Annotated in this window: 212 protein-coding genes, 4 tRNA genes, 4 pseudogenes and 1 other annotated feature (2 of these 221 cut by a window edge); of the genes and pseudogenes, 183 read left to right on the top strand and 37 right to left on the bottom strand. The window is 55.5% G+C overall.

Going from position 1 to position 230,686, the window contains the following annotated elements; translation table 11 throughout:
• The 17 genes from VN24_RS19715 to VN24_RS19790 all read left to right on the top strand — a co-directional run.
• Nucleotides 1-265, top strand: partial view of a dihydroorotase gene (locus tag VN24_RS19715; protein ID WP_045671817.1) — the end only. The gene continues 1,019 nt to the left of window position 1, outside the view; 265 of the gene's 1,284 nt are visible here — the last part of the coding sequence; its start codon lies beyond the left edge, outside the window; the stop codon is at nt 263-265.
• A gap of 61 nt (nt 266-326) precedes the next feature.
• On the top strand, nt 327-1,472 hold the full coding sequence (locus VN24_RS19720; RefSeq protein WP_045671818.1) for a carbamoyl phosphate synthase small subunit: 1,146 nt from the start codon (nt 327-329) through the stop codon (nt 1,470-1,472).
• On the top strand, nt 1,459-4,671 hold the full coding sequence (gene carB, locus VN24_RS19725; RefSeq protein WP_045671819.1) for a carbamoyl-phosphate synthase large subunit: 3,213 nt from the start codon (nt 1,459-1,461) through the stop codon (nt 4,669-4,671). Before VN24_RS19720 ends, carB begins: the two co-directional genes overlap by 14 nt.
• 110 nt (nt 4,672-4,781) lie before the next feature.
• Complete coding sequence (gene pyrF / locus VN24_RS19730) at nt 4,782-5,528, top strand: orotidine-5'-phosphate decarboxylase (RefSeq protein ID WP_045671820.1); 747 nt, start codon at nt 4,782-4,784, stop codon at nt 5,526-5,528.
• Nucleotides 5,525-6,172: an orotate phosphoribosyltransferase gene (gene pyrE, locus VN24_RS19735; protein ID WP_045671821.1), complete on the top strand. Its 648-nt coding sequence runs from the start codon at nt 5,525-5,527 to the stop codon at nt 6,170-6,172. The genes pyrF and pyrE overlap by 4 nt, the downstream gene beginning before the upstream one ends.
• Nucleotides 6,173-6,677: 505 nt before the next feature.
• Complete coding sequence (locus VN24_RS19740; protein ID WP_045671822.1) at nt 6,678-7,694, top strand: ABC transporter ATP-binding protein; 1,017 nt, start codon at nt 6,678-6,680, stop codon at nt 7,692-7,694.
• Nucleotides 7,695-7,782: 88 nt separating this feature from the next.
• Nucleotides 7,783-8,625: an ABC transporter permease gene (locus tag VN24_RS19745; protein ID WP_238590734.1), complete on the top strand. Its 843-nt coding sequence runs from the start codon at nt 7,783-7,785 to the stop codon at nt 8,623-8,625.
• The gene (locus VN24_RS19750; protein WP_082083940.1) at nt 8,609-9,469 is read left to right on the top strand and encodes an ABC transporter permease; all 861 of its coding nucleotides are present in this window, start codon (nt 8,609-8,611) and stop codon (nt 9,467-9,469) included. The genes VN24_RS19745 and VN24_RS19750 overlap by 17 nt, the downstream gene beginning before the upstream one ends.
• A gap of 579 nt (nt 9,470-10,048) precedes the next feature.
• A complete protein-coding gene (locus VN24_RS19755; RefSeq protein WP_238590735.1) occupies nt 10,049-10,921 on the top strand; it encodes an ABC transporter ATP-binding protein in 873 nt (290 codons plus the stop codon).
• Nucleotides 10,887-11,975 carry an efflux RND transporter periplasmic adaptor subunit gene (locus tag VN24_RS19760; RefSeq protein WP_045671823.1) on the top strand — a complete coding sequence of 363 codons (1,089 nt, stop codon included), beginning with the start codon at nt 10,887-10,889 and terminating at the stop codon, nt 11,973-11,975. Before VN24_RS19755 ends, VN24_RS19760 begins: the two co-directional genes overlap by 35 nt.
• A gap of 3 nt (nt 11,976-11,978) precedes the next feature.
• A complete protein-coding gene (locus VN24_RS19765) occupies nt 11,979-14,918 on the top strand; it encodes an ABC transporter permease (RefSeq protein WP_045671824.1) in 2,940 nt (979 codons plus the stop codon).
• A gap of 6 nt (nt 14,919-14,924) precedes the next feature.
• A complete protein-coding gene (locus VN24_RS19770) occupies nt 14,925-15,806 on the top strand; it encodes an ATP-binding cassette domain-containing protein (RefSeq protein ID WP_045671825.1) in 882 nt (293 codons plus the stop codon).
• A 4-nt stretch (nt 15,807-15,810) separates the two neighbouring features.
• Complete coding sequence (locus tag VN24_RS19775; RefSeq protein ID WP_045671826.1) at nt 15,811-17,361, top strand: ABC transporter substrate-binding protein; 1,551 nt, start codon at nt 15,811-15,813, stop codon at nt 17,359-17,361.
• Nucleotides 17,362-17,509: 148 nt separating this feature from the next.
• Complete coding sequence (locus tag VN24_RS27735) at nt 17,510-17,677, top strand: hypothetical protein (protein ID WP_158453691.1); 168 nt, start codon at nt 17,510-17,512, stop codon at nt 17,675-17,677.
• Nucleotides 17,678-17,768: 91 nt separating this feature from the next.
• Nucleotides 17,769-17,845: transfer RNA gene (locus tag VN24_RS19780), tRNA-Met, on the top strand.
• Nucleotides 17,846-17,868: 23 nt separating this feature from the next.
• Nucleotides 17,869-17,945: transfer RNA gene (locus VN24_RS19785), tRNA-Ile, on the top strand.
• Between the two features lie 192 nt (nt 17,946-18,137).
• A tRNA-Leu gene (locus VN24_RS19790) sits at nt 18,138-18,226 on the top strand.
• A 176-nt stretch (nt 18,227-18,402) separates the two neighbouring features.
• Here VN24_RS19790 and VN24_RS19795 read toward each other — a convergent pair.
• From VN24_RS19795 to VN24_RS19800, 3 genes are all read right to left on the bottom strand, one after another.
• Nucleotides 18,403-18,762 carry a DUF1304 domain-containing protein gene (locus VN24_RS19795; RefSeq protein WP_045671827.1) on the bottom strand — a complete coding sequence of 120 codons (360 nt, stop codon included), beginning with the start codon at nt 18,760-18,762 and terminating at the stop codon, nt 18,403-18,405.
• A 217-nt stretch (nt 18,763-18,979) separates the two neighbouring features.
• The gene (locus VN24_RS28485; protein ID WP_274520393.1) at nt 18,980-19,114 is read right to left on the bottom strand and encodes a hypothetical protein; all 135 of its coding nucleotides are present in this window, start codon (nt 19,112-19,114) and stop codon (nt 18,980-18,982) included.
• Between the two features lie 113 nt (nt 19,115-19,227).
• On the bottom strand, nt 19,228-19,500 hold the full coding sequence (locus tag VN24_RS19800; protein ID WP_045671828.1) for a hypothetical protein: 273 nt from the start codon (nt 19,498-19,500) through the stop codon (nt 19,228-19,230).
• Between the two features lie 145 nt (nt 19,501-19,645).
• Here VN24_RS19800 and VN24_RS19805 point away from each other — a divergent pair, with 145 nt between their 5' ends.
• Nucleotides 19,646-20,377 carry a uracil-DNA glycosylase gene (locus tag VN24_RS19805; RefSeq protein ID WP_045671829.1) on the top strand — a complete coding sequence of 244 codons (732 nt, stop codon included), beginning with the start codon at nt 19,646-19,648 and terminating at the stop codon, nt 20,375-20,377.
• On the top strand, nt 20,374-21,195 hold the full coding sequence (locus tag VN24_RS19810; RefSeq protein ID WP_045671830.1) for an SPL family radical SAM protein: 822 nt from the start codon (nt 20,374-20,376) through the stop codon (nt 21,193-21,195). The genes VN24_RS19805 and VN24_RS19810 overlap by 4 nt, the downstream gene beginning before the upstream one ends.
• Nucleotides 21,196-21,551: 356 nt before the next feature.
• On the opposite strand, the gene VN24_RS19815 is transcribed toward VN24_RS19810, so the two are convergent.
• The 4 genes from VN24_RS19815 to VN24_RS19830 all read right to left on the bottom strand — a co-directional run bounded on the left by VN24_RS19815 (nt 21,552) and on the right by VN24_RS19830 (nt 23,998).
• A complete protein-coding gene (locus VN24_RS19815) occupies nt 21,552-22,532 on the bottom strand; it encodes an S-layer homology domain-containing protein (RefSeq protein ID WP_052703217.1) in 981 nt (326 codons plus the stop codon).
• Nucleotides 22,533-22,630: 98 nt separating this feature from the next.
• Entirely contained in the window at nt 22,631-22,969 is a 339-nt protein-coding gene (locus VN24_RS19820) for a L,D-transpeptidase (protein WP_045671831.1), read from the bottom strand.
• A gap of 77 nt (nt 22,970-23,046) precedes the next feature.
• A complete protein-coding gene (locus VN24_RS19825; protein ID WP_045671832.1) occupies nt 23,047-23,586 on the bottom strand; it encodes a superoxide dismutase family protein in 540 nt (179 codons plus the stop codon).
• A gap of 336 nt (nt 23,587-23,922) precedes the next feature.
• Nucleotides 23,923-23,998, bottom strand: a tRNA-Val gene (locus tag VN24_RS19830).
• Nucleotides 23,999-24,173: 175 nt separating this feature from the next.
• Between VN24_RS19830 and VN24_RS19835 the strand changes: the two genes are divergently transcribed.
• Together VN24_RS19835 and VN24_RS19840 are read left to right on the top strand one after the other, a co-directional pair.
• Nucleotides 24,174-24,449, top strand: coding sequence for a hypothetical protein (locus VN24_RS19835; RefSeq protein WP_148505281.1), 276 nt, complete (start codon nt 24,174-24,176; stop codon nt 24,447-24,449).
• A 48-nt stretch (nt 24,450-24,497) separates the two neighbouring features.
• Complete coding sequence (locus tag VN24_RS19840) at nt 24,498-24,731, top strand: DUF3892 domain-containing protein (RefSeq protein ID WP_045673492.1); 234 nt, start codon at nt 24,498-24,500, stop codon at nt 24,729-24,731.
• A gap of 90 nt (nt 24,732-24,821) precedes the next feature.
• On the opposite strand, the gene VN24_RS19845 is transcribed toward VN24_RS19840, so the two are convergent.
• A complete protein-coding gene (locus tag VN24_RS19845) occupies nt 24,822-25,550 on the bottom strand; it encodes an MBL fold metallo-hydrolase (RefSeq protein ID WP_082083943.1) in 729 nt (242 codons plus the stop codon).
• Nucleotides 25,551-25,758: 208 nt separating this feature from the next.
• On the opposite strand from VN24_RS19845, the gene VN24_RS19850 reads away from it, so the two are divergent.
• The 3 genes from VN24_RS19850 (at nt 25,759) to VN24_RS19860 (ending at nt 27,114) form a co-directional block, all read left to right on the top strand.
• Complete coding sequence (locus VN24_RS19850; protein ID WP_045671835.1) at nt 25,759-25,965, top strand: hypothetical protein; 207 nt, start codon at nt 25,759-25,761, stop codon at nt 25,963-25,965.
• A gap of 146 nt (nt 25,966-26,111) precedes the next feature.
• Nucleotides 26,112-26,675, top strand: coding sequence for a stalk domain-containing protein (locus VN24_RS19855; RefSeq protein WP_045671836.1), 564 nt, complete (start codon nt 26,112-26,114; stop codon nt 26,673-26,675).
• 133 nt (nt 26,676-26,808) lie between these two features.
• Complete coding sequence (locus tag VN24_RS19860) at nt 26,809-27,114, top strand: DUF1292 domain-containing protein (RefSeq protein WP_045671837.1); 306 nt, start codon at nt 26,809-26,811, stop codon at nt 27,112-27,114.
• Nucleotides 27,115-27,215: 101 nt separating this feature from the next.
• Here the strand turns inward: VN24_RS19860 and VN24_RS19865 are convergent, their stop codons facing one another.
• A complete protein-coding gene (locus tag VN24_RS19865; RefSeq protein ID WP_045671838.1) occupies nt 27,216-28,685 on the bottom strand; it encodes an aminotransferase class I/II-fold pyridoxal phosphate-dependent enzyme in 1,470 nt (489 codons plus the stop codon).
• Nucleotides 28,686-28,806: 121 nt separating this feature from the next.
• Between VN24_RS19865 and VN24_RS19870 the strand changes: the two genes are divergently transcribed.
• Nucleotides 28,807-30,063, top strand: coding sequence for an MFS transporter (locus VN24_RS19870; protein WP_045671839.1), 1,257 nt, complete (start codon nt 28,807-28,809; stop codon nt 30,061-30,063).
• 61 nt (nt 30,064-30,124) lie between these two features.
• On the opposite strand, the gene VN24_RS19875 is transcribed toward VN24_RS19870, so the two are convergent.
• Nucleotides 30,125-30,772: a YktB family protein gene (locus tag VN24_RS19875; protein ID WP_045671840.1), complete on the bottom strand. Its 648-nt coding sequence runs from the start codon at nt 30,770-30,772 to the stop codon at nt 30,125-30,127.
• 363 nt (nt 30,773-31,135) lie between these two features.
• Between VN24_RS19875 and VN24_RS19880 the strand changes: the two genes are divergently transcribed.
• Entirely contained in the window at nt 31,136-31,732 is a 597-nt protein-coding gene (locus VN24_RS19880; RefSeq protein ID WP_045671841.1) for a hypothetical protein, read from the top strand.
• Between the two features lie 300 nt (nt 31,733-32,032).
• The gene (gene gndA / locus VN24_RS19885) at nt 32,033-33,445 is read left to right on the top strand and encodes an NADP-dependent phosphogluconate dehydrogenase (protein ID WP_045671842.1); all 1,413 of its coding nucleotides are present in this window, start codon (nt 32,033-32,035) and stop codon (nt 33,443-33,445) included.
• 132 nt (nt 33,446-33,577) lie between these two features.
• Here gndA and VN24_RS19890 read toward each other — a convergent pair whose 3' ends face one another.
• The gene (locus VN24_RS19890; RefSeq protein WP_045671843.1) at nt 33,578-33,868 is read right to left on the bottom strand and encodes a hypothetical protein; all 291 of its coding nucleotides are present in this window, start codon (nt 33,866-33,868) and stop codon (nt 33,578-33,580) included.
• A 249-nt stretch (nt 33,869-34,117) separates the two neighbouring features.
• On the opposite strand from VN24_RS19890, the gene VN24_RS19895 reads away from it, so the two are divergent.
• The 6 genes from VN24_RS19895 (at nt 34,118) to ptsP (ending at nt 41,143) form a co-directional block, all read left to right on the top strand.
• Nucleotides 34,118-34,639: a shikimate kinase gene (locus VN24_RS19895; RefSeq protein WP_274520394.1), complete on the top strand. Its 522-nt coding sequence runs from the start codon at nt 34,118-34,120 to the stop codon at nt 34,637-34,639.
• 55 nt (nt 34,640-34,694) lie between these two features.
• Nucleotides 34,695-35,987, top strand: coding sequence for a 3-phosphoshikimate 1-carboxyvinyltransferase (gene aroA / locus VN24_RS19900; RefSeq protein ID WP_045671844.1), 1,293 nt, complete (start codon nt 34,695-34,697; stop codon nt 35,985-35,987).
• Between the two features lie 39 nt (nt 35,988-36,026).
• Nucleotides 36,027-36,461 (top strand): CoA-binding protein, encoded by a 435-nt coding sequence (locus tag VN24_RS19905; RefSeq protein ID WP_045671845.1) that lies wholly within the window; start codon nt 36,027-36,029, stop codon nt 36,459-36,461.
• A gap of 105 nt (nt 36,462-36,566) precedes the next feature.
• Nucleotides 36,567-37,244, top strand: a complete 678-nt coding sequence (locus VN24_RS19910; protein ID WP_045671846.1) for a hypothetical protein — start codon at nt 36,567-36,569, stop codon at nt 37,242-37,244.
• Nucleotides 37,245-37,489: 245 nt separating this feature from the next.
• On the top strand, nt 37,490-39,364 hold the full coding sequence (locus VN24_RS19915; RefSeq protein WP_045671847.1) for a glucose PTS transporter subunit IIA: 1,875 nt from the start codon (nt 37,490-37,492) through the stop codon (nt 39,362-39,364).
• Nucleotides 39,365-39,382: 18 nt separating this feature from the next.
• Nucleotides 39,383-41,143, top strand: coding sequence for a phosphoenolpyruvate--protein phosphotransferase (gene ptsP / locus VN24_RS19920; RefSeq protein WP_045671848.1), 1,761 nt, complete (start codon nt 39,383-39,385; stop codon nt 41,141-41,143).
• Between the two features lie 27 nt (nt 41,144-41,170).
• Here ptsP and VN24_RS19925 read toward each other — a convergent pair whose 3' ends face one another.
• Nucleotides 41,171-41,701, bottom strand: coding sequence for a type 1 glutamine amidotransferase domain-containing protein (locus tag VN24_RS19925; protein ID WP_045671849.1), 531 nt, complete (start codon nt 41,699-41,701; stop codon nt 41,171-41,173).
• 318 nt (nt 41,702-42,019) lie between these two features.
• On the opposite strand from VN24_RS19925, the gene VN24_RS19935 reads away from it, so the two are divergent.
• From VN24_RS19935 to acsA, 5 genes are all read left to right on the top strand, one after another.
• On the top strand, nt 42,020-42,397 hold the full coding sequence (locus VN24_RS19935) for a hypothetical protein (protein ID WP_338012190.1): 378 nt from the start codon (nt 42,020-42,022) through the stop codon (nt 42,395-42,397).
• 52 nt (nt 42,398-42,449) lie between these two features.
• A complete protein-coding gene (ytxJ, locus tag VN24_RS19940; RefSeq protein WP_045671852.1) occupies nt 42,450-42,806 on the top strand; it encodes a bacillithiol system redox-active protein YtxJ in 357 nt (118 codons plus the stop codon).
• A gap of 71 nt (nt 42,807-42,877) precedes the next feature.
• Nucleotides 42,878-43,885: a catabolite control protein A gene (gene ccpA / locus VN24_RS19945; RefSeq protein WP_045671853.1), complete on the top strand. Its 1,008-nt coding sequence runs from the start codon at nt 42,878-42,880 to the stop codon at nt 43,883-43,885.
• Nucleotides 43,886-44,590, top strand: a complete 705-nt coding sequence (locus tag VN24_RS19950) for a 5'-methylthioadenosine/adenosylhomocysteine nucleosidase (RefSeq protein ID WP_045671854.1) — start codon at nt 43,886-43,888, stop codon at nt 44,588-44,590.
• Nucleotides 44,591-44,849: 259 nt separating this feature from the next.
• Nucleotides 44,850-46,571: an acetate--CoA ligase gene (gene acsA, locus VN24_RS19955; RefSeq protein WP_045671855.1), complete on the top strand. Its 1,722-nt coding sequence runs from the start codon at nt 44,850-44,852 to the stop codon at nt 46,569-46,571.
• Between the two features lie 87 nt (nt 46,572-46,658).
• On the opposite strand, the gene VN24_RS19960 is transcribed toward acsA, so the two are convergent.
• Complete coding sequence (locus VN24_RS19960) at nt 46,659-49,577, bottom strand: transglycosylase domain-containing protein (protein WP_082083945.1); 2,919 nt, start codon at nt 49,575-49,577, stop codon at nt 46,659-46,661.
• Between the two features lie 173 nt (nt 49,578-49,750).
• Nucleotides 49,751-50,018: a binding site (T-box leader), on the top strand.
• Nucleotides 50,019-50,081: 63 nt separating this feature from the next.
• Here VN24_RS19960 and tyrS point away from each other — a divergent pair.
• The 3 genes from tyrS (at nt 50,082) to VN24_RS19975 (ending at nt 53,694) form a co-directional block, all read left to right on the top strand.
• Nucleotides 50,082-51,344 (top strand): tyrosine--tRNA ligase, encoded by a 1,263-nt coding sequence (gene tyrS, locus VN24_RS19965; RefSeq protein WP_045671856.1) that lies wholly within the window; start codon nt 50,082-50,084, stop codon nt 51,342-51,344.
• Between the two features lie 240 nt (nt 51,345-51,584).
• Entirely contained in the window at nt 51,585-52,121 is a 537-nt protein-coding gene (locus VN24_RS19970) for an NfeD family membrane protein (protein ID WP_045671857.1), read from the top strand.
• 73 nt (nt 52,122-52,194) lie between these two features.
• Nucleotides 52,195-53,694 carry a flotillin lipid rafts scaffold protein FloT gene (locus VN24_RS19975; protein WP_045671858.1) on the top strand — a complete coding sequence of 500 codons (1,500 nt, stop codon included), beginning with the start codon at nt 52,195-52,197 and terminating at the stop codon, nt 53,692-53,694.
• Between the two features lie 202 nt (nt 53,695-53,896).
• On the opposite strand, the gene rpsD is transcribed toward VN24_RS19975, so the two are convergent.
• On the bottom strand, nt 53,897-54,496 hold the full coding sequence (gene rpsD / locus VN24_RS19980; RefSeq protein WP_045671859.1) for a 30S ribosomal protein S4: 600 nt from the start codon (nt 54,494-54,496) through the stop codon (nt 53,897-53,899).
• A 305-nt stretch (nt 54,497-54,801) separates the two neighbouring features.
• Between rpsD and VN24_RS19985 the strand changes: the two genes are divergently transcribed.
• The 4 genes from VN24_RS19985 (at nt 54,802) to VN24_RS20000 (ending at nt 57,515) form a co-directional block, all read left to right on the top strand.
• Nucleotides 54,802-55,590 (top strand): hypothetical protein, encoded by a 789-nt coding sequence (locus VN24_RS19985; protein WP_045671860.1) that lies wholly within the window; start codon nt 54,802-54,804, stop codon nt 55,588-55,590.
• A 30-nt stretch (nt 55,591-55,620) separates the two neighbouring features.
• Complete coding sequence (locus VN24_RS19990) at nt 55,621-56,736, top strand: aminopeptidase (protein WP_045671861.1); 1,116 nt, start codon at nt 55,621-55,623, stop codon at nt 56,734-56,736.
• 98 nt (nt 56,737-56,834) lie between these two features.
• On the top strand, nt 56,835-57,077 hold the full coding sequence (locus VN24_RS19995) for an HPr family phosphocarrier protein (protein ID WP_045671862.1): 243 nt from the start codon (nt 56,835-56,837) through the stop codon (nt 57,075-57,077).
• A gap of 150 nt (nt 57,078-57,227) precedes the next feature.
• Nucleotides 57,228-57,515, top strand: coding sequence for an Fpa/YlaN family protein (locus VN24_RS20000; protein WP_045671863.1), 288 nt, complete (start codon nt 57,228-57,230; stop codon nt 57,513-57,515).
• Between the two features lie 89 nt (nt 57,516-57,604).
• Here VN24_RS20000 and cax read toward each other — a convergent pair whose 3' ends face one another.
• The gene (gene cax / locus VN24_RS20005) at nt 57,605-58,666 is read right to left on the bottom strand and encodes a calcium/proton exchanger (RefSeq protein ID WP_045673495.1); all 1,062 of its coding nucleotides are present in this window, start codon (nt 58,664-58,666) and stop codon (nt 57,605-57,607) included.
• 205 nt (nt 58,667-58,871) lie between these two features.
• On the opposite strand from cax, the gene VN24_RS20010 reads away from it, so the two are divergent.
• Nucleotides 58,872-59,261, top strand: coding sequence for an Asp23/Gls24 family envelope stress response protein (locus VN24_RS20010; RefSeq protein WP_045671864.1), 390 nt, complete (start codon nt 58,872-58,874; stop codon nt 59,259-59,261).
• A gap of 61 nt (nt 59,262-59,322) precedes the next feature.
• On the opposite strand, the gene ftsW is transcribed toward VN24_RS20010, so the two are convergent.
• Both ftsW and VN24_RS20020 read right to left on the bottom strand, forming a co-directional pair.
• On the bottom strand, nt 59,323-60,534 hold the full coding sequence (gene ftsW, locus VN24_RS20015) for a putative lipid II flippase FtsW (RefSeq protein ID WP_045671865.1): 1,212 nt from the start codon (nt 60,532-60,534) through the stop codon (nt 59,323-59,325).
• Nucleotides 60,535-60,556: 22 nt separating this feature from the next.
• On the bottom strand, nt 60,557-60,901 hold the full coding sequence (locus VN24_RS20020) for a YugN family protein (protein WP_045671866.1): 345 nt from the start codon (nt 60,899-60,901) through the stop codon (nt 60,557-60,559).
• 289 nt (nt 60,902-61,190) lie between these two features.
• Between VN24_RS20020 and VN24_RS20025 the strand changes: the two genes are divergently transcribed.
• The 11 genes from VN24_RS20025 (at nt 61,191) to VN24_RS28600 (ending at nt 71,112) form a co-directional block, all read left to right on the top strand.
• A complete protein-coding gene (locus VN24_RS20025) occupies nt 61,191-62,384 on the top strand; it encodes a M20 family metallopeptidase (RefSeq protein WP_045673496.1) in 1,194 nt (397 codons plus the stop codon).
• 105 nt (nt 62,385-62,489) lie between these two features.
• Nucleotides 62,490-62,936: a CBS domain-containing protein gene (locus VN24_RS20030; protein ID WP_045671867.1), complete on the top strand. Its 447-nt coding sequence runs from the start codon at nt 62,490-62,492 to the stop codon at nt 62,934-62,936.
• Between the two features lie 240 nt (nt 62,937-63,176).
• Nucleotides 63,177-64,910 (top strand): DNA repair helicase XPB, encoded by a 1,734-nt coding sequence (locus VN24_RS20040; RefSeq protein ID WP_045671869.1) that lies wholly within the window; start codon nt 63,177-63,179, stop codon nt 64,908-64,910.
• Nucleotides 64,907-66,790: a helicase-associated domain-containing protein gene (locus VN24_RS20045; RefSeq protein ID WP_045671870.1), complete on the top strand. Its 1,884-nt coding sequence runs from the start codon at nt 64,907-64,909 to the stop codon at nt 66,788-66,790. Before VN24_RS20040 ends, VN24_RS20045 begins: the two co-directional genes overlap by 4 nt.
• A gap of 71 nt (nt 66,791-66,861) precedes the next feature.
• Complete coding sequence (locus tag VN24_RS20050) at nt 66,862-67,365, top strand: YlbF/YmcA family competence regulator (protein WP_082083947.1); 504 nt, start codon at nt 66,862-66,864, stop codon at nt 67,363-67,365.
• Nucleotides 67,366-67,389: 24 nt separating this feature from the next.
• The gene (locus VN24_RS20055) at nt 67,390-67,653 is read left to right on the top strand and encodes a YlbG family protein (protein ID WP_045671871.1); all 264 of its coding nucleotides are present in this window, start codon (nt 67,390-67,392) and stop codon (nt 67,651-67,653) included.
• Nucleotides 67,654-67,844: 191 nt separating this feature from the next.
• A complete protein-coding gene (locus VN24_RS20060; RefSeq protein WP_045671872.1) occupies nt 67,845-68,282 on the top strand; it encodes a hypothetical protein in 438 nt (145 codons plus the stop codon).
• A gap of 173 nt (nt 68,283-68,455) precedes the next feature.
• Entirely contained in the window at nt 68,456-69,367 is a 912-nt protein-coding gene (locus VN24_RS20065) for a selenium metabolism-associated LysR family transcriptional regulator (protein WP_045671873.1), read from the top strand.
• Nucleotides 69,358-70,281, top strand: coding sequence for a PHP domain-containing protein (locus tag VN24_RS20070; RefSeq protein ID WP_045671874.1), 924 nt, complete (start codon nt 69,358-69,360; stop codon nt 70,279-70,281). The genes VN24_RS20065 and VN24_RS20070 overlap by 10 nt, the downstream gene beginning before the upstream one ends.
• A 222-nt stretch (nt 70,282-70,503) precedes the next feature.
• On the top strand, nt 70,504-70,791 hold the full coding sequence (locus VN24_RS20075) for an alpha/beta-type small acid-soluble spore protein (RefSeq protein ID WP_045671875.1): 288 nt from the start codon (nt 70,504-70,506) through the stop codon (nt 70,789-70,791).
• A 63-nt stretch (nt 70,792-70,854) separates the two neighbouring features.
• Nucleotides 70,855-71,112, top strand: coding sequence for a hypothetical protein (locus VN24_RS28600; RefSeq protein ID WP_045671876.1), 258 nt, complete (start codon nt 70,855-70,857; stop codon nt 71,110-71,112).
• A gap of 13 nt (nt 71,113-71,125) precedes the next feature.
• Here the strand turns inward: VN24_RS28600 and VN24_RS20085 are convergent, their stop codons facing one another.
• Nucleotides 71,126-73,006: an Rqc2 family fibronectin-binding protein gene (locus tag VN24_RS20085; RefSeq protein WP_045671877.1), complete on the bottom strand. Its 1,881-nt coding sequence runs from the start codon at nt 73,004-73,006 to the stop codon at nt 71,126-71,128.
• Between the two features lie 447 nt (nt 73,007-73,453).
• Between VN24_RS20085 and VN24_RS20090 the strand changes: the two genes are divergently transcribed.
• The 18 genes from VN24_RS20090 to spoVM all read left to right on the top strand — a co-directional run bounded on the left by VN24_RS20090 (nt 73,454) and on the right by spoVM (nt 94,909).
• The gene (locus tag VN24_RS20090; RefSeq protein WP_045671878.1) at nt 73,454-76,252 is read left to right on the top strand and encodes a calcium-translocating P-type ATPase, SERCA-type; all 2,799 of its coding nucleotides are present in this window, start codon (nt 73,454-73,456) and stop codon (nt 76,250-76,252) included.
• Between the two features lie 144 nt (nt 76,253-76,396).
• Entirely contained in the window at nt 76,397-77,242 is an 846-nt protein-coding gene (gene dapF / locus VN24_RS20095) for a diaminopimelate epimerase (RefSeq protein ID WP_045671879.1), read from the top strand.
• Between the two features lie 14 nt (nt 77,243-77,256).
• Nucleotides 77,257-79,251, top strand: coding sequence for a bifunctional homocysteine S-methyltransferase/methylenetetrahydrofolate reductase (locus tag VN24_RS20100; protein ID WP_045673498.1), 1,995 nt, complete (start codon nt 77,257-77,259; stop codon nt 79,249-79,251).
• A gap of 330 nt (nt 79,252-79,581) precedes the next feature.
• The gene (remA, locus tag VN24_RS20105) at nt 79,582-79,842 is read left to right on the top strand and encodes an extracellular matrix/biofilm regulator RemA (RefSeq protein ID WP_006036475.1); all 261 of its coding nucleotides are present in this window, start codon (nt 79,582-79,584) and stop codon (nt 79,840-79,842) included.
• 15 nt (nt 79,843-79,857) lie between these two features.
• Complete coding sequence (gene gmk, locus VN24_RS20110) at nt 79,858-80,475, top strand: guanylate kinase (RefSeq protein ID WP_045673499.1); 618 nt, start codon at nt 79,858-79,860, stop codon at nt 80,473-80,475.
• A 16-nt stretch (nt 80,476-80,491) separates the two neighbouring features.
• Nucleotides 80,492-80,695 carry a DNA-directed RNA polymerase subunit omega gene (gene rpoZ, locus VN24_RS20115; protein WP_045671880.1) on the top strand — a complete coding sequence of 68 codons (204 nt, stop codon included), beginning with the start codon at nt 80,492-80,494 and terminating at the stop codon, nt 80,693-80,695.
• A 766-nt stretch (nt 80,696-81,461) separates the two neighbouring features.
• Complete coding sequence (coaBC, locus tag VN24_RS20120) at nt 81,462-82,679, top strand: bifunctional phosphopantothenoylcysteine decarboxylase/phosphopantothenate--cysteine ligase CoaBC (protein WP_045671881.1); 1,218 nt, start codon at nt 81,462-81,464, stop codon at nt 82,677-82,679.
• Nucleotides 82,676-85,543: a primosomal protein N' gene (gene priA, locus VN24_RS20125; RefSeq protein ID WP_045671882.1), complete on the top strand. Its 2,868-nt coding sequence runs from the start codon at nt 82,676-82,678 to the stop codon at nt 85,541-85,543. The genes coaBC and priA overlap by 4 nt, the downstream gene beginning before the upstream one ends.
• Before the next feature lie 47 nt (nt 85,544-85,590).
• Entirely contained in the window at nt 85,591-86,076 is a 486-nt protein-coding gene (def, locus tag VN24_RS20130) for a peptide deformylase (RefSeq protein WP_045671883.1), read from the top strand.
• A 6-nt stretch (nt 86,077-86,082) separates the two neighbouring features.
• Nucleotides 86,083-87,078, top strand: a complete 996-nt coding sequence (fmt, locus tag VN24_RS20135; RefSeq protein ID WP_045671884.1) for a methionyl-tRNA formyltransferase — start codon at nt 86,083-86,085, stop codon at nt 87,076-87,078.
• On the top strand, nt 87,075-88,469 hold the full coding sequence (rsmB, locus tag VN24_RS20140; protein ID WP_045671885.1) for a 16S rRNA (cytosine(967)-C(5))-methyltransferase RsmB: 1,395 nt from the start codon (nt 87,075-87,077) through the stop codon (nt 88,467-88,469). Before fmt ends, rsmB begins: the two co-directional genes overlap by 4 nt.
• A 140-nt stretch (nt 88,470-88,609) precedes the next feature.
• Nucleotides 88,610-89,650, top strand: coding sequence for a dual-specificity RNA methyltransferase RlmN (gene rlmN, locus VN24_RS20145; RefSeq protein WP_045671886.1), 1,041 nt, complete (start codon nt 88,610-88,612; stop codon nt 89,648-89,650).
• Nucleotides 89,651-89,664: 14 nt separating this feature from the next.
• Nucleotides 89,665-90,432 carry a Stp1/IreP family PP2C-type Ser/Thr phosphatase gene (locus VN24_RS20150; RefSeq protein WP_045671887.1) on the top strand — a complete coding sequence of 256 codons (768 nt, stop codon included), beginning with the start codon at nt 89,665-89,667 and terminating at the stop codon, nt 90,430-90,432.
• Nucleotides 90,429-92,609, top strand: coding sequence for a Stk1 family PASTA domain-containing Ser/Thr kinase (pknB, locus tag VN24_RS20155; RefSeq protein ID WP_045671888.1), 2,181 nt, complete (start codon nt 90,429-90,431; stop codon nt 92,607-92,609). The genes VN24_RS20150 and pknB overlap by 4 nt, the downstream gene beginning before the upstream one ends.
• Nucleotides 92,581-93,543, top strand: a complete 963-nt coding sequence (rsgA, locus tag VN24_RS20160; RefSeq protein ID WP_238590737.1) for a ribosome small subunit-dependent GTPase A — start codon at nt 92,581-92,583, stop codon at nt 93,541-93,543. Before pknB ends, rsgA begins: the two co-directional genes overlap by 29 nt.
• A gap of 4 nt (nt 93,544-93,547) precedes the next feature.
• Complete coding sequence (gene rpe, locus VN24_RS20165; RefSeq protein WP_045671889.1) at nt 93,548-94,195, top strand: ribulose-phosphate 3-epimerase; 648 nt, start codon at nt 93,548-93,550, stop codon at nt 94,193-94,195.
• Nucleotides 94,196-94,224: 29 nt separating this feature from the next.
• Nucleotides 94,225-94,470 carry a hypothetical protein gene (locus VN24_RS20170; RefSeq protein WP_052703058.1) on the top strand — a complete coding sequence of 82 codons (246 nt, stop codon included), beginning with the start codon at nt 94,225-94,227 and terminating at the stop codon, nt 94,468-94,470.
• A 358-nt stretch (nt 94,471-94,828) separates the two neighbouring features.
• Nucleotides 94,829-94,909, top strand: a complete 81-nt coding sequence (gene spoVM, locus VN24_RS20175; RefSeq protein WP_010345573.1) for a stage V sporulation protein SpoVM — start codon at nt 94,829-94,831, stop codon at nt 94,907-94,909.
• Between the two features lie 160 nt (nt 94,910-95,069).
• On the opposite strand, the gene rpmB is transcribed toward spoVM, so the two are convergent.
• A complete protein-coding gene (gene rpmB, locus VN24_RS20180; protein WP_045671890.1) occupies nt 95,070-95,258 on the bottom strand; it encodes a 50S ribosomal protein L28 in 189 nt (62 codons plus the stop codon).
• Nucleotides 95,259-95,746: 488 nt separating this feature from the next.
• On the opposite strand from rpmB, the gene VN24_RS20185 reads away from it, so the two are divergent.
• The 11 genes from VN24_RS20185 to VN24_RS20235 all read left to right on the top strand — a co-directional run bounded on the left by VN24_RS20185 (nt 95,747) and on the right by VN24_RS20235 (nt 108,247).
• Nucleotides 95,747-96,106 (top strand): Asp23/Gls24 family envelope stress response protein, encoded by a 360-nt coding sequence (locus VN24_RS20185; RefSeq protein WP_045671891.1) that lies wholly within the window; start codon nt 95,747-95,749, stop codon nt 96,104-96,106.
• 57 nt (nt 96,107-96,163) lie between these two features.
• On the top strand, nt 96,164-97,969 hold the full coding sequence (locus VN24_RS20190) for a DAK2 domain-containing protein (protein WP_045673502.1): 1,806 nt from the start codon (nt 96,164-96,166) through the stop codon (nt 97,967-97,969).
• Nucleotides 97,970-98,019: 50 nt separating this feature from the next.
• Complete coding sequence (locus tag VN24_RS20195) at nt 98,020-98,874, top strand: DegV family protein (RefSeq protein ID WP_045671892.1); 855 nt, start codon at nt 98,020-98,022, stop codon at nt 98,872-98,874.
• A gap of 8 nt (nt 98,875-98,882) precedes the next feature.
• Nucleotides 98,883-100,934: an ATP-dependent DNA helicase RecG gene (gene recG, locus VN24_RS20200; RefSeq protein WP_045671893.1), complete on the top strand. Its 2,052-nt coding sequence runs from the start codon at nt 98,883-98,885 to the stop codon at nt 100,932-100,934.
• A 155-nt stretch (nt 100,935-101,089) separates the two neighbouring features.
• Nucleotides 101,090-101,377 (top strand): stage VI sporulation protein F, encoded by a 288-nt coding sequence (locus VN24_RS20205; protein WP_045671894.1) that lies wholly within the window; start codon nt 101,090-101,092, stop codon nt 101,375-101,377.
• 172 nt (nt 101,378-101,549) lie between these two features.
• Nucleotides 101,550-101,903: a Na-translocating system protein MpsC family protein gene (locus VN24_RS20210; RefSeq protein ID WP_045671895.1), complete on the top strand. Its 354-nt coding sequence runs from the start codon at nt 101,550-101,552 to the stop codon at nt 101,901-101,903.
• Nucleotides 101,904-102,282: 379 nt separating this feature from the next.
• Nucleotides 102,283-103,329 carry a Nif3-like dinuclear metal center hexameric protein gene (locus VN24_RS20215; protein WP_045671896.1) on the top strand — a complete coding sequence of 349 codons (1,047 nt, stop codon included), beginning with the start codon at nt 102,283-102,285 and terminating at the stop codon, nt 103,327-103,329.
• 46 nt (nt 103,330-103,375) lie between these two features.
• Nucleotides 103,376-104,470 carry an ABC transporter substrate-binding protein gene (locus VN24_RS20220; protein WP_045671897.1) on the top strand — a complete coding sequence of 365 codons (1,095 nt, stop codon included), beginning with the start codon at nt 103,376-103,378 and terminating at the stop codon, nt 104,468-104,470.
• Nucleotides 104,471-104,484: 14 nt separating this feature from the next.
• Nucleotides 104,485-105,264, top strand: coding sequence for an ABC transporter ATP-binding protein (locus VN24_RS20225; protein WP_045671898.1), 780 nt, complete (start codon nt 104,485-104,487; stop codon nt 105,262-105,264).
• Nucleotides 105,245-106,114 (top strand): ABC transporter permease, encoded by an 870-nt coding sequence (locus VN24_RS20230; protein ID WP_082083949.1) that lies wholly within the window; start codon nt 105,245-105,247, stop codon nt 106,112-106,114. Before VN24_RS20225 ends, VN24_RS20230 begins: the two co-directional genes overlap by 20 nt.
• 672 nt (nt 106,115-106,786) lie before the next feature.
• Nucleotides 106,787-108,247: a hypothetical protein gene (locus VN24_RS20235; protein ID WP_045671899.1), complete on the top strand. Its 1,461-nt coding sequence runs from the start codon at nt 106,787-106,789 to the stop codon at nt 108,245-108,247.
• Between the two features lie 9 nt (nt 108,248-108,256).
• Here the strand turns inward: VN24_RS20235 and yyaC are convergent, their stop codons facing one another.
• The gene (gene yyaC / locus VN24_RS20240) at nt 108,257-108,874 is read right to left on the bottom strand and encodes a spore protease YyaC (protein ID WP_052703059.1); all 618 of its coding nucleotides are present in this window, start codon (nt 108,872-108,874) and stop codon (nt 108,257-108,259) included.
• Between the two features lie 150 nt (nt 108,875-109,024).
• Here yyaC and VN24_RS20245 point away from each other — a divergent pair, with 150 nt between their 5' ends.
• From VN24_RS20245 to VN24_RS20290, 10 genes are all read left to right on the top strand, one after another.
• Nucleotides 109,025-109,768, top strand: coding sequence for a creatininase family protein (locus VN24_RS20245; RefSeq protein WP_045671900.1), 744 nt, complete (start codon nt 109,025-109,027; stop codon nt 109,766-109,768).
• A gap of 3 nt (nt 109,769-109,771) precedes the next feature.
• On the top strand, nt 109,772-111,178 hold the full coding sequence (locus tag VN24_RS20250) for a hypothetical protein (RefSeq protein WP_052703060.1): 1,407 nt from the start codon (nt 109,772-109,774) through the stop codon (nt 111,176-111,178).
• Nucleotides 111,179-111,322: 144 nt separating this feature from the next.
• Nucleotides 111,323-112,036, top strand: a complete 714-nt coding sequence (locus VN24_RS20255; RefSeq protein WP_045671901.1) for an iron-containing redox enzyme family protein — start codon at nt 111,323-111,325, stop codon at nt 112,034-112,036.
• A gap of 92 nt (nt 112,037-112,128) precedes the next feature.
• The gene (locus VN24_RS20260) at nt 112,129-113,607 is read left to right on the top strand and encodes an aldehyde dehydrogenase family protein (RefSeq protein WP_045671902.1); all 1,479 of its coding nucleotides are present in this window, start codon (nt 112,129-112,131) and stop codon (nt 113,605-113,607) included.
• 33 nt (nt 113,608-113,640) lie between these two features.
• Nucleotides 113,641-114,114, top strand: coding sequence for a GlcG/HbpS family heme-binding protein (locus tag VN24_RS20265; RefSeq protein WP_045671903.1), 474 nt, complete (start codon nt 113,641-113,643; stop codon nt 114,112-114,114).
• A gap of 105 nt (nt 114,115-114,219) precedes the next feature.
• Nucleotides 114,220-114,897: a GntR family transcriptional regulator gene (locus VN24_RS20270; protein ID WP_045671904.1), complete on the top strand. Its 678-nt coding sequence runs from the start codon at nt 114,220-114,222 to the stop codon at nt 114,895-114,897.
• A 54-nt stretch (nt 114,898-114,951) separates the two neighbouring features.
• Nucleotides 114,952-115,236, top strand: coding sequence for a 2Fe-2S iron-sulfur cluster-binding protein (locus tag VN24_RS20275; protein ID WP_045671905.1), 285 nt, complete (start codon nt 114,952-114,954; stop codon nt 115,234-115,236).
• A 126-nt stretch (nt 115,237-115,362) separates the two neighbouring features.
• On the top strand, nt 115,363-115,827 hold the full coding sequence (locus VN24_RS20280) for a RidA family protein (RefSeq protein WP_045673506.1): 465 nt from the start codon (nt 115,363-115,365) through the stop codon (nt 115,825-115,827).
• Nucleotides 115,828-115,928: 101 nt separating this feature from the next.
• Complete coding sequence (locus VN24_RS20285; RefSeq protein WP_045671906.1) at nt 115,929-116,228, top strand: hypothetical protein; 300 nt, start codon at nt 115,929-115,931, stop codon at nt 116,226-116,228.
• Nucleotides 116,212-116,514 carry a hypothetical protein gene (locus tag VN24_RS20290; RefSeq protein WP_045671907.1) on the top strand — a complete coding sequence of 101 codons (303 nt, stop codon included), beginning with the start codon at nt 116,212-116,214 and terminating at the stop codon, nt 116,512-116,514. The genes VN24_RS20285 and VN24_RS20290 overlap by 17 nt, the downstream gene beginning before the upstream one ends.
• Here VN24_RS20290 and VN24_RS20295 read toward each other — a convergent pair.
• The gene (locus VN24_RS20295; RefSeq protein ID WP_045671908.1) at nt 116,498-116,833 is read right to left on the bottom strand and encodes a 2Fe-2S iron-sulfur cluster-binding protein; all 336 of its coding nucleotides are present in this window, start codon (nt 116,831-116,833) and stop codon (nt 116,498-116,500) included. The genes VN24_RS20290 and VN24_RS20295 overlap by 17 nt on opposite strands.
• Nucleotides 116,834-116,952: 119 nt before the next feature.
• Between VN24_RS20295 and nadX the strand changes: the two genes are divergently transcribed.
• The gene (gene nadX, locus VN24_RS20300; RefSeq protein WP_045671909.1) at nt 116,953-117,759 is read left to right on the top strand and encodes an aspartate dehydrogenase; all 807 of its coding nucleotides are present in this window, start codon (nt 116,953-116,955) and stop codon (nt 117,757-117,759) included.
• A gap of 12 nt (nt 117,760-117,771) precedes the next feature.
• Here the strand turns inward: nadX and VN24_RS20305 are convergent, their stop codons facing one another.
• Nucleotides 117,772-118,458 carry an SOS response-associated peptidase gene (locus VN24_RS20305; protein WP_045671910.1) on the bottom strand — a complete coding sequence of 229 codons (687 nt, stop codon included), beginning with the start codon at nt 118,456-118,458 and terminating at the stop codon, nt 117,772-117,774.
• Between the two features lie 237 nt (nt 118,459-118,695).
• On the opposite strand from VN24_RS20305, the pseudogene VN24_RS27085 reads away from it, so the two are divergent.
• A pseudogene (locus VN24_RS27085) lies at nt 118,696-119,661 on the top strand (RNA-guided endonuclease TnpB family protein).
• Nucleotides 119,662-119,781: 120 nt separating this feature from the next.
• Nucleotides 119,782-121,428 carry a DUF2515 domain-containing protein gene (locus VN24_RS20315; protein ID WP_052703062.1) on the top strand — a complete coding sequence of 549 codons (1,647 nt, stop codon included), beginning with the start codon at nt 119,782-119,784 and terminating at the stop codon, nt 121,426-121,428.
• A gap of 329 nt (nt 121,429-121,757) precedes the next feature.
• Here the strand turns inward: VN24_RS20315 and VN24_RS20320 are convergent.
• Nucleotides 121,758-122,276 (bottom strand): annotated as a pseudogene (locus VN24_RS20320) (acyl-CoA thioesterase); the annotation flags it as partial.
• A 130-nt stretch (nt 122,277-122,406) separates the two neighbouring features.
• Between VN24_RS20320 and VN24_RS20325 the strand changes: the two are divergent.
• The 9 genes and pseudogenes from VN24_RS20325 to VN24_RS20360 all read left to right on the top strand — a co-directional run bounded on the left by VN24_RS20325 (nt 122,407) and on the right by VN24_RS20360 (nt 129,171).
• A complete protein-coding gene (locus VN24_RS20325) occupies nt 122,407-123,297 on the top strand; it encodes a LysR family transcriptional regulator (RefSeq protein WP_045671911.1) in 891 nt (296 codons plus the stop codon).
• A gap of 285 nt (nt 123,298-123,582) precedes the next feature.
• A complete protein-coding gene (locus VN24_RS20330) occupies nt 123,583-123,786 on the top strand; it encodes a hypothetical protein (RefSeq protein ID WP_045671912.1) in 204 nt (67 codons plus the stop codon).
• Between the two features lie 49 nt (nt 123,787-123,835).
• On the top strand, nt 123,836-125,089 hold the full coding sequence (locus VN24_RS20335; protein WP_045671913.1) for a DNA polymerase IV: 1,254 nt from the start codon (nt 123,836-123,838) through the stop codon (nt 125,087-125,089).
• Nucleotides 125,086-125,574, top strand: coding sequence for a YhjD family protein (locus VN24_RS20340; protein ID WP_045671914.1), 489 nt, complete (start codon nt 125,086-125,088; stop codon nt 125,572-125,574). Before VN24_RS20335 ends, VN24_RS20340 begins: the two co-directional genes overlap by 4 nt.
• A gap of 84 nt (nt 125,575-125,658) precedes the next feature.
• Nucleotides 125,659-126,606, top strand: coding sequence for a Gmad2 immunoglobulin-like domain-containing protein (locus VN24_RS26530; protein ID WP_052703063.1), 948 nt, complete (start codon nt 125,659-125,661; stop codon nt 126,604-126,606).
• Between the two features lie 54 nt (nt 126,607-126,660).
• Nucleotides 126,661-126,795 (top strand): annotated as a pseudogene (locus VN24_RS27090) (DinB family protein); the annotation flags it as partial.
• Between the two features lie 546 nt (nt 126,796-127,341).
• Nucleotides 127,342-127,842, top strand: coding sequence for a hypothetical protein (locus VN24_RS20350; RefSeq protein ID WP_045671915.1), 501 nt, complete (start codon nt 127,342-127,344; stop codon nt 127,840-127,842).
• 154 nt (nt 127,843-127,996) lie between these two features.
• Nucleotides 127,997-128,773 (top strand): hypothetical protein, encoded by a 777-nt coding sequence (locus tag VN24_RS20355; RefSeq protein WP_045671916.1) that lies wholly within the window; start codon nt 127,997-127,999, stop codon nt 128,771-128,773.
• A 71-nt stretch (nt 128,774-128,844) separates the two neighbouring features.
• The gene (locus VN24_RS20360) at nt 128,845-129,171 is read left to right on the top strand and encodes an antibiotic biosynthesis monooxygenase family protein (RefSeq protein WP_045671917.1); all 327 of its coding nucleotides are present in this window, start codon (nt 128,845-128,847) and stop codon (nt 129,169-129,171) included.
• Between the two features lie 252 nt (nt 129,172-129,423).
• On the opposite strand, the gene VN24_RS20365 is transcribed toward VN24_RS20360, so the two are convergent.
• Entirely contained in the window at nt 129,424-131,847 is a 2,424-nt protein-coding gene (locus tag VN24_RS20365; RefSeq protein WP_045671918.1) for a S9 family peptidase, read from the bottom strand.
• 143 nt (nt 131,848-131,990) lie between these two features.
• Between VN24_RS20365 and VN24_RS28290 the strand changes: the two are divergent.
• From VN24_RS28290 to VN24_RS20380, 4 genes and pseudogenes are all read left to right on the top strand, one after another.
• Nucleotides 131,991-132,125, top strand: a pseudogene (locus tag VN24_RS28290) (MFS transporter); the annotation flags it as partial.
• A 120-nt stretch (nt 132,126-132,245) separates the two neighbouring features.
• On the top strand, nt 132,246-133,832 hold the full coding sequence (locus tag VN24_RS20370; RefSeq protein ID WP_238590738.1) for a spore germination protein: 1,587 nt from the start codon (nt 132,246-132,248) through the stop codon (nt 133,830-133,832).
• Between the two features lie 58 nt (nt 133,833-133,890).
• Nucleotides 133,891-135,108 (top strand): Ger(x)C family spore germination protein, encoded by a 1,218-nt coding sequence (locus tag VN24_RS20375; protein ID WP_045671919.1) that lies wholly within the window; start codon nt 133,891-133,893, stop codon nt 135,106-135,108.
• 15 nt (nt 135,109-135,123) lie between these two features.
• Complete coding sequence (locus VN24_RS20380; RefSeq protein WP_045671920.1) at nt 135,124-136,248, top strand: GerAB/ArcD/ProY family transporter; 1,125 nt, start codon at nt 135,124-135,126, stop codon at nt 136,246-136,248.
• Between the two features lie 12 nt (nt 136,249-136,260).
• Here VN24_RS20380 and VN24_RS20385 read toward each other — a convergent pair whose 3' ends face one another.
• The gene (locus VN24_RS20385; protein WP_045671921.1) at nt 136,261-136,695 is read right to left on the bottom strand and encodes a DUF4395 domain-containing protein; all 435 of its coding nucleotides are present in this window, start codon (nt 136,693-136,695) and stop codon (nt 136,261-136,263) included.
• Nucleotides 136,696-137,297: 602 nt separating this feature from the next.
• Between VN24_RS20385 and VN24_RS20395 the strand changes: the two genes are divergently transcribed.
• The 5 genes from VN24_RS20395 (at nt 137,298) to VN24_RS20415 (ending at nt 141,337) form a co-directional block, all read left to right on the top strand.
• Nucleotides 137,298-138,377: an ABC transporter substrate-binding protein gene (locus VN24_RS20395; protein WP_193790079.1), complete on the top strand. Its 1,080-nt coding sequence runs from the start codon at nt 137,298-137,300 to the stop codon at nt 138,375-138,377.
• Nucleotides 138,378-138,474: 97 nt separating this feature from the next.
• Nucleotides 138,475-138,777, top strand: a complete 303-nt coding sequence (locus VN24_RS20400) for a thiamine-binding protein (protein ID WP_045671923.1) — start codon at nt 138,475-138,477, stop codon at nt 138,775-138,777.
• On the top strand, nt 138,767-139,567 hold the full coding sequence (locus tag VN24_RS20405) for an ABC transporter permease (RefSeq protein WP_045671924.1): 801 nt from the start codon (nt 138,767-138,769) through the stop codon (nt 139,565-139,567). Before VN24_RS20400 ends, VN24_RS20405 begins: the two co-directional genes overlap by 11 nt.
• Nucleotide 139,568: 1 nt before the next feature.
• Nucleotides 139,569-140,489 (top strand): ABC transporter ATP-binding protein, encoded by a 921-nt coding sequence (locus tag VN24_RS20410; protein ID WP_238590739.1) that lies wholly within the window; start codon nt 139,569-139,571, stop codon nt 140,487-140,489.
• Nucleotides 140,489-141,337 carry a TatD family hydrolase gene (locus VN24_RS20415; protein ID WP_045671925.1) on the top strand — a complete coding sequence of 283 codons (849 nt, stop codon included), beginning with the start codon at nt 140,489-140,491 and terminating at the stop codon, nt 141,335-141,337. The genes VN24_RS20410 and VN24_RS20415 overlap by 1 nt, the downstream gene beginning before the upstream one ends.
• Before the next feature lie 637 nt (nt 141,338-141,974).
• Here the strand turns inward: VN24_RS20415 and VN24_RS20420 are convergent.
• Nucleotides 141,975-143,480 carry a sensor histidine kinase gene (locus VN24_RS20420; protein WP_045671926.1) on the bottom strand — a complete coding sequence of 502 codons (1,506 nt, stop codon included), beginning with the start codon at nt 143,478-143,480 and terminating at the stop codon, nt 141,975-141,977.
• The gene (locus VN24_RS20425; protein WP_045671927.1) at nt 143,477-144,163 is read right to left on the bottom strand and encodes a response regulator transcription factor; all 687 of its coding nucleotides are present in this window, start codon (nt 144,161-144,163) and stop codon (nt 143,477-143,479) included. Before VN24_RS20425 ends, VN24_RS20420 begins: the two co-directional genes overlap by 4 nt.
• A 299-nt stretch (nt 144,164-144,462) precedes the next feature.
• On the opposite strand from VN24_RS20425, the gene VN24_RS20430 reads away from it, so the two are divergent.
• The 4 genes from VN24_RS20430 to VN24_RS20445 all read left to right on the top strand — a co-directional run bounded on the left by VN24_RS20430 (nt 144,463) and on the right by VN24_RS20445 (nt 149,969).
• Nucleotides 144,463-146,757 carry a glycosyltransferase family 39 protein gene (locus VN24_RS20430; protein WP_420798580.1) on the top strand — a complete coding sequence of 765 codons (2,295 nt, stop codon included), beginning with the start codon at nt 144,463-144,465 and terminating at the stop codon, nt 146,755-146,757.
• Nucleotides 146,758-146,774: 17 nt separating this feature from the next.
• Entirely contained in the window at nt 146,775-147,767 is a 993-nt protein-coding gene (locus VN24_RS20435) for a glycosyltransferase family 2 protein (RefSeq protein WP_045671928.1), read from the top strand.
• A 119-nt stretch (nt 147,768-147,886) separates the two neighbouring features.
• Complete coding sequence (locus tag VN24_RS20440) at nt 147,887-149,026, top strand: hypothetical protein (protein ID WP_045671929.1); 1,140 nt, start codon at nt 147,887-147,889, stop codon at nt 149,024-149,026.
• 205 nt (nt 149,027-149,231) lie between these two features.
• Nucleotides 149,232-149,969, top strand: coding sequence for a glycoside hydrolase domain-containing protein (locus VN24_RS20445; protein ID WP_082083956.1), 738 nt, complete (start codon nt 149,232-149,234; stop codon nt 149,967-149,969).
• A gap of 233 nt (nt 149,970-150,202) precedes the next feature.
• On the opposite strand, the gene VN24_RS27105 is transcribed toward VN24_RS20445, so the two are convergent.
• Nucleotides 150,203-150,634 carry a hypothetical protein gene (locus VN24_RS27105; protein WP_420798581.1) on the bottom strand — a complete coding sequence of 144 codons (432 nt, stop codon included), beginning with the start codon at nt 150,632-150,634 and terminating at the stop codon, nt 150,203-150,205.
• Between the two features lie 181 nt (nt 150,635-150,815).
• Here VN24_RS27105 and VN24_RS20455 point away from each other — a divergent pair, with 181 nt between their 5' ends.
• Nucleotides 150,816-151,844 carry a Gfo/Idh/MocA family protein gene (locus VN24_RS20455; protein ID WP_052703064.1) on the top strand — a complete coding sequence of 343 codons (1,029 nt, stop codon included), beginning with the start codon at nt 150,816-150,818 and terminating at the stop codon, nt 151,842-151,844.
• Nucleotides 151,845-151,979: 135 nt separating this feature from the next.
• The gene (locus VN24_RS20460) at nt 151,980-152,591 is read left to right on the top strand and encodes a hypothetical protein (RefSeq protein WP_045671930.1); all 612 of its coding nucleotides are present in this window, start codon (nt 151,980-151,982) and stop codon (nt 152,589-152,591) included.
• Between the two features lie 75 nt (nt 152,592-152,666).
• Here the strand turns inward: VN24_RS20460 and VN24_RS20465 are convergent, their stop codons facing one another.
• Nucleotides 152,667-152,942, bottom strand: a complete 276-nt coding sequence (locus VN24_RS20465) for a hypothetical protein (protein ID WP_045673517.1) — start codon at nt 152,940-152,942, stop codon at nt 152,667-152,669.
• 321 nt (nt 152,943-153,263) lie between these two features.
• Between VN24_RS20465 and VN24_RS20470 the strand changes: the two genes are divergently transcribed.
• Both VN24_RS20470 and VN24_RS20485 read left to right on the top strand, forming a co-directional pair.
• A complete protein-coding gene (locus VN24_RS20470) occupies nt 153,264-154,535 on the top strand; it encodes an ATP-binding protein (RefSeq protein ID WP_045671931.1) in 1,272 nt (423 codons plus the stop codon).
• An 837-nt stretch (nt 154,536-155,372) separates the two neighbouring features.
• Nucleotides 155,373-156,302 carry a VanW family protein gene (locus VN24_RS20485; protein WP_238590740.1) on the top strand — a complete coding sequence of 310 codons (930 nt, stop codon included), beginning with the start codon at nt 155,373-155,375 and terminating at the stop codon, nt 156,300-156,302.
• A gap of 81 nt (nt 156,303-156,383) precedes the next feature.
• Here VN24_RS20485 and VN24_RS20490 read toward each other — a convergent pair whose 3' ends face one another.
• Nucleotides 156,384-156,878: an SRPBCC family protein gene (locus tag VN24_RS20490; RefSeq protein WP_045671934.1), complete on the bottom strand. Its 495-nt coding sequence runs from the start codon at nt 156,876-156,878 to the stop codon at nt 156,384-156,386.
• A gap of 663 nt (nt 156,879-157,541) precedes the next feature.
• Here VN24_RS20490 and VN24_RS20500 point away from each other — a divergent pair.
• The 7 genes from VN24_RS20500 to VN24_RS20530 all read left to right on the top strand — a co-directional run bounded on the left by VN24_RS20500 (nt 157,542) and on the right by VN24_RS20530 (nt 169,002).
• The gene (locus VN24_RS20500; protein WP_052703065.1) at nt 157,542-159,905 is read left to right on the top strand and encodes a golvesin C-terminal-like domain-containing protein; all 2,364 of its coding nucleotides are present in this window, start codon (nt 157,542-157,544) and stop codon (nt 159,903-159,905) included.
• 71 nt (nt 159,906-159,976) lie between these two features.
• Entirely contained in the window at nt 159,977-161,761 is a 1,785-nt protein-coding gene (locus VN24_RS20505) for a cache domain-containing sensor histidine kinase (RefSeq protein WP_045671936.1), read from the top strand.
• Nucleotides 161,733-162,500, top strand: a complete 768-nt coding sequence (locus tag VN24_RS20510) for a response regulator (RefSeq protein ID WP_045671937.1) — start codon at nt 161,733-161,735, stop codon at nt 162,498-162,500. The genes VN24_RS20505 and VN24_RS20510 overlap by 29 nt, the downstream gene beginning before the upstream one ends.
• A 127-nt stretch (nt 162,501-162,627) precedes the next feature.
• Nucleotides 162,628-163,974: an ABC transporter substrate-binding protein gene (locus VN24_RS20515; RefSeq protein ID WP_045671938.1), complete on the top strand. Its 1,347-nt coding sequence runs from the start codon at nt 162,628-162,630 to the stop codon at nt 163,972-163,974.
• A 166-nt stretch (nt 163,975-164,140) separates the two neighbouring features.
• Nucleotides 164,141-165,016: a carbohydrate ABC transporter permease gene (locus VN24_RS20520; protein WP_052703066.1), complete on the top strand. Its 876-nt coding sequence runs from the start codon at nt 164,141-164,143 to the stop codon at nt 165,014-165,016.
• Nucleotides 165,017-165,135: 119 nt separating this feature from the next.
• Nucleotides 165,136-165,921 (top strand): carbohydrate ABC transporter permease, encoded by a 786-nt coding sequence (locus VN24_RS20525; RefSeq protein ID WP_045673520.1) that lies wholly within the window; start codon nt 165,136-165,138, stop codon nt 165,919-165,921.
• A gap of 12 nt (nt 165,922-165,933) precedes the next feature.
• A complete protein-coding gene (locus VN24_RS20530) occupies nt 165,934-169,002 on the top strand; it encodes a discoidin domain-containing protein (RefSeq protein WP_045671940.1) in 3,069 nt (1,022 codons plus the stop codon).
• A gap of 24 nt (nt 169,003-169,026) precedes the next feature.
• On the opposite strand, the gene rocF is transcribed toward VN24_RS20530, so the two are convergent.
• Complete coding sequence (rocF, locus tag VN24_RS20535; protein WP_045671941.1) at nt 169,027-169,932, bottom strand: arginase; 906 nt, start codon at nt 169,930-169,932, stop codon at nt 169,027-169,029.
• Between the two features lie 75 nt (nt 169,933-170,007).
• The gene (locus VN24_RS20540) at nt 170,008-170,940 is read right to left on the bottom strand and encodes a proline dehydrogenase family protein (protein WP_082083964.1); all 933 of its coding nucleotides are present in this window, start codon (nt 170,938-170,940) and stop codon (nt 170,008-170,010) included.
• A 147-nt stretch (nt 170,941-171,087) separates the two neighbouring features.
• Between VN24_RS20540 and pruA the strand changes: the two genes are divergently transcribed.
• From pruA to coaD, 3 genes are all read left to right on the top strand, one after another.
• Nucleotides 171,088-172,635, top strand: a complete 1,548-nt coding sequence (pruA, locus tag VN24_RS20545) for an L-glutamate gamma-semialdehyde dehydrogenase (protein WP_045671942.1) — start codon at nt 171,088-171,090, stop codon at nt 172,633-172,635.
• A 711-nt stretch (nt 172,636-173,346) separates the two neighbouring features.
• A complete protein-coding gene (gene rsmD, locus VN24_RS20555; protein ID WP_045671944.1) occupies nt 173,347-173,922 on the top strand; it encodes a 16S rRNA (guanine(966)-N(2))-methyltransferase RsmD in 576 nt (191 codons plus the stop codon).
• A 1-nt stretch (nt 173,923) separates the two neighbouring features.
• Nucleotides 173,924-174,433, top strand: coding sequence for a pantetheine-phosphate adenylyltransferase (coaD, locus tag VN24_RS20560; protein WP_045671945.1), 510 nt, complete (start codon nt 173,924-173,926; stop codon nt 174,431-174,433).
• A 21-nt stretch (nt 174,434-174,454) separates the two neighbouring features.
• On the opposite strand, the gene VN24_RS26535 is transcribed toward coaD, so the two are convergent.
• Nucleotides 174,455-175,813, bottom strand: a complete 1,359-nt coding sequence (locus VN24_RS26535; RefSeq protein ID WP_052703067.1) for a hypothetical protein — start codon at nt 175,811-175,813, stop codon at nt 174,455-174,457.
• Between the two features lie 146 nt (nt 175,814-175,959).
• Between VN24_RS26535 and VN24_RS20575 the strand changes: the two genes are divergently transcribed.
• Nucleotides 175,960-177,006 carry a YlbL family protein gene (locus VN24_RS20575; RefSeq protein WP_045671946.1) on the top strand — a complete coding sequence of 349 codons (1,047 nt, stop codon included), beginning with the start codon at nt 175,960-175,962 and terminating at the stop codon, nt 177,004-177,006.
• 11 nt (nt 177,007-177,017) lie between these two features.
• Here the strand turns inward: VN24_RS20575 and VN24_RS20580 are convergent, their stop codons facing one another.
• Complete coding sequence (locus VN24_RS20580) at nt 177,018-178,280, bottom strand: nucleotidyltransferase (RefSeq protein WP_045671947.1); 1,263 nt, start codon at nt 178,278-178,280, stop codon at nt 177,018-177,020.
• A 161-nt stretch (nt 178,281-178,441) separates the two neighbouring features.
• Here VN24_RS20580 and VN24_RS20585 point away from each other — a divergent pair, with 161 nt between their 5' ends.
• The 28 genes from VN24_RS20585 to VN24_RS20720 all read left to right on the top strand — a co-directional run bounded on the left by VN24_RS20585 (nt 178,442) and on the right by VN24_RS20720 (nt 205,878).
• Nucleotides 178,442-178,948, top strand: coding sequence for a YceD family protein (locus VN24_RS20585; protein WP_045671948.1), 507 nt, complete (start codon nt 178,442-178,444; stop codon nt 178,946-178,948).
• A 68-nt stretch (nt 178,949-179,016) separates the two neighbouring features.
• The gene (gene rpmF / locus VN24_RS20590) at nt 179,017-179,190 is read left to right on the top strand and encodes a 50S ribosomal protein L32 (protein WP_045671949.1); all 174 of its coding nucleotides are present in this window, start codon (nt 179,017-179,019) and stop codon (nt 179,188-179,190) included.
• A gap of 314 nt (nt 179,191-179,504) precedes the next feature.
• A complete protein-coding gene (fapR, locus tag VN24_RS20595) occupies nt 179,505-180,113 on the top strand; it encodes a transcription factor FapR (protein ID WP_045671950.1) in 609 nt (202 codons plus the stop codon).
• Nucleotides 180,097-181,086, top strand: a complete 990-nt coding sequence (gene plsX / locus VN24_RS20600) for a phosphate acyltransferase PlsX (protein ID WP_045671951.1) — start codon at nt 180,097-180,099, stop codon at nt 181,084-181,086. Before fapR ends, plsX begins: the two co-directional genes overlap by 17 nt.
• 10 nt (nt 181,087-181,096) lie before the next feature.
• Nucleotides 181,097-182,083: a beta-ketoacyl-ACP synthase III gene (locus VN24_RS20605; RefSeq protein ID WP_045671952.1), complete on the top strand. Its 987-nt coding sequence runs from the start codon at nt 181,097-181,099 to the stop codon at nt 182,081-182,083.
• A 62-nt stretch (nt 182,084-182,145) separates the two neighbouring features.
• On the top strand, nt 182,146-183,072 hold the full coding sequence (fabD, locus tag VN24_RS20610; RefSeq protein WP_045671953.1) for an ACP S-malonyltransferase: 927 nt from the start codon (nt 182,146-182,148) through the stop codon (nt 183,070-183,072).
• Nucleotides 183,073-183,211: 139 nt separating this feature from the next.
• Nucleotides 183,212-183,961, top strand: a complete 750-nt coding sequence (gene fabG / locus VN24_RS20615; protein ID WP_045671954.1) for a 3-oxoacyl-[acyl-carrier-protein] reductase — start codon at nt 183,212-183,214, stop codon at nt 183,959-183,961.
• 117 nt (nt 183,962-184,078) lie between these two features.
• Nucleotides 184,079-184,312: an acyl carrier protein gene (gene acpP, locus VN24_RS20620; protein WP_045671955.1), complete on the top strand. Its 234-nt coding sequence runs from the start codon at nt 184,079-184,081 to the stop codon at nt 184,310-184,312.
• A gap of 240 nt (nt 184,313-184,552) precedes the next feature.
• Nucleotides 184,553-185,794 carry a beta-ketoacyl-ACP synthase II gene (fabF, locus tag VN24_RS20625; protein WP_045671956.1) on the top strand — a complete coding sequence of 414 codons (1,242 nt, stop codon included), beginning with the start codon at nt 184,553-184,555 and terminating at the stop codon, nt 185,792-185,794.
• Nucleotides 185,784-186,488: a ribonuclease III gene (gene rnc / locus VN24_RS20630; protein WP_045671957.1), complete on the top strand. Its 705-nt coding sequence runs from the start codon at nt 185,784-185,786 to the stop codon at nt 186,486-186,488. Before fabF ends, rnc begins: the two co-directional genes overlap by 11 nt.
• 671 nt (nt 186,489-187,159) lie before the next feature.
• Nucleotides 187,160-188,206 carry an ABC transporter substrate-binding protein gene (locus VN24_RS20635; RefSeq protein ID WP_045671958.1) on the top strand — a complete coding sequence of 349 codons (1,047 nt, stop codon included), beginning with the start codon at nt 187,160-187,162 and terminating at the stop codon, nt 188,204-188,206.
• A 33-nt stretch (nt 188,207-188,239) separates the two neighbouring features.
• The gene (locus tag VN24_RS20640; protein ID WP_045671959.1) at nt 188,240-189,115 is read left to right on the top strand and encodes an ABC transporter ATP-binding protein; all 876 of its coding nucleotides are present in this window, start codon (nt 188,240-188,242) and stop codon (nt 189,113-189,115) included.
• Nucleotides 189,108-189,959 (top strand): ABC transporter permease, encoded by an 852-nt coding sequence (locus VN24_RS20645; protein ID WP_045671960.1) that lies wholly within the window; start codon nt 189,108-189,110, stop codon nt 189,957-189,959. Before VN24_RS20640 ends, VN24_RS20645 begins: the two co-directional genes overlap by 8 nt.
• 40 nt (nt 189,960-189,999) lie before the next feature.
• Nucleotides 190,000-191,340 carry an LLM class flavin-dependent oxidoreductase gene (locus VN24_RS20650; RefSeq protein ID WP_238590742.1) on the top strand — a complete coding sequence of 447 codons (1,341 nt, stop codon included), beginning with the start codon at nt 190,000-190,002 and terminating at the stop codon, nt 191,338-191,340.
• Nucleotides 191,341-191,381: 41 nt separating this feature from the next.
• Nucleotides 191,382-192,746, top strand: a complete 1,365-nt coding sequence (locus VN24_RS20655) for an LLM class flavin-dependent oxidoreductase (protein ID WP_045671961.1) — start codon at nt 191,382-191,384, stop codon at nt 192,744-192,746.
• 90 nt (nt 192,747-192,836) lie between these two features.
• The gene (locus VN24_RS20660; protein ID WP_045671962.1) at nt 192,837-193,784 is read left to right on the top strand and encodes a TauD/TfdA dioxygenase family protein; all 948 of its coding nucleotides are present in this window, start codon (nt 192,837-192,839) and stop codon (nt 193,782-193,784) included.
• 259 nt (nt 193,785-194,043) lie between these two features.
• On the top strand, nt 194,044-195,228 hold the full coding sequence (locus VN24_RS20665) for a pyridoxal phosphate-dependent aminotransferase (RefSeq protein WP_045671963.1): 1,185 nt from the start codon (nt 194,044-194,046) through the stop codon (nt 195,226-195,228).
• Between the two features lie 39 nt (nt 195,229-195,267).
• On the top strand, nt 195,268-198,843 hold the full coding sequence (gene smc, locus VN24_RS20670; RefSeq protein ID WP_045671964.1) for a chromosome segregation protein SMC: 3,576 nt from the start codon (nt 195,268-195,270) through the stop codon (nt 198,841-198,843).
• An 83-nt stretch (nt 198,844-198,926) separates the two neighbouring features.
• A complete protein-coding gene (gene ftsY / locus VN24_RS20675; protein WP_045671965.1) occupies nt 198,927-199,931 on the top strand; it encodes a signal recognition particle-docking protein FtsY in 1,005 nt (334 codons plus the stop codon).
• A gap of 96 nt (nt 199,932-200,027) precedes the next feature.
• Nucleotides 200,028-200,396 carry a YlxM family DNA-binding protein gene (ylxM, locus tag VN24_RS20680; RefSeq protein WP_045673525.1) on the top strand — a complete coding sequence of 123 codons (369 nt, stop codon included), beginning with the start codon at nt 200,028-200,030 and terminating at the stop codon, nt 200,394-200,396.
• A gap of 52 nt (nt 200,397-200,448) precedes the next feature.
• Nucleotides 200,449-201,828, top strand: a complete 1,380-nt coding sequence (gene ffh, locus VN24_RS20685) for a signal recognition particle protein (protein ID WP_045671966.1) — start codon at nt 200,449-200,451, stop codon at nt 201,826-201,828.
• An 85-nt stretch (nt 201,829-201,913) separates the two neighbouring features.
• The gene (gene rpsP / locus VN24_RS20690; RefSeq protein WP_028561462.1) at nt 201,914-202,186 is read left to right on the top strand and encodes a 30S ribosomal protein S16; all 273 of its coding nucleotides are present in this window, start codon (nt 201,914-201,916) and stop codon (nt 202,184-202,186) included.
• Between the two features lie 23 nt (nt 202,187-202,209).
• A complete protein-coding gene (locus VN24_RS20695; RefSeq protein ID WP_045671967.1) occupies nt 202,210-202,440 on the top strand; it encodes a KH domain-containing protein in 231 nt (76 codons plus the stop codon).
• Between the two features lie 88 nt (nt 202,441-202,528).
• The gene (gene rimM / locus VN24_RS20700; protein ID WP_045673526.1) at nt 202,529-203,050 is read left to right on the top strand and encodes a ribosome maturation factor RimM; all 522 of its coding nucleotides are present in this window, start codon (nt 202,529-202,531) and stop codon (nt 203,048-203,050) included.
• Nucleotides 203,051-203,054: 4 nt separating this feature from the next.
• Nucleotides 203,055-203,975: a tRNA (guanosine(37)-N1)-methyltransferase TrmD gene (gene trmD, locus VN24_RS20705; protein WP_045671968.1), complete on the top strand. Its 921-nt coding sequence runs from the start codon at nt 203,055-203,057 to the stop codon at nt 203,973-203,975.
• 291 nt (nt 203,976-204,266) lie between these two features.
• Nucleotides 204,267-204,755 (top strand): chromate efflux transcriptional regulator ChrS, encoded by a 489-nt coding sequence (locus tag VN24_RS20710; protein ID WP_045671969.1) that lies wholly within the window; start codon nt 204,267-204,269, stop codon nt 204,753-204,755.
• 11 nt (nt 204,756-204,766) lie between these two features.
• Complete coding sequence (locus VN24_RS20715; protein ID WP_045671970.1) at nt 204,767-205,339, top strand: chromate efflux transporter ChrB; 573 nt, start codon at nt 204,767-204,769, stop codon at nt 205,337-205,339.
• The gene (locus tag VN24_RS20720; RefSeq protein WP_045671971.1) at nt 205,339-205,878 is read left to right on the top strand and encodes a chromate efflux transporter ChrA; all 540 of its coding nucleotides are present in this window, start codon (nt 205,339-205,341) and stop codon (nt 205,876-205,878) included. The genes VN24_RS20715 and VN24_RS20720 overlap by 1 nt, the downstream gene beginning before the upstream one ends.
• 52 nt (nt 205,879-205,930) lie before the next feature.
• Here VN24_RS20720 and VN24_RS20725 read toward each other — a convergent pair whose 3' ends face one another.
• Nucleotides 205,931-207,592 (bottom strand): PucR family transcriptional regulator, encoded by a 1,662-nt coding sequence (locus VN24_RS20725; RefSeq protein WP_045671972.1) that lies wholly within the window; start codon nt 207,590-207,592, stop codon nt 205,931-205,933.
• A gap of 387 nt (nt 207,593-207,979) precedes the next feature.
• On the opposite strand from VN24_RS20725, the gene dctA (VN24_RS20730) reads away from it, so the two are divergent.
• The 5 genes from dctA (VN24_RS20730) (at nt 207,980) to VN24_RS20750 (ending at nt 212,124) form a co-directional block, all read left to right on the top strand.
• Nucleotides 207,980-209,296 carry a C4-dicarboxylate transporter DctA gene (gene dctA / locus VN24_RS20730; protein WP_045671973.1) on the top strand — a complete coding sequence of 439 codons (1,317 nt, stop codon included), beginning with the start codon at nt 207,980-207,982 and terminating at the stop codon, nt 209,294-209,296.
• A gap of 146 nt (nt 209,297-209,442) precedes the next feature.
• The gene (rplS, locus tag VN24_RS20735) at nt 209,443-209,784 is read left to right on the top strand and encodes a 50S ribosomal protein L19 (protein WP_045671974.1); all 342 of its coding nucleotides are present in this window, start codon (nt 209,443-209,445) and stop codon (nt 209,782-209,784) included.
• Nucleotides 209,785-209,968: 184 nt separating this feature from the next.
• Complete coding sequence (gene lepB, locus VN24_RS20740; protein ID WP_045673527.1) at nt 209,969-210,595, top strand: signal peptidase I; 627 nt, start codon at nt 209,969-209,971, stop codon at nt 210,593-210,595.
• 42 nt (nt 210,596-210,637) lie between these two features.
• Nucleotides 210,638-211,510: a ribosome biogenesis GTPase YlqF gene (ylqF, locus tag VN24_RS20745; protein WP_045671975.1), complete on the top strand. Its 873-nt coding sequence runs from the start codon at nt 210,638-210,640 to the stop codon at nt 211,508-211,510.
• 2 nt (nt 211,511-211,512) lie between these two features.
• Nucleotides 211,513-212,124, top strand: a complete 612-nt coding sequence (locus VN24_RS20750; RefSeq protein WP_045671976.1) for a ribonuclease HII — start codon at nt 211,513-211,515, stop codon at nt 212,122-212,124.
• A 126-nt stretch (nt 212,125-212,250) separates the two neighbouring features.
• On the opposite strand, the gene dctA (VN24_RS20755) is transcribed toward VN24_RS20750, so the two are convergent.
• A complete protein-coding gene (gene dctA, locus VN24_RS20755; RefSeq protein WP_045671977.1) occupies nt 212,251-213,579 on the bottom strand; it encodes a C4-dicarboxylate transporter DctA in 1,329 nt (442 codons plus the stop codon).
• A gap of 581 nt (nt 213,580-214,160) precedes the next feature.
• Here dctA (VN24_RS20755) and VN24_RS20760 point away from each other — a divergent pair.
• The 3 genes from VN24_RS20760 to VN24_RS20770 are packed head-to-tail and all read left to right on the top strand — an operon-like array spanning nt 214,161 to nt 217,065.
• The gene (locus VN24_RS20760) at nt 214,161-216,260 is read left to right on the top strand and encodes a flagellar hook-length control protein FliK (protein WP_045671978.1); all 2,100 of its coding nucleotides are present in this window, start codon (nt 214,161-214,163) and stop codon (nt 216,258-216,260) included.
• The gene (locus VN24_RS20765; RefSeq protein WP_045671979.1) at nt 216,257-216,568 is read left to right on the top strand and encodes an EscU/YscU/HrcU family type III secretion system export apparatus switch protein; all 312 of its coding nucleotides are present in this window, start codon (nt 216,257-216,259) and stop codon (nt 216,566-216,568) included. Before VN24_RS20760 ends, VN24_RS20765 begins: the two co-directional genes overlap by 4 nt.
• Nucleotides 216,565-217,065 (top strand): YraN family protein, encoded by a 501-nt coding sequence (locus VN24_RS20770; protein ID WP_338012191.1) that lies wholly within the window; start codon nt 216,565-216,567, stop codon nt 217,063-217,065. The genes VN24_RS20765 and VN24_RS20770 overlap by 4 nt, the downstream gene beginning before the upstream one ends.
• Before the next feature lie 80 nt (nt 217,066-217,145).
• On the opposite strand, the gene VN24_RS20775 is transcribed toward VN24_RS20770, so the two are convergent.
• Entirely contained in the window at nt 217,146-218,699 is a 1,554-nt protein-coding gene (locus VN24_RS20775; protein ID WP_045671980.1) for a YifB family Mg chelatase-like AAA ATPase, read from the bottom strand.
• A gap of 335 nt (nt 218,700-219,034) precedes the next feature.
• Here VN24_RS20775 and sucC point away from each other — a divergent pair, with 335 nt between their 5' ends.
• The 11 genes from sucC to fliE form a co-directional block, all read left to right on the top strand.
• The gene (sucC, locus tag VN24_RS20780; protein WP_045671981.1) at nt 219,035-220,195 is read left to right on the top strand and encodes an ADP-forming succinate--CoA ligase subunit beta; all 1,161 of its coding nucleotides are present in this window, start codon (nt 219,035-219,037) and stop codon (nt 220,193-220,195) included.
• 20 nt (nt 220,196-220,215) lie between these two features.
• The gene (sucD, locus tag VN24_RS20785) at nt 220,216-221,151 is read left to right on the top strand and encodes a succinate--CoA ligase subunit alpha (protein WP_045671982.1); all 936 of its coding nucleotides are present in this window, start codon (nt 220,216-220,218) and stop codon (nt 221,149-221,151) included.
• A 217-nt stretch (nt 221,152-221,368) separates the two neighbouring features.
• The gene (gene dprA / locus VN24_RS20790) at nt 221,369-222,481 is read left to right on the top strand and encodes a DNA-processing protein DprA (protein WP_052703068.1); all 1,113 of its coding nucleotides are present in this window, start codon (nt 221,369-221,371) and stop codon (nt 222,479-222,481) included.
• A gap of 25 nt (nt 222,482-222,506) precedes the next feature.
• On the top strand, nt 222,507-224,600 hold the full coding sequence (topA, locus tag VN24_RS20795; protein WP_045671983.1) for a type I DNA topoisomerase: 2,094 nt from the start codon (nt 222,507-222,509) through the stop codon (nt 224,598-224,600).
• Between the two features lie 83 nt (nt 224,601-224,683).
• The gene (gene trmFO, locus VN24_RS20800) at nt 224,684-226,021 is read left to right on the top strand and encodes an FADH(2)-oxidizing methylenetetrahydrofolate--tRNA-(uracil(54)-C(5))-methyltransferase TrmFO (RefSeq protein ID WP_045671984.1); all 1,338 of its coding nucleotides are present in this window, start codon (nt 224,684-224,686) and stop codon (nt 226,019-226,021) included.
• A 558-nt stretch (nt 226,022-226,579) separates the two neighbouring features.
• Nucleotides 226,580-227,122, top strand: coding sequence for an ATP-dependent protease subunit HslV (gene hslV, locus VN24_RS20805; protein ID WP_045673530.1), 543 nt, complete (start codon nt 226,580-226,582; stop codon nt 227,120-227,122).
• A 44-nt stretch (nt 227,123-227,166) separates the two neighbouring features.
• The gene (gene hslU, locus VN24_RS20810; RefSeq protein WP_045671985.1) at nt 227,167-228,567 is read left to right on the top strand and encodes an ATP-dependent protease ATPase subunit HslU; all 1,401 of its coding nucleotides are present in this window, start codon (nt 227,167-227,169) and stop codon (nt 228,565-228,567) included.
• Nucleotides 228,568-228,595: 28 nt separating this feature from the next.
• Nucleotides 228,596-229,366, top strand: coding sequence for a GTP-sensing pleiotropic transcriptional regulator CodY (gene codY / locus VN24_RS20815; protein ID WP_045671986.1), 771 nt, complete (start codon nt 228,596-228,598; stop codon nt 229,364-229,366).
• A 217-nt stretch (nt 229,367-229,583) separates the two neighbouring features.
• On the top strand, nt 229,584-229,997 hold the full coding sequence (gene flgB, locus VN24_RS20820) for a flagellar basal body rod protein FlgB (protein ID WP_045671987.1): 414 nt from the start codon (nt 229,584-229,586) through the stop codon (nt 229,995-229,997).
• Nucleotides 229,998-230,000: 3 nt separating this feature from the next.
• Nucleotides 230,001-230,447 carry a flagellar basal body rod protein FlgC gene (flgC, locus tag VN24_RS20825; protein WP_045671988.1) on the top strand — a complete coding sequence of 149 codons (447 nt, stop codon included), beginning with the start codon at nt 230,001-230,003 and terminating at the stop codon, nt 230,445-230,447.
• A gap of 23 nt (nt 230,448-230,470) precedes the next feature.
• Nucleotides 230,471-230,686, top strand: the 5' portion of a protein-coding gene (gene fliE, locus VN24_RS20830) for a flagellar hook-basal body complex protein FliE (protein ID WP_045671989.1). 90 nt of this gene lie beyond the right edge of the window; only the first 216 of its 306 coding nucleotides appear in the window; the start codon lies at nt 230,471-230,473; the stop codon falls past the right edge of the window.

Genomic DNA, 230,686 nt, shown 5'->3' on the forward strand with positions numbered 1-230,686 from the left:
GAAATTCGTACGCACGGGCAAATGGACGCTCGGTTTTCTGCTGAAGCGGATGACGGAAGATCCGGCCCGCGTGTTCGGCTTGAAAGAAGGCAGCCTTGCAGCCGGGGCGCCCGCCGACATTACGATTATCAATTTAGAGGTTGAGCGCGAGGTGGATCCCGCTGCATTCGCATCCAAAGGCACCAACACCCCGTTCGGCGGATGGAAACTTTACGGATGGCCTGCTGCCACCCTGGTTGACGGCTCCGTCGTATGGTCTGAATAAACAGCCGGCGCACTTATTTACGAAGTGCACTGCTGACGCAAAAAATTAAGGAGTGATACGGATGCAAGCGAGACTTATTTTGGAAGACGGCACGGTTTTCACGGGTCAATCGTTCGGATCGGACGCGCAGAAAACAGGCGAAGTCGTTTTTAATACAGGAATTACCGGTTACCAGGAAGTATTGTCCGATCCGTCGTACTGTGGACAGATCGTCACGATGACGTACCCGCTGATCGGCAACTACGGCATTACGCGCGACGACTTCGAAACGGTGGCGCCGTTCATTCACGGCTTTGCGGTCCGCCGCCACGAGCCGGTGCCGAGCAATTGGCGCGCTGAATGCTCGATCGACTGGCTGCTGAAGGAGCATGGTATCCCAGGCATCAGCGACATCGATACGCGTATGCTTACCCGCAAGCTTCGCGCTTACGGCACGATGAAAGGCATTTTGACGACCGGCAACGCACGTGTTGAAGAGCTGCTCGAGCAGCTTGGCGCATCGCCGCTTATGACCGATCAGGTGCCGCGCACTTCGACGAAACATATTTTCACGAGCCCCGGCAACGGCGAGCGGATCGTACTCGTCGACTTCGGCGCGAAAAGCGGTATTTTGCGCGAGCTGACAAAGCGCGGCTGCGACGTTGTTGTCGTGCCGCACGATACGACTGCCGATCAAATCCGCCGCTTGAACCCGGACGGCATTCAGCTGTCCAACGGCCCTGGGGACCCGAAAGACGTGCCTCACGCGGTTAAAATGATCCAGGAGCTGCTCGGCGAATTCCCGATCTTCGGCATTTGCCTCGGCCATCAGCTGTTCGCGCTCGCTTGCGGGGCGGACACGACGAAGCTTAAATTCGGCCACCGCGGCGGCAATCATCCCGTGAAGGAGCTTGAATCCGGACGCTGCTACATTACGTCCCAGAACCACGGCTACACCGTGCTTGAGGAGTCAATCAAAGGGACGCCGCTGAACGTGACCCATATCAACAATAACGATAAAACGATCGAGGGCTTGAAACATAACCAGTACCCGGCCTTTTCAGTTCAGTACCATCCCGAAGCGGCGCCGGGCCCACATGACTCCAGTTACCTGTTTGACGAATTCCTGGAGCTGATCCGCACCCATCGCACGAACAATCCGAGCAAACCGCGTCAAGCCCAGCTTTCGGAAACGTTGAAAGGAGAACTGCAGTATGCCCAGAAATAATACGCTCAAAAAAATTCTCGTCATCGGATCCGGTCCGATCGTCATCGGACAAGCGGCTGAATTCGACTATGCCGGCACCCAGGCCTGCCAGGCGCTGAAAGAGGAAGGCTATGAGGTCGTCCTGATCAACAGCAATCCGGCCACCATTATGACCGATACGAACATGGCCGATAAAGTATATATCGAACCGATCACCCTCGATTTCGTGACTCAAATTATCCGCCAGGAGCGCCCGGACGGACTGCTGCCGACGCTCGGCGGACAGACCGGTCTCAACATGGCCGTCGAGCTGGCGCGCGCAGGCGTGCTGGAACGCGAGAACGTGAAGCTGCTCGGAACGCAGCTGACGGCAATTGAGAAAGCGGAAGACCGGGACCTGTTCCGCGATCTGATGCGCGAGCTGGAACAGCCGGTTCCGGAAAGCACGATCGTGACGACGGTCGAGGAAGCGGTCGACTTCGCGAAAGAAATCGGCTATCCGATCATCGTCCGTCCGGCGTATACGCTGGGCGGAACGGGCGGCGGCATCTGCGCTACGGAGGCCGAACTGCTGGAAACCGTTTCGGCCGGTATCCGGTACAGCCCGATCGGACAGTGCCTGATCGAGAAATCGATCGCGGGCATGAAAGAAGTGGAATATGAAGTGATGCGCGACAGCGCCGACAACTGCATCGTCGTATGTAATATGGAGAACTTCGATCCTGTCGGCGTTCATACCGGCGACAGCATCGTCGTGGCGCCGAGCCAGACTTTGTCCGATCGCGAATACCAAATGCTGCGCTCCGCGTCGCTGAAAATTATCCGCGCGCTGAACATCGAGGGCGGCTGTAACGTGCAGTTCGCGCTGGATCCGTTCAGCTTCCAATATTACGTCATCGAAGTTAACCCGCGGGTCAGCCGCTCTTCGGCGCTCGCATCCAAAGCGACCGGTTACCCGATCGCCAAGATGGCGGCCAAAATCGCCGTCGGCTACACGCTGGACGAAATCGTCAACCCGGTAACGGGCCAAACGTACGCATGCTTCGAGCCGACGCTGGACTATATCGTATCGAAAATTCCGCGCTGGCCGTTCGACAAATTCACTTCCGCCAACCGCAAGCTGGGCACCCAGATGAAAGCGACCGGCGAAGTGATGGCAATCGGCCGGACGTTTGAGGAATCGATTCATAAAGCGGTCCGCTCGCTGGAAATCGGCGCCCACCGCATCCATCTGCCGGAGGCGAAAGAGCTTTCGGACGAAGTGCTGCGCACGCGCCTGGCGAAGCCGGACGACGAGCGGATGTTCCTGATCGCCGAAGCGTTCCGCCGCGGCTATAAGCTGCAGGAAATTCAGGACATTACGAAAGTGGACTGGTGGTTCCTCGATAAAATCGAGTCGATCATCGCGTTCGAAGACGCGATCCGCCGCGAAACCGTCCTGAGCCGTGAAACGCTGTACCAAGCGAAACGCAAAGGCTTCTCCGACCGTTCGATCGCCGAGCTGCGCCGCGAAGGCGGACAGAAGACGTATACGGCCGATATGGAAATCCGCAAGCTGCGGATGGAGCTGGACATTAAACCGGTCTACAAAATGGTTGACACGTGCGCCGCCGAGTTCGAAGCTACGACGCCGTATTATTACTCGACCTATGAAGTCGAGAACGAAGTGACCGAAACGAACAAGGAGAAAGTGCTTGTGCTCGGCTCCGGTCCGATCCGGATCGGCCAAGGCATCGAGTTCGACTACTCGACCGTACATGCGGTGTGGGCGATTCAAAAAGCCGGCTATGAAGCCGTCATCATCAACAACAACCCGGAGACGGTATCGACCGACTTCAGCACTTCCGACCGTCTCTACTTCGAGCCGCTCTTCCTGGAAGACGTTCTGAACGTCATCGAGCAGGAGAAGCCGATCGGCGTCATCGTGCAGTTCGGAGGACAAACCGCGATCAATCTTGCGGCGCCGCTGTCCAAAGCGGGAGTGCGCATTCTCGGCTCCAGCCTCGAGAGCATCGACACGGCCGAGGACCGCAAAAAATTCGAAGCGCTGCTCCGCAGCCTGAACATCGCGCAGCCGGAAGGCAGCACGGTGACGAATGTGGAAGAAGCGGTTGTAACGGCGCAAAAACTCGGATACCCGGTACTGGTGCGGCCTTCTTACGTCCTTGGCGGACGTGCAATGGAGATCGTATACTCCGATGAGGAACTGCTCAGTTACATGAAGGAAGCGGTCAAAATCAATCCGGAGCATCCGGTTCTGATCGACCGCTACATGCTCGGCAAGGAAGCGGAAGTCGACGCGATTTGCGACGGCGAAACGGTTGTCATTCCGGGCATCATGGAGCATGTGGAACGCGCAGGCGTCCACTCCGGCGACTCGATCGCGGTATACCCGCCGCAGTCGCTGTCCGATGACATCAAGGCGCAAATTATCGACATTACGACGAAGATCGCCAAAGCGCTCAAAGTGGTCGGTCTGGTCAACATCCAGTTCGTCATCCATCAGGAGCAGGTTTACGTCATCGAGGTGAACCCGCGTTCCTCGCGTACGGTTCCGTTCCTCAGCAAAGTGACGAACCTGCCGATGGCCAACCTGGCGACGCAGGCGATTCTCGGAACGAAGCTGGCGAGCCTCGGCCATGTCGACGGCCTGTGGCCGGAAGACGAGTACGTGTCGGTGAAAGTGCCGGTCTTCTCCTTCGCCAAGCTCCGCCGCGTCGACCCGACGCTGACGCCGGAAATGAAATCGACCGGCGAAGTTATGGGACGCGATGTGCTGTACGCGAAGGCGCTGTACAAAGGGCTGATCGGAGCGGGCATGCGCATTCCGCAAACGGGCTCCATTATCGCTACCGTAGCGGATAAAGACAAAGAAGAAGCGACGGAGCTGCTGCGCGGATTTTACGCCATCGGCTACAAAATCATCGCGACAGGCGGTACGGCGGACGCCCTCGAGAAGGCGGGACTGCGCGTGAAACGGGTGAACAAGCTGAGCGAAGGCTCACCGAACATTCTCGACCTGATCCGCAGCGGCCAGGCGCAATTCGTCGTCAATACGCTGACGAAGGGCAAAACGCCGGAGCGCGACGGCTTCCGCATCCGCCGCGAAGCGGTCGAAAACGGCGTCGTCTGCATGACATCCCTTGACACGGTGCGCGCGCTGCTGAACATGCTGGAGACACTCAACTTCTCCTCGCGTGCGATGCCGGTGCTTAAATAAGAAGGTTTCTGATACGGTACGGCCAGGCGCCTATCGTACTGCAGCTCGATCGAAGGAGCTGACAGTACGGGGGCGGATGGCCGTATTCCATGACTGGAGGCGAATGAAAAATGGCGCAAACCGCAATTTCGCGCGAGGCGGCGGCCGGCAAAGTGATGGTCGCGCTCGATTATCCCGATGCGGCGGCGGCAGAGACGCTGCTGAAGCAGCTGGAAGGCATTCCGTGTTATATGAAAGTGGGCATGCAGCTGTTTTATGCGGCCGGTCCGGCTTTTGTGGGCCGATTGAAGGAGCGCGGCTACCGCGTTTTTCTCGACGTGAAGATGCACGACATTCCGAACACCGTCAAAGGCGGCGCAAACAGCGTGACGAAGCTCGGGGTCGACATGTTCAACGTCCATGCGGCCGGAGGCCGGTCGATGATGGAAGCGGCGCTGGAAGGCGTCGATGCCGCGCTGTCCGGCGGTTCTTCGCTGCAGCGGCCGACCGTCATTGCCGTTACGCAGCTGACGAGCACGAGCATGCAAGTACTTAACGAGGAGATCGGCATCGGCGGCACGGTGGCGGATGCCGTCGTCCGCTATGCGGGTTTGGCGAAGCAGGCGGGACTTGACGGCGTCGTCGCTTCCCCGCAGGAAGTCGTACTTATTAAAGAGGCGTGCGGAACGGAATTCCAAACGGTAACGCCGGGCATTCGGCCGGCCGGATCGGCCGTAGGCGATCAATCCCGGATTATGACGCCGGGAGAGGCGCTGCGCCAAGGCACGGACTTTATGGTGATCGGACGGCCGATTACGGCAGCCGGCGATCCCCGCCAGGCGCTTGAATCCATACTTGAGGAGCTGGTATCGAAATGAGTACGATTACGACTCAGCAGCTGCCGCGCGAAATCGCCGGCAAACTGCTTGACATTGAAGCGGTCGCACTGCGGCCGAGCGAGCCGTTCACCTGGACATCGGGACTGAAATCGCCGATCTACTGCGACAATCGGCTGACGATGTCGTATCCGGAAGTGCGCGAGCTGATTGCCGAAGGGTTCGCCGCACTCATCCGCGAGCAATACCCGGATGCGGAAGTGATTGCGGGCACGGCAACGGCCGGCATTCCCCATGCGGCCTGGGTGGCGCAAAAGCTGAACCTGCCGATGGTCTACATCCGCGATAAAGCGAAAGGCCACGGCAAGCAAAACCAGATTGAAGGCCGTGTACAGGCGGGACAAAAGGTGGTCGTCATCGAGGACCTGATCTCCACGGGCGGCAGCTCGCTGAAAGCGGCGCTCGCCGTGCGCGAGGCGGGTGCGACCGTCAGCGCAGTACTGGCCATTTTCTCCTATCAATTCCCGCAGGCGGGGCAAGCTTTTGCGGATGCGGGCATGCCGCTTGCAACGCTCTCTAATTACTCGGCGCTGATCGAAGTGGCGGCCCAGCGCGGCATCGTTCGCGAAGGAGAGATCGCTTCGCTTCAGGCTTGGCGGGAAGATCCGCAATCGTACGGCAAGTAGGATTAACATATTCCCCTTTATGGTAAACTTTGGGTCCGGCCGTTCATGGCAGCATGACGGCCGGACTTTTTTTAGCCGGAAAGAAATTTTACGATATCTCAACACCTGCAAATGTGCGTTTTTTTATCGAATAACAGTTGCCAATACCCTTTTGCGATGGTAATATGTAGCATCAAACGGAAGGGTTTCTAGGGATCCGAAGACTGCTGTTCACCCGGTTAATCCAAACTGGGGCGACAAGTGCGGCGGTCTGCTCGAACCGAGCGAAACCGGCGCGGCAACAAATTTGCACGCGATACACCGAAGGGATAAAAGACCTCGGCAAGTTCCGCCTATACAGGCGGCGCTTGCCGGTTTTTTTATTAGATCGGAAAGGATAACGTTTCATGTCTACCCTTCTGATCTTCCAGAGCAACTTTGTTCGCGGGATAAAGACGGCGAATATAAGTTTCTGCTGTCCTATCGGGGCGTCGCGCCGGCAATCGACAGAAGGGATGTGTGAGCGGTGGATGTTTTGCAGGTGGAAGGATTGACCAAACAGTTTCGCGTCAAGCGCAAACGGCCCGGCCTTGCGGGAAGCTTCGCTTCGCTGTTTAAGTCGCAGTGGGCGGAAAAAACGGCTGTCCAAGGCATTGACCTGAATGTGCGCGAAGGGGAAACGGTCGCGTTTCTCGGACCGAACGGCGCCGGCAAATCGACGACGATCAAAATGCTGACGGGCATTCTGTATCCGACGTCAGGCCATGCGCGGGTGCTTGGGCTTACGCCGTGGAAGGAAAGGCAAAAGCTCGCATTCGGGATCGGCACCGTGTTCGGCCAAAAGTCCCAGCTGTGGTACCATCTGCCGCCGCTCGATACTTTCGAGCTGATCAGCCGTATCTATGAGCTGGACCGCAAGGACTTTTTCCGGCGCCGCGACGATTTGATCGAACGCTTCTCGCTTGGCCGGCATTTGCAGACGCCGGTACGCAAGCTGTCGCTGGGCGAGCGGATGCGCTGCGAGATTGCGGCCTCTTTCCTGCACCGGCCGAAGCTGCTGTTTCTCGATGAGCCGACGATCGGACTCGACGTGCTTGTCAAGCAGCGCATCCGCGAGCTCATTGCGGAGCTGAACCGGGAGGAGGGTACAACCGTATTTCTCACTTCGCACGACTCCGGCGATATTGAGCGTCTTTGCCGGCGCGCCGTCGTCATTCACCATGGAGGCATCATTCTCGACGGTCCGGTGGAACGGCTGAAGCGCGAGGTGCTGCAGTATAAAACCGTTTCGCTTAAACTGGCGGAACCTGCTCCGGCGGAGCTGGAATTGCCCGGCGCCGACATTTTGTTTGCGGATGAGTATGAACTGCGGTTGTCGGTCGATTTGACGGTGACGGATATGGAGAAGGTGCTTGCGATTCTTGTCAGCCGGCTGCGGATTGCCGACGTGACGATCGAAGATCCGCCGATGGAGGAAATTATTAAACATATTTTCGCCCGCAAAAACGAAACGGAAGCGGGTATTCTCAGGACGGAAACTTAAAAGAGAATTCCCGGACGGAAGCTGAACATGAGAATTGCCGAGAAATAGCGGAAGTCGGGGATCAAGGCGTGAATGAAAGGGGCTGATCATGATGCTTCCAAGCACCCGGTATAGCTTAAGGCGGCAGACGGCGCTCAAGCTGGGCAAATATACGGCCGTCGGTAAAATCTCGCTCCGCCAGCAGTTTGCGTATGTGACCGATTTTCTGCTGCGCTCGCTGTTTTTGCTGCTGATCCTGTTCGTTTTTATGCAGCTGTGGCGGGCCGCTTATGCGGGAGTGGGCGCGGGTCACGGCACGATGGCGGGATTTTCGCTCAAGCAGATCATCTGGTATCTCGTCTTCACGGAGGCGGTGACGATGGCGTGTCCGCACCTGTGCCAGAAAATTGAGGACGAGGTGAAAAACGGCGACATTGCGGTCCGTCTGCTAACGCCGCTCTCCTATATCGGCTATCACTATTTCTCGTACATGGCCGAGGCGGCGCTGCGCTTTATCGTCAATCTCGCGATCGGCTCCGCCATCGGCTGGCTGCTTGTCGGGGCGCCTCAGCTCGGAGCGGGCTGGGCGGGAATGGCCGCGCTTGTTCTGGGGGCGCTCAGTCTCGCTTTTATCCTTAATATGACGATTGCACTGTGCGCCTTCTGGGTGGAGGAGACGCGCGGATTGGAATTTGTGCTGCAGAAGCTGCAGTTTACGGTTGGCGGTATGCTCATCCCGCTCGATTTGATGCCTTACTGGCTGCAGCGGGTATGCGCGTGGCTCCCTTTTCGCGCGGTACTGTACTTCCCGGCCCGGATAGGAGTTGCGTTCGATGCCCGGCTGCTGGCCGAGTTTGCGGCGATTCAGGCAGCCTGGATCGGAGCGCTTGCGGCATTTGTCGTCTGGTTGTACCGGAAAGGGGTGCGAAAGCTGAATGTCAACGGCGGGTAACCGGGTTAAGACGGCGCGGTCGCCGTCAAAGGGCAATCGTAAAAAAGGAAGCCTCTTCACGGGCACGATACCTTTTCTGCTCACATGCTGGAAGGTGAATCTGGCCGGGGCGATGGAGTTCAGAATGAGCTTTTTCATGACGGCCGGTATGATGTTTTTGAACAATATGATCTGGATGTTTTTTTGGAGTCTGTTTTTCAACCGTTTCCCGACGGTTAACGGCTGGCAGCTGCAGGATGTCATGCTGATGTGGGCGGTCGGGACGGCCGGTTTCGGCTGGACCAGCGTCCTGCTCGGCAATTACAACCGGATCGCCGCCATTGCCGCCTCCGGGCAGCTCGACGTTTACTTGACCCAGCCGAAGCCGGTGCTGCTCCATGTTCTGGCCAGCCGTATGTCGCTGACGGCAATCGGAGACTTTCTGTTCGGACTTTGCATCTATGCTTTTGTGGGCGATTTTTCTCCCGGAGGTTTGCTCAGGTTCGCGCTGGGAGTGCTCATTGCCGGACTGATCTTTCTGTTTTTCAACTTGGGGGCCGGCTCGCTCGCCTTTTACATCGGCAATGCCGAAGGGCTGTCGTTCCAGCTGTTCAACAGTTTTATTATGCTGACGACGTATCCGACCGATATATTCAAAGGATTCGCCCGTATCATTTTGTTCACGGCCGTTCCCGCAGGATTTATCAGCTACATGCCGATCGGTCTGCTGCGGGGGGCGCAGCCGGGTTTCGTATACGGCTCGTTAATCGCCCTCATCTTTTTGGCGGTATCGTCGCTTTTGCTTTTTCACCGGGGACTTAGGCGCTACAGCTCGGGCAATTTGACGGGGATGAGAAGCGGGTAGGATGCGGTCCTCAACATGCGCGTTATCGACGCTTGTCTGATGTCCGCCGAGCAGCGCGTACGGGTGGAACTGTAACTTTTGATCATGAAGCAAGGGAGTAGAAAATAATTTTTTGTTGTCTTATATGGATATTTTTCCATATTTAGATTGTCCTTCAAAGACCGCTTCTAAGATGTCTTTCTTTGACATCCGTATTCTACCATATTTTCTAAATAACGAAGCTGTTCCAAATAATGTTGCAGACTTGGCAGATCTCATTCAACCAGCTGATTTCAATGCTTCAACAGGCTGTTAAACTGAAAGTTTGGCTGCAGGTTATAGAAGGCAAGAGCCTTATCGGCATAGTACGTAACGCTCGGGTGGCTGTCAAACCACAAAACGTGACGGGAGGAAAGAAAAATTTTTAGAAATTATCCAGATTTAGGCGTAACCTTTTTGAGGGCTAATTCGTCTAACTTGTATGAGAATTATGAGAAAGTGATGCAGGGGGATGCAAGCCGTTTTTAAGGAACAGAAAAAAAAGCGACTGACCGTGCAAGTTTAACGCTTTCGATCGATAAGGAGGGAATTCATATACGAATGGGCTTGTTTAAAAAATCGGGAGCCGCTGCCAAAGCCGGTTTGGAGCAACTGCCCGGAAGTTCCGGAGCCGAGCCTTCTCCGCCTGCAGCGGGATTAAGCAGCCCCGCAACCGGAACTGAAGCAGGTCGGACGGATACTCACCGCAGTGGGGAAGCGGCTTATGCCGGCGAAGCAGTTGAACCTGTCTCGGAAGCCGGGGCCAATCCTCTATTAACCGTAAGCGGGGTAGAGCGGACCTTTCAGGTCGGCGGCGCACCGCTGCATGTGCTGAAAGGAATTGATATGGAGGTTGCCCCCCGAAGCCTTGTTATGCTGCGGGGCCGTTCCGGCTCGGGCAAGACGACGCTGCTCAATATGCTGGGCGGGCTGGACAGGCCGAGCAAGGGGGAAATTTGGTTCAACGGGCAGCCGGTGCATCAAATGTCCGACAATGAGCGGACGGTTCTGCGCCGCGAGCAGATGGGCTTTATTTTCCAGGCATTCGCGCTTATGCCGCTGCTGTCGGCCTGGGAAAATGTCGAGCTCTCGCTGCGTATGGCGGGCACGCCGCGCAGGGAGTGGAAGGAGCGGGTCGCCCGCTGCCTGGAGCTGGTCGGACTGGAGAAGCGGATGAAGCACCGCCCGTTCGAGCTGTCCGGCGGGGAGCAGCAGCGTGTGGCCATCGCCAAGGCGATTGCGCACCGTCCGATGCTGCTGCTTGCGGACGAACCGACGGCGGAGCTGGATTCGCAGATGTCCGCTCAAATCATGTCCGTTTTCCGGACGATCATCAAGACGGAGAAAGTTACAATTTGTATGACGACTCACGATCCTACGATTTTGGAGGTTGCCGATCATGTCTACGAAATGGTGGACGGGAAATTTATGTAAAGCTGCCGCAGCCGTTTCGCTCAGCGTTTCGCTGCTTGTCGCAGGCGGTTGCTCGCTGCTGCCGAAAGAACAGCAGGAGGAGGTTCTCCCTGAAATTACGCCGCCTACGATATCGAAGAAACCCGAGTACGAGGTGACAACCGCAACGCTGGAAACGAAAGTGCAGGCGGTCGGCAAGCTCATTTCCCTGAAAGAAGAAACGCTGTACTATACGCTCGACGGCAAAAGATTAAAGAACTTATACATAACGCCCGGTCAAAAAGTGCAGGCCGGGCAAGTAATTGCCGAACTTGACGTCGAGGATATGACGAAAAACCTGCGGAACCAGAAGCTGCAGTTCCGCAAGGATGAAACGGCGATGAAAGAAACGCTGGCGAAGCGCGATTCGATGGATCCGGTCGAATTCGAGGAGGCGAGGATTGCCTTTGAAGAAAAAAGGCAGGCGATAACGGATCTGGAAGCCGAAATCGCCAAAGCGACGCTGAAGGCGCCTTTCTCCGGCACGATCGTGCAGCTGAATGTACAAAAAGGCGATGCGGTCAAAGCTTACGATCCCGTCTGCATCGTAGCCGATACGGCGCAGCTCGTTCCGGCCGCCAAGTTCACGCAGGACGATCTGGCACAAGTGGCCGCCGGCATGCCGGTAGTCGTGGAGATCAACAACGCCGGCCAGTTCAGAGGCAAAGTGAAGCAGCTGCCGGTTGTAACGGCAAACGATAACAACGGCAACGGCGGAAATGGGGGGAACGGCGGGAACGGAAACGGAGGCGGCAATGTGGAGCGCCCGCAGGATTTCCTGCTGGCGCAGCTGGATAAACCGCTGCAGAACGCCAGCCGCGGAACGCCGCTTTCCATCAGCATTATTACGAAGCGGAAAGAAAACGCGATTGTTATTCCGCTTTCCGCCTTGCGTACGCTCGGTTCACGCAACTATGTGCAGGTGGCGGAGGGAGAAGCCAAGCGCGAAGTCGATGTCGAAGTCGGACAGCAGACGGCCACCCAGGTCGAAATACTGAACGGGCTTACCCCAGGGCAGAAAGTGGTGGGTCGATAGCTTATGCAAATACCGCTTCTACGATTTTTGTTCCGCAAAATGTGGAATACGCGCTGGCTGACGCTCAGCTCGCTGGCGGGACTGATTTTCGCGGTTGCGTTCGCTGTCAGCATACCGATGTACGCCGACGGCGCTTTAAAGCGCGTCGTTGCCCAGTCGCTGCAGGATAAAAGCGAAGGGCTTCCGGCGGGTTCGCTGCTTATGAGATACCAGTCGCCGGGCGGCGCCAAGACGGATTTGGAATCGCTTGGGAAAGTGAACGATTATATTCGTAACGACGTCCCGAAGTCGATCGGATTTCCTTACGAAACCGCCATGCGCAGCTATGCGATCCGCAGCACGGAAATTGTGCCGGAAGACCCGACAAAGGTAGATGCCAGCATTGTGCGCCAGTTTTCGCTGATCACAATGTCCGATCTGGATGATAAGGCGGAGCTGACCCAGGGGCGCTGGTACACCGACTCCGCCGGAGACGCCGGCATGCTCGAGGCGGTCGTGCTTGAAGAAGCGCTGTACCGCAGCGAAATGCACATTGGCGATGTATTCGAATATCCGGTATACGGCGGTCTCGACTTAACGCTGAAGGTGAAAATCGTCGGGGCATACAAGCCGAAAAACGCAGCCGACCCGTACTGGTATCAAGGGCTGGAAGGACTTATGGGCTCATTTGCCGTCAGCGAGCAGGCATTTTCGCAGCGGCTGCTTGAAGAAAGCGGGATTCCGCTGCATACGGCGGGTTGGTATTACGCGTTTGATCTGAGCAATATTCAGACGAGTCAGCTTTCGCCGCTTTCCAGAACGCTGGAGCGGCTCAACATCGAATTGTATCAGCGGCTGAAGGACACGCGGGTGGAAATTTCGTTCTCGTCCACGTTGTCCGATTTCCGCAAGATGAGCGTTCAACTGCAGACGCTGCTGTTTACGCTGGCCGCACCGATGATCGCGATGGTGTTTTACTTTATCGCGATGAACGCGCGGCAGTCGCTCGACAAGCAGCGCAGCGACATTGCCGTGCTGCGCAGCCGGGGCGCGGGAACACGGCAAATTATCGGACTCTATTTCATCGAAAGCTTGCTGCTCGGCGGGGCGGCATTCGTTGCCGGTCCGCTGCTCGGCTGGTTTATGGCGAAGAGCATCGGGTCGGCCAACGGCTTTCTGGCGTTCGTGGACCGCAAGTCGATTCCGGTCGGGTTTTCCACCGATGCGATCATTGCCGGCTGCGCCGCCGTCCTGCTTGCCATTTTGGCAACGGTCATTCCGGCAATCATTTACGCGCGCTCGTCGATCGTCGGCTACAAGCAGCAGCTTGCGCGTTCCGACCGGGCGCCGCTGTGGCAGCGCTGGTTTCTCGATGTGCTGCTCATCGCCCTGTGCGGGTATGGGTGGTATCTGTTCAACGACCGGCAAATGCTCACCTTTCAAACGGGACTGACGACCGACCAGCTGAATGTGCAGCCGTTTCTGTTTTTTGTGCCGGCACTGACCATTTTCTCGTTCGGACTGTTCTTTTTGCGGATTTTTCCGTGGCTGCTCAAGCTGATTAACTGGGCGTTGAAGAACGTGTTGCCCGTTCCGCTCTACTTGACGCTGACGCAGCTGTCCCGCTCATCCAAAGGCTATTATCCGCTTATGATTTTGCTCATTTTGACGCTGGGGCTCGGCATTTACAACGCTTCGGCGGCCCGGACGATCGATTTGAACTCGACCGAGAGGACGCTGTACAAGTACGGGACTGACGTCGTGATGCAAACCGTCTGGGAAGGCACAACGGAGTTTGTGAACACGGGCGGCAACGGAAACGGCGGAAATGGAGCCGGCGGCGGGGGGAACGGAGGCGGCGGCAACGGCGGTTCGGGCAGCGGAGGCGGAGGCTCCGGCGGCAGCGGCGGTCCGGGCGGCGGATCCGGCGGCAACGGGGGAGGCGGAGGCCAGATTCCTTCGCGCATTACATACTCCGAACCGCCGTTTGAAATCTTCCGGACGCTCGACGGCGTAGAAGCGGCTGCACGCGTGCTGCAGACGAAAGGAAGCATCGTCGTCTCCGGCAAGTCGATCGGGCAAGGGACGCTCATGGGGATCGACAACGTCGATTTTGCCAAAGTGGCCTGGTTCCGCAGTGATTTGTACCCGGTCCATCCGTTCCACTATTTGAACTTTCTCGGCAAATACGAGCAGGGGGCGCTCATTCCGTCGGGGGTGGCGGACCGATATCAGCTGAAAGTGGGCGACGTCGTTTCGGTCGGGGTATCGGATGGCATGATCGATTTTGTCGTGGTCGGTATTTTGCCGTATTGGCCGTCTCAATATCCGGATAAATCGCCGTTTGTGATCGCCAACCTGGATTACATTTACGATCAGGTACCGCTCATTCCTTACGACGTGTGGCTGAAGATGAAGCCGGAGTCCAAAGTGGCTCCGCTCATTACGGCGCTGCAGGCAAAAGGCATCGAGTTGGCGTCGGTAGAAGACGTCCGTTCCGCGCTCATTACGCAGAGCAAGCTGCCTACGCGCGGCGGAATATTCGGCATACTCAGCCTCGGTTTTCTCGTCTCCGTTATCGTCACACTGACCGGCTACATTCTGTTCTGGTTTTTTAACCTGTCGGGACGGGTCGTGCAGTTCGGGGTGCTGCGGGCGATGGGGCTGTCGCGCCGGCAGCTGACGGGAATGCTGCTGCTGGAACAAATATTTACGGCAGGATTATCGATCGTGCTCGGCGTAGTGATCGGCAAGCTGACCAGTCTGCTGTTCCTGCCCTTCCTGCAGACGACTGACAATATGACCGGGAACATTCCGCCGTTCAGAGTCGTATTCGATTCCCAGGACACGACGCAGCTGTATGCAGTGGTCGGTTTCATGATGATGACCGGAGCGGTGCTGCTGTTCCTGCATATCCGCAGACTGCGTGTCCATCAGGCTGTAAAAATGGGAGAGGAGCGATAAAGCGGGATGATCCAATGCGAAGGACTTGTGAAAATTTACAAAACCGACGATTTGGAGGTCGTTGCACTGCAGGGCTTGAATTTGCACGTGCGCGAAGGAGAGCTGATGGCCATTATCGGCAACAGCGGCAGCGGCAAATCGACGCTGCTGAACATTTTGGGCGGTCTCGACCGTCCTTCCGCCGGCCAAGTTCAAGTCGGTCCTTGGGATCTGCTCAAGATTACCGAAGACCAGCTCGTGCAGTATAAGCGGCAAACCGTCGGTTTTATATGGCAGAATAACGCCCGCAACCTGCTGCCTTACCTGTCCGCGCTCGAAAATGTCGAGATGCCGATGATGCTCTCCGGCAAGACGGACCGCGCCTACGCCAAGCAGCTGCTGGAGTGGGTCGGTCTGAAGGAGCGGATGCACAACAAGCTGCACCAGCTCTCCGGCGGAGAGCAGCAGCGCGTGGCCATCGCCATCTCGCTCTCCAACCGGCCGCAAATGCTGCTTGCCGATGAACCGACGGGATCGGTCGATTCGCGGACGGCGGATATGATTATGGATATTTTCCGGCGTCTGAACCGCGAGCTCGGCCTGACAATCGTTATCGTCACGCACGATCTGTCGCTGGCAGGCAAGGTTGACCGGGTTATCGCCATCCGCGACGGTTTGACGAGCACGGAATTCATTAAGCGGAACCCGAATCTGGATGAAGCGGGCGATGGCTTTGCGGGAGCGGTAAGCCCGCAGGAGGCGCATGAGGTTTATGTTGTTGTAGACCGCGCAGGGCGGCTGCAAATTCCGAAAGAATACCTGACCGCACTGAATATTAAAGATAAAGCGACGATGGACTTCGACGGCGAGCGGATTATTATAACGCCGCCTAAATCATTGGAGGGGTAAACAGATGGTTAACCGGATTTTTTCTACTTTTTTGACTCGCAGAACGGCAGCGGCCGGTCTCGCCCTGGTCATGGCCGGTACGCTGCTCAGCGCCTGCAGCGGCAGCGGGAACAGCACGGCGGAGCGGCACGTTCTCCGCATCGGCATGGTGTACGGCTCTGACGATAGCGAATCTTATTTCCGCCAGCAGTTTACGGACACGTTCGAATATACGCATCCGAACATCGATTTGGAAATCGTGTCCGCCGTCAACTACAACGATCAAATGTTTAATCAGCCGTCAGACGGCACGCCAGCGAAGCAGCCGGATCCGTACGAGAAATTGAAAGAGCTGCTCACCGGCACAAATCCGGTCGATGTGATCGTGTTTGATTACAATTTACTGCAAAGGATGACGCGGGATAACTTGCTGAAGCAGCTGGATCCGCTGATCGCCCAAGACAAATTCGATCTGTCCGACTATGTGCCGACCGTGATCGACGGGATCAAAGATGCCGGCGATAACAATATTTACGCCCTGACGCCGACGTTCAGCGGCTCCGCTCTGTTCTATAACAAGAAAATTTTCCAGGATGCGGGCGTAACTCCGCCGACGGACGGCATGCAGTGGCCGGAAGTGTTCAACCTGGCCCGCCAGATGACGAAAGGAAGCGGAGAAAACAAAATCTTCGGTTTCGCCTTCAATCGCTGGTCTTCGGACGGGTACTCTGATACCCAGCAATATGCCGCCCCGCTGCAGCTGAAAATGTATGACGATAAAGGCGAGACGATGCTCGTCGATACGCCGAAGTGGAACAATGTGTGGACGACAATCGCCGGCCTGTACAAAGATAAAATCGTTCCGGGCTTCGAAGATGTCAACAAGATTAACGAGTCGCTGCAGAAAGCGATGGGCGGCACAAACGGCAATTATTACAATCCGTTCCAGGGCGATCTGTTCATCACCGGTCATCAGGCGATGGTCATCGCCGATTACGGTTATATTAATCAGCTGAAACTGGCGAAGGACAACAGCTCCAAAATCAAAGGCTTTACCGTCCCCGACTGGGATGTCGTCACGGTACCGACCCACAGCGAGGCCCCCGGCATCGGCATGAGCAGCTATTTGGGCCAGTTGATGGGAATCAACAGCAAAGCGCTTAACAGCGACGACGCTTGGGAATTCATCAAGTTTCTGAACAGCAAGGAATGGGCGAAGCTGAAATCGCGCAGCATGTACGAAATTCCGGCACGCAAGGAATTTATTAAACCTATTGACGGAATGACGTACAACATTCAAGCGTTCTATTCGCTGAAGCCTATCCCGCCGGCTTCGATGGAATTGGAAAATATCGGGCGTGAAAAACCGGGCATTTACCAGATTTACAGCATCGGATCGGAACTGTTCCAGCAGGTCGTTCAGGGCAATAAAACGGTCGATCAGGCGCTCAAGGAATTTTCCACCCGCGGCAACACCCTTCTGCAAAAGCTGAAGACGAATCCGAACGGCGATATGGGCGGTCCAGCAGAAGGCGGAGGAGTCTCTACGGAAGCGACGGAAGCGACCAAAGGATAACGGATTGTTTTGATACCTTCATTGCAAGCTTGCGGAGCCTGCAGGCGGGCTTATAGAGCCGCTGCGGGCTTTTTGCGTGTCTTTCTTCGCTTATGATACTTATTTTTCCTGTAAACCGGGCATTCTAGAGGATGAGGGGGTGCAGAGCATGTTGAACTGGGTCTATTGGGTTCGTTTGTACGACAGCAAGTTTCAAGCGGGATGCCTGGTGAAGCGGATGGAGAACGACTGGTGGGTGTACGGATACGATTGTCCGAAGGAAATCGAAGTTTTTCGTTCGCGCAAAGGAAAGTACGGGGTAAGGTTTCTTCCTTGATTTTTTGTAATCTAGGGTTGACTTACCCTTTCCCAATATTGTATATTTACTCTTGTCGCCAATTGAGATCGTCTTATTTCGTTGGTAATATCGCGGGGTGGAGCAGTCCGGTAGCTCGTCGGGCTCATAACCCGAAGGCCGCAGGTTCAAATCCTGCCCCCGCAACCAATTTTCGTCATAATTGTTTTAGAGGGCCCTTAGCTCAGTTGGTTAGAGCGGTCGGCTCATAACCGATTGGTCGGGGGTTCGAGTCCCTCAGGGCCCACCATTTTTCACTTATGACAATCCAGTTAACGCCGGCTCTATCCGCGCTTCTCGTGTTTGAGAGCGGTAGATCCGGCGTTTATTCATTTCAGCTTTTTTAGCAAAAAATTATGATTGACACCTAGTATTAAGACATGATATTATATTCCTCGTTGACACGCGAAATCGTGTCATTACTCGAAGTGATTTTACACATGCCGGGGTGGCGGAATCGGCAGACGCACAGGACTTAAAATCCTGGGGTGGGTGACCACCGTACGGGTTCAAGTCCCGTCCTCGGCACCATTTGATTTTTTCAAAGTTGCACATAAAGATTTACTCGTATTATGCCATACATACTGAAATAAATTCTGTGCGGTAATTTAACTAAATAGAACTCATTGAAGCAACTCCCCTTACTTAAAAAAGTGAAGGGGTTTTGTGCTTCCTAGAACGAGATTCGTATTTTCATCCACTAATCACTATCCTAGCAGCATAACACTTACAAGTGCGATCAGCGCAGGAAGCCCTTGAACAACTAGAATTGACTTTTTAGCCGTCATTCCTCCAAAAATAGCTGCGCAAAGAACACAAATGAGAAAAAACAATTGAAGATGTTTAGCCACTGCTGGTTCCGGATAGAACAAGCTCCAAATCAGCCCCGCAGCTAAAAATCCATTATATAATCCTTGATTGGCGGCTAATAACTTTGAAGCTTCTGCAATTTCTTGTGTATTACCGAAAGTTTTTAGTCCTTTAGGCTTTGTCCATAAAAACATTTCTAAGTATAAAATATAGATATGCTCTAATGCCACTATGCCGACTAATATCGAACTAATCATCTTTTACAGCACCTCACTGGAATAAATTATTGGATTCACTAGATTTAACTATGGATATTTGAATTATGAACTCTTTCCATATTCTAAAGCAAGTTCTTTTTGCGATATATGATACTCGTTCAATAGGGTACACAGAATTAGGCCCTGATTAAAAAACAACCCTCCGCCGCGGCGTCTGAACGAGAGACGCTGCAGCAGAGGGTTCAGCTAAAGGCTCTTAGCAGCGCTTGCCGTCGTTTTTCCCGCTGTCGTGCTTCTTCGTATCATCGGCCAGCTTATCGCCGAATTGATCCAGCCGGGAAGGGGCTGCCGCCGGTCCGTCATTATCGGGCTTGTTGTTGCGTCCGGACATTGTTATCACCTCCGGAGATGTAGGATGCACAGCGGGGAGGCATTGTATTCGAAACCCGGTTGAATTTGCATCGGCATCCTAAACGGCACAAAAATAAGGAGCGGAATCGCTCCTTATTTCGTTTGTGCCGTATCGGCTGCAATCAGGCCTTCAAGATCGATCTGGCTTGTAATCTGGTCCGTAAATTTGTCGAGACAGTTGCAGTAGTAATCTCTGCGGCAAATCGGACAAGGAGTCGTTTGCAGGCGGTTGACCGTTGCTTCCTTGTTATTGTAAAATACCCGGCATTGGCTGCCGTCGCGGAGCTTCACAAGCACCTGGTACAAACCGGTCTTTGCGTTGCTGCCAACGAGCTTGGAATCAACTACAATCGGGCGGAAAGCCATGAGATTCACCCCTATCTTTCTGGATTTGTGGTAACATTGGCTTGATTCATCTTAATGGTTTGGACGGTCGTTGTCAACTTAAAGCGGGCAGCGGGGGAATGAATGTTATTAAGGATTTCGTACGATCAGGAAAGGGAGAGCAGAAATGACAGCCATTTTTCATAACGATTGGGGAGCTGTACTCGACAATGAGTTGAAAGAGCCTTATTACCGGGAGCTTCGCTCCGTATTGGCGGACAAATACCGGACGCGAACCGTTTATCCGGATATGCACCATATTTTTAACGCGCTGCATTACACTTCATTAGCCGATACGAAGATCGTTATTCTCGGTCAAGACCCGTATCATGGCCCGCGTCAGGCGCACGGTCTGAGCTTCTCGGTCCAGCCGGGGGTGAAAATTCCGCCTTCGCTGCAAAACATTTTCAAAGAACTGCGGGAAGATATCGGCTGTCCGATACCGGGCAGCGGCGATTTGACCGCATGGGCGAAAAGAGGCGTGCTGCTGCTGAATACGGTGCTTACGGTAGAAGCCGGGGCGGCCGCGTCGCATCAAGGAATCGGCTGGGAACAATTCACAGACCGCATCATCTCGGTTTTGAACGAGCGGAAGGAGCCTGTCGTGTTTATTTTGTGGGGCAAGCATGCTCAGGAAAAAGCGGCGTTCATTGACAAGTCCCGGCATTGCGTCATCGCTTCGCCGCATCCGAGTCCGTTTGCCGCGCACCGCGGTTTCTTCGGCAGCCGGCCGTTCTCGCGCGCCAACGCTTTTCTGCGCAGTATCGGCAGGGAGGAAATACAGTGGTGCCTTTCGTCATCCAGTGCGGTTCTGCAGGGGGACGAAACGGACAACGGTCAGGCATCGGGTATCGGATGAACGGGCCCGCCGTCAGCAAGAAACGTCCGCAGCGGTGGCTGACGAAAGCGTCAGGCTACTTGACCGGCTATACGCACACGCTCAATCCGTACAGCGGCTGCACGTTCAGCTGCTCCTACTGCTATGTCCGGCGGATGCCGATTGCACTGTTTCGCGGTGAAGACTGGGGCAGCTGGCTCGATGTGAAAGAACTGGACGAAGAGGCGTTCGCCGGGGAATGGAACCGCGAGTCGGACAAGCGGGAGCTGACGGTATTCATGGCGTCGGCCACCGATCCTTATCAGCCGGCGGAGTTCCGCTATGAGGTGACCCGCCGGCTGCTGAAGTCGATGGCGGCAAGACCGCCCGCGTTTTTGCTCTTGCAGACGAGAAGCCCGCTTGTGCTGCGCGATCTCGATGTGCTGAGCGTGCTGGGCAGCCGGCTGCGCGTCAGCATGACGATCGAAACGGACGACGAGCGGATGCGCAAGGCGATTACGCCTTACGCCCCTCCGCTGGCGGCCCGCTGGCGGGCGCTCCGTGAGCTGCGCAGCGCCGGAATCGCCGTGCAGGCGGCCGTAGCCCCGCTGCTGCCGCATTCGCCCGGCTTCGCCGCCAAACTGGCGGAAGCGGCCGGGAGGATCGTCGTCGACGATTATTTCCGCGGCGACGGCAGCGGAGGACGCCGCACCGAGCAGTTGCGAATCGGCGAGCTGTACCGGCAGCTCGGATTGGAAGCGCAATATTCCCCGGATACTGCAGACCGGTTCTGCGAACGGTTCCGCCATGAATATCCGGAAGTGCGGCTGCTGACGGGTGCGGACGGATTTATGCCTTAGTAGAACGATCCTGAAAAACGTTACCGTTACGTTGTTCTTAGATGCTAACGGAAGCAGTGGACGTTATTCAGCTCATTTTGTTCGATATGAATATCTAACGGAAGTATAGGACCTTATTTCGGTTTTTCTGTTAAAAATATACCAATTTAAATCGATTAAGAGCTGTCAGTTCCGTTAGATATCCAAAACGGAGTGAGAAGACAAACGTCCGGAAAGAAGCCGTTTGAAGCACGGTTTCTTTCCGGACGTTTATGATGCATTAGTAAAAAAATACAACGAAGTTCAAGTTTCAAGCGTCCTTTTATTTCACCGCAAACTTGGGATCGCGAATAAAGTCAGCGAAAGCTGTTTCTCGCTTATGAGGCGTTGGAAGATACGGCTCCGCTGGCGCCGGAACTGCCGCCGGTGCTGGAGCTGCCGCTGGCCAGCACGGGTGTGTAGGCGGCATCCGCATACGTGACGGCTTTAACTTCCGTTATCACCTGCGCGTAGAACTTGCCCGGATCCGGATAAACCGGCTCAACCGCAATGATCGCTTTGCTTCCTTCGAAGACGATCGAAGCGATACGGAGTCCGTAACCGGGGTTAGGCGCCTGAGCGGTGACGGTAATTTTGTTTATGCCGTCGCCGGCTTTTTCGACAGACAGCTTGAGTTCGGTAAGCGGCCCGGCAGGCGGATTCGAGGGCGGCTCCTGCGACTCCATTTGTTCCACAAATTCGATCGCGTTATACAGCCATCCGGCCGCGTCGCTGCGGGTGATGGTCTTCTTCGGGAAGAAGGCCGAATCTTTGCCAAGCTTCACAATTTTGGAAACGATCAGCTTCTGAATGCTTTCCATATAAGCAGGATTGATTTGTTTTTCGTCCTTCAGCAGGATGAAAATTTGAGGATATACCCATTCGCCTTTCGCAGAAACGGCTTTGAACAGCGCGTCTGCGAACTGCTCGCGTGTCATCGCGGCATCGGGATCGACATCCTTGGGCAGTCCAAGCCCTTTAACCGCGGCAATAATAAATGCATCGGCATACCAGGCGTTATTGTCCAGTCCCGGATAGTAGTCCGTCACCTTCGGTTCTTTAATGAAGCGGATATTATCCAGGTTGAGGTCCAGCCCTTTGACGATCATTGCGATGCCTCTTGCATACGAAACTTTTCCGCCGGGATTGAATGCGCCGCCGCCGGTCCCGTTCACAATTCCTCTTTTCTTTAAGCTCTCAATTTTGTCTGCGTTAGGATCCTGCTTCGTATCCGTGAATGCCCAAGCGGCTTGCAAAGGGAGAAGCAGCGCTAATAGAGCGGTAAGGCACAACAGCAGGAACGGTTTTCCAAGTTTCACATTCAATTTCAACCACCTCCGGTAAAATAAGCTGCAGCTGTAATCGTAGACGCAGATTATTTGCAGAAGGTTGCAGCACCGAAGGCAGCGCCCCGCAGTCAAGGACGGATCGTGACACGCGTCCCGATCGGGACAAGACGCGACAGCTCCAGCACATCGGCATTATACAAGCGGATGCATCCGCGCGAGACGGCTCTGCCGATGCTGGACGGATCGTTTGTGCCGTGAATGCCGTAGTGCGGCTTCGAAAGCCCCATCCACATCGCGCCGTAAGGGCCGCCTGGGTTCGGGTGCTTGTTGACGATCGTGAATTCGCCGCTCGGCGTTTGGGTCAGCATTTTGCCGATTGCAATCGGGAAAGAGCGTGTAACGGTATTGCCGTCAAGCAGATATAAAGCCCGGTCGGACAAGTCCACGATAATCCGGTAATTCGGCATTACAAATCCCCTCCGTTACCCAGCTTATGCGCTGCGGAACCCGAAGGGGATGGAATGAGCGGAACCGGCCCGTATATTTATTTGATTGTTCCGCAGGCGATGCGGCCGCCTGAATTGCCTGCAGGGTCTGTGACGTAATCGTCGGCTTTCTCATGAATAACGAGCGCGGTTCCGCCTTCGTGGAATAAGGAATTCGGTATCCCTTTCATCAGCGTTGCCGTTTTGCTCATCAAATCGGCCTTTACCGTCCCGTCCTTGCCGACTTCAATGTTCAGCAAATCGCCGGCGTGAAACCCTTTCGGGTTGTTGAAGCCGTGTTCTTTATGATAAGGGTTGAAATGCTCTCCCGCGGATGTGAAATCGGGTCCTTCGCATTTGCCGATGGTATGGAAGTGAATGCCGTGCGTTCCGGGAGGGAGGTGCGCCGCTTCAACGTGAATATGTACACCTTCGGGATAACCGGTAAGCCGGGCGTTCCCGATTTTTTTCCCCTCGCCGTTTATGATCGTCACGTTTGTTTCCTGAGGAGCCGAATTGGAAAAAGCCTCTTGTGCCGCGCATGTGCCGATGACAAAGGCTCCAAGCAGCATGAAGCCCGATATTGCCCATTTTTTCATGTTCATTATTCCTCCCGACAGCTAAGTTTCGATCCCAAAAGAAAGTTTGTGCTACTTTTGGAAAAAAAACACGCCCTGAATTGAAAAAAATCGGGAGATGCGGCCGATTAAGCTTAACGGTGCACCAAATTAACAAGGGTATAAAGAATGACCGTCATAACCGCACAAATGCCAAGGATAAGGTATACCAATTTTCGGCCGTTCATACGAATCCACCATCTTTCACGAAGTAATATGTCATTATAGCACATCCGAAAGTGCGGTTGAAAACGGGCTGGAACAGGGACGGATAAACAAAAAAACCTTTGATTTCTCAAAGGTTTCGGTCGTTATGTATGGTGATCTGTAGTGGGCTCGAACCACTGACCCCCACCCTGTCAAGATGGTGCTCTCCCAGCTGAGCTAACAGATCATGTATCAGCGACAAGTAATAATATATCAAAAGAGAAGGGGGGCCGTCAATCATTTTTTATGAAAAAATATATAGAAATGCTTGAAACGGCTTGGCGGTTTGAACCGCTTCAATTTCGAACATACTAGTGACTGAACATGATCAGCAGCTATGACTTCAAATAGGAGGAACGGCGATGGCTCGATGGATACGGCAGAGGCGGATGTTACGGTTCGGTTTGCTCGCAGCGGTTATCGTAGGGACGGGAGGATGCGGATGGGGAGTGTTCTATCCGGTTGCGAAAGTTCAGAGCGAAGGTGATGCGGCCCTTGGAAGCGTGACGCAGTCCGTCAGGGAGAGCGTCTATCCGGAAACGGTCCGCAGCAGTCTGTATGAGGAAACCGGCAGCCGGCCCCAGCCGGCTTCGCCAGGCCGTAAATCCGAGCACAAAATTCTGCCTGCGGAGGAATAGCCGCATACACATATCAGTGGAGGGTTGACAGTCATGAATGAAAATAACATGCCGCAGCGGGATCAAATCGTCGCGGTCCAAAAAAACGGCGACGGGGATCTGACCGCATTCAAAACATCGTCCGGCAGAGTTCTAGCCTATGATCAGGCTCTTCAAGAGGCGCAAAACGGCCTGCTGGCGGGTGTGAACGTATTCAAAGGCAGAGACGGCGAACATTATTTGCGCGGAGACGCAGACGGAGATCCGACGAACAATTTGGACAACCTGCCGTCATTTGAATAGCCAAATAAGAAGGCGGCCGTCGGGCCGCCTTCTTATTTGTTTAAGTCCGTTTATATTTAATGCCGTAAACTATCCATTTCCGCCTTCCCCTCAATCAAGCGAATAAATCCGGTTTTGCTCGACAAAGGACATGCGTCCGGTTGAACCGATGAACTGCTCCATATCGTCTCCATAATGCATCAGCCGTATTTTCTCCTGTATCCGCTCCGGAAGCGTAAGCAGCTCCTCCAGCGTCGCGTGCACCTGGCCCGGAGGGTGCAACTGGCAATCGTGAAAAATAATCTCGATGCCGCGTTCATCCAGCTGCTCGAGCAGCGGCCGATCGAACACCATATCCGCCGAATAGAAGAACCGCCCGTTGAGCAGAAACGAGAAGCTGGCTTTGCCCGGCATATGACGGGTGCGGATCATTTCCACGGAAATTCCGGGCCCGATGTCAGTCTCTTTGCCTTCCATCAGCGGCACGACTTGAAAGTAGCTGTCAAGCGTCTGAGATTCCTCCTGCTGCAGCCCGCCCCTCAGCGTGTTTTCCCACAGCGTCTCGATCAGCGGCTCCGGCACATACAGCAGCGGCTTGCGGCCGTAAATGAACTTCATTTGAAAGGCATATTCCTCCACGCCGCCGACATGGTCCGCATGGATGTGACTGATCAGCAGACCGTCCAATTCGCCGAACGTAATTCCGGCCTTGTGCAGGGCGGTAGGGCCCGTTACCCCGCAGTCGAGCATGAACCTGCAGCCGTCCCCTTCAATTAGCGCGTTGTTGTTGAAGTATCGTTTTGCAAACGCGCTGCCCGTTCCTACCATTTGAATTCGCATCTCGAGCATTCTCCTCCAAACGAACAAGATTGCCTGCCTTAATGCGGCCGGTCGTCTCTTCAGCGTTCCCGCATAGGTTTATCTAATGGAGAGCTTACCATGGAAGATAACAATTGAAAAGAATGGCGTGCGTGGGCGCAATCGTTCCTGTATCCGCATACGATAGGGTAGAAACGCCCTGGCAGGCGTTGAAAGGGGATGGAAGAAGATGGCCAAAGGCAAAGCGATCAAGAAAAAAAAGCGTTCTTCCGAACGTAAACAATATACGATGAAGCTGGTCTTATCGGACACATGCGCCGTTTGCAAAACGCCCTGCGCGCGCGGAATGGCTTATTTGGAGCGGATGCGCCAGCCGGGCGCGGTCGGCAAAGGGGTTCCTTGCATTCTGACGCGCAGGGAAGTCTCAGGGAAATAATCGCCAGCAGCATTTCCCGGGGAAGCGCATGTTTCAACATGATCCAACAATATCCGCCATAAATAATTTTGTTTGCTTCGCGCAACTTTTTGAGATGGACGGGAGTATAACTTTTATCCAGACTAACGGAGAGAGGGTATACAACGATGAAACTCAAAAAGCCTTTCATCTTGCTGCTGGCGATGTCTTTGTGGGGCGGCTCGATGATTTTTGCGGATTCCGCCGCGCAAACGGTACGCGTCATTGTGAACGGATCTGTACTGGACGAGGGCGGTATTATAAATGACGGAAAAACGTATTTGCCGCTCCGCCAATTGGCAAGCTCGCTGCAAGCGATCGTCGCTTGGGATGAGCAGTCGAAGAAGGTAACGCTGTTCAAGCCGAATGTGCATATGTTCCTTTTTCAGGACAGCAAAATTTTCGGAAATGTTGACCGGGGCAACAAATACACGTTTAACGTATTTGCCCAAATCGACAATTTGCTGACGGATATCAGCGCGGTCAAAGTGTCGATATTCGATCCTTCGGGAAGGGAAACGGTCATTGATTTCAAAAATATTAACGTAAGCAAAGATAATTTCTGGTACCGGACGGAGGATGTAAAATACAATTTCGATTCTTCCGGCAAATACGCGGTCCGCTTTTTCATGAAAGTGAACGCTTCGGACGATTGGAAATTAGTATCGGAGAAATTAATTTCCGCCCAGTAATCCGGATTTGGCGCTTCCGCCCGAAATTTGTCATTATTTTTCGGGACGGGAAGCGCTTTTTGTTTGACCGCCATCATCTGGAAATGTTACGATACGAAAGAATCTGAACACCAATGGAAATGAGGGACTAAATGTGAGCGAGCATCAGCATGGAGACGATTGCGGCTGCGGCCATGATCATGAACATGAAGAGCATGTATTTCTCGTAACGGACGAAGAAGGCGTTGAACGGGAAATGGTTATGGTATACACATTCGAATCGGAAAATCAGGTTTATGCAGTACTGCTTGACCGGAACGATCCGGAAGCGGACGGCGTTATTTTCCGCATTGAAGAAGAGAACGAAGAAGCGTTTCTGGTCGGCATCGAAGATGACGCCGAGTGGGAGCGCGTTACGCGCATCTATGAGGAAATTGCCCAGCAGCAGAACGAATCCTAATCAGGCTGAGTCGCCGCGCATCGAAAGAAGCGACGTCAGGCCTACAAAATGACAAAGAGGCTTCCCGTGCTGGGGAGCCTCTTTGTTCATCTGGCGGTACGTTAGAAAATAGCCGTTTCTTCGACGATCACTTTCACATTGCGGATGCTGCGGTCCTCCGGCCCTTTGACGGGAAGGCCGACTTCGATATGGTCGACGATGTAGTCGATATTTTCTTGGGAAATGACTTCGCCGGGAAGCAGGATCGGAATGCCGGGCGGATAGACATAAATAAATTCGGCAATAATCCGTCCCGCGGATTGTTTGAACGGGACAATCTCCGTTTCGCCGTAAAAAGCTTCGCGCGGGGTAAGCGACAGCTGCGGAATTCCCGGAATCTTCACCGCAAGCTCCTGCACTTCATCTACCTGCGGGAACCTTTCGGCCAGTCCCCGCAGCGCCCCAATAAGCTTGTCCACCGTTTCCTGCGTATCCCCCGGGGTAATGAGGCAGAGGATGTTGTACATGTCGCTCAGCTCAACTTCCAGATTATACGCTTCGCGCAGCCAGTTTTCGACCTCGTAGCCCGTAATGCCCAAATGCCGGACATGAATGATAAGCTTTGTCGGATCGTAATCGTAGGTTGCCTCGCCGCCCAATATTTCTTTGCCGACGCAGTACAGGCCGCGGATGCCGTTAATCTCGGCGCGGGCGCGCTGGGCCAGCGATGTGGTCCGCTCCGCAAGCTCGTGGCCGTTGATGGCCAGATTGCGGCGGGAAGTGTCCAGGGAAGCGAGCAAAATATACGAAGTCGACGTGGTAGTCAGCATGCTGATGATCGTTTTCACGCGCTGCGGGTTGACGCGTCCGGCCCGAATGTTCAGCACGGAGCTTTGCGTCATCGATCCGCCCAGCTTATGCACGCTGGTGGCGGCCATATCGGCTCCCGCCTGCATCGCCGACATCGGCAGCTTATCGTGAAAATGGATCAGCACGCCGTGTGCTTCATCCACGAGCACGGGAATGTCGTAGCTGTGAACCAGTTCGACGATTTCCTTCAAGTTCGCGCAAATCCCAAAGTATGTCGGGTTGATGACCAGCACCGCTTTGGCGTCGGGATGCCGTTCCAGTGCCCTGCGGACCGAACGGGTCGTAATGCCGTGATCGATTCCGAGGTCCGAGTCGCGGGCGGGCGAAATGAAGACCGGTCTGGCGCCGGCAAAAATAATGGCCGACATAATCGACTTGTGGACATTGCGAGGCACGATAATTTTATCTCCGGGCGCGCATACCGTCAGGATCATCGTCATAATGGCCCCGCTTGTGCCTTGAACGGAAAAAAAGGTATAATCGGCACCGAAAGCGTCGGCGGCCAGCATCTGGGCTTCTTCGATGACGCCGGTCGGCTGGTGCAGATCGTCAAGCGGCGCTATATTGATCAAATCGATCGAAAAGGCGTTATCGCCAATGAATTCTCGGAATTCAGGATCGCTGCCGATTCCTTTTTTATGTCCGGGAATATGAAATTGCAGCGGGTTCTGCTCCGCATGGCGGCGAAGCGCGCTGAACAGAGGGGTCCGGTTGTGATCCATCGCTCCATCCCAGCCTTTCATCTTATATTGCAAACAAAGTTGAGTATAGCAAAATCAGGGGGGATTGCAACCTTGTTTTTGGACAAGAATAGGTAAAATATAGAGGAAGGAGCGTACTCCTGTGAAATTAGACTCTGTCGCCGCAAGCAAACGGATCTTAACCTCACCGTTCGTCATTCAACTGCTTGTCATCATGTTTATCGTGGAATTTGTAAAAGGCGCGCTGATCGTTTCCATTTTACCCGTTTATATGGGAACCGCGCTCGGATTGTCGGCCTATGCGGTCGGCTGGGCGCTGGCACTGCAGTACATAGGGGACAATGCGTTTCGCAGTCCGCTCGGTTGGATTATCGACCGGGTCGGCTACCGCAATGTAATGCTGTTCGGCGTGCTGCTTACGTTTGCTGCCGTCGGCATCATAACGTTAACAAGCGGGCTGGCCTGGATCATCGTCGCCTGCGTTTTTCTCGGCGTCGGCACCTCGCCGCTCTGGCCTTGCGTCATTACGGGGGCGACCGCCGTCGCAGGAGATGAAGCCGGAGGCACGATTATGAGCGTTGTTTATATGGCTTGGCTGGTCGGAGTCGGGGCCGGGCCCATCGTCATTAATTTCTTTATCGTAGATTCCTACGTTCCGGCTTTCCGTCTGCTTGTCGTCATGATGATGATGGTCGTATTGGTTGCGTTTCTGCTGCCCGGTAGGAGCAAATCGCGTGAAATTGAAGGGAGAGGCGCGGAAGAGGAGCGGCCAAGCCGGCACGGAGAGCCGCTGAAGATCCGGATTGCGGCTTATTTCGCCAAAGTGAAGTCTTCGCTTCATGCCAGCCGCCTCTTATACCCGGCGATGTTTATTCAAAATATGGCGCTCGGCCTGCTGACGCCGATTCTGACTCTGTATGCGCGCACCGTGCTCCATCTGACGCCGCAGCAGTACAGCATGTATCTTGTAACGGGGGGAGCGGTGACGGCGCTCGGCCTCATTCCGGTCGGCAAATGGGTGGACAAGTTCGGCACCCGCTGGTTTCTCCATGTCGGCATCCTGCTGGCGGCCTTCTCGCTGCCGCTGCTCGGATTAACCCGCTCGCTGCCGCTGGTGCTGCTCATTGTGGCCGTCATCGGTCTCGGCTATGCCTGCATTATTCCCGCCTGGAACGCGCTGATCGCCCAGGCTATTCCGAAGTCGGAGCGAGGGGCGGTTTGGGGGTTCTTTCTGACCATCGAAGGATTGGGCATGGTGCTTGGATCGATCATATCGGGCAGGCTGTGGGACAGCTTCGGTCCGCGCATGCCGTTTTTAGTCAGCGGCGCCGCGCTCATGACGCTGTTCGTTCTGCATCTGCTCATTTCCCGGAGAGGGCAGAAGCGGATTCTGACTTAAATGAAAAAATCTCTCTTGGCACTCCGCCCTGCTGCGGCCGGCCAAGAGAGATTTTTTTGCTTCATTTACGCGCCATCCGGTACAGCGGCAGCAGCGTTTCGAACGTTTCTTCGGCTCGGGCGATCAGCGCCTCGCCGTCCAATAGCAGCGGATTGCTGCGGTCGATATGAATGCCGCACAATATTTCGGATGCTTTTACGCTGCGGAGCCGGCTTAGCAGCGCTGCCAATGCATCCCTTCCGAGCGAACCGTGCGCCGTCCCGCCGGGGACCGTATGATCGCCGGACCATACATAACCCGCCGGGATTTGCGCGATGATCGATTCCAAATGCCCAAGCGCTTCGTCCGCAAAAGCGGATTTGGAAGTTGATTCGTAAATGATCGCGAACTGGATAAACAGATGGGTGCTGAACAGACCGATCTGAAAATGCGGGTGCGCCTTATAGCCGCGTTTGTTTGGCGCGAATGCGACCCAGGTATCGTCCGGCGGATTGACCGTTCTGCGGGCATGCTTGGCCACATGCGCAAACATTTCTTCCCCGCACAGAACCGACAGGGCGGGAGCGAGCCGCTCGCCGAGCTGATTCAGCTTCGGCCGGACCGAGCTAATGAGCGCATCCATGCGCGGCTCAAGCCCCGGAATGGTAAAGACGTCAAAATCGGAAGGCGCGAATCCTTCAAATATAGAGTGGGTTACAATCTGTGTCATTGAACAAGAGCTCCTTCGTATGTAGGGTGAACAAGGGGCGCTTACCGGATGCGGGCCAAAGCGCTTAAAGCACCGGACGTCATCTAAGCGAACCGGTCCCCTTCGTAACCGTGGGCGAAAGCCGCCTGCTGGGGTCCAGTATACCATATACGAACCATTTCATGGATACATACGGCGGTTTTTTGGGTACAAGTTTAAAGATAAACGCGAGAAAGAAAACGGATTGGCAGGTAATCGCCCTTTTCTCATAAAATAGTCAATAATCCAAGTTGCCTTAACATAAGATGGAGTATAAGATAGCAGTAAGAACAAATTGTCAGAACATTTGCTCAACTATTCGATTAGAACAAGGGAGGGATTGCCGTGAACAAAAGTTACGAAGTCGAGTATTGCAATTTGGAGCTGCGGTTTGATCGCCGGCAAATCCAAAATCTCATCCGCGATTTAATTCATGAAGGTTACTCCCTCTACTGGAGCGAGAGCGAGTCGCAGTTTCTCATCTCAATCCGTACGGGGAGGAAGCTGGTAAAGCTTCGTTTTCAAAAAATGCACAACCGCTATAAAATTGTTGGCGATTACATTATTAAAGACGAGAAACTATCGGAATTGATTGAAAGACTGATCAATGACACACGTGGACATGCGGTTGTGAAGCGGATCAAGGACCGTCAGATCGTGATTGAAAATATTATGTTTGGCGAAATTATTCGATTAGTGGAGGTGTCCGGTATGGAACATCGGATTATTTATCAGAAACGCCCGGTCGTGACGCTGGAGGAAATTACGGAAGCATTTCAATCGAAACGTGCGGAAGAACGCGCAGTGGTTCTCCGCTACGAGCTGGATTATGAGCTGTCCGTGCTGCATGACGCGATTACGGCAGGCAGCAAAGAAGAAGCGGAGGAAAGCATGGAGCGTCTGGCTGTTCTGCGGAGCGAAATGCTGCAGCTGGAACTTTGAGAATGTCAGGAGACCGGTTGTCCGTCCTATCGTATCCGTATGCGGCGTGCCTCCGGCACGCCGTTTGATTCCGCAAAGATCCCGGATTAGGGAGAACGGCCCGAATAATCCGTATAATTGGAAGCGTTTTCTTTACATACTGATCCGAGGATCCCGATCATAGGTTCATACAATATTCATCTGGGAAAAGTCGCATTAGCCGCTTTTTTCATGTACAATAGCTTTCATAAGCGGTATAAACAGTTATGCACTTTAAGCAAGTCTTCAACCAATTTAAGATGAAAGAGGATGGATCTAGCTATGTCTAAGCAGCAAATCGGTGTTGTCGGCCTTGCCGTCATGGGTAAGAACCTTGCCCTTAACATTGAAAGCAAAGGATTTACCGTATCGGTCTACAACCGTTCCCGCGAGAAAACGGACGAGCTGGCAAAGGAAGCCGCCGGCAAAAATCTGGTACCGACTTATTCGGTCGAAGAATTCGTGGCGTCGCTTGAAGTACCGCGCAAAATTTTGATCATGGTTCAAGCGGGAGCCGCTACGGACGCAACGATCGAAACGCTGCTGCCGCATCTTGATCAAGGCGACATTATTATTGACGGCGGCAACGCGTATTTCCCGGATACGGAGCGCCGCAGCAAAGAACTCGAAGCCAAAGGCTTCCGTTTTGTCGGCACCGGCGTATCGGGCGGCGAAGAAGGAGCGCTTAAAGGACCGGCTATTATGCCGGGCGGTCCTAAGTCGGCTTACGAGCTCGTAGAGCCGATCCTGACGGGCATCGCCGCAAAAGTAGGCGAAGACGCATGCTGTACGTACATCGGACCGGGCGGATCGGGGCATTATGTAAAAATGGTGCATAACGGCATCGAGTACGGCGACATGCAGCTGATCTGCGAAGCATACCATTTGCTGAAATCCGCTCTGAACCTGAGCACGGAAGAACTGCAGCAAACGTTTGCCGATTGGAATAAAGGCGAGCTCGACAGCTACCTTATCGAGATTACCGCCGATATTTTCAAGAAGGTCGACCCTGAAACCGGCAAACCGATGGTCGACGTCATTCTCGACTCCGCCGGGCAAAAAGGCACCGGCAAATGGACGAGCCAAAGCGCGCTTGACCTCGGCGTTCCGCTGTCCATCATTACGGAATCGGTATTCTCCCGCTTCCTTTCCGCAATGAAAGAAGAGCGCGTGCAGGCGAGCAAAGTGCTGAAAGGGCCGGAAGCCGCTCCTTTCCAAGGGGATAAGGCCGCATTTATCGAGTCGGTTCGCAAAGCGCTGTTCGCCAGCAAAATTTGTTCCTACGCACAAGGCTTCGCGCAAATGCGTGCGGCTTCGGATGAATACGGCTGGGACCTTCGCTATGGCGATATCGCAATGATTTTCCGCGGCGGCTGCATTATCCGCGCCCAATTCCTGCAAAACATCAAAGATGCGTACGACAAAAATCCGGAGCTGAAAAACCTGCTGCTCGATTCCTACTTCCAGGAAATCGTGGAGTCGTACCAAGGCGCTTGGCGCGAAGTCGTATCGACTGCGGTTGCGCAAGGAATCCCGGTACCGGGCTTTGCCAGCGCGCTTGCTTACTTCGACAGCTACCGTACGGAGCGTCTCCCGGCAAACCTGCTGCAGGCGCAGCGCGATTACTTCGGCGCCCATACGTTCAAGCGGGTCGACAAAGAAGGAACGTTCCATTTCGACTGGATGAGCGAGTAAAACGTCTCTTCTCCCTCGGAGACTTCCGTTTTCCTAAAAGAGGATCTGCTGGAGGAAATGCCGCGGAATTCATTTGAATGAGTTTATGAGATATAGCCGGCTGCTTGCGGGAGGGGAATGCCCGCAAGCAGGCTACGGCAGCAGACCGTGCGACGCTTCGCGCAAATAGCGGCGCAGCCGGTCGGCGTCTCTGGCGCTGCTGTGAGCAGGCTGGAGCATACTCATGGCCGCTTCGGCGAAGCCGTGAAAGTTTTGAAGAAGGCGTGGCTGCGATAATTCCGTTAATCCGGAATCTTCGTCGGCCACTTTTTTTTTGATGTATTCCAGCATCCATAGGACGTCTTCCCGGCAAAGCTGCTGCTGCGGGTCCAGGATGCGCGCAATGCGCTGCCGGCTCAAATGGGGAAAGCTCGAATCTTGCATTATGGATCCCTCCTAAAGGTTTTTCGTAAGAAAAACCACTTCGTAAGCATAAGCTAAGGTTTTTCGTAAGAAAAACCACTTCGTAAGCATAAGATTAGGTTTTGAGTCAATAAAACCGCTTCGTCGGCATATGAATTCTACTAATATCCTTACGGCGCAAAGAGATTTTTATACCCCGCCGCTACAAAAAAATGATATGATAAACCGGATAATGTAGCTTGAATATGACGTAAAGGTGTGCGAGAATTCGTGAGTGAACAAAAACTGCCGGCGGAAGGAAAAATCATTCTCGTCGGATTTATGGGAACAGGCAAATCGACCGTCGCCAAACTGCTGTCGGCGCGTCTTGGCTGGAGCTTGATCGATGTCGATCAGGAAATCGAACGGATGCAGGGCCGCCGCATCGCCGATATTTTCTCGTCGGAGGGCGAGCCGTTTTTCCGCAAAGCGGAGACCGAGGCGCTGCGCCATGTGCTGCAGCTTCCGGAACCGGCTGTAATCGCGACCGGAGGCGGCGCCGTACTGGCCGAAGAGAACCGTCATATGATGCTGGCAGGCGGGTTCGTTGCGGCTCTGACGGCTTCGGAGGAACGCATAATAGAACGCGTCATGCATGACAGCGCAAGGCCGCTTTTGCACGGCGACGTGGCGGGCAATGTTCGCTCGCTGCTCGAACGCCGGCGCGGCGCGTATGATTTTGCCCATGTTCGGGTCGATACGGACCAGTTGGACCCAAGCGCGGTTGCGGATTATATTTTGGCCCGCGTTTGACCTTAACCGCTTCATTCCGGCAACTAAAACATAACAAAGGGGATTACGATTCGAAATGGACGTTATTGTGACGCCGACTCCGAAATTGCAGGGCGACATTCAAGCGCTCTCTTCCAAAAACTACACAACCCGCTACCTGCTCGTTGCGGCGCTGGCCGAAGGAACGAGCACGATCTATTTCCCGGCCCACAGCGAGGACAGCGACGCAATGCGCCGCTGCATCCGCGATCTGGGAGCGATCGTCGAGGAAGATGAAGAGAAAATCGTCATTACCGGCTTTGGAAACCGTCCCCGGGACGTAAAAGAATTAAATGTAGGCAATGCCGGAGCTGTGCTCCGCTTTCTGATGGCGGTCGCGGCACTTTGCCCGGAAGTAACCTTTGTCAACACCTATCCGGATTCCTTGGGTAAAAGGCCGCATGACGACTTGATCGATTCACTGCGCCAGCTTGGCGTCACGGTGAACGATAATGCGGGCAAGCTGCCGATTACGATTTCGGGGGGCAATCCGAAGGGCGGACGCATCACCGTTTCCGGTAATGTAAGTTCGCAATTTCTGAGTGCGCTGCTCTTTTTGACGCCGCTGCTGGCCGAAGACAGCGAAATTGAAGTGCTTCACGATCTCAAATCCAAAGTTGTCGTCGGCCAGACGCTGGAAGTGCTGGAGCAGGCCGGCATCAAAATTGAAGCAAGCGACGATTTAATGTTCTACCGCATTCCGGGAGGGCAGAAATACGAAGCCAAAACGTACCGTGTGCAGGGCGACTATCCGGGTTCGGCTGCCGTTCTGGCCGCTGCGGCCGTCACGGAGTCGGATGTGACGATTCACCATCTCGAGGAGAAAAGCAAGCAGGGCGAACGCGCGATCGTCGATGTGCTGCGGATGATGGAAGTGCCGCTGACCCACGAGAACGGCGACGTTATCGTCCGCGGCAACGGGCGCCTCAAGGCGGTTGAATTCGACGGGGACGCTGCGACGGATGCCGTGCTGGCCATGGTGGCGGCGGCGGTGTTTGCCGAAGGGACGTCCCGCTTTTACAATGTGGAGAACTTGCGCTACAAAGAATGCGACCGGATTACGGACTATCTGAACGAGCTGCGCAAGGCGGGAGCGAATGTGGAGGAGCGCCAAAGCGAAATTATCGTTCACGGACGCCCTGAAGGCGTCGAGGGAGGCGTTGAAATCAATGCCCATTACGATCACCGCGTCATAATGGCTTTGACGGTCGTCGGGCTGCGTGCCAAGAAGCCGCTTCGGATCTTGGATGCGCATCACGTGGCCAAATCGTACCCGATCTATTTCGATCACCTGCAGGCGCTTGGCGCCAATGTGGAATGGGTAAAATAGAGTAAAACCGTCACGTCACAACCTCTAGGAGGGCATTCCATGGCGTTTGAAAATCCTTCCCGCGAGAAGATTAAGGAGCTGCTGCAGCAAAGCGATACCGTCGCCGTCGTCGGCTTGTCCGACAATCCGCTGCGAACGAGTCACAGCGTATCCCAGGCGATGCAGCAGAAAGGGTACCGCATTATTCCGGTCAACCCGAACGCGACCGAGATATTGGGTGAAAAAAGCTACCCCTCCTTGCGGGACATTCCTGAGCCAATCGACATTGTCAACGTGTTCCGGCGCAGCGAATTTACCCCGGCAATCGCGGAAGAAGCGGTTGCCGTGAAAGCGAAAGCGCTCTGGTTTCAGCTTGGCGTGTACAATGAGGAAGCCGCCGCGATCGCAGCGCGAGCGGGGCTGCAGGTGATTATGGACCGCTGCATCAAGGTCGAGGATTCGATCCTAATTCCTTCCGGCAAAACCAAAAAGTGATACGGATAAAAGGATTCCGTTTTCCTTACAATAAGTGAGGCTTCATCAGGCTCCTGCGTTCCGATAAGGGGCCTTGAAGACCTGACTTCAAGGAGGACCCAAAACGTGTATTCCAACCAACCGGGCAATTTTCAGCAAGGACTGGGACAATTCTCCCAAGGGCAACAGCAGCAGTACCAGCCTGCAGGTTATGTGCAATCGCGCTACCAGGGGCAATTGAGCCAGCCGACGTTCAATCGCTCGCCGCAGAGCAATTTGCCGATAACCTCAGGTTTAACGAATCAGTTCCAAAACCAGCCATCGCAATATACACCGGCAGGCGGCGGTTTCGTTCAAGCTCAAACACAGCCGAATCCTGTAAATTCACGCTTCCGCACCAACCAGGGGCCGGTTATTTCGCAGCTCGGCTACCAAGCCGGAGCACAGAACCAGAACCAGTTCACGCAAACCCAATTCCAGCAGCAGCCGATTCAAAGCCAATTCGGAACGGCTATGAATACGAACGCCTTTTCGGGTCAATCCTACCAACCGGTTATCTCGCGCGTCGGCTACCAAGCGGGCCAAGAAACGAGAAATCCGGTTATTCAGGCAACGACGTATAACCAGCAGCAACCGCAATTCGGCGGATATCAAGCCGGAAGCCAAATGGGAAGTCAAATGATGCAATCCCAGGCAACGAGCCAGTTCCACCCGGTTCATCAAATCACGAATACACGGCAAGACGCTGGTCCGGTCATTTCCAAATTAGGTTATACCAACGCGAGCGGTCAAAACACTTTCTAGTCTGTTGTCCGTCTCATTTTTCGCGAGGGGAAAGGTAATCATCAACGCTGCGGCGGGCCGTTTTTTGGGCCCGTCGTTTTTCTTTGACAAAACTCATTAAAACGCTTACCATCAGGAAGCGGGCCTTTCATTAGGGGCATTATGAAACGACTTCGACCCGTAAACTACGAAGTGAAAGTGACCCTTGCGAGTGTTTATGCTTACGAAGTAGGTTTTTCTCACGAAAAACCTTTAGGAGGACAATAATGAACTTCATGGGAAGTCTTCAGCGGCTTGGGCGGGCTTTTATGCTGCCTATGATCGTGCTGCCTGCTGCTGCGGTGTGCCTCTCCTTCAGTGAGCTGCCGTGGGGTGCGATTGGCCTCCCTGCTTTTTCGGGTTATCTGGCTATCGCCGGGCAAGCGTTGTTTTCATTTCTCCCTTATCTCTTTGCTGTCGGCATTGCCTGGGGGATGTCGGGGAATGCCGGTTCTGCAGGACTATCGGCGCTTGCCGGGATGTTCATATATACGGGTATCGTATCTTCCAGCAATTATGAGATTCAGCCCACTGTGCTGATCGGGGCCCTTATCGGGATGCTGTCGGGATTCAGCTATGAACGGTTTAAATCGGTCCGGCTTCCCGAATACATACAATTTTTTGGAGGGCCGCGTTTCGTTCCGCTGTTTGTCTGCATCGTCTCGGTATTTTTTTCGATTGCGATGGTGGGCGTCGCTCCGCTGCTGCAGCGTCTGCTGCTTCTGCTCGGGGACGCGGTAGCAACGGCCGGCGGTTTCGGTGTTTTTTTGTTCGGATTTTTGCACCGCATTTTGGTCGTATTCGGACTGCATCATCTGCTTAACCATGTATTCTGGTTTCAGGTAGGCGGCTACCGCCTTGCCGATGGAGAGATGATTTACGGCGATCTGCCGCGTTTTTTCGCGGGGGATCCGAGCGCCGGAGTGTTCATGGCGGGTCTGTATCCGACGATGATGTTCGCTCTGCCGGCGATTGCATTTGCGATTATTCAGGAAGCAAGGGAAGATCTGAAGCCGAAAATTCGGCGAACGTTTTTGTCGGCGGCGCTGGCCTCCTTTTTGACCGGCGTATCGGAGCCCGTTGAATTTGCTTTTCTGTTTGTGGCGCCGTATTTGTTCGTCGTGCATGCGCTGCTCTCCGGCGTTATTATGTGGGTAACGTATGAACTCGAAATCCGGCACGGATTCTCATTCTCCGCAGGCGCAATCGACTTTGTGCTTAATTTTCATTTGTCTCAGAGAGGCTGGCTGCTCATTCCAATCGGCATCGTTGTATATATTGTTTATTATGTGCTTTTTTGCTGGGCGATACGCCGCTTCCGCCTGCCGACGCCCGGACGCGAGGAAGGGTCGCAGCTGGACGATTGGGCGGAAGATATTCCGTACCGCGCGCCCCTTATTTTGCAGGCAATCGGCGGCAAAGATAACATCGTCACGATGGAAGCTTGCATTACGCGATTGCGGTTAAAAGTAAATAACGACCGTCTGCTGGATACAAACGCGCTGCGCAATCTCGGAGCGGCCGGCGTCATCCGGCTCGGGAGCGGCAACGTGCAGGTGGTGTTCGGCACGTTCTCGGAGCTCATTCGGGAAGAAATGCAAAAGGCGCTTCAGCGCGATCAGCGGCAAGTGTTGTTCAGCGCGCCGGTACAGGGGCGGATGATTCGGCTTGAGGAAGTCCCGGACCCGATTTTTGCCGGCAAGATTGTCGGCGACGGCGTCGCTTTTATCCCGGACCGCGGCGAGCTTGTATCTCCGGTACTCGGCAAAGTCATCCTCATCTACCCGACGATGCATGCCATCGGCCTTAAAACCGTGGACGGCTTGGAAGTGCTGCTCCATATCGGCATCAATACGTGGGAATTGTCGGATGGTGGCATTTTCAGAGCGGCGGTCAAAGAAGGCGACGAAGTTACGCCGGGACAATTGCTTGTTCGATTTGATCTGGCGAGGTTACGCAAGGCTGCCGGATCACTTGCAACGCCGATGGTGATCACGAACCCGCAGCTTGTCGCTTCATGGCGGTACGCGCCGTTCAAAGCGGTCAAGAAGGGGCAATCGTCGGTGATGTCGGTCGTATTGAAAGAAGTTACGAAAGAGTAAGGCTGGAGGGATCGTACCATGATTCAAGGTGTAGGGGCTTCTGCCGGTATTGCCATCGGAAAATGCTTCGTGCTGCCGAACTGGGAGTGGGAGCTGCCGGAGCATAAAATCGACGTATCGGATCTCGCTTCGGAATTCGAGCGGCTGTACGAAGGGATTCGGACATCGAAGGTTGAAATCGAACAGATGAAGGATGAGCTGCGGGAAGTTGTCGGCACCAGCGAAAGCAGCATTTTTGACGCGCATCTCGCCATATTGGAAGATCCGGTTTTTATGAGCGAAATTCAAGGCATCATCAAGCGCCAATATAAAGCCGCGGAAGTGGCGGTCAAAGAAGCGATCGATCATTTTGTGACGATGTTCGATCTCCTTGACGACGAATATATGAAGGAGCGGGCGCTCGACATTAAAGATGTCGGGAACCGGCTGCTGAAGCATTTGCTCGGGGTGCCGGAGATTAAACTGCCGACCGATACGCTGCCGTTTATTCTCGTCGCCAGCGAATTGTCGCCTTCCCAGCTGGCGCATTTGAACCCGGACAATGTGCTCGGCATCGCGCTGCTCGCGGGCAGCGTCACGTCCCATGCGGCAATAATGGCGCGTGCGCTCGGCATTCCGCTCGTCGTCTCTTTGGAAGGAAAGCTGCAGCAGACGATCGAGACGGGCGATATGATGCTGCTTGACGGAGGTGACGGCACCGTCTGCCATAAGCCGGATGCAGCGTTGATACGGAAATATGCCAAGCTGCAGATGAGGCAAAAGGAAGACAGGCAGCGGCTGCGGGGGCTTGCCCAAGTCCAAGCCTCCACTCCTGACGGCAAGCAGATGGAGCTCTCGGCTAATATCAGCTCGGTCAAGGAGCTGGAAATTGCGCTTGCTTACGGCGCTCACGGCGTCGGACTGTTCCGGACGGAGTTTCTTTATATGGACCGGTACCGGTTTCCAAGCGAAGCGGAACAGTTCGTCATCTACAGTCAGGTAGCGGAAAAGCTCGACGGGAAGCCGCTTATTATCCGTACGCTGGACATTGGCGGAGATAAACATCTGGATTACTTTAATTTGCCTGATGAAACGAACCCGTTTCTCGGTTACCGGGCGATCCGGATCAGCCTGGACCGGAAAGATTTGTTCAAAACCCAGCTGCGCGCCATTCTGCGCGCCAGCAATCACGGCAATGTGAAGGTGATGTACCCGCTAATTTCGTCTGTGGAGGAAGTTCGGGCGGCGAAAGAAGTATTGGAGGAAGCAAAGCTTGAGCTGGAAGCCGAGGGGCTGCCGTTTAACCGCTCGATCGAAAGCGGAATTATGATCGAATTGCCGGCGGCGGCATTGATCGCCGATGTGCTTGCCGAAGAAGTCGATTTTTTCAGCATCGGCACGAACGATCTCGTACAATTCACGCTTGCAGTCGACCGTATGAACGACCAGATCTCGCATTTGTACGAACCGTTTCACCCGGCCGTGCTCCGTGCAATCCGGATGACGGTCGAGGCGGCCAAACAGAGAGGCATCCATGTCGGCGTATGCGGCGAGATGGCCGGCGATATACGGGCGCTGCCGATCTGGCTGGGCCTTGATGTGGATGAGCTGAGCATGTCGGCGGGCTCGATCCTACAAGTGAAGGAGCGGCTGTTAAGGACAAGACAACAGGCGAGCCGAGTATTGACGGAGCAGCTGCACAAATGTTCCTCAAGCGCAGACATTCATGCCCGCCTCGATGAATTCAGCGATCAGATTGACCGTAACAGCCAAAACGCGGCCGCAATCGGCGATAAATAACCGGTTGCGACCGCGTTTTTTTTATCCTTATTGGCGGCTGCCGGCCAAAGCTTCCACAAACGCTTTCGCATATGGCGGCAAATCCGGCGGTCTGCGGGCGGAAACCAGGTTGCCGTCGATAACGACAGCCTCATCGAACCATTCGGCGCCGGCATTTTCCATATCGTCGCGAATGCCGGGCGTGGACGTCACTTTCCGTCCCTGCAAAATTTTAGCGGAGATGAGCACCCAGCCGGCATGGCAAATCTGTCCGATCGGCTTGCCAGCCGCATCCAGCTCGCGGACGAGCCGGAGCACTTGCGGGTAACGCCGGATTTTGTCCGGCGCCCATCCTCCCGGAACGAGCAGCCCGTCGCAATCGGAGGCGTCCATCTCGTCATACGAGATGTCGGCAGTAGCGGGCACGCCGTATTTGCCGATGTACGTCCGTCCTTTTTCCGGACCGGCAAACTGCACAAGCGCTCCTTCTTCACGCGTACGGTAGACTGGATACCACAACTCCAAATCCTCAAATTCATCGTCCAGCAGACAAATGACCTTTTTCCCCGATAATGTCAACTTGGTCTCCTCCTCGAATAAAAGCTTTGCGATCGCCGCCGTGCTTGCCGCACGCGGCATTCATTCCTTCATTGTAACGAAGGCGGACCGCCAAAATCAAACCTTGAAGCCGATTTTTACGTTAACAGAAATTGCATTCGTCAAGGCAGGAGGATTTTTCGCGAAAGAGGTCGAATGTTTCTGACAATGAATAAATCGTTAATTGCGGGATATCGGTTCCGCAAGCGGCGCCGCAGCGTGACAAAGGCTGAGCGTGCGTTTAGAATGAAGGAGTGAACCAAATTGCAAAAACGGTGTCCTTGTGGAGATATAATGTTGATGAAGCTGCGCACGGTCATTTATTCGGGCAAAGTGGAAATCGATAATGTGCCGATCTATTCGTGCCCCGCTTGCAGCCGCAGCGAAGTGTTTCCAGAGGTGAAATCGGAATTGACCGGACTGATCGGAAATCTGGGCGACGAACCCGAGAGACAAACCTTTCTGTTTAACGAGTGGAACGAGTGGGCAAATTTATTAGTAGAAGCTTGCGCCGAACGTAAAAAACCGGATTCATCCGTCGTTCAAAATTTGGTTGAAGAACGTATTAACTCGCTGCTGGAGTTAATGCTGCTCGCCGATTCCCTTCATGACGAAGAGTGGAAACGGGATATCGAAAAGCGGCTGTCTCAAATCAGCAGACATATTGCCCATACATAGCAATAAGCTGCCGGCTATAAGCCGGACTTCTTATCCCGAAGGAGAGATTACGATGAGTTTATACCGTTCCTTAATGACTGTCGAAGATTGGAAAGAAGTTTACGAAGCTTCAAAGACGAAGCCGCTGCTCGTGTTCAAACACAGCACCCGCTGTTCCGTCAGCGCCGAAGCGCATGAAGCGTGGAGCAAATGGCTGAACGATTCGCAGGAGCTGCCGGTCGAAAATGTTCTCGTGCGGGTTGTCGAAGAACGTCCGGTTTCGAACGCAATCGAGGAATCGACCGGAGTCAAACACGCCTCGCCGCAGGCGATTCTAATCGCGGATGGCGAAGTGAAATGGCATACGTCTCACTGGAATATCACGTACGCTTCCTTGGAAGAGCATCTCCGTGAACATTGCACAAAGTAAAAATTTGTCGTATGATTACGATAATGTACCTGCGGAGCGACCAAAAATTGATCTAATGGAGAGAAGGAAACGTGACTGTAACCATTTATGATGTTGCAAGAGAAGCGGGAGTGTCTATGGCCACGGTTTCCCGTGTCGTTAACAATAACCCCAACGTAAAACCGCAAACCCGTAAAAAAGTGTACGAAGCGATTGAACGCCTCGGATATCGTCCGAACGCGGTAGCGCGCGGATTGGCGAGCAAGAAGACGACGACCGTCGGAGTCGTTATTCCCGACATCTCGAACTCGATCTTTGCCGAAGTGGCGCGCGGAATTGAAGATATCGCCAATATGTATCATTACAATATTATTTTGTGCAACGCGGATAAGAAGAAAGACAAGGAAATCCGTGTTATCAATACGCTGCTGGAGAAGCAGGTGGACGGGCTGCTCTTTATGGGCGGCACCGTTACGGACGAGCATTTGCAAGCGTTCAAGACGGCTAACGTACCTGTCGTTCTGTGCGCCACCACCGATGAGAAGGGCACGATTCCTTCCGTCGATATCGATCATGAAGCGGCTGCCTACGATGCCGTAAAGACGCTGATCAATCAAGGACACACCAAAATTGCGATGATCAGCGGCACGCTGCAGGATCCGGCCAACGGGTACGCCCGTTTCCACGGTTACAAGCGCGCGCTGGAGGAAAGCGGTATTTCGTATGACGAGGATTTGGTGCGGATCGGCAATTACCGCTACGAATCGGGCGTCGAAGCGATGAAGCATTTCCTTGATCGTTCGGACAAGCCTACCGCGGTATTTTCGGCCACGGACGAAATGGCGATCGGCACCATTCATGCGATCCAGGACGAAGGTCTCAAAGTACCGGACGATATTTCCGTTATTAGCGTCGACAACAGCCGCATGGCTTCCATGGTGCGCCCGCAGCTGTCCGCTGTGGCCCAGCCGATGTACGATATTGGCGCCGTTTCCATGCGTCTGCTGACGAAACTGATGAAGAAGGAAAATGTCGAGCTGTCCAAAGTCGTTCTGCCTCACGAGGTCGTTGCCCGTCAATCGGTAGGGGCGAAGAGCTGAATGATGAAACGATACGATACAGTTGGCATCATGGGTGCGATGGTGGAGGAACTGGAGCTTCTGCATCAACATGTTGAGGTGGAATCCACCGTCGTCAAGGCGGGCATGACCTTTTATAAAGGCCGGTGGCAGGGCAAAAACATCGTTTTTTGCAAATCCGGCGTCGGAAAAGTAAACGCTGCGGTATGCACGCAAGCTTTGATTGATCTGGGCGCCGAATGCGTCCTGTTTACCGGAGTGGCGGGAGCTGTGGATCCGAAGCTGGAAATCGGCGATATTGTCGTATCGACGTCCAGCATCCAGCATGACATGGACTGCTCGCCGCTCGGATTTGCGCCCGGCGTCATTCCGTTTCAGGAATTGTCCGAATTTCCGGCAGATCCGGAACTGGTACAGGTGGCGTCGGTTGCGAGCGACCGTTTGTTTCCGGGCAGAAGCATGAAAGGAATCGTTCTCTCCGGCGATCAGTTTATTGCCAGCCGCGAGAAGGTGCAATCCCTTTATGAGACGTTCCACGGCGCCTGCGCGGAGATGGAAGGCGCTTCTCTTGCACAGGTTTGCGCCATGAACGGCATTCCTTACGTCGTCATCCGATCGATGTCCGATAAAGCGGACGGATCGGCAAACGTGAACTTTGCGGAGTTTACCGTTCAAGCATCGAATAATTCATACCGGATTATTGACGAAATCATCCGGAACTTATAAGTGAAGCCCTTCCGACCGGAAGGGCTTTTTTCATTGCAGCTTTCTCGTTCGCTTCGGTCAAAAAATCGCGCTTAAAAAAAAGCAATGTACCCGATAAGTATATTTATCGGCTCTGCATGAATAAATTATTTGACGCAGTAGTCGTTTTCTTAACGGGTGTGCTATAATGGCAGTGACGTGTTTTTATTTTTTCACCACGATATGAAAGCGTATTCGTAAATCTAGTAAAATATGATACGAAGACGGAAGGTGATCTAGCATGTCAGTTGATAATCAGAAAGTATTTTTGGTAGCGGTTCCATCTCCAAATATGCCCAATTATGAGCAGGAGGCAGCCCAATTCGACTGGAAGGAGATCGAGAAGCGGTTCACCTGGCATGAAACCGGAAAAGTGAACATGGCCTATGAAGCGATCGACCGCCATGTCCGGGACGGAAAAGGGGGGAAAGTTGCGTTATATTACAGCGATAGCAAACGTGACGAAATTTATACGTTTCAGCAATTGAGCGCGCTTTCAAACCGCTTTGCCAATGTGCTCCGCAAATTGGGAGTGGTCAAGGGGGAGCGTCTGTTTATTTTTATGCCGCGAATGCCGGAGCTGTATATCAGTTTGCTTGGATCGTTAAAAACGGGCGTTATCGTAGGGCCCCTTTTCGAAGCGTTTATGGAAACGGCGGTGAAAGACCGGCTGGAGGATAGTGGCGCTTCGGTCATCGTTACGACCCCGGCTCTGCTCCCTCGTATCAAACGCGATGAGCTTCCTGAGCTGAAGCATATTATCGTCGTCGGCAGCCCGTCCGGGGAAGCAGGCGTTATTTCGTATGAACGCGAAATGGAAGCCGCTTCAGATGAAGCGGAACCGGAATGGCTCGGCCGCGAGGATGGACTGATCATTCATTATACATCGGGTTCGACCGGGAAGCCGAAAGGCGTTTATCACGTGCAGAACGCCATGATACAGCATTATTTTACCGGGCATGTCGTGCTAGATCTGAAGGAAGACGATATCTACTGGTGCACGGCGGACCCCGGGTGGGTTACCGGGACATCCTATGGGATCTTTGCACCGTGGCTTAATGGTGCGACCAATGTCGTGCGCGGAGGCCGCTTCAGTCCGCAGGACTGGTACGGCACGCTGCAAAAATATGGCGTCACTGTCTGGTACAGCGCGCCGACCGCTTTCCGGATGCTGATGGCCGCCGGAGACGACGTCGTCTACGAATTTGATCTTTCCCGCCTGCGGCATATACTAAGTGTCGGTGAACCGCTCAATCCCGAAGTGATCCGCTGGGGACAACGAGTGTACGGCAGGCCTATTCACGACACATGGTGGATGACCGAGACGGGAGCCCAGTTGATCTGCAATTATCCGTGCATGGAAATTAAGCCAGGTTCCATGGGAAGGCCGCTGCCGGGAATTAAAGCCGCGATTCTCGACGATGCCGGCAATGTTTTGCCGCCGTACCAGATGGGAAATTTGGCTGTTGCGACCTCGTGGCCGTCCATGATGCGCGCAATCTGGAACAACCCGGCCAAATACGAACAATATTTCCACATTCCGGGTTGGTATATATCCGGCGATTCCGCTTATCTGGATGAGGACGGCTACTTCTGGTTTCAGGGCAGAATCGACGACGTGATCAACACTTCCGGCGAACGGGTCGGACCGTTTGAGGTGGAGAGCAAGCTGGTGGAGCATCCGGCAGTGGCAGAAGCCGGGGTCATCGGCAAGCCGGATCCGGTCCGCGGCGAGATCATTAAAGCGTTCATTTCGCTGCGGGAAGGATACCAGCCTTCAGATGCGCTGAAGCTGCAAATTTCAAAATTTGTGAAAGAAGGATTATCGGCGCATGCCTCCCCGCGGGAAATCGAGTTCCGGGATAAACTTCCAAAGACCCGCAGTGGTAAAATTATGCGGCGCGTATTGAAGGCATGGGAGTTGAATCTGCCGACAGGGGACATATCCACGATCGAGGACTAACGTTATCCCGCAAATAAAAACCTCCAAGCAGTGGAACGCGCTTAAGCTGGCGTTCCGTCTGCTTGGAGGTTTACTGTTTGCAAAATATTATGGCGTCGTAACCGGCGGAATGACTTGTTCCTCGATTGGAGGCAAGTCACCGGCACCGGCGTCGCCGGGAGCCGTCTCGCCGGAAGGCGTTTCACCCGGATTCGCATCGCCCGGAAGGCCCGGTGTCGACGCGCTGCCCGGAGGAGCGGTTTCCGCTCCCGCAGTGCCGTTCGAGCTTCCGGGAAGGACGCTTCCGCCGCCGACAATCAGGCTTGGAGCCGATTCCCTGCCCGCGACGTCAACCGCCGTGACATAATAGCCGGCCCCAAAGGCGGGCGAGCTGTCCGTAAAGGACTGGGAATCTCCTGCGAGCACGGAACTTCCGTATTTCGCGAATGAGCCGCCTTCAGACCGGTAAAGACGGTAACCGACAACATCATTTTCCGGATTGGCCGCGAAAATGATGCGGCTTGCGCCGCTGCCCGGCTCGAGGGCGACGCCGGACGGGGCCGAAGGAGCGGCGCCGTCATCGGCGCGCGGATCCGTCTTGGAAGGCGCGTCTTCACCGGCGTCCGCCGGCACAAAGACCGACATCGGCCGCCGGCTTGCGGCAGGCAGCTTGGCCTGGGCGTTCTGAATTTCATCCATCAGCTCGGCGAGCGACTGCTCCCGCTTAATGACGATTTTCGTACGCACCATATCGGGCGGCGTCGATTGCTGCGGCACATAGTTAATGCCGTTATAGGTAATATAAGGAGAATCAACGAGCACATCGTCGGTTTCGGTCGGCAAATACTTTTTGTTAAACCAGTCGGTGACGTTAAGACCGGCATCCCGGGTCAGCTTGCTTGGCAGCTTGCCGCTGACGCTCGATACCGTCGCCTTGACAATGCCTTCCGGCTGGGTGAATTCATTGGTCTTAAACAGCTCCGGACGGTCCTTCACTGCTTCGTTCATAATAAGCGACCAAATGGAACGCGCCCTTGCGCGGCCGGCTTTGGACAGCGTATTGACCTGCTCCTTATATCCGGACCATACGCCGAGCGTAATGTCCGGCGTGTAGCCCATAAACCAGACATCGCCGTAATCTTGTGTCGATCCCGTCTTGCCGGCGATCGGAATTTTCCCGTAAGCGTCGAAGGACGACGTCAGGCTGTGTCCCGTTCCCCGCGAATCGGAAATGACCGTGCGCAGCATGTCGGTCATCAGGAAAGCGGTCTGCTCGGAATAGACGCGCTTTGGATTCGCTTTGTGCTCGTAAACGGTATTTCCTTTCGCATCGGTAATTTTGCTTATCATATAAGCGTCATTGAAGACGCCCATGTTCGGAATCGTTCCGAACGCATTCGTCAGTTCCTCGACGGAGACGCCTTTGCTTAAGCCCCCGATAACGCCGGTTTGGGCGTATTCGTCCTGCGGCTGCAGTGTCGTAATGCCTAAGGAGCGGGTAAAATTCCAGGCGCTGTCGATTTTTACCTTGTACAGGAACAGCTTGAGCGCCGGAATGTTAAGGGAACGGTTGAGCGCCTCCCGCGCCGTCACGAGACCGCTGAACTTCTTGTTGACGTTCATCGGAATGTGAAAGCCTTTTTGCCCGTCCTTCAATACGATCGGCGAATCGTCGATCACGCCGCCCGGCTGGATCAAACCTTGCTCCAGCGCAGGCAAATAAGCGGCGATCGGCTTCATGGTGGAGCCCGGCTGGCGTGTCATTTGGGTGGCGTAGTTCATTTGCTCCGTATTGAAATCGCGCCCTTCAAGCATGCCGAGAATGGCGCCCGTCTTATGATCGAGCATGACGGCGGCGATTTGCTCAAGCCCTTTCGTTTTGCTGTAAGGGGAGAAGTTATCCGGATTGCTGCCGATCATGCGCATGTCGTTGTAAATTTTTTTATCTACGGTCGTGTAAATCCGGTAACCGGAACGCAGCAGCTGTTCCCTCATATTGTTGACAAGCTCGCTGTTTTCGACTTTGCCGAGATCAGCTTCGGTCAGCTTCGGATTTTTTTGCAGCACGAGCAGCTTGGCGGCTTCGCGTTCCGTCTCCAGCATCAGATAAGGGAACGTGTTGTAAGCTTTTTCGCGGTGCGGAGCGAGCGTGCTCTTAATATCGAACTTAAGCGCCTCGTCATATTGGCTTTGGGTAATCCGGCCCGTCTCCAGCATGCGGGAGAGCACGACGTGCTGGCGCTCCAGCGCCCTGTTGAAGCCTTTTGGATTGAACTGACCTTTGCCGTCAAAGGCCGAGTAGACCGAAGGAAGCTGGGGGAGACCGGCCAAATAGGCGGATTGGGCAATATTCAGCTTATGTAGGTCGCTAATGTTGAAAACACCAAGCGCCGCCGATTTGATCCCGTACAGGTTATAACCCGACGAACCGTTGCCGAACGGCATTTTGTTCAAGTAAGCCGACAAAATCTCGTCCTTGGTCATGTAACGTTCCATGCGGAGCGCCAGAAAAATTTCTTTCACTTTGCGGCTGTCCGTCTTGTCCAAGCTTAAGAAAACCCGTCGTGCGACCTGCTGCGTCAGCGTGCTTCCGCCGGTCTGCTGGCTTTCGTTCAGCAGCTTCTGCTTGACGGCGCGCGCGAAGCCTTTGTAATCGATGCCGATATGGTTGTAAAAATTGCTGTCTTCCGTTGAAATGAGTGCGTCGATAACCGACCCAGGCACATCCTTCAGATCAACCAGCCGCCGGTCCTCTTCCGTACGCAGCTGCCCGACCGGTGTGATCCCGTCGTTAAAAAATACGAAACCCGTCAACGCATTTTCGTTCATTTTCTCATCCATAAAGGAGCCGGACCGGACCGGATCTTCCTTCACGAGAGCGGCTACGTAACCGGAGGCGACGCCGCCGACAAAGAGAAAGCCGAGAATGCCGAAAATAAAGAGCCACTTGATGGTTATGAGCGTCACGACGCCGAACGTACGCCATTTACTGTGTCCGTTCGATGGTTGTTGACGTTCTTCTTCCATAAATTTGATTCCTCCTCTAAGGTAAACAGAGTTATTATAACATAATTCGATGTGCCAAAGCAGTTCGGTGCCTATTTTGTCTTTATTTGGCGATCTTTTTTTGCACGGGGGCGATAAACGAGGTTTGACTCGGCATTGATTTTTGTGATATAACTTTTGCAAGTATACATATCGCTATCGCTATGACGGGCACAAGTAGTACTGCGAACGACGCTTTCAGAGAACCGGTGGACGGTGCGAACCGGTACGCGGCGCAGCATGAATTACCGCCTTGAGCTGAACGGGGGAAAGCGGGCCGGTCCCACTGGGGGCAGTGTCCGGCCGGTAGCCCGTTTCCGGAAGCATCCGCTTCCGTTATCAATAATGAAGTGAGAGCCTAATCTGCCCCGGCAGCGGCTCTAACGAGGGTGGTACCGCGAGCAAATCCTTCTCGTCCCTTGAGACGAGCGAAGGATTTTTTGTGTTTTCATCAGATCATCATGGAACGGAAAGGGAAGAGAATAAATGTCACAGGAAAAATTTAACGAGCTGACTGCCGAGCAGCAGCAGGAAGTGGAACGCCAGCTGGACATCATCCGGCGCGGCGTAGTGGAAATCGTGCCGGAAGAGGAGATGAGAGCAAAGATCGTCAAATCCGTTGCTACCGGCAAGCCGCTTAAAATCAAGCTCGGACTCGATCCGTCGGCGCCGGACATTCATGTCGGACATACGGTCGTGCTGCACAAGCTGCGCCAGTTCCAGATGCTCGGCCACGAAGTCAATCTGCTGATCGGCGACTTTACGGGACGGATCGGCGATCCGACCGGCAAATCGGAAACGCGCAAGCAGCTGACCGAAGAAGATGTGAAACGCAATGCCGAAACGTACAAGAAGCAAATTTACAAAATATTGGATCCTGAGCGTACAAAAGTTTGCTACAACTCGGAGTGGCTGGCGCCGCTTACGTTCGCGGATGTCGTATCGCTTTCCGCCAAAGTGACGGTTGCGCGCATGCTCGAGCGGGACGACTTTACGAAGCGTTACCAGTCCGGACAGCCGATCAGCATCCACGAGTTTTTCTATCCGCTTATGCAGGGCTACGATTCGGTCGCGCTGGAGTCGGACGTGGAGCTGGGCGGAACCGACCAGAAGTTCAACCTGCTGATGGGCCGGACGCTGCAAAAAGAGTACGGCAAACCGTCTCAGGTCGCCATCATGACGCCGATCATCGAAGGTCTGGACGGCGTGCAGAAAATGAGCAAAAGCCTCGGCAACTATATCGGAATCGACGAGGAGCCAAACGAAATATACGGCAAAGCAATGTCGATTCCGGACGAACTGATGCTCAAATATTATGAGCTTGCAACCGATATCGGCAACAACGAGCTGGCGGCGCTGCGGGAAGGGCTCGCTTCCGGAGCCGTTCATCCGCGCGATGCGAAGATGCGTCTTGCCTGCACGTTCGTCCGCATGTTCCATGGGGAAGAGGCGGGAGCCGCCGCTGAGCAGCATTTTGTGACCGTGTTTCAGCAGCGGGCGCTGCCGACCGACTTGGAAGACGCGCCGCTCGCCGCTTCGGAGCTGGAGGACGGGGGAATCCGGATCGTCCGGCTGCTGACGGCGCTCGGCCTGCAATCGTCGGGCAGCGAGGCGCGCCGCAGCGTCCAGCAGGGCGCGGTGAAGCTGAACGAAGAGAAAATAACCGATCCGAATGCCGATGTCCGTCCCGCCGACGGCGACGTGCTTCAGGTCGGCAAACGCAAAATCGTCCGCATCAAACTGGTATGACGCATCGGAAAAGTCCGCCTTCCGTCAGGAGGCGGGCTTTTTCCTATTTTCGGTTCAATCGGAAATTTCGGATTGGCCTTTTATCTCAGGTACTTTACGATGTCGGACGGCTTCGGATCGTTCCCGCTATTTGGTTCGGTATTTCAATAATATGGTTTAGTTGTGAAACTTTTCTGTAAACGAGACGTATAAAAATAGGAGTTCGTAAACAGTGTTTAGGGGAAATGGGGGGAGTTAAGGTTGGAAACGCTGTTCTTATCCTGTCTGTTCGTCGGGATTTTGTATGCGCTCGTCAGCGTCGTGCTCGGCGATTGGATCGGAATGGCATTTGACGGAGCATTCGACTTTTTATCTCTCGACGGGCACCATTGGTTCCAGCCGGTAACGCTGGCGGGCGCGGTCACCGTGTTTGGAGGCTCGGGATTGCTTCTGGAACGGTACACCTCTCTTAGTTCCGGTTCCACAGTTATCATTTCGCTGCTTATAGCGGCCGTATCGGCGCTGGCTATCTTTTTCTTTTACGTGAAACCAATGGAAAACAGCGAGAATTCGAGCGGCTATTCCATGAAAGAGCTGGCCGGAAAAGTGGGGGAGGTGCTTGTGGCCATCCCTGCCCATGGGTGCGGCGAAGTGCTCGTTAAAGTCGGGGCGGGTAATACGAATCATATCGCCGAGAGCTTCGACGGCGTTCCGATTCCTTCGGGAGCGAAAATCGTCGTCATCGAGGTGAAACAGGGTGCGCTCTTCGTTTCGGAGTTTAAGACGGACCTGGAGTGAGCGCTTGAACGGAAGTCTGCGATCGCTGCAAATGAATTGGTAAAATTGTACATACGCGAAGGGAGCGAATTTCATGCCGGATTTTCTCGTTATTCCATCGGTAGTCGTAGGGGTTCTGATCGTGTTGGGGCTTGCTTTTTGGGCCCGCTACAAGACGGTCAGTCCCGATGAAGCCATGATTGTGACCGGCTCCTTTCTTGGCAGCCGCAATGTGTCGGCGGATGAATCCGGACGGCGCATCAAAATCGTGCGCGGCGGAGGCGCATTTATTTTGCCGGTGTTCCAAAAAGCCGAATTTTTGTCGCTGCTCTCCCATAAGCTGGACGTCTCGACCCCGGAAGTGTACACGGAGCAAGGCGTACCGGTAATCGCGGATGGAGTGGCCATCATCAAAATCGGAGGTTCCGTCGAAGACGTGGCCACCGCGGCAGAGCAGTTTATGGGCAAACCGATCGAAGCGCTCAAGGGCGAGGCCCAGGAAGTGCTTGAAGGCCATCTGCGGGCCATTTTGGGAACGATGACCGTGGAAGAGGTGTATCGCAATCGGGACCGTTTCGCCCAGGAGGTGCAAAGCGTAGCCGCCAAAGATTTGAAAAAAATGGGGCTGCAGATCGTTTCCTTCACCATCAAGGATCTTCGCGACAAGCACGGCTATCTGGAAGCGCTCGGCAAGCCGCGCATTGCCGCCGTCAAGCGGGATGCCGATATCGCCGAAGCCGAAGCGGTCCGCGACGCCCGGATCCAGAAGGCGCGCGCCGAAGAGGAAGGGCAGAAGGCAGAGCTGCTGCGCGATACGAACATCGCCGAGGCGAGCAAGGAGAAGGAGCTGAAGGTGGCTGCTTTCAAGCGCGATCAGGATACGGCGAAGGCGGAAGCCGACCAGGCTTACTTTATTCAGGAAGCCCGCGCCAAGCAAAGCGTCGTCGAGGAGCAGATGAAGGTCGAGATCGTCCGCAAGGAGCGGGAAATCGACCTGGAAGCGAAAGAGATTTTGCGGCGCGAAAAGCAGTACGATGCGGAAGTGAAGAAAAAAGCCGATGCGGACCGTTACGCCGTCGTGCAGGCGGCGGAAGCGGAGAAAGCGAAACAGCTGTTCGAAGCCGACGCGCTGCAGTACCGGATCGAGGCGGAAGCGAAAGCGATAGCCGAGCAGAAGCGGCTGGAAGGCCTCGCGATTGCCGATGCGGAGCGCGCCAAAGGTACGGCCGAAGCCGAAGTGGTCCGGCTGCGCGGCCTTGCCGAAGCGGAAGCGAAAGAGAAGCTCGCCCAGGCGTTCGAGAAGTTCGGGGAAGCGGCCGTGCTTGACATTATTGTGAAAATGCTGCCTGAGCTTGCCGGCAAGGTGGCCGAACCGATCAAAGGCATCGACAAGCTGACCGTTGTCGATACGGGGCATGGGGAAGGCGCGGCACGGCTGAGCAACTATGTAACGTCGCTGATGGCGACGGCGCCGGAAATGCTGCGAAGCGTCTCCGGAATCGATGTGAACGCGCTGATGAAAGGATTAACGTCCAAAGCGGTCCCTGCGGTCCCGGCTGCGCCGGCTCCGCTTCCGGTGGCGAAAGCGGATTAAAGGTTTTGCCGGAGGCAAAACCACTTCGTAAGCATAGACTTAAATGGCTGAAACAGCTGCGGCCCTGTTCAAGGAACCGGCAGATAACGGAAAAACAGGATAGACAAAGGTGTCGTGAACCCTTCTCAACTTGGGGCAGACGGCAAAAAAACCCCCGCGGATTTGATCCGCGGGGGTTTTTGCATGCCTGAATCTACAGCGATTAACGGCTGTAGAACTCGACGATTTGTTTTTCGTCGATGTCTTGCGACAGCTCGGCGCGTTCCGGAAGACGAACAAACTTGCCTTCGACAGCCGCTTCGTTGAATTCAACGTAGTTCGGCAGGTGGTGACGGGCTTCGATTGCTTCTTTAACCGATTTCAGGCTGCGGCTGCGCTCGCGCAGGCCGATTACGTCGCCAGGGGAAACCAGGTAGGAAGCGATGTCCACTTTTTTGCCGTTTACCGTAATGTGACCGTGAGCAACGAGCTGACGCGCGCCGGCACGGGAGTTCGCAAACGCCAGACGGTAAACGAGGTTGTCCAAACGGCTCTCAAGCAGGAACATGAAGTTCTCGCCCGCGATCCCTTTGAGCTTGTTCGCTTTGTCGAACAGATTGCGGAATTGTTTTTCGTTCAAGCCGTACATGTGACGGAGCTTTTGTTTTTCTTGCAGCTGAACGCCATATCCGCTCATTTTTTTGCGTTGGCCCGGACCGTGTTGTCCCGGAGGGAATGGGCGTTTCAGTTCTTTGCCGGTACCGCTCAGGGAAATGCCGAGACGGCGGCTCAGTTTAAATTTAGGACCTGTATAACGTGACATATTGGTTGTAACTCCTTCTTCAAATGGAATGTTTGAAAATGGGGTCATTGTTTCGCCGATTACTGTCTATGTTATGAAGCCGGTTCAAACCGCTCATATCCTGGCAGGAAAGTTCAGCCGCTGTCCCGCCAGCGACAGCATCCGTGAGGGTGACACAAAACCGCTAGCCCTATATTCATCAATAGATTCTATAAGAATTTGATCTGTTTGTCAAGAGAATTACAGGCTCCAGAAGCTCTCCGTATAAGATTGCGGAGCTTGAGGACAGCCTAATCGATAATCCGATTTCAAAGGGGTGAAGACGGTTGAAAGGGCTGCATATAGGGGCGTTATGTTTGCTCGGCTGCTCGATATTGGCAGGAGGGTGCTCGATAGCCGACAATCGTACGCCCGAGGAGCTGTTGTCGCTTGCAGCGGCGGGCTTGTCCGGTAAGGACCGGTACGTATTTGAAGGAAAAAGCGCCTTTATTGACGGAGGCGGCGTGCAGAAGGGAGCGGTTTCCTTTCAAGGCAGCGTAACGGGACATTCCCGCCTGAAGATGGAGACGTACAGCGAAGAGGGCGGCAAGACCGGCGACGCCGGCGACATGCAGATGGACCCTTCCGGGCTGCTGCGAAGGCTGCGGGAAGCGAAAAAAACGGTGACGGTCGATCCCGCTCGTTCGGATGAAAACATAACCGTTCTGCATATCGAGCTCGACCCGGAGCAGTCGACCCGCGAATGGAAGCGGCGGATGCAAAGCGAGTGGGCTTCCGTTGCGTCCCGCAAGGCACAGAACGAAAAGATGTATGCGGGCCTTAGCGGGCCGCTTAAACGGAAATTCATTCAGGAATGGAACCGCGAGCTGAACCTCTCCGGCAGGGAGCTTGAGCGTATGCTGGACTCGCTGCATGTGATGTCGGCCTGTGAGCTGACCATTGACCGGACCCGTCTGCTTCCGCTGCAGATCGCCGAAACGTCGACGCTGGATTACGAGTCGGCAGGGATGCGGCGGAAGGAAGGGAAGACGACGGATATCCGCTTCGTTTCTTTCGACGGCATAGAGGCGCAGACGGTGCATGCCGCACGCAAACGTGATACGATGTTCAGGTGAACCTAAGAAACGGAAGGAGAGACATGGGGCATGCGTGATTCCAGACTGCAGAAGCTGGCTGAAAATTTGGTTCAATATTCAATTGATGTGCAGCCGGGCGAAAATGTGCTCATCGATATGATCGGTTCCGAGCGGGAGCTGGCCAAAGCATTGATCGAAGAGGTTGCGAGGCGCGGCGGGCGCCCGTTTGTCCAGACGAGCGACAATTCCGTGCTTCGCTCGCTGCTTAAATCTGCGACAAAGGAACAGATCCAGCTGTGGGCCGAGTTTGATCTGGCCAGGATGAAACAGATGCAGGGTTACATAGCGGTACGGTCGGGCGATAACGTGAACGAGCTGTCGGATGTTCCGGAAGATAAAATGAGTCTGTACCAACGGCTGTACCGTCATCCGGTCCATATGGAGCAGCGGGTGAAACGGACGAAATGGGTCGTGCTCCGTTATCCGAGCCCGTCGATGGCCCAGCTTGCGAACATGAGCACCGAGGCATTCGAAGATTTTTATTTCAACGTTTGCAACCTCGATTACAGTTTAATGGAGCGGGCGATGGAGCCACTGCAGCAGCTGATGATTCGCACCGACCGCGTCCGCATTACGGCGCCGGGCACGGATCTGACGTTTTCCATGAAAGGAATCGGGGCCAAAATATGTTCCGGCCACCGCAACATTCCCGACGGCGAAGTGTTCAGCGCGCCTGTCCGCGACTCCGTGCAGGGCACAATCAGCTATAACACGCCGAGCGTTTACTCGGGTACAACGTTCGAGAACATCATCTTTACGTTTAAAGACGGTAAAATTGTCGAAGCGACGAGCAACAATACGAAGCGGTTGAATGAAATTTTGAATGCCGATGAGGGCGCGCGATATATCGGCGAGTTCAGCCTCGGGTTCAATCCGTATATTTTGCATCCGATGAAAGATACGCTGTTCGACGAAAAAATTGCCGGTTCTCTGCATTTTACTCCGGGCCAGGCATATGAGGAAACCGACAACGGCAACCGTTCCGCCGTACATTGGGATTTGGTGCTGATTCAGCGGCCGGAATACGGCGGCGGAGAAATCTACTTTGACGACACGCTCATCCGCAAGGACGGCCGTTTCGTTATTCCGGAACTTGCAGCTCTAAACCCGGAGCACCTAAAATAAATGTAAATCAACCGTTTTTCACTTGAATGATATACCATTTCGGGTTATCATTAAGGAAACGTTTTCTTTTGTTTAATTGACTCATTGGAGGGATACTTATGTCCAGCAACAACGCAGTCGTTGAGATTTCGCAAACAGCCAGCCAATTCCGTTCTTCCATCGTTTTGCAGGCCGAGAACAAGTACATTGATGTGAAAAGCATTCTCGGTTTGTTTACGACACTGGTAGGCGGACACTCCTATGAGCTCCATGTACATGGACCGGATGCCGACGAAGCGAAACAAGCGATGACGGAAGTGTTCGCAAAATATAATCTTGACGTAAACATTATTAGCGATTAATCGGCCGCCATTGCAGAACCGCGGCAAAGAGAGCGCTCCCCAGGATCACCTGCGGAGCGCTCTTTCTTGTTTTGTCCTTGTGTATTCGCCTCGTTTCGTCTAATATAAAAGTATAAATGACGGCGAGGATTGCGCACAGGGGGGGAAGATATGTCTTCACCGGATGTTATGGTTCATTTGCATCATAAAGCGCTTCAGCTGCTGCAGGAAGATGCCAATAAAATCGAAAAGCTGATCGAGGTTCAAATGGAGAATCTCGCTACACGCAAATGTCCCCTCTATGAAGAGGTGCTGGATACGCAAATGTACGGCCTTTCCCGCGAGGTGGATTTCGCCGTGCGTGCGGGACTGGTCATGGAATCTACGGGCAGGGAGATCGTCAGCCGGCTGGAACGGAATTTGGCACAATTGTACGAGGCGCTGGAGAGCAGCAAATGAAATAGCTAATAGACAAGCCTATTGAATCGGCTTGTTATAACAAGTAAACCGCCGGAGAAGCGCTCCGGCGGTTTCGTTTATTTGTTCCTTTAGACGAGATAAAAGGCGAACCCGAGAATGACATAAACCATCAGAAGCAGCACGCCTTCGTACCAGTTCGTCCTTCCGTCGCTGGAAACGGATTTTGCGATAAAGACGGCGACGCCGATGGCGGCCAGTTCGATCGGAGAGAAGACGATGTCCATGGTCGGCCCGAACAGGGTGCTGATCAGAATAAGGACCGGTGCGACGAACAGGGCGATCTGCAGGCTGCTGCCAACTGCGATTTCCACGGCGGCGCCGATTTTGTTTTTCATCGCAAGCAAGATAGCCGCGCTGTGTTCGGCCGCATTGCCGACAATAGCGACAACGAACGCCCCCACGAACAGCTCGGACAGGCCGAAGCGGCTTGACACTCCATGCAGCGTATGGACGAGCCATTCACTGACAAAGGCAACCATAACGGTCGCCACCACCAAGTAGAGGATAGATCTGCTTTTGGACCAGATCGGCTCCTCGCCGTGACCGGAACTCGTATCGTCCGAATCCGCAAGCATATCTTTGTGCGTAATCATAGAGAAGATGAGCCACAGCAAATAGCAGACGATCAAAATAATCGCAACCGTAATACTTAGAAACCGGTCGGCCTCAGGGCTGAAATGTTCGGCGGTGACAAAGATGGCCGGAATGAACAGCCCGATAACGGCCATCATCATGAGCGTGGAGTTATGGTCCGCAAGTTTGGCGTTATACACCTGTTCCTTAAACTTGAGGCCGCCCATCAGGACGCTAAGCCCGAGCACAAGCAGCAGATTGCCGATGATCGAACCCGTCAAGCTGGCCTTTACCGTCTCGAACGATCCGGCTTTGACGAGAAAGATGGCGATAATGAGCTCCGCCGCATTGCCGAAGGTGGCGTTCAGAAAGCCGCCCAGCCGCTGTCCTGCATAGTGCGAGACGCTTTCGGTCGCTTGTCCGAGAAAGCCGGCGACAAAGATGACCGCAATTGCCGATACGACAAATTGAAACATTTCGTTCCAATGGGCGTAATGGGCAATCCCGCTTAAGACAAATGTGACGATTAAACCTGTAAAAAACAATTTTCTCCGCAAGTCATTGACACTCCGTTCATTGGGCAATTTTTTGACCGCCGTTTTAGCCGTTGAAAGCTCATCTGCTTGATGAAATCTGCTTTTTACTATAACCAAATTCAGGTAGATTGTAAACGCAGCCGGCAACTTTTGATCGTTCTTGCTTCCGTCAAAAGCATCCATTACAATTAAACCAAAGATGGCATTTCCCCAAGGAGTGAAATTTATGACCGAAGACCTTCAAACAGGCATTATTCGCATATCGGACGACGTTGTAGCTACGATCGCGGGTCTGGCGGCGCTGGAAACGCCGGGGATCGCCGCCATGTCGGGCGGCATTTCGGAAGGACTGGCCAAGCGGCTCAGCGGCAAAAACGTGCAAAAAGGCGTGACGGTAGAGGTCGGACAGCTGGAAGCGGCAATCGATCTGCGCGTCATTGTGCAGTACGGCATTCCGATCCAGGAGGTGTGCCGGCAGCTGCAGCTCAGCGTCCGCGAAGCCGTCGAGAATATGACCGGCCTGAATGTGGTGGAAGTGAACGTGAAAGTGGATGGGGTTCTGTTCCGGGAGGACGTCGTGGACGAAAGTCCGGCCGTTACGGCCCGGCTCAAATAAAAACAAGCGGTCCAATGGCGGCCGCTTGTTTTTATGTTGAAGGTTGTCCGGTGCCGTCCGGTTACGGACGCAGGATGGCGATTTTTCGATCCTGCTGCGGCTTTGCTCTTTCCTCCCGCACCTCACGCACCGCCGGCCGGTTATATTCCCGCGAAATGCTCAGCAGCACGCCCATCGCCATCAAGGTGACAAGCAGCGAGGAGCCGCCGTAGCTGATGAACGGAAGCGTAACCCCCGTGATCGGAATCGTCCCTGTGACACCGCCGATGTTAATAATCGCCTGGACGGCGATCAAGCCGACAATTCCCGCTCCTACGACGGTTCCGTACACGTCGGGACAACGTACCGCAACGATCAATCCCCGCCACAGCAGCATCATGTAAAAGAAGAGAAAAACTACACTGCCGATAAAACCCAGCTCTTCCCCGATAACCGCAAAAATAAAATCGTTGTATGCGTAAGGCAAGTACTGCAGTTTCTGAATGCTGTGGCCGAGTCCGGCCCCCATCAGTCCGCCGTGCCCAAGCGCCTCCAGCGATTTTACAAGCTGAAAGCCGTCTCCCAGCGGGTCCGCCAGCGGGTCCAAATAGGAGGTGAACCTGCTGATCCGGTACTGCCACTGCAACGGTTCGACCAGCATCATGATCGCGGAGATGACCGCAACGACGACGGCACCGATCGTCCCGGTCATAAACAGCTGTTTCAGATTGGCGCCTCCGGCGACGATCATAATGAGCGCGCACGAGATCAGCACGAGACAGGAGCCAAGGTCGGGCTGAAGCATGACGATGCCGCATATAAAACCGACGATGACGATTACCGGCACGAGCCCTTTTTTGAAATCCCGGAACTTCTCGCCTTTCTTGGAAATGAGAGCGCCCAAATAAAGAATAAGCGCAAGCTTGGCCGGCTCCGTCGGCTGGATGCCGAGGGAGCCGACGCCGAACCAGCTGCGGGCCCCGTTTATTTCTTTGCCGACAAAAGGAACGAGTATGAGCAGGATCAGTACGGGAATAAGCAGCAGCGCAAAACCTTTCTTGAAAACGCTGTAACGAATATTCATGAGCAGCAGCATGACGAAGGTGCCCAGTATCGCCCATATCAATTGCCGTTTAATAAAATAGAGGGCGTCGTGACGATAAATGTCGCTGACGGCCGCGATATTGGAGCTGGCGCTGAACACCATGACCAATCCAAAGCCCGTAAGCACCAGCGTTAAAATAAGGAGCAGAAAATCCGGCCTGCCGCGGACGCCGGTCTGCGGTTTGTTCATGCAATCAACATCCTTTTTTTGCTCAAATAAGGAAATCCCGCAATTCCTGCAGCCGTTTGGCCACCGTATTCATAATCGTCTGCGGAATAGCGGATTCATAATCCAGTCCGTGCGGAAACGTCGCTTTGCCGATATAGACCGATTCAATGGCAAGCACGGCGTAGGGAGACTCGAGCTTGCCCTCGACGGCGCGTGTGTTAAAACGGAGGAAATAATCGGATTTATTTGCGCGATCCTCAAGCTTTAAATCGTATGTGGCGCGGTAATATTCCCATTGCCAACGAACGAAGCCAAGACGCTCCGCCGATTCATCGAGCGTGGCCAGATCGCTCTTTATGCCGTTTAAACCCGTATTTTCAATAATCATCCCATAACCCCCTAAAAGTTTTTGCTGCTTGCAAAAACAATCACTAAGCGGTTAACACACCTCTATGACAAAGACGCGGATACCCTTCAATGATAGTATGTTTACCGTCGCCGCGCAAGCGGATTGCAGCAAGGAAGCAGGCGGTTCGCCCGGTGCGGACTTTACTATGTTAACTTTCGTCAGGCAAGGACAGGAAGAGGAAAAAAAGCTACCGCTGCACGGTGCCCATCTGTTAAACTATCAGAAATATAAGCATGTGAATGCGAATACAGGGAGGCTGGCTCAAGCGATGAACGAGACGAAACCATTCATGCAGAGGCTGACCGAACTTTATCCGGAAATGGTGCAGAACAGGCGGTATTTGCACCGCCATCCCGAGCTTTCGTTCCAGGAGAAAGAAACGTCGGCTTGGATTGCGGACCGGCTGCGCCCGCTCGGCTGCGAGCTGAAGGAAGGCGTCGGCGGCTACGGCGTTGTTGCGGAATTTAAAGGCGTTGGCAGCGGGCCGGTTATCGCGCTGCGCGCCGATATCGATGCGCTGCCGATACAGGACGGGAAAGAATGCGAGTACCGGTCGACCGTTTCCGGAAAGATGCACGCGTGCGGACATGACGGGCATACCGCGACGCTGCTCGGCATCGCTTCCTACTACGCATCGCTGCAAGGGGCGTTTAAAGGAACCCGGCGCCTGCTGTTCCAGCCGGCGGAGGAGCTGACGCCGGGCGGCGCGCTGCCGATGATTAAAGACGGGGCGCTCGAATCGGTCGACGCGATTTACGGCGTCCACCTCTGGACGCCGATTCCATACGGAGAGATCCATACCCGGCCGGGTCCTTTTATGGCCGCCGTGGACGAATTTGCGGTCGAGATTACCGGCAAGGGCGGTCATGGCGGCATGCCGGAAGCGACGATCGACGCGATCGCTACGGGCGCTGCGCTCGTGCAATCGCTGCAGACGATCGTAAGCCGCAACGTCAGTCCACTCGATACGGCCGTTTTATCAATCGGGTCGTTTCAAGCGGGCACCACCAGCAATGTCATTGCCGAAAAGTGCCTCTTGAAAGGCACGGTCCGGACCTTTGACGAGAATGTGCGCGGGAAGATCCGCACGCGGCTTGCGGATATGGTTAATCTCGTATGCGCCGGCTACGGGGCGTCGGCGGTACTGGATTACCGCGACGGTTATCCGGCGGTCGTGAACGACGAGACGGAAACGGAACGTTTTTTCCGCATCGGGAAGGAATTATTCGGCGAAGTGGCGGTGCAGCTCAGCAAACCGATTACGGCGGGAGAAGATTTCGCCTATTATCTGCATCATGTCAAGGGATGCTTCATGTTCGTCGGTGCCGGCAGCGAGCAGAGCGGGGCCGTATATCCCCATCATCATCCGCGCTTTGACATCGATGAGCGGTCGATGCTGAAATCGGCGCAGCTCATGGTCGGCATGGCCGAAGATTATGCAAGAGAATTCTCCCTTGCATGAGACGGACCCTCCCCGGCCAACCTAAACTGGGAGCCATGTAGAAGGATCGCCGCAGCGTTTCTTCGGGTATTGGCGCCGACTAAGGCAGGGAGGGATTTCATTATCATGTCGATAAAAATTAGGCAAGTCATGACCACCGATTGCGTGACGGCAACGAAGCAGGACAACATTTACGAGCTTGCGGTCAAAATGAAGCAGCATGACATCGGGTTTATCCCGATCGTAGAAGGCAAAAAGCTGATCGGCGTCGTGACGGACCGCGACCTTGTCATCCGCGGCTATGCGGATAAACATTCCGGTTCATCCGCCGTCTCGGACGTCATGTCGTCGGATACGCGCTCCATTTCACCGGAAGCGTCGGTGGATGAAGCCGCGAAGATGATGGCGTCCAATCAAATCCGCCGACTGCCTGTCGTCGAGAACGGGGAGCTGCTCGGCGTCGTGGCGATCGGCGACCTGGCGGTGAGGTCCAAGTTTGAAGACGAGGCCGGAGAGGCGCTGAGCGTCATTTCCGAGCATGATAAGCGAAGTACGGTTGGAAGCGGGAAATAAAGGCTTTTTCCGGACCGAATTTAAACGAAGCTTGTACCCTGCGAACATTACGGTCTTAAGCAATGACTGGCCCGGAGCAGGTCCGGCGGCGAAAGCGCTAAGCGTTTTTGCCGCCGGATCTTTTTGCGTTGCGAAGAATGAGGTCGCCTGCCGGTCCCCTCATTATTCCGCGGCGGCATAAAAAGCGCCTTTTTACGTCATACTGACAGGAAGAACCATCCTGCCGGGAGGGAAGAGGATATGCCCAGCGTTAATCCGCTCATTATTCGTTCCGACTATACGGTATTGCTTGACGAAAACAGGCCGCTCGCGGAAGCGGCCCGTGATCAGTTGAGCCGCTTCGCCGAGCTTATGAAGCGGCCGGGAGCGATTCACACGTACCGGATCACGCCGCTGTCGCTTTGGAACGCTGCAGCGGAAGGCATGACGCCGGAGCAAATGATTCAGACGCTTGAGACGTACGCCCGCTATGGCGTGCCGGAGCAGGTGCGGGAATGGGTGCACCGTTTGGCCGGCCGCTACGGCGAGCTGCGGCTGGAACCGAAGGCGGACGGCAAGCTGCGGCTGAGCGGCAGCATTAGCCTGCTGAACGAAGTCGAGAGCAGCGGTCTGCTGTCCGCTTCGGGCATCGAGCGGGATGGGAACGGCTGGAGCGTTCCCGCTGAACTGCGCGGCGAATTAAAGCGCGGGCTGACCAAAATCGGATGCCCGGTATTGGACTTGGCCGGCTACCGCGAAGGAGAGGCGCTTAACGTCAGCTTGCGCTCCCGGTTTCCCGGCGGCGGCGAATTCCGGCTGCGGGATTACCAGCGGCGTGCGGTGGAGCTTTTTTACCGGGAAGGAAGCGTGCAGGGAGGCAGCGGTGTCGTCGTTCTTCCATGCGGCGCTGGCAAAACGGTCGTCGGCGCCGCCGCGCTGGCAAGCTTGGGGCGGGCGGCGCTGATCATCACTGCGGGCGTTACGTCCGTCAAGCAGTGGAAACAGGAACTGCTTCATAAGACGACGCTGACCGAGGAGCAGATCGGCGAATATGCCGGGACGGTAAAGCAGGTAAGGCCGGTAACGATCGCAACGTATCAGATGCTGACCAACCGGAAGCGGGAAGGAAGCGAATACGATCATTTCAAGCTGTTCGGCGAACGGGATTGGGGCCTCATTATTTACGATGAAGTCCATTTGCTGCCGGCTCCGGTCTTCCGCATGACGGCAGATTTGCAGGCGACGCGCCGACTCGGGTTGACGGCGACGCTCGTTCGGGAGGACGGTCTCGCGGAAGACGTTTTTTCACTGATCGGACCGAAATTATTCGAAATGAGCTGGAAAAAGCTAGAATTGGACGGTTGGATAGCTGCGGTCCAGTGCGAAGAAATCCGCATTCCGCTCAGCGGCGAGGCTGTGCGGCAGTATGATGCGGCAAGCGACCGTACAAAGCACCGGATAGCGGGCGAAAACCGGGCCAAGATCAAAGTGGTGCGCGAGCTGCTCAGCCGGCATCCGGGAAAACCTGCCATCGTGATCGGTCAATATCTCGATCAGCTGCGTGCGGTCGGCCGCGAGCTGGATGCGCCGGTATTGACCGGCGAAACGCCGCAAAACGAGCGGATTGAGCTCTACCATTCGTTCAAACGGGGGGATATTCCCGTGCTTGTCGTTTCGAAAGTTGCTAATTTCGCGGTCGATTTGCCGGATGCCGCCGTGGCCATTCAAGTGTCCGGCAGCTTTGGCTCCAGGCAGGAGGAAGCGCAGCGGATCGGCCGTATTCTGCGTCCGAAGCCGGGAGATAACCGCGCCTTTTTTTACTCGCTCGTCACCTCCGGCACGAAAGAAACGGAATTTGCTTTGAAGCGGCAGCTGTTTATGGTGGAACAGGGGTATCAATACGGAATTACCGACGCCGGGAGTACGTCAGCCGACGGTGAGTCGGAAAATTGCGAAAGGAGCAGCCTGTTGAAGCTGCGGGAGGCGGCAAATTGAGAACGAACGAGCTTGCGGCAGTTGTTCCGGAATCCGAACAGGCTCTTTTTCCGGGCTCGCCGGTCTGGACGACATCCCCGGTACTTCAGTGGCCGGCGCTTATATTGGACCCGGAATCGGTCCGTGCCGGAATCAGTATGCTGCCCCGGCATGCGAGGGAGGCTCTGGCCGCGATGATGCTCAGGTTCGGAGCGGCTCCGGTCGAAGAGGAGAAGCTTGTAGCGGAAACGATCCGCTTAACGCCGCTTTCCGGAGCGGAAGCGCGCGACGGGTTTTACCGCCTTCAGACGGCGGGAATTGTGTTTGCGGTGCGCAAAGCATGGGGAGAGCGGCATCTGTTTGTTCCGCGCGACGCATTCGCGATCTGGCAGCGGGAGCTTTTTCCGTGCCCCATTGTCCCGTTTGAAGATTTCCGCCCGGTGCGCCTGGACGGACCGGCAAAGTTTTGCCGGACGCTTGGCCGGCAGCTGCTTGCGGCATATGCGGAGCTTGCGCGCTGCGGACTCGGCTTAACGGTGAAGGGGACGCCGGCCGCCAAGACACTGCAAAAATTGGAACGTGCGCTCGATGCGGATTCCGTGGCATTCGCCAAACTGGGGGGTGCGTTTGCGCCGCAAGCGCCCTATACGCCCGCTTCGGCTTTTGTACTGGACACGGCGCTGCGCCTCGGGCTGATTTCGGCGGGCGGCGGCAAAAGCTGGACCTGGCGCTTTGACGCGCTGCGCCGGTGGCTCAGCCAGCAAAGGGGGCAGCGGGAACAATGGCTTCACCGCAGCATTGCGGAGCGGTATGCTTATGCCGACCGGCTGACCGCTCACGCCGCGTCTGCTCTGGAAGGACTGAAGCCGCGGCGCTGGTACTCGGCTGAGGCGATGTTGCGCTGGCTGCAGTCTCTTTTCCGGAACGATTGTGCGGAGACGGAAGCGGATCGGAAGCGGCTCGGGACGTGGATTGATGCCTTGTGCGCTTTCGGGTGGATGCAGCGGGGCATCGCGGATAACGGCGAGTCGTGTTTCCGCTGGACCGAAGCGTTATGCGGGCATGAACCGGGCGGCCGGGCTGCCCGGTTGAGCCGGGCAGCAGCGGACATTGATATTGACACGGGGGACGATCCGGCTGGATGTGCGGATGATGAGCCGGATGAGGCGCTCATTGTGCTGGACGACGGAGAGCTGCTGGCCCCGCCGTCCATCGATTTCGGGGTGCTGTGGCGGCTTGAGCTGTTTGCCGACAGGGTTTCGGAGGATGTCATTGCCGTTTACAGGATGACCCGTAAATCGGTTATCCGAGGGTTAGCCGGCGGTTGGACGGCTTCGGACGCCGAACGCTTTTTGGAATGGGCTTCTGGCAGCTCTCTGCCGCCGGTCGTTCGTGCATTGCTGGCAGAATGGAGCGGAGCACAGCAGCGCGCTGTCAGGTCCGGAACGTTATATCCGTTTGCCAACACCACTGGAAGCCTTCTTGATGACATGCAGCCGTTCACGGATTTATCCGAAGAAATCTGCATCGCGGATGAAACAGGTCTTGTTCCGGACCCGCTGTCGCTGCGCGGCTTCGCATGGACGGCACCGCGTCCGCCGCTGGAAGTGCTGGCGCGGCAGGTGGAGCAGCTGCCGGTTATATGGCTGCAGCAGTTCCGCAGCTATCATCATTCCACCCGCCGGGAGCTTTTGGAACGAGCCCTGTCCATTCAGGCTCCGGTACAGCTAAAGCTGGCGGGCCGCATTACGGAATTTGTTCCGCAGCAAGTGCTGCAGCGGGATGAAGAGTGGACCGTGAAAGGGTTTATCCGGGAAAAAGGGGTAAAAGAACCGGTGACACTGCTCCCCGAAATGTGGGAGGAAATGAAGCTGCTGCTGCCCTTAAGGCAGGAAAGCTGACCGCCGCTCTACCTTTCGCCGCATTCAGTGTGCTATGATAGAGAGAATCTAGCCCAAAGGAAGGTGAAAGCATGTCGATTACCGAACAAGAGTTGGCGGATCATCATTCCGCATGGCGGCCTGCCGAGGGCAGCGGTGCCGAGACTCTTGATATGGCCCAGCTTCTGCTGTGCGCTTATGAGCTTGGAGATACGATCAATCAATCGGCCGAAGTTGCCGAGTATTTATATTGGAAGCAGCAAGTCGATTGCGATGCGGAGGTTGCCGCATTGAAGGCCAAATTCCGCAAAGCGAAAGAAACATTTGCCGAATGCGAGCGTTTCGGCCGCTTTCATCCCGATTACCACGCTGCAAAGGATGCGGTGAAGTCGATAGTACGGGAGATGGACGGATACGAATGCGTTCAGCGCTTTAAAGAGGCGGAGAGCGCGGTCGATACGCTGCTGCATGATGTTGCGCTCTTGATCGCGGGCTCCGTATCGGAAACGATTAAAGTGCCGGGCAACGATCCGCTGCCCGGCGGCGGCTGCGGAAGCGGCGGTTCGTGCAGCTGCGGAAGCGGCGGCTGCGGTTAACGATAATTCAGGGTGGTGATACGGATGTTCTCGGAACGCACAGGCTATATTGTATGGGTCAACGATTGGAAAGCGGCCCGAAATTTGGAAAAGTACGGCAATGTCCATTACATTTCGCGCAAGATGCACTACGTCGTCATTTACTTGAATTCCGAGCGCGCCGAAGATACGCTGCGAAATGTTCAGCGCCTTCCTTATGTCAAGAAAATTGAACGTTCGTACCGCAACGAAATCAAGACGGAATACTCGAGTAATGTTCCGGACAAAACCCGGTTTTACAGCTTGTAAAGAGAGCGGCAGTAATACATCGCGCGCAGCGGAACATATTCTTGTTCGGCGTTGCTCCTGCCTAATAAAGCGGCGGGTGAACCGCAATAATTTTCGGCTTAGGCTTATATCATTTTTAGTTGAAATCATGGTAGAATGATAGCAAAGCTCTACGGGACAAAAGCCGCTTCCTTAGGAGGGGTGGGATCGGGATGAAGGACAAAACGACGGAAAGATGGAACACTTACGAGACATTCCACGTCCCTTTGGGGGATAAGAGAGTTGCGGATGTCATTATTACGAACCATGCGAAGATTCGGTGGGCCGACCGGATCGAACATGACAGGACCGGCTTTGAAGATATTGCCGAATTTATTTGGCAGTGCTTGAAGCAAGGCCGGGTTACGCCGTATTACCGCAACGAGCAGGACGTCTATCTGATTGATGACGACCTTGTGTTTGTCGCTGAATTTACCGAAGGCGACAAAGAAACCGATCTTGCAGGCAACCCCCTTCATAAGATGATCGTCGTGACGTTTCTCGGCCGGATGTCCGAGACGATCGAATTAAGAGATTTGAAGTCCTATTATTCATGGCTGCGCCATTCCCGGCGAATGACTCTGATCAAAAACAGCCGAAAGCGGAAGTAAGGCGTTACAGCTATTTCTTAAGCGAAGCGGACAGCCTGAATTGAACAACCGAATGTAATGGTGTCAGCATGCGCTTCTCTTCCGGGCGCATGCTTTTTTGATGTGGCTTGAGTTGCTTGACATGAACGTTCAGATATAATGGGAGTGGGACTACAGAAAGCGAGGGGCTGCCGATGGCACTTAATTTTCACCAACTGCATATTTTCTATACGGTCGCGGATAAAGGCAGCTTTTCAGCGGCAGCAGTCGCTTTGCATATGACACAGCCTGCCGTCACGATGCAGGTGCAGTCGCTGGAAGACTATTTCGGTACAAAGCTGTTCCAGCGTTCCACCAAACGGATTGAACTGACCGAGGCCGGGAGGACGCTGCTGCCGTACGCCAAACAGAGCATTGACCTGATTCGTGAAACGGATGCGGCGATGTCGAAATTTACGAGCCAATTGAAAGGGCGTCTTCAGCTGGGAGCGAGCCTGACGATTGGAGAATATATACTTCCGCGGCTGCTCGGATCTTTTGGGCAGGAATATCCGCATATTTCAATCAGCATGAAAGTGATGAACACGACGCAAATCATGGATGAAATTTTTAGCCATCATCTGAATTTCGGATTGATTGAAGCTCCGGTCTCGCATCCGGATCTGCACATTGAGCCGGTCATGAACGATGAGCTGGTGCTGATTGCGCACCGCGGCCACCCGCTTGCCAGCCGTGAAAGCGTTCTGCTTGAGGAAGCGATGTCGTACCCGTTAGTGCTGCGGGAGCAAGGATCGGGAACGAGACAGGTGATGGAAGATCAGCTGCGCCGCAAAAATCTGGATCCGGACAAGCTGAACATCGTCATGGAGCTCGGCAGCACCGGAGCGGTGAAATCCGCCGTTGAAGCCGGTCTCGGCATGTCGATTGTGTCGTTGTCGTCGATAAAGCATGAAGTGGCATTGGAGCTTATTAATGTGGTGCCGCTTTCAGACGTAACATTCAGCCGCGAGTTTTTCTCGATTTATTTAAAATCCGCGCTGCTCCCGATTTCAGCCGTCACGTTTTTAACCTTTTTAAGAGAGAGGGATTTGAAGCAATGGCTATAAAGCGCGCGGATTTGCATACCCATACGACCGCCTCTGACGGCACCGAAGCGCCCGCGGTAAATGTCAGGCTCGCCCGTGAGGCCGGTCTGGCCGCTGTAGCCATAACCGATCATGACACCACCTTCGGCGTGGCGGAAGCGATCGCCGAAGGAGAGCGACTGAACGTCGCCGTTGTCCCCGGGGCCGAACTCAGTACGGTTGCAGATGGAACCGACATCCATATTTTAGCTTATTATACCCACCCCGGGGACAGCCTTTGGCTGGAGCGGCTGCATGGACTGCGCAGCGTCCGCGGCTCCCGCAACCGGCTCATTGTGGAGCGGCTTAATTCGCTTGGCATCGCCATTACGATGGAGGAAGTCGAAGCGCGGGCGGGTGTTCGAAAAGTGGGAGGAGGCCGACCGCAGAATGGCGGGGGACTGTCAAGTCACCCATCGGGTTCGTCGGAGCCGCCCGCTGCATCCGGGGAAAAAACGGTGGGACGGCCGCACATTGCGGAGGTGCTGATCGCCAAAGGCGTCGTGTCGACCATGCAGGAGGCGTTCGACCGATACCTCGCGTCCGGGGCGGCGGCGTATGTCAATCCGCCGCGGGTCCATCCGCTGCAAGCGCTGGAATGGATACGGGAGGCAGGCGGCGTCAGCGTCATCGCGCACCCCGGCCTGTACGGAAAGGACGATTTGGTGGAGCAGCTCATTGCAGCCGGAGCGATGGGCATTGAAGTGTATCATTCCGACCATACGGAAGCGGATATTGCCCGCTACGGGCGGCTGGCCGACCGTTACGGGCTGATCCGAACGGGTGGATCGGACTTTCACGGCTTCCGTGAAGGCAAGCCGTTTCACGGTCCGCTGGGCGGCGTAACGGTCGACGCTGCAGTCGTAACGCAGCTGCGAAGCGCGGCCAAGCGCTGACCGTACAGATGCTGACCCAACAGATGGTGACACGGATAAATGTTGACCGATCAGATGCTGCTCGGCCGCACAATCATCCGGCGCCTTAACGCGCGCATGGTAAGCTACTCGTGAGCGGCCTACATACTCTCGAGGCTTTTGCGGAAGTGCGGATAATCGGACCTTTCTCCGGGCACGATAACACCATCATACGTATAGTTAGCAAAGGATGGTGACTTATTCATGTCCAGAAGAAGACGGCGTCTTGCTGTGCCGGGAGCGGAGCAGGGGTTGCAAACGTTTAAGGCGGAAGTGATGAGGCAAGCGGGATACGCAGTCGATGCAAACCGTCCGGATGACGTCAAATACGAGGTGGCCCGTACGATCGGGGTGCCGCTGCGCCAAGGTGACAACGGCCATCTTACGACCGAGGAAGCGGGCTCGGTGGGGGGCCAAATCGGCGGCACGATGGTGCGGGAAATGATCCGGCTGGCCCAGGAGCGGCTTGCCCAATCGGGGAATAAGCTTTAATGGCAAGTTTATTTTGGATCCCCACCGACAGAACCAAGCCAAGTAAAGGAGCAGGATTGTAAAATGCTGCGGTTCGGGCAAAAGTTCGGGGAATGGATGCAGGTCAATCTTTCCGAGGAGAAAAATCACAGAAGGCGCGAATGGCTTGAAAAAGGGCCGGCGCATGGCACAGTCGAATTTCTTCGCGAGGTCTGGCATCAGCTGCCTGCGGTCCGCCCGGCTTCGCTGCCAGTGATGCAGGCCACCGAAAGCCAGTCCCATTCAACCAAAGAAGCTTCCGAATCCACTGTTGAAGTGGCCCGGAAGCTTCTTTTTTTCTAGCATTGATAAGTTGTCAGTTTTTGACCTGAACGGGAAGCTGCTTCAGGCGCTGTTCATCCGGTGTGATGAACAGCGTTTTTTGATGATCGTAAATGACAAACCCCGGTTTGGCTCCGCTCGGCTTGCGAACGTAACGAACCTGCGTATAGTCGACCGGCACGAGCGACGAACCGGAAGCCTGGCTGTAATGAGCGGCCAGCATCGCGGCTTCCTCGAGCGTGACGTTGCCGAAACCCGAATCGCGAATGACGACATGGGAGCCGGGAATGTCTTTTGTATGCAGCCACGTATCCGAAGGCCCGGCGAGGCGGTTCGTCAAATATTCGTTCTGGGTATTGTTTTTGCCTACCCATATGGCGACGCCTTCCGAGGACGTATAGCAGAGCAGCGTCGGGCGTGCGGGCTTTTTGCGCTTCGCGCCCCGCTTGGTGCGGTCGCGCAAATATCCTTCGCTTACAAGCTCGTCGCGGATTTCGCCAATATCCGATAACGATGCGCTGTCCACCTGCTGCAGCAGCGTCTCCAAGTAGACGATCTCATTGCGCGTCCGTTCCATCTGCTCGGCGACGACGGCTTGACTGTTTTTGTGTTTCGTATATTTGCGGAAATATCGCTGGGCGTTCTCAGACGGCGTCAGCAGCGGATCGAGTGCAATCGTGACCGGCGCCTGCTCCTCGTCGTAGTAATTGATCACTTCCACCGACGTTTGGCCCTTCTTGATACTGTGCAGGTAAGCGGTCAGCAGCTCGCCGAGCACCCGGTATTTTTCCGCGTCTTTAGCCTCTTCGAGCGTCTCTTGCAGCTTCTCCAGCTTTTTCTCGTTTTTGTTCTTTTCGTTGTTCAGAAAACGGATTAAATCGGTGGCCCGCTGCTTGACCGTATCGCGTTCCGCCTTGTCGCCATAGAAGGCTTCGAGACAACGGCTGATGCCGTCGAACCGCGACCTCTCGCCTTGAAGGTGGGTCAGTTCCGTAATGGAAAAAAACGATTTTCCGCTGTCCGTCTGTACAATTTCAGGCACGCACCGCTCCTGCCGCACCTCCTCCATCAGTCCGTCAAAAACGCGCCACAGCGCCATAGCGTCCGGCGAACCGGGGGTGGTCGATGAATCAGACGACGGATTCGGCGATTTGTCATCTTCCGGGACCGTTCCCGCTTGTGACCGACCGCCTTCATTCTGCGCTTCATTGCGCGCAAGGAGCTGTGTGCGGTGCGTTTCTTCGGCTGCTCCGGCCGCTTCCTTTGCGCGATAGAGCAGTTCCTTTGCGAGCAGCGGACTCATGCCGCTGAAGGCGGCGACAAGCCGCTTCTCCGGCGCAAGGGTGGAATCGCCGCCGCCCGCCAGCAATTCCGCAAAACGCGTGAATCCGGTCACCTCGAGCGGGTCGGTCTTATCCTGCTCCGGCGGCGCCGTATACCGGCTGCCGGGCATGACGATCCGGTAGCTGCTTATCGCCGGCGTGACGTGATGGATGCCGTCATAGATCGTACCTGAGCCGGAATCGAGCAAAATAATGTTGCTGTGGCGCCCCATCAGCTCCACAACGATCGTTTTCAAGGACAGATCGCCAAGCTCGTCGCGCTGCCGCACATCGATATGTACGATCCGCTCCCTGCCGATCTGGCGGACCGCTTCGATGACGCCGCCTTCGCAATGCTTGCGCAGCAGCATGCAGAACATCGGCGGCTCCAGCGGATTAAGGAACGTCATCTCCGTCCAGTGCAGACGCGGATAGGTCGGGTTGGCGGAAATGAGCAGCCTGCCGCCGCCCGCTCCTCTCATCTGAAGCACAAGGTCATGTTCGGTCGGTTGATGAATTTTATGAATGCGTGCGCCAACGCAAGCCTGAAACTCGCTGACGATGGCGCGCGTTACGATGCCGTCGAGTGCCATTAAAGTTCGATTCTCCTTCGTTTGTGGTTGGTTGATTAAAAGCGGCAGCCGGCCGCATGGAATTCTAAAAAGCTGCCAAGAATTTATTATCCGCTCCCCGCCGTTGTTCAGTGGATATTTAAATGAGATGAAACTAGAGCGGAGCGGCCGGCTTGCGACTGGAGAAGCGTAAGCGTTCGCCTTTGCAGCCGGATTCTAACCTTATAAATTATATACGAAAGAATCCGGCTGCAACAGCGATCGTAAGCGCGAGCCGGCCGCGCAGCGGCCTTTTTTCATCCGCAGATGCTCCAACGAACAACGATTCCCCCCTATCATGACACAGTTGAGACAAAAACTTAAGCCCGCCGCTGGGATAATTTGCAGTTTGTCCGAATACATTTGTCCTAGAGCCAAAAGGGCGAGCAAGCAAAGCGTTTCGCATGAAACAGGAGGGAGAAGGAGCGAATGGAGAATACGAACTGGCATCAGCTGACGAAGGAAACGCTGATCGAGCAGCTTGAATGCTCTTCGCAGAGCGGTCTGGCGCCGGAGGAAGCGAAAGCCAGACTGGTTAAGTACGGCCGCAACGAGCTGTCGGAAGGGGCCAAAATATCGGCGGTCAAGCTTTTTTTGAACCAATTCAAAGACTTTATGGTCGTCGTGCTCGTCGGTGCCACCCTTATTTCCGGGCTGCTCGGGGAATATTTGGACGCGATCACGATCATCGCCATTATTTGCATTAACTCTGTACTTGGCTTTGTGCAGGAATTCCGGGCGGAAAAATCATTGCGCGCGCTCAAGGAGCTGTCGGCGCCTTCGGCGAAGGTGTTGCGCGGGGGCAAGTCCGTAACGGTCCCGGCCGTCGAGTTGGTTCCCGGCGATCTGGTGCTGCTCGAATCGGGAGACCGCATCCCTGCGGATATCCGGTTTCTGGAGGCCAACAGCTGTTATGCCGAGGAATCGGCGCTGACGGGAGAATCCGTACCGGTCGGCAAACATGCGGCCGTCATTAACGAGCCGGAGCTGCCGCTCGGGGATCAGCGCAATATCGGCTTCATGGGGACGATGATGACCGGCGGAACCGGCCGGGGGATCGTCATCCGGACCGGGATGAAGACGGAAATGGGCAAAATCGCCGATCTGATCCAGCAGACCGAAGAGATGGAAACACCGCTGCAGCATCGTCTGGAACAGCTCGGTAAAATTTTGATCGTCGTGGCGCTCTGCCTGACGGTGCTTGTCGTGGGAGCCGGCATCTTGCACGGCCAGCCCGCTTACGGGATGTTCCTCGCCGGCGTAAGCCTGGCGGTAGCGGCCATTCCGGAAGGGCTCCCGGCGATCGTGACGGTTGCCCTCGCGCTCGGCGTCCAGCGGATGATTAAAAGGAAAGCGATTGTGCGCAAGCTGCCATCGGTGGAAACGCTCGGCTGCGCTTCGGTTATATGCTCCGACAAAACCGGAACGCTGACGCAAAATAAAATGACCGTCACCAGCATGTGGATCGGAGGACGAACACTGGACGTAACGGGTGAAGGGTACGATCCGGTCGGCAGTGTGAACGAGAACGGGCAGAGCGTCGAGGTGAAGCACGACGCTTCCCTGCGGCGCGCGCTGCAGGTGGCCGCGCTGTGCAACAACGCTTCTCTTGTGCGGGAAGAAGCAGGAGAGGAAGGGAAGAAGCGCAAAAGCAACAAAGAAGCGTCCGGTTCCGGCGAATGGACACTAAAGGGCGACCCGACCGAAGGCGCGCTGACGGTGTTGTCCGCCAAGCTGGGGGTGCCGGCGTCTTCGCTCGAAGGGCTGTACAAGCGCGAAAAAGAGTTTCCGTTCGATTCCGATCGTAAACGGATGTCCGTGCTCGTATCCCATCAGGGCGGCAAGCTCATCTGCACCAAAGGAGCGCCGGATGTGCTGATGGAGCTGTGCAGCTATGTGCTGTGGGACGGCAAAGTGGTGCCGTTTACCGGCACGCTGAGGCAAAAGGCCAAGCAGGCGGCGGAATCGATGGCTCAGTCGGCGCTGCGCGTGCTCGGCCTGGCCTACCGGGATCTGCGCCCGCAGGACCGGTACGACTCCGCTACCGATGTGGAGGCCCAGCTTGTTTTTGTCGGACTAACGGGCATGATCGATCCGCCGCGCCGCGAAGTGAAGGATGCGATCGCCGTCTGCCGCCGCGCCGGCATCAAGACCGTGATGATCACCGGCGACCATCAGCTGACGGCCGAAGCGATCGCCGGGCAGCTCGGTATTATTCCGCGCGGCGGTCTGTCGGTCAGCGGGCGCGACCTCAGTGCGATGAGCGACGACGAGCTCGACAAGACGGTCGAAAGCATTTATGTTTACGCCCGCGTGTCGCCGGAACATAAGCTGCGCATCGTGAAGGCGCTGCAGCGGCGGGGCCACGTCGTGGCGATGACCGGCGACGGCGTAAACGACGCGCCCGCGATCAAAGCGGCGGATATCGGGATTGCGATGGGTATTACCGGCACGGACGTGTCGAAAGAGGCGTCTTCGCTTGTGCTGGGCGACGACAATTTCGCTAGCATCGTGTCCGCGATCGAGGAAGGACGCGCCATTTACGAAAACATCCGCAAATTTATCCGTTACCTGCTTGCTTCCAACGTCGGCGAAATATTGACGATGTTTTTGGCGATGATGGCGGGGCTGCCGCTGCCGCTCGTGCCGATCCAGATTTTATGGGTCAACCTCGTCACCGACGGGCTGCCGGCGATGGCGCTCGGCGTGGATCAGGCGGAGAAGGATCTGATGCAGGTCAAGCCGCGCTCGGCCAAAGAAAATATTTTTGCCCGGCGGCTGGGCTGGAAAATTATTAGCCGCGGCATTTTGATCGGCGTCTGCACGCTCGGCGCCTTCTGGATTACGCTGAAGACGGCGCCGCAGGGGCAGCAGAGCCTTGTGCTGGCGCAGACGGTCGCCTTCGCAACACTGGTCATGGCACAGCTCATACACGTGTTCGACTGCCGCAGCTCGCGCTCCATTTTTCACCGCAACTTTTTCCAGAACCGCTACCTCGTGCTTGCCGTCTTGTCGTCGCTGCTGCTCATGCTGATGGTTATGTATGTGCCGCTGCTGCAGCCGATCTTCAAGACGGTTCCGCTCGGTTTGCGCGAATGGTGCTTAGTATTCGTTTCTGCCGGAATTCCGACCTTTTTGATGGGGATCGGCAGTGTGATGGGATCGTCGAAACGCCGCAAGCCGAAATCGAAACTGACTTACGGCGGCACGAAACCGGTCGCAAGATAATGGAAGCAGCCCCCGGCATGCAGGCAGCTGCCGCAAATTATGAATAGCGTTTCTCTCCCTTTTACGTTATGCTAGAATACATCGAATCTCATCTTTCATTGAAATTCTATTATTCCGATGGTTCTGGTAAGGGGAGTGCAGCGATTGGATTTTACAAAAATGCACGGTCTTGGCAACGATTTCGTTGTCATTGCCGGGGAAACGGCGCTGCCGGAAGGCGCGGATGCGCTGGCGGTGCGTCTATGCGACCGCAACTTCGGGATCGGCGCGGACGGTCTTGTCTTTATATTGCCTTCCGATAGCGCGGACTTCATGATGCGGATCATCAACTCCGACGGGTCCGAAGCGGAGCAGTGCGGCAATGCGATTCGCTGTGTCGCCAAATACGTGTACGATAATGGTTTAACCGATAAAGAAACGATTACGATTGAGACGCTGGGCGCAGGCGCACAGCAGGTGCAGCTGACGGTTGAAAACGGCAAGGCGGCGGCGGTACGGGTCGATATGGGCCGGCCGGTGCTGGCGGGACTTGAGGTTCCGACAACGGTAGACGCCGATCCGGTCATCGGGCATCCGATCGAGGTGGACGGCCGCGAATTCCGGTTTACCGCCGTATCGATGGGCAATCCGCACTGCGTTATTTTTGTGGACGATGCGGCGGGCTTCGATCTGCATACATGGGGACCGAAGCTCGAAGTCCATCCGCTGTTCCCGCGCAAGACGAATGTGGAATTCGTATCCGTGACGAACCGTTCCCATGCCGATATGCGCGTTTGGGAGCGCGGCGCGGGACCGACGCTCGCCTGCGGCACAGGCGCATGCGCGACGGTCGTCGCTTCCGTTCTGAACGGACTTACGGACCGTACCGCGACCGTATCGCTGAAGGGCGGGGATCTGCTGATCGAATGGTCGGAATCGGATAACCGCGTTTATATGACGGGGCCGGCTGCGGAAGTATTCCGCGGCTCGCTGCAAGGCGGGCTCCAATGATGGTGATGAATGAGATGAAACCGGATTTGCGGGAAGTGCTTAGAACGAGCATTTTGACGGGGGACGGCGCGATGGGAACCTATCTGTACCAGATGGGATTTCCGATCGGCGTTTCATATGAAGAAATCAACATGGTTCGTCCCGACGTCATTCAAAATGTGCACCGCCAGTATTATGAAGCGGGCGCCCGGATTATCGAGACGAATACTTTTTCCGCCAATGAAGAGAAGCTGTCCAAATACGGGCTGGAATCGGAAGCGGATGCGATCAATCGCGCCGGCGTGCGGATCGCCCGCGCCGCGGTCGGCGACGACGCGTACGTCGTCGGCGCCGTCGGCTCGATCCGGGCCGGCAAGCGTAAAAACTTGCGCACCGCAAGCGTGGAGCAGGCGCTTCAGCGCCAAATTTACGCGCTGCTTGATGAAGGCGCGGACGGCATTTTGCTGGAAACGTTCTACGACCTGGAGGAAATGCAGCTGGCGCTGCGCATTGTCCGCAGCTTAGGCAAGGCGCCGGCCATCTGCCAGTTCGCGGTGGACGAGCTGGGGCGCACGCAGGACGGCTACTCGCTAGCGGACGCGTTTTCCCGGCTGGAGCAGGAAGGCGCCGATGTGGTCGGCTTGAACTGCCGCAGCGGTCCGAGCGGCATATTGCGGGCAGTGGACACGATTGAAGGACCGCTGCCGCTGCCGCTGTCCATATTCCCGAACGCCGGCATTCCCGATTATGTGGACGGCAAATATATGTACACCGCGACGCCGGAATATTTTGCGGATATGGCGCGCAAGTTCGCCGACAGAGGCGCCCGCATTATCGGCGGATGCTGCGGAACGACGCCGGAGCATGTCGCGGCTATGGCGGCCGCGCTGCGCGATTATGTGCCGCAAAGCGGCGGCCCTGCCGCTTCCGCCGGGATTCGGGACGAAGTCGCCCGGAGGGGACCGGATACCGCAGCGGCGAGATCGGCCGCACAGGACGCAGCCGCTGGCGCAGCTCCCGCTGAGGCGCTGATTGTGCCGCAGCAGCCTGCGACAGATGAGCGCGGGGCGGAATCCGCGAACGCGGGCGTGACAACGGATCCGGAAGCCGGAGGGGATTCGCCGTCCCGGACTCCTTCCATCATATCGCTCGTCCGGCAGCGCCATACGGTCATCGTGGAGCTTGATCCGCCGCGTGATCTGGACATCCGCAAGTTTATGGAAGGCGCGGCGGCGCTTAAGGAAGCGGGCGTCGACGCGGTTACGATGGCCGACAATTCGCTGGCCGTGACCCGAATGAGCAATCTGGCGCTGGCTGCGCTTGTCCAAGAGCGTATCGGATTGCGTCCGCTCGTGCATATCGCCTGCCGCGACCGCAACTTGATCGGCACCCAGTCGCATATGATGGGGCTGGACGCGCTTGGCATCGACCATGTGCTTGCGGTAACCGGCGATCCGGCCCGTTTCGGCGATCTGCCGGACTCGAGTTCGGTGTACGATCTGACCTCGTTCGAGATGATTCGGATGATCAAGCAGCTCAACGAAGGGATCGCCTTCTCCGGCAAGCCGCTTAAGCAGAAAGCCGATTTTGTCGTCGGTGCCGCGTTTAATCCCAATGTGAAGCATTTGGACAAGGCAGTTAAACGGCTGGAGCGCAAAATCGATTCCGGCGCGGATTATATTATGACGCAGCCCGTTTACGATCCGGAGCTGATCGTGCAGGTGGCGGAGGCGACCGCACATCTGAACGTGCCGATTTTTATCGGCGTCATGCCGCTGGCAAGCGGCCGCAACGCCGAATATTTGCACAATGAAGTGCCGGGCATCCAGCTGTCGGACGAAGTGCGCAGGCGGATGGCGGGACTCGAAGGCGCGGAGGGCCGCTCCGAAGGGGTGCGGATCGCCAAGGAGCTGTTGGATGCGGCGCTGCCGCACTTCAATGGCATCTATATTATGACGCCGTTTATGTTTTATGATATGGCAGCCCAGCTGACCGCATACGTGTGGCAGCATACGGAACGAATCGTTTAAGCGCAGGCGCCGGCCTTTTAGGCGGGTTAATCCGGAATCAGCCGGAGAAAACCCGCCTGGAGACCGGCGTTATTGCTGCGGCAAAATACCGATTTTTCACGGACTTGCGCTTTCCGACTTGTTCCCCGGGCAAAAATCAATTAGAATAAGAACACGAATGGTATAAGAGAGACTGCGCCGACACGTATGCTCCCGGATTTTTCCGTCAAGAATAGTGCAATGGTTCTGCCTATCAACTTATCGGAGCAGCTGAGAACTTTATCGTACTATACGGATCTATATTTGTTCGTTGAGGCAATTGCACGAGCATGACCGGAGGGAGAACCTGCTATGGCAATCAAGCTTATTAATATCGGATTTGGAAATATCGTATCCGCCAATCGTATCATTTCGATCGTTAGTCCCGAGTCGGCGCCGATCAAACGGATTATCCAGGAAGCGCGCGACCGCCATATGCTGATCGACGCGACCTACGGAAGACGCACGCGCGCAGTCATTATTACCGACAGCGACCATGTCATCTTGTCTGCGGTTCAGCCGGAGACGGTGGCGCATCGTTTATCCGCCAAGGATGACGATCACGACGAATAAATGACGGGGAGAATTATGAACAAAGGATTACTGATTGTATTGTCCGGTCCTTCGGGCGTAGGCAAAGGGACGGTATGTTCCGTTCTCCGGAGCAAAATGCCGAATTTGACCTATTCCGTATCGGCAACGACCCGTCCGCCGAGACAGGGAGAGGTTGACGGCGTCAACTATTTCTTTAAGACGCGGGAGCAGTTTCAAGAAATGATCGCCCGGGACGCTCTGCTTGAACATGCCGAGTATGTCGATAACTATTACGGCACGCCGCGCGATTTCGTTGATCGCACGCTTGCGAGCGGCAAAGACATTATTCTTGAAATTGAAGTGCAGGGCGCTCTGAAAGTAAAAGAGAAGTTCCCGCAAGGCGTCTTCATCTTTTTGATGCCGCCTTCTTTGGATGAGCTGAAACAGCGAATCACGGGACGCGGTACGGAGGAGCAGCATGTGATCGACCACCGGATGTCGGTCGCTGCCGAAGAAATCAGCCTCATCCGGTATTATGACTATGCGGTCGTCAATGACGAGATTGACGCGGCATGTAAACGCATCGAGAGCATTATTATAGCGGAGCACTGCCGCAAAGACCGGTTTATGTCCGAACTGGCCGACATGCTGCCCGCTTCCGAGAAAGTATGAGCGAGGTGAACTTCTGATGTTATATCCTTCCATTGATGAAATGATGAAAAAAGTCGACAGCAAATATTCGCTCGTCGTTGCCGCTTCCCGCCGTGCCCGCATGCTGCGCGACGGTGAGAAGAGCGAGCTGCGCTCCTACCGGTCGCACAAGCATGTCGGCGTGGCGCTTGAAGAAATTTACCACGACCTCGTGCAGGTGGAACAGCGCAATATCGACTAGACCGCCGGCTTCTTGCCCGCATGCGGAGCCGCATGGTCCGCAGCCTCTCTGATGGGGCGAGCCTGACCTTGCGGGCTCCTTTTATTTTTTTATTTATAATGCAGTTCCAGTGACAACCCGCAGCGGTTGTTATTTTTTTACCGCAGCAGAAAGTTTAAGTTCACAAAAGCATTAAAGCGAAGCGTGCTTCTCTCCGATTGGCGGTAAAAACTTCCGCTGCACGAGGTCGCACATCATTGAATGGCTCCGATAGGAGTTTTTCTCAACTCATAGAATTTACAAATTTTCTGGGTGGGAGCGGGGTCATCCGCCCACGAGTGGCAGCTCGTACACACTGCCGGAGCTCGCAGCAAACCGAGCCCATACGCCCCGGCTTTCTGCTGCCGCCGGAACGAATGGCAATCATGTTGCACGTTACGCGAAGTCATTTATCAAAAAACATGCATTTGTACATCTTTTTTCTTTTCTATTTATCCACCTTGAAAAATTCCTGCAAACATACATTTTTTGTCGGAGCAATCTCATGTTCGGGCAAGAAAAGCTTATAATGCCTGCAGAATCGCAGGTTTTCTTACTCGATCAGCGATTTTGGTCGATAAAACCTGCACATCTGCAGGATTAGAGTGGCACTTCCTTGCGTGCATACGAAACCGCGGCAAGGGCTTCGAATAAAAGCTTTTCTTACCGCAGCAGAAAGTTAAACTACGCTAAAGGTCCGGGTGCAGATGCCTCACGGAATAAGAAGCGCGAAAGAGGTGAAGGTGAAGTGTTGCAGGGCAAAACGATACTGCTGGGCGTAACCGGGGGAATCGCCGCGTTTAAGGCCGCATCTTTGTGCAGCAAGCTGGTGCAGCGGGGAGCATCGGTTCATGTCATCATGACGGAGTCGGCTGCCCGCTTTATTACGCCGCTCACGCTGCAGACGCTCTCGCGCAATCCCGTTCATACCGATACATTTGACGAACGGGAACCGTCGGTCGTCACTCATATTGATCTCGCCGATCGGGCGGATCTTATCATTATCGCGCCGGCAACGGCGAACATCATTGCCAAGATGGCCCACGGCCTCGCCGATGATATGCTCAGCACGACGCTGCTGGCTTCAACGGCGCAGGTTATTGTCGCACCGGCAATGAATGTGCATATGTACGAGCATCCGGCCGTGGAGCACAACATGGATTTGCTAGGCGAGCGCGGCGTCCGGTTTATCGATCCCGGCACGGGGCAGCTGGCCTGCGGGTATGTGGCGAAAGGAAGGCTGGCCGAACCGGAGGAAATTGTGGAGGCGGCGGAGAACTGGTTCGCTTCGCAGCGGAGGCTGGCGGGCAAGCGGGTGCTCATTACGGCCGGAGGCACGATCGAGCGGCTGGACCCGGTCCGGTTTCTGACCAACGATTCGTCGGGCAAAATGGGGTTTGCGCTGGCCGAAGCGGCGCGGGATATGGGGGCCGAAGTGACCGTCGTTGCCGGACGGGTAACGGCGAAGCCTCCGGCCGGCATCGAGCTGGTGCATGCCGAGTCGGCGGAGTCGATGCTGAAGGCGGTTGAGCAGCGGTACGGGGCGAGCGATATCGTCATCAAATCGGCGGCCGTGGCCGATTACCGGCCGGTCGCGAGGCATGAGCGGAAGATGAAAAAGAGCGGGGAGCGGCTCACGCTGGAACTGGAGCGGACGACGGATATTTTGCAGCGGCTCGGCGAGCGGAAGGAGCATCAGTTTCTCGTCGGCTTCGCGGCCGAAACGGACGATCTCGATACGTATGCGCTGGACAAGCTGCGCCGCAAAAACTGCGATCTGCTCGTGGCCAACGATATCGGCATGACCGGCGCCGGTTTTTACGGCGATACGAATGCGGTACGCATATTCGACCGCGCGGGACTGGTCAAAGAGCTGCCGCTGATGACGAAACGGCAGATGGGAGAAGCGATTGTCGCCCTTATTGCGGATCGGATGGAAGCCGGCTATGGAGCTGGCCGTTCATGATCGCATCCGTCATTGTGGACGTGCCGAGCCGGCAAACGGACCGTCCGTTCGATTATAAGGTGCCGGCGGAGATGCGCGCGTGGATTGAGACGGGCAGCCGGGTCGGCGTGCCGTTCGGCGGCCGGGTCGTCCAAGGCTTTGTTGTCGCCGTCTCGGAGCAAACGGAGATGGACCCGAAGCGGCTGAAGGCGATTGCGGAACTGCTCGATCCGACACCCCCGCTGCGCGCGGACTTGATCGAGCTGGCCGAATGGATCAGCCGCAAATATGTGTGCACGTGGACCGCCGCGCTGCAGGCGATGATTCCCGGAGCGCTGAAAGGCAAAGCGGAGCGCAGCGTGAGGTTCGGCGCAGCGGCGCTGAAGGCCCTATCGCCGGAGAGCGCGCCGCAGATGCGGCCGACTTCCGGCAGTTTGGCTGCGGCCGCTCACGGAACGGACGATGCATCCGGATCGGATGTCCGGTACGGGCATGAAGCCGCCGCAGCGGAAGCGGGAGCCGGGGCCGAATCGCGAAATCGGGGAACGGCCGATACATACGGCGCGGGCGTCCGGCATGAGCATGAAGCTGCCGCAGCGAAAGCGGTGGCCGGAGCCGAAACGGCGGCCGGGACGATCGCGCGGGCGAGTGACGCAGCGGAACCGGAAGGGACCGATGCGGCGGAGCCGGGATTGGCTGCGGGAAGCGCATCCGGTGCCGGCGCGTCCGGGGCATCCGAAGCCGGGGTCAGCGCGGACATGCGGGGCGCCTTCGCCGCGCTGCCGTCAGAGCTGGTGCGCGAGCTGCTCAGGCACGGTTCCATCCGGCTGGCGGCGCTCCAGGAGCGCTACCCGCACGCGGGTGATGCAGTGAAGAGCGCGCTGCGCCAAGGGCTCCTGGAGGAGCAGACCGCGATCCGCGACCGGCTGTCGGTGCGCAAAGTGTTGGCGGTGTATCCGCCGCCGGACCGTCCGGCGGCGGAAGAGGCGCTGGCCGCGCTGCCGAAGCGGGCGGGCAAGCAGCGCGAGGTGCTCGCCTTTGCCCTTGATCTTGAAGAGCCGCTGCCGCTGCAGGCGCTGCTGGCGGAAACGGGCGCCTCCGCAGGCAGCGTGCGGGCGCTGGCGGACAAAGGAATGCTGGACGTGAGGGAGATCAAGCAGGAGCGCGATCCGTATGCCGGACGGGAATTTGTCCGCACCGAGCCGCTGCCGCTTACGCCGGGGCAGCAGGAAGTATTCGAGCGCGTTGCGGCCGCCGTCGACGCGGAATCGCCGCAGACGTTTTTGCTGCATGGCGTCACCGGAAGCGGCAAGACCGAAGTGTATATGCAGTCGATCCAGCATTGTCTGGAGCAGGGCAAGCAGGCGATCGTGCTGGTGCCGGAAATTTCGCTTACGCCGCAGATGGTGGAGCGGTTCAAAGGGCGGTTCGGCGATATGGTGGCCGTGCTGCACAGCCGCCTCTCGAACGGGGAGCGCTACGACGAGTGGCGCAAAATCCGCGAGCGCCGCGTGGAAGTGGCCATCGGCGCACGTTCGGCGGTATTCGCGCCGTTCGAACGGATCGGCCTGATCGTGATCGACGAAGAGCACGAATCGTCCTATAAGCAGGAGGAAACACCGAAATACCATGCGCGCGACGTGGCCGTGCGGCGGGCGAAGCAGCACGGCGCCGTCGTTGTGCTCGGCTCGGCGACGCCTTCGCTCGAGACGTACGCGGCGGCCGTCCGCTCGGCAGGTCCGGACGGCCGCCCGGCTTCGCTGCTGCCGCTGCCGGAGCGCGTCGGCGCGCGGCCGATGCCGCCGGTCGCTGTCGTGGACATGCGGCAGGAGCTTAAAGGCGGCAACCGCTCGATGTTCAGCCGCGCGCTGCACGAAGGGCTCGCGGCTCGTCTTGAGCGCGGCGAGCAGTCGGTGCTGCTGCTCAACCGAAGGGGCTATTCGACCTTCGTCATGTGCCGTTCCTGCGGCTATACGGCAACGTGCCCGCACTGCGACATTACGCTGACGTACCACCAGCGGACGCGGGCGCTTCGCTGCCACTACTGCGGTCACGCGGAGATGGCCCCGCGCCTGTGCCCCTCCTGCGGCAGCGAGCATATCCGTTATTTCGGCGCGGGCACGCAGCGGGTGGAGGAAGAGCTGGCGAAGCTTTTTCCCGGCATCCGTGTCATCCGCATGGACGTGGACACGACGACGGAGAAGGGCTCGCACGAGAAATGGCTGAAGCTGTTCGGGGAGCGCAAAGCCGACGTGCTGCTCGGAACGCAGATGGTAGCCAAAGGGCTCGATTTCCCGTATGTGACGCTGGTCGGCGTCATCGCGGCGGATACGTCGCTCGGTCTGCCGGATTTCCGCGCGGGCGAGCGCACGTTCCAGCTGCTGACGCAGGTGGCCGGCCGCGCCGGCAGGCACCACCTGCCGGGCGAGGTCGTCGTTCAGACGTATACGCCGGAGCATTATGCGATTCAGACGGCGCAGCAGCACGACTATGAGACGTTCGTGCAGGATGAATTGAAGCATCGGCGGATGATGGGCTACCCGCCGTTTTGCCGGCTCATTCTCGTCACGATGTCGCACGAGCAGCTGCCGCTCCTTTCTTCCGTCAGCGAGCGGTTTGCGGCTAGGCTGCGCGAGCTCGCCGCCCTCAGCGGTGTGCTTGGCTCCGTTCAGGGTCCGGGCCAGCGCGCGATGGAGCTGCTCGGTCCCGTCGCTTCGCCGATCTCGCGGATGAAGGATCGCTACCGTTTTCAATGTATGATAAAATATCGGGGAAATATCGATGCGTCGGGCCTGATCCGCGAGGCGCTCGCTTCGTTTACGGAAGGCGCCCCCAAAGGGCAGGTACAGTTCAGCGTGGACGTCGACCCGCATATGATTTTGTAAATGCAACCGCCTTATTAATTTTGAGTGACGTTAGGAAGGGGAAACCAATGGCTATCCGACTCATTGTAAAAGATCCCGACCCCGTGCTGCGCGAGGTCGCCAAAGAAGTAACGAAATTCAACTCCAATCTGCATAAGCTGCTTAAAGATATGGCCGAGACGATGTATGACGCCGAAGGCGTCGGTCTGGCCGCTCCCCAGGTGGGCATTTTGAAGCGGGTCATCGTCGTGGATGTGGGCGACGAGCACGGTCTGATCGAGATGGTCAATCCCGAAATCGTCGAAAGCGAAGGCGAGCAGATCGGTCCCGAAGGATGCCTGAGCATTCCGAACTTGAACGGCGACGTGCGCCGGGCGCAGCGGATTGTCGTCAAAGGACAGGACCGCAACGGAGAGACGTTTACGGTGGAGGCGACGGACTTTCTGGCGCGCGCGTTCCAGCATGAGGTGGATCATCTCAATGGCGTCTTGTTCACCGACATCGCGATCCAGCTGTTTGACGGAGCGGCCCGCGACCGCCGCGGCGGGGAGTGAGGAACGATGCGCATCGTATTTATGGGCACGCCCCAGTTCGCCGTACCGTCGCTGACGCTGCTGCTTGAGCGGGGGTATGAAGTGGTGGCTGTCATCACGCAGCCGGACCGGCCGAAAGGCCGCAAAAAAACGCTCACCCCGCCTCCTGTGAAGGAGGCGGCGCTTTTGCACGGGCTGCCGGTGCTGCAGCCGGAGCGGCTGCGCAGTCCCGAAGCGGTCGAAGCGGTGAAAAGCTTTAAGCCGGATCTGATCGTGACGGCGGCGTACGGCCAAATTTTGCCGAAGGCGGTGCTTGAGCTGCCGCGCCTCGGATGCATTAACGTGCACGGCTCGCTGCTGCCGAAATACCGGGGCGGCGCGCCGATTCAGCGGTCGATCATGAACGGGGAGACCGTAACGGGCGTGACGATTATGTATATGGCTGAAGGGCTCGATACCGGCGATATGATCAGCTGCGTGGAAGTTCCGATTACCGACGAAGATACGTCCGGTACGATGTTCGAGAAGCTGAGCATTGCCGGAGCGGAGCTGCTCGGCCGGACGCTGCCGGCGATCGAAGCTGGAGAAGCCGCGGCTGTTCCGCAGCGGAATGAGGAGGCGACGTACGCTCCAAACCTGACAAGAGAGGACGAGCGGATCGACTGGAGCCGCAGCGCACGCGAGCTGTTCAATCAGGTGCGCGGACTGTCCCCGGCGGCCGGCGCCTTCACGCAGCTGGCAGGAGACGTGTTCAAAGTGCGGGCGTGCCGGACTCTTGCGCCCGGACAAGCACCGGCGTCCGCAGCGGCTCCGGGAACGGTGCTCCGGACAGGAGCGGACGGCATAGCCGTACAGACGGGCGGCGGCGTGCTGCTGCTGACGGAAATTCAGCCAGCCGGCAAACGGGCGATGAATGCCGGCGACTGGCTGAAGGGCGCCAGCTTGCCGGAAGGCACCGTGCTCGGGGAGACCGGGGAAGCGGATTCGGCGGGCCGCCTTGAAGCCGAAGGCGGTCCAAGGTGAGCCGGCGCATCCGCGAAGGCGCGGTAAAGACGGCGCGCGGCCTGGCGCTGGACACGCTGCTTAAAGTCGAAACCGAAGGCGCCTACAGCAACCTTCAGCTGAACCGCTCGCTCCAGGCGGCGGGGTTGTCGCGGGCGGACGCTTCGCTTAGTACGGAGCTGGTGTACGGGACGATTCAGCGTCAGCTCACGCTTGACTATTGGCTCGGCCAGTTTGTGGCCAAAGGGCTGCGCAAGCTGGAGCCGTGGGTGCTCGTGCTGCTGCGGATGAGCCTGTACCAGCTGCTCTTTCTGGACCGGATCCCGCCGCATGCGGCGGTCAACGAAGCGGTGACGATTGCGAAGAAGCACGGGCATGCGGGTATTGCGGGGATGGTAAACGGCGTGCTGCGCAGCGCCGTGCGCCGGCTGGACGAGCTGAAAGCGGCGGCTTTTGAGACCGAGCCGCCGCTGCGGCGCATCGCCCTGCGCCATTCCTATCCGGAATGGCTTGTGAGCCGCTGGCTCGATGCTTACGGCGAGGAAGTGACGGAGGCGATTTGCGCCTCCGGCAACGAAGCTCCGCACGGGAGCCTGCGCGTCAACCGGCTGCGGATGAGCCGCTCGGAAGCGCTCGCGAAGCTGGCGGAAGAAGGCTACGACGCGCGCGAGTCGTCCGCATCGGAAGCGGGCGTTATCGTGGAACGGGGCGGCAATTTGGCGCAAACGGACGGATATGCTTCAGGACTGTGGTCGGTGCAGGACGAAAGCTCGATGCTCGTCGCCGAAGCCGCCGCGCCTCTTCCCGGCTTCCGCGTGCTCGACTGCTGCGCTGCGCCGGGCGGCAAATCGACCCATATGGCGGAGCTGATGGGCGATGAAGGAACGGTGATCGCAAACGACCTGCACGCGCATAAGCGGGCTCTGATCGCCGAGCAGGCGGAGCGGCTCGGATTGACGAGCGTCGAGGCCGCAACCGGCGACGCCGCCCTGCTCGGCAGCATGTACCCGGCGCAGTCGTTCGATCTGGTGCTGCTCGATGCGCCGTGCTCCGGCTTTGGCGTCATCCGGCGCAAGCCGGAAATCAAATGGACGAAATCGCCGCAGGACGTGAAGGCAATCGCCGATTTGCAAACGACGCTGCTTGACGGCGTGTGCGGGCTCGTCCGCCCGGGCGGCGTGCTGATGTACAGCACATGCACGATTGAGCGGGATGAAAACGAGCGGCAGGTAGCGGCGTTTCTGGAGCGTCATCCGGAGTTCGAGCTCGATCCGCAGTGGCCGGAGGCGCTGCTGCAAAGACTGCGCGCCGCGGGCGCCGCGGCAGCGGATTTCCGGGGGGCTGCGCAAATTTTGCCGCAGCATTACGGCAGCGACGGATTTTTCATCGCCCGGCTGCGCAGACGCGCTTAAACGCATAACGCAAAGAGAGCACATATAACGCCCGTGCGGCCGCAAGTGGCCTGTCATGGGCGTTTGTGGTAAAATAACGACGATAGCGGCCGGATGCGAAAAACGGCCGCTTACTTTTAAAAGATACAGGTGTGATACTATTGAAACCGATTATTTACGATTACTCGCTCGAGCAGCTTCAGGATTGGATGAAGGAAAACGGCGAGCCGGCGTTCCGCGGCGGCCAGCTGTTCGACTGGCTGTACGTGAAGCGGGTGAGCAGCTTTGAAGATATGACGAATCTGCCCAAAGGACTGCGCGAGAAGCTCGATCATTCGTTTCAGTTCGTGACGCTGAACGAAATTACGCGGCTGGAATCGAAGGACGGGACGGTCAAATTTCTGTTCGGCCTCCATGACAACCACGCGATCGAGACGGTCATTATGCGCCACAACTACGGCAACAGCATATGCGTCACGACGCAGGTCGGCTGCCGGATCGGCTGCACGTTCTGCGCATCCACCCTCGGCGGACTGAAGCGGAACCTGACCTCCGGAGAGATTGTCGCCCAGGTCGTCAAAGCGCAGCAGATGCTGGATGCGACTGGCGAGCGGGTCTCGAGCATCGTCATTATGGGCTCCGGCGAACCGTTCGAAAACTATGACGCAACGATGGCTTTCCTGCGTATAATGATCCATGAGAAAGGACTTAACATCGGGCAGCGCCATATCACCGTCTCGACAAGCGGCATCGTTCCGAGCATGTACAAGTTCACGGAAGAGAACACGCAAATTAATTTGGCCATATCCATCCATGCGCCCAACGATAAGCTACGCTCCAAACTGATGCCGGTTAACCGCCGCTTCCCGTTCGAGGACGTCATCGAGGCCTGCCGGCATTACATTGCGAAGACCGGACGCCGCATTACGTTCGAATACGCGCTCATCGGCGGGGTGAACGATCGTCCGGAGCATGCGCAGGAACTGGCGGAAGTGCTGCAGGGCATGCTGTGCCATGTCAATCTCATTCCCGTCAACTATGTTCCGGAACGCGATTACGTGCGCACGCCGCGCGACGATATTTTTGAATTCCAACGGATATTGGAAAAAAATAAAATCAATGCGACGATCCGCCGCGAGCAAGGACACGATATCGCGGCCGCATGCGGGCAGCTGCGTGCAAAGCATATGGAAACGAAATAGCGAGGTGAGACGGATTGATTACGGCAAACCGCAGTGATATCGGCCGGATTCGATTGGCCAATGAAGACCGCTCCTGGGTCGGAACGACCCGAAGCGGCTTGACGCTGGCGATCGTGGCCGACGGCATGGGCGGCCATCAGGCCGGGGACGTCGCCAGTCAGCTTGCGGTGGAGGCATTCCGCGATGCGATGGAAGATATTAAAGTCGATCTGACGGCAGATGAAGCGAAAATGCTTATCCGTCAGGCCATTTTGCAGGCCAATGAGGTCGTCTTTGACATGGCTTCGCGCAACGAGCAGTACCATAATATGGGGACGACTATTGTGACGGCGCTATTTTTGCAAGGGAGCAGCACGGTGATCGGACATATCGGAGACAGCCGCGCTTACCGCGTTTCCGGCGGCCAAATCACGCAGCTTACCGAGGATCATACGCTCGTCAACGAGCTGCTCCGCTCGGGGCAGATCAGCGCCTCGGAAGCGGTCAACCATCCCCGCCGCAACGTCCTGACACGGGCGCTCGGCACGGACCAGCAGGTTGATGTGGACGTTCAGGTCATCAAGTGGAACGATGAAGATACGCTGCTGCTGTGCAGCGACGGGCTTAGCGGCATGGTCGGCGACGACCAAATGCTGGAAACGCTGCTTGCGCCGGATCTTTCCTTGGAAGAAAAGGCGGAACGCCTCATCCAGCTGGCGCTTCAGGCAGGAGGCGACGACAACATTACCGTCGTGCTTCTGCAAGCCGGCATGGAGCGGGAAGGTGTGAAGGACAGCTTATGATTGGACGCGAACTTGGAGGACGTTACGAAATATTGGCGCGCATCGGCGGCGGAGGGATGGCTCTTGTCTATAAAGCGCATGACATTTTGCTTGGCCGCAACGTCGCCGTCAAAGTGCTGCGCCAGCAGTTTGTGCACGACGAGGAATTCATCCGCCGTTTCCGCCGCGAAGCGCAGTCGGCGGCTGCGTTGTCGCACCCGAATGTCGTCAGCATTTACGATGTGGGACAAGAAGATGATGTTCATTACATCGTCATGGAATGTGTCGAAGGCCATAATTTGAATGAAATTATCCAGGAGAGGGCGCCGCTGCAGACGGAGGAAGCGGTGCGGATCGCGACCCAAATTTGCGATGCGCTCGAGCACGCCCATCAGAACCATATCATTCATCGGGACATCAAGCCCCACAATATACTCATCGGGAAAAACGGCCGCGTTAAAGTGACCGACTTCGGCATTGCCCGGGCGGTTACATCGTCGACGATCACCCAAACGGGCTCGGTCATCGGTTCGGTGCATTATTTTTCGCCGGAACACGCCAAAGGGGTCAGCGCGGGAGAAAAATCGGACTTATATTCGCTCGGTATCGTCCTTTACCAGATGCTTACCGGCAATCTTCCTTTCCTGGGCGAAAGCCCGATCAGCGTCGCCTTGAAGCATCTGCAGGAGACGTTCGAGGAACCGCGCGCCGTCAATCCGCATATCCCGCAAAGTGTGGAAAACATCATTCTGAAAGCGATGCGCAAAAATCCTGCGGAGCGGTACGCCTCGGCCGGCGAGATGCTGGCCGATTTGGAAAGCTGTCTCAGTCCGGAGCGGCTGCGCGAGCCGAAAATATCGTTCGGTGCGGGGGATTTCGACGAGACGCGCGTCATGCCGGCGATTCGCAGCGGCAAGGAGATGCTCGCGCGCAGCGGCGGCACCGCCGCTACGGCGGAAACCGGACAAGTATGGGAAGAGCGGAGCGCTTCCGCAAAACCGGCGAAACGCAAATGGGTGCGTCCGACCGTTATTGTCGGCTTGACGCTGCTCGTCATCCTGCTCATCTTTGCGGGCTTTCGTTATGTCCAAGGCATGCTGGACGTCCCGGAAGTGGACGTTCCGTACGTCGTCGGTCAAACCGAGACAAAAGCCCGTCAGATGCTCATTGAAGCCGGCCTTAAGGTGGAAGAGCCGCCGATCCACGCGTATAAGAACGACGTGGAGAAGGGTGTCGTCTTTGCTCAATCCAAATCCAATATGAGGGTGAAGGAGGGGGCCTCCGTCAGGCTGTCCGTCAGTGACGGACCGGAACTGAAGACGATGGGCGATTATGCCGGTCAGTCTTTCGACGACGCCTTGGCGGCGCTGAAGGCGCTCGGCTTGTCCGAGGACCGGATCAAGAAGTCGGAGGAGTACAGCGACAAAGATCCCGGGATCGTCATCGCTCAAAGTCCCGATTCCGGCGCCCAGTTCGACCCGGCAGCGGATACCGTGACGCTTACGGTGAGCCGGGGACCGGAAACGGTCGAAATGCCGAATCTGATCGGCAAGACCGAGGAAGAGGCCAAGCAAGCGATTCGGCTGGCCGGACTCACCCTCAAAGACGAGAATATCGTCCGGGCGGGCAGCTACAAGCCGCAAGGCGAGGTTATCGAGCAGTTCCCGTACGATCCCGGCGCAAAGGCGGCCAAAGGAGCGGAGGTCTCCATTACGGTCAGCTCGGGGCTCCCTAAAGATGCGCTGGAATATACGTTTAACATCTTGATCTCGCCGGCGCAGGCAGGCAAGCCGAGCAAGGTGCGCATCACCTACTCAGACGCAACCGGCGAAAATATTGAAGGGGAAACGAGGGAGATCTCCGATTCGCAGACGTTTCCGGTGAAAGTTGTGCTTGCTCCGAATACGGAAGCGATGGTAAACGTATTCCGCGACGGGCAGCTGGCCGAAAGCTTCTCGAAAACGTACGACGATGTCAAAGACGGGGCGGATTCAATGCCGCAATCGGTTCCCGGCGAGGAGCAGGCGCCTCCTGCAAGCACGGACGGCGGCCAAAACGGCGGCGATCCGGCGGCGGAGCAGGCCGAGCCTGCGCAAGCGACGGGACAGAACTCGAATGAATTGAACACGGCGGACTCTAACCAATCCAAGAAGGATAGCGATAACGGCAATGATAACGGAAAAAAAGATGATGACTAGTCAAAAGGATGGGCAGCGCGCGGGAACAATCGTGAAGGCTCTCAGCGGGTATTATTATGTCGCCCCCGACGAAGGCGCGGATGAGCCTTTCCGCTGCCGCGCCAGAGGCATTTTCAAGAAAAAAGGATTAAGCCCGCTTGTCGGCGATCATGTGTTGTTCAGCGAGACCGAGCACGGGGAAGGAACGGTTGACGAAATCTTTCCCCGGTCGTCCGAGCTGATCCGCCCTCCAGTGGCAAACGTCGACCTCGCGGTGCTCGTCTTCTCCGTCACGGAACCGGCTCTAAGCCTTTCCCTGCTCGACAAGTTTCTGGTCCATATCGAGCACGCGGGCATTGAAGCCGTTCTATGTCTCAGCAAGCAGGACCTGACGATGGCCGAGGGCCGTGAAGCCGAGGAAGCGCAGGAAGCCGCTGCGATAGTGCGGCGGATTTACGAGCCGGTCGGTTATGAGGTTTACGGCACCAGCTCCAAACGGCGCGAAGGGATCGAAGCGCTGCGCGAGCGGCTGCGCCGCTCGGTAGCCGTCTTTGCCGGACAATCCGGCGTCGGCAAATCATCGCTGCTAAACACGCTCGTACCGGGGCTCGCGCTGGAGACGAACGAAATCAGCAGCCGGCTGGGACGGGGCAAGCATACGACCCGCCATGTGGAGCTGATCGCCGTCGGCGACCGGGAGAGCGGCGGTTTTGTAGCCGATACGCCGGGCTTCAGCCAGCTTGATTTTACCGAGCTTGGCATCGAAGATTTAGGCTACTGCTTCCGCGAAATGCGCGAGCTTGCGCCTTCCTGCAAGTTCCGGGGCTGTACGCATGTTCATGAACCCGGCTGCGCCGTGCTGGCAGCGCGCGAGAGCGGGAAGATCGCAGAGAGCCGCTATACGAACTATGTACAGTTTTTAGCCGAAATGAAAGATAAAAAACGGAGGTACTGACAAGATGGCCATTATCGCACCCTCAATTTTGTCCGCGGACTTTTCGCGGCTTGCCGAAGAAATCAAAGACGCCGAGCGTTCCGGAGCGGAGTGGGTTCATGTCGACGTTATGGACGGACACTTTGTCCCCAACCTGACGTTCGGCCCGCCCGTCATTAAAGCGATCCGCAAGGCGACGGATCTTCCGTTCGACGTTCATTTGATGATTGAGAAGCCGGAGCTGTCGCTGGCCGACTACGTCGCGGCCGGAGCGGACCGGATTACGGTGCATGCCGAAGCGTGCGTTCATTTGCACCGCGTCGTTCATATGATTAAAGAAGCGGGTCTTCCGGCCGGAGTCGCGCTTAATCCCGCCACTCCGGTTTCGGTGCTCGAGCCGATTCTGGACGACCTGGATCTGATTCTCATTATGACGGTCAATCCGGGCTTCGGGGGACAAAAGTTCATTTCCCAAACGCTGCAAAAAATCAGGACGCTTCGCTCCTTGCTGAAGGAGCGCGGACGCGGCCATGTGCATATTCAAGTGGACGGCGGCATTAATCCGGAAACGGCCCGGCTTGTCGTCGAAGCCGGAGCGGACGTGCTCGTCGCCGGCAGCGCCGTCTTCGACAAGCAGGACCGCGCCGCGGCCATCGCTGCGCTGCGCCCTTAAGCCGGGTGGGTGCGCGGCTTCGGTCGGTATTGGCAGTGCTTGGCTACGGCTTCGCCGCCGGCTGCATGATGATGCTGTTTGCGCTGGTGCCCGGCCTCGTGCGCTACGCTTTTTCGCTGGCGGCGTTATGGCTGGGGTACCGTTTCTTTCGCGGTTACGGTACGATCGGGCTGCGGATCGGGTTTATATTCGCCGCCGTCGCGTTTTATCTGCTGCTGACCGTGACGGTTTCGCTCGTGCTGTATATGCGCGTAAGTTCGTCCACAGCCCTTTAAAATGGGCTTGGGCAGGCTTTCTCCGGGTGGAATAGGACATGAGCGCAGCGCATAGGATGGTTACATGAACGTCAAGTTCTGTAACCATTTTTTTATATAAGAAAGTCTAACGTTTCACGCTTAATACTTTCTTATATTTCAACGCGAAACGTATTGTCGCCCATTAAGACGGCGGCAGCCGTTTCAGCATGTTTGGCGGCAAATGATGCCGCTCATTCTTAATGTCCGCGGCAAAAGAGCGGTCAAGGATGCAGGCTTGGGCAGCATGCTGCCCGTTGAAGGGGGAGCAAGGCACAGGTGTGGTGCAGGCGGATATTTATACGGGAATTCGATGAGCGAGTCTGAGGAGGGGTGGAGCATGAAATTTTATACGATCAAGCTGCCGAAATTTTTGGGCGGGTTCGTTAAGGCGATCTTGAATACCTTCCAAAAAAACTAATTCCGAAGCAACCGCCGTCGAACGATCGTAATCATGAAAAAAGCACCTGAAGATAAGCATCAGGTGCTTTTGTCTATGAATGGAGCAATAGGCCGTCATGTTCGGCCGCTCATGCATCTTCAGCGTCCGCGGCGCCAGCGCCGCGAGAACGGGAGAGGCATTAAACGCGGGTCACTTTACCTGCTTTCAGAGCGCGGGTGCTGACATAGACGCGTTTCGGTTTGCCGTCGACCAGAATGCGAACCTTCTGGACGTTAACGCCCCACGTACGGCGCGATTTGTTGTTGGCGTGAGAAACGTGGTTGCCTTTGCCGGGTGCTTTACCCGTAACGTAACATTTGCGAGACATGCGATACACCTCCTTTAAAAGGTTTTGCGTGAGATTAAGCTTTATTTTGCGTAGCCATACCGCATCGAAAGCATATACGCTTCATTTAAACAGACTTAGTTATTCTATCACAGAACGAGAGCCCGTTCAACCTGTAAATCGATTCCCTTTGTCCCCTTTTTCAGCCCGTCATCCGCTTACCGATCCGCTTCGCCATCACCGCATATCGCGAAAATCACATTTGCCGCACCTATTTCGACAGCGGCCGCTTTCTTTTCCCGGCACAATGCGCTAAAATAAAAATGTAAGCGCTACCAAATTTGCGTGAAGCAAACGAAAATCGGCGTTTACGCAAATCATAAAATCGGGCTCGCCGCTCTTTTTTCCGGCCTTGAAAACAGGCGTAAGAGAGAGAAAATGGGCGCAAGAGGCGTGCAGGCTTCATTATTAGGTTTGTTTATAGTACAATGTGGATTAGTCCATAATAGATAGAAAAAGGAGTGTATTCCATGCCAATGCAGCTGAGTACCGATCTTGGTAAAATAATTGTCGCAGACGATTGCATCGCGGTAATCGCAGGCTCTGCGGCATTGGATTGTTATGGACTTGTCGGCATGGCCTCGCGCAAACAGCTGAAGGACGGCCTTTCCGAGCTGCTGGGCAGGGACAACTTATCCCGCGGCGTCGAAGTGAGGCGCGTGAACGATCAAATCAATATCGATCTTCATATTATCGTCAGCTATGGAACAAAAATATCGGAAGTCGCGCATAATATTCAAACGAAGGTGAAGTACGTACTGAATGAAGTGGTGGGGCTTAAGGTTGATTTCGTCCACATTATTGTTCAAGGTGTACGTGTATCCAGTTAGCTAGGAAGGGGAATTTCCTTGAGAAAGCGCTTCATTGATGGGACGGATTTCGCCGGAATGGCACTTCTTGGCGCACAAAATTTACAGCGGAACGCAGAGCGCGTGAACGCGTTGAACGTGTTCCCGGTGCCGGATGGCGATACGGGAACCAATATGAATTTAACGATGACCTCCGGCGTCCGGGAGATGGAAGGGAAAAAATCGGAGTCCATCGGCAAAACCGCCGAGGCGCTCTCCAAAGGGCTGCTTATGGGCGCCCGCGGCAATTCGGGAGTCATTTTGTCCCAGTTGTTCAGAGGAATCGCCAAAGCGCTTGCCGGCCTTGACGAGGCCGGGACGGTGCAGTTTGCGGCCGCGCTGCAGCAGGGCGTGGATACCGCTTATAAAGCGGTTGTCAAACCTGTGGAAGGCACGATTTTGACCGTTGCCAAGGAGGCGGCCCGCCACGGGGTGCAAATTGCCCGCCGGACGCCGGATATGATCGAGTGGATGCGGGAGGTATGCGGGAAAGCCGACGAGGCGCTGCAGCGGACGCCGGATCTGCTGCCGGTATTGAAGCAGGTCGGCGTCGTCGATTCGGGCGGACAAGGGCTTCTGCTCATTTACGAAGGTTTCTTGCAGGCGCTGATTGCAGGCGCCGATCCATCCGAAGACGGATTTACGGCCGAGACCGGGGGCCCGGAGCCGTTTGCTCCGGCGGCGGATGCGCCCGTTCACTCCGGCGCGCTTGCCGCTTCGCCGTCCGCGGCAGGCGGGGCGAAGTCCGGGCAGCCGGCCCAGGCTGGCCTTTCTGCCGAGAGCATCGAATTTTTGTATGATATGGAATTTTTTATCAACCTGTCGCTCGGAGGCCGTCAAGCCGAGTTTTTTGATGAGAACGCTTTTAAGAAGGCTCTCGCCAAAGACGGGGACTGCATTCTTGTCATTCCCGATGACGATGTCGTAAAAGTGCACGTGCATACCCGCCGGCCGGGAGACGTGCTCAATTTGGCCCTTCCTTACGGCGAGCTGACGGATCTTCACATTTTGAACATGCGCCAGCAGCATCGGGATCTTACGAAAAATTCCGCTCCCGTCTCCGCAGCGGAAGCGGGCGAGGTTATCGCGGCGGACTACGGGGTATCGGGAGATGACGCGCTTGTCGTCGCGGAAGTGCTGGCGGGCTCGGCGATGCAGTCGGCTCCGCCGGAAACGGTGCACGAATTGGCGCCGTTCGGAATCATAGCCGTCGCCTCGGGAGAAGGCGTCGCTACCATTTTTCTGGACAATGATACGGATATCGTGCTTTCCGGGGGACAGACGATGAACCCGAGCACCGAAGATTTTGTCAATGCGATTCAATCGCTGCCGGCCGAGCATATTTATTTGCTGCCCAACAACGGCAATGTCATCCTGGCTGCCGAGCAGGCTGCCGAGCTTTCGGAGCGAAATGTGACGGTTATTCCGACCCGCAACATTCCGCAGGGCCTCTCGGCGCTGCTCGCGTTCAAGGAAAGCGAAACGCCGCAGCGCAATGCGGCGCTGATGAGCGGCGCGGCGGAGCAGGTCACGGCAGGCTCGGTTACGCGCGCGGTACGCGATACGGAAATCGACGGCGTGCAGGTGAAGGAAGGCGATTATATCGGCATTCTCGAAAAATCGATCGTCGTTTCCGTTCCGGAGCTGCAAAGTTGCTGCCAAGCGCTCATTGACCGTATGATGGAAAGCGGGGGCGATCTGCTTACCGTTTTAACCGGAGAAGGGGCGGCGCAGGCGGATACGGATGCGCTGGCGCAGTGGGTGGCTTCCGCTCATCCCGATGTGGAGCTTGAAGTGCAGGATGGCGGCCAGCCGCTTTATCCGTACTTGCTGGCGCTGGAGTAAGCTTAGTCCTGTCACGCTTGCGAAATGACTACAAGACTAGGAGGTGCGGCATGCCAAAAATCATTATCGTCACGGACAGCACGTCCGACATTCCAAAGGAAGTGCGGGAGCGGCTCGGAATTGAAATGGTGCCGCTGAAAGTGATGTTCGGCTACGATGCATTTCTGGACAATATTACGATCGGGCCGGAGCAGTTTTACGAGAAGCTGCAGCAATATCCCGAGCTCCCGACAACGTCGCAGCCTTCCCCTGCCGACTTTATGGCCGTGTACGAGCGCCTGCTGGAGCAGCAGCCCGAGGCGTCTATTATTTCCATTCATATCTCTTCCCAATTCAGCGGCACGTTCCAATCGGCGCTGCTGGCGCATTCGATGCTCGAGAGAGCGGCCGACATTACCGTCGTCGATTCCAAATCGGCTTCTTACGGTGCCGGACTGCTCGTCGTACGTGCGGCGGAGATGGCGGCGGCGGGCAGCTCGAAAGATGAGATTTTGCAGGAAATCGACCGTCTGCGAAACGAAATGGGCCTTTATTTTTTGGTGGACACGCTGGAATATTTGCAGAAGGGCGGACGGATCGGACGAGCCTCGGCGCTTGTGGGATCGATTTTGAACATTAAGCCGATTATGACGATCGATAAGGAAGGGGTCGTCACGGCTGTGGACAAGGTGCGGGGCAGCAAGAAAGCGATGCATCGCATCGTCGCTCTGCTTAAAGAACAGTTCGGCAACGAACCGGTTACGCTTGTGATCGCCTGGACATCGGACAAGACGCCGGCCATGGAGCTATACGAGCTGATCAAAAACGAATTTGCCGTGCATAAAGTCATTACAACGACGATCGGACCGGCAATCGGCACCCATGTCGGTCCCGGAACTTCCGCAGTGTTTATGTATAGGGTGTGAGTGGAGAAATGTTGAATTTGGAAGAAATTCCACTGCGGCAGATCAAAGGCGTGAGCGCTGCGAAGGAGCAGGAGCTTCACGCCTTTGGCATACATGCGGTGGCGGACTTATTGAATTATTATCCGTTCCGGTATGAAGATTACCGTCTGCGCGAGCTGAAGGATGTGAAGGACGGGGAAAAAATTACGGTGCGCGGCATTATCCGCGGACTTCCGATGCTGTCTCGCTTCGGCCGCGGCAAAGTGCGGCTGACGAGCAAGGTCGAGGTCGATCATCAGCTCGTGACGGCCGTCTGGTTCAACCGCGCGTTTTTGAAGGATCAGCTGACGCTCGGCCGCGAAATTACGCTGACGGGCAAGTGGGAGCAGCACCGGATGCAGATTACGGTATCCGACTCCGAGTTTCTGGACAAAGGACCGGCCAAGACGGGGACGCTGCAGCCGGTCTACTCGGTAGGAGGCGGCATTACGCAGGTCTATATGCGCAAAACGATCCGGCAGGCGCTGCTCCAGTACGGCGCGATGATCCGCGAAAATTTGCCGCCGCGGCTGGTCGACAAATACCGTCTGATGCCGAAGAGCGAAGCGGTTCTACATATTCACCAGCCCCAGGATACGAAAAACGGGGCCGCCGCCCGCCGGCGTCTCGTCTATGAGGAGCTGTTCCTGTTCCAGCTCAAGCTGCAGGCGTACCGGATGCAGAGCAGGAGCCGGATGGACGGCGTCGCCCACCGCGTGGACGGGGAGACGATCCGCCAGTTCGCGGCGACGCTGCCGTTCGAGCTGACGGATTCGCAAAAAAAAGTGGTGAACGAAATATTGACCGATATGCGGCAGCCTTACTGCATGAACCGGCTGCTGCAGGGCGACGTCGGAGCGGGGAAGACGGTGGTGGCGGCGATCGCGCTTTACGCGGCCGTTAAAGCCGGCCATCAGGGGGCGCTGATGGTGCCGACGGAAATATTGGCCGAGCAGCACTTGCGGTCGCTTGGCAAGCTGTTTGCAGAGACCGGCATCGAGGTCGCCCTGCTGACCGGATCGCTGACCGACCGCAAGCGCCGCGATCTGCTTGCGAGCCTGCAGATGGGATTGATCGACATCGTCGTCGGCACCCACGCGCTGATCCAGGAGGACGTTTTTTTCCGCAGCCTCGGTCTTGTCGTGACCGACGAGCAGCACCGCTTCGGGGTGAACCAGCGCAGCGTGCTGCGGCGCAAAGGGCAAAATCCGGACGTGCTGACGATGACGGCGACGCCGATCCCGCGCACGCTCGCCATTACCGCTTTCGGCGATATGGACGTCTCGACGCTGCGCGAGCGGCCGCGCGGACGCGTGCCGATCAAGACGTACTGGGTCAAACATACGATGATGGACCGCGTGCTCGGCTTTATCCGCCGCGAGACCGATGAAGGCCGCCAGGCTTATATCATTTGCCCGCTGATTGAAGAGTCGGACAAGCTGGACGTACAGAACGCGCTTGATCTGCATGTGCAGATGTCGCAGGCGTTCCCGGATTTGCGCGTCGGCCTGCTGCACGGACGCTTGAACGCCGCCGAGAAGGATGAAGTGATGCGCGCCTTCGGCGCGGGCGAGATTCACCTGCTCGTGGCGACGACGGTCGTTGAGGTCGGGGTGGACGTTCCGAATGCGACGCTGATGATCATTATGGATGCGGAACGGTTCGGATTGTCGCAGCTGCACCAGCTGCGCGGGCGCGTCGGGAGGGCGGGGCACCAGTCGTACTGCGTGCTCGTGGCCGACCCGAAGTCGGAAACGGGCCGCGAGCGGATGAACGTCATGGTGGAAACCGACGACGGCTTTGAGGTGGCGCGGCGCGATTTGGAGCTGCGCGGCCCCGGCGACTTCTTCGGAACGAAGCAGAGCGGACTTCCGGAGTTCAAGCTGGCCGATATGGCGAGCGATTTCGCCGTGCTGGAGGCGGCGCGCGACGATGCCGCGGATTTGACGGCGGAACCGGATTTCTGGCATTCGCCAGATTATGAGGAGCTGCGGCGGCTGCTGCGGCAGGACCAGATTTTTCAGGGAGATCTGCTCGATTAGGCAACATTGTCCGGCCGGGGGCATATAGTAAAGCGACTGTCTACTTATGCCGCCGGCTGCTCGCGAAGGATCCGGCCCACTGACAACTGCGCGCTGCAAGGGCCGCTCATTTTGCGTCAAAGCAGCCGGCTCCGATGGAGGTGCTGGGGCAAACGATGAGCTATCAGAAATTTGGGATCCGGCCGGATTTGGTCGAACGCGTCAAGCTGAAGATGAAAAACCCCGTTCTGAAAGAGAGGGTGAAGCTTGCGCTGCACGGCGTTAATAAATATGATCTTCAGGATCGCGCAAAGGTGCGAAAGCTGATCCGTACGTCCGCAGCCATTTTGAATGAGAAGCTGACCGAGGTGCAGGAAGAGCAGTTGACCGCGTTCGTCCTCTCGCAAAAAATCGATCCGAGCAGTACGATTCATTTAATCAAGCTGTGGGGCATGTTCCGCTGATACATGCCTTAAGCCGGTCCAAACCTTTGGGCCGGTTTTTTGTCATTGGAATCCGCTTGTTGCCGCACAAATCCGCGCGCCCTTTGCGCTGCCGGCAGGATACCGGGCATTTCTAGCGAAAAAGAAAAAACATACCATACAGAAGCGATTCACAATTAGGAGGGGATCGGCGTTGAAGAACCGGTATTCGACCGGCGTGCTCAAGCAGGAAATCATCAAAATTTACAACTCCATCAACCAGGAAATTTTCGGGGTCGGGATTAAATCCCAACGAATAGATATTTTGGGGGAAAAAGTGTTTATTTTCGCCCATCATAAACGAATTCCCGCTCTGAAAATATTGGACGATGCGAACCGGACGTTGACGGCAAGCGTAGATATGCTCGTTATGGAGGCCAACAAACGGATGCTGAAAGAGCAGCTGGAGAAAGGGCTGGGCCTTGAAGTGGCAGCCGTGCTCAAAGATTACGATCCGAAGACGGAGCTGTCTGCAACGATTATTGTATTCAAGGAAAATCTCGTTTAGTCTAACGCCTCAAGGAAGAAAGTTTTACACGAAAAATCATTCTGCAAGCGAATTGGAATAGAATTGATAAATAATACTAGATTATTAGCGGAATATGTGTTATATTACCTAACAAGCAAAACAATTCAGCTACATAAGGGCAATAGCGATGGCTTGCATTAAGGCGTATAATCCTTTTTTGAAAGAGATTGGACGCTATTTTGCAGCATTGCGATTAACCGGCAGCAGGTGCTAAAGAGCTCCTTTTTCGGAGAGCTTTACAACCGCTTATTGTGACATAGAAGACTCTTTTGTCTAAGGGTCCCGTATGTTCATAGTGAGCGGTTTTTTTTGATGCCTGAAATGGTAAATTCAGTAAGGAAGAGAGGGGCAGGCCGCTATGCTTCATGAACCGACCCGCACGAATGCCGGCCAGGTACTGTCGGCGCTGAATGAAATTTCGAGAGGAAGGATGGTGATGGACTGGAATGAAATTTCTTCGGGACAAAATCCTTATGTCGTCATGAAAAGCTCGAACATCCCGGGCAAAAGCGTCATCGAAATTCCCGGTCTCGTTTACGGAGACAAGAGCAAGCCGGTGTCCCGCATCGGCGTCGGCATGACGCTTACGGAATCGATGATCGAGCTGGCGTCGGGAATGGAGCTCGATTTGATCATCGTGCATCATCCGGTCGCGGATGCGGCCAGCTCGGGCGGCGTTCCGTTCGCCGATTATTTGCCGCTGTACAATCTTGCGCTCATCGAGATGCACGAGGCGTTTCACGGCCTGCATCCCGGCCTGACGTTTCTCCACGGTCATCATAAGGTTGCGACCGATACGTCGTTCGCGGGACTTCCCGGCAATGTGCTGCATAAAGGGGTCGCTTTGGAGGGGGTGAATACAGCCGGCGATATGCTGGCCTGGCTTGACGATTGGATGGGGCACGACATCGACCGCAACCTGCTGGAAGCGGAGAAGGCGATCCGCGGCGAGCTGTCGCTTCATGAAGCGACGCTGTCCAATCCGGCGAAGCTGCTGAGCGGGACGCCGGATCAGCCGGTGAAGCACATTTTGCACTTTTTTCCGCATACCGGGTTTTCGCTCGATCATCTGGAAATGGCATTGCGATTGTACCCCGAAACCGATACGATCGTCGTCAGCATCAGCCGGGTACGGGAAGATCATCCGTTCGTCGGCTTGGCGAAGCAAAGGGGTCTTAATTTCATTGTGGGCAATCCCCATTCGGTCGAAATTATGGAAAACGGCCTGCCGCTCGCATACGCGCTGGAACAAATGCTGCCCGGCGTTGAAGTGTTTTTGCTCCGGGAGCGCGTGACCGCCGTTCCGCTGCAGGATGTCGGTTACGGGAAGATGGTCCGGTACGGCAAAGAGATGGCCCATAACCATCTTCTTTCCAGCCCTTCGACCCGGGCCATACAAGTGTAACCGAAACAGACAAAAATAATAGGATATACTAGGGAGGAAGAGAGATATGATGGTCACGATGAAACGTTCCGCAGTTGTAATGATTTCGATGATGATGCTGCTGTTTGCCGCCGCCTGCGGAAGCGGCGGAACGAACGAAACCGCAACCACCAATACGCCGGCTCCGGCAACTGAAGAAACGACTTCTCCCCCTGCGAATGAAACAGGCGCTGAAGCCGCTCCCCAGGAAATAACCACGGTGAAATTTTCGGAAGTTATCCGCTCCATTTTTTACGCGCCGCATTATGTCGCGATGTCCAAAGGATTTTTTGAAGAAGAGGGCCTTAATGTCGATATGAATACGTCGCAAGGCTCTGACAAAGGGGCGGCCGCGCTGCTGGCGGGAACGGCGGACATTTCGCTGGTCGGTCCCGAGACGGCGATCTTTATCCATAATCAGGAAGGAAACAAGAAGCTGAAAATTTTCTATCAGCTGACGATGAAGGACGGCTCGTTCCTGCTGTCGCGCACGAAGGCGGATTCGTTCAAATGGAGCGATTTGTCCGGCAAAACGGTCATCAGCTGGCGGCCGGGAAGCGCGCCGCAAATGGTATTCAGCTCCACGCTCAAGCAAGAGGGCGTGGCGGACGCGAACGTGATCACGAATATTGCCGCACCGGCGATGGCCGCAGCCTTTACGGGCGGCCAGGGCGACTACATCCAGGTGTTCGAACCGCTTGCTTCCACGCTGATCAATGAGGGTAAAGCTTATTATGCCGCTTCCATGGGCGAAACTTTCGGCTCCTTCCCGGAAACGTCTTATGTGGCCACCTCGGAATATATTGAGAAAAATCCCGCAGTAATTCAGAAATTCGTGAACGCTGTCGCCAAAGGCCGCGAGTGGCTGAACACCGCATCCGACGATGAGATTGCCGAAGCGCTTGCGCCGTTCTTCGAGGGCACGAGCAAAGAGCTTATTATTCAATCCGTGAACCGGTACAAACAGCAGGATACCTGGCCCGCCAAGCCGGAGCTTACCGCCGAGGCGTTCGAGAAGCTGCAGGGCGTGCTGATCGAGAACGGGGTGCTCAAGCCGGAACAAAAAATTGCCAATATGACGGACGTCGTCGACATGACCTTTGTGGGCAAAATCGGACAGTGAGGAAGTGATCTTCAGTGGCACAAATTGAACTGCGCGGAGTGGGCTTAAGCTATTTCACGCTGAAGCAGGAGACGGAAGCGCTGCGGGACATTGATATTTCGATCCGGGCGGGCGAGTTTATCAGCATCGTCGGTCCGAGCGGATGCGGGAAGAGCACTTTGCTCTCCCTCATTTCCGGCATGATCAATCCGACCAAAGGCAAAGTGCTGATCGACGGGGAAGAAGTAAAGGGCACGTCGCACAAAGTCGGATATATGCTGCAGCACGACCATCTGTTTGAATGGCGGAGCGTGCTGCGCAACTTGACCGTCGGCGCGGAAGTGCGGAAGATGGACCGCAAGCAGGCCGAGATCCGGGCGCTTGAGCTGATGGAGCGCTACGGCCTCGGCGGCTTTGCCGGCCATAACCCGGCGCAGCTGTCGGGCGGAATGCGGCAGCGGGTCGCTCTGATCCGGACGCTTGTGACGGAGCCGGACATTCTGCTGTTGGACGAACCGTTCTCGGCTCTTGACTACCAAACCCGGCTTTCGCTTCAGGAGGATATTTTCAAGATCATCAAGGATCAGGGAAAAACGGCGATTCTCGTCACCCACGACATTTCGGAGGCGATTGCGATGGCGGACCGGGTGATGGTCATGTCAAAGCGTCCAAGCACGATCCATAACATCCATCCGATCCGTTTTGCCGAGGGAGAGTCGTTATCACCGTGGCAAAAAAGGGAAGCGGGGCAGTACAACGCCTACTTTAATGCCATATGGAGGGAGCTGGAGGGCCATGTCAATGCTGCCGGCTAAGGAAATCACAATTTCCGTCAAACCGGAAAGCGGGAGAACGGCCGAGCATCGGGACTCGCCGGTGTCCCCGCAATACAAGAAGTATCTTCGCGCTCAGAAGCAAAAGGTATGGCTCATCCGCGCCTCCCGGCTGTTCATACTGGCTGCGTTTCTTGCATTGTGGCAGCTGGCGGCCGATCTGAAGTGGGTCGATCCGATGCTGACGAGCAAGCCGTCTTCGCTTATAAGCTCCTTCCGCGAGCTGGCGCTTAACGGAAATTTGTTCAAGCATATCCGGGTAACCGCAGTGGAGACGGTAATCAGTATGGCCGTTTCGATGCTGCTCGGATTCGTGATCGCCGTGCTGCTGTGGCTATCTTCGTTCGCTTCGAAGGTGCTGGAGCCTTACATGGTTGTCCTGAACGCGCTGCCGAAGGTGGCGCTCGGACCGATCTTCTATATTTGGCTCGGCGACCGCTATTCGATTTATGGGATGGCCATTGCGATTTCGCTTGTCGTCACGGTGCTGATGCTGGAGAGCGGATTTAGGGAAATCGGTCAAACGAAGCTGAAGCTGATGGAGTCGCTCGGAGCTTCGCGGATGCAGATGCTGCGGATGGTCATGCTGCCGGCCAGCATCCCGAACGTCATCGCCACATTGAAAGTTAACGTCGGTCTGACGCTCGTCGGGGTCATCATGGGCGAGTTTCTCTCGTCCAAAGCAGGGCTCGGCTATTTGATTATATACGGCGGCCAAGTGTTCCAAATGAACATGGTTATGGTCAGCATCGCGATGCTGGCGCTGATGTCGGTCGTGCTGTATGGCATCGTGAGCGTGATCGGTTATTATGCGGGGGGTGGAAAAAGGTAGCGCTGCGCGGGCCATTTGTCCACATAGGAAAGATCAGTTCGATAAGTACAAAAAATGCGTACGATAATGATCTTTCCTATTGGCGATAAAACCTACCTCTTAACGCGGTCGCTCACCCTTGAATTGCTGCGATAGAGGTTTTCTCATCTTCCGATCGCCACCGTCCCCGGATTCTTGGATTGTATGAACCCTTACAGGGTTAGAATCCGGGGACAAAAGCGACCGCTGACGCTTCTCCAGATTCAAATGGCCCACTCCGCTCTTCTTTTTCAGGGAGGGACAGACGCGGCGGCGCGAGATTTCGCGCTTGCTGTCTGAACCGGATAAGGGCGAGAGAAAAAGATTGCGCTGCACGGGCGCTGGCCGGCAAAATTGGTAAAAAGATTATATTGACCAAATCTTAAATTTGGTATACGAAAAACCTCTGCGCGGACGCTGCTGAATCCGGTTTATTTTTCCCGGAAACGATTTGTCCGCGCAGCTCATTTTTTATACAAAATAAGAAAATATAACCATTGACATGTTATGATTATGTTATGTTTATGTAGGAAAAATGCAATGAAAGCGTGACGCAACAATAATATTGTATACCAAAAACCAAAAAATCCTGTTTCTTCTCGTAAATCTGTGCTACAATTCATCTCGGAAGGAAAAAAAACGAGAAGAAGAGGGATGCGGATGATTACTGCTTCACACGTAATGTATGCTATTGTGACAGTGGTTGTTATTCTGGTGATGTTGGGGAGGAAAGGGGTCGTCATACCAACCTTGATCGGAACGTTTCTGATCGGGTGGATGTACAGCGGAAACGCGATCGGCGGATTCAAGACCGTGTATAACGCGAATCTGACGGCAGCCAAAGAACTGTTTACGATTTTCCTTATTATCACGTTTATGGTGGCGCTGCTTGCCTCGCTGCGTGATATGGGCGCAGACAGGCGAATGATCAAGCCGATTCAGAAATGGATCGTCAACGGGCATATCGCTTTTGCCGTTCTGGCAGTCGTCACGTTTGTCATTTCCCTCTTCTTTTGGCCGACGCCGGCCGTGCCGCTGCTTGGGGCGCTGTTGATGCCGGCCGCAATTCGCGCGGGTCTGCCTCCGATGGGCGCAGCGATGGCGGTGGCACTTGCCGGTCAGGGGATGGCGCTCTCTTCCGACTACATCATGCAGGTCGCGCCGATGCTCAGCGCCAAAGGCGCAGGCGTAGCCACCTCGGCTGTTGCGAACAAAGCGATGATTTTGTCGCTTATTACCGGCGTTATTTCGCTTGGCGGAGCTTACTTGATGGTCCGCAAAGGAATTCGCAAGCCGGCGCTCGGCAGCGCGCCTGCCGATGTCGTAGCGATGCCGACGCAAGAGCCGGCTATGTCGGAAGGATTTGCCGAAGCGGCAATGACGGTCGAAACGATCGCGCCTGCTGATGAAAAGTGGTCCAAGCTGTTCGCCGCACTCGTACCGCTATCGATGCTTGCGGTTATGGTCGTCATGATTATAAGCAAGTTCGGCAGCGGACTCGGAAGCTTTGAAGGCGGAGACGGAGCCGCATTTATCGGCGGTGTGGCCGTTATTCTGCTCATCCTCAGCTGTACGGTGTTCACGAAGATCCGGGCGCTTGACAAAATCAACGATCACTTGACGGAAGGTTTCGTCTTTGCCTTCAAGGCGATGGGGCCGGTTATTCCGATCGCAGGGTTCTTCTTCCTCGGCAACGCCGATTTTTCCGGCAGCATCCTGTCCGTTGCGGAAGGCGCCAAGGCACCTGCGTTTCTGTCCGACATCGTCATGTCGATTCAATCCGTCATTCCTTCCAATGAGTTCTTTACCGCCTTCGGCCTGCTGCTGATGGGCATTATCGCTGGCCTCGAAGGCTCCGGCTTCTCGGGTCTGCCGCTCACCGGTTCCTTGTCGGGCGCGCTTGCCCCCACGGTCGGGATGGATCCTTCCACCTTGGCCGCCATCGGTCAAATGGGTTCGGTATGGTCCGGCGGCGGGACGCTGATCGCATGGTCGTCGCTCGTTGCGGTAGCCGGTTTTGCCGGCGTATCGGCGATTGATTTGGCGAGGAAAAACTTCCTGCCGGTTATGGCCGGGCTTGTCATTTCCACGATCTTCGCCATTTTGGTCTGGTAAAGCGTATCGTTACCAGCCGGCGGAAAGAGTATCCGAAGAGGAGCCGCCTTCCGGAAGCTGAGACGGGACAAGCCGGGGAATCATATGGTCCTGCAGCGACCGGACGAGCACCCCGGCGATAACGGAAGCCATATCGTCCAAAAAAGTTAAGAGGCTGCCGTGTTCCAAAATTTGCGGACGCAGCGGGGCGTGGTTGTTCACAATTCCTTTGAAGTGAATGTGGCCGACGGCGGGGAGCGATTTGCCGAGCCCGCTCCCCGGCTGCAGCGGCTCTTCGACAAGCTGAAGCGTTCCGATTTTGTAAAACTGTCCCAGGCAAGCGTCGACAGCGATTACGTAAGCGCCTTTTCGCTTGGCTGCGATATGCGCCACCGTTTTATTTAAATTCAAAGCATGGACCGGTTTCTCGGTTGTACCGAACAGATACACGCTAGGGTGCTGGCCGAGAAGCCGTGCCAGCTTGCTGCCCACAATCGGTCCAAGGGCATCGCCGGGATAGCGGCTGGATCCGACGCATACGATGACAATTTCGCTGTAACCCGGCTGCTGCTGGAGAAAGTGACTGCTCAGGGCATTCGTTAAGTAAGGAATCGTTTTTTTATCTAAGTAGTGGCTGTGGTGCATCATTTCATTTTTTCACCTGCTTCGAATAAGTTTCGGATCTTTTCTTTCATCATATCACGTAATATTACGTAGGTCCCCTAATTCAACGCAACGTTCTTTGAATATTCTAGGTGTACAATATACCGTAAACATAATAAGGGGGGAATCAAACAAATGCAAGCCTATTGTTTGACCGATATGACGTGGCCGGAAGTCGAGCAGGCGCTCAAGACGGTCCGTATCGCCATTATTCCCCTCGGCGCTCATGAACAGCACGGGCCGCATATGGTTGAAAGCTGCGATGCGGTGCTGGCGGAAGAGATGGCGAAGAAGCTTGCCGGACTGCTCTATCCGGAAGCGCTCGTTACGCCTACCATTAATATGGGCGTATCGCCGCACCACCTTCATTTTCCGGGAACGATCTCCCTGGAGCCGTCAACGCTGATTGCGGTGCTGCGCGATATGATCCGCTCGCTGAAACAGCATGGAATCGACAAGGTGCTCGTGCTCAATTCGCACGGGGGCAACCAGGCGACGCTTGGCGTAGCGGCCGACACGCTGACGAGGGAGCTTGACGTGCAATTTCTGTATGCGAAAACGACGGCATCGGCGAAAGATGTGATGAACCGGACGATCCAGTCGACGCTGTACGGCCACAGCTGCGACCGCGAAGTATCGGAGGCGCTTTATTTGGCGCCGCACCTGGTACGGGAGGAGAAGCTGGAGAAGGGCGACATTCAGGAAGGCAAATGGCGCAAGCTGCGCCCGGGCAATCCGCTGCAAGGTTTTTATTATTATGAAGAGATGACGCGCAACGGCTGTATCGGGGACGCGACGCGGGCGAGCAGGGAGATCGGCAAGGAAATCGTGGACACGGCACTCGAGCGGCTGGCGGCAGCCGTTAAAGAAGTGCTGTAAAATATGGTCAAACTGCTGCTGTTTGCGGCCGCGATCGCCGCTTACCTTAGTGACGCGGTCTATTCGGCTCCGTGGTTGAAATGGCTCATTTCCGTCCTGAGCCTGCTCATTGTTTTGACCGTCTTTTCCGCCGTCAAGCCGTATGTCCGGTTTCTGGGCAGCCTGTTTCTGGCACTCGGCCTTGTGATGCTGATCAGGGACAATTCGTCCTTACCCGCTATCGTGCTGAGCTTCGGCAGCATGCTGAACGTGCTTAGCCTGTTCGCCCTTATCCCGCTCATTGCGCTGCCGATCGAGCTGGGCGGTTATGCCGTTAAGCTCCGTTCGATGATCCAGCGAAGCGTTCATTATTCGGGCGTGCTGTATCTGATTACGTCATCGCTCGCTTATATTCTCAGCTCGTTTATGAACTTGGCCGCGCTTCCGATGGTGTACGGCATGATCGGGCCTTCGCTTGCCCTCTACCCGATCCGGTTAAAGGAACGGTTTGTCAGCCGGGCGATTACGCATGGTTATGCGATGCCGATTATCTGGTCGCCGGTTGCTCCGATTATGGGCATTGTGATCGAAATGACGGGAGCGGAGTGGGGATCCCTGCTGCCGATCGTCGTTCCGCTCAGCCTGCTCGGGCTCACTTTGGATTGGGTGATGGGTTTGCTCATTGCCAGACACCGGATCAAGAAGCTTGACCCCTCCGCTGTCGCCGAGCTGTCCGCAGCCCGGGAAGAATCGGCCGGTGCCGACGACCGCAGGAGCGGTGCCGATAAACCGCGTCATCCGCTGCAAATCGTCGCCGCCCTCATCGTGTTCAACGGGCTGATTGCGCTGCTCGAGTGGTATTCGCACCTGAGCTTTCTGCTGCTCGTATCGTTAATTGTCATCCCGTTTGCCTTCGCCTGGTCGCTGCTGATCGGGAAAGGCGGCTCGTTCTTCAAGGAAGGGCGCAGGCGGCTGCCGCAGCAGCTTGTGAACATGCAGGACCAGTTTTTCGTCTATTTAAGCGCGGGGTTTATGATCACGGCGATCAAAACGACGGGGGGCGGCGAAGTCATCAATATGTGGCTCGGGCACTTGAAAGGATGGATCGGCTCCGATTTGTTTTTGCTGTTCATTCCGCTCATCCCGCTGGCGCTCGCCTTTGCAGGGCTGCACCCGGCTGTGGGACTGGCGCTCGTTGCCGAATCGCTCGACCCTCAGAAGCTGGGCATTTCCGTTAATTTGACGGCAATTGCGATGCTGGCCGGAGCTTCCAGCGCATTTATGATGGGGCCCTACAATGCGACCGCCGGGCTGATGGCCAATCTGGTCAAGCGCAGCCCGTACTCCGTCTCCAACTGGAACGCGCCGTATACTGCCGCCTATTTGGGGCTGTCAATGATTTTTCTCATTATTCTGAAAAAAATAAGTTGACAGATGGGCGGAGCTGGGGAATAATAGAGTCATATTCATTTTGGTATACAATATACCATAAACCAATTCAACTGATGTTGTTGCCCCGCTGATCTGCTGATCAAGAGATTCCGTATTTTTCAAATTCGAGAGGAGAGTTTTGGCATGACGACAACTGCAACGCAATCCCGACTGATGAACAAGGAAGAATTCCGCCGCGCATTGGAACAGGCAATCGAAGGCAACGCTGTTGCCAAAGCGCCTTTTACGACGATGTGGGCAAACGGCGATTTGAAGAAAGAACATTTCGCCAGATGGGTTGAGCAGCATTACGCTTATGTCGGACCTTTCGCCGAATATCTCGCTTACATTTATGCCAACTGTCCGCATGAGGATGCCCGGGACTTCCTGCTGCAAAACATGTGGGAAGAAGAGCTTGGCGGCGACCGCCACACCGACCTGCTGATCCGTTTCGGCGAATCGTGCGGCACGACGCGTGAGCGGATCGTATCGATGGAGCATCTGCTGCCGGAAACGATCGGTCTGCAGTCGTGGTGTTACCGGATGGCGTTTAAAGAAAACTTCCTGTTCGCCACCGCGGCGCTCGTTGTCGGACTGGAATCCCAGGTGCCAGCCATCTACCGCAGACAAACGCCGACTCTCCGTGAGAAATACGGGTTTACCGATGAAGAAGTCGAATTTTTCGATCTGCATATCGTCTCCGATGAAATTCACGGCGAACGCGGTTACCAGATCGTGCTCGAATATGCCAAAACCGCTGAAGAACAGCAGCGCTGCATTAAAATTGTGGAAGAAGCGACGAAAATGCGCAGAATGTACATCGCGGCGATTTCCCGCGAGTTTGTAACAAACGAATAAGCTCACAGCGGAAGCTGTACATAACGTTCTAGAAGACTCGCTCTTGCGGGAACGTTATGTACAAGCACCGCGCCTGAAGAAAGGGGATTAGCATGGCGATCGATACGGCTGTAACAACATTCAAAAACCTCATAGGCGGAGAGTGGGTCGAGTCGGCAAGCGGGCAGACGTTCGACAGCGGCAATCCTGCGGATACGGCGGATATCGTGGGCCGCTTTCAGGCTTCCCTCCACGAGGACGCCGTAGGAGCGGTCGAAGCGGCGGAGAAAGCTTTTCCGGCGTGGCGCGCCACCGCTCCGAGCCGAAGGGCGGAAATATTGTACAAGGCCGCCGATCTGCTGGAAGCGGGCCTCGAGCAGTACGCGCTGGAATTGACGCGCGAGGAGGGTAAGACGCTTGCCAGCGCCCGTATGGAAGTGAAACGATCCGCGCAAACGTTTCGTTATTACGCTTCGGAAGGTCTTAACGTTACCGGCGACACGCTGCCGTCCGACGATCCCAAGACGTTTGTCTATACACGAAAAGAGCCGCTCGGCGTCGTCACCGTCATTACCCCTTGGAATTTTCCTCTCTCCATCCCGGCCCGCAAAATCGCTCCTGCGCTTGCGACCGGCAACACCGTCGTATTCAAGCCGGCTTCCGATACCCCTTTGATCGCACTGCGTCTTGTCCAGGCGCTGCACGAGGCGGGACTGCCGGCAGGCGTCATCAATTTCGTGACCGGGTCGGCGTCGAAGACCGGCAGCGCGCTCGTGACGCACCCGGCCGTCAAAGCGGTTACGTTCACCGGCTCCACCGGCGCCGGCGAGCACATTCACCGTTCGATCCGGCTTTCGACCCGCATTCAGCTTGAGCTGGGCGGCAAGAACCCGCTGGTCGTGCTGGAAGACGCCGATCTTGACCAGGCTGCCGAGCTGGCCGTCAAGGGCGGCTTCGAGCTGACGGGTCAAGCGTGCACGGGCACAAGCCGGGTCATCGTCATGGACCAGGTGCACGACCGCTTCGTCGAGAAGCTGATCGAGCGGACGAAGTCGCTTGCCGTCGGCAACGGGCTGTTGAAAGAAACGGAGATCGGCCCGCTCGCGAACGAGAGCCAGCTCGAAAACGTGCTGTCTTATATCGCAATCGGTCAAGAAGAAGGCGCCGAACTTGTTTATGGAGGCGAGAGAATCGCAGGCGGCGAGTACGATAAAGGCTATTATGTGCGGCCCGCCGTGTTCACCGGCGTCACGCCGGAGATGAGAATTGCGAAGGAAGAAATTTTCGGACCGGTTATCTCGGTCATCCGCGTTACAAGCTTTAAGGAAGCGGTTCGGATCGCCAACGATGTGGAATACGGGCTGTCCGCTTCGATTTGCACCTCCGATGTGAACCGGATGCAATATTTTATTCAGCATATGGAGTCCGGAATGGTGAAGGTCAACCGGACGACGACCGGCAACGCATACAACGCGCCGTTCGGAGGCGTCAAGATGTCCAGTACGGGAACGTACCGGGAATCGGGCCGGGAAGCGCTCGAATTTTATACCCAGATCAAAACGGTTTATCAAGGCATTGACGACATCAAATGATAAGGCAGCGAAGCTAAAGGCGGGAGGTCTAGCATGAAGACGGTAACACGGATTGAACTGGAAGAAGCGAAAGTGATGATCGAAGCGGCCAAACTGGCGGCGGTCGAAGTGAAGGCGCTCGAGACGATCTGCATCGTCGACGACGGCGGATACGTGATCGCGATGGAGCGGATGAACGGAGCCCGGATCACGGGCCCTGAAATCGCCATCGCCAAAGCGTTTACGGCCAGCGGCCACAAACGGTCGACGCATCTGTTCAACCAGCCGGGAGGCCCGGCGACAACAACAGGCGAAGCATTCGGCATCCATGTGATGATGCCCGGCAAGTTCGCGATATTCGTCGGCGGATTTCCGATTGTCGTAAACGGCGAAGTCGTAGGCGGCATCGGCATCAGTGGCGGCAACGGCGAGCAGGATACGGCTGTCGGCGTCGCGGCGCTCAAAGCGCTCAGCGAGCATCTCGGTCCCGAATACGACGTGATCACGCAGGCGGACATCAAGAAGTAGGTTATCTTTTGACGACACGGTCCGCGCGCGAAAATTCCCGATTGCAAGTTGAACGGTAGATCACGATCGTTTAAACTTAGAGAAATAGGATCGGGGGTATACCATATGCCGGAGACAATCGAACTTTGGAAAAGCGAAGAACTCAGTCCCATACGCGACAAAGTATACAACTACATCAAGCAGGCGATCGTTCAAGGCATCTACAAATCGGGCGAACGCATTATCGAGCGCGAGCTGGCGGACCAGCTGCAGGTCAGCCGTACGCCGATTCGCGAAGCACTGTTCCGGCTCGAATCGCAAGGTTTCGTCAAGACGCTTCCCCGCAAGGGAGTCGTCGTTTCGAAGCTTTCCCCGGAGGAAGTCATTGAAATTTTTACGATTCTATCCTCGCTGGAAAGCCTTGCGGTGAAGCTGGCGGCACAAAATGCAAACGAGTCCCACATTGAACAATTGGAACGCCTGATCCGGAAGATGGAAGAGGAACTGTCCCATTCCAAATCGGATGAAGTTTCGACCAGCTTTCATTTCGAAACGTACGATATTATTTGCGAAGCGGCGCAAAGCCCGCGTCTGAAACAAATGCTGGACGGTCTTTCCGATTATATCCGCTCCTTTGTACAGCTGGGGTACGAGCTTCCCGGCCGGAAAAGAAAAGCGGCCGAGGAGCATCTGCAGCAAGCGAAAGCAGTACGGGGCAGGGAGGCGGAGCAGGCGGAATACATTACCCGCATTCATCTGGAAAATTCCAAAAAAGCCTATTTGGAGGCGCTGAATAAAGAATAGGGTCCATGACTTTTAGTCCGGGCATGGCGACTCTTGGAAGGACGGAGGGTTCTTATGCCTAATGTAACCTTGCATCAGAATGGTCAAGTCTATCAACAGGAAGTCGGTGCGAACAGCAATCTGGTCGTGCTTGCGGGAATCAAGAAATTTGGCCATCTGAAGTATGGCTGCGGCATGGGAAAATGCACGAAATGCATGGTGAAGGTTCTCTCGGGAGCGGAAAGTCTTCCCGAGCCGAATTGGAAGGAAAACAAAATGCTCGGCGAGAAGCTCAGCGACGGCTACCGTTTGGCTTGCCAGCTTTATATTCACGAAGATCTCGAAATTCGCCAGGAGTAGCCTGGTCTGCGGGGGGAATTGGCGCACGCTGCGATTTAAAGCGGGTTGGCCGCGGCTTTCCTCAGGCAATTGCCAATGCAGTGAAGCACAACAGATGGAAATGAGGAGGTGAATCCTTTGTTATCCATGCCGCCCAGCGCCGAACAGAAGCTTGAAACGCTCCGTATTCCGTTACCGGAACCGAATACGCCAAGCGGAAACTACGTCCCGTATACGATGCTCGAACCTTTGCTGTATTTAAGCGGAGTTACGCCTAAGACAGGCGGCAAACTGCTCTATAAGGGCAAAGTCGGACAGGATCTGACGAAGGAGGAAGGCTACGAGGCGGCCAGGCTCTGCATGGTGAACCAGCTGAGTGCGATTCGCTCGGCGCTTGGAACGCTCGACCGCGTCGCCGGCATTTTGAAGCTGGAAGGGTTCATTCAGGCCGATGCGGATTTCGAGGATCTGCCCTTTGTATTAAACGGCGCATCCGACCTGCTGGTCGAGGTGTTCGGCGACCGCGGCAAGCATGCGAGGTCGGCGATCGGCGTCAGCTCACTGCCGAGCGGTGCGGCCGTCGAGGTGGAATTGACCGTTTTCTTTAAATAAGTGCCGGGAGGCGCAGCAGCCGCTTAAGCGGTTTCACCACACTTACAGCTTATGCTTACGATGTGGTTTTGCCTCCGGCCAAACCTTTAGGAGGGTTTCATATGAGCCAGTATATTTTGTTGTCCACCACGGAACGCTATCGTTCGGTAACCGACTCCCCGCATCTGGAAACGATCGAAGAGTATGAGTATTATTTCTTCGGCAAAAGGAAAACGGTCTTTACGATTTGCAAAATTAAAACGACCGACGCGAGAATCGTCATCACCGCCGGCTCCGAAGTATTCCCGGATAACAGCATTCCGATCAAAGTGTTCCCCAAATTCGAAACCACCGAAGAAATCGTGAAGGAAATCTATGAACTTAATATCGACGAGGATAGCAAAGTTGTCCGTTCAGCATAACGGCACGAAAGATCGAAGGCGCACGGCGAATGAGCCGCATGCGCCTTCATTGTTTTTTGCGGGCAAAGTTCGGGAAGCCTCCGCATACGGCACAACGATCGGGACATTGGACGATTCTCCGGTCAATCGGGCCGGCAAGCGGACAAACGAAAAGACGGCACGGACACAATGTCCGCGCCGCCGCGCCCTGGCTGCGTATGTGGTTTGGACAGCCGCCGCAGCGCTGCCGCTCGCGCGCAGGGAGAGGAGAGATGGGTCTGTTTCGGTCATTAGGATGAAGCGTTAATTCTTCTTTTGGCGATTTTGTTCAGCCGCTCCAAGTCTTCTTCGCCCCAGGCAATCGTAACGTCTCCCGTCACAAAGGTTTGGCACGCCAGCCGGTATCCTTCTTCAATCCGTTCGGCGCCCAGACGGTCGATTTCCTTCTTCATCACTCTGCTGAGATTGTCATGACCGTCGACGATGCGGACGCGGCAGGTGCCGCACAATCCTCCGCCGCATTTGTAAGGCACGGTACCTTCATAGCGGATCGACGTTCTAAGGATGTTCGCATCTTTGTCAACTTCGATCGTCTTGCCGGAATTTTGATACGTAATCGATGGCATGAGGCTTCCCCTCCCTTTTATTTAATACAAGTATAGCATACTATTTTGGTTTATGGTATACCAAATTAGAATTTTCTGATATGATAGAAAAAAGATAAAGGCACAATAGAGGAGGACTTATGATCAACGTTGGCGTGATTGGTTATGGAACGATTGGCGAGGATGTGGCGGAAGCGCTGCGTGGCGGCCAGGCGGGCGACGCCGTACTTTCAGCGGTTCTCGTCCGGGATATTTCGAAGTACCGGGACCGGGACGATCTTCGGTCCGTCATGACGGAGGATGCGGACGACTTCCTCTCCCGCGGGCTGGACATCGTGGTGGAATGCGCGGGTCATCATGCCGTGTCCGCCTGGGGCGAGCGGGTGCTTCAGTCGGGGGCCGATCTGATCATCGTCAGCGTCGGGGCGTTTGCCGATGATGCGCTGCTTGCGCGTATATTGGAGGCGGCAAAGGCGAGCGGACGCAAAGTGATCGTTCCTTCCGCCGCGATCGGAGGGTTAGACAGGATTGCAGCCGGCAGCATCGGACCGATCGACGAAGTGACGCTCGTCACCCGGAAGCCGCCGAAGGCTTGGTACGGAACGCTGGTCGAACAGCAGGTCGATTTGGCGGCTTTAACCGAGCCTTACCTTGCTTTTGAAGGCGTTGCGCGAGATGCGGCGAAGTTGTTTCCGGAAAGCGTCAACGTTTCGGCGGCTCTCAGCTTGGCCGGAGTGGGACTGGACGCCACGAAAGTCAAGGTGTACGCGGATCCGACCGTTACGCGCAACACGCACGAGATCGAAGCGAAGGGACATTTCGGGCAGATCAAGCTGCAAATTCAAAACACGCCGTCGGCCCGCAATCCGAAGACCGGCTACATCGTGGCGATGAGCGTCGTCAAAACGATCCGCGATTTAACGTCGCCCTTTGTCATCGGCGTGTAGAGGGCCCGCGCTTTAAGGCCGCGGCCCTTCGGTTAACGCTTCGATGCAGGCGGGAGAGTCGTTCCGCACGCTGCCGACCTCTTTGGAGACGGCGTAAGCCTCCATTTCCTCCGCCGGATAAGGAATAAGCAGCTGCCGGGTCGCTTCCGGACGCTGCACGCTCCGGTCGAGCCACAGCGCCTCGTCCTCCGGCCGCAAAATGACGGGCATCCGGTCGTGGATCGGTGCCATCAGCTCATTTGGCCTCGTCGTCAGGACGGTGCAGGTGGAAATTTTTTCGCCCGCGGGAGACAGCCATGTTTCGTACAGGCCGGCCATACTGAACACTGAGCGGCTGCGGAGCACGATCCGCATCGGCTGCTTGCCGTCTTCGCGCTTCTGCCATTCGTAGAACCCGTCGGCAGGAATGAGACACCGTTTGCGCCGGAGCGGAGCGGCAAAGGCCGCTTTGGCGGCTGCCGTCTCGGCGCGCGCATTCAGCATTTTCGAGCCGATCTTCGGATCGTCTACCCACGGGGGAATGAGTCCCCATTTCAGCTCGCCAAGCCGGTTGCGGCTGCCGTCGCTAATGACGGCCAGCACCATCTGACCGGGGGCGATATTATACTGCGGCCGGTGATGCGGTATAATCGTGCCGTCGATCATATACCTCAGCATCAGTTCCTCCAGCGTTACGAGCAGCGTATAGCGTCCGCACATAAGAGGTTCACTCCTTTTCTGACTGATTCGGCCATCCTTTGTCCTTACTCTGTTCTCCTCGCACACGTCTTTTTCCTTTATCATAAGTAACGGAGAAGACCCCAAGCTCTAAGCGAAGCGTAGGTGGCGGGATGAATCCGCTTCAGGTGTGGTCCGACATTGGCTGACCCACCCGCGACAAATACGAACATATGTTCTATTATAGGGGTGACTACCCGTGAAAGGTGGTGACTCTTCTTGCACAAAGCGTTCCGGTTTCGGATTTATCCCGATCGAGAACAACAAACGCTCATCAATCAAACTCTCGGATGCTCCCGGTTCGTCTATAACCGTTTTCTCTCCCTTCGTACCCAAGTGTATCAGAACGAGCGGAAAACATTAACTTTCACCGCTTGTTCCCGGAAACTTACGTTGCTGAAATGCGAATCGCGATTCGAGTGGTTGCGGGAAGTGGATGCCACCGCCCTTCAAAGCGCGCTAAAGTCACTCGAAGATGCATTTAAGCGCTTTTTCACCAAACAGAACGATTACCCGCAGTTCAAGCGAAAGTATGCGTTCGGGCAGAGTTATACAACCAAGAACAACAACGACGCCATTCGCGTGGAAGGAGACCGGATTCGACTGCCAAAGCTCGGTTTCGTGCGATTTGCAAAGACCCGCGAGATCGAAGGCCGCATCTTATCCGCCACCGTTCGCCGGAACTAAGGGCGGCAAGTACTTTGTTTCGGTTTTATGCGAAATGCTCTACTGTCCCTATGTGCGGGTGGACAAGACGAAAAGCGTCGGCATCGATCTGGGCCTGAAGCACTTTGCCGTCCTTTCCACGGGTGAAACCATCGACAATCCGAAGTATCTATACTCGCGAAGTCGATTTCGGACGCGGCGTGGTCCGTATTCGTTGAAATGATCGAATACAAAGCCGCGTGGCATGGCCGGAACGTCGTTACGATTAACAAAAGATTCCCTTCAAGCCAGTTATGCTCAGCATGCGGTGAGCAAAACCCGGATGTAAAAGTTTTAAAGTTGCGCAAATGGATGTGTCCCATGTGCGGCGCTGAGCATGACCGTGACCATAATGCGGCGATCAACATCGAACGGGAAGGATTTCGTATGTGGAAAGCTTTTTCGTACTCGGCCGGCGATGTTTCCTCCGTGTCTGGGAGCGCCGGTTCGGCATTTCAAGCGCTGCGAAAAAAGGATTAGGAAGCTGCGGAGCCGACTATAATGATGCTAAGAGCATCAACAAAAAGTCATTCAAGCATCAAACGGCTGTCGCTGTCTTAATCGCGATCAAAAGGTTTCGCGGTAAATATAGAAGAAACGGTGGAGCGTTATACTTTCTACTATTTTGAAAAAGCGGCGTTTGGCGGCTCGGCAGAAGGGACGGGAGCGGGGAAAATGATACGACGGTTCGGCCAAAAACAAAAGAAGCGCGTGTGGTGGACCGGGCTGTTCCGCATTCCTGCCGCCATCGCCGCATACGTGGTCGGGAGGTGGCGCAGCCGCACCGCTTCGCAGGAGCTTGCTTCCGAAGCGGCCCGGCTGCGGCTGACCGCGCCGGCGGTTTCGGAGCTGAAAGCCGGGTGGCTCAAGCTGGAGGCGCTTGTGTTGCCGGGAGCGGGCGGACAGAGCCCGGCAGCCATGAAAGCTGCCGGAGGAAGCGCCGCGCCCCTCCCGGGCGGCAAGGGCAAACCGCCGGCGAAATCCGGCGCTTTCGCGAAGCCGCTTCAACCGGCGGACGCGGAGGCGGCGCTTTCGCCGGGAACGGCGCCGTCTCCCGCCGGCGGGGGCGGCTGGCCTGCCGGAGCCGCTCTCGGCGGCGCCGTGCCGCAGCATCCTTGGGCGGCGCCGGGCATAGCGGATGCGCCCGCAGGCGCCGGCTGGGGCGCCGCAGAGCTCGCGCTCATCGAGCGGATTCGCGGGGAGATCGTGCGCCATAACCGCAATAACGTGACGCGTACGGAAGCATACCGGGAGCTGTATGCGCGCCGTCCGGAGCTGCACTGGGCGCTGCTGGCGCATATGGTGTCCCGAAACAGCGGCTGGAACATGACCGATCTGCAGGGCGAGTGGCTGCCGCGGCTGCTTGACAACGGGAAGCGCAAAGCGGTATTCGGCATGCTGGAGCGTGCCAATGCGCTTATTTTTCAAGACGCTTATCCGCAGCTGCTGCTTTATGAGGCCGGCCTGAAAGCGGAGAGGAGCTTGTTCCATCTGCTGCCGGCATTCGGCGTCTCGGCGTTCATGCGTCCCGTATGGGAGCAGTTTGCGCGGACGGGGGACGCAGTGCCGCTTACCGTGGCGCTCATTGTGAACGAGCAGCATTACATTGAGCATCGTATTATCGGTGATTCCTACTACCGGAAAAAAGTGCTTGGCACGCTGTTTTTCGGCGTGCAGGCGCTGCTGCAGCTGAACCAGGTCGTGTTTCCTTACGGCAAAGAAGAGGATGGCAGGACGCAGCTTGCCGGACTTGTGATGGAAAATTTCTCGAATTTGCGCGAACGGATTGAGTTCGGCAAGCGGCTGTACGCGCTGCTGTTCGGCGTGCCCGGCGTTTCTGCCGGGGTGCTGCGATTTGTCCGCAGCGTGCGTCATACCGGCTCGCGGGCGGACTATGCGCCCGAGCTGTTCGAGCCGGTGCGCAGCGGACTGCCGGGCAAGACATACAGCGGCCGGATCGAGGCCGGCAGATTGAAGGCGGGCGCGCAGCGGCTGTACAGCCCGCCGCTTGAATCGGCTTGGCCCGACCGCCCTGTAGATCCCCCGGAGCCGGGGGACTGGTTCGGCACCGCCGCCGAGGTGCTTCCTTATTTCCGCGCGCTGCCGCTGCCGGAATCGTTCGAAATGACGAATGAATACGGCTTTGCCTTGAGCAAAATCGAGATGGCGGTCATGGCTGTGCAGCAGCTTGGAGCGGGGGCGGGGGGCGCGCCGGTCGGCGCTGGAGCCCGTCCGAGCTTCGATTAGCAGTCCGTCGAATGATGGCACAGACAGCACAAAAAAAGCCAGCCGCTCCGAGAAGGAACGGCTGGCTTTTTGCTTGCATTTATGATCGGTTACGTGCATTCATTACTCCGCGCTTACCACTCGGTGCCCCAGGCACTTGCATAAGCTTCCAGCGTCTGCGGGGACGCGCCGCCCGCTTCATATTTTTGGCCGCTGGAAACGGGCGCCGGTTTCAGTTCGGCCTTGGTCATCGGCCGCCGTTCCGCCGGGACATGCACGTTGCTCTCGGAAATAAGCTTCGGTTCGCTGCGTTTCGCATCCAGCATCACTTTCGTTTTGCTCATGCTGAAATCCGGGCCCAGAAAATCGGCGAACAGCTTGCTTTCCTGTCTTCTGATTCTTCTTGCTTCTTTCCGTTCCGCAGCCGTTTCAAACAAACGCTGTTCCTCGACCGTTTCCGGAATGACGGCCGCTACCTCTGTCGGTCTGCCGTCATCGCCCAGCGCGACGAAGGTCAGGAACGAGGTGGCGCATACTTTCCGTTCGCCGGTCAGCAGATCTTCGGTAACAACCCGGACGAAGATTTCCATCGACGTCTTGTGCGCCCAAGTAACGAAGGCGGACAAGCAGACGGCATCGCCTTTTTTGACCGGATGCAGAAAATCGACGGAGTCGGTGGATGCGGTAACGACGGGACGGCGGGCATGGCGCGTAGCGGCAATCGTCGCGACATCGTCAATGTAGGCCATCAGCTTGCCGCCGAAAATCGTACCGTGGTGGTTCGTATCGGGCGGCAGTACAATAGAAGCTTTAATGGTATATGAGGAGCTTGCCGGCTTGGCAAGCAAAGTTTCCATTTGTTCGATCATGAGATTACCCTCTTTCTGTAGATGGCTCTCATTGTACATGAGGTTGAAATATAGGTAAAATACATATATCGAATAGTTTTCATTCTTTTTCTCTATACATGCCATCTTGCAGAAGCAGGTGAAACGAATCATGGATATCCGCCAATTAACGTATTTTATTGAGGTCGCGAAGCACCGCAGCTTCACCAAAGCGGCTCAGCACCTTCATATTACCCAGCCCACGCTTTCCAAAATGGTCCGGATGCTTGAGGATGAGCTGGGCGTTACGTTGTTTGACCGCTCCTCGAAGCAGATTGAACTGACCGATGCGGGGGAAACGATTCTGCGGTCCTCGCAGCAAATTTTAAAATCGCTTGACAATATGACGGCGGAGCTCGACGATGTCGTCCAGCTGAAGAAAGGGACGCTGCGCCTTGGAATACCGCCGATGATCGGCGGACATGTTTTTCCTTCCATTATTGAAAGGTTCCACAGCAAATACCCTCAAATCCGCCTGCAGCTGGTGGAGCACGGAGGCAAGCTGATCGAGGCCGGCGTCGACAACGGGGAGCTGGATGTCGGACTTGTCATTCTTCCGATTGTCGACGAGGAGAAGTTCCATCTTCTGCCGTGCATCGAAGAGCAACTCCACCTTGTCGTGCATCCCGGGCACTGGGCGTCGTCCTATAGAAGCATCGAGCTGCGGGAGCTGGAGCACGAGTCCTTTATTATGTTCAAGGATGAATTTACGCTGCACCATCTGATTCAGGAGCAATGCAGACAAGCCGGCTTTGAGCCGGACGTCGTGTTTGAAAGCTCGCAGTGGGATTTCATGATCCAGCTGGTTGCGGCCAAATTCGGCATTGCGCTGCTGCCCGGCGGGGTGTGCCGCGGTCTTGATCCGGCTAAATTCCGCATCGTTCCGTTGATTCAGCCGACCGTCTTATGGCGCTTGTACATGATTTGGAAAAAGGACAAGTATCTCTCCTTTGCGGCGCGGGAGTGGATTTCCATGATGCAGTCCGCCTGGCAAAAACGGTAGATCCGTGTGTCCTCCAGTTGCATCCAGCAATTGGAGGATTTTTTCTCTTGCATAACAAACATATGTTCGGTATATAATACTATAAGAACAAATATTCGCATTTTATGAAGAGGGTTCAATGGAGCGCGTCATATTATGCTTGCCGACTGCCAGTCTTTTTATGCTTCCGCCTGTTCCTTATGCCGGAGGCAGGGCGATGGCCGGCTGGATCCGGTCCCGAATGTTGATCCGTCTTGTCTAAGAACATTACGTGTACTCAAATAGCAAACGAGCGGAGGGGGCATTATGATCGCAAACGTGAATAAATACATCGGCAGGACGATTGAGATCATTTATCAGGATGGGCGGGATCAAATTACACAACGCCGCATTCATGTCTACGCTGCGAATCATCGTTACGTTAAGGCGAAATGTCTGACCTCGTGCTCCCCTCGTTTGTTTCTGCGAACCCGTATTTTAGCGATAAAGCCGGTCAAAGATTATGCCTGAAAAAACGCGTATTCCAATATTACTAGGTATTTTAGTGGAGGGTTAGCCGATGTCGAGACACATTTTTCTAATCGATGGCCAGTCCTTTTATGCATCGGTGGAGAAGGCGGCTCATCCGGAGTATCGCGATAAGCCGGTTGCTGTGGGAGACCCTGCAAGGCTGAACGGTATTGTACTGGCCGCATGTCCGATCGCTAAATCCCGCGGCGTCACGACAGCGGAACGAGTCGGAGAGGCGATGGCCAAATGTCCGGAACTGATTGTTATCCGGCCTAGAATGCAAACCTATATTCAAATGTCGCTGTTCATCACCCAAATTTTTGAATCGTACACGGATCTCGTGGAGCCTTACAGTGTTGACGAGCAGTTTTTGGATGTTACGGGTTCGCTGACTTATTTCGGATCTCCTTATGAAATGGCCAAGGAGATTCAACATCATGTCCTGCTATCAACGGGCATCTGGTCGAGGGTTGGCATCGGCCCGACGAAGATTCTTGCCAAAATGGCGACGGACAACTATGCCAAAAAGATGCCGGAAGGAGTATTTGAGCTTTCATTCGAGAAGCTGGAGTCCACGTTGTGGAAACTTCCTGTGCACCATATGTTCATGGTGGCATCCGCGATGACCCGCCATTTTACCCGGATGGGTCTGGCTTGCATCGGTGATATCGCACGTATGGAATTCGGTGAGTTCAAGCGGCGGATGCGGCGCGAAATGGGGAAGCAAAGCGATATCCAGGCAGGATATTATTGGCAGACTGCGCGGGGCATCGATCCAAGTCCCGTTGTATCCGGAATACGCCATCAGCTAAAATCCGTCAGCCATGGCAAGGCTCTTCGCTGGCGTCTGTACCGAGTGCTTAAAGACATTGAAGTCGTTCTGCTCGAGCTGGTCGTCGAGGTGTGCCAACGGGCCAGACGGTACAATTATATGGGTTCGGTTGTTTCGGTTTCCGCTGCGGAAACCGATGGCGAACGCTCGTCGTGGTTTAGCCGGCAAACAACGATGCCGCAGCCGACTTCTCTGACCCATGAAGTGGCTGCCGCTGCGCATAAGTTATTTATCGAGCATTGGAATGGATTGCCTCTCAGTAATCTATGCGTCTCCTTATCTGGGCTGACCGATGACAGCGTTATTCAGCTCACCCTGTTTGATGACCGGTCCCTCGCTTATCGGAAAGAGCGCGTAATCGATCGAATCAAGGACCGGTACGGGAGCGACGCCATCATACGCGCTTCTTCTCTGCTGGAAGCCGGCGTCGCACGGGAAAGAGCCGCGCAAATTGGGGGGCACTATAAATGAGTAAGCTTGACGGAAACGAACGCTGGAAATCCAAGATGTTATTGACCGAACATGTTGAGCAGTATGAGCAGCGGCATGCTTCCAATGAGGGCAAGATAACGACTACCGAAGAACGAACCATGATACGCGACTATATTTTGCTGCCGCACATGCAAAAGATGGTTCAGAGGAGCATAGCGGACGTGGAGTGCTCAACGAATATCCTAAAGCGTCTGTATCTCATGGCCGGGCAGAAAATTCTGGACCTGATCACGAAAGACTTGTACAGACTGCGCCGCGAACTCAAGAAACGGAATATAAAAATCTTGACCGAAGAGCAATCGGATTTGGTTATCTATCATCGTTATTACTGCCGGGGATACGAGGAACGTTTCGGCATGACGCGTGAGGTTATGCGGTCAGAGATAAGCCTGCAGTTGACAAAGTATGCGTCGGAGTTGACAACGCTGCTGAGGGAATACTCCAAAGAAATGAAGGGGGATTAGACGTTATGGGCGCCGCGGCAGCGGAAGCGGCATTGTAACTTTTGAGACTCCTTCTGCGTCTAACTTTCAAAGGAGCTGAGAAGCATGCGACAACAGAAGGGGTTTCTTTTTCTCGCTTTAATGTGCATTGCGGCGCTGCTGGCATCTTGCGGTCAGGGGAACGGTTCTGCGGACTCCCCCGCAAATGAGGGATCCGAAGAGGAAACAACGGCGGTCAAAGTATTTGACAAGGGCAGTATCATTCGAAAAGAAGGACCGCGCCTATTAATCACAGCTTACGTCCAAAAAAACGATGCCCCCTATATCGATGCCTTCTGGTTCACGGTGAACGAACAGACGGTAGTTCAAAACAGCGAAGGCCAACATGTTCCGCTTGACAATATTTCGGTCGGCGCACAAGTGGAAGCATGGCATACGGGGACCGTTGAAGAATCGTACCCGGCACAGACCGCTGCCGCCAAAATCATTGTGCATGAAGATACGCAAGAGGTGCCTGAAGGCATGGTCGGACAAACGGAAGCCGTTCAAGCCGCCCTGCAATCGCAAACCGGGTCGACCGCCGCATCGGCTGTCAAGAGCGCCTCGCTCGATGCAGAGAACGGGTACTGGAACGTGGAGCTTGTCCATCACGAAACCGTCGACCAACCCGTCACCGTTCGGATTGACGCCCGATCCGGCGAGCCTGTCCCGATTCCTGTGGCGGAAAACGAAGTCTTCCGCTTATTTTCACCCCAGCCGGGGACAGAAACCGGCCCCACCTTTACGGTCGAGGGCGAAGCCCGCGTATTCGAAGCTGCTTTTAGCTGGACGTTGGAAGACGGACACACCATTTTGGCCGAAGGCCACGAGATGGCCGATGAGGGCGCTCCCGCATGGGGCCGTTTCCGTTTCGACGTCAGCTATGAGCAAGCTTCGCAGGCCAACATGACGTTAATCTTGTTCATTCACAGCGCCAAAGACGGAAGCGTCCAGCACAGGCTGATCATTCCTTTGAAGGTTCCCGAGGAGCGCATCGATCACACGGTGGAGTGAAAGTCATTTCCAACTCTACGCAGATTGTCTATAGGGTTAGGGATCAATTGGCTAGGTGAAATCTTGCGGCATGTGATTGCTCATAAAATTCATCATACGGGTCAGCTATCCATATGGGTAAGAGTGCTCGGGCTTCAACCGGTATCCGCCAATGTGATTGGAGGAGGGTTATTTCAACAAGAAAGCTAAACAAACAGATCACGCTATTTAAAACAGGGATCATCTGCTGCCGGGGAGCAGGTGATCCTTTTTGATTGCTGGTGTAACGGGCATTTTTATGAAATACCAGACATTTTAATATATGATAAAATATGCCTATAGATAAATTGGATGCTTGATAGCTCTAAAGTTATCTAGTAGAACGCTCCGAAAAACCTTCCGATGATCGAACGGAAATCAGTGCTCTTATTTTGCATTTATGAGCCCATTTGGATATCTAACGGAACTGACAGCTCTTAATCGATTTAAAATAGTCTATTTTCAGACCGAAAAACAGAAATAAGGTCCGATACTTCCGTTAGATGTTCAAATCGAACAACATGAGCTGAATAACGTCCACTGCTTCCGTTAGCATCCAAGAACAACCCGTAATGGTAACCGTTTTTCAGGATCGTTCTACTAGAGTGCAGGTGATACCTATTTCTCATCAAAAAATTAGCAAACAGCAGCACCGATACGAGCCCAACTGTGATCGCCGCCATTGAGAAGCAGCGGGGTTCGGGATTTGTCTCCTAGATGATACACGAGCATGTCGTCCCGGATGGGGAGGTTGCGTTTTTTATACGGAATATGCCGAATGACCGAATAAATATTGGTGCTGAGTACGTCAAGAAGACGTCGAAAGGTTGGAACTTGAGATTTGGAGGTGGCTTCGGCGCATCTAATGTTACGCTGGGGCTTAGCGATACGGAGGCGAGGAAGGAAACATTCCATGCGGAGTATTTCTTTAGTACGGAAGGCAGTAGTTACGGCCGTTCCCCATTTCCGATGTTTTACGGAGTAGTTCTTAATCCGGATATCACCAGAATGACGGTCAAGGATTATATGACGGGATTGGAGAAACAGGCGGAGCTCATTGAAGTGGAGCGAAACTTTAGATTGTTCTATGTCTTTGTTGACAAAGCTCAAGGTACGAAGTTCGATATTATGGGTTATGCGGCGGACGGAACTATCAAACACAAGGAGACTACCGACGAGTCACTCCCTTTTCAAGTCAGTGTGACAAAGAAAGATTAGAAAAAAATACCGGATACGAAATGAAGTTGTTCAAAAAGGAACGTATTCAATTCATTAAGGTTTCTGCTGGCAGTAACGCTAAAGGGCAAAGGGCAAATCGATCTTCTGAAACATTGACATCCCCATAATCGTGTACTGATTGAGGTGATGGACAATGAGATGGGTGAAGCGGATGGGTCAGACTTTATTCGTGCTTCTAATTATGCTGGCTGCGGCGGGCTGTGGCGCGATGGAACAAGGGGAAGTGAACCCGTATTCTCAGGGGGATGCTCCGGAGTCGGTTTCCGGGAATAAGGCCGAACCATGCAAGGCGATCATCGATTGGGTCGATTTTCTGATGATCAATAACATAAAGTATGATCACAACTACGACGGAACGAAGGAGGTAACGGCGGAGCAGCTCGGAGACAAGGTAGGTGAAGTCTCCTATATGTTGAATGAACATGCCTGTACGGATCATGTGGAGAAGAACGGAGATGCTGCATTCCTTCCGATCGGTACCGTTATCTACGCCATGAAAGGTTACAAGCCGGAGTTCCGTGTCGTAGCCGACAACAAGATCTATGAAGTGAGGGATAATCCGAATGCGGCCACGATGGGTGATTTATTGGATATTAACGGAAGAGTGGAGAAAGTGAGTCTGGAAAGCGGCAAGGACGGCAGTCCGATCGGCGATTTCAGTGAAGAAGCGTCATACGAATTTATTCAAGAATTGCTGCCGTTGTCGCATGTCGGTTTCGATGCGGTCTACAAGAAAATAAAGCCCGAAGCGGGCATTTTTCTGCGTGTTCACCTTCAGGATGGGACATCCTTCCGTATGGTCTTTTATCCGAAAGCGAACGCCTTTACAGACGGCGCGTTCGGAACGGAACGATTGAAAGAGTTAATTATGACGCAAAGAGAACTGATTAAAGCAGCGGCAGGCATGTAGAGGCAGAATCATACCACTTTTGTTGGCGGCAACGAACGAATCAAACTCGAACTTATTGGAGGGTACTACATATGAGCGGGATTGCAAAAACTCCTGAACCGCCTTATTATGCAGTCATTTTTGCTTCTCAGAGGACGGAAGGCGACAGAGGTTACGGAATCATGGCGGACAAAATGGTTGAGTTAGCTTATCAGCAAGAGGGCTTCTTAGGCGTGGAAAGTGCCCGTGACGAGGGACTGGGAATCACTGTATCCTACTGGGAATCACTAGAAGCAATAAAGAACTGGAAGGAACATTCAGCACATAAAATTGCACAGGACAGAGGCAAAGCAGAATGGTACGCAATTTTTTCTCTCCGAGTTTGCAAAGTTGAGAGACACAGCTTTTTTGAGATGTGAATGTTGAGAGAAGGCGTTCATCCTCGGCTATGAGCACTCGAACATCTTCCATAATTCACCTTCCTGAAACTTTTTCCAAACCTTTGCAAATTGAATTGTATCATGAGGGCGGGGACCGGCAAACGGGTAGTCGGCGGCTTTAGAGGCGATCAGCATGAGAGAGGGCTTCTTTCTCCGTAAAACCAGAAACAGGGTCGAGGACGAATCCTCAACCCTGTTTGGCGATTGCACCTGAAACCATGCAGCATGTTTCTATTCCATCAGATGACGATGCAGAAACTTCTCCAGTGACCGGTAAAAATCAAGCTGGTTCTCGATATTGCCGAATCCGTGCCCTTCGTTCGCTTTCAGCATATACGGCACTTCAACGCCCCGTTTCTGCAGTGCGGCGACGATTTGGTCCGACTCCGCCTGCTTGACGCGCGGATCGTTTGCACCCTGCACGACGAAGAGCGGCGCTTTGATCTGGTCGGCGTGAAATAGCGGCGATACTTCCTCAAGCAGCGCTTTATCTTTCACGGGATCGCCCATGCGCTCGTAAAATTTCGTTCGTTCGGACTCCCAATAAGGCGGCAGCGAATCGAGCAGGGTGAACAGGTTGGACGGGCCGACATAGCTGACGCCGGCCGCGTACAGATCCGGCGTGAAGGCAAGTCCGGCGAGCGCCGCATAGCCGCCGTAGGAAGCGCCGTAAATGGCGACTTTGTCCGGATCGGCGACGCCTTCCTTGATCAGCCACTGAACGCCGTCGGTAAGGTCGTTCTGCATCGCCTTGCCCCATTGCTTGTTGCCGGCGTCAAGGAATTGTTTGCCGTAGCCGGTCGAACCGCGGAAATTAACCTGCAGCACCGCATAGCCGCGGTTTGCAAGCAGCTGCACTTCCGGGTTGAAGCCCCATGAGTCGCGGGCCCACGGTCCGCCGTGCGGATTGACGACCAGCGGCAAATGTTTCGGGTCTTTGCCTTTCGGCAGCGTCAAATAACCGTGAATCGTCAAACCGTCCCTGGATTCAAACGTAATCGGCTTCATGTCAGCCATTTTGTTCTCGTCGATCCAAGGCGCCGTGTCGGCGATTTTTTCCAGCAGATCCTTCCCGGAATCATAGAAGTAATAGGTGCCCATCGATTTGTCATTGTAGGCGAGGAACATCACTCTTCCTTGCTCGTTCATCGATTGGAGGATGATGTCCTTGCCGGGCACTTTGCCTGCGATCGTCTCATACAGCTTCTTCGTGTCCGGATCGAAAAACTGGTAGTGCACTTTTTCCGTTTCATAGAGCGCGGCAACGATTTTTTGCTGTTTTTTCGACGGGATGAAGGAAGTGACGTCGACATCGGCGTGTTCGAATATCGTGCTCACCGTCTGTTTCGAAGCCGGATCGTATTGAACGATCGCGGTTTTGTCGCGGCCTATGTTGGAAACCGCATAGAGCTGTTTATTGTCGTACGTGAACATAACCGGGACAAACGTGTCGCCGAGTTCCGTCGTCAGCAGCGGCTGAAACGGCTTGTCCTCCGTCTCCCGGTACAGAAGCGACGATACGTTGCCGTCGCTTGAGACGGCTACCCGGATTTTGCCGTCATGATCGGTCAGCCAGCCGGTAATGTTCCCCGGATTCTCAGCGACCATCTGTGCCGCTCCCGTTTCGGTATTGATCCGGTAAACGTCAAAAATGCGCGGGTCGCGCTTATTCAACCCGACCAATATTTCGTCCTTCTTCTCTTCCAGCGGGTCGATCAGCATCGCGGTTGTGTTGACGTACGGCGTCAAGTCCTTGTTCCCGGTTCCGTCGGTGTTAATGCTGAAAATGCGGAAGTTCTCGTTTCCGCCGTCATCCATTGCGTAAATCAGCTTGCTGTCGTTCTCCCAGGCGAAGCCGGCAATGTTGCGCTCGGTTGCGTTCGTGACGCGGACCGCTTCCTGCTCGCCGAACGTTTTGACGAACACGTTCAAGCGGTTGTTCCACGGCATCATAAACGCCATCCGCTTCCCGTCCGGAGAAACTTGAAACCCGAGCTGTGCGGGCTGGCGGATGAAGTCCTCGAGCGGGATAACATCCGGATCACGCACGTCGAGACCGGCTGCGCGGTACAGCGCAAGCGCAAATTCGCCATATGTAACCTTATGTTTCGGCTCGAAGGCGGTTCCTTCCACGATGAAATGCTGCTTCAAACGTACCGCATCGGCTTGATGGTAAGAGGCAATCGCAGCCTGATCGGTATAACGGGCCTGAATGCCGTTGTCGGACAGCGCAAAAGCCCGGACGAACAACGAAGCCATCTGTTCGCTCGTCAGCGCCTCGCCCGGCATAAATCCGCGGGTGCCGCCCTTCATAATGCCGTGCTGCTTCAGCGCGTTCACGGCGCCTGCCGCAGGATCATCGGCGCTCACATCGGCGAATCCGGACCCGTCCGCGGGGATATCCAGCTTCAAAGCGCGGCTGATGAGAATCGCCGCTTGTCCGCGCGTAATCGGCGCGTCAGCGGGGGACATGCCGGCCGTCTTGCCGTCGATGATACCGGTCTCGGTCAACCTCACGATCGCAGACTGCGCCTGTGCGCCGTCAGCTCGTTCCGCCCCGGCGGCGGCGGGAAACAGTAACGTGACGGCAAGCGATGCCGTTAACAAAAATGAAGCCGTTTTGCTGCCAAGTTTGCTGTGGTGTGATGCGTTCAATACTTCGTCTCCTCTCTAATTTTCGGTGGGTGGTTCTTCCATTCTAACAAAAAAAGCATCAAGGTTTCCAGACTTTACCTGTACAAATAATACAGGAAATCGCTGGAGCGTGTCGGAAAGAATACGGCGATGGTACGGCAGAAGGGGCTGCCACCGCTTCCTTCATGACCGCATTCGATCTCGGAATCGGGCTCGGCTCGATCGTTCTCGGCTGGGTTTTCCAATATACGGGCTACAAGGTGCTGTTCATCGTCAGCGCCGGATCAGCGCCGGATTAGTGGCGGTTTCGTTGCTGGTTTTCAGCTGCCAATTGCCGCCCCTTCTAATTTCCATTACATAAAAAATGGATTAACGAGCACAATAAGGACAATCTTGGAAATGAAGGTGCGCCAATGCCATTGACTTCAAGTTCCCGACAAAGCATAAAGCAAGGCGGCCGGCAAGGCAAAGCCGCGGCCAGGCGCGGGGGGAAATCGTCCGCAGCGACGCCGCTCAGCCGTTCGCTGGCCGCCAATGCGCATGCAATCCGCACCCTTTTGGGGGAGAGCTCGGATGTGCAGCTGCGCTTGTTCCGCAGCGGCGCGTCGCCCGATACGGAAATGGCCATTATTTACATTGAAGCGATTGTGAGCAGCAGCGATTTGAACGAGATGGTCATCGAGAAGGTGATGGGCGCTCCCGCGGCCGATCCGCCGCTGCCGCTCCCGGAGCTGCTGGAGTGGCTGGGCAGCAGAGTCGTTTCGGCAAGCGTGATCAGCATGGAGAGCACGCTGGAGGGGACGCTGGAGCGGCTGCTCTCCGGCAGCTGTATTTTGCTGGCGGAAGGGGTGCCCCAAGTGCTGGCCGCAGCGATCGGCGGGGGAGATGAGCGTCCGGTAGGGGAGCCCAGCACGCAAACCGTCATCCGGGGGCCGCAAAACAGCTTCAACGAAAATCTGATGACCAACGTCGGATTGATCCGCAAGATGATCCGTTCCGAGCGTTTGCGGCTTGAGATCCGGCGGATCGGCAGGCAGACGAATACGGCTGTCGGCATGATGTACATGGACGGTATCGCCAATGAGAGCATCGTCGAGGAACTGCGGCGGCGGCTCGAAACGATCGATCTGGACAGCGTGCTGGACAGCGGCTATGTGGAGGAGTTCATTCAGGACGCAACATTCACCCCTTTCCCGACGCTGATGAATACCGAGCGTCCGGACGAGGTGGCGGGAGGGCTGCTCGAAGGACAAGTCGTCGTCCTGGTCGACGGCTCTCCGTTCGTGCTGCTTGCGCCGGTAACGTTCTTCCGCTTCTTCCAGTCGCCGGAAGATTATTACCAGCGGTTCGATATCGCCACCTTTTTACGGCTGATCCGCATCGTCGCTTTTATCGTTTCCATGCATTTGCCCGCTCTATATATTGCCATTACGACCTATCATCAGGAAATGCTGCCGACGACGCTGCTGATCAGTCTGGCGGCGCAGCGGGAAGGCGTTCCGTTCCCGGCGATCGTGGAAGCGTTCCTGATGGAGCTTACCTTTGAGGTGCTGCGGGAAGCGGGCGTGCGCTTGCCGCGCGCCGTAGGCCCGGCGATCTCGATCGTAGGCGCTCTCGTGCTTGGACAAGCTGCGGTTCAGGCCGGGCTTGTATCTGCAGCCATGGTTATTGTCGTAGCATTTACGGCGATTTCCAACTTCGTTTCGCCGCAGGTCAACATCGCCATTGCCGCGCGGCTAATCCGGTTTTTGCTGATGCTGGCTGCCGGAATTTTCGGTTTTCTGGGCATTATGGCTTGCGACTTGCTCCTGATCGTCCATCTGTCGGGTTTGCGGTCGTTCGGGGTCCCTTATACGAGCCCTTTTTCGCCATTCAAGTGGACCAGCTGGAAAGATACGTTTGTGCGCGCGCCTTGGTGGCTGATGGGCCGGAGGCCGGCGGGGGGCGATACGGGCGACTCGATGCGGCAAACCGATACGAGCCAGCCTCCGCATCAGCAGGAATAAGCAACCCGGGGCCAAAGTGGGGGCATGATAGGACAAATGTCTGGAAAGAGGAGTGGGGATGTTGACGGCTTTGCGGATCATAGCGGCGGCGGCGTTATGCCTGCTCATCGGCGGCTGCTGGGACAAAACGGAATTGAACGAGCTGGGCATCATTTCGGGCACCGCAGTCGACTTAACCAGCAACGGCAAATGGGATGTCAGCTACCAGCTCGTCATCCCCCAGGCAATCAGCGCACAGACCGGAGGAGGAGGGGGGCAAAGCGCTCCGTTCAACGTCTTTTCGACCGAAGCCGACAGCTTGCGCGGCGCAATCAGCAAAGCGACGCAGGAAATGAGCCGCAAGCTTTATTTTGCGCACAATCAGGTAATCATCATTAGCGAGCAGGCGGCGAGGAAAGGCATCGGGACGCTGATGGACGTTTATTTGCGCAACTCGGACTCGCGTGAGACGGTGGATGTATTCGTGGTGCCGGATAATGCGCGGCTGATGCTGGAACAAATTTTGCCGCTGGACCGTATTTCCGGAGCGGGGCTGGAGCGGCTTGTAGACATTGAGGAAAACAACGGCGGCAGCTTCCGCGAGATGACGATGCATCAGGTGCTGCTCAAGCTGCTCGGACCGACAAGGTCGGTCGCGATCCCGGGGCTGGCCCTGACCGGAGCGAATAAGAAGCTGGACAATATTGAAATTTTGGGACATACGGCGACGCCCAGCAAAGTCCGCCTCCAGCGGCTCGCGGTTATAAGGGAAGATTCGTTTGTAGGATGGCTGAATACGCAGGAGAGCATGGGGGCGATGTGGCTCAGCGGCTATTTGAAACGGGCGACGCTGTCCTTCTCAAACGGCGCCGGTGCGGCGAAACGAAACAGCGTCCAGATTAGGGCAGCGTCGACGACGGTGAAGCCGGAGCGGACCGGGGACGGATGGACGATGCATGTGCAGGTCCAGGCGGCAGGAAGGCTGATTGAATATAACGGAACCGAAAATTTGCAGCGTCCGGCTTCGGTGCCGGTACTTGAACAGCAGATCGGGACGTTAATCAAGACCAATATGGAGATGAGCTGGATGGCGGTGCGCAGGTTGAAAGCCGACTTCCTCGGCTTCGGGGAACTGGTGCGCGAGCGTTATCCCGCCCAGTGGAAAAAAATTGCCCCGAAATGGAACGAGCTCGAGTTTCCGGCGGTTAAACTGGACATAAAGGTGAAATTCAAGCTGAAGGACACCGGTTTAAGCAACAATTCATTTCGGTCGGTGCAGGAAAAATCCGACCGGTAGGCGGGTGAACATAGCATGCGGCAGCGCATCGGTACGTTGCAAATTTGCACGATGATCATATTGTTTCAAATCGGCAGTACGCCGCTGTTCGAGCTTGGCATCGAAGCCAAGCAGGATTCCTGGCTGGCGATGGCGGTCGCAGCATCGCTCGGCATGGGAATGATATGGGTGTATCTCCGTCTTCAGCAAAGAGCGCCGCAGGCCGACTTGACCGGACTTTACAAGCTGCATTTCGGACGATGGGCAGGGGGGCTGCTGGGCGTGGTGCAAGGTCTGTTCTTCGCTTACGAATCGATGCGAAACGTCCGGGATTTCGGAGAACTGACAACCCTCACGCTGCTGGAGCAGACGCCGCAGTGGATCGTCATGCTCGTCATTTTCGGCATTTCCGTCTATACCGTATGGCAAGGGGTGGAGGTGTTTTTTCGGGCGTCGATTTTAATTATTCCGTTCGTTATGCTGAGCTACTTTGTGCTGATCGTGCTGCTGTTCGCTGCCGAAATTCCGAAGCTGAGTCTGCTGCGGCCGGTGTTGGAAGAAGGTCTGCAGCCGATATGGGGTGCTTTCCCGAACGTGCTCGTATTTCCGTTCTCGCAGATGGTCCTGTTTCTGATGTTCTGGAAATATGCCGCTTCTCCGGCCAAGGCATACCGGGTAACATATGCTTCCTATGCCATTGTTGCCACCTTTCTGATCGGCATCAACGCGCTTATTATTTCCGTCCTTGGACCGGAGGTGGCGTCGGTGTCGGCGCTGCCGATGCTGGAGGTGGTGGAGCTGATCCGGCTTGCGAACTTCATCGAGCGGCTCGATGTCATCGTGACGCTGCTGCTCTTTCTGGGGCTTTATGTGAAAATGACCGCGTTATATATGGGAGGGGTGCTTGCGATCCGTTCCGCATGCGGCATTTCGTACCGCTGGTGCGCCGCACTGCTCGGAATACTCATTTACGGGACGTCGTTTCTGGAGCCGAACAATGTCGCTCATATTTGGATCGGGCTCGAGCTGACGCCCCGCGTGACGATGAGTTACCAGATCGTATTGCCGCTTCTCATGCTGCTGAGCGGCATCGCATGGGTCAAGCGCAAAGCGGAAGCCGCCGGTCTGTCCGGACCGGCGGCGAAGCCGTCCCAAAAGTAAAAGGCGGGGAGCTTATTTCCCGCTGATGCGGGCATGTTTGCGATGACGGTACTGGAGCCAGTGATATCGGATGAAGCATCCGATACAAAATCCGAGAATGGCGACGAGGGCCGCTAACGCCACGATACCGGTAAAAATGAGGGCGGCCATATGCCACCCGGCAACGTAAGCGGCCAGTCCGAGCAGCAGGCAAATGACGGCAATCGCCTGATTAAACTGCTGCTGATCCCAGTCCTCGGGCACATAATGGGACGGCTGTTTCCGGAGAAAACGCTTTGCGAAGCGCATGACCGGATTGAATCCGAACAGCAGGCCGCCGATGCCTGCCAATAGCGGCAGCGCCAGCAGCCAGTAAAAACCCGAAATCCATACGGCCGCCACAGTGGCGACGATAAACCATTGATTCGTTCTGACCAGCGGACGGGGGATCGAACGAGGTTGTTCCATCGTTATCAGTCCTTTCTTCCCTATATACTTGGATTTTACTCTTTTTTTGCAGAAAGTCGAGCGAAAATCCGAAAGACGGTATGACCTGCGCGTCTAAAATACGCTGTGATGGGCGGTTAAAAAAGCATTCTTTAAGTTTGACTTTTTCCTTACGCAGGAGGTATAGTGGAATCACAAACTCATAGGTGTCCGGGAGCTTAGGGAACTTTGCTGAGAGGAAAGCCATTCCGCTTTCGACCGGTGATCTGATCTGGATAATGCCAGCGGAGACAATTCGCCATGTTGTAAACGATAGCAAGATGGCCGCAACCCAATTTCGCGGTCATTTCAGCAGCATCTGCCTGCCTGTTTCGGGAGCGGATGCTGTGTTGCGGCCGCCGCTACAAGCCTTTTAACGGGAACAGCAGCGCTGCCATGTATACGACGAACAGCGTCTTCCGCATGCGGAGGACGTTTTTTTGTATGCGCGGGGAGCCGCCACAGCTTCGTGCAGGCGCCCGGCGAGGAGAAGAAGTCGTCGTTGCCAGGATCGGAGCAATCGGGGAGCGGTTGGATCCTTGGATCCAAAGAGAAAAAAGACGCATAAGAGAGGGAGAACCAACATGAAAACAACGAAACGCAATGCTCTGAAGTGGGGGCTTGCCAGTCTTGTCCTGCTGCTCGTTCTGGCGGGCTGCGGAGGCAAAAACGGAGCCAATACCGGAAATTCGGGCGCAGCGGAAAATGGCGGTACGAATAAGGCGGCTGAAGAGGGTACGGGGAGCACGGCGGAGAAGGCGCTGACGAAGGTGAAGGTCGTGCTCGACTGGACGCCGAACACCAACCATACGGGCCTCTATGCGGCCCGCGACAAAGGGTTTTTCAAGGAGCAGGGACTGGACGTCGAAATCGTGCAGCCGCCGGAAGGGACGGCGGCCGATACGATGGTGGCAAACGGGACGGTCGAATTCGGCGTCGGTTATCAGGAGGGCATCACGCAGGCGCGCACGCAGGGACTGCCGCTTGTATCGATCGCGGCGATCATTCAGCATAACACGTCGGGCTTCGCTTCTCCGGTGAGCAAAAACATCAAGGAGCCGAAGGACTTCGCAGGCAAAACGTACGGCGGCTGGGGATCTCCGGTTGAGGAAGCGGTTATCGGTTCGCTGATGCAGGAGCAAAGCAGCGATGTAAGCAAAGTGAAAATCGTCAACATGGGCGATGCCGACTTCTTCACGGCGGTTAAACGCAATATCGACTTTGCCTGGATTTTTTACGGATGGACCGGAGTGGAAGCGGAGCTGCGCGGCGAGAAGCTGAACATGGTCTATTTGACGGATTTCAGCGAGAAGCTGGACTACTATACGCCGGTGCTGGAGACGAACGAAAAGCTGATTGCGGACAACCCGGATCTGGTCAAAAAGTTTATGGCGGGCGCGTCGGAAGGCTACAAGTTTGCGATCGACCATCCGGAAGAAGCGGCGGAGCTGCTCATTAAAGCGGTGCCGGATCTGAACGCGGATCTTGTGCGCGCTAGTCAAAAGTGGCTCAGCCCGCGCTACCAGGACGATGCCGCCCGCTGGGGCGAGCAGAAGAAGGAAGTTTGGGACAACTACGCTTCCTGGATGTACGACCACAAGCTGTTGGACAAGAAGCTGGAGTCGGACAAGGCGTTCACGAACGATTTTCTGCCCGCATCGTAACGGTTAAAGAATGTTAAAGCTGGCGGTAAGGTGCGCGAAGGAGCGGAAAGGCCCGCTCCCGTGGCGCGCTCCGCAGCTTGGGAGAGGAGAAACGGCAATGGCCAATGCGCTTGTCAGTATTCAAATATTGCCCCGCACGCCTGAAGGGGAAAGCGTCATTCCTTATGTCGACCGCGCGATCGACATCATTAAGGCGTCCGGCGTGCCGTACCGGGTGGCGCCGCTCGAGACGACGATGGAAGGCGAGCTTGGAGCGCTGCTCGCGGTTGTGCAGCAAATGAACGAAGCGATGACCGAGCTCGGCTGTCCTTCCGTCATTTCGCAAATTAAAATCTATTACAACCCCGGGGAAGGCGCATCAATGGATCGCTTGCTCGAAAAATATCCCGATGGCCGTTAAGACGACACGCCGCCGGAGCAAAGGAAGAAACGCGGGGACGGCCGGACGGCTGCTGCCACCTGTTATCGTGCTGGCGGCATTCATCGCGTTCTGGGAAGCGTCCGTTCATCTGCTTCGCGTGGAAACGTGGATTCTTCCGGCTCCGTCGGACATTGCCCGGGAGGCGATTGCGGCGGGGCCGCGTCTCATTCAGCATACTTTGGCAACCGTTCAGCTGACGCTGCTCGGGTTTGCGGCGGGAGCGGCGGCGGGTTTTGTGCTCGCCGCTTTGCTGCATCTTGTGCCGTGGGCCCGCGAAGGCGTTTATCCGCTGCTTGTGCTGTCCCAAAATATTCCGATCGTTGCGATCGGGCCGCTGCTGATGATCTGGTTCGGCTTCGGGCTGCTGCCGAAGCTGCTGCTCGTCATGATGGTCTGCTTTTTCCCGGTATCGGTGGCAATGCTGTCGGGGCTTGCGCAAAGCGACCCGAAGCTGGACAATTATATGCGCATGATCGGGGCGGGGAAGGCAAGGCTGTTTGTCAGCCTGGAGCTGCCGGGAGCCGTTCCGTACCTGTTCTCGGGCCTGAAAATCGCGGCCTCCTACAGCGTACTAAGCGCCGTGGTCGCGGAGTGGCTCGGCTCCGACCGGGGACTCGGTTATTTCATGCTGCTGTCGTCCAAAGGATTCCAAACGGCGCGCGTATTTGCGGCAGTCCTCGTTATTGTGGCGCTTAGCTTGTGCATGTTCGGCGTGATCGTGCTGGCGCAGCGGCTTACGATGCGCTGGCGTCCGCGGAAAGGAGAGTAGCATGTCGGCAAACTGGAAACGAATGCAGCATCAATCTGAGGCGGCTGTCCCGAGCGGGAAGACGGCGCAAGCCGTTTCTGGCGGAGACAGCGGTCCGGACGCGGACGGAGAGCGCCCCGTTCCGGCGCTGGAGCTTGAAGGCATCGGCAAAACGTTCGGCCGCGGCGCGAAAGCGCGCGCCGTGCTCGGCGGCGTCAGCCTGACGGTGGAGGAAGGGGAGTTCGTGTCGCTTCTCGGTCCTTCCGGCAGCGGCAAGACGACGCTGTTTCAAATTATCGGCGGCCTGGAGACGGCCGATGAAGGCGCGGTCCGCATTGCAGGCGAGGATACGACCGGTCAAACCGGGCATATCGCCTACATGCCCCAGCAAGCCTCCCTGCTGCCGTGGAAGACGGTGGCGGGCAATATCGAGCTGGCGCTGGCCGTGGCGGGCAGGCCGAAGGGGGAAGCGAAGGAGCTGACGGCGCAGTGGCTGGAGCGGATCGGCTTGTCCGCTTACGCCGCTTCTTATCCCGATGTGCTGTCCGGCGGGATGCAGCAGCGCGTCTCGTTTCTGCGGGCGCTGCTCTCCCCGCAGCCGCTCATGTGTCTGGACGAGCCGTTCGGCGCGCTGGATGCGCTGACCCGTCTGCACATGCAGCAGTGGCTGTTGTCATTATGGGAGGAAAACCGCCGTTCGGTGCTGTTCGTGACGCACAGCATCGATGAGGCGCTGATGCTGTCGGACCGGATCGTCGTACTCTCCGGTGCTCCGGCGGCCGTAATCCGCGACATCCGGGTTCCCTTGGGCCGCCCGCGCAGCGGAAAGTTGTGGACCGACCCGCTGTTCAACGAGATGAAGCAGCAGCTGTACGAGGCGCTGCAGCCGCAGAGCGGGGAAGAGCGGAAGCAGGCGGCAGCGTGGAAGGAGGGGCGCTCTTGATGGCGGCAAACAGCGCTTCCGCGACGAATGCGGTGCGGCAGCCGGCCGTCATCGACGCCCATGTCCACTTGGACCAATACCCGGAACCGGAGCGCTCCGCGCTGCTGGCGGAGGCGTTTGCGTCAGGGGTGGAAGCGGTCGTGGCCGTTTCCATGCACGAGGCGTCCTGCCGTGAAGTGCGGCGGATCACGCAGCATTATCCCGGGCGGATTATCCCCGCCTACGGATATCATCCGGAGCAGCCGCTTCCCGCACCGGAAGCGGAAGAGAGGCTGCTCGCCTGGATCGCCGCCCGGCACGAGGCGGGCGAGCGGTTTGCGATCGGCGAAGTCGGCCTGCCTTATTACTCGCGCACAGCAGCGCTGGAGGAGGGGCGGGATTTCAACGAAGCCCCGTTTGCACAGCTGCTGGAGAGGTTCGCGGCGCTTGCCGTCCGCTTGGGACAGCGCCCGCTCGTGCTGCACGCGGTGTATGAGGACGCGCACAAAGCATGCGACATTTTGGAGCGGACCGGGGTGGAGCGGGCGCATTTTCACTGGTTCAAAGGCGACGAGGCGGCCGTAAACCGTATGGCCGGAAAAGGGTATATGATTTCGGTGACGCCCGATGTGCTGTACGAGGAGGAAATCCGCGAGCTGGTCCGCCGCTACCCGCTTGCACTGATGATGACGGAAACGGACGGCCCGTGGCCGTTTGAAGGGCCGTTTGCCGGAGTGCGGACGAATCCGCTCATGATGCGGGAGTCGGTGCGTGCGATCTCGGAGCTGAAGGGCATAAGCCCGGAGGAGACGGCGCATGTTCTGCTCGGCAACGCACGGCGTTTTTATAATCTGGACAACCGTTCCTGAACGCGGCGCAGTCAGCGCCGGAGGGGACGATTTTTTCGTTTGTTTAGGAAATGATGCGAATCTAAGAATTGTGGACAGAGCGCATCGCTGACAGCGAGGGGGTCGCAGGTTCAGCCGTCGCGCCTTGTTTGGAGAGCTGAGCCCCGTGACCTTCGAGCGCTAACGGCTGGCAAAGACGTTATTATGCTTAAAATACCCTTTTGCAAAATGTGACGGTTGTGAGAGACCTTATCTGATGGTTTCCGCTCAAACAGGGCTATTCTTGCAACCAATAGCTGCGATCATCTCCGTTAGAACTTCAAAAGGGGCATTTTCATCAAATTAGCGGCTGTGGCAGCCGTTAGGAAATAACCCCGCATCCATCGACTCCCTCATCCGGAACGAATCCATACAAGCTTAGTCAAACGGAGCCTAAACTTGCGGTATCGCTGATTTCCGCTTTACGTCGAAAGAAATGAGGGAGGGATAAGAGGACAAAGGGAATGACCACACTCTGACGGTAAATACTATGACACCATTATTATGGGGAGGTTCAACGAATAGAACCAAAACCCGGAATCAACATTACGGATTAACATAGTTAGATGAAAAAGAAGCCGGCCCTTTAAGTCATCTTGGGATGACTTAAAGGGCGCTATTAGGCCGCATTGTTCAAAAGCGGGAGGCGCAGCGTGAAGACGCTGCCCTTGCCGACGGTGCTCGCCGCATCAATGGTCCCGCCGTGAGCCTCCGCGATCGCTTTGGAAATCGAGAGTCCGAGGCCGGCGCCGCCGGCTTTACGCGTTCTGGACGATTCGCTTCGATAAAACCGCTCAAACACGTGCGGCAGATGGTCTTCGGGGATGCCGGGTCCGTTGTCCGCGACCGCGATGCAAGCCGAACCACCGTCCGAGCGCAGCGCGATTGCGATCATTCCCCGCTCGGGATCGGTGTGCTGTACGGCATTTTGCAACAGATTCAGAATAATCTGCTTGATCTTATCGGAATCGTACATGCCGCACAGTCCCGCCGTCAAATCCAGTCGCAGCTGCCTGCGCCCGGCCAGCATCCGGATGTGCGGTTCCATCTCGCCGATGATCTCGTCGAGACGCGTCTGCCGGAGGACCAGGCCCGGGGCCCGGTCCAGCTTGGCGAGCGTCAGCAAATCCTCCACCAGTTTTTTGATGCGTACGGATTCGCCGTGCATGCTGTTCAGCGCCGCATAGAGCTGCTCCCGCTTGTCGGCTGCTCCGCGCAGCAGCACCTCCAGAAAGCCGTGGATCGAAGTGAGCGGCGTCCGCAGCTCGTGGGAGGCATCGGCAATAAACCGCCTCATCTGTTCCTTCGCCTCCCGTTCCGCCTGGAATGACGCGGCGAGTCTGCCCAGCATGCCGTTGAAAGAAACGGCCAGCCGGTCGATTTCTTCCTGCCCTTGGCCGACAGGAAACCGTCCGTTCAGGCTGCCGGCATCGATTTGTTCCACGGTTCGGACCATCTTCTGCAGCGGGTTCAATGTGCGCCGGAGCACCGGCAGGTACAAAGCGAGGCCGCCCATGAGCGCAGCAAGCGAAAGAGCCGCAAAGATGAGCAGCTGCTGCAGCACGACGGCTTTGAGCGGAGCGGTAGGTTTGCCGATCTGAATCATGCCGCCCGCCATTCCCGGACCCCCGGAGGGACGGAAAATAATAAGCTGCTCTGTTCCTTCCTCATCACGTACGACACGGTATTTGGGCGACGCTCTGCGCTCCTTCCTCCTCTCCAGCTCGCGGGCATAATCGGCCGTGGACAGTCTGGGCGAGAGGGCGCCGTCGTTTGCTCCCGTAATATCGGCGAAGCTTCCGTCCCGGCCGATGAAGGCAATCGACGTATTTTCCATCAGAAATAAAGGTCCGCGCAGCCGGTCCGGGTCAAGCGACGGGGAAGTGCCGCGACCAAAGTCCGATGCTCCGATATCCGGCCCCTTCATGACGATAAGAGGCCCCCCTCCCTGCGCAGCTAACGATTGCGCTTCATTGCGGTACAGAAAACCTTTCATGAATACATATTGAAAAATGCCGATCAGCATCAATAAAGCGGCCAAAATCAGGAGCGACCGGGCCAAAAGCTGAAAGCGGAGCGAGCGGCGGTTGAGCCAGTAAGCGGCCAGCGGACGCAGCTTCTTCATGTCAGATCAACCCTGTACCCGGCGCCGCGGAGGGTGCGGATGAGCTGATGGCTTTTATCGTTCAACTTGTCTCTCAGCGATCGGACATACACCTCCACGATATTTTCTTCGCCCTCAAAATCATATCCCCAAACCGCATCGAGAATTTTCGATTTGCTGAGGACAATGCCGTGATTGATCACCATGTACCTCAGCAGATCGTACTCCGTAGGCGACAGCTCCAGCACCCGCTCCATGTATATGATCTCCCTGCGGCGGTCATCCAGCCGGAATGGCCCGAGCGCCACTTCGCCGAAAAGGAAAGGAAACTGGTTGCGGAGCCGGGCCTCGATCCGGGCAAGCAGCTCCTCAAAGCTGAACGGCTTGATTAAATAATCGTCGGCGCCAAGTTTCAGCCCTTTGACCCGGTCGTCGATTTCGTCCTTGGCGGTAAGCATAATAATGGCGGTTTCCGTTCCTTTCTTTTTCAGCAGGCGGCACGTCTCGTATCCATCCATGCCGGGCATCATCACATCGAGTATGACGACGTGCGGCTGGTATTCGGAAGCCAGATTTACGGCGGTCATGCCGTCCGGCGCCGTTTGGATCCGGTATCCCTCCTGGGCAAGCCCCATTTCCAGAAACTGCAGAATGTGCGGTTCGTCATCGACGAGCAGAATGCGCACATTGCCTAAGTTTTTCATCCATAATCCTCCAAATCACGGTCTGTTATCTAAAGTATACATTTGGTATCTGAACGCGGGCTGAATGCCGGCTGAACCGCGCCTGAAGCCGGCGCGATTTGCGGGCTATTCCAGCGTATCACACCCGGAAGCCGCGAGGAAACGAGTCTCTCCTTTTTCATGTGCCGCTTTCGGCAGCCATTCTTTCAGGCAACTTTCAGCGGGCGCTCAAGCTGGGCTCAGTCAGGCGGTTCATACTAGCAGCAAATCGGCGGACACAAAACGCGCCGGACCAATCAAACAGGAGTGATGAATTCGTTATGAAAGCTGAGAAAATGGTTTGGGTGAATGCGGAGCCTGGCCGGGAATTGTCTCCTACAGCACGGCTTGGGCGAAAATACCGTTTCGATCTTTATGTGGCTCTTATTGCCTTGCTTGCCGCATTCCTTAACGGCTTCAAGATCTGGACGGATCATTATGTCAACTCCTACTACACGATGACGGTGGGCAGCATGCTGCAAAGCTTCCACAACTTCTTCTTCGCCTCGCTGGATTCGGCCGGTTCGGTGACGGTGGATAAGCCGCCGCTCACGTTCTGGATTCAGACGGCCAGCGCCTATCTGTTCGGACTGCACGGGTGGAGCGTCATTTTGCCCCAGGCGCTGGCAGGCGTCGGGTCCGTCATCCTGTTGTATGCCATGGTGAAGCCCACGTTCGGCACAGCCGCAGGCCGCATCGCCGCACTCGCCATGGCGGCAACCCCCGTCGCCGCGGCGGTGGCGCGCACGAACAATATCGACGCGATGCTGGTGTTTACGCTGCTGCTTGCCTCATCGGTTCTTTTCAAAGCGGCAAAGACGGGTAAAATTTGGACGCTTATCGGAGCATTTGCACTTATTGGAGCGGCATTCAACATGAAAATGCTGCAGGCGTACATGGTTCTTCCTGCATTCTATCTCTTCTATATCATCGCAGCCCGAGTCAGTTGGCGCAAAAAAGCCGGGTTTCTTGCCGCGGCGACAGGCGTCCTGATTATCGTTTCGATGTCCTGGGCCGTGATCGTGGACAATATTCCGGAAGATAAACGCCCTTACATCGGCAGCAGCTCGACGAACTCGGTTCTGGAGCTGGCTTTCGGCTACAACGGCGTGTCCCGGCTGACCGGGAACCGGGGGCAGGGGGGCGAAGGCGGGCCGCCGGGGGGCTTTGCGCCGGCCAGCGTCGCTGCCGGAGCCGGAACGGGTGCAGGTTCCGCGTCCGTCAACGGCGCTCCTGCTGCGGGCGGTTCCGCCGGCGGCACGGCAGACGACGCTCAAGCCGGGCAGCCGGGTATGCCAGGAGACGGCGCTCAAGGCGGGCAGCTCATGCCGGGAGACGGCGCGGGCGGCCAGACGCCAGGCATGGCGGCAAACGACGGCGGACAGCGCGGCGGCCGATTCTATATTGGTGGAGGCGGCGCATTCAACACCGGAACGAAGGGACCGCTGCGCCTGTTCCAATCGGAGCTTTCCGGACAGGCAAGCTGGCTGCTTCCGTTCGTCGGCTTCGCGCTGATCGCCATATTTGCAAGCTTCAGATACCGGAATATATCGCAAAAGCATAAAGAAGCGCTGTTCTGGCTGGCCTGGCTCGTTCCGGTCATGGGATTTTTCAGCATTGCGGGCTTTTTCCACCAGTATTATTTGATCATGCTCGCTCCGCCGGCCGCCGCGCTGACCGGAGCAGGCTGGTCCGTCATGTGGAATGCGTATCGCGAACGGGCCGGCTGGACGTCATGGCTTCTGCCGGCGGCCGTACTGTCCACAACCGCTTTTGCATGGTACATCATTCATCCTTATGACGGAGTAATCGGCAGCGGCTGGTCGATCGGCATTGCCGCAGGCGGCGTGATGTTCACGCTTCTGCTCGCCGTTGCCAACCGGATCAGCCTCAAGCTGTCGCGCATAACGGCCGTAGGCGCGCTGCTCCTTCTGTTCGTCGGTCCGCTGTACTGGGCGGCAACGCCGATCACCTACGGCCAAAGCAGCATGCTGCCGCAAGCGGGTCCCGGTTCCTTAAACGACAAAGGAGGGATGAGGCAGGGAGCAGTAGATCTGCAAAACGGAGACGAGGTCCAAGATGACAGTCAAGTCGCCGGACAAGAAGGCGGACCGGGCATGCCGGGGCAGGAGAGCGTCACGCTGAACGAAAAGGCGCTCCAATATTTGAAAGAACATAATACCGGCGAAACGTATCTGTTTGCGGCCTCTGATTTCATGATCGCAGCTCCTTATATCATTGACGCGGGGGAGAAGGTGATCTCGCTCAGAGGCTTCTCAGGAAACGACAAGACGTATACCGTCGCCGAACTTGAAGCGCTCGTTTCAAGCGGCAAAGTGAAGTATTTTATGATGATGTCGGGCGGAGCAAAGGGCGGAACGGGTCTCGTGAGGTTCGGATCGGGCGGCGTAATGGGCGGACCAGGCGGCAATTCCGAAATTACGTCATGGATCGAGGAGCATGGGACGGTTATTCCCAGCGAGGAGTGGCAGGGAACCGGCGCCGGTTCTTCTTCGGATGACGGCGGTTTCGGCGGCAGGGGCGGCAGCGCGACGCTCTATGAAGTGAAACTTTAAGAAGGAGGCGTTTTCCTATGGGGGACACGATCCAATACTCGGTTATCATCCCGATGTATAACGAGGAAGCGGTCATTCAAGAGACTTACCGCAGGCTCAAGAAAGTATTGAGTATGACGGGGGAAACCTACGAGCTTCTCTTCGTCAACGACGGCAGCCGGGACAGGTGCGCGGACATCATCCGGGAGTACGGCTGCTGGGACGAAACCGTCAAGCTGATCGATTTCTCCCGCAACTTCGGCCACCAGATCGCCATTACGGCCGGGATGGACTATGCGTCCGGCAGCGCCGTCATCATTATCGATGCGGACCTGCAGGATCCGCCGGAGCTCATATTCGACATGATCGCGAAGTGGAAGGAAGGCTTCGAGGTCGTCTACGCCCAGCGCGTAAAGCGTAAAGGCGAGACGCTGTTTAAAAAGTGGTCGGCCAGCCTTTTCTACCGTGTGCTGCGGGCTTCCACCGAGATTGCCATCCCGGTCGACACCGGGGATTTCCGCCTCATGGACCGTAAAGTCGTGAGTGAGCTGAAAAAACTGCCCGAAAACAACCGGTTCGTACGCGGCCTGGTCAGCTGGATCGGATTTCGCCAAACCGCGATTGAATATGAGCGGGACGAGCGGCTCGCCGGCGAGACGAAATATCCGCTCAAGCGGATGGTCAAATTGTGCCTGGACGGCATCACGTCGTTCTCGATCAAGCCGCTGAAAATATCGGGGTACCTCGGTGCGCTGCTTTCAGGCTCGGGATTCATCTATCTCTTCTACGTTCTGTACATGGCCTTGTTCACGGATCAGACGCTGCGCGGCTGGGCTTCGCTTGTAAGCGTCATGCTCATTTTTAACGGCTGCGTCCTGCTCATGCTCGGCATCCTGGGCGAATACATCGGCCGGATTTACGATGAAACGAAGGGCCGCCCGCTCTATATCGTGCGGGATGTGCACGGGATGAAGAACGGGGAGAAGCCGGTCCGAAAGCTTGTCAAGAAGCCGTCTCTCGTCAATGAATAGCAGATGAATAGGATAATTTTTCATTTTCAGCGATCTTTAAGTTTGGGCTCAGTGGAGGTTCAGCCCAGAGGGATATGATGATTTTGCACGGACCAAGACAATCCTCAGGAGGAAAAACGATGAAAAAGAAAATGATTATGGCGAGCGCGCTGGCATTAACGATTGCGGCAGGAGGCGGAGCAACGCTGGCATTGCACGCAAATGCGGCAGCGACAACTGCAGAGGGTGCTCAGAAAACGGCGGCTCTCGGCGATCCGGCCGGACCTGCAATGGGCAAAGGCCGGGGACACAGCTTTCACATGAAGCTTGACGAAGCGGCCATTGCCAAGCTGCTGGGAATGACGGAAGCCGACCTTAGGACGGCCCAACTTGCGGGCAAATCGCTGGCGGCGATCGCCTCGGATAAAGGCGTGGCAGTCCAAAAGGTTATCGACCTGGTGACGAAGCAGTTGACGACGGAGCTGGACAAGCGGCTGGCCGACGGCAAGATCACGCAGAGCCAATATGACACGGAAAAAGCCGGTCTCGCCGCGAGGGCGAAGGAGATCGTGAACGGCACATTCATCGGAAAGGGCCCCTTTGGCGGACCCGGCCTTCACATGAAGCTTGACGAAGCGGCGATTGCCAAGCTGCTGGGGGTTACGGAAGCCGAACTCGAGACCGCAAGGCACGCGGGCAAATCGTTGGCGACGATCGCCGGGGAGAAAGGCGTGGCAGTCCAAAAGGTCATCGACCTCGTTACGAAGCAGCTGACGACGGAGCTGGACAAGCGGCTGGCCGACGGCAAGATCACGCAGAGCCAGTATGATACGGCAAAAGCCGGCCTCTCCGCGAGGGCGACAGAGCTCGTGAACGGCACGTTCATCGGAAAGGGCCGCTTTGGAGGACCCGGCTTTCATATGAAGCTTGACGAAGCGGCGATTGCCAAGTTGCTGGGGGTTACGGAAGCCGACCTCGAGACCGCAAGGCACGCGGGCAAATCGCTGGCGGCGATCGCCGGAGAGAAAGGCGTCGCCGTCCAATCGGTGATCGATCTGATTGCGAAGCAGCTGACGACCGCGCTGGACGAGCGGCTGGCGGACGGAAACATTTCGCAGAGCCAGTATGACACGGCAAAAGCCGACCTTGCCGCGAGGGCGGAGGAGATCGTGAACGGCACGTTCGCCGGCAAGGGTGGTCCTGGCATGGGGAAGAGAGGCCTTAGAGGCCATGGACATATGCAGCATGACGAATCTTTCTCTGCTGCCGGGCCCGTCTAAAACAGACAATCTCTTTCTTTGTAAAGACGAAGAAGGATAACCGAACCGCTTCAGGTCAACCGGCGTCAGCCGGTTGGCTTCTTTTTTATGTTTTATACCGGAGGTCGGGGACAAGCGCTTGGTTACCTAAGCGGAAATGGGTGTATAATGCAGCATAACGGTTGGTAAGAGGTGATCCGCAAACGTGATAGGAATCGATTGTGCGATGCCGCTGTCGGCAAGCGCGGCGAAGGCGCTGGCGGCTGCGGGCATGCAGTTTGCATGCCGATATCTGGTGCCGGCAAATTATGCTTGGAAACGGCTCACCCGTCCCGAGGCGGAGGCGATTAGCGCGGCGGGCATGACGATCATATCGGTCTATGAGACGGCGGCAAACCGTCCCGCAGGCGGCGCGGCTGCGGGAGCAAACGACGGGGCGGCGGCTTACAAGGAGGCTGTTGCTATTGGGCAGCCCGCAGGGTCGGCCATCTATTTTGCGGTCGATTATGATGCCCGGTCTGCGGATTACGATGCGATTGAAGCGTACCTGAAAGCGGCTGCGGCGCAAATCGGCCCTTATAAGGCTGGCGTATACGGCTCTTATACGGTTATCGAGGAAATGGCCGGGAGGGGCGCGGCCGCCCACTTTTGGCAGACGTATGCTTGGAGCCGCGGCCGCCGGAGCGGCAGGGTGAATATTTTTCAGTACAAGAACGGCCAGACGGTGGCCGGCGTGCAGGTGGATCTGAACGATTCGTACGGAAATGAAGGAGGATGGAGCACAGTTACGTTCAACGATGTCCCGGGCAATTCCCCGGCAAAAGAGGCGATTGAGCTCGTATCCGATCTGGGGCTGATGCAAGGCTACGGCGATGGAACGTTCAAGCCGAACCAGCCGGTCACGCGAGCAGAACTCGCGATCGTACTGGCGCGACTGGCTGCGATGATAAACAAAGGCTCGTGAGAGGAAGCGGGGAGATTTGGCATGGATCGAGTACGGAAGGAAACGGGTGCGGCAAGATGGCAGGTTTTCGTTCGGAAAAGGACGGGGGACTGCCGTTTTTTTTCATACTGCGGTACGCTTCCTTTTTCCGCCCGGGTGGGTACAGCAGCCGGCTGCATAACAAAAGGCGCGAACAACCCCTGAGCTTGATAGGTAAAAAAGCTTCCCGCCGGTCCTGGTCCGGCGGGAAGCTTTCATTCGACGATAAACAAAATCCGCGTCCCGTCCGGGTATTGTTCCAGCTGATTACCGACCCAGGAACCGGCTCCGCGGTTATCGGCCGGCGTTATGTATGCGATGTCCGCGCCGGCGCCGCCTTCCGCGCACATGGCCATCGGCCATTCGTCGCGGTCGTAGTGGTCCTTGGCAGGCACGCTGCCGAGCGATAAGCGTCGGTTTTCATCCGCGCCTTCGCGGTCGATCGTACAAACGGCCGATTCGCCTTTGGCGATCGCCCGTTTGATATGCGCAGCCGTTTCCGGATACCGGTCCGAAGGAAACGTTAAGGTGACATCCGCATTCAGATCGGCCGAAGTCGGTTGCCCAGAATCCCCGCTGTTATCGTATTGCGTGTAAATAAAAGCCGCGATAATTGCCGTCAAAGTGAACGATAACCATTTTTTCAAGCTGACTGCCTCCGTTACCAATGATTTGTTACCATTAATTGTAGCGGAAATGCGCCGATCCATCTATGTAAACGGGAACCAGCTGCATCCGATTTTGTTAAGCGCCGGCCGTTTTTGACGTGAAGGTGTTCGGCAGTCCGTTGCAGAACGTAAACTTTAGTGAATAATGGAGGGAATGAAGATGGCAATCCAAGCGGGGATTATCGGTACCGGTTTTGGTGCACAGGTGCACGCGCCCATTTTGCAGCAACATCCGGCATATAATGTGACCGCAATTAGCGCAATTCGTCCGGGGAGAGCCGCAAACGAAGCAGCTAATCACGGAATTCCAAACGCTTTCAACGATTGGCGCCGCATGATAAGCGATTTGCCACTCGATTTAATTGTCGTCGCCTCGTCGCCGGACTTTCACATGGAGATGACGATATTCGCCCTTGAGGCGGGCTGCCATGTCGTTTGCGAGAAGCCTCCCGCGCTGAATGCCGCCGAAGTTCGGGCGATGAAGGAAATTGCCAAGCGGCACAATCGCAAGGTCTTTATGAACTTCGAATGGCGGTATTTGCCCCAGCGGCAAGCAATAAAACGAATACTGGAGCATAACGAGCTCGGCGATATTTTTCACGTGAACTGGTCGGAAGCGTGGCCCCTCTGGCCCAAAATAAAAGAGGATGACAACGGCTGGCAATGGCGGGCGGAAAATGGCGGCGGCATGCTCGGAGCCGTCGGCTCGCATATGATCGATGCCCTGCAGTTCTGGTTCGGCCCGTTTCTGACGGTACAGGGGTTTACTTCCCGGCATGTTCATGAAAGACGCGGCCGAAACGGCATGGAGCCGAGTACGGCCGACGACTCTTTTTTCGTGCATGGCGCTTTCGAACGAGGGGGTACATACGCCCTCCAATTTATTATGGCGTCCGCGGGCCGGGCTCCCAGAATCGAAATTTTTGGGACGAAAGGATCGTTAATACTCGAGGGTGAAAAGCTCACCATGGCTGGAGCGGCGAGCGACCAATATATTCCGGTTCATGTTGATCAGCCCATGGATGCCTCTTCATTTCCGGCAGCAATAAAAGGTTACGTTCACGCCCAGTGGATGTTTTATCATGACCTCGCTGAAGTGGTGGCAGGCGGATTCAAGCCGGCCCTTGCAACTTTATCAGACGCTGAAAAAGTTCAGACGGCTATCGATAAAATCAATAACGACCAATAATATTACTTACGTACAAAGTGACCAAACGGGAATGATGCCAATGGACCGAGTAAAATCCGCATTGACAAAACTAATATAGTTAGCTAATATAATACTAACAATATTAGTTAAATAAATGAGGAGGAAGAAAAACGAATGAAAACAAACAGCTTGAGACGATTAAACGGCTTATCATCCATTGTAACCGGGGCCTTGTTTATAACGGGGCACGCCTTGGACTTTGGGGGAAGCGGCGGCATGGGAACGGTTCTCGGAGATACGTTCGTATTAATGGCGCATTTGTCCGCCGTCTTTGCATTTTTCGGATTGTATGAAGCGCAGGGTAGCAAGCGGGGCTTACTTGGATTAATAGGCATGGTCGCAGGAATTGTGGGAACGATTTTTGTGACGGCGATCGTTTATGTGGAACTTGCAGGCGCCTCGGGCGCCCAAGTCGATGCGGTTTTTGCTCAGCAGGTTCCGGGCATGATTCAAGCATTCGGGCCGTTGCTGTTTGTAATCGGCATGATTCTTTTCGGACTTGCGGATATCCGTCACCGGGGAGCACTGCGCAGCGGCGGTATTCTCTTAATCGCAGGAACGGTCATTTTTGCAATAGGGAGTTTTTCCGGTTCCGCACAGCTTACGGTCGAAGTTATCGGATCGGCATTTACGGCCGGAGGCTTTATCCGGATGGGATTACCCCTAGTAAACGGCAAGATCAACGTTCATCCAATCCGGAAACCGATTTCGCTGCCTTCAGAATAAAGCGAATAAAAAGAGCCGTCCAGCCTGAGAAAGGCTGGGCGGCTTCTTTCTTTATGCCGGAATTGCCCGCTAAATTCAGGACATTTGCTGCTGATTCCCGGTATACTGATACGGTTGTTGATTGAAAGTGCTGATGCCGCCCATCGTTTGGTAGTTTTGCTCAAGCTGTCTGCAAAGCTGGGAGACTTGCTGCATTTGCTGCATTGCCAACTGATGGCCATGCAGCGCATTTTGAATGATTTGGGTCGCTTTATGCTCGCGTTGGGCCAATTGTTCCAATTGGGCTGCATTTTGTTGCTCCTGCTGCAGCAATTGCTGGTACAATTGAGAGGCTTGCTGGGTTTGGCTCATCAGCTGATTAATGATTTGTTCGCATTGATTAATTTGATTTGAAATGTTTTGATTCAAGTTTGAATCCTCCTGTACGGAATTGTTTTGTTGACGCGATGGTTATTATCCCTTGACCGCGATGTATTATTCATCCAACACGCAACGCTCGAAAGAGGAGCACAATATGAAGATAAGCGGATATATCACGATCAAAATGGCTAAAAGTTCCGCTAAATGAAGGAATAAAGCGCTCTTTCGCGAATATTTCACTCATAAAGAGCACATCTGAGGGATTTGTCGCCAGCTTTTGTAATGGATCGAAAACGGAGGATATACAACAGCATGCTGATTGAAATATTATTTCTGAACGTTCTGATCGTCATTGCGCCGGTCTTACTCTATACTGCATTTGCGGAAAGATGCCGTCATGCCCATTCCCCGTATGTAATCGGCTTGATGAACGGAACGGCCTCATCGCTTTGCTTGCTGTTTTCTTATCATGAACTCGAGCTTTATTGGGATCTTAGGTATATTCCGCTCGTCCTGTCAACCGTCTATGGGGGCCCTCTCGCCGGCGCAATCAATTTAGTCATGATTTTGCTGACCCGGACCTATATCGGCGGCAACGCGCTTTGGTTCGGATACATCAGTATGTCGCTTGTTTTTATCGGACCGTTATTGGCAGCGCGGAAAGTGCGGGTATTATCCGGAAATTCACGCATCAAAGCGGTTATGCTCGTTTCCATCTACCCGTCTTTCATCATGCTGCTTATTTTGGTATCGTATCCCTTTTTTAATGAAGTGCAAAAACCGGCCGATTTTCCGCTCTTACAGACCCTTCTCGTTTTTTTTGTGCTGCATATGCTTGGAGCTTGGCTTTCATCGATGCTGATAGAGTTCACTTGCGAAAGGCTCAAAATGAGAGCGGACATCCAACGAGCCGAAAAAATGAAGACGTTAGGGGAACTGGCCGCCTCGATTGCGCATGAAGTCCGCAACCCGCTTACCGTCGTGAGCGGATTTCTTCAGCTCATGCGTCCGAACGAAGAAGGCAAAAACCGGCAGTATTTAAATTTTGCGATGGAAGAACTGGCGAGAGCGGAATCGATCATCAGCGACTATTTGAACTTTTCGAAGCCTCATTTGACGAAATTGGAATTGGTGGATCTTGCCGAAATTTTGAATACGATCATCACGCTTCTGACGCCTATGGCCAGTAAAAACAATCTTTTTATCGATAGCGCGCTGGAAGAGCGGATTTATGTTTTTACGGACCGGGGACAACTGCAGCAAGCGCTTGTCAATGTCGTCAAAAACGCGATCGAGGCTACCCCTTCAGGCGGAAAAGTGAACGTAAGTTCAGCGGTAGTTGACGGCCAAGCCCGGATCATCATCGCCGATAGCGGCAAAGGAATGAATAAGGAGCAGCTTTCCAGGATCGGTACGCTGTTTTTCTCGACAAAGGAAGTCGGAACGGGGTTAGGGACGGCAGTGGCCATCCGAATTATCGAAACGATGAATGGAACAATCGATTATGAAAGCGAAGAGGGAGCGGGCACAACCGTTACCATCACGCTGCCGCTGCGAGCCGAGCAATCGTATCTATCCTTATAGGATCAGACTGTCATAGATAGAAGGTGACTTATGCGATTTAGAAAAGGAATGAATTTCTTTTTCAGAAAAATGCTCGTTGCGCTATTTTCATGGAGCGTATTCTGCATCTTTGTATTATTCATGTATATTTTAGCGCTTGGTCCATTCATTTTGTTTATCCTGGTGCTGGCGGCTCCTCCTTTTTTTGTTCTTGGCATTCCGTGCTCGATGATGATCGATAAATTGAATGATCACCTTTCATGGAGTCATAAAATTTACGAGTTTGTGGCCCATCTAGTGTTCTATACGGGCACAGGGTTGATTGTTACATTTGTTTACGTTTCGTTTCTGTATGACAATGTGAATCAGTTTGTTTATAATTTCATGTTTTACTTTCAATTGGGTTGCATTGCTTCCGTTACGTTTTGTCTTTTTTCCCAAATGGAACAAAAAGTTCATCATCACAGGATGATGTTACTCTCCAAACAGGAGGAGGAGCGAACATCCTAATGGGCGGCCTTCTCTTATTTGCTTTCGGGGCTTATTTGTTTTGGTTAAGTATTACCCGGCTATATTCCGGTTTTAAGTCGAAAAGTCCGGCACGGATTATACAAGGTGCACTAGGATGTGCATTGCTAGCCATTGCCAGTTATTTCGCGTACTTCATAATTTGGATAATTCTTAATTCTCCCGGCGCTGATTTCCGTTAAGTTGCCGGGGCTTTTTTTGTTCAGGAATAATAACGAAAGGTGAAGGGGAGAATGAACGCGACTAACATACGATAACGCGATATGCGAAAGCACAATCCCATCCATGGCTATGCCAAGAGGGGATTTTATTTTGGAAGGGGCCGAAAAAGTGAAATGGTTATCGATCGCCGGAGCTTTGCTGCTCCTGCAAGTACAATTACCCGACAACTTATCGGTCAACCATCGTGGACAGACCATTGCCAGCGTGAACAGAGCCGATTATAAAATGATCGTTTTTCCTTTGATGGACACAGGCAAATTCGATCAATTAACCGACGAGCTCGAACGGAACATATACCGGAGTCCCGAAAATGCCCGCCTTGGAGACCGCGAGGAAATCGTGTCCGAGCAGGTCGGCTACAAATTGGACCGGGGGAAGTTTGAAGACCAATTTTTTGCCTACTTCTTTGGCAAAGGATCTTCCGCAATCGAAGCGCCTCTGAAGGTGCTTTATCCGAAGGTTGACAGCGAGCTTCTTTCCGATATCCGGGAAAAGCCGATCGGGCATTATGCCACCTATTTTAACTCGAGGAACAAAAACCGTTCGCATAATATCGCCCTTGCCGCAAAAGCCGTTAACAATACGGTCGTATTTCCAGGCGAAGTTTTTTCGTTTAATCAGGTGGTTGGCATACGTACGACTGAAAAGGGATACTTGCGGGCGGGGGTTATCGTCAGAGGGGAATTATCGGAAGGGGTTGGAGGCGGGATTTGTCAAGTGTCCTCGACCTTGTTCAATGCGATCGACCGTGCAGGACTGAAAATCGTTCGCCGCTATTCCCACAGCCGCAACGTTCCCTACGTGCCGCCGGGACGTGACGCAACCGTAAGCTGGGGCGGGCCGGACTTCTCTTTTCAAAACCAGTACGATCAACCGGTTCTGATTCGCACCTTTGCAGGTGCGGGAAAAATGTTCGTCACGATATACTCTTCCGATGTAATCGAATATAAACCGCGTGAAGTGCCTGGCATGTCAAAGCGTCTTCCGGAAGAGACGACCACCGAAACGGACTTAAAGAGTCCGCGTTCGCCGGAATGAAGTTTGTTCGATGAGCATGGTCTCTCCCGCCTCTCAAAAAGAAAAACACCGATTTGCGGTGTTTTTCTTCTTTAGCTGAGCTTATATCAAATGTTTGGTCAGGTAATCCGCTAGTTGATCGAAGGTTCCTGCAAAGCCTTCCTGAATCATCTCTTGCGATTCCTTGAAGGTTTTGATCTCCTCTTCAGTCGGGGATACAGGAGCCCCGATCATGGTAAGGGTTGTTTTGCCTTCATGCTCGATGAACGTAAAAGTATTCATGATTTCCAGCGGCCAGTTGTCGTCAAAAGGAGCGCGTACGATGTTACCTTCCTCATCAGAAAAGAAATAGGTATAAACGAGTTTCTCAGGAGCAATAATTTCACGATAGACAAATTTGACCCACATTACGTCACCTTCAGGCGATTTCTGGCTGTAATGGAAGACGCCATCCTGGCGAAGCTCAAACTTAGAAATATCAAAAGTCCATCCTTTTGGCCCCCACCAGTTCTGCAAATGTTCCGGTTCGGTAAAAGTCTTAAACACAAGCTCACGTGGAGCATTGAAAGTATGGGTAATTTCGATATTTGTAGACATTCTAACTCCTCCAATAAAGTTAAGTATTTTGTAGGGGGGTCAGATCGACAGAAGATCGTGATAGTTGGGAGTATTCAACAATCGGTAACCGACTGGGCTAGGCAAAGGCGCTCAAAATTGTAGTGCGATTTTCTTCTATGAAAGAAATATACCACAACAGGAATATTCCTGTAAAGGAATATAAAAACAAAATGCTTCAGATACACCGTTGGCAGCAAGATCATGGGCGACAATGTCACAGTCGTTTGGTTTCAGCAGGCGCTTGAGGTCAGCTGCCGTTCGTTTCACAAAAAAATCGGGGCCCCCTTACGGGAGCCCCTTTCATGGGAGAGGAGAAACCGGACGAAGAGCTTATGGGGAAACGTAAGCCTTCTCCGCGGTTGTCTACGGCATCTCTCGACGCCGATATATTTATAATTGCCGGAATTGGGGTAATTATACATACGCCCGGAAAAGTTTTGCCTCTTTCGCAGTTTTGTCCGTCTTACGCACTTCAAAACGGAAAAATAAGCGCCATCCCCAGCCTGCACGAAACCTCCCAAAATCGTTCTATTTTCGGACAAAAAATGTTCCTTAATTCGCTTCTGAAGGCGTGCTATATTGAGCGCATAGACCAATTTGTAATCGCTTACAAAATGTGGCATCATGAAAGGTGAGAACAGCATGAAAAGCGAGTACAGGAAGGAAAGTGTCTCAAAATCGAAGGGCGGTTTGCGGAGAGTTATTCTATTTGTTCTGATCCTGTCAGCCGGTTGGTTGTTCGTCAGTTCTCATTCGGCATGGGCAAGTTTCAGCAGCTTCATTACACGCAGCGGAGATAAATTCATGGACGGCGGTACCGAGTTCCGTTTTGTCGGCACGAATGTGCCGTTTTTGCTCCGGTCGTGGGCCGATCCGGCCGAGATCGAAGACACGATGAAGGCGGCGGCCGCTTCCGGTATCAACGTCATCCGGGCGTACCCGTTCGAAGTGCGGATGAGCGCCGATCCGCAGGGAACGTTCAGGCATGTTATGGGCCCGGGAAATTTTAACGAAAGCGCGTTTAAGCTCGCCGACAAAGCAATTCAGCTGGCAAATCAGTACAACATCCGGCTTATTATCCCGTTCGTGGACAATTACAATTATGTCGGGGGATACGCCGACTGGGCGGCATTCCGGGGCAAAAGCGCAAGCGAATTTTGGACCGATGCGACTCTCAAGCAAGATTTTAAAAATTTTATCTCCTACGTCTTAAACCGCACAAACAGCTACACCAATATCCTTTATAAAGACGACAAAGCGATTATGGCTTGGCAGCTCGGCAACGAGTTGCTGTCGACGGACAGCTGGACGAGCGAAATGGCCGCTTATACGAAAAGTATCGATCCCAATCACCTCGTCGGCGACGGGGGCTATGTGCGCGCGCAGGGGATCCGGACGAATGCAGTCAACGACGCCAACATTGATTTTATCGATCCGCACATTTACAGCTATCACCAGGTGGACATGGCGGCCAAGCTTTCGGAATGGAGAAACACGACGGCAGGCAAAAAGCCGCTCATTATCGGGGAGTTCGGCGATTATTCCGCCGCTGAAACCGAGCAATTGCTCGGCATTGTGCAGAGCAACGGTACGAGTGGCGCGATGTACTGGGGAACGATGCCGCATCATAAGCTGGGAGGATGGCATTGGCCACCGCTGAACGGCTGGGTCTACCTTCGCTACCCGGGCTTTGCAAGCGGCGACTGGGCGGAAGAGACGGCGATCGTCGGGAAGCTGCGTCAATACGCATATGCCATGCAAGGGCAGTCGCCGCCGGCGTGGCCGGCGCCGGCAGCTCCTGTCATGCTGCCGGCCGATTCCGTGCATAACCTGTCATGGAGGGGATCGGCGGGAGCGCGCGAATATGAAATCGGGCGGGCGCAGAGCGCATCCGGCCCGTGGACGGTCATCGCCGCTAATGCAACCGACGATGTGTCCGTGCCGCGCTTTTACAACGATACCGTACCGCTGTTTGACGACACAACCGCCGTTCCCGGCACATCTTACTATTACCGGGTGCGGGCGAAAAGCGCAGACGGCGTGGCGTCCGTTTATTCGAACGTGATCGGTCCCATTATGGCACGCGATGTCATCGTGGTCGATAACGGTGGCATAAACTATACGGAGACCGGAACATGGGGAAGCAGTACGCTGCCCGGAAGCTATAACGGAGGTTCGCGATACAGCAGCCTTGCCGGCAGCACGGCGCGCTGGCAGCCGAACGTGACGGCGCCCGGCTATTACAGCATTTTTGTCCGCTATCCGTATCATGCGACGTCGGCGCTCAATGCGCGCTACAAAATTTACCATAACGGTGTTTTCGACTCTGTCAGCGGCATCGACCAAACCGTCCTGGCGGACGGAAAGTGGCGGCTGATCGATACCGTCTACTTTGCGGGGGGACCGTCGGAATATATCGAGCTGCAGGCGGTGGGCGGTTCCTCGGCCAACTACCGCGCGGACGCCGTACTGGTTGAACCGCGGCTGTTTGGGGACAGCTTTCAACGAGACGGCGGAGTCGCGGGTTGGACGGCGCCGAGCGGCGTTTGGAGCACTGCGACGGACGGAACGACGGTCTTTAAGCAATCGGGCACTACGGGCGAGGCGGAAGCCTATGCGGGACCTTCCGTCGCCGATGCCGCCGTTTCGGCTGCCGTCAAAGCGTATGATCTGAGCGGCGCCAATGCATCGGCAGGGTTAATCGCACGGGCGAGCGCCGATCTGTCCAGCTTTTACACGATGCGCATCAATTATGATACGAATAAGCTGCAGCTGTACAAAAAGGTGAGCGGCGTTTGGACGAAGCTCGGCGAGACGGACTTCCAAGCTTCGCCGGGAACGTGGTATTTGCTCCGGCTGGAGCTGAAAGGAGCTTCAATTAAAGCGTTTGTGAACGGTTCAATCAAGCTGAACGTTTCGGATACGGCTTTGTCGGCCGGGTACTCGGGCCTGCGGACGTACGGCCAGACCGTTGTTTTCGACAACTTCCATATTTCGGCGAATTAATGTACGGGAGCCCCCGTTTTACGGTCACGTAAAGCGGGGGCAGCCTTGCGATAAGAAAGCGAAGTGATCGTATGAAGAAGCGGCGATTTTGGATTCCGAATACGCTCCGGCATCGGCTGTTTGTTGCCTATGTCGTGCTGTTGCTGCTTCCTTACTCTATGCTGAGCGTCTACCATTTTCGCGAAATCGAACACGCAATGCGCAGCAATATTAGCCAGCAGGACAAGCAAAATCTGGAATCGGTCAAGCGTTCGCTTGATAACGTAATGGGGTTCATGACGAAGACGGCAACGCTGCTTGAGCAGGACGCGACCGTCCAGTCGCTGCTTATGTACCCGGATCTCTTTGACGATTTCGAACGGGGAAGGAAGCTCGACTCCAAATTTTCAAGCATCATCAACAGCTTCTTCCTGTCGGAGGCCGAAGTTTATTTTACGGTTGCCGATCTCCACCATCATGTGTACAAGTCCTACATTCCTCTCCAGTATGAGCCGGGCAAAGAGCAGGCCTGGATTGCGAAGCACGAACAATCGGGCCAAAAATTTCAATGGATCAGCGCCGATCCCAATTACGTTTCCCGCGATATTTCGCGGAGTCCGTCGCTTGTATCGTTCATTTCGACGCTCAGCGACGAGCAGTTCCGTCCCGTCGGTTATGCGCGGATCAGCATCGATTACGACCCGTGGTTCAAGTCCTTTACATCCTCCGCCAAAGAAAGCGGCCAAACGTACTTTATCGTGGACGAAAAAGGCACCGTGCTGGGAAGATCGGATCCCGGGTCGGAATTGCCGGCTGCGGTTACGGGCAAGCTTGCGGAGGCTAATCCGGCCGAGAGTTTGTCTGCCCGGGACGATTCGAATTCGCTCTACAATTTCAGCTATATTCCCGCTTTGCATTGGTATGTGGTGAAACAAGCTCCGCTCGATGTGCTGTATCGCGAAGTCAATCAGGAGAAGCAGCGCTTCTATATCGTCATATCGGCGTTTAGTCTCGCGTTTCTGTTCTTCACCTTCGTCATAACCGGAGCTTTCACCCGCCCGCTGAAGCTGCTGCAAAAAAAGATGGAAACCGCGGCGGCCAAAGAACTGCAAGTGACGCTCTCCGAGCAGCGCGGAGCGGAGGAGATCGTCGCGCTGTCCGCAAGCTTCAACCGGATGCTGCGCGACATGAACGGGCTGATCGGGCGGCTGAAGGAAGAGGAGCGGCAGCGGCAGGTCGTCCGCTTTCAAGTGCTGCTGTCGCAGATGGACCCGCACTTTCTGCTCAATACGCTCAATACGATCAAATGCATCGCGCTCAAAAACGACGACGAAGAAACGCATGATCTGTGCGTATCGCTCGGCAAGCTGCTGGAGCGGAGCCTGAACCTCGAGGTGGACATGATCTATTTGGAGGATGAGATCGAAATGGTGAGGGCGTATATGCAAATTCAGAATGCCCGCTACGGCAACCTGTTTACGATCGAATACGACTATGAGCATGCGCTGCGGTACGCGCTCGTGCCGAAAGCGACGCTGCAGCCGCTCGTCGAAAATTCGATCTATCACGGTTTCTCCGCCCGCCGTGAAGGACATATCATCATGCGGATCTATACATCGGCAGATCAGCTCGTCATGGAGATCGAGGACGACGGCGCCGGGCTCGGGCCGAAGACGCCGGCTTCCCGCAGGCGGAAAGGAATCGGCCTGCAAAATATCCGGGAGCGGCTGGAGATTCTGTTTCAGCAGCGGGCGGGCCTCGAGCTGATCGCTTTGGAGCATGGAGTACTGGCGCGTCTGCGCATTCCGCTGCTCTTGTCAACCCCTTACGGAAAGGAGGGTTACGTCGATGTGGTCAACGTTAATCGTGGAGGATGAGCATCAGGCGGCGGAGTACGTGCGGACGCTCGTTCTGAAAGCGGATGCGGGCTTTCGGATCGTCGGCGACGCCTCAAACGGAAAGGAAGCATACGAGTTGATTGTAAAAAACGCGCCCGATCTGGTCATTTGCGATATTCGGATGCCGGAGTGGGACGGAATCGAGCTGCTGAAGCGGGTCCGGCAGGCCGGCATTGAAAGCCGTTTCGTCATGCTCACCTGCATGAACGAATTCGAGTATGCCCGGCAGGCGCTGGAGTACGGAGCTTCGAGCTATTTGCTGAAGCTGTCAATGGATCTGATCTCTTTTAAAAAAATGCTGGAAAAGATGGATGCCGAGCTGCGCAAGCTGGGGCGGATGAAGCAAATCGAAACGTATTTATCCGCTGTGCCGGAGAGGGATCAGGCCGCAACCGATCACCCGGAAATCAATAAAGTAATCGAATATTTGAACGCCCGTTACCGCGGACAGGTCACGCTCAGCTCCGCCGCGCGTCATATTAATATGGATCCGAGCTATTTGAGCGACTTGTTCAAACGGAAAACGTCGCTTACGCTGACCGAATACGTGAACCGTCTGCGCATCGATGCCGCCTTGTTTTACTTGAAGCAGACGGATGATGCCGTCGGTGAAATCGGGGCGAGAGTCGGCTTCATGAACGACAACTATTTCATCAAGATGTTCAAGCGGCTGACCGGCATGACGCCAAGCCAATACCGGAGACAGTTCCGGCCCTGACGAACAGCTTGTCCGTATAGACCAAAACCAAAAATCGTTCTATTGAATCCCAAAGCGCGTTACTGACCGTGCGATTTTTTTTTGTATATATTGAGAGTGCAATCATTTCCAAAAAGGGGATGCGACGATGGTAAAAATGAAAAGCTGGTTTGCGGTTACGTTAGTCGCAATGTTGTTTGCCGGATTGCTGTCCGCCTGCAGCGGCGGGGGATCGAATGAAGGGACAAACGGGAATACGGCCGGCACGAACAAACCGGCGCAAAACGAACCGGCCAAAAGCGAACCTGTGAAGCTGAAGTTTTGGGGCGGTGTTCCCGCGGAAGCGGGGCCGCAGGCGATCGTGGATGCGTGGAACGCCCAGAACAAAGACATCCAGGTTGAATATGAACGGTTCGTCAACGACGACCCCGGCAATTTGAAGCTCGATACGGCCCTGATGACCGGCCAGGACGCCGACTTGTTTGTGAACTATGCGATGCCGCGCCTGAAGCAGCGGGTTGAAGCGGGATTAGCGCTTGATCTGAGCGCGCTCGGCGATTATAACATCGACGATATGATGGGACCGGACGCCAAGCTGTGGCAGGTGGACGGGAAGTACTACGGAATGCCGACGACAAAGAACATGGCGTTCTTCTGGCTGAACAAAGACATGCTCGACAAAGCGAACCTGCCGATACCGCCGCTCGATTGGACTTGGGACGATGTCCGCACGTATGCGAAGAAGCTGAAGGAGACGGGCACCAATTGGGGGCTGCTGCAGCATGAGGCGGTGTTCATGGCCCCGTTCGACGGTACGCTCGCCGCGATCGGCACGACGAAAGCCGACGGAAAGTCGAATCTCGATAACCCGCTTATGAAAGCAGGCTTCCAGAATTATTACGATCTGATGTTTACCGATCAATCGACGCCTCCGTACGGCGAGCAAATTACGAGTAAAATGCCGGTCGATACGATGTTCCTGAAAGGAGAGGCGGGGATGCTGAACGCAGGGTTGTTTATTTTCCGCAATTCCAACAATTTGAAGGACAACCCGCGCACGTTCAAAATCGCCTTTGCCGCCATGCCGAGAATTTCGAAAAATGATTCCGAATTCAAATATCCGGGCGGGCTTGGCGACGTCATCTCCATCAACGCCAAGTCGCCGAACAAGGAAGCGGCCTGGAAGTTTCTGAAGTGGTATGCCGACGGCGGCATGCTTCCGGTAGCTGCCGGCGGACGTATCCCCGCTTCGAAAGCGGTGAACAAAGACGAGGCGCTCAATCTGATGCTCAAGGGAGTCGAAGATTTGTACGATAAAGATTCGCTCATGAAGGTCGTATTCGGGGAGTTCCCGACCTATGTAGACATGCTGGATCAGAAAATGGTCGACATGCGCAGAGAAGAATTCGAGAAATTTTTCCTCAAGCAGGAGGACCTGGATACGGCGCTTGCCAATATGGTCAAAAAGCATAACGAAGCGTTGGGCGTAAAGTAGGCGGATATTCCCGGCAAATAAGCAACTCCGGCAATATAGGCAATTAAAGAAGCAAAACGGGAAAGCTGTTCAGTGTTGGCGGAGGGGAGGGGCGAAAGCGTGTATCCTCCCCGTCCAAAGCTTATGCCCGATGCCGCGAAAGCACCGGAAGGAGGAATTCACCGTCATGAAATGGCACAGAAAGGAAAAGATCGCCGGCCTGCTTTTTATCGCGCCGAATTTGCTCGGGATCTTGCTGTTTTTCGTTATACCGGCGCTGTTCTCGCTCGGCATGATGTTTACCGACTACAAATTTGCGAATCCAAAATACCATTTCGTCGGTCTGGATAATTTCAAGAAGCTGTTCACGGACGATATCTTTTATACGTCATTGAAAAATACAACCATTTTTCTTGCCGCCGTACCCGTTTCACTGGTGATTGCATTTGTCATCGCGCTGCTGCTCAACCGGAGCGTTTATCTGAAGGGTCTGCTGCGGGCGATGTTCTTTATGCCGTACATTACGAGCGGGGTTGCGATTGCGTTTGTCTGGATGCTGCTGTTTCAGCCTACGGAAGGGCCGGTCAACAACTTTCTGCGGGGAATCGGTATTGCCAATCCTCCAGGATGGTTCTCGACGACGGACACGTCGATGTATGCCATCGACATCATCTGGGTCTGGTTCATTCTCGGCTACAACATGATCATTTATTTGGCGGCGCTGCAGGAAATCTCGGAGGAGCTTATTGAAGCGGCTCGAATCGACGGCGCCCGCAAATGGACGTATATCACCCGGATCGTATGGCCGCTCGTCAGTCCGACCACATTCCTGCTGCTTGTGACCGGGCTGATCATGTCGCTCAAAACGTTCGGCATCATTCAGGCGATTACCCAGGGAGGGCCGAGCAACAGCACGACGATCGTATCGCTTTACGTTTACCGGACTGCCTTCAGCTATTACGAAATGGGCTATGCTTCAGCCGTGTCATGGGTGCTGTTCGCCATCATACTCGCAATAACGCTGCTGCAGTGGTTCGGCCAGAAGAAATGGGTTCATTACTGAGAGGGGGAGGCCGCATGCAGCTTGCTAACGTTGGAAAAGGAAAAGTTAACGCGAGAAAAGGACTGCTCGCCCCGAATCGAGGAACGATCAGATTGAGAAAAGGGCTGCTCACCGCGGTCATGTTCGGGCTCGGTCTGCTGACCATTCTCCCTTTTCTGTGGATGATCGTAACGTCGGTGAAGAGTCCCTCAGAAGTGTTCGTTTATCCGATCAAATGGATTCCCGACCATCTCGTATGGGAGCATCATGTGAAAGTTTGGACCGGAAAACAAAGCTTCGCTCTTTACTATATGAACTCGCTCAAAATTTCAATCGTCGGCGTGCTCGGCGCCACGCTGCTGTCGGCCTGCGCCGCTTACGGGTTTTCCCGCATCGAGTTTCGCGGCCGGGACGCGCTGTTTCTGTTCTACCTGTCGATGATGATGATTCCCCCGCAGGTGCTGTTCGTGCCCAAATTCGTCCTGTTCGACTGGGCCGGCATCTACAATACGCACTGGGCTCTTATTCTGCCCTCCTGGTTCAGCATCTTCGGCGTGTTTATGCTTCGCCAGTTTTTTATCGGCATCCCGCGGGAGATGACCGAGGCGGCGTTCATCGATGGAGCCGGCCACTTCAAAATTTTTTGGCGGCTTATGCTCCCGCTTTCCAAACCGGCGCTTGCGACGTTCATGATTATCGATTTTTCGTGGCAGTGGAACGATTACGAGAATGCGCTCGTGTTTCTGACCGACCGGAAGCTGTACACGGTTCCGCTCGGGATGCAAAATTTCATTCTCGAGAACAACATTGATTACAACGGCATGATGGCGGCCGCGACAGCCGGCATTATCCCGATGCTACTCGTATTTATCGCCGGCCAGAAGTTCATTATCCAAGGGCTGTCCGGTTCGGCGGTCAAAGGGTGAGGAGGGGGTGGAATGATGAAAGTGACGGCCAGTTCGTTCCGCAATCCGTATATTCCCTGTAAAGCGGTGAACGGCGTCGTCTCGGAAGCGGACCGATGGGAGCCGGCATCTGGCGCGGCGGGCCCGCATTGGCTCCAGATCGATTTGCGCCGGCCCGTCCTGCTGGGCGGGACGGCGCTTTATTTCTGGCCGACCGGGTCGCCCGACGACGCGGTCCGTTTCGTGCTGAGCGCAAGGAGCGAAGGAACGTGGCGGACGATTCCCGGCACGCTCTATTCCCGGGAATGGAGCGGACCGGTGCGGCTGCAGTTCAAAGGGCCGGTAACGGCCGATGCGGTCCGATTGTACTTTCTGGACGCGTGGCTGAGTGTCGCACAGTGGCAGCTGCTTGCTCCGGAGGCGGAGGAGTGCGAGCCGCTTCTGATCGACGGCCCTCCGCTGGAGCAAGTGCACCGAAACGCCGACTACGTTCCGGACGTGAATGTGCTCGTATCCCAGTTCGGGTATCATCCCGAGCATACGAAAACGGTCATTTATCGTCTGGGGGGACAGGTTGGACAAGGTGCCGCCTTTGCGGATGCAAATTTTGACGTGAAGCCGGAGGCCGCAACGGAAAGCGTGAGCTTTGACGTTGAGCGGACAACCGCAGCAGAAAGCGCTAGCTTTGACGTGAAGCGAGCGGAGGGCGGAGAAACGGTGTTCAGCGGTAAGCTCGTAACCGTGGAAGACGACTTCGGCCTGTTTCAAACGGGCGACTTTACCGGGCTGACGGATGAAGGGGAGTACTACATTCAAATCGGGTGTGAACGTTCCTTCCGCACGTTTCGGATCGGGCGGGGCCTTTGGGGCGATTATGTGAAGCTGACGGCGCTTCACTATTTCGGGCTGAGGCGGATCGGGGAAAACAGCGTCGTCGGCGATTACGGGGATACGATCTCCGTCCGCTGGGACGATGCCCGGACGCAGGACGGGAAATACCGCTACATCGGCAAAGGGTTTGCCGACGGCTGCGATTTGCGGCGGTTCTGCAACGCCTCGCTTATCGTGACGCAGTACTGCCTGCTGAAGCAGAGCGGTCCCCTCTGGGATACGGCCGACTGGATTTACGATCAGGTCCGTTGGGGGCTGGACGGCGTGCTTTCGTTTCTTGGCAAAGACGGCATGCCGGACGCTGCGCTCCATGTGCGGACGCCGGACATTCATTACGGTACCGACGGCCGGTTCGAAAGCGGCGACGAAGGGCTCATTATCAATGCGATTGCCGACGAAGAGCACAATGCATTCGAATATAACGGATGGAACAAGGAAGCGGTTTGCAGCTCGCTGCTGCTCGGTCCGGCCGAAGCGTGCTTGACGTTCGGCGAGCGGGACCCGGAATTTTTCGAACGGGTGAAGCAGCTTGTCATCCGGGGGCACCGGCGCATCCGCGAAACGTTCTCGCCCCACCCGCACAAATATTCGCTCTCCGGCTGGGCTTGGCTGAATGCGCTGCTGCATGCCCTTACCGGCGAGAAGGAATACAAGGAGCTTGCCGTAAGCGCCGCGGAACGATTTATCGGCCTGCAAGTTACGGAGGCTTACGGCGATAGTTCCGTAACCGCCTCGGGCTGGTATCGTTACGCGGCTGAAGGCGAACACGATCCGTGGAAGGGACAGACGCCCCGTTACGGTAAATATACCGATTTGGACAGCGGGCTGCGCAGCCCGTGGGGGGAGAAGCCCGAGCAGGAAATCATGATCGTTCCGTGGCTCTATCAAGGGCTGTTCCGGCTGCTTGACCTGCTGCCGGACGAAGCCGGAGCGCCGGCGTGGAAGAGCTCGCTGCACCGCTATGCGCGGGAGTACTTGCTTGCGTTATCCAAGCAAAATGTATTCGGGCTTACGCCGATGAAAGTCGGCAGCAAAGGACTTATACGCCGGAAGGGGACGCTCAGCTACCAGTATCACGGGGAAATCGGCCGCATGTTCCACCAGCTCGGCAACGGGGCGTTGTTGATGAAAGCGGGCAAACGGTTCGGCGACCCGGAACTGATCGAGGCGGCCTGGAAGCACGCGTATTATTTTACCGGCTGCAACCCGCTTGGCATCGGCGCGATCTACGGCTTATCTGGCAACATCCCGTCGCAGCAGTACTGCTCCGATACGGTCGGCAAAGCGTACCCGGGCGGGACGGTGAACGGCTTTAACTGCGTCTCTTCCGTCAACGATTATCCGAACTTTCAATATTGGGAGTATTACGGCTACGCCAATTTGGCCAATTTATGGTTTGCGTCGGAAATCGGGGCCGATTCGTTCACGGAGCCGCTGGAACTGTGGCCGAGGCAGTTGACGGAAGCGCCGCATTCCGCCAATGCGGCGCACAGGCTTCACACATTCCCCGTCCGGTTCAAGGGCGGGTTCCGCTACCGGTTGATGGCGGTCGTCAAAGACGGCGCCGCAAGTGTGGAGCGGATGGACGGAAAAGAAACGGCCGGCGAAAGGCCGCTGCGGAGGAGCGATAGCGGTGCGGACGGCGGAAGTCCAGTGCATTGGAGGGGGAATGGGGCGGAAGGCGGAAGCCCGGTGCAGTGGAACGAGAGTAGGGCGGCCGGCAGAAGTTCGGTGCAATGGAGCGTGAACGACGTGCCGGGCGGAAGCCAGCAGGCGGGCACGATCAGCGCGGACGGGATTTATGCGGCGCCCCGTGTGATGGAGGAGCTGAAAGTGACGATCCGGGCGCAAAGCACGGGCGATTCCGGCATATTCGCGGAGACGGAGGCGATCATTATGCCGGTGCCGGGAAGGACGGAAGGGCTCATCTGCTCGCGGGAAGGCAATTCGGTCGTGCTGCGCTGGAGGGCTGCGGACGGACCGGTCACGGGATACACGGTATATCGGCGGCATCCGGTAACGGAGCGGGAGGCGGGCACCATTTTCGAACGGATCGGATTTACCGAAGGCGCCGGCAGCTGTACGTTTACGCTAGCGGATGAAGAGCCGGTCGGGACGCAGTTTATCGTAAGGGCTTATTACCGGCACGGCGGCAAAAATTACGGTTTCGGCGAAGATTCGAATACGGTGATGCGGGTGGATGAGCGATGAGACGGGAAACGGCACAGCACGCGGTTATATCTTCTCGCCCAGCATGGAGCCGATCAGCTCTACGGCGAGCTGCGCCGTCCGCCCGCTGCGCTCCAAATACGGATTGACCTCCACCAGTTCGGCCGAGGTCAGGATGGACGCGTCGTGAATCAATTCCATCGCCAAATGGGCTTCGCGGTAGGTGAGCCCGCCGCGAACCGGCGTATCCGTTCCCGGAGCTTCGCCGGGATCGACGCTGTCGATGTCGAAGCTGAGATGGACGCCGTCGCAGCCGGCTCCAGATAGAATCGCGAGAGCTTCCTCCATGACCTCGGACATGCCGCGCCGGTCGATGTCGTGCATCGTGAAGCAGCGGATGCCGAGGGAAGCGATTGTCTGCCTCTCGCCCGCGTCAAGCTGCCTCGCGCCGATCAGCACGGTGCGCTCCGGCTGCAGCTTGGGAGCGGCGCCTCGCAGCGAGACGAAGCGCGGATCGCCGCGTCCGAGGCCTGCAGCGAGCGACATACCGTGCAGGTTGCCCGACGGCGTCGTCTGCGGCGTATTCAGGTCGGAGTGGGCGTCGATCCAAAGAACGCCAAGCCGTTGGCGGCGCTCGGCCAGGCCGGCGACTGTGCCGATGGCGATGCTGTGATCGCCGCCGAGAATGAGCGGAAAATCGCCGGCGGCGTCGATGGCTGCCGTCGCGGCGGCAACCGCTTCCGACATTTTAAGCACCCGGCCCCAATTTTTCATCTGTGCGGAAGTCCGCAGGTCGAATTGAATATCCGGCATATAGCCGGACGAATGTAAGACGTAAGGAAAACCGAGCGACTGGAGTTTTTGCGGCAGACCCGCCTCCACGATTGCCGCCGGACCGTGCGCCGCTCCGCCCCGTCCCGCCCCGTAATCGAACGGAACGGGCAGCACCGAAATGTTCGCCCTCTGTTGCAATGCGCGATCCCTCCCTGCAAATCCCCTCACAATTCCCGCAATCCAATATTCCCCGGCAATCCCAAATTCGTATGTTTACTCTCGTCTCCCCATATTTCGCAGCACGAAGGCCGCATTGGCCGGACGCTCCGCAAGCCGTCTGACGAAATACGGGTACCACCGCTCGCCGTACGGCACGTAACAGCGGACGGTATAGCCTTCGCGGGCGAGCGATTCCTGCAGCGGCGTCCGGATGCCGTAAAGCATCTGGAATTCATATGCGGAACGCGGTATGGAGCGACGGTGGGCATACGAGCGGGTCCAATCGATAATCGTTTCGTCATGGGTGGCGATGCCGGTGTAGACGCCGCTGTCCAGCCGTATTTTGATCAGCCGCTTGAAGTTGGAATCGACATCATCGCGCTTGGCAAAAGCAATCGACGAGCTTTCCTTGTAAGCTCCTTTGACCAGCCGCAGATTAATTCTCTCGACGGTAAGCCGCTTCACATCGACAGCGCTCCGGTACAGATACGCCTGTATGACCGTTCCGACGCGGGAGAAGCCCTCCCGGTGAAGTTGGCGCACCAATTCGATCGTAGCCGTCGTATACGGGCTGTTCTCCATATCGAGCCGGACAAAAAGAGAGTGGAGCTCCGCTTCCCGCACAATGGCGCGGATTCGATCGAGCGCGGAAACCGGATCCAGCGCGAGCCCCATCTGCGTCGGCTTGAGGGATACGTTGCCGTTGACGGCTTCGCGGTTCATCGCCTGGAGCAGGGAAAGATAAGCGCCCATGTAACCGTCCGCCTCATCCAAATGCCGGATCCCTTCGCCGAGATGATCCAGCGTAACCGCAATGCCTTTGCCGTTTAACGCCTTCACGGCGGCCAGCGCTTCCCCCAGCGTCGTCCCCGCGACAAATCGCGAGGCGCCAAGCCGCATGCCGTAACGCAGCGCAAGCGCTTCGGCCGCGCTGTTGCCGGCGAGGCCAAGCAGCAGCGAGCGGTACAGGCCGTTTCCCAGCCCCATCGATAACGCACGCTCCTTTAGCGCAATTTCAAGCCAGGCATTGCTGCGCAAAACAGGCAGTCATTTTCGAATCCCGTCTTGCTTATATATAGACGATAGCATTGCCAGCCATGACTAAAAAAACGGGAACAAGGAGCGTGATTCGAAATGATGGAGCAATTCCGGAACGAGCCGCTGACCGACTTCCGCAGCGAAAGCAGCCGGGCCGCCTTCGGGCGCGCGCTGGACAGCGTCAAATCCGACTGGGGCCGCACATATCCGCTCCTGATCGGGGGAAAAGAAATCGTGACCGGGCGGCTGCTCGAATCCGTTAATCCGGCACGGCACAGCGAGGTGGTCGGATTGGTCGCGCAAGCGGGCCGCAGCGATGCGCTGCAGGCGCTGGATGCAGCGGCTTCCGCGTTCGCTCCCTGGAGCGCGGAGCCTTTTGCCGCGCGTGCGCGGATTTTATATAAAGCGGCGGCTCATCTGCGGCGGCGCAAGCATGAATTTTCGGCATGGATGGTCTGCGAAGCGGGCAAAACATGGGCCGAAGCCGACGCCGATACAGCGGAAGCGATCGACTTTCTGGAATTTTACGGGCGGGAGGCGGAACGGATCGGCGCACCGCAGCCGCTTATTCCGCTCAGCGGAGAAGACAACGAGCTGACCTATATTCCGCTTGGCGTCGGCGTGATCATACCGCCCTGGAATTTTCCGCTGGCGATTATGGCGGGCATGACCTGCTCGGCGCTCGTATGCGGCAATACGGTTGTGCTCAAGCCGGCGAGCGCCACGGCGGTCATCGCGTCGAAATTCGTATCGCTGCTGCTGGAAGCGGGCCTTCCCGAAGGCGTCGTGCAGTTCGTGCCGGGGGCGGGGGCGGAGATCGGGGATGCGCTCGTAGAGCATCCGCTGACGCGTTTTGTCAGCTTTACGGGCTCGCTCGAAACCGGACTGCGCATTTATGAGAAAGCGGCGAAACACGCTCCCGGGCAGCGCTGGCTGAAACGGGTCGTCGCCGAGCTGGGCGGCAAGGACGCTATCATCGTCGACAAGGGCGCCGACTTATCAGCCGCCGCCGAAGGCATTGTCGCGTCCGCGTTCGGTTTTTCCGGACAAAAATGTTCCGCATGCTCGCGCGCCATCATCCATAAGGATGTATACGATCAGGTGCTGGACGATGTCATCCGGCGCACGTCGGGACTGCGCGTGGGCGATCCCGCCGAATTCGGCAACGATATGGGCCCGGTCATCGACCGTTCGGCACTGAACAAAATCCGCGATTACGTGGAGATCGGAAGCGGGGAGGGCAAGGTGGTGTGGGGCGGCGGCACGGACGACTCGACCGGCTTTTACGTGCAGCCGACCATTATCGACGGGGTGAGCAGCAAGGCGAGAGTGGCGCAGGAGGAAATATTCGGACCGGTGCTCTCTTTTATTAGGGCAGAAGATTTCGGTTCCGCGCTGGAGGCCGCCAACGATTCGCTCTACGGCTTGACTGGAGCGGTCTATTCCCGCAAAAGGGAACATTTGGAACAGGCGCGCCGCGCCTTTCATGTCGGCAACTTGTATTTGAACCGCAAATGCACCGGCGCGCTCGTCGGCGTGCATCCGTTCGGCGGCTTTAACCTCTCGGGTACGGACTCCAAGGCGGGCGGGAGCGATTATTTGCTGCAGTTTACGCAGGCGAAAGCGGTGTCGGAGCGGATGTAGGAGCGGATGTATGGAGTGGATGTATGGAGCGGATTGAAAATGCTCCGGTTTTACGGTTTCGGCCAAGTTCAGCCAAGTAATGCTGTATGCAGTATGGAAATGAGGAATAGCATCAAACAGACGAGGCTGTCTCATAGTATTCGCTCGAATGAGCTAGTCCTAACTAAGACACAAGAGGACCTCCTTTTTCGCTGGCAAAGCGGAGTCGGAGGTCCTTTCCTCGCTAAACCTGCGAATGCGCAGGAATTATCGATCGAAATCGCATGTCTGGAGGGAAAACCTGCGATGGTGCAGGAAATCCCAGCTTTTATCGCCTGATCGAGAGCTGGGGTCGAAAATAAATGTATATTCGCAGCAATATCAACGCAGCCGAAAAATAACAAGAAAAAAGATGTACGAACGCATGATTTTCAACAATCACCCTTCGTGCAGAACGATATAAACGAACGAGCCGGGCAAGGATTGCCCCTTGACTTGATCGGGTTCGTTTACACTTTTGAAGCAGAAGGGCTTGAAATACGCTAAAAGCCTGCTTACGGGGCAACCCGTTATTTCACTTGTTCGGCGGCGCTTTTTCCGGTCGAAACCGGCGGTACTCTTTTTTAATGAACCTTCCAAAAACGTATAAGATGAAGGAACACTTTTACGCGAAGAAGGCATTGTGTTACGATAGCAGGAGCAATTTACGGAATTGAAAGGGGAAGCGTCTATTTGAGAGTCATCGCAGGTGAAGCGAAGGGCCGCACCTTGAAAGCGGTGCCGGGCATGAATACGAGACCGACGACCGACAAGGTGAAGGAAGCGCTGTTCAGCATGATCGGCCCGTTCTTTGAAGGCGGCTTGGCGCTGGATTTGTTCGCCGGAACGGGCGGACTTGGCATCGAGGCGCTCAGCAGAGGAATGGAGCGCGCCGTTTTTGTCGATATGGACAAGCTCAGCCTGGAGGTGATCCGGCACAATGTGCAGGCGGCCGGGATGACGGAGCGGGCGGAAATATACCGCAACGACGCGGAGCGCGCGATCAAGGCGCTGCACAAGCGGGGGCTGTCGTTCAGCGCCGTTTTTTTGGACCCGCCGTACCGGATGAAAAAGATGGACGAGCTCATGCTGGAGCTGTGCCGTCTAGGACTGGTCGAGGACGGGGCCGTCGTCGTCATTGAACATGATGCCGCACACGTGTACGATGAACAAATCGGGGATTACGAGCAAGTCAAATACGCGCGCTATGGTGATACGGCCGTGTCGATCTACAGGTACGAGCCGGCCGGCGCAAAGGTGGAGAGCTGACATGCAATCGAACGCAAAGCAAAAGAGAATCGCCGTTTATCCCGGAAGCTTCGATCCCGTTACCAACGGGCACCTGGACATCATCCAACGGGCCGCCAAGCAATTCGATCATCTGATCGTGGCGGTGCTTAACAATACGAGCAAAAGCCCGCTCTTTACGGTCGAAGAACGGAAAGAGCTGCTTCGGGATGTGACGCGGGACATGCCGAATGTGGCGGTGGACGCTTTTCGCGATTTGCTTGTGCGGTTTATGCGGTCGCAGCAGGCGAATGTCATTGTCCGCGGAATCCGTTCGGTGACCGATTTCGAATACGAGCTGCAGCTTGCGTCCACGAACAACCATTTGGATAACGATATTGAAACGATTTTTATGATGACCAATCCGAAATATGCGTATTTAAGCTCCAGTATCGTCAAAGAGATCGCAAAGTTCCAAGGAAACGTGAAGGAACTGGTCCCTCCGGTCGTGGAGCGCAGCCTTCAGAGCAAATACGGTTCCAATTCCCGTTAAACGACTCTAATGAACGAACGCTTACAATCTTGTGCCGGCGCCGGTAAGGCGGACAGCCGCCGACAGTAAGAGAGCCATTGCGGTAAAAGCTGCGAACAGGAAGAAAAAAATCGGGACGAGCGGCCAGAACGATTGTGTGCCGGCATCGATCAGACGCGAAGCGAGGGCGCCAAGCGGCGCGGATGCCGCATTTCCGGCAGCTGCAAACGCCGGAGACGGCGGCAGCGCCGGCAGCAAGGAGCGGATCGGCGCCGAAAGCGGCCGCCACAGCGCGAGCGTCAGGCCGAAAGCGGCGGCCGCGTTCAGCAGCCGTGCCGCGGCCAGCGGCAGCAGCTTCAGGCCCGTGCCGGCGGCCGCTCCACCCGCCTGCAGCAGCGCGCTCAATCCGCCCCAGGCAAGCAAAGCGGCAATAACGGCCGTTTGCAGCGCTTCGCCGGGTAAATTCCACCCTGAGGCGGCATAAGCGCCGAGGTGGCTTTCCATAAACGCGGTCAGCGCCAGCCGGCTCTCCGGGCCGGAACAGAGCGGACGGAGCAGTGACAGAATTACGGCGGTGAAAATGATCATGCCGCCGGCGGACATCAGCTTGTGTACGGAGGCCGTGACGGAATCGCCGAGCGCCTTGCCGAACGTGCGCCCGTCCCGGCGCCGTCCTTCCTCCATTGCGGCCGCCGCCCGGCGGAGCAGCGACGGGCCTGGTGCGGAACCCGCCTGCGGATGCGAAGACGTGCCGTACGCGCCTGAAGCAGAGCCGGGCGAGGATGCACCCGGCAAGGAAGCGGCCGTAACGGAATCGCCGGCGGATGCGCCGGTCGAAGAAGCGCCTTTCAAGGAGGCGCCTGCGGGCATACGGCCCGTATGACCGGATCGAAGGCGGGGCCTGCCGATACGGTTAAGGACGAAGCCGGTCAGCAGACCCGCCCCCCAAATGATGAGCAGCAGGTACAGGCCGAGACCGGGCTGCTTCAGAAAGCCGGCGCCGACGACGACGAGCACGAACAGCGGATTGGGGGAGTGGGCCACGGCAAGCAGCCGCTGTCCTTCGCGGACGGTTAGCGTACCGCGTTTTACAAGCGCCGCAGCCGCTTCCGCCCCGGCGGGGAAGCCCGTCGTCCAGCCTTGAACGATCGCCCATCCGCCTGCGCCCGGCAGCCGGAAGATGAAACGCATGAGCGGCTGCAGCATGGTGCCGGCAGCGTCCACGAGTCCGAACGCGAGCATCAGTTCGGCCAGCACCAGAAAAGGCAGCAGTCCGGGAAATACATAGTTCCACCATACGCCCAGTCCTTGGAGGGAAGAACGAAACGCTTCGTCGGTTCCGCCCACGATGGCGGCGACAATCATAATGGAGGCGCACGCGAGCAGAAGCGTCCGGACCATGAACGATCACTCCTTGAAAAGGTTTCGGCGGATTCGTTATCGGCAGCTGATTTGACCGGAGATGAAAGGGACAAACCGTAAACGGTACATTATACGATGTTCGAAAAAAAGATAGACCAACAACCATTCGCGAAAGAAGGGATCGGGTGATCAAACGGACAAACGGATGGAGACAGATTGCCGTCTGGGCCGGAGCGGCGGCTGTCCTGATGGTTTTTTTGCTCTATATCCCGACTCCGTATGTCGCTTTTGAGCCGGGCCTTGCCGCCGATGTGCGGACGATGGTGAACGCAGCAGAGCCGGATCCGCAAGGGGACGGAAAGTTTTTGCTGACGACCGTCAAAATGTCGCTGGCCAATTACTGGGTCGTCGCACGGTCATGGTGGAGTTCAAACGTGGAATTGTACCGCCGCAGCGACGTGCTGCAGGGAGCGACGACCGACCAGTATGTGAAGCGGGTGAACATGATGATGCTCGGATCCCAGTCCGATGCCGTCGAAGCGGCCTACCGCGCGGCTTCCGTTCCGTACAGCATCGTGCCGGAAGCGCTGATTATCGTGCAGACGAAAACCGGCAGCGCGCTGCAGCCCGGGGATTTGGTCAAGGAAGCCGGCGGCAAGCCGGTCCGTACGGCGGAGGAGCTGCTGGCGGAATTCCGGCAGATAGCAGCGGATCAGACCGGTCAGGAGAGGACAATCCGCCTCACGTTCATCCGGGACGGCAAGTTCATGGAGGAACGCATAAAAACTTCGGACTTGTCCGCTCAAGCCGATGTACACAAGCTCTCGGAAGCGCTCGGAGTGGCTGCGTGGAGCGAGAGCCGAAGACTCGTTCCAGCTGATCCAAAGATGAAGGTATCGATCACGACCGACGAAATCGGAGGCCCTTCGGCGGGTTTAATGTTCGCGCTGCAAAGTTATGACGAGCTGACGCAAGGGGACTTGACGGGCGGGAAAATCATCGCCGGAACGGGCACGATCCGCCCGGACGGCACCGTTGGCGACATCGGCGGGGTGGGGCATAAAGTGACGGCGGCCGTCCGAACGGGGGCGGAAGTATTTCTGGCTCCCGAGCGAAACGCTGCGGAAGCGATAAAGAAGGCGCGTTCGCTCGGGGCCCGCCTTAAGGTCATACCTGTACGCACGCTTGCGGAAGCGATTGCGGAGCTACGCAGGCTGTCTTCTCGCAGTTGAACCGCGGTCGTTTAACGTTGCGGGCTATCGACAATTACCGGCCGTTCATAGTAATCGCGCAGCAGATCCTGCGGGCCGGCGTCCGGGTAGGCGGACGCATATACGGCTGTCGCCCGCGTATCGAGCTCCAGAAAGTGGTAATCGGCTGCGGCTCTGGCCGCGCTCATCACAATCGGAAGCCGCGCTTTGCTGCGCATCGCGGCAAGCAGCCGCCGCCCGCGTCCCGTAAAGCCGAGGACGCGGATATATTCGACGCCGCCGCGCAGCAGCTGCGGCGTCAAATCTTCTTTATGCAGCCCGAGCAGCAGCGACAGCAGCGCCCGCTGCAGCTTCGTGCGCGTGTAGCGCTTCGTCTTGAGCGACTCCAGCAGCGTTTCGAAGCGAAGTTCCTTCAGGTGCGGAAGCTTGGCGAGCAGCCGGTGTTCGAGTCCTTCGTTCCATTCGTGATGGGCGCCGAGGCTGCGCGGCGTCCCTGTAACAATGGCGTGCAGCAGCGGAGCGAAATAATCGTCCCAGCTGCGGGGAGCGCGGCCGGCGGCGCACTCGGCCGCCAATATGCGCTCCGTCGAATCGGGCACAAAGCGCCGCAGACCGTCCATGCTGCCGGTTTCCAGCAGCAGCCGGCGGATTGCGGTGGCGCTCGCGATGCCGGAGCCGTCCGGAACGGCACGGTCGTGGTATCCGGCCTGCTCGCGGCGGATTGTGCAAGGCTCGATGGCGCTGCCCAGTCTCTCGAGCGCCAGCAAATAATGGAGGCCGAGCGTATTGTTCGGCTGGGCGAGCGGGAATGCCGCCGCTTCGCTGTCCCCTTCGGCTTCGAGCATATAGCGGGCGGCTGCCGCCGAATATGCCGCGGGATATGCGGCTCCGGCGGCGAGCGCCTCGTCCAGCATCGATTTGAACGCGTCCGGCTCGCGCTGCAGCGCCCGTGCGAGCCGCTGCAGCGGCGCAATATCGCCGCTCTCGCTGCCGAAGCAGAGGGAGTCGACGACGCCTGTCGCCTCCAGCAGCGATACGGCGCCGTACGCAAACCAATCCGCCGCCTGGATGGAATATGCGAGCGGCAGCTCGATGACCAGATCGCAGCCGCCGCGCAGCGCCGTTTCGGCACGCGCCCATTTATTCATGAGCGCCGGCTCGCCGCGCTGCAGAAAGTGGCCGCTCATAACCGCAACGACCGCTTCCGCCCCCGTTAATTGGAGCGATTTTTGTATATGATAAGCATGACCGTTGTGAAACGGATTGTATTCGACTATAATACCGACTGTCCGCATCGTACTCCCCCGCTTGAAATGAAACTGGTTTTACTATATCATGGACAGCCTGCGTGCTGCGAATGAGCCGATTTAGGGCGCTGGCAAACGGATGAAAGGGACTTGTTGACAAATAGGCGTCAGACTCGATATAATAAACTTTGTTTGTTTGGGGTGATCTTATGTACCTTCATATTCAGGAAGCTATATCCAAAGGGCTCAATCTATCCTATCGGCAGAATCTCGACACCGGCGAACTCTTTAAAGACAAGCCGGACGTGTTGTCCGCCGGACCGCTCCGCGTCAATCTCGAAGCGCGCCCTGAAGGCCGTTCCGTAAGAGTGACGGGCGAGCTGGCGATAGATCTGGAAATGGCCTGCTCCCGGTGCCTGGATCCCGTCAAGGAACAGGTGACGATTCCGTTTGAGGAAGTGTTTGTTCCAAGCAGCGCGCTCAGCGGCGATGAAGATGAGGACGAGATTATTGTGGTGAAAGAGGAAAAGGTCGATCTGATCCCTTACATCCATGAATATACGCTCCTGTACTTGCCGTTTGCACCGCTGTGCGGCAGCGACTGCAAGGGAATCTGTCCGGATTGCGGCCAAAATTTGAACGAACGCGCTTGCGGCTGCTCCAAAGACGTCATCAATCCGAAATTTGCAGCGCTGAAAGATCTGTTCGATTCTTAACCAAACGATTGCGTATAATGCAGGCCCGCCGCTGCGGGCCGATTGATTCTGTGAAGGAGGTGGGATACATGGCAGTACCACAACGTAGAACGTCCAAAACTCGCCGCGACAAACGCCGCACGCACTTCAAGCTTTCCGTGCCGGGCATGGTGAAATGCGAACAATGCGGAGAGCTGAAACTGGCTCACCACGTTTGCAAAGTTTGCGGGTATTATAAAACGAAAGAGATTATTTCGCAATAAGCGACAATCTTGCTCCGTTTTCGGCGTATCATTTGCAATGAAGTAGTACTTCATCTTTGGATGAAGTGCTATTTTTTTGCCCGATTATGCACTCCCGAAACCTTCCCGAAGACGAGCCGGCTGCGGCAAGCGTTGCGGCGGGGATGATTTTTCTATATACTGAATTGGTACCTGGTAATAATAACGGACGTTAATCATGGCGAAACGAAATTGTACATTCATTTGAAAAAGGCTGAGCGGACTCGATATTCTTCTGTTCGGAAACGAGAGCGCGAGTCTCATCTTGCGGGAACATGGCAAAGGCGGTGCCGACGATGGAACGTTTACCGAAGAAGCAGCGGCACCAGCTGCTGGCCCGGTTGATCGAGGAGAATCCTTTTATAACGGACCGGGAGCTGACAAGACAGCTTAAAGTAAGCATACAGACGATCAGGCTTGACAGGATGGAGCTCGGCATACCCGAGCTGCGCGAGCGGCTGAAGGTGATGGCGGAGAGGTCTTACGATCCGGTAAAATCGCTGCCGCTTGACGAAGTGATCGGCGATGTCGTCGATTTGCAGCTCGACCGCAGCGCCATTTCCGTGTTCGAAATCCGAGAAGAGCATTTGTTTTCGCGTACGGGCATTGCCCGCGGTCATCATGTTTTCGCCCAGGCGAATTCGCTTGCGGTTGCGGTCATAAATGATGAAATCGCCCTGACGGCAACGGCGGATATCCGTTTCTTGCGGTCGGTAAGGCTTGGAGAAAAATGCATTGCTAAAGCGTATGTCCGCTCGGGCGCCGGGGAACGGAGCAAGGCGAAGGTGGACGTGTTTACTTACGTCGGCGATGAGATGGTGTTTCAAGGCTATTTTGTCATTTATCGATCCGCAGGGGAAACGGTCAGTCAAGAAGGAGGAGACGAACGTGCGGATCGCCATTGATGCGATGGGTGGAGACCATGCACCCGAGTTGATTGTGCAGGGAGCTATTGAAGCGGCGCGTGAATGGCCGGATACAAGGCTTCTGCTCGTCGGACGGGAGGATGAGGTCAAAGCCTACTTGAAAGGCGAAAGTTTGCCGAACCTCGAAATCATCCATGCGGATGAGATTATCGAATCGGACGAAGAGCCGGTTAAAGCGGTGCGGCGCAAAAAAAACGCTTCGATGGTTGTGGCGGCCCGTCTTGTCCGCGAGGGTAACGCCGATGCGCTGCTGTCTGCAGGCAACACGGGGGCGCTGATGACGGCCGGCCTGCTGATCATCGGCCGGATGGAAGGCATTGAGCGCCCGGCGCTTGCGCCTATGCTGCCGACGATGGACGATGGGGGCATGCTCGCCCTTGATTTGGGCGCCAATATGGACGCGAAGCCGGAGCATCTGCTGCAGTACGCCATTATGGGCAGCATATACAGGGAGAAAGTGCACGGCATCGCGGGGCCGCGAGTCGGATTGCTCAACGTCGGAACGGAACCGATGAAGGGCAATGAGATGTCGAAAGCGGCATTTGAGCTGCTGCAAGCGGCGCCGGTTCATTTTGTCGGCAATGTCGAGGCGCGCGACGTGCTGGAACGTCCGTGCGACGTGCTCGTATGCGACGGATTTGCGGGCAATATATTGCTGAAGGCGATGGAAGGAACGGCCGGACCGCTCATGAAAGAGCTGCGGAAGGCGTTCACCCGTTCGTGGCTGACGAAGCTGGCGGGAGCCATCATGATGCCCGGACTTAGGCAGCTCCGCAACAAGATGGACTATAAGCACCATGGCGGAGCGCCGCTGCTCGGGCTTAACAGTCTGGTTGTAAAATGTCATGGCTCTTCGGATGCGATGGCGGTTAAGAACGCCGTCCGTCAGGCGCGGATCGCGATGGAGACGCAGCTGATTGAAACGATAGCAAAGGAAATTAGCGGGAAGTGAGTGTGACCTCATGAATGTCCATCCTGTGGGGATTATCGGAACGGGAAAACACGTTCCGGACCGAATATTAACGAATCGAGAACTGGAACAAATGGTGGATACGAACGATGAGTGGATCGTAACGCGGACCGGCATCCGCGAGCGCAGAATCGTATCCCCCGAGGAGGCGACCTCCGATCTGGCGATTAAAGCGGCGGAGAAGGCGCTGGATGCAGCCGAACTGGCGGCGGAAGATGTGGATCTCATTATCGTTGCGACGATTACGCCGGATATGTTTTTCCCTTCCACAGCCTGCCTCGTTCAAGAGAAGCTCGGAGCGAAGCGAGCGGCGGCATTCGATTTGTCGGCCGCCTGCTCGGGATTTATTTACGGGCTCGCGACAGCCTCGAGCATGATCTCTACCGGCATGTATAAAAATGCGCTGGTCATCGGTGCCGAGTGTTTGTCTCGCATTACGGATTACACCGACCGCAACACATGCATTCTGTTCGGCGACGGCGCGGGTGCGGTCGTGCTCGGACAAGTGCCGGAAGGCCGCGGCTTTAAGTCGTTCGAGCTTGGCGCAGACGGAGCGGGCGCGGAACTGCTGCAGCTGAGCGGCGGCGGGTCGCGGATCCCGGCAACTGCTGAGAGCGTGGCCGCCAAAAAGCATTATTTGTATATGGCGGGAAGTGAAGTGTTCAAATTCGCCGTCCGCATTATGGGATCGGCGGCCGAAGAAGCGCTGCGCAAAGCGGGCATGGGCAAAGGCGATATCGATTTGCTCGTCCCGCATCAGGCCAACATCCGCATCATCCAGTCGGCGCTGAACCGGCTTGAGCTGTCGGAAGATAAAGCCATGATCAACTTGGGCCGCTACGGCAACATGTCCGCAGCCTCGATTCCCGTGGCGCTGGCGGAAGCGGTGGAGGAAAACCGGATTAAGGAAGGCGACTGCATCGTGCTGGTCGGATTCGGCGGGGGCCTCACCTGGGGCGCATCCGTTCTCGTTTGGTGATCCGGGTTGTGTGAAAATTCAAATTGAGAAAAAAGCAGGACAATGTCAGAAGGGGGTCGACGATGGGCAAGACGGCATTTGTATTTCCCGGACAGGGCGCGCAAGCGGTCGGTATGGGGAAGGACGTATATGAAACGGTTCAGAGCGCTAAAGCGGTGTTTGATCAAGCCGACGCGGCGCTCGGATTTAAGCTTAGCGATCTTATTTTCGAAGGTCCCGACGACGCCTTAAAGCAAACCGCAAATACGCAGCCTGCGCTGCTGACGGTAAGCGCGGCGCTGCTTGAGGCGCTGAAGGAAAGCGGGCTCACCGCCGATTATGCGGCGGGTCACAGCCTGGGCGAATACAGCGCGCTCGTCGCGGCCGGAGCGCTCTCCTTTACGGACGCGGTACGCATTGTGCGGGCGCGCGGGGAGTTTATGGAACAGGCGGTGCCGGGCGGACAGGGCGCGATGGCGGCCGTGCTCGGAGCGGAACGGGATGCGCTGTCCGCCCTGTGCGCGTCCGTCTCCGCTGAGACGGGAGCCGTTGAGCTGGCCAATGTGAACTGCCCGGGACAGATTGTCGTGTCGGGTACGGCGGCCGGCGTAGCCGCGGTAGTCGAGCGCGGGAAAGAAGCCGGCGCAAAACGCGTCATCCCGCTCGAGGTAAGCGGACCGTTTCACTCCTCGCTGATGAAACCGGCTGCCGAGAAGCTGGCGGCTGTGCTCGAGAACGTCACGTTCTCCGATGCGGCAGTGCCGGTCGTCGCCAATGTAACGGCACAGCCCGTCACGGCCAAGGATGAGATCCGCCGGCTGCTGGTCGAGCAGGTATATTCCCCGGTGCAGTGGGAAGATACCGTCCGCTGGCTGATCGCTCAAGGCGTCGACACGTTCGTGGAGATCGGATCCGGTACGGTGCTTGCCGGCTTGATCAAAAAGACGGACAAATCCGTCCGCGTCATCTCGGTGAACAGCGCGGCGGCGTTGGCTGCTCTGACCGAATAAACTTTAGAACGGGTCATTCGGCAGTACATTAGATTTCATGCCGCCCTGCGCGGCTCTTAGAGCGGGTATACCCTGCTTTCGGAGCAGGGGAGGGCTGGAATCAGATGGGTTATTTTTTAACGAAAAAGGGGGTTCTTGCATGTTTGCGGATTTAACGGGTAAGACCGCGCTTGTTACAGGAGCTTCCCGCGGCATCGGACGCGCGATCGCGATTGCGCTTGCGGAGGCGGGCGCCGACGTGGCGGTCAATTATTCGGGCAGCGAGACTGCGGCTGCGGAAACTGCCGCTGCGATCGAAGCGCTCGGCCGCAAGGCGATCACGCTGAAAGCGAACGTAGGCAAATCGTCCGAATTCGACGAGATGGTGAAGGAAACTATTGGAAAATTCGGCTCGCTTGACATTTTGGTGAATAACGCGGGAATTACCAGAGATAATTTAATTATGCGCATGAAGGAAGAAGAGTTTGACCAGGTGATCGAGACGAACCTGAAAGGCGTCTTCAACGGCATTAAAGCGGTCACCCGTCAAATGATGAAGCAGCGGTCCGGCCGCATCATTAACATTTCATCGGTTGTCGGCGTGCTTGGCAATCCCGGCCAGGCCAACTATGTCGCCGCCAAAGCAGGCGTGATCGGGCTTACGAAGGCGTCGGCCAGAGAATTGTCCTCGCGCGGGATTACCGTGAACTGCGTCGCGCCCGGATTTATCCAGACGGACATGACCGATAAGCTGTCCGCAGAAATGCGGGAATCGCTCAGCGGCCAAATTCCGCTGGCGCGCCTCGGAGAGCCCTCCGACATTGCCGCTGCGGTCCGTTTCCTGGCTTCGGACGCCGCCGCTTATATGACGGGTCAGACGCTGCATGTGGACGGCGGAATGTATATGTAAACGGCGTGTTATAAACGCGTCATATGCCGGCCTTTGCTGGCGCCGGGCTTATAAAACCGTTTGCGTATGGCATTTTATCTTCAATTCTCGTATAATACCATGGAGGAGGTGAACCGGATGTCCGATGTATTGGATCGCGTAAAACGTATTGTCGTCGACCGCCTTGGCGTTGACGAAGCGGAGGTCTCGCTGGAAGCTTCCTTTAAGGAAGACCTGGGCGCTGACTCTCTCGACGTCGTCGAATTGGTCATGGAACTGGAAGACGAGTTCGATATGGAAATTTCTGATGAAGACGCAGAGAAAATTACCACTGTGGGAGAAGTAGTGAATTACATACAATCTCATACGTAAATTCTGCAAAAGTCCCGTTTCGCGACGGGACTTCTCTCCATCCGGAATATTTGCATCAAAGGACCCGAGAGCCGGATACCATCGCTCAGGCGTCCGCTTATAGGCAAGCTCGGGCCGGTCATAAGAGCGGCCATTTGCCTTTTAAACGAGAGTAAAGCTTAAGCTGAAGCTTTTGATTATAGAATAGAGGCGGCTTGCATGACGATCCGTCCAAATTGCGTTTCGTAGAGGTGAGCTTAGATGAAACAACGAGTAGTCGTTACCGGTATGGGAGTTATCACATCCCTCGGTTCCGAATTGGAAACGTTTTGGAACAATCTAATGGAATGTAAATCGGGCGTATCGATGATCGAAGGATTTGACGTATCCGAGTACCCGACGAAAATAGCCGCAGAAATTAAAGATTTCAACCTTGAGGATTACGGCGTAGATAAAAAAGAAGCCCGCAGGATGGACCGTTTCGTGCAGTTCGGACTTGCGGCAAGCCTGCAGGCGATTAAGGATGCGGATCTTAAAATCGGCGAGAACGTCGATGCCGAGCGTGTCGGCGTCATGATCGGCTCCGGCATTGGCGGTCTCGGCACATGGGAAGAGCAGCATACCATTTTGCTGGAAAAGGGCCCCCGGCGCGTAAGCCCGTTCTTTATTCCGATGATGATCGCCAACATGGCCTCGGGCCAGGTGTCGATGGCAACGGGCGCCAAAGGCCCTAACAGCACGGTCGTAACGGCATGTGCCACAGGCACGCATTCGATCGGGGACTCGTTCAAATTGCTGCAGCGCGGCGATGTCGACGCGATGATCTGCGGCGGAGCGGAAGCGACGATCCGGCCGATGGCCATATCCGGCTTTTGTTCCATGCGCGCCATGTCGGTGCGCAACGACGAGCCGGAGAAGGCAAGCCGGCCGTTCGATACCGGCCGAGACGGGTTTGTAATGGGCGAGGGCGCAGGCGTGCTCGTGCTGGAAACGCTGGAGCATGCGCTTGCGCGCGGAGCCCGGATTTATGCGGAAGTGATCGGTTATGGCCTGAGCGGCGACGCGCATCATATGACCGAGCCCGATCCGGACGGTGCTGCGCGCTGCATGAAGATGGCGATTCGCGACGCGGGCATTGCGCCGGAAGAAGTGGATTACATTAACGCGCACGGCACGTCGACTCCGGTCGGCGACAAGTCGGAGACGACTGCGATCAAGAAAACGCTCGGCGAGCATGCCTATAAAGTGGCCGTCAGCTCGACCAAGTCGATGACGGGTCATCTGCTTGGGGCGGCCGGCGGCGTCGAAGCCGTCATTCTAGGCATGACGCTGAAGAACGGCGTTATCGCGCCAACGATTAACCTGGACGACCAGGATCCAGAATGCGATCTCGATTACGTGCCGAATAAGCCGCGGGAGGCCGACGTGCGCATTGCGCTGTCCAATTCGTTCGGATTCGGCGGGCACAATGCGACCATTGTCATGAAGAAGTATGAAGCGTGACAGATTCGGAGAGCTGCAGCAGCGGCTTGGACTTCGTTTTCGGCAGCAGCAGTTGCTCAAGCAGGCGTTCACCCATACCTCGTATGTGAACGAGCATAAAGGAAGCGCGATCGACGACAACGAGCGGCTGGAATTTCTCGGCGATGCCGTGCTCCAACTGCTCGTATCGGAGCATTTGTATACGACTTATCCCGAGCGTCCGGAAGGCGAGCTGACCCGGATGCGCGCTTCCATCGTTTGCGAGCCGTCGCTTGCCCGTTTTGCGGAAATGCTGGAGCTCGGTTCTTACGTGAGGCTCGGCCGGGGCGAGGAGCAGCTTGGCGGGCGGCAGCGTCCGGCGCTGCTCGCCGATCTGTTCGAGGCGTTTGTCGGCGCCGTCTACTTGGATGGCGGCGTTCAGGCGGCGCGCGAATTTCTGGCGGCTCATCTGTTCTCCAGCATGGACAGCGTCGCCGGCTTGTCGGTGAAGGATTACAAATCGAAGCTTCAGGAGCGCGCGCAGCATTTGACGCTTGGAGCAGTCGAATACCGGATTGCGGAAGAGCGCGGACCGGCGCATGACCGTGAATTTGTCGTCGAGCTGAGGATCGGCGACGAGCCTTACGGCAGCGGCATCGGCCGCACGAAGAAGGAAGCGGAGCAGAAGGCGGCAGCCGAAGCTTGGCACTCGCTTGGCGGCGGCGGGAACGAATAGGCCGCACACTGAAGCCCGGCGGGAAGCCGGGCTTTTTTACATTAGCGTAGAATTTATAAAATTTCGGGGTGGGAGCAGCTCTTCCGCCTCGTTTTTGTTTAGTTATGGCCGCAGGGTTTGGGAGAATCTTGAAGTAGGGAGGGCTTCGAGGAGTGAACGACAGCGAACGCCTTATGAAACTGGCTTAAGGAATCGTAAAACCGTTATTTCAGGAATAATGAGACTTTTTGAGCGATAACGAACCCTACAATCATTATTTCATAAAAAAAATCCAACCGAGTCGATATGAATCGAATAGTGAATCTACGGTTCGTTATAACTTGGAACAGGTTCAATATGTATAAATAACGATGACTCGGTTCGTAAGCCATATTCGAGGGCTCCTCGCCACTGTCCAGCACTGCTGTTCACCCTGTAAATTTTCGTCAAATGAAGATTTCGGAATACACCGAAATTTTTACCTAGAAAAAGGTTGACGAGGATTCATTCAGGGCGTATAATCCATTTAAATCATAGTATTTCGGTAGGTAATAACTGAATTAAAATCGACCGGACCTCCGGAGACACCGTCATCAAGCGATGAATGCGTGTCTTTTTTTTCGCCCATTTATCGATTACCTGACCGTTCCCATGATTGCAAACTAAAAACGACGTCTTGGAGGGTTCTTACAATGGTTAATCGTATTCGCAAGTTCGCAAGTACGGCACTCGCTCTTATCGCTGCTTCTTCTCTTCTGCTGTCGGCATGCGGAAAAGAGGAAACATCGAAAGCCAGCGCGGCGAACAATGGGGGATTGGAGGTAACGGAACTTCGATATCAAGGGAGCGTCGGCGCGGTTACGTTTCCCGAATTGGCTGAAGATCTCGGCTATCTGGCGCCGCTCAAGCTGAAGTTTATCGGCAATACGATCAGCGGTCCGCAGGATATCCAGTCCGTCGTGACGGGTGATACCGACTTCGGGGGCGCGTTCAACGGCGCAATTGTCAAGCTGCTGGCGGCCAAAGCTCCGATTACGCCGGTTGTTTCCTACTACGGTGTCGACGATAACACGTGGACCGGCTATTACGTGCTGGACGGCAGCCCGATCAAGACGGCCAAAGATTTGATCGGCAAAAAAATCGCCGTCAATACGCTTGGAGCGCATCATGAGTTTGTCATTAAAGAGTATCTGCACCGGGAAGGGCTGACGCCTGAGGAGATCAAGCAGGTGACGCTGGTTGTCGTTCCGCCTGTCACGGGCGAGCAGACGCTGCGAGCCAATCAGGTCGACGTTGCCACGCTGGGAGGCGTGCTTCGGGATAAAGCGCTCGAGCGCGGCGGAATCCATCCCTTGTTCCGGGACATTGACTTGTTCGGTACGTTCAGCGCAGGCAGCTATGTACTGACGAACAAATTCATCAAGGAAAATCCAAACGCCGCCCGCAAATTCGTCGAAGGGGTAGCCAAAGCGATTGAATGGGCACGTACGACGCCGCGGGACGAAGTGATTGCCCGCTACGAGAAGATCATCAACAACCGGGGCCGTAAAGAGGACACGAAGACGGTGCAGTTCTGGAAAAGCACCGGGATCGCCGGCAAAGGCGGCTTAATCAATGACAGTGAGTTTACGACGTGGGTCGATTGGCTTGTCAAAGAAGGCACCCTCAAAGAGGGAGAGCTGAATGGGAAGGAGCTCTTCAGCAATGAGTTCAATCCTTATCTTAACGAAGCGAAATAACCTTTTTCCCCGGAAGAAAGGAGAATGACGAATATGACGGCCAAAATCAGCATTCAACAGGTGCAGAAAACGTTTCGGGTCAAGCGCAATTTGGGACATTTGAAGGAGGAGGCCCAGCCCGTGTCCGCTCTGCAGGACATTAATCTGGATGTAAAGCAGGGCGAATTTATGGTCATCGTCGGACCATCGGGCTGCGGCAAATCGACGTTGCTTGATTTGCTGGCGGGGTTGACCAAGCCGAGCGGCGGACAAATTCTGCTGGACGGCAAACCGATAACCGGCCCTAATCTCGACCGGGGCATCGTGTTCCAGCAATATGCGCTGTTCCCTTGGAAAACGGCGCTTGCCAATGTTGAGTTCGGTCTGGAAACGAAGGGCGTTCCAAGAAAGGAACGAAGAGCTATCGCACAGCAGTTCATCCGGCTTGTCGGGCTGGCTGGCTTTGAGAACCGCTATCCGCACGAGCTGTCGGGCGGAATGAAACAGCGGATTGCCATCGCCAGAAGCCTTGCCTACGACCCGGATGTGCTGCTGATGGATGAGCCGTTCGCCGCGCTCGACGCCCAGACGCGCGAAACGCTGCAAAGCGAGCTGCTGCGGATTTGGGAAGCGACGAGGAAGACGATCATTTTCATTACGCACGGCATCGAAGAAGCGGTTTATTTGGGACAAAGGGTAGCGGTTATGACGTCCCGGCCCGGACGGATTAAGGAAGTGATCGATATTCCGTTTGAAGCGCGAACGTCGGAGGAAGACCTGCGCTCGAATCCCGAATTTGTGAAGCTGCGGCATCGGATCTGGGATTTGCTGAAGGATGAGGTGCACAAGGCGCAGGAGCAGGAGATTAGCAAAAGCTTGCAAGCAGGTCATTTGAAATCAAACGGCAAAGGAGCGGCTGAGCATGGCTAAAAGCGCAGGAGAAGCACTGGTTCGCCTGGAGAAAAGCAATACCGCCGGACAGGAAAGGGGGAATTCACTGCAATGGTCGCTGGTCAAGCTGCACCGCGGCTACAAAGCTTCCATCGCCATCCTCGTATTTCTGGCGGTCTGGGAGGCGGCTCCGCGGCTCGGCTTCGTCAACGTGACGTTTCTGCCTCCTTTGACGGAAGTGTTAAGCGCATGGTGGCAGCTGGTCGTATCGGGCGACTTTGCCGATCATGCAAAAGCGAGCTTGGGCCGTTCATTCGGCGGTTTCTTCCTTGCATTGCTCGTAAGCATTCCGCTCGGGCTCGCCATCGGCTGGTGGAAGCCGGTAGCGCAGTACTTGAATCCGCTGCTGGAGCTGTTCCGCAACACGGCGGCGCTGGCCATTCTTCCGGTTTTCATCCTGATCCTCGGTCTCGGCGAAACGTCGAAAATCGCAATCGTCTTCTACGCCTGCGCCTTCCCGCTTCTGCTCAATACGATCAGCGGCGTGCGGAATGTGGATCCGCTTCTGATCAAATCGGCCCGTTCGATGGGGTTATCGTCCGTCAGCTTATTCCGCAAAGTAATACTGCCGGCTTCGGTTCCGACCATCTTTGTCGGAATCAGGCAGGCGGGAGCCAGCTCGATCCTTGTGCTGGTGGCGGCGGAAATGGTCGGCGCCAAATCCGGTCTCGGCTATTTGATCCAGTACACGCAGTTCAGCTTCCAAATTCCCGAAATGTACGCGGGCATCGTGTCCATCTCCGTTATTGGCCTTATCATCAACTATGCGCTTGTCTACCTGGAGAAAAAATTGACGGCCTGGAAGCAAACGTACAGCGAGTAGCAATGATATCGACTATTCGAAAAAAGGTGAGTGATCGTTCGTGGGCAAGCAGTTGAGGCAAATGAATTTGAACGTGTTTCTGATGAACGCCGGCCATCACGAGGCGGCGTGGCGGCATCCGGGTACGGAGCCGCACAATATTACGGATATCCGCTATTTTCAGCGGCTGGCGCAAATCGCCGAGCAGGCGAAATTCGACTCGCTGTTTCTGGCGGACGGACTCGCCGTGAGCAAAAACATTAAGCACGGCGCGTTTATCGGACTCGAGCCGTTTACGCTGCTCGCGGCTTTGGCTTCCGTAACGGAGCGGATCGGCCTGATCGGAACCGTATCGACGACGTATAATGAGCCTTTCCATGTGGCGCGGAAATTCGCTTCCCTCGATCATATCAGCAAAGGGCGCGCCGGCTGGAATATCGTCACGTCCGGCGGCGAGGCCGAGGCGAGAAATTTCAGCAAAGACGATCATCTGGAGCACAGCAAACGGTATGAGCGGGCGAGCGAATTTGTGCAGGTGGCCACGAAGCTGTGGGACAGCTGGGAGGACGACGCGATCGTCATCGACAGAAGCTCCGGCTCCTATGCGGACGACACCAAGGTACACGAAATTGATCATGCCGGAGACTCGTTTAAGGTTAGCGGCCCGCTGAACGTTTCGAGGTCGCCGCAAGGCTACCCTGTGCTCGTGCAGGCCGGTTCCTCAGAGGACGGGAAAGAATTCGCCGCCAGGTACGCGGAAGCGATTTTCACGGCCCAGCAAACGCTGGCGGAAGCGCAGGCGTTCTATAGCGATGTCAAATCAAGGCTTGTCCGCTACGGACGCAGTCCGGAGCAGCTGAAAATATTGCCCGGCATATGCGCGGTGATCGGACAGACGGAATCGGAAGCGATCGAGAAGGAGCGCGAGCTGAACGAATTGACCGTGCCGGCGTACGGGCTGCAGCAGCTGTCCACGATGCTGAAGGTCGATTTGTACACCTATCCGCTCGACGGCCCGCTTCCCGAGCTGCCGGGAGTGGATCAAATCAACGGCAACAAGAGCAGGTACCAGCTGGTGGCCGATTTGGCGCAGCGCGAAAATTTGACGATCCGGCAGCTGATTCACCGCCTTGCAGGCGGCCGCGGGCACCGCACGTTTGCGGGGACGGCCGTGCAGGTGGCGGACCAGCTCGAGGAGTGGTTTACGAGCGGGGGAAGCGACGGCTTCAACGTGATGCCGCCGTATTTGCCCGGCGGGCTTGAAGAGTTTGCGCAGCAGGTCGTTCCCGAGCTGCAGCGCCGAGGCCTGTTCCGCACCGAGTATACCGGCACGACGCTGCGTGAGCATTTCGGATTGAGCCGGCCCGCCAACCAGTTTGCGTCTGCCGCATTGTCCCGGTAACGGTTGAATGTATTCTTTTTTGTGACAAGGAGGTACTTTGATTGAGCGGTGAAAAAAGGCAAATCAAGCTGGGCGCTTTCTTGATGACGCCCGGTCACCATGTCGCGGCCTGGAGGTATCCGGACACGGCGGCTTCGGAAGTGCTTAGCTTCCGCTTTTACAAGAAGCTGGCCCAGACCGCGGAGCGCGGAAAATTCGATATGGTGTTTCTCGCGGACAGCAATGCGATTTACGAGAAATATCCCGAAGCGGTCGCCCAAACCGTAACGGTGCGACCTGAGCCGCTTACGCTTCTCTCCGCGCTGTCCGCCGTAACGGAGCATGTCGGGCTTGCCGCGACGGTATCCACCACCTACAACGAACCGTTTCACGTGGCGAGAAAATTCGCTTCGCTCGATCATTTGAGCGGCGGCCGCGCCGCGTGGAACGTCGTCACCTCGGCGAATCCCGCGGAGGCGCAAAATTTCAGCAAAGACCAACATCTGCTCCATTCGCTCAGGTATGACCGGGCCGACGAATTTCTGAATGTGGTGACGGGGCTGTGGGACAGCTGGGAGGACGATGCCTTCGTTTTCGATAAAGATAACGCGGTATTCGCCGACCGGAGCAAGCTGCACACGCTGAACCATAAGGGGAAATGGTTCTCGGTCAAGGGGCCGCTCAATGTAGCCCGCCCGATTCAGGGCCACCCGGTCGTCATTCAGGCCGGATCGTCGGAGCCGGGGAAAGAGCTGGCCGCGCGCACGGCGGAAGTCATCTTTACGGCGTGGCAAACGCTGGAGGAAGCACAGCTTTTCTACCGCGATGTGAAAGATCGGCTGGCTAAATACGGCCGCTCGCCCGAAGATTTGAAGATTATGCCGGGCATTTTCCCGATTATCGGGCGCACGGCGGAGGAGGCGGACGAAAAGCAGGCGCTGCTCGAACGTTTGATTCCGCAGGAAGCGGGCGTCAGCCTGCTCTCCAATCTGATCAGCTTCGATCTCTCGCCGTATCCCGTCGACGGGCCGCTGCCGGATTTGCCGGAGCTGGACCAGATCAACGGCGGGAAAACGCGGTTCACGCTGCTCAAGGATTTGGCGGAGCGGGAAGGTCTTACGATCCGTCAGCTCTACCAGCGCATCGCAGGGGCGCGCGGGCACCGTGAAATCAAAGGAACGCCGGCGCAAATCGCCGACCAGTTGGAAGAGTGGTTTGTAAGCGGCGCGGCGGACGGCTTCAACATTATGCCGCCGTATTTGCCGGGCGGTCTCGAGGACTTTGTCGACCTTGTCGTACCGGAGCTTCAGCGCCGCGGCTTGTTCCGCACCGAATATGAAGGAAGCACGCTTAGAGACAATCTCGGGCTGAAGCGTCCCGTTCATGCGGCGGTCCAGGCGCGGAACGCTCTGCCGTCCTCTTCATGACCATGGAAGATGGGTAACACCGCATCGCGCGCCTTAGCGGACGCGCGGGCGTCCAATATATCGCTTCACTAATAAAAGGAGGTAACGGATATGAGCGTAAACGAAAACAATGTGATTGATGCAGGTTTGGAAGTGCTTCCGGTAGCGGGACGAATCGGAGCGGAAATTCGCGGCGTCCGTCTCGGCGAGCATCTGGATGCAGAAACGGTTGCGTCCATCCGGCAGGCGCTGCTTAAGCATAAGGTGGTCTTCTTCCGCGGGCAGACCCATCTGGACGACGCCGGCCAGGAAGCGCTGGCACGCGTGCTTGGGAATCCGGTGGCCCATCCGACCGTCCCGATCAAGCAGGGGACCGATTATGTGCTCGAGCTTGATTCCTCGCATGGCGGCCGCGCCGACTCCTGGCATACGGACGTGACGTTCGTCGACGCCTATCCGGAAGCGTCCATCCTGCGCGCCGTTGTCGTACCGGCTTCCGGCGGCGATACGGTGTGGGCGAATACGGCGGCGGCTTATGAACATCTGCCTGATGAGCTGCGGAACCTCGTCGACCGGCTGTGGGCGGTCCATACGAACGCCTACGATTATGCCTCCAGAAAGGAGAAGGTTTCCGAAGAAGCGCTCCGGCATCATAAAGAAGTGTTTGTATCCACGCTGTATGAGACTGAGCATCCGCTCGTTCGCGTTCATCCGGAAACCGGGGAACGTACACTGCTGCTCGGACATTTTGCCCAAAAGATCGTAGGCTTGTCCTCGGTGGACTCCGCCCAGCTGCTGTCGCTGCTGCAAAGTCATATTACACGCCTTGAAAATACGGTGCGCTGGCGCTGGTCGGTTGGAGACGTCGTCATTTGGGATAACCGCGCCACCCAGCATTACGCCATTAACGATTACGGGGACCAGCACCGCGTCGTGCGCAGAGTGACGATCGACGGGGATGTCCCGGTCAGCATCGACGGACGGCGGAGCGTGACGCGCAGGAAAGAGCCGAAAGAGCCGGCCGAAAGCGCGGCGGCGAATGTCGACGCGGCTTCATAATAGACGAGAAGGACTTGTTCGGATTTCCGAACGAGTCCTTTTTTGTGTTAAGATGTGAATGATAACGTGACGTTGCGGTTGGCCGCCAGGTAATATTAACGGATGAGATTGACGGGATGAATCAATCATATCGTTTGAAGCCGGTCATGCGCCGGTTTCTTTTTTTGCTGCGGGCGGCATACTGGCGGGAAAAGGACATGCAGGGTACAATGTTGAAATTATAGTAAAGCGACATTAAGATTCGTTGGAGGAACAATAAATGGGAACGATTTCAAATTATATTGCCGATCATTTGGAGCAGGGAAGCTGGATCCGGAAACTGTTTGAGGAAGGTAGCCGTCTGAAAAGCTTGTACGGCAGCGACAGCGTGTACGATTTCTCCCTCGGCAACCCGATCGTCGAGCCTCCCGCTTCGTTTCAGCGCGCGCTTCAGTCCGTCGTGCTCGAGGAGAAGGAAGGCAAGCACCGCTACATTCCGAATCAGGGACTGCCGGAGGCGCGGGCCAAAGTCGCAGACTTTCTGAACGACCGGTTTCAAACCGATATGACCTCGGATACGGTCGTCATGAGCGTCGGCGCGGGCGGAGCGCTAAATGTGGTCATGAAGTCGATTCTGGATCCGGGCGATGAAGTGATTCTGTTCACGCCTTACTTTGTGGAGTACGACAATTATATTGCCAACCATGGCGGAAACGTCGTTCGCTGCCCGCTGAGCGAAACGTTTTCGCTAGATTTAGAAGAAATTGGAAAAGCACTTACAGCGAAAACGCGGGCAGTGCTCATCAATACGCCGCACAATCCGACCGGCTCGGTGCTCGTGCAGGAGGAGCTGAACGCCCTTGGCGGGGCGCTGCGGCAGGCGGAGCAAACGTACGGCACAACCATTTATTTGATCTGCGACGATCCGTACGGTCAACTCATTTACGACGCCGAAGCGGTTAATCCGTTTCAAGCTTACGGCCGCACCCTGTTGGCCAGCTCGTTCAGCAAAGACCTCGGGCTTGCCGGGGAGCGTCTCGGTTACATCGGCGTTCCCGCCTCTTTGGAGGACGCCGGCAAGCTTGTTGCGGCTCTTGTCTATTGCACGCGCACGCTCGGCTTTGTCAATGCGCCGGTGCTCGTTCAGCGCGCGATCGCCGTAATGGATACGCTGAGGGTTCCCCAGGAGCAGTATCGCGAGCGCCGCGACCTGATGGTCGATGTGCTGCAAGAGGCGGGCTACGAATTTGTCCGTCCGCTCGGCGGATTTTTCGTGTTCCCGAAGACGCCGATCGCAGACGACGTGGCGTTTTGCCTGAAGGCTGCGCAGGACTACCGGCTGCTCATCGTACCCGGCTCGGGCTTTGGCAGGGGAGGCCATTTCCGCCTTTCCTACAGCGTGCCGGTCGACCAGATCGAGCGCTCCCGCGATGTATTCAAACGGCTGCTGGAGTCTTATAAGTAACGTTTATGATACAATAAGCGGTGAGGTGAAAGGCTGACCATGTTTTTAAAACGGATTGAATTATCGGGCTTCAAATCGTTTGCCGACAAAACGGAAATGGAATTCGTGCGCGGCATAACGGCCGTCGTCGGACCGAACGGCAGCGGCAAAAGCAACATTTCGGACGGCATCCGCTGGGTGCTCGGCGAGCAGAGCGCCAAAAGCCTTCGCGGCGGCAAAATGGAAGACATTATTTTCGCCGGCAGCGACGCGCGCAAAGCGGTCAATTACGGCGAAGTGTCGCTGACGCTGGACAACGGCGACGGGGCGCTGCCGCTGGAATACAACGAAGTGACCGTTACGCGCCGGGTTCACCGCAGCGGCGACAGCGACTATATGATTAACCGCCAGCCGTGCCGGCTGAAAGATATAACGGAGCTGTTCATGGATACCGGGATCGGCAAGGAAGCGTACTCGATCATCGGACAGGGACGGATCGAAGAAATACTGAGCACGCGTTCGGAAGACCGGCGCGGCATTTTCGAAGAGGCTTCCGGCATTGTGAAGTACAAATCGCGCAAGCGTGAGGCGCAGCGCAAGTTGGACGACACGGAGCAAAACCTGCTGCGGATTCACGACCTCGTGTCGGAGCTGGAGGAGCAGGTAAAGCCGCTGAAGGAGCAGTCGGAGAAGGCGATTCATTTCAAACAGCTGAAAGAGCGGCTGAAAAATGAAGAGATCGCGCTCTACGTTCACGGCATCGAAAGCGTTCATCTGTCCTGGAACGAATTGAACGACAAGCTCGAAGCGCTGCGGAGCGAGGAGCTTGAATTGTCCGCGGTCGTCAGCAAGCACGATGCGGTGCTGGAGAAGGACCGCCAGCGGCTGCGCGAAACGGAGCTGGCGCTCGAGAAGCTGCACGAGGCGATGCTCGGCATCAGCGAAGAATACGAGAAGTGCGAAGGCTACGGCGAAGTGCTCAAGGAGCGGGGGCGCAATCTGGAGAGCACCCGCGAGCAGCTTGAGGAAACGGTCGCTTCCCAGGAGGAGCGGATCTCTGCGCTGATGCGCGAGGAAGCGGAGGCGCGGGCCAAGGCGGCGGTGCTGGAAGACCGCCTTAAGGAGCTGCGGGAGCGGGTTGCCGCCGAGGAACATGAGCTCGTCGGCGTAGCAGGCGGAGCGGCCTCGGAGGCGGGCGAATCGCTGAAGGGCGAGCTGCTGGAAGTGTTGAGCGAGATGGCGCATCTGCGCAACGAGATCCGCTATGCCGCGCAGCAGCAGGAAGCCGTGCAGCGGCGCATGGACCGTCTCGGCGACGAAGAAGCGAAGTGGAAGGACCAGGTCGGACGGCTGACACAGCGCAAGGAAAAGCTGCGCGCACAGCTTGACGAAACGCTCTCTACGTTAACCGGCATGCGGGAGAAATACATACAGGAGGGCGAGCGGACCCAGTCGGTGCAGAAGCTGCTGGAGGAAACCGGCGCGGCGGTGCGCAAATGGGAGCAGCGCCTGGAAGCGCTCGTCTCCCGCCGCGACACGATGAAAGAGATGCAGGATGCGCTCGACGGCTTCATGCAAGGGGTGCGCGAGGTGCTTAAGGCGTCCCGCCGCTCCGCGGGTGGTCTTGAAGGCGTCCATGGAGCGGTAGCGGAGCTCGTTCGTGTCCCTCAGCGGCTGGAGACCGCGGTGGAAACGGCGCTTGGCGGCGCCCTTCAGCATATCGTCATGGAAGACGAGAGGACGGCGCGGGCGGGAATCGCCTTTCTGAAGCAGCGTCAGCTCGGCAGAGCGACGTTTCTGCCGCTCGATGTCATCCGGGGTCGGCAGGTGCCAGAGTCGGACAGACGCCAGGCGGAAAGCGTGGAAGGCTTCGTCGGCGTTGCGGCCGATCTTGTCTCTTGCGACAGCAAGTATGCCTCCATCGTGGGCAATTTGCTCGGCAATGTGCTGTTTGCCGAGACGCTGGAGCAGGCGAACCGGATCGCGTCGAAATGTCAATACCGCTTCCGCGTCGTGACGCTCGAGGGTGACGTCGTCAATGCCGGCGGCTCCATGACGGGCGGCAGCCTGCAGAAGAAAGGCGCCAGCCTGCTCGGCCGCCAGCGTCAAATCGAGCAGCTTGACGAGGAATCCGGCCTCGCGCGCGGAAAGCTGAAGGAATTGCGCGACCGTCTTTCCGATCTGCGCAAGGAGCAGACCATTGCCGGCCAAAACCGGGAGGAGCTGCGCGAAACGACGGAGAAGCTGCGCATCGAAGAGCAGCAGCAGCGCGCGGAGCTGCAGCATGTCGAGAGTGAGCTCGCAAGTCTGGGCGACCAGGGACAGATGTTCACAACCGACCGCAGCGGTCATATGGAGGAGAAAGAGCAGCTCATTGCTTCTTCTCAAGCTGCGGAAGAGCGGCTTAAGAAGCTGGAATGGGAGGAAGCAGGCCTTCAGGAGGCGATCCGCGAGGCGGAGAAGCGGCGCAAGGCGAGCGAGTCGGCGAAGGAAGAGCTGCAGACGCAGCTGACGGATTTGAAAATCCAGGCGGCAAAGACCGATCAGGAAAAGCTGTCGGCGGACGATGCGGTCGTCCGGCTGCGCTCGGAAATCAGCAGGGCGAAGCAGGAGAAAACCTCGCTGCAAAACGCTCTTGATCAGCGGGAAGAGGAGCGCCGGAAGCTTGCCGAAGAAACCGTCAAGCAGACCGAGGAGCTGAACCGGCTGCGCATCCGCAAGATGGAATGCACGCAGATGACCGATTTGAAGCGCGCCGAGCGCGCCTCGATGGTTCGCGGGCTGGAGGAAGGCGAGAGCGAGACGAAGGAGCAGCGGACCGCGCTGCGCAAGGTTGAGGAAGGGCTGCGGCAAACGGAAATTGCCGCCAACCGGCTCGACGTGGAGCTCGATAACCTGCTGCGCAAGTTAAGCGAAGACTACGAGCTCAGCTACGAAATGGCAAAGCAGCTGTATGCGGTCCCTGAGGACGTGGCCGCTGCGCAGACGACGGTCAAAGATTTGAAGCGGTCGATTGCCGCCCTTGGCGAGGTGAACCTCGGAGCTATCGAGGAATATCAGCGCGTAAAGGAGCGTTACGAATTTCTCGATTCGCAGCGCAACGACCTGATGGAAGCGAAGGCGACGCTGTACGAGGTCATCCGTGAAATGGACGAGGAAATGTCGAAACGGTTCCGTTCGACGTTCGAGGAAATACGCGGCCATTTCGTGATCGTGTTTGCCAAGCTGTTCGGCGGCGGCCGCGCCGATCTCGTCATGGTCGATCCGAGCCGGGTGCTGGAGACGGGCATCGATATTGTGGCGCAGCCGCCCGGCAAAAAGCTGCAAAACCTGCAATTATTGTCCGGCGGTGAGCGGGCGCTGACGGCGATTGCGCTGCTGTTTGCGATTTTGCAGGTGAAGCCGGTGCCGTTCTGCGTGCTCGACGAGGTCGAAGCGGCGCTGGACGAGGCGAACGTGTCGCGTTTTGCCCAATATTTGCGGGAATTTTCCGGACTGACCCAATTCATCGTCGTCACCCACCGCAAAGGGACGATGGAGGAAGCCGACGTGCTGTACGGCGTCACGATGGAGGAGGGCGGCGTTTCCAAGCTCGTTTCGGTCCGGCTTGAAGACGACGAAGCGGTTTCGGCTTAGTCGGGATCGGAAAAGGGATCGGGTTACGTAAGGAAGCCGCCTTATTAATGACCACCTTTTTATGAATAGACGGAGGGAAATGAATGAGCTTTTTTAAACGACTGAAAGAAAGTATTTCCAATAAAACCGAAGCGGTCACCAATATTTTCAAGGACGGGCTGAGCAAGACGCGCACCGCGTTTGTCGAGAAAGTGGGGGAGCTGATCACCCGGCGCAAAAAAATCGACGAGGAGTTCTATGAGGAGCTCGAAGAGATCCTGATCGGTGCCGACGTCGGGGTGAACACCGTCATGGAGCTGATCGACGAGCTGCGCGCGGAAGTGAAGAAGCGTAAAATCGAAGACGCGGCGGAGCTGCAGCCGGTGCTGTCGGAAAAGCTGATCGGGCTGCTCAAAAGCGACGACGAGAACGGGCTGCGCATGGCGGACGATGGCATCACCGTTATTTTGTTCGTCGGCGTGAACGGTGTCGGCAAGACGACGACGATCGGCAAGCTCGCCCACCGCTTCAAGAGCGAGGGCAAGTCGGTGCTGCTCGCCGCAGGCGACACGTTCCGTGCCGGAGCGATCGAGCAGCTTGAAGTATGGGGCCAGCGCGTCGGCGTGGAGGTCATTAAGCAGCAGTCCGGTTCCGACCCTGCAGCGGTCATGTTCGACGCCGTGCAGGCGGCGAAGCAGCGCAACGTCGACGTGCTGCTGTGCGACACCGCAGGCAGGCTGCAGAACAAAAACAATCTGATGGAAGAGCTGAACAAAATTTTTCGCGTTATCCAGCGTGAAATTCCCGGCGCCCCCCATGAGGTGCTGCTTGTGCTCGACGCCAATACAGGTCAGAACGCGCTTAGCCAGGCGAAGCTATTCGGCGAAAAAAGCGGGGTGACGGGCCTTGTGCTTACCAAGCTGGACAGCACCGCCAAAGGCGGCATCGTCATCGCCATCCGCCACGAGCTCGACATTCCGGTGAAATTAATCGGTCTCGGCGAAAAGATGGAGGATCTGCAGCAGTTCGACTCGGAGCAGTTCGTTCATGCCTTGTTCGCGGGGTTGATCCAAGAGCAGGAACAATCGGCGGGCGGTGACAAGGAGTAAAGCTTGACACCCGGATAACGTTGCGGTATGATAAGAAACGCTGGTGACGGTGTAAGTCTTTTTCCCTTGACGGAAGGAGGGCAACTTGTGACGGTTATGGAACCTGATGCGCTGGAGAAAACGAACCGGATCAATATGCTCTTTGACTTCTACGGGCCGCTGCTGACGGAGAAGCAGGGAACGATTTTAACGTACTACTTTCACGACGACTTCTCGCTCGGCGAGATCGCCGCTGAATTCGGGATCAGCCGCCAGGCCGTGTACGAGCATGTGAAGCGGGGCGGAGCGGTGCTGGAAGAGTACGAACAAAAGCTGGGACTGCTGCGCAAGAGCAGAATGGCGGGGGAACTTCTGGACCGTCTGGAACAGGAACTCGCCGTGCTGGAAGGCCGGGAAGAGCCGGGCCGAAAGCTGCGGGACATTACGGATGCATTGAAACGGGTCATCGAGCCCGGTAATTTATAGACAATCATGTAATGCAATCAATAATAAAAGCACGATTCCGGAGGTGATCATGATGGCGGCATTTGAAGGTTTGACGGGCCGGCTGCAGAACGTGTTCGGCAAGCTGAGAGGCAAAGGCAAAGTTTCCGAGGACGATGTGAACGAAGCGATGCGCGAAGTCCGGCTGGCTCTGCTTGAGGCCGATGTCAACTTCAAGGTTGTGAAGGAGTTTATCGCCAAGGTCAAGGAACGGGCTATCGGCCAGGAAGTTATGAAGAGCTTCACGCCGGGCATGGTCATTATCGATATCGTCAACAAAGAGCTGACGGAGCTGATGGGCGGCACGCAGAGCAAGCTGGCCAAAGCGAATCGACCGCCGACGGTCATTATGATGGCGGGCCTGCAGGGCGCGGGTAAGACGACGACGTCCGGCAAGCTGGCGTTAATGCTGCAAAAAGGCAACCATAAGCCGCTGCTCGTGGCGGGAGACATTTACCGCCCGGCTGCGATCAAGCAGCTGCAGGTGCTGGGCGCGCAAATAGGCGTTCCGGTCTTTTCGCTCGGCGACCAGACGTCTCCCGTCGAAATCGCGCGCGCAGGCGTTGCGCATGCGAAGGAGAACGGCCACGATTACGTCATCGTCGATACGGCTGGCCGACTCCATATCGATGAAGCGCTGATGGAAGAGCTGAAGCAGATTCATGAGGTGACGAAGCCCGATGAAGTGCTGCTTGTCGTCGATAGTATGACCGGTCAGGAAGCGGTCAATGTGGCGAAGAGCTTCCATGAGCAGCTGGAGCTGACCGGCGTCGTGCTGACGAAGCTGGACGGCGATACGCGCGGCGGCGCCGCGCTGTCGGTCAAGGCCGTGACCGGCTGTCCGATCAAATTCGCGGCAACCGGCGAGAAGATCGTGCCTCTTGAGCCGTTCCACCCCGAGCGGATGGCTTCGCGTATTCTCGGCATGGGCGATATGCTGTCCCTGATCGAGAAAGCGCAGTCGAACATCGACGCCGAGAAAGCGGCCGAGATGGAGCGCAAAATGCGCACGGCGGAATTCACGTTCGAGGATTTCCTGGAGCAGATGGAACAGGTCCGCAAGCTCGGGCCGCTCGATCAAATTATGGAAATGCTGCCGGGCATGAACAAAGCCAAAGGCTTGAAAGATTTGAAGGTGGATGAGAAGCAGGTCGGCCGCGTTGAAGCGATCGTCAAGTCGATGACGATCGCGGAGAAGCGCAAGCCGGAAATCATCAATCACAGCCGTCGCCGCCGGATTGCCGCGGGCAGCGGCACGAATGTGGCCGAAGTGAACCGTCTGATCAAGCAGTTTGAAGATATGCGCAAGATGATGAAGCAGTTCTCGTCCATGATGGGTCCGAAAGGTCCGAAGGGCGGCATGAAAGGTTTAAAGGGACTGCTCGGCAAAAACATGAAGTTCCCGTTCGGATGATCTGGGACTTAACGGCCCGTCCAGCGGGCTGCGATTAGCCAGCCACGCACGGGCGATTGATTCTTTTAAGGAGGTGAATGTAAAAATGGCAGTACGTATTCGTCTGAAACGCATCGGTGCCCACAAGGCTCCTTTCTACCGCGTCGTCGTATCCGATTCCCGTTCGCCGCGTGACGGCCGCTTTATCGAAGAAATCGGTACTTACAATCCGGTTGCACAGCCGGCTCAAGTAAACATCGATGAGGAAAAAGCGCTGAAATGGCTGCAAACGGGAGCTCAAGCTTCCGACACGGTCCGCAACCTGCTTTCCAAAGCAGGCGTGCTTACGAAGTTCCATGAGCTGAAACAACAGAAATAGTTGTAGAAGCGGAGGGCCTACAAATGAAAGATTTGATTCTTGTCATTGCGAAGGCTTTAGTGGATCATCCGGAGGACGTGCGCGTGGAGGAGAAGGCCGATGACCGCGGAACGGTTTACGAATTGTCCGTACACCGCGACGATGTCGGCAAAGTGATCGGCAAGCAGGGGCGCATCGCCAAGGCGCTGCGCACCGTCGTGTCATCGGCTGCTGCGGACTCGCAAAAGCGGGTCATCGTGGACATCATTTCATAAATAACGCGCCAAGAAGGGGTTAGGATGCATATCCTAGCCCTTTTTCGCGAATCAATACGAAGTGTAGTAATGAAGGCGGGTGATCATGATGACGGAAAAATGGTTTACAGTAGGCAAGGTCGCCAATACGCACGGAATACGGGGTGAGCTCAAAATCGTTCCCCATACCGATTTTCCCGAGCAGCGTTTCGCTCCCGGGAGCCGGCTCACGCTGCTGAAGGAAGAAAGCGTGAGCGGGGGCGTGCCGGTCGAAGTGCAGAGCGCCAGACTGCACAAAAACGTCTACATCGTCAAGCTTAAAGGCTATCATGACATAAACGAAGTCGAAAAATATAAAGGCTGGATGATGAAAATTGCCGAGAGCCAGCGTGAAGAGCTCGAAGATGACGAATATTATTACAGCGATATTATCGGCTGCAAAGCTGTAACGGAGGAAGGCGAGGAGCTTGGCACGATCTCGGAAATTTTAAGCCCCGGTGCCAACGACGTGTGGGTCGTCGATCTTCCGAAGAAAAAGCAGCTGCTGCTTCCCGTAATCGACGATGTCATTTTGACGGTTGACGTGAAGGAAAAAAAAGTGACCGTGCGGCTGATGGAAGGAATGATGTAGCCCGATGCGTATCGACGTCCTCACATTGTTTCCGGAAATGTTTGCCGGCGTATTCGGCGCGAGCATTCTCGGCAAGGCGCGCGAGAAAGGCATCGTAGAGCTTACCGCCGTCAACTTCCGCGAATATGCGAACAATAAGCACAACACGGTCGACGACTACCCGTACGGCGGAGGCGGCGGCATGGTACTGAAGCCGGAGCCGGTATTCTCGGCTGTGGAAGATCTGCTCGGCCCTGGCGGGGAAAAGACGGGGGCCGGCGCTTTGCAAGGGCCCGAGCAGTTAGGCATCGACCCACAAGGCGGCGACCTAGAAGGCGGCAACGGAGAAGGCAGCGGCTCAGAAGGGGGCAACGCACTAGGCGGTGCAACCGCCGTCCCGACCGAAATTGCCCGCCCGCAAACGGCAAAGCCGCCGCGGGTCATTTTGATGTGCCCGCAGGGAGAGCCGTTCACGCAGCGGAAGGCGGAGGAGCTCGCTGCCGAAGATAGGCTTATTTTTATATGCGGCCACTATGAAGGCTATGACGAGCGCATCCGCGAGCATCTCGTGACGGACGAGCTGTCGATCGGCGATTACGTGCTGACGGGCGGAGAGCTGCCGGCGATGGTAATCATCGACAGCGTCGTCCGGCTGCTGCCGGGCGTGCTCGGCAACGAGTCGTCGGCCGCTGCCGATTCGTTCAGCAACGGGCTGCTGGAATATCCCCACTATACCCGTCCGGCGGTTTTCCGCGGCTGGGAAGTGCCGGAGGTGCTCATCTCTGGCCATCACGTCCGCATTGACAGCTGGCGCAGGGAGCAGTCGCTGCTGAGAACGCTCAGCCGCCGTCCGGAGCTGCTGGAGACGGCGGAGATGACGGAGAAGGAGCGGGAATGGATCGCGCAAAGAAGACAGGAAACGAATTCCTGCAACAAAGAAAGTTGATCGATGATGTGCGTCTGTCTACTTCAGATGTACGGGAAAAAGGGAGAAGAGCTCATGAGACCGAGCTTTTCTCCCTTTTTTAATGAATATTAAGGCTGGCTGCTGTATTTTCTCCCATGGATACGAACCGCATGCTGTCATTGTAAGCGTCAAACATCTATATAAAAAAGAATAGTGAAGAAGCTGATTATTGTGAAAATTGTCGGTGTTTAAGAAAAAAAGTTTACAAAACGAAATAATATTATATAATTTAACTGCGACATAGACTTTCTGGAAATGGGGTGGAAGCTCATGGCCGACAAAAAAATAATTAACGGAATCCCGCTGCCGGACCGTTTGGATACAGTCGACAAGCAAATTTTAGAAGCGCTGCATGAAAACGGCCGGGTCTCATATACCGAACTTGCGCAAAAAATCGGCATGTCACGCGTTGCAATCCAGGCCCGAATCAATTCGATGATCGACGAAGGCGTAATCGAACGGTTTACGATCGTCATCAATCCGGCCAAAATCGGAGTGATGGTATCCGCCTTTTTTAATGTGGATATCGAACCGCAGTTTTTGGATGAGGTGGCGGAGAAGCTGGAGATGGAGCCATCGGTAACAAGTCTTTATCATATGACCGGTCCAAGTACGCTCCACATGCACGGCATTTTTGAGACTACGGAAGAGATGGAGCGCTTTTTGCTCGAAAAGCTTTATAAAATGCCGGGTATCGTGAAGGTCGAGTCGCAGTTGCTGCTTAATCGGTATAAAAGCCGTATGGGCATGAAGCTATAGGAGGAATAACGATGAGTGTGTACAAAGATCTGACGTTTGGATTGGGGAGGACAGGGATATTGGGTTACGGAGGCGGACCGTCGGTTATTCCGCTTATCCGTCATGAAGCGGTTACCCGTTATAAATGGGTAAGCGACGAGGAGTTTGCAGAGATTCTGGCGATTGCAAATGCGCTTCCCGGACCGATCGCAACCAAGATGGCCGCGTATCTTGGATTCCGGATGAAGGGTTGGCTGGGTGCGGTCGTTGCGGTTTGCGCTCACATTTTACCGACTAGTATAGCGATTGTCGCTTTGCTCGGCACATTGTATGCATTAAAAAATTCCAAATATGTCGCGGGCATGATCGCCGCGGTCCGACCGGTCATCGTTGTCATGCTGGGCATGATGGCGTATGAATTTGCGATGAAGGCGTGGAAGGGGCTTGGGAAAGGATTTGCGATTGCTTTTGGACTGCTTGCTTTTATACTGCTCTCCGTTGTCAATATTCATCCCGGCATCGTCATCGCGTTGTTCATTGCGTACGGCGCTTTTCACTTGAGATTATGGAGCCGTAAGACGAATAAAGAGAAAGGGATGTCATAATGAGCTGGTTTGAAATGTTCTGGGGTTTTTTTGTTGCGAACGTACTCGGTTACGGGGGAGGACCTGCTTCGATCCCCTTGATGCAAGAGGAGATTGTCAATCATTACGGCTGGCTGACGAACGATCAGTTCGCCGATTTGCTCGCGGTTGGAAACGCACTGCCCGGACCGATCGCCACCAAAATCGCCGCATTTGTAGGGTATCAGCAGCTCGGCTGGGCCGGTTTCTTGATTGCCACCTGCGCCACGGTTGTTCCTTCGGCCGTTGCTTTAATCATTTTGCTGCAAATATTGAACCGCTACCGGCAGTCGTCTGTCGTTAAAGGGATTACGTTATTGGTGCAGCCGGTGATCGCCGTCATGATGCTGCTGTTAACGTGGCAGATGTCGGATGTTTCGGTTGTTTCCATCGGCATATGGCAATCGCTTGCCATTGCGGCGGTGGCGCTGTGGGCGATGACGAAAGGGAAAATCCATCCCGCAATTGTCATCGTGGCCGCATTCGCTTACGGCGGGCTGGTATTGTCGCATACGATATAACATGGATGAGGCCAAACCGACCAGGTTTGGCCTTAAATCCATTTGCATCGTTTTATTTGCCGCTTAGCAGCGATTCGATCAAATAAGCGACCCGGAAACGAAGGCTGTCGCTTGTGGAACGTAAATTACGGCCTGTTAATTGCTCATACTTTTCTAACCGGTAAATGACGGTATTGCGATGAACGATGAGCTGTTTGGCGGTATCGGCGATTTGACAATGGTTTTCGTAAAAAACCATCAGCGTTTTCATCAGTTCGTTCCGCTCCTTCTCACCCAACTCTTGCATATCTTTAAACGTATCGTTGTAAAATTCCTCCAGATTCGCCATCGGAATCATTCTTAACAAGTCAATCAATTCTTTAATGTGATATAATTGCACAAATTTTTGTTTCTTGCTGTTGTACCCGGTTTGCAATGCGTCGAACGCTTCTGTATACGTAAGTGGAATATCGGTATGCTTCTCAACTGGATTGCCTACGCCAAAGGAAATGGCGATCCGTTTGCTCTCAAAAATATGGTCGGCAATCTTTTTGAGCTGATTCACCAGTTCCTTTTCCATTTGGAGAAAAGTCATTTCATCCGGATTGTAAAAACGAATGATGACGAACAAATCGTTTTTTGGAAAGATGACAAAAGCTTTTCCGTCATTCAGAAATTGTTTTTTCAGCAATTGATAAAGGTCTTCCCGCTCCGTAAACCGGCTTACTTCCTGCGAAGCGGACATCCCGCCGGCCGATTCGGAAAGCGGATCTTTTTTGGCGACAATACATAAAGAAATGCTTCTTTCATTTAAGCCGTATCTTTTTCCGCGGTGAAGCACTTCCTGTTCAGAAGTTACAAAGCCTTCAACCAAATCTGTAAAAAATTCATTTTTGTACCTTCTTGAGCGCTCCTTAACCGCCTGCTCCTTCAACATTTCGAAACTGATCACGTTAGCAGCCTGTTCCATTGCCATTACCGGAAGATTATTCATTTGCAGCTCTTCGTCTATAAATGAAACGAGGAACCCTTGAGGCTGATACGTTTGAATAGGGAGAATGACGGCTTGCCGGCTTGGAAACTCTGTATCGAAAATAAGACATACCGACTGACTGGAATTCGCCGGCAATAACGGGGGGATGGCTTCCCGGATCGCAGGCAGCGCCGCCATAAGAGAGACGTCTTCAAAGTGACGGGAAAACGAACTGACTTCGAGTTTATGATTTAGCAGCAAGGTAGGGGAATGCAAAAGGCCGGAAAGTTCCTGCAAAATTTCTGGAATTCCTTTTCCTTCCAAGACAAGATTGGAAAAATGTCTATGGCTATCCAATGCGTACCGCAGCTCATCCGTTCTTTTCTCCAGAATATAGCTTAATGCTTCGTGCAAAACTTCACCCAAAGAATAATCAAGAGGCAGCTCGATAAGCGGAAAGTTCAAACGGTCAGCGACGGCTATAACCTGATCGGGGATTTGGTTCAAAAATCGTTTCATCTTGATGACGAGACCGGCGCAGCCGACGCCGGCCAATTTGGACACAAGCGTTTCCAATTGCTCCGGATTATCTTTCATGGCATAGGCCGTCGTCAGCAGAAGCTCATGAGGCTTAATAAAATCGACGATATCCGGTGCATCCATCATATTGACGGATTCAACGGTGCGCTCTATTCCGTTATGCCCGGCAATAATTCTGGATTGCCGGAACTTTGGAATTTTAAGAAGATCCTCTACTATCACATCCCGACGCTCCCTCTAACGTGAAGTAACTTAACAATAACTATAATGGAGAAGAAAAGGAAAGTAAATACGATTATCAAGGCCAATTAACCAAAAATCAAGAAGATAATTAGTTATAATGACCAATTTTATCAATTATATTGCGTATTTTATTCCATAGGCTAACCATACCTCCTTTGAATTCGCGTATCTGTTTGACCCATTGTAGATTTTAGCCAAAAGGTCAGCAGAAAGTTTAGCTAAAATAAACATTGTAGGGACAGGTTATAACTTGTAAGATGTCACTATAGAAAACGGGATACGTTATAATAAGTCACTTATTAAGGGAGGGGCATGTTGCTTATTAACCGAATTTGACTCACATCATAATAAGGGGAGCGAAACAAGATGAAACAAGAAGCAATATCTCGCAAAAAACCTTTTTACAAGGGGCTTTTCTTTCAAATTATCGTGTCGATCGTTGCAGGTGTTTTGGTTGGGTACTTTTACCCGGATCTCGGAAATGCGTTAAAACCTTTAGGGGACGGCTTCATTAAACTGATTAAAATGATTATCGCCCCGCTCGTATTCGGCGTTGTCGTTGTCGGCATCGCAAAGGTCGGCGACATTAAAGCTGTCGGCAGAATCGGGGGCAAAACAATTCTCTACTTCGAGATTGTTACTACGTTCGCACTCATTATCGGTCTGGTCGTTGCCAATATCGCGAACCCGGGCAAAGGCATGAACGTCGACGCGACCACGTTATCGACCGACGCCGTGGAGGCGAAAACGAAAGGCGCGGAGCTTCCGAGCGAAGCGGATTTTATTATGAACATCATTCCGGAGAGCGTTGTCGGAGCGTTCGCAACCAACAGCATGCTTCAGGTGCTGCTTGTCTCCTGTTTGTTCGGTTTTGCGCTTGTTCATACGGGAGGGCGCACTTCGGAAGTGATACTCGATCTGCTTGAGCGGGTTAACGAGGTCATCTTCAAAATCATGGGTTATATTATGAAGCTGACGGCGCTGGCCACTTTCGGGGCGATGGCCGCTGCTGTCAGCCAATACGGTCTAAACATGCTGATCTCGTTCGGCAAGCTGTTTATCGCCATGACCATCGCATGTCTCATCTTCGTTGTTGTTCTGGCCATTGTAATGCGTGTATTTACCGGACTTAGCCTCTGGAAGATGATCAAATACATCCGCGAAGAAATTTTTCTATCGTTCGCTACCGGTTCAACGGAAGCCGTTATGCCACAGCTGATGGAAAAAATGGAGAAAGCGGGCTGCAACCGCGCCGTGGTCGGCTTGGTCGTACCAACCGGATATTCATTCAACCTCGATGGCGCCTCCATCTACCTGTCGTTGGCTCTCGTCTTCCTGGCCCAAGCAACAGGCGTTGAATTGTCGCTTGCGCAGCAGCTTCTTATGCTCGGCATATTGATGTTAACTTCGAAAGGGATGGCGGGCATTCCGGGTTCCGCCTTTGTCGCGCTGTCGGCGACAGCCGCTGCGACCGGCGTCATTCCAATCGCAGCCGTCGCGCTCATGCTCGCTCCGGACCGCATTATGGGCAATTACCGGACCACAGTCAACATTATCGGTTATGCCGTTGCTTCCTTTATCGTTGCGCGTTGGGAACGTTTGCTCAATGTCGAGCAAGCCAAAGACGCCTTGATCGGAAATGTTAAGCCTCAAGCCGCTAAAACATTCTCTGAAGCGGTTTGATACGGGATATTGTCTTTTTTATCCGGATATGCTACAATTACAAATGTTGTGTGTAAAACGGACGGTCCTCTATCGGTCAAGACCCGGCTCAAGGAGACAGCCGGCGAGCTTATATGAACGTCTATGGTGGAAGGAGGGACTTAAACATGAACATTGTACAAGCGATTACTCAGGAACAGCTCCGCAAGGACATTCCTAGCTTCCGTCCCGGCGATACGCTGAAAGTATACGTAAAAGTTATCGAGGGTTCCCGCGAGCGGATTCAGCTGTTTGAAGGCGTTGTTATTAAACGCCGCGGCGGCGGAATCAGCGAAACGTTCACGGTTCGCAAAATTTCTTACGGCGTTGGCGTAGAAAGAACGTTCCCGGTGAATTCGCCGAAGATCGACAAGATCGAAGTGGCTCGCCGCGGTAAAGTTCGTCGTGCGAAACTGTACTACCTCCGCAGCCTGCGCGGCAAAGCGGCAAGAATCAAAGAAATCCGTTAAGGATAAACGTCAAGAGGGGCTTGCGCAAACAAGTCCCTTTTCGTTTTTTCGGAAATACTAATACCGTTGCAATGAAGAACATAACCGGACTTCGCCGGGGAAAGAGGCGTAACGAATGGATCAGCAACAGCGCACTGAACAGGAAATCCCGGCTCCTGAATTTTCGGGGAACAGGGAAATCCGGATGGCGTCCGGCGATGGCGGCCGGCCGGCCGATACGGCTGTACGTCAATCTGGCGGCGGCAAAGCCCAGAAGGAAATTGTGGAATGGATTAAGGCGCTTGCCATCGCATCCCTTCTCGTATTTCTCATCCGCTGGTTTTTGTTCGCGCCGTTTGTCGTGGACGGGCCGTCCATGCAGCCTAACTTTGAGTCCGGGGAACGTTTGATCGTCAATAAAATTCTGTATTCCATCCGCGAACCGAAACGGGGCGAAGTCGTCGTGTTTCATGTGCCGGAGGAAGGCCGCGATTTCATTAAGCGAGTCATTGCCATCCCCGGGGATCAAGTAAAGGTGGACGGGGACGACGTTTATATTAACGGTGTCAAGCAGGAAGAGCCTTACCTGAAACAAGCGATCGAACAAGCGCACAAGGAAGGCAGACTGTATAACATTGGCCCGTCTTTCCCTAACGAGACCTTTACGGACGGCACTGTTCCTGCAGATTCGTTTCTTGCACTGGGCGATAACCGGGGCAACAGCGAGGACAGCCGGATGATCGGCTATATTTCCGACAAGGAATTGATTGGACGGGCGGACGTCATTTTTTGGCCGCTGAACAAAATCGAATTTATTAAACACAACTGGTAATTTGAGATTTAGGCGGCATTCCGCCTTGGATGAGGTGAACGCATGACGATACAGTGGTTTCCGGGCCATATGACCAAAGCGCGGCGGCAGATCGAAGAGAAGCTGAAGCTGATCGATGTCGTTATCGAGCTGATCGACGCCCGCATCCCGCTTTCAAGCCGCAACCCGATGATCGACGACATTTTGCGGGGGAAACCACGTCTGATTGTGCTGAACAAATCGGATTTGGCCGATGCGAAGGAAACGGAACGTTGGATCGCTTATTTTGCGGCTGAAGGACACCGCAGCATTGCGGTCGATTCGTCGACCGGAACGCGGGTAAACGAGATCCCGGTACTCGCAAAAGAGCTGCTGCAGCATAAAATTCAGCGTCAGATCGATAAAGGGATCAATCCGCGGGCAGTCAGAGGACTTATCGTCGGCATTCCGAACGTTGGCAAGTCGACGCTCATTAACCGCCTTGCGGGCAGGAACATCGCGGCGACAGGCGACCGCCCGGGCGTGACGAAAGGCCAGCAGTGGATTAAGGTCGGTACCGAGATGGAGCTGCTGGATACGCCCGGCATTTTGTGGCCCAAGTTTGAGGATCAGCTTGTCGGCTACAGGCTGGCGATGACCGGCGCGATCAAGGAGCAGGTGTTGAACGTGGAAGACGTGGCTTTTTTCGCGGTGAAGGCGATTGCCGGCCGTTATTGGCCGCAAATGCAGGAGCGCTTTGGCGTTGAAGAGCCGCCGAAGGATCTGGAGGATGCGGACGAAGTTGTGCGCGTCATGGAAGAGATCGGACGCAAGCGCGGCTGTCTCGTCGGCGGCGGCCGGGTCGATCTGGAGAAGGCTTCCGGCATCATTCTCCGCGAGCTCAGGGCGGGCAAGCTGGGGCGCATTACGCTGGAAGCGGCGCAGTCGGAGGTTTAGCCGTGCTCAGTTACGAACAACCTTTATGGGAGCGGGGAGCCGAAGCGGTTGCCGGAATCGACGAGGTGGGAAGAGGCTGCCTGTTTGGCGACGTCGTCGCGGCGGCGGTTATTTTGCCGCCCGGACTTGTCCTGGAAGGAATCGACGATTCAAAGAAGCTCTCGGAGAAAAAGCGGGAGCAGCTGTATGATGTAATTGCGGAGCAGGCCGTGGCCTGGTCGGTAACACGCATTGACGCGGAAACGATCGACCGGATCAACATTAAGCAGGCGTCGAGACTCGCGATGAAAAAAGCGGTCGAAGCGCTGCGGGTGGAGCCCGACCATTTGCTGGTCGACGCCGAAAAGGTCGATTTGGATATTCCGCAGCTAGCCATCATTCATGGAGATGCGGTCAGCCAGTCGATCGCGGCCGCTTCCATCATGGCCAAAGTGACGCGCGATCGGCTCTGCAAGCAGGAATGGGATATGCTATACCCGGCATACGGAATTGCCGTACATAAAGGTTATGCCACCAAGCTTCACCGGGAAAGACTGCTGGAGTACGGACCGAGTCCGATGCACCGCCAGTCGTTTCTCGGAAAGCTGTTTGCCGAGCAGCAGGTATTGTTTTAAGAGGCAATCATCCTAATCATTCAAACAAAGAAGCTTCCAAAACCACGATTGCGTGGGCTGGAAGCTTCTTCTTTTTTGTCAACAAGCATATTCAAAGCGAAAGCTTAGCGTCTATAATTCTTTCAATTATGCTTCGTTCGATTTCACTGCGAATTCAGGCTTATTGGACGAAGCCGCAAACGCTCCGCTGAAAGCTTTTTTTGCGCGTTGAATATCGAGCAAGTTTTCCCAGCGCGCGATAACAAAGGAGGCAACGGCATAGCCGATAATGTTGACGGTCGTCCGGTAGTTGCCCATAAAGCGGTCCGGCGCGAGCATAAGGGCGACGGCTGCGATCGGAATGACGCCGGTTGCAGCGGCCGTTGCCGAAAGCGCAACGAAGGCGGAACCGGGAATGCCTGCCATGCCTTTCGAGGTTAGCATCAGAATGCCAAGCATAACGATCTGTTGCGTAAGCGATAATTCAACGCCTGTCGCTTGGGCCAGAAAAACGAGAGCCAATGACAGGTAGATGGAGGCGCCATCCAGGTTGAATGAATAACCGGTCGGCACGACCAGGCCGACAACGGCGCGGTTGCAGCCGGCCTTCTCCATTTTTTCCATCAGCTGCGGCATAACGGCTTCCGTCGAACCGGTAGCAAACGAAAGCATAATCTCTTCCCGGACGTACCGGATCATTTGCCATAAGCTAAGTCCGACAAAAATCCTCATAATGACGGCCAAAATAACGACGAAGATAAGACATGCAATCGTCATGGCGATAAAAAGCTTGCCGAACGAGATCAGCATGCTCATTCCATATTGGCTTACCGTTGAAGCCATCGCTCCGAACGTCGCAAGCGCAGTCAGCTTCATTATATATCCCATGATTTTGAACATGACCTCATTAACCCGCTCTACAAAATCGAGAATCACTTCCGAGGTGCGTCCTCCAATATGAACGAGCGCAAAACCGAACAAACAGGAGACAAGCAGCACCTGCAGCATGCTGTTGCTTGCGAAAGCTCCGACAGCGCTCTCCGGAATGATGTTCAGAATAAATTCGGCTTCGCTCGGAAGCTCCGCGCCTTTCGTTTTCGCCTCGACGCCGGCAGTCGATAATGTGGACGGATCGATGTTCATCCCAGCGCCCGGGTTCGAGATATTGGCAACGACCAAACCGATAATGAGGGCGATCGTTGTAACAATCTCGAAGTAGAGAATTGTTTTGCCGCCGATTCTGCCGACCGCTTTAATGTCGCCGACCTTTGCGATGCCGACGACGACAACGCCGAATACGAGCGGAGCGATAATCATTTTAATCAGTTTAATGAAGCCGTCTCCTAAAGGTTTTAACGAATTGCCCAGCGACGGCCAGAAATAGCCGATCAGAACCCCGGCAACGATCGAAACGATGATTTGAAAGAACAGTCCTTTATAAAAGGGCTTCTTTTTGCCTGTCAAAGTCTGATTCATAACGAACTCCTTTATTGTTTATTGATGTGCCGTTCAAGCTATGCATTTCCATTGCAAGCTCGCCCGAAACCTAACATCTTGTGATAGTATGATTCATCTATCATGTTAAATATCGCTGCGTTATGCAAAGTATATTTGAAACGCATTGATTTAATCAATCGTTCCGCTTCATTCCTGTGTACATTAACAAAATGCAAAATAAATATTAGGCGTCCCGCACAAAAGTGAAAATTTATCCTATTAAAATGATGATTCGTACACCCGGTCGATGCTGGACGTTATATTATGTGACGCATCTTCTCCTTAAGCTGTGTTCGTGGGGTGGGAATTGGAAACGGATTTTTTAAACAGAGGACATGAAGGAGCTTTTACGGGCTTGTTCCTGCAGGTTGCAAGAAAACTGCATTATAAATAAGAGGTTTTCGGCCGATATAGTTTAGAGCATGGATTGAAAATACCATCCAATGCGACTTGCAGGAGGAGCCTATTTTCTCACCCGTATTAAACAGGCCGCCTCTTGAAATGCAGGGAGACGGACGCGGCTTCGATAACATGCTGCAATTGATTTGGGGTGATTATACATGGATATTAGTCAATTGATGAGAGGACATCTTGCGGATTCGCAGCCTGCGGACATCCGTCCGCTGGAGCTGAAGCCGGGACAGCACGTCAGGGGCGTTGTCCTGAAGACGTTTGACCGCCAGGAGGCATTGCTGCTCATAAACGGAACGAAAGTGATGGCACGGATTGAGACGCCTATGCAGGCGGGACAAAGCGCCGTGTTTCAAGTTCAGCCGGAATCGTCGCAACGGTTAGTCGTTTTAAAGATGGCGGAAAACGGCAGCGCAGCCGGGTTAACCGGTGATTTTTGGAATGATTGGCCGAAGCATCTCGGCATTTCGGAGCGGATCGCCGATTCGCTTGATTTGGCGCTGGAGCTGAGGCAAGCGGGAATGGCAACCAACCGGGAAACGGCACAAGCGCTAAAAACCGCCATGCAGGCTATGCCGCCGGGCACGGACGTCAAGACGTGGCTGCAAAGCGCCGTTGCAGCGCTCGCGCGCGGGCTGCCGATGACCGAGCAGACGATTGGCGCGCTCAAGCAGGTCATATTCGGGAAGCCAGCTCATGTCCTGCTGCAGGAGATCGAGAAGCGGCTCACAGATTGGCTCGCCTCTACAGCGGGAGAATCCGGACTCGCGGATGCCGCTGAAGAATCTCTGCGCCGTAACGGGAATCCCGGCAGATCAGCAGCAAGCGCCGAGACAAGCCCCGATTCAGCGATTCGTACAAGCGAAAAAGAAGCGGATGCCGTCAAGCGGATGCAAGCGTCCGCAGCTGTTATAGCTGCTGAGAATGCGGAGTCAGCTGCAAAAGAGCCGCAGGCTCAGGCGAAGGCGGCGATATCCGGCGTAATATCGACAGAGGCGCAGGCTCAGTCGAAAGCAGCGCCATCCGGTCAAGCGTCCGCAGCCCGGCTGCTGGATTTGCTTGCCGAAGGCGAAATCTGGACGGGCGGTGCACAGCGGCAATCGGAGGAAGGGGCGGCGGGATCCTTTAAAGCGGTGAAGGAACGCGGCATCACGAATAATGAAACAAATTCAGTACCTGCCGGCATAAAAGACATGGACGCTTCCTTCTCCCGTCACTCATCCGGCGGGACTGACTCGCACTCACTTGCCGGGAGTACGGAGAAGGGGTGGATCGGCTCGTTGTTAAAGTGGCTTGGGGCAGATCATGAACGAAATATACTGCTTCGCACGGAAAATGCGCCTCTTTCTTCGTCGTTAAAGGCGGGAGCGGAAACAGGAGAAACGATTCAAAATGAGCTGAACGATGCAGCTGCAAAAGGGCTGGAGAGCGTTCCGTCAGCCGGAGCAGGTAATGCAGCCGGAACAGGGGCAAATGCGCAGGTCCGCTCAGGAACCGACGGCGTTCCGAATGTTCTGCCGAAAGTTGACAGCGAGACTCTCGAAACGATTCCTGATGCCGGCGCCGATGGCAAGCAAATGATGAAAGCCGTCGCCCTTGCGAATCTCGAACGCGAGCCGGGAGGCCCGATGACGGCCTCCGGCAGTTTGGGCTCCGTACTTTCGGGAGATTTTGACCGCGGCAAGCCCAGCCAAGAATCGGTAAAAAGTTTGCTGTTGTCGCTCGTATCCTCAGGCGATCTTCCGCCTGCGCTTAAAGAATCGGCCCAGCAGCTAATATCGCACATTACAGGTCAGCAGCTGCTGCTGGCGCCAGAGCGAAACGGAGCATTCATGTCCCATGTCACCTTGTTTGTGCCTTTAAGAGGACCGGATGGCGAGCAGACGGCATCGGTCCATATTCAATCCCGGCGCAGCCGCAAGGGGGAACTTGATGCCGCAAACTGCCGTCTCGTGTTTGATTTGTCGATGAAGACGCTCGGGAACATGATCGTGGACGTACAGGTGGCCGATAACATCGTCAGCCTGCAGATGATGAACGATCATCCTGCTTTGGCGGAGCAGGCGGAAACCGCTCGTGAAGAGTTGAAAGAAGCTTTTCGAAATAACGGGTATCAGCTTCTATCGCTGCGCACGGTACCGCTTCCGCATTCTGCAGGCGCAGCTGAAGGGGGCGGTCTTAAGCAAGTGCCCCCGGAAAACGGCATTTATTCCGCTAAGCCGTACAAGGGGGTGGATTACCGGATATGAGCGGACGCAATCATGATTACGATGCCGAAGGGCAGCAAATAACGCGCAGGGCGGTCGCATTGAAATACGACGCGGCAGAAAGGGAAGCGCCGGTTGTCATTGCCAAAGGCAGCGGCTATTTGGCGGATGAAATTTTGGCCAAGGCGAAAGAAAACGGCGTTCCGATCCAAGAGGACCGATCGCTGGTGGAGGTGCTCTCGAAGCTGGATATTAATCAGGAAATTCCGCCGGAGCTGTATACGCTTGTGGCTGAAATATTGAGCTTCATTTACCGTTCCGACCGGAACGCCGCGGAAGGTGGGCGATGAGCGACGGAAATCGGAAACACCCCGAGACGCATGAGATGAGTGCAGGGAATACGAAAAGCCCCGATAAACATAAGATCAGCGCAGGAAATCAGAAACCTGGCGGCGGTAGAGCGGTGAGAGGCGGAGGCAACCGTCCGCCAAACCGCATTGCGGCCGGCCGCCTCGGCGAGGAAGCGGTATGCCGGCTGCTGCTGGACAAAGGATATGTCATCCGCCACCGCAATTGGCGCTGCCGATCCGGGGAGCTTGATTTGGTGGCGGAAGACGGTAATACGCTCGTCATAGTCGAAGTCCGGACAAAGCGTGCAGGCAGCCGTTTCGGAACGGCGCTGGAGGCGGTGGACGTCCGAAAGCAGCAGCAGGTGCGAGCCACTGCGGCGGTATATATGCAGCTGAACGGGCTTTGGGATATCCCTGTCCGTTTCGACGCGGCGGCGGTAACATTAGACGGCGCTGGGGGAATCATCGATATTTTGATTGCGGAAGGAGCATTTTAAAGTTGTTCTAACGTCGCGAATCCGTTAACGCATTACGGCGCTGCATCAATAACGAGCCGCATGCTCTCGTTCTTTGAGCTTCAACTTTCCAGCCTGCGGTATTGGATCGCTTCGGCGACATGCTCGCTTTCAATCGAATCGCAATCTTCGACATCCGCAATCGTTCGGGCGAGTTTCAATATCCGGTCATGCGCCCGCAGGCTGATGCCGAGCAGCTCGAACGCCTGCCGCAGCAGATTGGCCCCTTCCGGTTTTAAAGGGGCCGCTTTCCGCAGCGCTGATCCGGACAGCTCGCCGTTCCAGGCGGTTCGCGTCACCGGAAACCTTTCCTGCTGGCGCCGGATGGCGAGCGTGACCTTCTCCCGCATTTGTGCTGTCGTCATTCCCGCTGAGAACGCTTCGGCGGAAGCGACACGCGGAACTTCAATGAGCAAATCGATCCGGTCAAGCAGCGGACCCGATATTTTGGAACGGTAGCGGGCAATTTGCAACGGGCTGCAGCCGCATCGCTTATCCCCGTGCTCATGACCGAAAAACCCGCACGGGCAAGGGTTCATCGATGCCGCCAGCATAAATCCGGCCGGGAAGCGGAACACCGCCCGCGCGCGGGATATGGTCACCTCGCGGTCTTCCAAAGGCTGCCGCAGCACTTCCAGCACCTGGCGGGAAAACTCCGGCAGCTCGTCGAGAAAAAGAACCCCGCGGTGTGCAAGCGTCACTTCGCCGGGCTTCGGTATGGAACCGCCGCCGATCAGTCCGCCCGCGGATATCGTATGGTGCGGAGCCCGGAACGGGCGCTCCCTAATAAGCGAAGCCGCTCCGCCGTTGATTTTGCCGGCTACGCTGTAGATTTTCGTCACGTCGAGCGACTCTTCCTCGTCCATGACCGGCAGGATGCCGGGCAATCTGCGGATCAGCATCGTTTTGCCCGTACCCGGCGGTCCGCTCAGCAGCAAATTGTGCTTGCCAGCGGCGGCGATCATGAGCGCCCGCTTCGCATGGTGCTGGCCGAGCACGTCGCCGAAATCCGGCTGCTCCGAAGCGGCCCCAAAATAGCTGGATTCACCTATAGCTCCGCTTGTTTCATTTTCACAGCCCGTATAAGCCAGCACGCTCCAATCGCCGCCGGTTCGGTCGCATTCGGCCAAATCCCGCAAGCTTGCGGCTGTAAAGATTTCGAGTCCGCCGATAAGGGACGCTTCACGGGCATTGCCTCGGGGCAGAAGCACCCGGCTCAGCCCGAGCCGCTTCGCTTCCTCGACCATCGGCAGCACGCCCGGCACCGGAAGCAGATCGCCGCTTAAAGAAAGCTCGCCGATGACAAGCGCATCGCGGAAGGAGAGTGCGCCGAGTTGCCCGCTTGCGGTCAGGATGCCGGCGGCGATCGCCAGATCAAATGCGGTGCCTTCCTTGCGCAGGTCGGCCGGAGCGAGATTGACGGTAATGCGCTGCATCGGGAAGGCGAAGCCGCAATTTTTGAGCGCGGCGCGCACCCGTTCCACCGATTCCCGCACGGACGGATCGGGCAGGCCGACGACATTAACTTGCGGGAGGCCGCTCGCCAAATCGACCTCGACCGCAATGCTTTTGCCGTCTACGCCAAGCACGCTGGCGCTGAATGTTTTGCTGTACATAAAAAAGCACCTCCAAAGGTTCGGATGAAGGTGCTTCCTCACGTTCCGTTTCTAAACATGATGGCCTCGGATGATCCGCTTTTCACGAAAGTAAGCAGTGCACGGGGCCGTATTTATTTCAAGCATAGAGGACGCGAAAAATGTTGTCAAGAAGCACATTTTTTTGTACGTTCGTCGAAATTTGCCACTGCTGAAAACGATTTAAGAAAGCGTTCACAAAAAAGATGGAAATTTCATCAATTTTTTTAGTAAGCGCTCTAAAAAGTATGTTACAATAAATGATGTTTGGGTTCATATTTGACTACTACAGGTCAGCCGATTGGAGGATTTCGTAAATGAATATCCATGAATATCAAGGCAAGGAAGTCCTGAAACAATACGGAGTAGCCGTTCCGGAAGGAAAAGTGGCGTTTACGGTCGATGAAGCGGTGGACGCGGCGAAGTCTCTCGGCACATCCGTCGTTGTCGTAAAAGCGCAAATTCACGCAGGCGGACGCGGCAAAGCGGGCGGCGTCAAAGTCGCCAAAAGTCTCGATGAGGTGCGCGCTTATGCAAGCGACATTTTGGGCAAAACGCTCATCACGCACCAAACGGGACCGGAAGGAAAGGAAGTCAAACGTCTGCTGATCGAGCAAGGCTGCGATATAAAGAAAGAATATTACGTCGGCGTCGTCGTCGATCGGGCAACCGGCCGCGTCGTCATGATGGCTTCGGAAGAAGGCGGCACGGAAATTGAGGAAGTAGCTGCTGCGACGCCGGAGAAAATTTTCAAAGAAGTGATCGATCCCGCCGTCGGCCTGCTGCCGTTTCAAGCACAGCGCCTCGCTTACGCCATCAACATCCCCAAAGATCTCGTACGCAAAGCGGTGCAGTTCATGACCGCCCTATATACCGCATTCGTGGACAAAGATTGCTCCATCGCGGAAATCAACCCTCTTGTCGTAACGGGTGACGGTAACGTCATGGCGCTCGATGCGAAGCTTAACTTCGATTCCAATGCGCTGTTCCGGCATAAAGACATCCAGGCGCTCCGCGATCTGGACGAAGAAGACGCGAAAGAAATTCAAGCGTCCAAATACGACCTCAGCTACATCGCGCTTGACGGCAATATCGGCTGTATGGTAAACGGCGCCGGTCTGGCGATGGCGACGATGGACATTATTAAATATTACGGCGGCGACCCGGCCAACTTCCTGGATGTCGGGGGCGGCGCAACGAAAGAGAAAGTAACCGAAGCGTTCAAAATCATTCTTTCCGACGAGAACGTTAAAGGCATCTTCGTTAATATTTTCGGCGGCATTATGCGCTGCGACGTCATCGCCGACGGCGTTATTGCCGCTGCCAGGGAAATCGGACTCGACCGTCCGCTCGTCGTCCGTCTGGAAGGGACGAACGTGGATCTGGGCAAACAAATGCTGAACGAATCCGGCCTCAACATCGTCGCGGCCGACTCCATGGCGGACGGGGCGCAAAAAATCGTCGCACTCGTAAAATAATTAAGGGGATGTGAAATTCGATGAGCATTTTGATCAATAAAGCTACGAAGGTGATCACCCAGGGCATGACCGGTGCCACCGGGATGTTTCATACGAAGGGCGCGCTCGAATACGGCACCCAAATGGTCGGAGGCGTTACGCCGGGCAAAGGCGGAAGCAATGTCGACATTACGCTGGACAGCGGCGAGGTAGTCTCGCTGCCCGTATTCAATACGGTAAAAGAAGCGATTGCGGCTACAGGAGCTACCGCTTCCGTTATTTACGTCCCGCCGGCATTCGCGGCCGATTCGATTATGGAGGCGGTAGAGGCCGAGCTTGACCTCGTCATCTGCATTACGGAAGGCATTCCGGTGCTCGATATGGTGAAAGTGAAACGGTATATGGAAGGCAAAAAAACGCGTCTGATCGGACCGAACTGTCCCGGCGTCATTACGCCGGATGAAATCAAAATCGGCATCATGCCGGGTTATATTCACAAAAAAGGCCATGTAGGCGTCGTTTCCCGCAGCGGAACGCTCACCTATGAGGCGGTTCACCAGCTTTCGACGCGCGGCATCGGGCAATCCTCAGCTGTCGGCATCGGCGGCGATCCCGTTAAAGGCTCGGAATTTATCGATATTTTAAACTTGTTCAACGAAGATCCGGACACGTATGCCGTCATTATGATCGGCGAAATCGGCGGCACGGCCGAAGAAGAAGCGGCGGAGTGGATTAAAGCGAACATGAAAAAGCCGGTTGTCGGCTTTATCGGCGGCGCGACGGCGCCTCCGGGCAAACGGATGGGCCATGCAGGCGCGATTATTTCCGGAGGCAAAGGGACGGCTGCCGAGAAAATCGCCACGCTTGAAGCATGCGGCATCAAAGTCGCTCCGACGCCGTCGGACATGGGCTCCACGCTTGTGGAAGCGTTGAAGGAGCAGGATCTGCTGGAGAAGTGCACGACTCATGTAGTATAATCGATGAATCAATTGAATACGAAAAGAGAAGGTAAGCAACCTTTATTGCCCTGCGGGGCAGTTTGGGTTGCTTTTTTTTTATCGGTCTCCTAATGGACCGCGATAATTGTTTCGGTTTGTCTACATTAAAAAGCGGCTGCTTGCATTCTTATTCTGCGTACCGCACAATAGGAGTGACACAAACAGCCCTTATCAAGCGAAGGGTTGGTGTTTAGCCATGAACGAGATGACATACGATGCGCTGAAAAAGAAATTGCTGATTACGCTTCACGAAACGCCGGGAATCGGTTGGCATACGATAAAGAAAGCGGTTGATGCCGAGCTTTGGGCCTATGAGCGGGAACTCGATGCGGCCAGCTTCGCAGCCGTAGGCTTCCGTAAAGATCAGGCTGCAATAGCGGCGCGGCGGTGGAATGAGCGGGCCGAGGAACGATCGGAGGCCGATTACCGTCAACTGGGTGCAGTCCGGATTACGATACTCGACGAGGAATACCCGGACCTGCTGAAGGAAATTCCCCAACCGCCGTGGGTGCTGTACGCGATGGGCAGAATAGAGCTCCTCAGACGGCCTGCGATTGCGGTTGTCGGCACCCGCCAGCCTACCGCGTATGGGCGTCATGCAGCCGGCCAATTGGCCCGGGATTTGGCCGCGTCCGGTCTTACCATTGTGAGCGGAATGGCGCGTGGGATCGACAGCCGGGCGCACGAAGCGGCGCTGGAAGAGGAGGGGGGTACGATCGCTGTGCTTGGAACGTCGATCGAAACGATTTATCCCCGCGAGAATCACTCGCTGTACCGTTCCCTGAAGCAGAAAGGCTTGCTCGTATCCGAATATCCTCTCGGCACACCTTCGCGTCCCGGCATGTTTCCGCAGCGCAACCGGATTATTGCCGGCTTGTCGCTCGGCACGCTTGTCATCGAAGCTGCGGCCGGCAGCGGTTCGCTCATTACAGCGGATCAAGCGCTTGATATGCAGCGGGATGTGTTCGCCGTCCCCGGCCCGATCAATTCTCCAAAAAGCAGCGCCACCAACGGTTTGATCAAGCAGGGAGCCAAGCTCGTTGCGGGAAGCGGCGACATTATGGAAGAATACCGGTTTATGCTGGGCGCATGCGGCGGAACGGGAGTTCGCAAGGCGGAAGAAGCACTCGAAACGTTCAGTAAAGAAGAAGCGGAAATATACCGGCTTTTGCAGAACAGTCCCCATACGGCAGACGAGCTGCACGAACTTTCAGGCATGCCGTTTGGACTTTTGCATTCAGTTCTGATAAATTTATCTATAAAACGTAAGATTGAACAGCAATCCGGTTCCATATATATGGCATTGTAACATGTTGCGAGAGGAGGACGCTGGAGTGGCGGATTCACTTGTTATTGTCGAATCACCGGCAAAAGCAAAAACAATCGGCAAATATCTGGGAAGCAAGTTTATCGTGAAAGCCTCCATGGGCCACATTCGCGATTTGCCGAAAAGCCAGATCGGCGTCGAGGTCGATAAAGATTTTCAACCCAAATATATAACGATTCGCGGTAAAGGTACCGTGTTGAAAGAATTGAAGGATGCCAGCAAAAAAGTCAAAAAAGTATACCTGGCGGCTGACCCGGATCGCGAGGGTGAAGCCATCGCCTGGCATCTGGCGCATTACTTGGAACTGAACGAAAAGGACTCGTGCCGTGTCGTATTCAATGAAATAACGAAGCAGGCCGTCAAAGACGCCTTCAAGACGCCGCGCAAAATCGATATGGATCTCGTAAATGCCCAGCAGGCGCGCCGTATCTTGGACCGACTCGTCGGATACAAAATCAGTCCGCTGCTGTGGAAAAAGGTTAAGAAGGGGCTTTCGGCGGGGCGTGTACAATCCGTTGCCGTCAAGCTCATTATGGACCGGGAAAATGAGATCGACGCCTTTGTACCGCAGGAGTACTGGTCGATCACAGCGGCGCTCTCTAAAGGTGCTTCGGCGTTCGAAGCGAAGTTCCACGCGATGAACGGGGAGAAGCGCGAGCTTTCAAGCCAGCAAGAAGTGGACGTTGTCTTGAAAGCGCTCGAAGGACAAACGTTCACCGTTTCCGAAGTTCGGGAGAAGGAACGACAGCGCAATCCAGCCGCCCCGTTCATTACAAGCTCGCTGCAGCAGGAGGCCGCCCGCAAGCTCGGGTTCCGCGCATCGAAGACGATGTCGGTCGCTCAGCAGCTTTATGAGGGCGTCGATCTCGGCAAGGAAGGGACGGCAGGTCTGATCACGTACATGCGTACCGACTCAACCCGGATCTCGCCGGTGGCGCAGGAGGAAGCAAGGACGTTTATCGTCGAAAAGTACGGACCTGAATTTTTTCCGGAAGAGCCGCGGGTGTACGTCAAAAAAAATACCAACGCTCAAGACGCGCATGAAGCGATCCGCCCCACATCCGTTCAGTGGGAACCGGACAAAGTGAAAGAGTTTTTGAGCCGCGACCAGTTCCGTCTTTACAAGCTCGTATGGGAACGCTTTGTCGCTTCTCAAATGGCTTCGGCTGTGCTGGATACGATGACGGTCGACTTGAGCGCCGGCGACGTTACGTTTCGCGCATCGGGCTCCAAGGTCAAATTTCCCGGATTTATGAAGGTGTATGTGGAAGGCAACGACGACGGCACGACGGAAGAGGAAAAGTTTCTGCCCGCGCTGGCTGCCGGCGATGAAACGAAGACCGTGTCGGTGGAGCCGAAGCAGCATTTTACCCAGCCGCCTCCGCGCTATACGGAAGCACGGCTGGTGCGAACGCTCGAAGAGCTCGGAATCGGGCGTCCAAGCACCTATGCGCCAACGCTGGAAACGATCCAAAAGCGCGGCTATGTCGCGATTGAAGAGAAGAAATTCATGCCGACCGAGCTGGGCGAATTGGTCATCCAGCTGATGGAGGAATTTTTTCCGGAAATTCTTGATGCCGAGTTTACGGCCCATATGGAAGGCGATCTCGACCATGTGGAAGAAGGCAAGGAAGATTGGGTAAAAGTGCTCGCGCAATTCTACGATTCGTTCGAGAAGCGGCTTGAGGTCGCCGAAGAAGAAATGAAGGAAGTCGAGCTTCAGGACGAAGTGTCGGACGAAATTTGCGAAAAATGCGGCAAGCCGCTCGTGTACAAAATGGGCCGGTTCGGCAAGTTTTTGGCTTGCTCCGGATTTCCCGATTGCCGCAATACGAAGCCGATCGTGAAGGACATCGGCGTAACGTGTCCGAAGTGCAACGAAGGCAAAATCATCGAGCGCCGCAGCAAAAAAGGGCGGATTTTTTACGGGTGCGATCAGTATCCGGGATGCGATTACGTATCGTGGGACCGTCCTTCCGGCAAGCCGTGCCCGCAATGCGGCACGATGCTCGTTGTGAAGCGGAACAAAAGCGGCGCCCGTCTGCAATGCACGCAGTGCGAATTTAATGAAGAACTGCCCGAGGAACAAGAACAAGCGTAAGAGGAAGCGGAAAGAGCGCAAAGACGCCTTTCCGCTTCCGTGCGGTTTACCATAGGGCAGCTTAGGAAAGGAAGGAATTATCTTTGTCTGATCAACAACGTGTAACCGTCATCGGCGCCGGGCTTGCCGGCAGCGAAGCGGCATGGCAAATCGCATCGCAGGGTGTGCCTGTCACGCTTTATGAAATGCGCCCGGTATCGAAAACGCCGGCCCATCATACCGATAAATTCGCCGAGCTTGTGTGCAGCAACAGTCTGCGCGCCAACGGGCTGACGAACGCCGTCGGCGTCTTGAAAGAGGAGATGCGGTCGCTGAATTCGCTTATTCTCGGCGCCGCAGACCGCAACGCCGTTCCGGCCGGCGGAGCGCTGGCGGTTGACCGCGACGGATTTTCCGGCGAAGTGACGCGGCTTCTGCGCGAGCATCCGCTCATTGAGGTGCGCAACGAGGAAGTAACCGAAATTCCATCCGAAGGAATCGTTGTCATTGCGACCGGCCCTTTAACCGCTCCGGGATTGTCGGAGCAGATCCGCAATCTGATGGGCGAGGAGTACTTCTATTTCTACGATGCGGCCGCTCCGATCGTAGAGAAGGATTCCATCGACATGAGCAAAGTTTATTTGGCTTCCCGGTACGACAAAGGGGAAGCGGCCTACTTGAACTGCCCGATGACCGAGGAAGAGTTCGATACTTTCCATGAGGCGCTCATTACGGCCGAAACGGCGGCGTTGAAAGAATTCGAGAAGGAAGTTTATTTCGAAGGCTGCATGCCGATTGAAGTTCTGGCCGGACGCGGCAAACAGACCGTGCTGTTCGGACCGATGAAGCCGGTCGGCCTGATCAATCCTCATACAGGCAAGCTGCCGCATGCCGTCATCCAGCTCCGCCAAGATAACGCGGCCGGTACGCTCTATAATCTGGTCGGCTTTCAGACGCACCTGAAATGGGGCGAGCAGAAGAGGGTATTCTCTCTTATTCCGGGTCTGGAAAATGCGGAGTTTGTCCGTTACGGCGTCATGCACCGCAACACGTTTATTAACTCGCCGAAGCTGCTCGAGCCGACCTACCAGTTCAAAACCCGCGCCAACCTGTTCTTTGCGGGTCAAATGACCGGCGTTGAAGGGTATGTGGAATCGGCTGCTTCCGGATTGATGGCCGGTATAAATGCCGGCAGGATGGCTCGCGGTCTTGGGTCCGTCGTCCCGCCGGCGGAAACTGCGCTCGGAAGTATGGCGCATTACATTACGACCGCGGACTTCAAGCATTTTCAGCCGATGAACGCCAACTTCGGTCTGTTCCCGCCGCTTGAGAAACGGATCCGCAACAAACGGGAGAAAAACGAAGCGATCGCCGCCCGCGCGCTCGAGCAGCTGGAGAGCTTCAAGCGCGATCAATTGCAGGACACGGTGCCGACGAACTAAGCGCTGCGCCTCTTTCGGCACGGTATCAACTAAACTTAGCGAAGCGCCTCAACTGAAGCGCGTTACGATGCTGTTTCAACGAGAAGCTCGCGGCTCGGATTCGTCTTGTCATCAGAGAGGGTATGTCCCGGAACGCATTTAACGTTATTTCAATGCAGAGTTCGCTGGTAAGATCTCTTCCTCTTCTTTTTATCTAACATGCATGCGCATCGTCGCGCAGCCTTGTTAATTTCACAGTGAAAAAGAAGAGCGGAGCGGGCGGATCGTTCTGGAGAAGGGTGAGCGTTCGACTTTTGCAGACGGATTTCTACTACAGGTGAAAGAGAGCGGAGAGGACTAATTGTTCTGGAGAAGCGGAGCGTTCGCCTTTGTCCCCGGATTTCTACCGCTATGCGGTAAAATGAAAGAAATCCGGGGACAACAGCGATCGGAAGAATAATTAGTCCGCGCAGCGGCTCCCTTTTTCACCGGACTAAGTGAATCCGGCTGCAACAGCGAAGAATGATCCGTCCGCGCAGCGAATTCTTCTTTTTCGCCAAAAACAAAGGAGCTGATACGATGGAAATGCAGTTTCACGCCACAACGATTTGCGCCGTCCGGCATGAAGGCAAAGGCGCGATTGCCGGCGACGGACAGGTTACATTCGGCAACGCCATGATTATGAAAGGGACGGCGAAAAAAGTGCGCCGTCTTTACCGCGGCCAAGTCGCGGCCGGATTTGCCGGTTCGGTAGCGGACGCGATTACGCTGTTTGAGAAATTCGAAAGCAAGCTGGAGGAGCATCACGGAAATTTGCAGCGCGCCGCCGTCGAGCTGGCCAAGGAATGGCGGTCGGACCGCGTGCTGCGCCGTCTGGAAGCGATGCTGATCGTCATGGATACGACAGGCATGCTGCTGATTTCCGGCAATGGCGAAGTTATCGAGCCCGACGACGGCATTTTGGCCATCGGATCGGGCGGCAACTTCGCTCTGTCTGCCGCACGGGCGCTCAAAAAGCATGCAACCGGCATGGAGGCGAAAGATATTGCCCGCTCCGCACTTGAAATTGCTGCCGATATTTGCGTTTATACGAATCGGAACATTATTGTAGAAGAAGTATAATCCCGTCAAATTCAAAGGCTAATTTTTTGCAAAGGGGTGTTTCTATGGTAAAGGAAGCTCTTACACCGCGGCAAATCGTTGCGGAACTGGATAAATATATCGTCGGGCAAAAGCAGGCGAAGCGGTCCGTTGCCGTCGCGCTGCGAAACCGTTACCGGAGAAGCCGTCTGGAAGAATCGTTGCGGGATGAAGTCGTTCCGAAAAATATTTTGATGATCGGACCTACCGGCGTCGGCAAAACCGAAATCGCCCGCAGGCTCGCGAAGCTGGTCGGTGCGCCTTTCGTCAAGCTGGAAGCGACGAAATTTACCGAAGTCGGCTATGTCGGCCGGGATGTCGAATCGATGATTCGGGATCTGGTCGAAACGTCGATCCGGATGGTGAAAGCGGAAAAAACCGAGCAGGTGAAAGATAAGGCCGAGGAGCTTGCCAACGAAAGGCTGGCCGCGCTGCTCGTTCCGTCGGCTTCAAAAACAAAAACGCAAAAAAACCCGTTCGAAATGCTGTTCGGAGGATCGCAATCCGCGAAAGATCAGGAGCCCGAACCGGAGCAGGATTCCCAAATCCAGCAGAAGCGCAAAGCGGTGAAGGAGAAGCTCGCTTCCGGAACGATGGAGAACGATGTCATCGAAATCGAAGTGGAAGACTCGAGCCCGACGATGTTCGATATGCTGTCGGGACAAGGGAACGAGACGATGGGGATGAACATGCAGGAAATGTTCGGACAGTTCATGCCGAAGCGGACAAAAAAGCGGAAGCTTACGATCAAGGAAGCGCGCAAGGTGCTGACGCAGGAAGAAGCGAACAAGCTGATCGATATGGACGATGTCACGCAGGAATCGGTTGCAAGAGCGGAACAATCCGGCATTATTTTTATCGATGAAATTGACAAAATCGCCAGCCCGACGCGGGGGAGCGGGCCTGATGTTTCGCGCGAAGGCGTGCAGCGGGACATCCTACCCATTGTCGAAGGCTCGACGGTTATGACCAAATACGGTCCGGTCAAAACCGATTATATACTGTTTATCGCCGCGGGAGCTTTTCACGTATCCAAACCTTCGGATCTGATTCCGGAGCTGCAGGGACGGTTCCCGATCAGGGTGGAGCTGACCAGCCTCAGCCTGGAAGATTTCGTCAGTATTTTGAAAGAGCCGAAAAATGCGCTTACGAAACAGTATTCCGCTCTTCTTCAAACCGAAGGCATTACGGTCGAGTTTTCGGACGAGGCGATCCAAGAGCTCGCTTCCATTGCGGCCGACGTCAACCGGAATACCGAAAACATCGGGGCGCGGCGGCTTCATACGATTTTGGAAAAGCTGCTCGAGGATTTATCGTTCGAAGCTCCGGATCTGACGCTGGAGACGATGACGATTACGCCGGAATATGTTAGGGAAAAACTGGTTAATATTGCGCAAAACCGTGATTTGAGTCAATATATATTATAGCGGTAAAGAATTTTGTGGAGGCCATTGGATGATGTTACTGACAAAGACAAGGACGCTGAACCGGCTGCTGCAGCGCGCCGCCGGCAAGGCGCTCAATTTCCGGGAAATGGCGGAAGTGCTCTGCTCAACGATGCAGGCGAATATTTTCGTCGTTAGCCGGAGGGGGAAAATACTGGGCTGCGCCGCGGTCGACGTATTCGAACACGACCAGTTCCGGGCGCTGTCCGGAGAGGAGCTGCGTTTTCCGAAAGAAAGCAACAGCCGGTTTCTGTTAATGCAGGAGACGGTGACGAATGTCGCGCCAGACAGCGGCATCAGCGCTGCGTTTCCTTCCATGGAAAATCAGGAGATAATGACGGTTGTCCCGATTACAGGGGGAGGAGACCGTCTCGGTACGCTTGTGCTGACAAGGCTCTCCGGTCCGTTTGACGATAACGACCTGATTTTGGCTGAATACGGTTCCACCATCGTAGGGATGGAAATATTGCGCGAACGGGCGGAAGAGATCGCACTCGAGGCACGCAGCAGAGCTGTCGTTGCCGTAGCTGTCGGCTCCCTGTCCTTCAGCGAGCTGGAGGCGGTAGAGCACATTTTCGAAGAGCTGAACGGAAAAGAAGGACTGCTCGTTGCATCCAAGATTGCCGACCGGGTCGGCATCACAAGATCTGTCATTGTTAACGCGTTACGCAAACTTGAGAGTGCTGGAGTTATCGAAACGCGTTCACTCGGGATGAAAGGGACTTACATAAAGATCCTGAATCACCAACTTTTGCAAGAATTAAGCAAAACGCGTTCTTAAAATTGGTTCATTAGACCTATTTAAGCCCTATCTTTGTGAAAAGATAGGGCTTATTTCTTATTGTCTTGAACTAGAAAATTTAGGAAGATGAATTTGTTACCAAAAATCGACACATTTTCACCAAAATTTATATCTATTTTGTCGAGTGAAGGAGGAATGAATGGAAATCTGTTGAATACTGTACGTACTGATTTATGGAGAAAGTTGGTGAACAATCTTGAATTTGTTGAACGGCGCTGCATTCAGCCGTCTGCACGGGGCTCTCAAAGCGGCCGAAACGAGGCAGCAAGTAATCTCGGACAATATCGCGAATGCGGACACGCCGAACTTCAAACGGTCGGATATTATGTTTGAGGACTTATTGAGCGCATCGATAGGGGGAGGCGAAACGAAACCATTGTCGGGTTTTCGAACGAATAGCAGGCACTTTGTAATCGGTCCAACGAACCAGATTCCGGGTATGCAATTCGTAACCGACGCGGATTCCATTATGAACAATAACGGCAGCAATGTTGATATTGACCGTGAGATGACGCTGCTTGCCAAAAATCAGCTCAGGTACAACTTGTATACGGAGCAAGTCAATCACGATATTAAAATGATGAAAACGGCAATCGACGGGAGTGCGTAATTCATGAAACTGACGAACGGCTTCGACATCAGTGCTTCGGCTTTGACCGCACAGCGTCTGCGCATGGACGTTATTTCTTCTAACATTGCGAACTCGGAGACGACCCGCGCCTCTTACGTGAATGGGGAGTTTCAGCCCTACAAACGAAAGATGGTTGTGATGGAACCTATTGCGAACAAATTTTCCGATGTGCTGAACAATGAATTAGGGAAAAACAGCGCCGGCGGCGTAAAAGCAGTCAAAATCATCGAAGACCAGTCGCCCTTCAAGCTTGTTTATAATCCGGCAAGTCCCGATGCAAACGCGGACGGATATGTCCGAATGCCTAATGTGGATGTGACAAAAGAAATGGTTGATATGATCTCGGCTTCGCGTTCTTATGAAGCGAATGTAACCGCGTTGAATGCGACGAAAGCGATGTTTGTCAAAGCGCTTGAAATTGGAAAATAAACGAATAGAGAGGAAGATAAATGATGATTCAGGGAGCGGCGCTTTCAAATTTCACGCAGCCGGCTGCTGCCGCTGCGAGTAATAAAGTCCCGGATTCGGCTGCGGGGTTAACCCGGTCGTTCGGGGAGTTTTTGAAAAATGCGATCGACGGTGTCAGTGCGCAGGAGAAGAATGTACATAATTTGAACGATAAATTTTTAGTCGGCCAAGCAGAGGTTACCGATGTCATGGTCGCATCG

It is taken from the genome of Paenibacillus beijingensis, from assembly GCF_000961095.1.
Taxonomy (GTDB): Bacteria; Bacillota; Bacilli; order Paenibacillales; family Paenibacillaceae; genus Paenibacillus_O; species Paenibacillus_O beijingensis.

Excerpts from the sequence above, each read along its gene's own strand:
- VN24_RS19720 (WP_045671818.1), top strand. The coding sequence starts at position 327 with ATGCAAGCGAGACTTATTTTGGAAGACGGCACGGTTTTCACGGGTCAA.
- carB (WP_045671819.1), top strand. The coding sequence starts at position 1,459 with ATGCCCAGAAATAATACGCTCAAAAAAATTCTCGTCATCGGATCCGGT.
- pyrF (WP_045671820.1), top strand. The coding sequence starts at position 4,782 with ATGGCGCAAACCGCAATTTCGCGCGAGGCGGCGGCCGGCAAAGTGATG.
- pyrE (WP_045671821.1), top strand. The coding sequence starts at position 5,525 with ATGAGTACGATTACGACTCAGCAGCTGCCGCGCGAAATCGCCGGCAAA.
- VN24_RS19745 (WP_238590734.1), top strand. The coding sequence starts at position 7,783 with ATGATGCTTCCAAGCACCCGGTATAGCTTAAGGCGGCAGACGGCGCTC.
- VN24_RS19750 (WP_082083940.1), top strand. The coding sequence starts at position 8,609 with ATGTCAACGGCGGGTAACCGGGTTAAGACGGCGCGGTCGCCGTCAAAG.
- VN24_RS19755 (WP_238590735.1), top strand. The coding sequence starts at position 10,049 with ATGGGCTTGTTTAAAAAATCGGGAGCCGCTGCCAAAGCCGGTTTGGAG.
- VN24_RS19760 (WP_045671823.1), top strand. The coding sequence starts at position 10,887 with ATGTCTACGAAATGGTGGACGGGAAATTTATGTAAAGCTGCCGCAGCC.
- VN24_RS19765 (WP_045671824.1), top strand. The coding sequence starts at position 11,979 with ATGCAAATACCGCTTCTACGATTTTTGTTCCGCAAAATGTGGAATACG.
- VN24_RS19770 (WP_045671825.1), top strand. The coding sequence starts at position 14,925 with ATGATCCAATGCGAAGGACTTGTGAAAATTTACAAAACCGACGATTTG.
- VN24_RS19775 (WP_045671826.1), top strand. The coding sequence starts at position 15,811 with ATGGTTAACCGGATTTTTTCTACTTTTTTGACTCGCAGAACGGCAGCG.
- VN24_RS27735 (WP_158453691.1), top strand. The coding sequence starts at position 17,510 with ATGTTGAACTGGGTCTATTGGGTTCGTTTGTACGACAGCAAGTTTCAA.
- VN24_RS19795 (WP_045671827.1), bottom strand. The coding sequence starts at position 18,762 with ATGATTAGTTCGATATTAGTCGGCATAGTGGCATTAGAGCATATCTAT.
- VN24_RS28485 (WP_274520393.1), bottom strand. The coding sequence starts at position 19,114 with ATGTCCGGACGCAACAACAAGCCCGATAATGACGGACCGGCGGCAGCC.
- VN24_RS19800 (WP_045671828.1), bottom strand. The coding sequence starts at position 19,500 with ATGGCTTTCCGCCCGATTGTAGTTGATTCCAAGCTCGTTGGCAGCAAC.
- VN24_RS19805 (WP_045671829.1), top strand. The coding sequence starts at position 19,646 with ATGACAGCCATTTTTCATAACGATTGGGGAGCTGTACTCGACAATGAG.
- VN24_RS19810 (WP_045671830.1), top strand. The coding sequence starts at position 20,374 with ATGAACGGGCCCGCCGTCAGCAAGAAACGTCCGCAGCGGTGGCTGACG.
- VN24_RS19820 (WP_045671831.1), bottom strand. The coding sequence starts at position 22,969 with ATGCCGAATTACCGGATTATCGTGGACTTGTCCGACCGGGCTTTATAT.
- VN24_RS19825 (WP_045671832.1), bottom strand. The coding sequence starts at position 23,586 with ATGAAAAAATGGGCAATATCGGGCTTCATGCTGCTTGGAGCCTTTGTC.
- VN24_RS19835 (WP_148505281.1), top strand. The coding sequence starts at position 24,174 with ATGGCTCGATGGATACGGCAGAGGCGGATGTTACGGTTCGGTTTGCTC.
- VN24_RS19840 (WP_045673492.1), top strand. The coding sequence starts at position 24,498 with ATGCCGCAGCGGGATCAAATCGTCGCGGTCCAAAAAAACGGCGACGGG.
- VN24_RS19845 (WP_082083943.1), bottom strand. The coding sequence starts at position 25,550 with ATGCGAATTCAAATGGTAGGAACGGGCAGCGCGTTTGCAAAACGATAC.
- VN24_RS19850 (WP_045671835.1), top strand. The coding sequence starts at position 25,759 with ATGGCCAAAGGCAAAGCGATCAAGAAAAAAAAGCGTTCTTCCGAACGT.
- VN24_RS19855 (WP_045671836.1), top strand. The coding sequence starts at position 26,112 with ATGAAACTCAAAAAGCCTTTCATCTTGCTGCTGGCGATGTCTTTGTGG.
- VN24_RS19865 (WP_045671838.1), bottom strand. The coding sequence starts at position 28,685 with ATGGATCACAACCGGACCCCTCTGTTCAGCGCGCTTCGCCGCCATGCG.
- VN24_RS19875 (WP_045671840.1), bottom strand. The coding sequence starts at position 30,772 with ATGACACAGATTGTAACCCACTCTATATTTGAAGGATTCGCGCCTTCC.
- gndA (WP_045671842.1), top strand. The coding sequence starts at position 32,033 with ATGTCTAAGCAGCAAATCGGTGTTGTCGGCCTTGCCGTCATGGGTAAG.
- VN24_RS19890 (WP_045671843.1), bottom strand. The coding sequence starts at position 33,868 with ATGCAAGATTCGAGCTTTCCCCATTTGAGCCGGCAGCGCATTGCGCGC.
- aroA (WP_045671844.1), top strand. The coding sequence starts at position 34,695 with ATGGACGTTATTGTGACGCCGACTCCGAAATTGCAGGGCGACATTCAA.
- VN24_RS19905 (WP_045671845.1), top strand. The coding sequence starts at position 36,027 with ATGGCGTTTGAAAATCCTTCCCGCGAGAAGATTAAGGAGCTGCTGCAG.
- VN24_RS19915 (WP_045671847.1), top strand. The coding sequence starts at position 37,490 with ATGAACTTCATGGGAAGTCTTCAGCGGCTTGGGCGGGCTTTTATGCTG.
- ptsP (WP_045671848.1), top strand. The coding sequence starts at position 39,383 with ATGATTCAAGGTGTAGGGGCTTCTGCCGGTATTGCCATCGGAAAATGC.
- VN24_RS19935 (WP_338012190.1), top strand. The coding sequence starts at position 42,020 with ATGAAGCTGCGCACGGTCATTTATTCGGGCAAAGTGGAAATCGATAAT.
- ytxJ (WP_045671852.1), top strand. The coding sequence starts at position 42,450 with ATGAGTTTATACCGTTCCTTAATGACTGTCGAAGATTGGAAAGAAGTT.
- VN24_RS19950 (WP_045671854.1), top strand. The coding sequence starts at position 43,886 with ATGATGAAACGATACGATACAGTTGGCATCATGGGTGCGATGGTGGAG.
- acsA (WP_045671855.1), top strand. The coding sequence starts at position 44,850 with ATGTCAGTTGATAATCAGAAAGTATTTTTGGTAGCGGTTCCATCTCCA.
- VN24_RS19960 (WP_082083945.1), bottom strand. The coding sequence starts at position 49,577 with ATGGAAGAAGAACGTCAACAACCATCGAACGGACACAGTAAATGGCGT.
- tyrS (WP_045671856.1), top strand. The coding sequence starts at position 50,082 with ATGTCACAGGAAAAATTTAACGAGCTGACTGCCGAGCAGCAGCAGGAA.
- VN24_RS19975 (WP_045671858.1), top strand. The coding sequence starts at position 52,195 with ATGCCGGATTTTCTCGTTATTCCATCGGTAGTCGTAGGGGTTCTGATC.
- rpsD (WP_045671859.1), bottom strand. The coding sequence starts at position 54,496 with ATGTCACGTTATACAGGTCCTAAATTTAAACTGAGCCGCCGTCTCGGC.
- VN24_RS19990 (WP_045671861.1), top strand. The coding sequence starts at position 55,621 with ATGCGTGATTCCAGACTGCAGAAGCTGGCTGAAAATTTGGTTCAATAT.
- VN24_RS19995 (WP_045671862.1), top strand. The coding sequence starts at position 56,835 with ATGTCCAGCAACAACGCAGTCGTTGAGATTTCGCAAACAGCCAGCCAA.
- VN24_RS20000 (WP_045671863.1), top strand. The coding sequence starts at position 57,228 with ATGTCTTCACCGGATGTTATGGTTCATTTGCATCATAAAGCGCTTCAG.
- VN24_RS20010 (WP_045671864.1), top strand. The coding sequence starts at position 58,872 with ATGACCGAAGACCTTCAAACAGGCATTATTCGCATATCGGACGACGTT.
- ftsW (WP_045671865.1), bottom strand. The coding sequence starts at position 60,534 with ATGAACAAACCGCAGACCGGCGTCCGCGGCAGGCCGGATTTTCTGCTC.
- VN24_RS20020 (WP_045671866.1), bottom strand. The coding sequence starts at position 60,901 with ATGATTATTGAAAATACGGGTTTAAACGGCATAAAGAGCGATCTGGCC.
- VN24_RS20025 (WP_045673496.1), top strand. The coding sequence starts at position 61,191 with ATGAACGAGACGAAACCATTCATGCAGAGGCTGACCGAACTTTATCCG.
- VN24_RS20030 (WP_045671867.1), top strand. The coding sequence starts at position 62,490 with ATGTCGATAAAAATTAGGCAAGTCATGACCACCGATTGCGTGACGGCA.
- VN24_RS20040 (WP_045671869.1), top strand. The coding sequence starts at position 63,177 with ATGCCCAGCGTTAATCCGCTCATTATTCGTTCCGACTATACGGTATTG.
- VN24_RS20050 (WP_082083947.1), top strand. The coding sequence starts at position 66,862 with ATGTCGATTACCGAACAAGAGTTGGCGGATCATCATTCCGCATGGCGG.
- VN24_RS20055 (WP_045671871.1), top strand. The coding sequence starts at position 67,390 with ATGTTCTCGGAACGCACAGGCTATATTGTATGGGTCAACGATTGGAAA.
- VN24_RS20060 (WP_045671872.1), top strand. The coding sequence starts at position 67,845 with ATGAAGGACAAAACGACGGAAAGATGGAACACTTACGAGACATTCCAC.
- VN24_RS20065 (WP_045671873.1), top strand. The coding sequence starts at position 68,456 with ATGGCACTTAATTTTCACCAACTGCATATTTTCTATACGGTCGCGGAT.
- VN24_RS20070 (WP_045671874.1), top strand. The coding sequence starts at position 69,358 with ATGGCTATAAAGCGCGCGGATTTGCATACCCATACGACCGCCTCTGAC.
- VN24_RS20075 (WP_045671875.1), top strand. The coding sequence starts at position 70,504 with ATGTCCAGAAGAAGACGGCGTCTTGCTGTGCCGGGAGCGGAGCAGGGG.
- VN24_RS28600 (WP_045671876.1), top strand. The coding sequence starts at position 70,855 with ATGCTGCGGTTCGGGCAAAAGTTCGGGGAATGGATGCAGGTCAATCTT.
- VN24_RS20085 (WP_045671877.1), bottom strand. The coding sequence starts at position 73,006 with ATGGCACTCGACGGCATCGTAACGCGCGCCATCGTCAGCGAGTTTCAG.
- VN24_RS20090 (WP_045671878.1), top strand. The coding sequence starts at position 73,454 with ATGGAGAATACGAACTGGCATCAGCTGACGAAGGAAACGCTGATCGAG.
- VN24_RS20100 (WP_045673498.1), top strand. The coding sequence starts at position 77,257 with ATGAAACCGGATTTGCGGGAAGTGCTTAGAACGAGCATTTTGACGGGG.
- remA (WP_006036475.1), top strand. The coding sequence starts at position 79,582 with ATGGCAATCAAGCTTATTAATATCGGATTTGGAAATATCGTATCCGCC.
- gmk (WP_045673499.1), top strand. The coding sequence starts at position 79,858 with ATGAACAAAGGATTACTGATTGTATTGTCCGGTCCTTCGGGCGTAGGC.
- rpoZ (WP_045671880.1), top strand. The coding sequence starts at position 80,492 with ATGTTATATCCTTCCATTGATGAAATGATGAAAAAAGTCGACAGCAAA.
- priA (WP_045671882.1), top strand. The coding sequence starts at position 82,676 with ATGATCGCATCCGTCATTGTGGACGTGCCGAGCCGGCAAACGGACCGT.
- def (WP_045671883.1), top strand. The coding sequence starts at position 85,591 with ATGGCTATCCGACTCATTGTAAAAGATCCCGACCCCGTGCTGCGCGAG.
- fmt (WP_045671884.1), top strand. The coding sequence starts at position 86,083 with ATGCGCATCGTATTTATGGGCACGCCCCAGTTCGCCGTACCGTCGCTG.
- pknB (WP_045671888.1), top strand. The coding sequence starts at position 90,429 with ATGATTGGACGCGAACTTGGAGGACGTTACGAAATATTGGCGCGCATC.
- rsgA (WP_238590737.1), top strand. The coding sequence starts at position 92,581 with ATGATAACGGAAAAAAAGATGATGACTAGTCAAAAGGATGGGCAGCGC.
- rpe (WP_045671889.1), top strand. The coding sequence starts at position 93,548 with ATGGCCATTATCGCACCCTCAATTTTGTCCGCGGACTTTTCGCGGCTT.
- spoVM (WP_010345573.1), top strand. The coding sequence starts at position 94,829 with ATGAAATTTTATACGATCAAGCTGCCGAAATTTTTGGGCGGGTTCGTT.
- rpmB (WP_045671890.1), bottom strand. The coding sequence starts at position 95,258 with ATGTCTCGCAAATGTTACGTTACGGGTAAAGCACCCGGCAAAGGCAAC.
- VN24_RS20185 (WP_045671891.1), top strand. The coding sequence starts at position 95,747 with ATGCCAATGCAGCTGAGTACCGATCTTGGTAAAATAATTGTCGCAGAC.
- VN24_RS20190 (WP_045673502.1), top strand. The coding sequence starts at position 96,164 with ATGGCACTTCTTGGCGCACAAAATTTACAGCGGAACGCAGAGCGCGTG.
- VN24_RS20195 (WP_045671892.1), top strand. The coding sequence starts at position 98,020 with ATGCCAAAAATCATTATCGTCACGGACAGCACGTCCGACATTCCAAAG.
- recG (WP_045671893.1), top strand. The coding sequence starts at position 98,883 with ATGTTGAATTTGGAAGAAATTCCACTGCGGCAGATCAAAGGCGTGAGC.
- VN24_RS20205 (WP_045671894.1), top strand. The coding sequence starts at position 101,090 with ATGAGCTATCAGAAATTTGGGATCCGGCCGGATTTGGTCGAACGCGTC.
- VN24_RS20215 (WP_045671896.1), top strand. The coding sequence starts at position 102,283 with ATGCTTCATGAACCGACCCGCACGAATGCCGGCCAGGTACTGTCGGCG.
- VN24_RS20220 (WP_045671897.1), top strand. The coding sequence starts at position 103,376 with ATGATGGTCACGATGAAACGTTCCGCAGTTGTAATGATTTCGATGATG.
- VN24_RS20230 (WP_082083949.1), top strand. The coding sequence starts at position 105,245 with ATGTCAATGCTGCCGGCTAAGGAAATCACAATTTCCGTCAAACCGGAA.
- VN24_RS20235 (WP_045671899.1), top strand. The coding sequence starts at position 106,787 with ATGCGGATGATTACTGCTTCACACGTAATGTATGCTATTGTGACAGTG.
- yyaC (WP_052703059.1), bottom strand. The coding sequence starts at position 108,874 with ATGATGCACCACAGCCACTACTTAGATAAAAAAACGATTCCTTACTTA.
- VN24_RS20245 (WP_045671900.1), top strand. The coding sequence starts at position 109,025 with ATGCAAGCCTATTGTTTGACCGATATGACGTGGCCGGAAGTCGAGCAG.
- VN24_RS20250 (WP_052703060.1), top strand. The coding sequence starts at position 109,772 with ATGGTCAAACTGCTGCTGTTTGCGGCCGCGATCGCCGCTTACCTTAGT.
- VN24_RS20255 (WP_045671901.1), top strand. The coding sequence starts at position 111,323 with ATGACGACAACTGCAACGCAATCCCGACTGATGAACAAGGAAGAATTC.
- VN24_RS20260 (WP_045671902.1), top strand. The coding sequence starts at position 112,129 with ATGGCGATCGATACGGCTGTAACAACATTCAAAAACCTCATAGGCGGA.
- VN24_RS20265 (WP_045671903.1), top strand. The coding sequence starts at position 113,641 with ATGAAGACGGTAACACGGATTGAACTGGAAGAAGCGAAAGTGATGATC.
- VN24_RS20270 (WP_045671904.1), top strand. The coding sequence starts at position 114,220 with ATGCCGGAGACAATCGAACTTTGGAAAAGCGAAGAACTCAGTCCCATA.
- VN24_RS20275 (WP_045671905.1), top strand. The coding sequence starts at position 114,952 with ATGCCTAATGTAACCTTGCATCAGAATGGTCAAGTCTATCAACAGGAA.
- VN24_RS20280 (WP_045673506.1), top strand. The coding sequence starts at position 115,363 with ATGCCGCCCAGCGCCGAACAGAAGCTTGAAACGCTCCGTATTCCGTTA.
- VN24_RS20285 (WP_045671906.1), top strand. The coding sequence starts at position 115,929 with ATGAGCCAGTATATTTTGTTGTCCACCACGGAACGCTATCGTTCGGTA.
- VN24_RS20295 (WP_045671908.1), bottom strand. The coding sequence starts at position 116,833 with ATGCCATCGATTACGTATCAAAATTCCGGCAAGACGATCGAAGTTGAC.
- nadX (WP_045671909.1), top strand. The coding sequence starts at position 116,953 with ATGATCAACGTTGGCGTGATTGGTTATGGAACGATTGGCGAGGATGTG.
- VN24_RS20305 (WP_045671910.1), bottom strand. The coding sequence starts at position 118,458 with ATGTGCGGACGCTATACGCTGCTCGTAACGCTGGAGGAACTGATGCTG.
- VN24_RS20325 (WP_045671911.1), top strand. The coding sequence starts at position 122,407 with ATGGATATCCGCCAATTAACGTATTTTATTGAGGTCGCGAAGCACCGC.
- VN24_RS20330 (WP_045671912.1), top strand. The coding sequence starts at position 123,583 with ATGATCGCAAACGTGAATAAATACATCGGCAGGACGATTGAGATCATT.
- VN24_RS20335 (WP_045671913.1), top strand. The coding sequence starts at position 123,836 with ATGTCGAGACACATTTTTCTAATCGATGGCCAGTCCTTTTATGCATCG.
- VN24_RS20340 (WP_045671914.1), top strand. The coding sequence starts at position 125,086 with ATGAGTAAGCTTGACGGAAACGAACGCTGGAAATCCAAGATGTTATTG.
- VN24_RS26530 (WP_052703063.1), top strand. The coding sequence starts at position 125,659 with ATGCGACAACAGAAGGGGTTTCTTTTTCTCGCTTTAATGTGCATTGCG.
- VN24_RS20350 (WP_045671915.1), top strand. The coding sequence starts at position 127,342 with ATGATACACGAGCATGTCGTCCCGGATGGGGAGGTTGCGTTTTTTATA.
- VN24_RS20355 (WP_045671916.1), top strand. The coding sequence starts at position 127,997 with ATGAGATGGGTGAAGCGGATGGGTCAGACTTTATTCGTGCTTCTAATT.
- VN24_RS20360 (WP_045671917.1), top strand. The coding sequence starts at position 128,845 with ATGAGCGGGATTGCAAAAACTCCTGAACCGCCTTATTATGCAGTCATT.
- VN24_RS20375 (WP_045671919.1), top strand. The coding sequence starts at position 133,891 with ATGTTGACGGCTTTGCGGATCATAGCGGCGGCGGCGTTATGCCTGCTC.
- VN24_RS20380 (WP_045671920.1), top strand. The coding sequence starts at position 135,124 with ATGCGGCAGCGCATCGGTACGTTGCAAATTTGCACGATGATCATATTG.
- VN24_RS20385 (WP_045671921.1), bottom strand. The coding sequence starts at position 136,695 with ATGGAACAACCTCGTTCGATCCCCCGTCCGCTGGTCAGAACGAATCAA.
- VN24_RS20395 (WP_193790079.1), top strand. The coding sequence starts at position 137,298 with ATGAAAACAACGAAACGCAATGCTCTGAAGTGGGGGCTTGCCAGTCTT.
- VN24_RS20400 (WP_045671923.1), top strand. The coding sequence starts at position 138,475 with ATGGCCAATGCGCTTGTCAGTATTCAAATATTGCCCCGCACGCCTGAA.
- VN24_RS20405 (WP_045671924.1), top strand. The coding sequence starts at position 138,767 with ATGGCCGTTAAGACGACACGCCGCCGGAGCAAAGGAAGAAACGCGGGG.
- VN24_RS20410 (WP_238590739.1), top strand. The coding sequence starts at position 139,569 with ATGTCGGCAAACTGGAAACGAATGCAGCATCAATCTGAGGCGGCTGTC.
- VN24_RS20415 (WP_045671925.1), top strand. The coding sequence starts at position 140,489 with ATGGCGGCAAACAGCGCTTCCGCGACGAATGCGGTGCGGCAGCCGGCC.
- VN24_RS20420 (WP_045671926.1), bottom strand. The coding sequence starts at position 143,480 with ATGAAGAAGCTGCGTCCGCTGGCCGCTTACTGGCTCAACCGCCGCTCG.
- VN24_RS20425 (WP_045671927.1), bottom strand. The coding sequence starts at position 144,163 with ATGAAAAACTTAGGCAATGTGCGCATTCTGCTCGTCGATGACGAACCG.
- VN24_RS20430 (WP_420798580.1), top strand. The coding sequence starts at position 144,463 with ATGAAAGCTGAGAAAATGGTTTGGGTGAATGCGGAGCCTGGCCGGGAA.
- VN24_RS20435 (WP_045671928.1), top strand. The coding sequence starts at position 146,775 with ATGGGGGACACGATCCAATACTCGGTTATCATCCCGATGTATAACGAG.
- VN24_RS20440 (WP_045671929.1), top strand. The coding sequence starts at position 147,887 with ATGAAAAAGAAAATGATTATGGCGAGCGCGCTGGCATTAACGATTGCG.
- VN24_RS20445 (WP_082083956.1), top strand. The coding sequence starts at position 149,232 with ATGCCGCTGTCGGCAAGCGCGGCGAAGGCGCTGGCGGCTGCGGGCATG.
- VN24_RS20455 (WP_052703064.1), top strand. The coding sequence starts at position 150,816 with ATGGCAATCCAAGCGGGGATTATCGGTACCGGTTTTGGTGCACAGGTG.
- VN24_RS20460 (WP_045671930.1), top strand. The coding sequence starts at position 151,980 with ATGAAAACAAACAGCTTGAGACGATTAAACGGCTTATCATCCATTGTA.
- VN24_RS20465 (WP_045673517.1), bottom strand. The coding sequence starts at position 152,942 with ATGAGCCAAACCCAGCAAGCCTCTCAATTGTACCAGCAATTGCTGCAG.
- VN24_RS20470 (WP_045671931.1), top strand. The coding sequence starts at position 153,264 with ATGCTGATTGAAATATTATTTCTGAACGTTCTGATCGTCATTGCGCCG.
- VN24_RS20490 (WP_045671934.1), bottom strand. The coding sequence starts at position 156,878 with ATGTCTACAAATATCGAAATTACCCATACTTTCAATGCTCCACGTGAG.
- VN24_RS20500 (WP_052703065.1), top strand. The coding sequence starts at position 157,542 with ATGAAAAGCGAGTACAGGAAGGAAAGTGTCTCAAAATCGAAGGGCGGT.
- VN24_RS20505 (WP_045671936.1), top strand. The coding sequence starts at position 159,977 with ATGAAGAAGCGGCGATTTTGGATTCCGAATACGCTCCGGCATCGGCTG.
- VN24_RS20510 (WP_045671937.1), top strand. The coding sequence starts at position 161,733 with ATGTGGTCAACGTTAATCGTGGAGGATGAGCATCAGGCGGCGGAGTAC.
- VN24_RS20515 (WP_045671938.1), top strand. The coding sequence starts at position 162,628 with ATGGTAAAAATGAAAAGCTGGTTTGCGGTTACGTTAGTCGCAATGTTG.
- VN24_RS20520 (WP_052703066.1), top strand. The coding sequence starts at position 164,141 with ATGAAATGGCACAGAAAGGAAAAGATCGCCGGCCTGCTTTTTATCGCG.
- VN24_RS20525 (WP_045673520.1), top strand. The coding sequence starts at position 165,136 with ATGTTCGGGCTCGGTCTGCTGACCATTCTCCCTTTTCTGTGGATGATC.
- VN24_RS20530 (WP_045671940.1), top strand. The coding sequence starts at position 165,934 with ATGATGAAAGTGACGGCCAGTTCGTTCCGCAATCCGTATATTCCCTGT.
- VN24_RS20540 (WP_082083964.1), bottom strand. The coding sequence starts at position 170,940 with ATGGGGCTGGGAAACGGCCTGTACCGCTCGCTGCTGCTTGGCCTCGCC.
- pruA (WP_045671942.1), top strand. The coding sequence starts at position 171,088 with ATGATGGAGCAATTCCGGAACGAGCCGCTGACCGACTTCCGCAGCGAA.
- coaD (WP_045671945.1), top strand. The coding sequence starts at position 173,924 with ATGCAATCGAACGCAAAGCAAAAGAGAATCGCCGTTTATCCCGGAAGC.
- VN24_RS26535 (WP_052703067.1), bottom strand. The coding sequence starts at position 175,813 with ATGGTCCGGACGCTTCTGCTCGCGTGCGCCTCCATTATGATTGTCGCC.
- VN24_RS20580 (WP_045671947.1), bottom strand. The coding sequence starts at position 178,280 with ATGCGGACAGTCGGTATTATAGTCGAATACAATCCGTTTCACAACGGT.
- VN24_RS20585 (WP_045671948.1), top strand. The coding sequence starts at position 178,442 with ATGTACCTTCATATTCAGGAAGCTATATCCAAAGGGCTCAATCTATCC.
- rpmF (WP_045671949.1), top strand. The coding sequence starts at position 179,017 with ATGGCAGTACCACAACGTAGAACGTCCAAAACTCGCCGCGACAAACGC.
- fapR (WP_045671950.1), top strand. The coding sequence starts at position 179,505 with ATGGAACGTTTACCGAAGAAGCAGCGGCACCAGCTGCTGGCCCGGTTG.
- VN24_RS20605 (WP_045671952.1), top strand. The coding sequence starts at position 181,097 with ATGAATGTCCATCCTGTGGGGATTATCGGAACGGGAAAACACGTTCCG.
- fabD (WP_045671953.1), top strand. The coding sequence starts at position 182,146 with ATGGGCAAGACGGCATTTGTATTTCCCGGACAGGGCGCGCAAGCGGTC.
- fabG (WP_045671954.1), top strand. The coding sequence starts at position 183,212 with ATGTTTGCGGATTTAACGGGTAAGACCGCGCTTGTTACAGGAGCTTCC.
- acpP (WP_045671955.1), top strand. The coding sequence starts at position 184,079 with ATGTCCGATGTATTGGATCGCGTAAAACGTATTGTCGTCGACCGCCTT.
- fabF (WP_045671956.1), top strand. The coding sequence starts at position 184,553 with ATGAAACAACGAGTAGTCGTTACCGGTATGGGAGTTATCACATCCCTC.
- rnc (WP_045671957.1), top strand. The coding sequence starts at position 185,784 with ATGAAGCGTGACAGATTCGGAGAGCTGCAGCAGCGGCTTGGACTTCGT.
- VN24_RS20635 (WP_045671958.1), top strand. The coding sequence starts at position 187,160 with ATGGTTAATCGTATTCGCAAGTTCGCAAGTACGGCACTCGCTCTTATC.
- VN24_RS20640 (WP_045671959.1), top strand. The coding sequence starts at position 188,240 with ATGACGGCCAAAATCAGCATTCAACAGGTGCAGAAAACGTTTCGGGTC.
- VN24_RS20645 (WP_045671960.1), top strand. The coding sequence starts at position 189,108 with ATGGCTAAAAGCGCAGGAGAAGCACTGGTTCGCCTGGAGAAAAGCAAT.
- VN24_RS20660 (WP_045671962.1), top strand. The coding sequence starts at position 192,837 with ATGAGCGTAAACGAAAACAATGTGATTGATGCAGGTTTGGAAGTGCTT.
- VN24_RS20665 (WP_045671963.1), top strand. The coding sequence starts at position 194,044 with ATGGGAACGATTTCAAATTATATTGCCGATCATTTGGAGCAGGGAAGC.
- smc (WP_045671964.1), top strand. The coding sequence starts at position 195,268 with ATGTTTTTAAAACGGATTGAATTATCGGGCTTCAAATCGTTTGCCGAC.
- ftsY (WP_045671965.1), top strand. The coding sequence starts at position 198,927 with ATGAGCTTTTTTAAACGACTGAAAGAAAGTATTTCCAATAAAACCGAA.
- ylxM (WP_045673525.1), top strand. The coding sequence starts at position 200,028 with ATGGAACCTGATGCGCTGGAGAAAACGAACCGGATCAATATGCTCTTT.
- ffh (WP_045671966.1), top strand. The coding sequence starts at position 200,449 with ATGGCGGCATTTGAAGGTTTGACGGGCCGGCTGCAGAACGTGTTCGGC.
- rpsP (WP_028561462.1), top strand. The coding sequence starts at position 201,914 with ATGGCAGTACGTATTCGTCTGAAACGCATCGGTGCCCACAAGGCTCCT.
- VN24_RS20695 (WP_045671967.1), top strand. The coding sequence starts at position 202,210 with ATGAAAGATTTGATTCTTGTCATTGCGAAGGCTTTAGTGGATCATCCG.
- rimM (WP_045673526.1), top strand. The coding sequence starts at position 202,529 with ATGACGGAAAAATGGTTTACAGTAGGCAAGGTCGCCAATACGCACGGA.
- trmD (WP_045671968.1), top strand. The coding sequence starts at position 203,055 with ATGCGTATCGACGTCCTCACATTGTTTCCGGAAATGTTTGCCGGCGTA.
- VN24_RS20710 (WP_045671969.1), top strand. The coding sequence starts at position 204,267 with ATGGCCGACAAAAAAATAATTAACGGAATCCCGCTGCCGGACCGTTTG.
- VN24_RS20715 (WP_045671970.1), top strand. The coding sequence starts at position 204,767 with ATGAGTGTGTACAAAGATCTGACGTTTGGATTGGGGAGGACAGGGATA.
- VN24_RS20720 (WP_045671971.1), top strand. The coding sequence starts at position 205,339 with ATGAGCTGGTTTGAAATGTTCTGGGGTTTTTTTGTTGCGAACGTACTC.
- dctA (WP_045671973.1), top strand. The coding sequence starts at position 207,980 with ATGAAACAAGAAGCAATATCTCGCAAAAAACCTTTTTACAAGGGGCTT.
- rplS (WP_045671974.1), top strand. The coding sequence starts at position 209,443 with ATGAACATTGTACAAGCGATTACTCAGGAACAGCTCCGCAAGGACATT.
- lepB (WP_045673527.1), top strand. The coding sequence starts at position 209,969 with ATGGCGTCCGGCGATGGCGGCCGGCCGGCCGATACGGCTGTACGTCAA.
- ylqF (WP_045671975.1), top strand. The coding sequence starts at position 210,638 with ATGACGATACAGTGGTTTCCGGGCCATATGACCAAAGCGCGGCGGCAG.
- dctA (WP_045671977.1), bottom strand. The coding sequence starts at position 213,579 with ATGAATCAGACTTTGACAGGCAAAAAGAAGCCCTTTTATAAAGGACTG.
- VN24_RS20760 (WP_045671978.1), top strand. The coding sequence starts at position 214,161 with ATGGATATTAGTCAATTGATGAGAGGACATCTTGCGGATTCGCAGCCT.
- VN24_RS20765 (WP_045671979.1), top strand. The coding sequence starts at position 216,257 with ATGAGCGGACGCAATCATGATTACGATGCCGAAGGGCAGCAAATAACG.
- VN24_RS20770 (WP_338012191.1), top strand. The coding sequence starts at position 216,565 with ATGAGCGACGGAAATCGGAAACACCCCGAGACGCATGAGATGAGTGCA.
- VN24_RS20775 (WP_045671980.1), bottom strand. The coding sequence starts at position 218,699 with ATGTACAGCAAAACATTCAGCGCCAGCGTGCTTGGCGTAGACGGCAAA.
- sucC (WP_045671981.1), top strand. The coding sequence starts at position 219,035 with ATGAATATCCATGAATATCAAGGCAAGGAAGTCCTGAAACAATACGGA.
- sucD (WP_045671982.1), top strand. The coding sequence starts at position 220,216 with ATGAGCATTTTGATCAATAAAGCTACGAAGGTGATCACCCAGGGCATG.
- dprA (WP_052703068.1), top strand. The coding sequence starts at position 221,369 with ATGAACGAGATGACATACGATGCGCTGAAAAAGAAATTGCTGATTACG.
- hslV (WP_045673530.1), top strand. The coding sequence starts at position 226,580 with ATGGAAATGCAGTTTCACGCCACAACGATTTGCGCCGTCCGGCATGAA.
- hslU (WP_045671985.1), top strand. The coding sequence starts at position 227,167 with ATGGTAAAGGAAGCTCTTACACCGCGGCAAATCGTTGCGGAACTGGAT.
- codY (WP_045671986.1), top strand. The coding sequence starts at position 228,596 with ATGATGTTACTGACAAAGACAAGGACGCTGAACCGGCTGCTGCAGCGC.
- flgC (WP_045671988.1), top strand. The coding sequence starts at position 230,001 with ATGAAACTGACGAACGGCTTCGACATCAGTGCTTCGGCTTTGACCGCA.